General features: G+C 62.2%; 193 protein-coding genes and 1 tRNA gene (2 of these 194 only partly in view). 107 read left to right on the top strand and 87 right to left on the bottom strand.

Features of this window, described 5'->3' with window-relative positions:
- The 5 genes from M1D44_RS25235 to M1D44_RS25215 form a co-directional block, all read left to right on the top strand.
- On the top strand, positions 1-342 hold the end of the coding sequence (locus tag M1D44_RS25235) for an ABC transporter substrate-binding protein (protein ID WP_316683502.1). Its footprint begins 819 nt before the window's first position; the window shows 342 of its 1,161 coding nt (coding positions 820-1,161); the start codon falls outside the window, past its left edge; the stop codon is at positions 340-342.
- A 109-nt stretch (positions 343-451) separates the two neighbouring features.
- Positions 452-1,333 (top strand): branched-chain amino acid ABC transporter permease, encoded by an 882-nt coding sequence (locus tag M1D44_RS25230; protein WP_024978073.1) that lies wholly within the window; start codon positions 452-454, stop codon positions 1,331-1,333.
- A gap of 10 nt (positions 1,334-1,343) precedes the next feature.
- The gene (locus M1D44_RS25225; protein WP_024978074.1) at positions 1,344-2,243 is read left to right on the top strand and encodes a branched-chain amino acid ABC transporter permease; all 900 of its coding nucleotides are present in this window, start codon (positions 1,344-1,346) and stop codon (positions 2,241-2,243) included.
- A 7-nt stretch (positions 2,244-2,250) separates the two neighbouring features.
- A complete protein-coding gene (locus tag M1D44_RS25220) occupies positions 2,251-3,048 on the top strand; it encodes an ABC transporter ATP-binding protein (protein WP_024978075.1) in 798 nt (265 codons plus the stop codon).
- The gene (locus M1D44_RS25215) at positions 3,045-3,770 is read left to right on the top strand and encodes an ABC transporter ATP-binding protein (RefSeq protein ID WP_316854107.1); all 726 of its coding nucleotides are present in this window, start codon (positions 3,045-3,047) and stop codon (positions 3,768-3,770) included. The genes M1D44_RS25220 and M1D44_RS25215 overlap by 4 nt, the downstream gene beginning before the upstream one ends.
- Before the next feature lie 108 nt (positions 3,771-3,878).
- Here the strand turns inward: M1D44_RS25215 and M1D44_RS25210 are convergent, their stop codons facing one another.
- Positions 3,879-4,751 (bottom strand): LysR family transcriptional regulator, encoded by an 873-nt coding sequence (locus M1D44_RS25210; RefSeq protein WP_024978077.1) that lies wholly within the window; start codon positions 4,749-4,751, stop codon positions 3,879-3,881.
- Positions 4,752-4,956: 205 nt separating this feature from the next.
- Here M1D44_RS25210 and M1D44_RS25205 point away from each other — a divergent pair, with 205 nt between their 5' ends.
- The 5 genes from M1D44_RS25205 to M1D44_RS25185 all read left to right on the top strand — a co-directional run bounded on the left by M1D44_RS25205 (position 4,957) and on the right by M1D44_RS25185 (position 11,103).
- Positions 4,957-5,955, top strand: coding sequence for a quinone oxidoreductase family protein (locus M1D44_RS25205; protein WP_024978078.1), 999 nt, complete (start codon positions 4,957-4,959; stop codon positions 5,953-5,955).
- 127 nt (positions 5,956-6,082) lie between these two features.
- The gene (locus tag M1D44_RS25200; protein WP_316854106.1) at positions 6,083-6,400 is read left to right on the top strand and encodes a YciI family protein; all 318 of its coding nucleotides are present in this window, start codon (positions 6,083-6,085) and stop codon (positions 6,398-6,400) included.
- A 52-nt stretch (positions 6,401-6,452) separates the two neighbouring features.
- Complete coding sequence (locus M1D44_RS25195; protein WP_316683499.1) at positions 6,453-7,856, top strand: ClcB-like voltage-gated chloride channel protein; 1,404 nt, start codon at positions 6,453-6,455, stop codon at positions 7,854-7,856.
- A gap of 283 nt (positions 7,857-8,139) precedes the next feature.
- Positions 8,140-10,368 carry a TonB-dependent receptor gene (locus M1D44_RS25190; RefSeq protein WP_316854105.1) on the top strand — a complete coding sequence of 743 codons (2,229 nt, stop codon included), beginning with the start codon at positions 8,140-8,142 and terminating at the stop codon, positions 10,366-10,368.
- A gap of 48 nt (positions 10,369-10,416) precedes the next feature.
- Positions 10,417-11,103 carry a Fe2+-dependent dioxygenase gene (locus M1D44_RS25185; protein WP_112188826.1) on the top strand — a complete coding sequence of 229 codons (687 nt, stop codon included), beginning with the start codon at positions 10,417-10,419 and terminating at the stop codon, positions 11,101-11,103.
- Between the two features lie 24 nt (positions 11,104-11,127).
- On the opposite strand, the gene M1D44_RS25180 is transcribed toward M1D44_RS25185, so the two are convergent.
- The 3 genes from M1D44_RS25180 to M1D44_RS25170 form a co-directional block, all read right to left on the bottom strand.
- The gene (locus M1D44_RS25180; RefSeq protein WP_175537079.1) at positions 11,128-11,274 is read right to left on the bottom strand and encodes a hypothetical protein; all 147 of its coding nucleotides are present in this window, start codon (positions 11,272-11,274) and stop codon (positions 11,128-11,130) included.
- Between the two features lie 124 nt (positions 11,275-11,398).
- Positions 11,399-13,921: a PEP/pyruvate-binding domain-containing protein gene (locus tag M1D44_RS25175; protein ID WP_316854104.1), complete on the bottom strand. Its 2,523-nt coding sequence runs from the start codon at positions 13,919-13,921 to the stop codon at positions 11,399-11,401.
- Positions 13,921-14,550: a TetR/AcrR family transcriptional regulator gene (locus M1D44_RS25170; RefSeq protein WP_439004775.1), complete on the bottom strand. Its 630-nt coding sequence runs from the start codon at positions 14,548-14,550 to the stop codon at positions 13,921-13,923. The genes M1D44_RS25175 and M1D44_RS25170 overlap by 1 nt, the downstream gene beginning before the upstream one ends.
- A 121-nt stretch (positions 14,551-14,671) precedes the next feature.
- Between M1D44_RS25170 and pip the strand changes: the two genes are divergently transcribed.
- The 10 genes from pip (at position 14,672) to M1D44_RS25120 (ending at position 25,433) form a co-directional block, all read left to right on the top strand.
- Positions 14,672-15,625 carry a prolyl aminopeptidase gene (gene pip, locus M1D44_RS25165; protein WP_024978085.1) on the top strand — a complete coding sequence of 318 codons (954 nt, stop codon included), beginning with the start codon at positions 14,672-14,674 and terminating at the stop codon, positions 15,623-15,625.
- Between the two features lie 3 nt (positions 15,626-15,628).
- Complete coding sequence (locus M1D44_RS25160; protein WP_316854102.1) at positions 15,629-16,534, top strand: LysR family transcriptional regulator; 906 nt, start codon at positions 15,629-15,631, stop codon at positions 16,532-16,534.
- A 94-nt stretch (positions 16,535-16,628) separates the two neighbouring features.
- Entirely contained in the window at positions 16,629-17,297 is a 669-nt protein-coding gene (locus M1D44_RS25155) for an HAD-IA family hydrolase (protein ID WP_316854101.1), read from the top strand.
- Positions 17,298-17,307: 10 nt separating this feature from the next.
- Positions 17,308-18,456 (top strand): DSD1 family PLP-dependent enzyme, encoded by a 1,149-nt coding sequence (locus tag M1D44_RS25150; RefSeq protein ID WP_439004774.1) that lies wholly within the window; start codon positions 17,308-17,310, stop codon positions 18,454-18,456.
- Between the two features lie 244 nt (positions 18,457-18,700).
- Positions 18,701-20,089, top strand: coding sequence for an ATP-binding protein (locus M1D44_RS25145; RefSeq protein ID WP_316854099.1), 1,389 nt, complete (start codon positions 18,701-18,703; stop codon positions 20,087-20,089).
- Positions 20,090-20,126: 37 nt separating this feature from the next.
- Entirely contained in the window at positions 20,127-20,495 is a 369-nt protein-coding gene (locus M1D44_RS25140; protein WP_024978090.1) for a response regulator, read from the top strand.
- The gene (locus M1D44_RS25135) at positions 20,488-21,099 is read left to right on the top strand and encodes a chemotaxis protein CheC (protein ID WP_024978091.1); all 612 of its coding nucleotides are present in this window, start codon (positions 20,488-20,490) and stop codon (positions 21,097-21,099) included. The genes M1D44_RS25140 and M1D44_RS25135 overlap by 8 nt, the downstream gene beginning before the upstream one ends.
- 39 nt (positions 21,100-21,138) lie before the next feature.
- Entirely contained in the window at positions 21,139-22,560 is a 1,422-nt protein-coding gene (locus M1D44_RS25130) for a response regulator c-di-GMP phosphodiesterase, NosR family (protein WP_316854098.1), read from the top strand.
- Between the two features lie 86 nt (positions 22,561-22,646).
- Positions 22,647-23,702 (top strand): substrate-binding domain-containing protein, encoded by a 1,056-nt coding sequence (locus tag M1D44_RS25125; protein ID WP_037032185.1) that lies wholly within the window; start codon positions 22,647-22,649, stop codon positions 23,700-23,702.
- A gap of 81 nt (positions 23,703-23,783) precedes the next feature.
- Positions 23,784-25,433 (top strand): ATP-binding protein, encoded by a 1,650-nt coding sequence (locus tag M1D44_RS25120; RefSeq protein WP_316854097.1) that lies wholly within the window; start codon positions 23,784-23,786, stop codon positions 25,431-25,433.
- Positions 25,434-25,684: 251 nt separating this feature from the next.
- On the opposite strand, the gene M1D44_RS25115 is transcribed toward M1D44_RS25120, so the two are convergent.
- Positions 25,685-25,769, bottom strand: a tRNA-Leu gene (locus M1D44_RS25115).
- Positions 25,770-25,940: 171 nt separating this feature from the next.
- Here M1D44_RS25115 and blaOXA point away from each other — a divergent pair.
- Positions 25,941-26,768, top strand: a complete 828-nt coding sequence (gene blaOXA / locus M1D44_RS25110) for an OXA-22 family class D beta-lactamase (RefSeq protein ID WP_024978095.1) — start codon at positions 25,941-25,943, stop codon at positions 26,766-26,768.
- 9 nt (positions 26,769-26,777) lie between these two features.
- On the opposite strand, the gene M1D44_RS25105 is transcribed toward blaOXA, so the two are convergent.
- Positions 26,778-27,503 (bottom strand): ArsR/SmtB family transcription factor, encoded by a 726-nt coding sequence (locus tag M1D44_RS25105; protein ID WP_024978096.1) that lies wholly within the window; start codon positions 27,501-27,503, stop codon positions 26,778-26,780.
- A 135-nt stretch (positions 27,504-27,638) separates the two neighbouring features.
- On the opposite strand from M1D44_RS25105, the gene M1D44_RS25100 reads away from it, so the two are divergent.
- The 3 genes from M1D44_RS25100 to mctP all read left to right on the top strand — a co-directional run bounded on the left by M1D44_RS25100 (position 27,639) and on the right by mctP (position 31,775).
- Positions 27,639-29,015 carry an MFS transporter gene (locus M1D44_RS25100; protein ID WP_428984674.1) on the top strand — a complete coding sequence of 459 codons (1,377 nt, stop codon included), beginning with the start codon at positions 27,639-27,641 and terminating at the stop codon, positions 29,013-29,015.
- A gap of 1,072 nt (positions 29,016-30,087) precedes the next feature.
- A complete protein-coding gene (locus M1D44_RS25095; protein WP_024978098.1) occupies positions 30,088-30,267 on the top strand; it encodes a DUF3311 domain-containing protein in 180 nt (59 codons plus the stop codon).
- Positions 30,267-31,775, top strand: coding sequence for a monocarboxylate uptake permease MctP (gene mctP / locus M1D44_RS25090; protein ID WP_112188809.1), 1,509 nt, complete (start codon positions 30,267-30,269; stop codon positions 31,773-31,775). Before M1D44_RS25095 ends, mctP begins: the two co-directional genes overlap by 1 nt.
- Before the next feature lie 102 nt (positions 31,776-31,877).
- On the opposite strand, the gene M1D44_RS25085 is transcribed toward mctP, so the two are convergent.
- Complete coding sequence (locus tag M1D44_RS25085; RefSeq protein ID WP_316854095.1) at positions 31,878-32,999, bottom strand: sensor histidine kinase; 1,122 nt, start codon at positions 32,997-32,999, stop codon at positions 31,878-31,880.
- 267 nt (positions 33,000-33,266) lie between these two features.
- Between M1D44_RS25085 and M1D44_RS25080 the strand changes: the two genes are divergently transcribed.
- Entirely contained in the window at positions 33,267-35,657 is a 2,391-nt protein-coding gene (locus M1D44_RS25080; protein WP_316854094.1) for a hybrid sensor histidine kinase/response regulator, read from the top strand.
- A 472-nt stretch (positions 35,658-36,129) separates the two neighbouring features.
- On the opposite strand, the gene M1D44_RS25075 is transcribed toward M1D44_RS25080, so the two are convergent.
- Positions 36,130-36,720, bottom strand: coding sequence for a flavodoxin family protein (locus M1D44_RS25075; protein WP_316854093.1), 591 nt, complete (start codon positions 36,718-36,720; stop codon positions 36,130-36,132).
- A gap of 118 nt (positions 36,721-36,838) precedes the next feature.
- On the opposite strand from M1D44_RS25075, the gene M1D44_RS25070 reads away from it, so the two are divergent.
- Positions 36,839-37,744: a LysR family transcriptional regulator gene (locus tag M1D44_RS25070; protein ID WP_112188801.1), complete on the top strand. Its 906-nt coding sequence runs from the start codon at positions 36,839-36,841 to the stop codon at positions 37,742-37,744.
- A gap of 131 nt (positions 37,745-37,875) precedes the next feature.
- Here M1D44_RS25070 and M1D44_RS25065 read toward each other — a convergent pair whose 3' ends face one another.
- On the bottom strand, positions 37,876-38,568 hold the full coding sequence (locus M1D44_RS25065; RefSeq protein WP_316854092.1) for a DUF2076 domain-containing protein: 693 nt from the start codon (positions 38,566-38,568) through the stop codon (positions 37,876-37,878).
- A gap of 110 nt (positions 38,569-38,678) precedes the next feature.
- Complete coding sequence (locus M1D44_RS25060; protein WP_316854091.1) at positions 38,679-39,650, bottom strand: GlxA family transcriptional regulator; 972 nt, start codon at positions 39,648-39,650, stop codon at positions 38,679-38,681.
- A 97-nt stretch (positions 39,651-39,747) separates the two neighbouring features.
- Between M1D44_RS25060 and M1D44_RS25055 the strand changes: the two genes are divergently transcribed.
- The 11 genes from M1D44_RS25055 to M1D44_RS25005 all read left to right on the top strand — a co-directional run bounded on the left by M1D44_RS25055 (position 39,748) and on the right by M1D44_RS25005 (position 50,718).
- Positions 39,748-40,200: a tautomerase family protein gene (locus M1D44_RS25055; protein ID WP_024978106.1), complete on the top strand. Its 453-nt coding sequence runs from the start codon at positions 39,748-39,750 to the stop codon at positions 40,198-40,200.
- A 27-nt stretch (positions 40,201-40,227) separates the two neighbouring features.
- Positions 40,228-41,043, top strand: coding sequence for a dienelactone hydrolase family protein (locus tag M1D44_RS25050; protein ID WP_316854090.1), 816 nt, complete (start codon positions 40,228-40,230; stop codon positions 41,041-41,043).
- A 136-nt stretch (positions 41,044-41,179) separates the two neighbouring features.
- Positions 41,180-43,558, top strand: a complete 2,379-nt coding sequence (locus M1D44_RS25045) for a bifunctional salicylyl-CoA 5-hydroxylase/oxidoreductase (protein WP_316854089.1) — start codon at positions 41,180-41,182, stop codon at positions 43,556-43,558.
- Between the two features lies 1 nt (position 43,559).
- The gene (locus M1D44_RS25040; protein WP_037032100.1) at positions 43,560-44,342 is read left to right on the top strand and encodes an SDR family NAD(P)-dependent oxidoreductase; all 783 of its coding nucleotides are present in this window, start codon (positions 43,560-43,562) and stop codon (positions 44,340-44,342) included.
- A complete protein-coding gene (locus M1D44_RS25035; RefSeq protein ID WP_024978110.1) occupies positions 44,339-44,947 on the top strand; it encodes a MarR family winged helix-turn-helix transcriptional regulator in 609 nt (202 codons plus the stop codon). The genes M1D44_RS25040 and M1D44_RS25035 overlap by 4 nt, the downstream gene beginning before the upstream one ends.
- A complete protein-coding gene (locus M1D44_RS25030) occupies positions 44,944-45,795 on the top strand; it encodes an enoyl-CoA hydratase family protein (RefSeq protein ID WP_024978111.1) in 852 nt (283 codons plus the stop codon). The genes M1D44_RS25035 and M1D44_RS25030 overlap by 4 nt, the downstream gene beginning before the upstream one ends.
- A gap of 1 nt (position 45,796) precedes the next feature.
- Positions 45,797-46,972, top strand: coding sequence for an acyl-CoA dehydrogenase family protein (locus M1D44_RS25025; protein WP_316854088.1), 1,176 nt, complete (start codon positions 45,797-45,799; stop codon positions 46,970-46,972).
- A gap of 37 nt (positions 46,973-47,009) precedes the next feature.
- Positions 47,010-48,626: an AMP-binding protein gene (locus M1D44_RS25020; RefSeq protein ID WP_316854087.1), complete on the top strand. Its 1,617-nt coding sequence runs from the start codon at positions 47,010-47,012 to the stop codon at positions 48,624-48,626.
- Entirely contained in the window at positions 48,623-49,054 is a 432-nt protein-coding gene (locus M1D44_RS25015) for an acyl-CoA thioesterase (RefSeq protein WP_316683477.1), read from the top strand. Before M1D44_RS25020 ends, M1D44_RS25015 begins: the two co-directional genes overlap by 4 nt.
- A 13-nt stretch (positions 49,055-49,067) precedes the next feature.
- Positions 49,068-49,460, top strand: a complete 393-nt coding sequence (locus M1D44_RS25010) for a RidA family protein (protein WP_024978115.1) — start codon at positions 49,068-49,070, stop codon at positions 49,458-49,460.
- A 487-nt stretch (positions 49,461-49,947) separates the two neighbouring features.
- The gene (locus tag M1D44_RS25005; RefSeq protein ID WP_439004773.1) at positions 49,948-50,718 is read left to right on the top strand and encodes a hypothetical protein; all 771 of its coding nucleotides are present in this window, start codon (positions 49,948-49,950) and stop codon (positions 50,716-50,718) included.
- Between the two features lie 391 nt (positions 50,719-51,109).
- Here M1D44_RS25005 and M1D44_RS25000 read toward each other — a convergent pair whose 3' ends face one another.
- Positions 51,110-51,283 carry a hypothetical protein gene (locus tag M1D44_RS25000; protein ID WP_439004772.1) on the bottom strand — a complete coding sequence of 58 codons (174 nt, stop codon included), beginning with the start codon at positions 51,281-51,283 and terminating at the stop codon, positions 51,110-51,112.
- Positions 51,284-51,921: 638 nt separating this feature from the next.
- Positions 51,922-52,425 carry a hypothetical protein gene (locus tag M1D44_RS24995; protein WP_439004771.1) on the bottom strand — a complete coding sequence of 168 codons (504 nt, stop codon included), beginning with the start codon at positions 52,423-52,425 and terminating at the stop codon, positions 51,922-51,924.
- 37 nt (positions 52,426-52,462) lie between these two features.
- On the opposite strand from M1D44_RS24995, the gene M1D44_RS24990 reads away from it, so the two are divergent.
- From M1D44_RS24990 to M1D44_RS24980, 3 genes are all read left to right on the top strand, one after another.
- Complete coding sequence (locus M1D44_RS24990) at positions 52,463-53,395, top strand: DUF4344 domain-containing metallopeptidase (protein WP_439004770.1); 933 nt, start codon at positions 52,463-52,465, stop codon at positions 53,393-53,395.
- Between the two features lie 125 nt (positions 53,396-53,520).
- Positions 53,521-54,333 (top strand): hypothetical protein, encoded by an 813-nt coding sequence (locus tag M1D44_RS24985; RefSeq protein ID WP_439004769.1) that lies wholly within the window; start codon positions 53,521-53,523, stop codon positions 54,331-54,333.
- Between the two features lie 525 nt (positions 54,334-54,858).
- Positions 54,859-55,854: a hypothetical protein gene (locus tag M1D44_RS24980; RefSeq protein WP_439004768.1), complete on the top strand. Its 996-nt coding sequence runs from the start codon at positions 54,859-54,861 to the stop codon at positions 55,852-55,854.
- A 206-nt stretch (positions 55,855-56,060) separates the two neighbouring features.
- Here the strand turns inward: M1D44_RS24980 and M1D44_RS24975 are convergent, their stop codons facing one another.
- Entirely contained in the window at positions 56,061-56,534 is a 474-nt protein-coding gene (locus M1D44_RS24975; RefSeq protein ID WP_439004767.1) for a helix-turn-helix domain-containing protein, read from the bottom strand.
- A 318-nt stretch (positions 56,535-56,852) separates the two neighbouring features.
- Here M1D44_RS24975 and M1D44_RS24970 point away from each other — a divergent pair, with 318 nt between their 5' ends.
- From M1D44_RS24970 to M1D44_RS24960, 3 genes are all read left to right on the top strand, one after another.
- Positions 56,853-57,239, top strand: coding sequence for an HAD domain-containing protein (locus M1D44_RS24970; RefSeq protein WP_439004766.1), 387 nt, complete (start codon positions 56,853-56,855; stop codon positions 57,237-57,239).
- 972 nt (positions 57,240-58,211) lie between these two features.
- The gene (locus M1D44_RS24965; protein ID WP_439004765.1) at positions 58,212-58,781 is read left to right on the top strand and encodes an HAD domain-containing protein; all 570 of its coding nucleotides are present in this window, start codon (positions 58,212-58,214) and stop codon (positions 58,779-58,781) included.
- 19 nt (positions 58,782-58,800) lie between these two features.
- On the top strand, positions 58,801-59,007 hold the full coding sequence (locus tag M1D44_RS24960) for a hypothetical protein (protein ID WP_439004764.1): 207 nt from the start codon (positions 58,801-58,803) through the stop codon (positions 59,005-59,007).
- A 322-nt stretch (positions 59,008-59,329) separates the two neighbouring features.
- Here M1D44_RS24960 and M1D44_RS24955 read toward each other — a convergent pair whose 3' ends face one another.
- Positions 59,330-60,484: a hypothetical protein gene (locus M1D44_RS24955; RefSeq protein ID WP_439004763.1), complete on the bottom strand. Its 1,155-nt coding sequence runs from the start codon at positions 60,482-60,484 to the stop codon at positions 59,330-59,332.
- A 312-nt stretch (positions 60,485-60,796) separates the two neighbouring features.
- Between M1D44_RS24955 and M1D44_RS24950 the strand changes: the two genes are divergently transcribed.
- Positions 60,797-61,810 carry an FRG domain-containing protein gene (locus tag M1D44_RS24950; RefSeq protein ID WP_439004762.1) on the top strand — a complete coding sequence of 338 codons (1,014 nt, stop codon included), beginning with the start codon at positions 60,797-60,799 and terminating at the stop codon, positions 61,808-61,810.
- 140 nt (positions 61,811-61,950) lie between these two features.
- Complete coding sequence (locus M1D44_RS24945) at positions 61,951-63,153, top strand: HEPN-associated N-terminal domain-containing protein (RefSeq protein WP_439004761.1); 1,203 nt, start codon at positions 61,951-61,953, stop codon at positions 63,151-63,153.
- 1,105 nt (positions 63,154-64,258) lie between these two features.
- On the opposite strand, the gene M1D44_RS24940 is transcribed toward M1D44_RS24945, so the two are convergent.
- The 7 genes from M1D44_RS24940 to M1D44_RS24910 all read right to left on the bottom strand — a co-directional run bounded on the left by M1D44_RS24940 (position 64,259) and on the right by M1D44_RS24910 (position 76,857).
- Complete coding sequence (locus tag M1D44_RS24940; protein WP_439013827.1) at positions 64,259-64,741, bottom strand: hypothetical protein; 483 nt, start codon at positions 64,739-64,741, stop codon at positions 64,259-64,261.
- 367 nt (positions 64,742-65,108) lie between these two features.
- Positions 65,109-69,692: an AAA family ATPase gene (locus M1D44_RS24935; protein WP_439004759.1), complete on the bottom strand. Its 4,584-nt coding sequence runs from the start codon at positions 69,690-69,692 to the stop codon at positions 65,109-65,111.
- A gap of 172 nt (positions 69,693-69,864) precedes the next feature.
- The gene (locus tag M1D44_RS24930) at positions 69,865-70,578 is read right to left on the bottom strand and encodes an Nmad2 family putative nucleotide modification protein (RefSeq protein WP_439004758.1); all 714 of its coding nucleotides are present in this window, start codon (positions 70,576-70,578) and stop codon (positions 69,865-69,867) included.
- Positions 70,579-70,697: 119 nt separating this feature from the next.
- Positions 70,698-72,440 carry a GmrSD restriction endonuclease domain-containing protein gene (locus M1D44_RS24925; RefSeq protein WP_439004757.1) on the bottom strand — a complete coding sequence of 581 codons (1,743 nt, stop codon included), beginning with the start codon at positions 72,438-72,440 and terminating at the stop codon, positions 70,698-70,700.
- Between the two features lie 206 nt (positions 72,441-72,646).
- Positions 72,647-73,453 (bottom strand): hypothetical protein, encoded by an 807-nt coding sequence (locus M1D44_RS24920; RefSeq protein ID WP_439004756.1) that lies wholly within the window; start codon positions 73,451-73,453, stop codon positions 72,647-72,649.
- Positions 73,454-73,465: 12 nt separating this feature from the next.
- The gene (locus tag M1D44_RS24915) at positions 73,466-75,706 is read right to left on the bottom strand and encodes a ThiF family adenylyltransferase (protein WP_439004755.1); all 2,241 of its coding nucleotides are present in this window, start codon (positions 75,704-75,706) and stop codon (positions 73,466-73,468) included.
- The gene (locus M1D44_RS24910; RefSeq protein ID WP_439004754.1) at positions 75,703-76,857 is read right to left on the bottom strand and encodes a ComEC/Rec2 family competence protein; all 1,155 of its coding nucleotides are present in this window, start codon (positions 76,855-76,857) and stop codon (positions 75,703-75,705) included. Before M1D44_RS24910 ends, M1D44_RS24915 begins: the two co-directional genes overlap by 4 nt.
- 241 nt (positions 76,858-77,098) lie before the next feature.
- On the opposite strand from M1D44_RS24910, the gene M1D44_RS24905 reads away from it, so the two are divergent.
- On the top strand, positions 77,099-77,422 hold the full coding sequence (locus M1D44_RS24905) for a helix-turn-helix domain-containing protein (protein WP_439004753.1): 324 nt from the start codon (positions 77,099-77,101) through the stop codon (positions 77,420-77,422).
- A 3-nt stretch (positions 77,423-77,425) separates the two neighbouring features.
- Positions 77,426-78,286, top strand: a complete 861-nt coding sequence (locus tag M1D44_RS24900; protein ID WP_439004752.1) for an ImmA/IrrE family metallo-endopeptidase — start codon at positions 77,426-77,428, stop codon at positions 78,284-78,286.
- 70 nt (positions 78,287-78,356) lie between these two features.
- Here the strand turns inward: M1D44_RS24900 and M1D44_RS24895 are convergent, their stop codons facing one another.
- Positions 78,357-78,647 (bottom strand): H-NS histone family protein, encoded by a 291-nt coding sequence (locus M1D44_RS24895; protein WP_439004751.1) that lies wholly within the window; start codon positions 78,645-78,647, stop codon positions 78,357-78,359.
- 363 nt (positions 78,648-79,010) lie between these two features.
- Here M1D44_RS24895 and M1D44_RS24890 point away from each other — a divergent pair, with 363 nt between their 5' ends.
- From M1D44_RS24890 to M1D44_RS24865, 6 genes are all read left to right on the top strand, one after another.
- Positions 79,011-80,744 (top strand): ATP-dependent nuclease, encoded by a 1,734-nt coding sequence (locus M1D44_RS24890; RefSeq protein ID WP_439004750.1) that lies wholly within the window; start codon positions 79,011-79,013, stop codon positions 80,742-80,744.
- Entirely contained in the window at positions 80,674-82,149 is a 1,476-nt protein-coding gene (locus M1D44_RS24885; protein WP_439004749.1) for a UvrD-helicase domain-containing protein, read from the top strand. The genes M1D44_RS24890 and M1D44_RS24885 overlap by 71 nt, the downstream gene beginning before the upstream one ends.
- Positions 82,150-82,233: 84 nt before the next feature.
- Positions 82,234-82,431 (top strand): hypothetical protein, encoded by a 198-nt coding sequence (locus M1D44_RS24880; protein WP_439004748.1) that lies wholly within the window; start codon positions 82,234-82,236, stop codon positions 82,429-82,431.
- Entirely contained in the window at positions 82,428-82,733 is a 306-nt protein-coding gene (locus M1D44_RS24875) for a hypothetical protein (RefSeq protein WP_439004747.1), read from the top strand. The genes M1D44_RS24880 and M1D44_RS24875 overlap by 4 nt, the downstream gene beginning before the upstream one ends.
- A 225-nt stretch (positions 82,734-82,958) precedes the next feature.
- Positions 82,959-83,234 (top strand): hypothetical protein, encoded by a 276-nt coding sequence (locus tag M1D44_RS24870; protein ID WP_439004746.1) that lies wholly within the window; start codon positions 82,959-82,961, stop codon positions 83,232-83,234.
- Positions 83,235-83,250: 16 nt separating this feature from the next.
- A complete protein-coding gene (locus tag M1D44_RS24865) occupies positions 83,251-84,585 on the top strand; it encodes a hypothetical protein (RefSeq protein ID WP_439004745.1) in 1,335 nt (444 codons plus the stop codon).
- Here the strand turns inward: M1D44_RS24865 and M1D44_RS24860 are convergent.
- Positions 84,582-85,316, bottom strand: a complete 735-nt coding sequence (locus tag M1D44_RS24860; RefSeq protein ID WP_439004744.1) for a hypothetical protein — start codon at positions 85,314-85,316, stop codon at positions 84,582-84,584. The two genes, M1D44_RS24865 and M1D44_RS24860, sit on opposite strands and share 4 nt — an antisense overlap.
- A 608-nt stretch (positions 85,317-85,924) precedes the next feature.
- Here M1D44_RS24860 and M1D44_RS24855 point away from each other — a divergent pair.
- From M1D44_RS24855 to M1D44_RS24840, 4 genes are read left to right on the top strand one after another with little or no spacing between them, the layout of a single operon-like run.
- Positions 85,925-86,749 carry a TnsA endonuclease N-terminal domain-containing protein gene (locus M1D44_RS24855; protein ID WP_439004743.1) on the top strand — a complete coding sequence of 275 codons (825 nt, stop codon included), beginning with the start codon at positions 85,925-85,927 and terminating at the stop codon, positions 86,747-86,749.
- Positions 86,746-89,001, top strand: coding sequence for a Mu transposase C-terminal domain-containing protein (locus tag M1D44_RS24850; RefSeq protein ID WP_439004742.1), 2,256 nt, complete (start codon positions 86,746-86,748; stop codon positions 88,999-89,001). Before M1D44_RS24855 ends, M1D44_RS24850 begins: the two co-directional genes overlap by 4 nt.
- Positions 89,001-90,599: an ATP-binding protein gene (locus M1D44_RS24845; RefSeq protein ID WP_439004741.1), complete on the top strand. Its 1,599-nt coding sequence runs from the start codon at positions 89,001-89,003 to the stop codon at positions 90,597-90,599. The genes M1D44_RS24850 and M1D44_RS24845 overlap by 1 nt, the downstream gene beginning before the upstream one ends.
- Before the next feature lie 15 nt (positions 90,600-90,614).
- Positions 90,615-92,474, top strand: a complete 1,860-nt coding sequence (locus M1D44_RS24840; RefSeq protein ID WP_439004740.1) for a TnsD family Tn7-like transposition protein — start codon at positions 90,615-90,617, stop codon at positions 92,472-92,474.
- A 784-nt stretch (positions 92,475-93,258) separates the two neighbouring features.
- Here the strand turns inward: M1D44_RS24840 and M1D44_RS24835 are convergent.
- The 8 genes from M1D44_RS24835 to M1D44_RS24800 form a co-directional block, all read right to left on the bottom strand.
- Positions 93,259-93,957 carry a haloacid dehalogenase type II gene (locus M1D44_RS24835; protein WP_439007802.1) on the bottom strand — a complete coding sequence of 233 codons (699 nt, stop codon included), beginning with the start codon at positions 93,955-93,957 and terminating at the stop codon, positions 93,259-93,261.
- Between the two features lie 357 nt (positions 93,958-94,314).
- A complete protein-coding gene (locus tag M1D44_RS24830; protein ID WP_235193222.1) occupies positions 94,315-94,635 on the bottom strand; it encodes a helicase in 321 nt (106 codons plus the stop codon).
- Between the two features lie 123 nt (positions 94,636-94,758).
- A complete protein-coding gene (locus tag M1D44_RS24825) occupies positions 94,759-95,604 on the bottom strand; it encodes an alpha/beta fold hydrolase (protein ID WP_112188783.1) in 846 nt (281 codons plus the stop codon).
- 83 nt (positions 95,605-95,687) lie between these two features.
- Positions 95,688-96,659 (bottom strand): alpha/beta fold hydrolase, encoded by a 972-nt coding sequence (locus M1D44_RS24820; protein ID WP_024978120.1) that lies wholly within the window; start codon positions 96,657-96,659, stop codon positions 95,688-95,690.
- 46 nt (positions 96,660-96,705) lie between these two features.
- Positions 96,706-97,707 (bottom strand): NADP-dependent oxidoreductase, encoded by a 1,002-nt coding sequence (locus M1D44_RS24815; protein WP_316854161.1) that lies wholly within the window; start codon positions 97,705-97,707, stop codon positions 96,706-96,708.
- A gap of 64 nt (positions 97,708-97,771) precedes the next feature.
- Positions 97,772-98,848: an alkene reductase gene (locus M1D44_RS24810; RefSeq protein WP_439004739.1), complete on the bottom strand. Its 1,077-nt coding sequence runs from the start codon at positions 98,846-98,848 to the stop codon at positions 97,772-97,774.
- Positions 98,849-98,881: 33 nt separating this feature from the next.
- Entirely contained in the window at positions 98,882-99,586 is a 705-nt protein-coding gene (locus tag M1D44_RS24805) for an SDR family oxidoreductase (RefSeq protein WP_316683621.1), read from the bottom strand.
- A gap of 95 nt (positions 99,587-99,681) precedes the next feature.
- The gene (locus tag M1D44_RS24800) at positions 99,682-100,275 is read right to left on the bottom strand and encodes a TetR/AcrR family transcriptional regulator (RefSeq protein WP_439004738.1); all 594 of its coding nucleotides are present in this window, start codon (positions 100,273-100,275) and stop codon (positions 99,682-99,684) included.
- A 420-nt stretch (positions 100,276-100,695) separates the two neighbouring features.
- Here M1D44_RS24800 and M1D44_RS24795 point away from each other — a divergent pair, with 420 nt between their 5' ends.
- Positions 100,696-101,280 (top strand): TetR/AcrR family transcriptional regulator, encoded by a 585-nt coding sequence (locus M1D44_RS24795; protein WP_024978126.1) that lies wholly within the window; start codon positions 100,696-100,698, stop codon positions 101,278-101,280.
- A 903-nt stretch (positions 101,281-102,183) separates the two neighbouring features.
- On the opposite strand, the gene M1D44_RS24790 is transcribed toward M1D44_RS24795, so the two are convergent.
- The 3 genes from M1D44_RS24790 to M1D44_RS24780 all read right to left on the bottom strand — a co-directional run bounded on the left by M1D44_RS24790 (position 102,184) and on the right by M1D44_RS24780 (position 106,106).
- Positions 102,184-103,989, bottom strand: coding sequence for a methyl-accepting chemotaxis protein (locus M1D44_RS24790; RefSeq protein WP_461241616.1), 1,806 nt, complete (start codon positions 103,987-103,989; stop codon positions 102,184-102,186).
- Between the two features lie 152 nt (positions 103,990-104,141).
- The gene (locus M1D44_RS24785; protein WP_316852685.1) at positions 104,142-105,056 is read right to left on the bottom strand and encodes an amino acid ABC transporter substrate-binding protein; all 915 of its coding nucleotides are present in this window, start codon (positions 105,054-105,056) and stop codon (positions 104,142-104,144) included.
- 138 nt (positions 105,057-105,194) lie between these two features.
- A complete protein-coding gene (locus M1D44_RS24780) occupies positions 105,195-106,106 on the bottom strand; it encodes a LysR family transcriptional regulator (RefSeq protein ID WP_316852684.1) in 912 nt (303 codons plus the stop codon).
- A 261-nt stretch (positions 106,107-106,367) separates the two neighbouring features.
- On the opposite strand from M1D44_RS24780, the gene M1D44_RS24775 reads away from it, so the two are divergent.
- The 4 genes from M1D44_RS24775 (at position 106,368) to M1D44_RS24760 (ending at position 110,396) form a co-directional block, all read left to right on the top strand.
- Positions 106,368-107,645, top strand: a complete 1,278-nt coding sequence (locus tag M1D44_RS24775) for a dicarboxylate/amino acid:cation symporter (RefSeq protein WP_316852683.1) — start codon at positions 106,368-106,370, stop codon at positions 107,643-107,645.
- A gap of 16 nt (positions 107,646-107,661) precedes the next feature.
- Positions 107,662-109,152 (top strand): cysteate racemase, encoded by a 1,491-nt coding sequence (gene cuyB / locus M1D44_RS24770; protein ID WP_316852682.1) that lies wholly within the window; start codon positions 107,662-107,664, stop codon positions 109,150-109,152.
- Positions 109,153-109,194: 42 nt separating this feature from the next.
- Positions 109,195-109,467 carry a LysR family transcriptional regulator gene (locus M1D44_RS24765; RefSeq protein ID WP_428984192.1) on the top strand — a complete coding sequence of 91 codons (273 nt, stop codon included), beginning with the start codon at positions 109,195-109,197 and terminating at the stop codon, positions 109,465-109,467.
- A gap of 62 nt (positions 109,468-109,529) precedes the next feature.
- Positions 109,530-110,396: an ankyrin repeat domain-containing protein gene (locus tag M1D44_RS24760; protein ID WP_316852681.1), complete on the top strand. Its 867-nt coding sequence runs from the start codon at positions 109,530-109,532 to the stop codon at positions 110,394-110,396.
- Between the two features lie 642 nt (positions 110,397-111,038).
- Here M1D44_RS24760 and M1D44_RS24755 read toward each other — a convergent pair.
- Both M1D44_RS24755 and M1D44_RS24750 read right to left on the bottom strand, forming a co-directional pair.
- A complete protein-coding gene (locus M1D44_RS24755; protein WP_316852680.1) occupies positions 111,039-111,392 on the bottom strand; it encodes a hypothetical protein in 354 nt (117 codons plus the stop codon).
- A 123-nt stretch (positions 111,393-111,515) separates the two neighbouring features.
- The gene (locus M1D44_RS24750) at positions 111,516-111,869 is read right to left on the bottom strand and encodes a hypothetical protein (RefSeq protein ID WP_162634479.1); all 354 of its coding nucleotides are present in this window, start codon (positions 111,867-111,869) and stop codon (positions 111,516-111,518) included.
- 147 nt (positions 111,870-112,016) lie between these two features.
- On the opposite strand from M1D44_RS24750, the gene M1D44_RS24745 reads away from it, so the two are divergent.
- On the top strand, positions 112,017-114,902 hold the full coding sequence (locus M1D44_RS24745) for a hypothetical protein (protein WP_439007791.1): 2,886 nt from the start codon (positions 112,017-112,019) through the stop codon (positions 114,900-114,902).
- 665 nt (positions 114,903-115,567) lie between these two features.
- Positions 115,568-116,860, top strand: coding sequence for a hypothetical protein (locus M1D44_RS24740; protein ID WP_316852677.1), 1,293 nt, complete (start codon positions 115,568-115,570; stop codon positions 116,858-116,860).
- Between the two features lie 125 nt (positions 116,861-116,985).
- Here M1D44_RS24740 and M1D44_RS24735 read toward each other — a convergent pair whose 3' ends face one another.
- The 3 genes from M1D44_RS24735 to M1D44_RS24725 form a co-directional block, all read right to left on the bottom strand.
- A complete protein-coding gene (locus M1D44_RS24735; protein ID WP_461241615.1) occupies positions 116,986-118,422 on the bottom strand; it encodes an NHL repeat-containing protein in 1,437 nt (478 codons plus the stop codon).
- Positions 118,423-118,755: 333 nt separating this feature from the next.
- Positions 118,756-120,150 carry a type IV pilus assembly protein FimV gene (locus M1D44_RS24730; RefSeq protein WP_316852675.1) on the bottom strand — a complete coding sequence of 465 codons (1,395 nt, stop codon included), beginning with the start codon at positions 120,148-120,150 and terminating at the stop codon, positions 118,756-118,758.
- A gap of 266 nt (positions 120,151-120,416) precedes the next feature.
- Complete coding sequence (locus tag M1D44_RS24725) at positions 120,417-121,109, bottom strand: lytic transglycosylase domain-containing protein (RefSeq protein ID WP_316683462.1); 693 nt, start codon at positions 121,107-121,109, stop codon at positions 120,417-120,419.
- Positions 121,110-121,518: 409 nt separating this feature from the next.
- On the opposite strand from M1D44_RS24725, the gene M1D44_RS24720 reads away from it, so the two are divergent.
- Complete coding sequence (locus M1D44_RS24720; protein WP_316852674.1) at positions 121,519-123,417, top strand: leucine-rich repeat domain-containing protein; 1,899 nt, start codon at positions 121,519-121,521, stop codon at positions 123,415-123,417.
- A 156-nt stretch (positions 123,418-123,573) separates the two neighbouring features.
- Here the strand turns inward: M1D44_RS24720 and M1D44_RS24715 are convergent, their stop codons facing one another.
- Together M1D44_RS24715 and M1D44_RS24710 are read right to left on the bottom strand one after the other, a co-directional pair.
- A complete protein-coding gene (locus M1D44_RS24715) occupies positions 123,574-127,644 on the bottom strand; it encodes a type III effector protein (RefSeq protein ID WP_439004436.1) in 4,071 nt (1,356 codons plus the stop codon).
- A 149-nt stretch (positions 127,645-127,793) separates the two neighbouring features.
- Positions 127,794-128,165: a type III secretion system chaperone family protein gene (locus M1D44_RS24710; RefSeq protein ID WP_316683459.1), complete on the bottom strand. Its 372-nt coding sequence runs from the start codon at positions 128,163-128,165 to the stop codon at positions 127,794-127,796.
- Positions 128,166-128,408: 243 nt separating this feature from the next.
- Here M1D44_RS24710 and M1D44_RS24705 point away from each other — a divergent pair, with 243 nt between their 5' ends.
- From M1D44_RS24705 to M1D44_RS24695, 3 genes are all read left to right on the top strand, one after another.
- Positions 128,409-128,918, top strand: a complete 510-nt coding sequence (locus M1D44_RS24705; protein ID WP_024978135.1) for a sigma-70 family RNA polymerase sigma factor — start codon at positions 128,409-128,411, stop codon at positions 128,916-128,918.
- The gene (locus M1D44_RS24700) at positions 128,915-129,865 is read left to right on the top strand and encodes a DUF4880 domain-containing protein (protein WP_024978136.1); all 951 of its coding nucleotides are present in this window, start codon (positions 128,915-128,917) and stop codon (positions 129,863-129,865) included. The genes M1D44_RS24705 and M1D44_RS24700 overlap by 4 nt, the downstream gene beginning before the upstream one ends.
- 146 nt (positions 129,866-130,011) lie before the next feature.
- Complete coding sequence (locus tag M1D44_RS24695) at positions 130,012-130,539, top strand: helix-turn-helix transcriptional regulator (protein WP_316852672.1); 528 nt, start codon at positions 130,012-130,014, stop codon at positions 130,537-130,539.
- A 172-nt stretch (positions 130,540-130,711) separates the two neighbouring features.
- Here the strand turns inward: M1D44_RS24695 and M1D44_RS24690 are convergent, their stop codons facing one another.
- From M1D44_RS24690 to sctU, 15 genes are all read right to left on the bottom strand, one after another.
- Complete coding sequence (locus tag M1D44_RS24690; protein WP_024978138.1) at positions 130,712-131,449, bottom strand: response regulator transcription factor; 738 nt, start codon at positions 131,447-131,449, stop codon at positions 130,712-130,714.
- 272 nt (positions 131,450-131,721) lie between these two features.
- On the bottom strand, positions 131,722-135,444 hold the full coding sequence (locus tag M1D44_RS24685; RefSeq protein ID WP_316852671.1) for a hypothetical protein: 3,723 nt from the start codon (positions 135,442-135,444) through the stop codon (positions 131,722-131,724).
- Positions 135,445-135,577: 133 nt separating this feature from the next.
- Entirely contained in the window at positions 135,578-135,859 is a 282-nt protein-coding gene (locus M1D44_RS24680; RefSeq protein ID WP_316852670.1) for a type III secretion system chaperone family protein, read from the bottom strand.
- Between the two features lie 294 nt (positions 135,860-136,153).
- Positions 136,154-136,609, bottom strand: coding sequence for a type III secretion system chaperone family protein (locus M1D44_RS24675; RefSeq protein WP_024978141.1), 456 nt, complete (start codon positions 136,607-136,609; stop codon positions 136,154-136,156).
- 3 nt (positions 136,610-136,612) lie between these two features.
- Positions 136,613-136,867: a hypothetical protein gene (locus tag M1D44_RS24670; protein ID WP_316852669.1), complete on the bottom strand. Its 255-nt coding sequence runs from the start codon at positions 136,865-136,867 to the stop codon at positions 136,613-136,615.
- A gap of 169 nt (positions 136,868-137,036) precedes the next feature.
- A complete protein-coding gene (locus tag M1D44_RS24665; RefSeq protein ID WP_024978143.1) occupies positions 137,037-137,237 on the bottom strand; it encodes a hypothetical protein in 201 nt (66 codons plus the stop codon).
- A 208-nt stretch (positions 137,238-137,445) separates the two neighbouring features.
- Positions 137,446-137,691 carry a hypothetical protein gene (locus M1D44_RS24660; RefSeq protein WP_024978144.1) on the bottom strand — a complete coding sequence of 82 codons (246 nt, stop codon included), beginning with the start codon at positions 137,689-137,691 and terminating at the stop codon, positions 137,446-137,448.
- Between the two features lie 42 nt (positions 137,692-137,733).
- Positions 137,734-138,708, bottom strand: a complete 975-nt coding sequence (gene hrpD5, locus M1D44_RS24655) for an HrpD5 family protein (RefSeq protein ID WP_316852668.1) — start codon at positions 138,706-138,708, stop codon at positions 137,734-137,736.
- A complete protein-coding gene (locus tag M1D44_RS24650; protein ID WP_316852667.1) occupies positions 138,705-139,637 on the bottom strand; it encodes a type III secretion protein HrpV in 933 nt (310 codons plus the stop codon). The genes hrpD5 and M1D44_RS24650 overlap by 4 nt, the downstream gene beginning before the upstream one ends.
- Before the next feature lie 9 nt (positions 139,638-139,646).
- The gene (sctS, locus tag M1D44_RS24645) at positions 139,647-139,907 is read right to left on the bottom strand and encodes a type III secretion system export apparatus subunit SctS (RefSeq protein WP_024978147.1); all 261 of its coding nucleotides are present in this window, start codon (positions 139,905-139,907) and stop codon (positions 139,647-139,649) included.
- Positions 139,908-139,917: 10 nt separating this feature from the next.
- Positions 139,918-140,568, bottom strand: coding sequence for a type III secretion system export apparatus subunit SctR (gene sctR / locus M1D44_RS24640; RefSeq protein ID WP_045205537.1), 651 nt, complete (start codon positions 140,566-140,568; stop codon positions 139,918-139,920).
- Positions 140,555-141,598 (bottom strand): type III secretion system cytoplasmic ring protein SctQ, encoded by a 1,044-nt coding sequence (gene sctQ, locus M1D44_RS24635; RefSeq protein ID WP_316852666.1) that lies wholly within the window; start codon positions 141,596-141,598, stop codon positions 140,555-140,557. Before sctQ ends, sctR begins: the two co-directional genes overlap by 14 nt.
- A gap of 40 nt (positions 141,599-141,638) precedes the next feature.
- A complete protein-coding gene (gene sctP / locus M1D44_RS24630) occupies positions 141,639-142,241 on the bottom strand; it encodes a type III secretion system protein SctP (protein ID WP_316852665.1) in 603 nt (200 codons plus the stop codon).
- Between the two features lie 6 nt (positions 142,242-142,247).
- Positions 142,248-144,260, bottom strand: a complete 2,013-nt coding sequence (locus M1D44_RS24625) for an FHIPEP family type III secretion protein (protein WP_316852664.1) — start codon at positions 144,258-144,260, stop codon at positions 142,248-142,250.
- A gap of 10 nt (positions 144,261-144,270) precedes the next feature.
- On the bottom strand, positions 144,271-145,362 hold the full coding sequence (sctU, locus tag M1D44_RS24620) for a type III secretion system export apparatus subunit SctU (RefSeq protein WP_024978152.1): 1,092 nt from the start codon (positions 145,360-145,362) through the stop codon (positions 144,271-144,273).
- 346 nt (positions 145,363-145,708) lie between these two features.
- Between sctU and M1D44_RS24615 the strand changes: the two genes are divergently transcribed.
- The 10 genes from M1D44_RS24615 (at position 145,709) to sctC (ending at position 154,887) form a co-directional block, all read left to right on the top strand.
- Positions 145,709-146,194, top strand: a complete 486-nt coding sequence (locus M1D44_RS24615; RefSeq protein WP_024978153.1) for an HrpB1 family type III secretion system apparatus protein — start codon at positions 145,709-145,711, stop codon at positions 146,192-146,194.
- A gap of 20 nt (positions 146,195-146,214) precedes the next feature.
- Entirely contained in the window at positions 146,215-146,601 is a 387-nt protein-coding gene (locus M1D44_RS24610) for a type III secretion protein HrpB2 (protein ID WP_024978154.1), read from the top strand.
- Positions 146,598-147,410, top strand: a complete 813-nt coding sequence (gene sctJ, locus M1D44_RS24605; RefSeq protein ID WP_316852663.1) for a type III secretion system inner membrane ring lipoprotein SctJ — start codon at positions 146,598-146,600, stop codon at positions 147,408-147,410. The genes M1D44_RS24610 and sctJ overlap by 4 nt, the downstream gene beginning before the upstream one ends.
- Positions 147,407-148,045, top strand: coding sequence for a type III secretion protein HrpB4 (locus tag M1D44_RS24600; RefSeq protein ID WP_024978156.1), 639 nt, complete (start codon positions 147,407-147,409; stop codon positions 148,043-148,045). The genes sctJ and M1D44_RS24600 overlap by 4 nt, the downstream gene beginning before the upstream one ends.
- Positions 148,030-148,773, top strand: a complete 744-nt coding sequence (sctL, locus tag M1D44_RS24595) for a type III secretion system stator protein SctL (protein WP_316852662.1) — start codon at positions 148,030-148,032, stop codon at positions 148,771-148,773. The genes M1D44_RS24600 and sctL overlap by 16 nt, the downstream gene beginning before the upstream one ends.
- On the top strand, positions 148,770-150,089 hold the full coding sequence (sctN, locus tag M1D44_RS24590) for a type III secretion system ATPase SctN (protein WP_024978158.1): 1,320 nt from the start codon (positions 148,770-148,772) through the stop codon (positions 150,087-150,089). The genes sctL and sctN overlap by 4 nt, the downstream gene beginning before the upstream one ends.
- Complete coding sequence (locus M1D44_RS24585) at positions 150,086-150,583, top strand: type III secretion protein HrpB7 (protein WP_316852661.1); 498 nt, start codon at positions 150,086-150,088, stop codon at positions 150,581-150,583. The genes sctN and M1D44_RS24585 overlap by 4 nt, the downstream gene beginning before the upstream one ends.
- A 34-nt stretch (positions 150,584-150,617) precedes the next feature.
- The gene (gene sctT, locus M1D44_RS24580; RefSeq protein ID WP_024978160.1) at positions 150,618-151,466 is read left to right on the top strand and encodes a type III secretion system export apparatus subunit SctT; all 849 of its coding nucleotides are present in this window, start codon (positions 150,618-150,620) and stop codon (positions 151,464-151,466) included.
- Between the two features lie 130 nt (positions 151,467-151,596).
- Positions 151,597-153,033 (top strand): transcriptional regulator HrpB, encoded by a 1,437-nt coding sequence (gene hrpB, locus M1D44_RS24575; RefSeq protein ID WP_024978161.1) that lies wholly within the window; start codon positions 151,597-151,599, stop codon positions 153,031-153,033.
- 69 nt (positions 153,034-153,102) lie between these two features.
- Positions 153,103-154,887 carry a type III secretion system outer membrane ring subunit SctC gene (gene sctC / locus M1D44_RS24570; RefSeq protein WP_316852660.1) on the top strand — a complete coding sequence of 595 codons (1,785 nt, stop codon included), beginning with the start codon at positions 153,103-153,105 and terminating at the stop codon, positions 154,885-154,887.
- Positions 154,888-154,960: 73 nt separating this feature from the next.
- Here sctC and M1D44_RS24565 read toward each other — a convergent pair whose 3' ends face one another.
- The 4 genes from M1D44_RS24565 to M1D44_RS24550 all read right to left on the bottom strand — a co-directional run bounded on the left by M1D44_RS24565 (position 154,961) and on the right by M1D44_RS24550 (position 162,419).
- Positions 154,961-157,048 (bottom strand): leucine-rich repeat domain-containing protein, encoded by a 2,088-nt coding sequence (locus M1D44_RS24565; RefSeq protein ID WP_439004439.1) that lies wholly within the window; start codon positions 157,046-157,048, stop codon positions 154,961-154,963.
- Between the two features lie 109 nt (positions 157,049-157,157).
- On the bottom strand, positions 157,158-158,348 hold the full coding sequence (locus M1D44_RS24560) for a hypothetical protein (RefSeq protein ID WP_316683447.1): 1,191 nt from the start codon (positions 158,346-158,348) through the stop codon (positions 157,158-157,160).
- A gap of 69 nt (positions 158,349-158,417) precedes the next feature.
- Complete coding sequence (locus M1D44_RS24555) at positions 158,418-159,695, bottom strand: hypothetical protein (RefSeq protein WP_316852658.1); 1,278 nt, start codon at positions 159,693-159,695, stop codon at positions 158,418-158,420.
- Positions 159,696-160,109: 414 nt separating this feature from the next.
- On the bottom strand, positions 160,110-162,419 hold the full coding sequence (locus M1D44_RS24550; RefSeq protein WP_316852657.1) for a TonB-dependent siderophore receptor: 2,310 nt from the start codon (positions 162,417-162,419) through the stop codon (positions 160,110-160,112).
- A gap of 639 nt (positions 162,420-163,058) precedes the next feature.
- Between M1D44_RS24550 and M1D44_RS24545 the strand changes: the two genes are divergently transcribed.
- A complete protein-coding gene (locus M1D44_RS24545; RefSeq protein ID WP_316852656.1) occupies positions 163,059-163,988 on the top strand; it encodes an SET domain-containing protein in 930 nt (309 codons plus the stop codon).
- A 190-nt stretch (positions 163,989-164,178) separates the two neighbouring features.
- Here the strand turns inward: M1D44_RS24545 and M1D44_RS24540 are convergent, their stop codons facing one another.
- The 4 genes from M1D44_RS24540 to M1D44_RS24525 all read right to left on the bottom strand — a co-directional run bounded on the left by M1D44_RS24540 (position 164,179) and on the right by M1D44_RS24525 (position 168,540).
- A complete protein-coding gene (locus tag M1D44_RS24540) occupies positions 164,179-165,483 on the bottom strand; it encodes an MFS family transporter (RefSeq protein ID WP_024978169.1) in 1,305 nt (434 codons plus the stop codon).
- 180 nt (positions 165,484-165,663) lie between these two features.
- On the bottom strand, positions 165,664-166,890 hold the full coding sequence (locus tag M1D44_RS24535) for an MFS transporter (protein WP_024978170.1): 1,227 nt from the start codon (positions 166,888-166,890) through the stop codon (positions 165,664-165,666).
- A gap of 100 nt (positions 166,891-166,990) precedes the next feature.
- A complete protein-coding gene (locus M1D44_RS24530) occupies positions 166,991-167,827 on the bottom strand; it encodes a GntR family transcriptional regulator (RefSeq protein ID WP_024978171.1) in 837 nt (278 codons plus the stop codon).
- Between the two features lie 170 nt (positions 167,828-167,997).
- Entirely contained in the window at positions 167,998-168,540 is a 543-nt protein-coding gene (locus M1D44_RS24525; protein ID WP_316852655.1) for a winged helix-turn-helix transcriptional regulator, read from the bottom strand.
- A gap of 134 nt (positions 168,541-168,674) precedes the next feature.
- Here M1D44_RS24525 and M1D44_RS24520 point away from each other — a divergent pair, with 134 nt between their 5' ends.
- The 4 genes from M1D44_RS24520 (at position 168,675) to modA (ending at position 171,742) form a co-directional block, all read left to right on the top strand.
- Positions 168,675-169,253 carry a GNAT family N-acetyltransferase gene (locus M1D44_RS24520; RefSeq protein WP_024978173.1) on the top strand — a complete coding sequence of 193 codons (579 nt, stop codon included), beginning with the start codon at positions 168,675-168,677 and terminating at the stop codon, positions 169,251-169,253.
- Positions 169,254-169,496: 243 nt separating this feature from the next.
- Positions 169,497-169,931: a VOC family protein gene (locus M1D44_RS24515; RefSeq protein ID WP_024978174.1), complete on the top strand. Its 435-nt coding sequence runs from the start codon at positions 169,497-169,499 to the stop codon at positions 169,929-169,931.
- 50 nt (positions 169,932-169,981) lie between these two features.
- Positions 169,982-170,860: a LysR family transcriptional regulator gene (locus M1D44_RS24510; RefSeq protein WP_316852654.1), complete on the top strand. Its 879-nt coding sequence runs from the start codon at positions 169,982-169,984 to the stop codon at positions 170,858-170,860.
- Positions 170,861-170,968: 108 nt separating this feature from the next.
- Positions 170,969-171,742 carry a molybdate ABC transporter substrate-binding protein gene (gene modA, locus M1D44_RS24505; protein WP_316852653.1) on the top strand — a complete coding sequence of 258 codons (774 nt, stop codon included), beginning with the start codon at positions 170,969-170,971 and terminating at the stop codon, positions 171,740-171,742.
- On the opposite strand, the gene M1D44_RS24500 is transcribed toward modA, so the two are convergent.
- Positions 171,743-173,041, bottom strand: a complete 1,299-nt coding sequence (locus M1D44_RS24500; protein WP_316683435.1) for an MFS transporter — start codon at positions 173,039-173,041, stop codon at positions 171,743-171,745.
- A gap of 178 nt (positions 173,042-173,219) precedes the next feature.
- Here M1D44_RS24500 and M1D44_RS24495 point away from each other — a divergent pair, with 178 nt between their 5' ends.
- From M1D44_RS24495 to M1D44_RS24465, 7 genes are all read left to right on the top strand, one after another.
- On the top strand, positions 173,220-173,882 hold the full coding sequence (locus M1D44_RS24495) for a TetR/AcrR family transcriptional regulator (RefSeq protein ID WP_024978178.1): 663 nt from the start codon (positions 173,220-173,222) through the stop codon (positions 173,880-173,882).
- 93 nt (positions 173,883-173,975) lie between these two features.
- Complete coding sequence (locus M1D44_RS24490) at positions 173,976-174,938, top strand: AAA family ATPase (RefSeq protein WP_316852651.1); 963 nt, start codon at positions 173,976-173,978, stop codon at positions 174,936-174,938.
- 12 nt (positions 174,939-174,950) lie between these two features.
- On the top strand, positions 174,951-176,027 hold the full coding sequence (locus M1D44_RS24485; protein WP_024978180.1) for a DUF58 domain-containing protein: 1,077 nt from the start codon (positions 174,951-174,953) through the stop codon (positions 176,025-176,027).
- A 106-nt stretch (positions 176,028-176,133) separates the two neighbouring features.
- Positions 176,134-178,167 carry a transglutaminase TgpA family protein gene (locus M1D44_RS24480; RefSeq protein WP_316852650.1) on the top strand — a complete coding sequence of 678 codons (2,034 nt, stop codon included), beginning with the start codon at positions 176,134-176,136 and terminating at the stop codon, positions 178,165-178,167.
- Positions 178,168-178,550: 383 nt separating this feature from the next.
- Entirely contained in the window at positions 178,551-179,195 is a 645-nt protein-coding gene (locus M1D44_RS24475) for a carbonic anhydrase (RefSeq protein WP_439004441.1), read from the top strand.
- Positions 179,196-179,320: 125 nt separating this feature from the next.
- Complete coding sequence (locus M1D44_RS24470; RefSeq protein WP_112188715.1) at positions 179,321-180,883, top strand: SulP family inorganic anion transporter; 1,563 nt, start codon at positions 179,321-179,323, stop codon at positions 180,881-180,883.
- A 302-nt stretch (positions 180,884-181,185) separates the two neighbouring features.
- Positions 181,186-182,301 carry a collagen-like triple helix repeat-containing protein gene (locus M1D44_RS24465; protein ID WP_316852648.1) on the top strand — a complete coding sequence of 372 codons (1,116 nt, stop codon included), beginning with the start codon at positions 181,186-181,188 and terminating at the stop codon, positions 182,299-182,301.
- Positions 182,302-182,407: 106 nt separating this feature from the next.
- Here M1D44_RS24465 and prpF read toward each other — a convergent pair whose 3' ends face one another.
- From prpF to prpB, 4 genes are all read right to left on the bottom strand, one after another.
- Positions 182,408-183,607, bottom strand: coding sequence for a 2-methylaconitate cis-trans isomerase PrpF (prpF, locus tag M1D44_RS24460; protein WP_024978185.1), 1,200 nt, complete (start codon positions 183,605-183,607; stop codon positions 182,408-182,410).
- Positions 183,604-186,201, bottom strand: a complete 2,598-nt coding sequence (acnD, locus tag M1D44_RS24455) for a Fe/S-dependent 2-methylisocitrate dehydratase AcnD (RefSeq protein WP_316852646.1) — start codon at positions 186,199-186,201, stop codon at positions 183,604-183,606. Before acnD ends, prpF begins: the two co-directional genes overlap by 4 nt.
- Positions 186,202-186,517: 316 nt before the next feature.
- Positions 186,518-187,687, bottom strand: coding sequence for a bifunctional 2-methylcitrate synthase/citrate synthase (prpC, locus tag M1D44_RS24450; RefSeq protein ID WP_092974691.1), 1,170 nt, complete (start codon positions 187,685-187,687; stop codon positions 186,518-186,520).
- 36 nt (positions 187,688-187,723) lie between these two features.
- Complete coding sequence (gene prpB, locus M1D44_RS24445) at positions 187,724-188,620, bottom strand: methylisocitrate lyase (protein ID WP_112188706.1); 897 nt, start codon at positions 188,618-188,620, stop codon at positions 187,724-187,726.
- A gap of 194 nt (positions 188,621-188,814) precedes the next feature.
- On the opposite strand from prpB, the gene prpR reads away from it, so the two are divergent.
- The 3 genes from prpR (at position 188,815) to M1D44_RS24430 (ending at position 193,163) form a co-directional block, all read left to right on the top strand.
- Positions 188,815-190,761 carry a propionate catabolism operon regulatory protein PrpR gene (gene prpR / locus M1D44_RS24440; RefSeq protein WP_024978189.1) on the top strand — a complete coding sequence of 649 codons (1,947 nt, stop codon included), beginning with the start codon at positions 188,815-188,817 and terminating at the stop codon, positions 190,759-190,761.
- Between the two features lie 113 nt (positions 190,762-190,874).
- Positions 190,875-191,573, top strand: a complete 699-nt coding sequence (locus tag M1D44_RS24435) for an HD-GYP domain-containing protein (protein ID WP_316852645.1) — start codon at positions 190,875-190,877, stop codon at positions 191,571-191,573.
- A gap of 237 nt (positions 191,574-191,810) precedes the next feature.
- A complete protein-coding gene (locus tag M1D44_RS24430; protein ID WP_112188702.1) occupies positions 191,811-193,163 on the top strand; it encodes a GGDEF domain-containing protein in 1,353 nt (450 codons plus the stop codon).
- Between the two features lie 23 nt (positions 193,164-193,186).
- On the opposite strand, the gene M1D44_RS24425 is transcribed toward M1D44_RS24430, so the two are convergent.
- A complete protein-coding gene (locus M1D44_RS24425) occupies positions 193,187-193,756 on the bottom strand; it encodes a cysteine hydrolase family protein (protein WP_316852644.1) in 570 nt (189 codons plus the stop codon).
- A 169-nt stretch (positions 193,757-193,925) separates the two neighbouring features.
- On the opposite strand from M1D44_RS24425, the gene M1D44_RS24420 reads away from it, so the two are divergent.
- Positions 193,926-195,236, top strand: a complete 1,311-nt coding sequence (locus M1D44_RS24420; protein WP_316683422.1) for a chloride channel protein — start codon at positions 193,926-193,928, stop codon at positions 195,234-195,236.
- Positions 195,237-195,320: 84 nt separating this feature from the next.
- Here the strand turns inward: M1D44_RS24420 and M1D44_RS24415 are convergent, their stop codons facing one another.
- Entirely contained in the window at positions 195,321-195,800 is a 480-nt protein-coding gene (locus M1D44_RS24415) for a VOC family protein (RefSeq protein ID WP_316852643.1), read from the bottom strand.
- A gap of 236 nt (positions 195,801-196,036) precedes the next feature.
- Between M1D44_RS24415 and M1D44_RS24410 the strand changes: the two genes are divergently transcribed.
- Positions 196,037-196,195: a hypothetical protein gene (locus M1D44_RS24410; protein ID WP_316852642.1), complete on the top strand. Its 159-nt coding sequence runs from the start codon at positions 196,037-196,039 to the stop codon at positions 196,193-196,195.
- Positions 196,196-196,271: 76 nt separating this feature from the next.
- On the opposite strand, the gene M1D44_RS24405 is transcribed toward M1D44_RS24410, so the two are convergent.
- The 4 genes from M1D44_RS24405 to M1D44_RS24390 form a co-directional block, all read right to left on the bottom strand.
- Positions 196,272-197,141 carry a DUF2242 domain-containing protein gene (locus M1D44_RS24405; RefSeq protein ID WP_316852641.1) on the bottom strand — a complete coding sequence of 290 codons (870 nt, stop codon included), beginning with the start codon at positions 197,139-197,141 and terminating at the stop codon, positions 196,272-196,274.
- A 257-nt stretch (positions 197,142-197,398) separates the two neighbouring features.
- Positions 197,399-198,634, bottom strand: a complete 1,236-nt coding sequence (locus M1D44_RS24400; RefSeq protein WP_316852640.1) for a Rossmann-fold NAD(P)-binding domain-containing protein — start codon at positions 198,632-198,634, stop codon at positions 197,399-197,401.
- Positions 198,635-199,000: 366 nt separating this feature from the next.
- Positions 199,001-199,822 carry a hypothetical protein gene (locus M1D44_RS24395; RefSeq protein WP_316852639.1) on the bottom strand — a complete coding sequence of 274 codons (822 nt, stop codon included), beginning with the start codon at positions 199,820-199,822 and terminating at the stop codon, positions 199,001-199,003.
- An 11-nt stretch (positions 199,823-199,833) separates the two neighbouring features.
- A complete protein-coding gene (locus M1D44_RS24390; protein ID WP_316852638.1) occupies positions 199,834-200,574 on the bottom strand; it encodes a metallophosphoesterase family protein in 741 nt (246 codons plus the stop codon).
- 359 nt (positions 200,575-200,933) lie between these two features.
- Between M1D44_RS24390 and M1D44_RS24385 the strand changes: the two genes are divergently transcribed.
- The 4 genes from M1D44_RS24385 (at position 200,934) to M1D44_RS24370 (ending at position 208,350) form a co-directional block, all read left to right on the top strand.
- On the top strand, positions 200,934-201,893 hold the full coding sequence (locus tag M1D44_RS24385; protein WP_316852637.1) for a restriction endonuclease: 960 nt from the start codon (positions 200,934-200,936) through the stop codon (positions 201,891-201,893).
- Between the two features lie 132 nt (positions 201,894-202,025).
- On the top strand, positions 202,026-204,437 hold the full coding sequence (locus M1D44_RS24380) for an SIR2 family protein (RefSeq protein WP_316852636.1): 2,412 nt from the start codon (positions 202,026-202,028) through the stop codon (positions 204,435-204,437).
- A 554-nt stretch (positions 204,438-204,991) separates the two neighbouring features.
- Positions 204,992-205,270 (top strand): hypothetical protein, encoded by a 279-nt coding sequence (locus M1D44_RS24375; RefSeq protein ID WP_024978201.1) that lies wholly within the window; start codon positions 204,992-204,994, stop codon positions 205,268-205,270.
- 788 nt (positions 205,271-206,058) lie between these two features.
- Complete coding sequence (locus tag M1D44_RS24370; RefSeq protein WP_316852635.1) at positions 206,059-208,350, top strand: LamG-like jellyroll fold domain-containing protein; 2,292 nt, start codon at positions 206,059-206,061, stop codon at positions 208,348-208,350.
- 264 nt (positions 208,351-208,614) lie between these two features.
- Here the strand turns inward: M1D44_RS24370 and M1D44_RS24365 are convergent, their stop codons facing one another.
- Entirely contained in the window at positions 208,615-209,010 is a 396-nt protein-coding gene (locus M1D44_RS24365) for a helix-turn-helix domain-containing protein (protein ID WP_316852634.1), read from the bottom strand.
- A gap of 385 nt (positions 209,011-209,395) precedes the next feature.
- On the opposite strand from M1D44_RS24365, the gene M1D44_RS24360 reads away from it, so the two are divergent.
- Positions 209,396-210,421, top strand: a complete 1,026-nt coding sequence (locus M1D44_RS24360) for a response regulator transcription factor (protein WP_316852633.1) — start codon at positions 209,396-209,398, stop codon at positions 210,419-210,421.
- Between the two features lie 187 nt (positions 210,422-210,608).
- Here M1D44_RS24360 and M1D44_RS24355 read toward each other — a convergent pair whose 3' ends face one another.
- Positions 210,609-211,073, bottom strand: a complete 465-nt coding sequence (locus M1D44_RS24355) for an Lrp/AsnC family transcriptional regulator (protein WP_024978208.1) — start codon at positions 211,071-211,073, stop codon at positions 210,609-210,611.
- Between the two features lie 133 nt (positions 211,074-211,206).
- Between M1D44_RS24355 and M1D44_RS24350 the strand changes: the two genes are divergently transcribed.
- Together M1D44_RS24350 and M1D44_RS24345 are read left to right on the top strand one after the other, a co-directional pair.
- Complete coding sequence (locus M1D44_RS24350) at positions 211,207-212,253, top strand: zinc-dependent alcohol dehydrogenase family protein (protein WP_316852632.1); 1,047 nt, start codon at positions 211,207-211,209, stop codon at positions 212,251-212,253.
- A gap of 213 nt (positions 212,254-212,466) precedes the next feature.
- Entirely contained in the window at positions 212,467-213,213 is a 747-nt protein-coding gene (locus tag M1D44_RS24345) for a winged helix-turn-helix transcriptional regulator (RefSeq protein ID WP_024978210.1), read from the top strand.
- A 120-nt stretch (positions 213,214-213,333) separates the two neighbouring features.
- On the opposite strand, the gene M1D44_RS24340 is transcribed toward M1D44_RS24345, so the two are convergent.
- Together M1D44_RS24340 and M1D44_RS24335 are read right to left on the bottom strand one after the other, a co-directional pair.
- A complete protein-coding gene (locus M1D44_RS24340) occupies positions 213,334-214,683 on the bottom strand; it encodes a YopJ family acetyltransferase (protein ID WP_316852631.1) in 1,350 nt (449 codons plus the stop codon).
- A gap of 475 nt (positions 214,684-215,158) precedes the next feature.
- The gene (locus tag M1D44_RS24335; RefSeq protein WP_316683407.1) at positions 215,159-216,229 is read right to left on the bottom strand and encodes an FUSC family protein; all 1,071 of its coding nucleotides are present in this window, start codon (positions 216,227-216,229) and stop codon (positions 215,159-215,161) included.
- Between the two features lie 288 nt (positions 216,230-216,517).
- Here M1D44_RS24335 and M1D44_RS24330 point away from each other — a divergent pair, with 288 nt between their 5' ends.
- Positions 216,518-218,689, top strand: coding sequence for a PTS sugar transporter subunit IIC/EAL domain-containing protein (locus tag M1D44_RS24330; RefSeq protein ID WP_316852630.1), 2,172 nt, complete (start codon positions 216,518-216,520; stop codon positions 218,687-218,689).
- Positions 218,690-218,707: 18 nt separating this feature from the next.
- Here M1D44_RS24330 and M1D44_RS24325 read toward each other — a convergent pair whose 3' ends face one another.
- The 7 genes from M1D44_RS24325 to M1D44_RS24295 all read right to left on the bottom strand — a co-directional run bounded on the left by M1D44_RS24325 (position 218,708) and on the right by M1D44_RS24295 (position 225,345).
- Entirely contained in the window at positions 218,708-219,307 is a 600-nt protein-coding gene (locus tag M1D44_RS24325; protein WP_024978214.1) for a hypothetical protein, read from the bottom strand.
- A gap of 151 nt (positions 219,308-219,458) precedes the next feature.
- Positions 219,459-220,022 (bottom strand): hypothetical protein, encoded by a 564-nt coding sequence (locus tag M1D44_RS24320; protein WP_024978215.1) that lies wholly within the window; start codon positions 220,020-220,022, stop codon positions 219,459-219,461.
- 195 nt (positions 220,023-220,217) lie between these two features.
- Positions 220,218-221,045 carry a hypothetical protein gene (locus M1D44_RS24315; RefSeq protein ID WP_316852629.1) on the bottom strand — a complete coding sequence of 276 codons (828 nt, stop codon included), beginning with the start codon at positions 221,043-221,045 and terminating at the stop codon, positions 220,218-220,220.
- 134 nt (positions 221,046-221,179) lie between these two features.
- Positions 221,180-221,641, bottom strand: a complete 462-nt coding sequence (locus M1D44_RS24310) for an MEKHLA domain-containing protein (protein ID WP_316852628.1) — start codon at positions 221,639-221,641, stop codon at positions 221,180-221,182.
- A gap of 42 nt (positions 221,642-221,683) precedes the next feature.
- On the bottom strand, positions 221,684-223,249 hold the full coding sequence (locus M1D44_RS24305) for a methyl-accepting chemotaxis protein (RefSeq protein WP_316852627.1): 1,566 nt from the start codon (positions 223,247-223,249) through the stop codon (positions 221,684-221,686).
- 263 nt (positions 223,250-223,512) lie between these two features.
- Positions 223,513-224,664, bottom strand: a complete 1,152-nt coding sequence (locus tag M1D44_RS24300; RefSeq protein WP_112188658.1) for an ABC transporter substrate-binding protein — start codon at positions 224,662-224,664, stop codon at positions 223,513-223,515.
- Positions 224,665-224,802: 138 nt separating this feature from the next.
- Entirely contained in the window at positions 224,803-225,345 is a 543-nt protein-coding gene (locus M1D44_RS24295) for a hypothetical protein (RefSeq protein WP_316852626.1), read from the bottom strand.
- A gap of 361 nt (positions 225,346-225,706) precedes the next feature.
- On the opposite strand from M1D44_RS24295, the gene M1D44_RS24290 reads away from it, so the two are divergent.
- From M1D44_RS24290 to M1D44_RS24280, 3 genes are all read left to right on the top strand, one after another.
- Positions 225,707-226,957, top strand: a complete 1,251-nt coding sequence (locus tag M1D44_RS24290; protein WP_316852625.1) for a glycosyl hydrolase family 28 protein — start codon at positions 225,707-225,709, stop codon at positions 226,955-226,957.
- A 63-nt stretch (positions 226,958-227,020) separates the two neighbouring features.
- Positions 227,021-227,782, top strand: a complete 762-nt coding sequence (locus tag M1D44_RS24285) for a hypothetical protein (RefSeq protein ID WP_316852624.1) — start codon at positions 227,021-227,023, stop codon at positions 227,780-227,782.
- Between the two features lie 154 nt (positions 227,783-227,936).
- Positions 227,937-228,854, top strand: coding sequence for a DMT family transporter (locus M1D44_RS24280; protein ID WP_112188652.1), 918 nt, complete (start codon positions 227,937-227,939; stop codon positions 228,852-228,854).
- Positions 228,855-228,885: 31 nt separating this feature from the next.
- On the opposite strand, the gene M1D44_RS24275 is transcribed toward M1D44_RS24280, so the two are convergent.
- Positions 228,886-229,812 (bottom strand): MASE4 domain-containing protein, encoded by a 927-nt coding sequence (locus tag M1D44_RS24275; protein WP_037032106.1) that lies wholly within the window; start codon positions 229,810-229,812, stop codon positions 228,886-228,888.
- A gap of 337 nt (positions 229,813-230,149) precedes the next feature.
- Here M1D44_RS24275 and M1D44_RS24270 point away from each other — a divergent pair, with 337 nt between their 5' ends.
- On the top strand, positions 230,150-230,686 hold the 5' portion of the coding sequence (locus M1D44_RS24270; protein WP_024978224.1) for an enoyl-CoA hydratase. The gene runs 267 nt beyond the window's last position; the window shows 537 of its 804 coding nt (coding positions 1-537); the start codon lies at positions 230,150-230,152; the stop codon falls past the right edge of the window.

Below are 230,686 nucleotides of genomic sequence, written 5' to 3'. Positions count from 1 at the left end.
GTGGGCAGCCCGTGGTCGATCGAGAACCACACGGCCGAGAACAGCAAGTTCATCACCGCCTACACCGCCAAGTACAAGGCTGCGCCGGACCAGTTTGCGGCACAGTCGTATGACGCCATGTACATCGCGGCGACTGCGCTGAAGAAGGTGAAGTTCAGCGGCAACCTCGAAGCCGATCGCAAGGCGATCCGCGATGCGCTGCCGGCAGTCAAGCACGTTGGCGCGACCGGCGCGTTTGCGTTCCGTCAGGTGACGGCGCGCGGCAAGCCGGCCGGCTATGACGCCGTGCAGACGCCGATCGTGAGCGTGACCAAGAACGGCAAGTACACGATCGAGAAGTAATCTTCGGTTCTCGTTGAAACCGAAACGCGGGGCGTAGCTAAACCTACGCCCCATCGCTTTTTTTGTGGCTGCTTTGGTGACATTCGGCCACTCCTCACTCTGATTCATCATGCTGGAACAGCAACTCGTCAATGCGCTGTCGCTCGGCTGCGTGTATGCGTTGTTCGCCCTGGGGTTCACGCTGGTTTTCGGCATCCTGGGCGTGATCAACCTGTCGCACGGCGCGGTCTTCATGCTCGGTGCCTATGCGGCGCTGCAGGTCGTCCTCCACTTCGATCTGCCGCTGTGGGCGGCGCTGGCCGTCGGTTTTGCCGTGAGCGGCGTGGCTGGGCTCATCATCGATGTGCTGCTGCTGCGCCCGCTGCGCCGGCGCAATGCGCCCCACCTGATTCCGATGATCGGGACCATCGGTGCGGGCATCGCCATCAATAACGCCATGCAGGGCGTGTTCGGGGCAGAGAATCTGCGCTTCCCGGCCGGGCTCGTGTCGGACGCATCGCTGGACCTGGGCGGCATCCATCTCACGCCGCTCGAGCTGGGCATCATCGTGCTGTCGTTCGTGCTGATGGGCGCGCTTATGCTGCTGCTCAAGCGCACGCAGCTCGGCCGTGCGCTGCGCGCGATTGCGGAGTCGCCCAAGGCAGCGGCGCTGCTCGGCATCAATGTCGAAGGGCTGTTCCTGCTGACCTCGTTTGCCGCCGCTGCGCTGGGTGGGTTGTCGGGCGTGCTGATCGGCCTGTACTCCAACGCCGTGTTCCCGCTGATGGGCCAGCCGATGCTGCACAAGGGCATCGCGGTCATCATCCTGGGCGGCCTGGGCGATATTCGCGGCGCGATGCTCGGCGGCTTGTTCCTCGGCTTTGCCGAGGTGCTGTCGGTGGCCTACATCGGCTCGACCATGCGCGATGCGGTGGCGTTCGGTCTGCTGTTCCTGATCCTGCTGGTGCGGCCGCAAGGGCTGTTCGGCAAGGTGCTCGAACGCAAGGCATAAGGAGACCGACATGGAATGGTTCGACAACTTCTGGTCGGTCTACAGCAACCTGGTGCTGACGCTCGGCATCAACGCGTTGCTGGCGCTGTCCATTTATCTCACGCTGTCGTGCGGCCTGCTGGCGATGGCGAATGCGGCTTTCATGGGCATCGGTGCGTATACCTCCGCGCTGCTGACGATGAATGCGGAGATGCCGTTTTCGGTCGCGCTGCTGGGTGGCATGGCGGCACCAGCCGTGGTGGCCGTTGTCATCGGCCGGCCGACGCTGCGTCTTTCCGGCGTGTATCTGGCCATGGCCACGCTTGGTTTTGGCGAAGTCGTGCGCGTGCTGATCCTGAACACCGAGAACTGGACCGGCGGCGCGCTGGGCCTGAACGGCATTCCGCAACTGACCGAGTGGTGGCATGTGGCGCTGGCCGTGTTGGCCACGCTGTTCGTGCTGGCGCGCATGCGCCGCTCCAAGGTCGGCCGCGCATTCGAGGCCATCAAGGAAGACGAGACCGCCGCAGGCCTCATGGGCATCAACGTGGCCGGCACCAAGCTGCTGGCGTTCACGCTGGGTGCGGCCATTGCCGGGCTGGCGGGCGCACTCAATGCGCACCTGACGTTCTTCATCGGCCCCAATGAATTCGGCTTCGACCGCGGCGTGGAAATTCTCACGATGACGATTCTGGGCGGCACCAACGGCCTGACGGGCCCGGTGCTCGGCAGCCTGATCCTGTCGCTGCTACCCGAGCTGCTGCGTGCGTTCAAGGATTTCCGCTTGGTCGTCAATGGCGTGATCCTGATGGTGATCGTCCTGTTCCTGCCCAAGGGCATCTGGGATCCGGCGCGTTTCGCGCGCTGGTTCGGCATGAAGCGCGGCGGCACCATGCCGGGTGCGTCGGCCGCCTCCAATGAATCGCACTGAGGCCGCCATGCTGAAACTCACCTCCATTTCCAAGCGTTTTGGCGGCCTGTCGGTCTTGCAGGACGTCAACATTGAAGTGCCGCAAGGCACCATCTTCGGCTTGATCGGCCCGAACGGCGCCGGCAAGACGACCGTCTTCAACCTGATCACCGGCCTGCTGGCACCCACGGGCGGCTCGCTCACGTTCAACGGCGAAAATCTCGTCGGCAAGAAGCCGCACCAGATCACGCAGATGGGCATTGCGCGCACGTTCCAGAACATCCGCATCTTCAAGGAGATGACGCTGCTGGAGAACGTTGTGGTGGGCATGCACCGGCATCTGGACTACGGCGCGCCGGGCCTGCTGCTGTCGCTGCCCAAGTACCGTGCTGCGGAGCGCCGCGCGCGCGATCGTGCGCTGGAGCTGCTCTCCTGGGTCAAGCTCGACCACAAGGCGCACGACATTGCCGACAACCTCTCGTACGGCGACCAGCGCAAGCTCGAACTCGCGCGGGCGCTGGCCACCGAACCCAAGCTGCTGCTGCTCGACGAGCCCGTCGCTGGCATGAACACGGGCGAGAAGGTCGACCTGATGGCCGAGATCGAGAACATCAAGGCGCGCGGCTACACGATCTTCATGATCGAGCACGACATGCGTTTCGTGATGGGCCTGTGCGAGCGCATTGCGGTGCTCAACTTCGGCCGCATCATCGCCGAAGGGCCGCCCGAAGCAATCCGCAACGATCCGCAAGTCATCGAGGCGTACCTGGGCCGCGATGACGACGATGAAGCGAACGGCGATGCTGCGCAGAAGGAGACGGCATGACCACGTTGCTGGAAGTCAAAGGGCTGGACGTGTCGTACGGGCACATCGCAGCCGTCAAGGGCATCGACTTTGCGCTCAAGGCCGGCGAGATCACCTCGCTGGTGGGCGCAAACGGTGCGGGCAAATCGACCACGCTGCTTGCGCTCTCGGGCCTGATCCCGAAGTCGCAGGGTGATGTGCGCGGCCAGATCCTGTTCGAGGGCGAAGACGTCACGCTGTGGTCCGCCCACAAACGTGTGGAGCGCGGCATCGTGCAGGTGGCCGAAGGGCGCGCCACGCTCACCACGATGACGGTGCGCGAGAACCTGGAGCTGGGCGCCTACACGCGCAAGGACAAGGGCCAGATCGCCTCCGACCTGGAGCGCGTGTTCCACCTGTTCCCGCGCCTGAAGGAGCGTATCGAGGGTCTGGCGGGCAACCTCTCGGGCGGCGAGCAGCAGATGCTTGCCATCGGCCGCGCATTGATGGCTCGCCCGCGCGTGCTGCTGCTGGATGAACCCTCGATGGGCCTCGCGCCGATCATCGTGCAGGAGATCTTCCGCATCCTGCGCACCATCAATGCCGAAGGTCTGACGATCTTCCTGGTCGAGCAGAACGTGCGCCAGGCATTGAAGATCGCGCAGCACGGCTACGTGCTGGAGACCGGCCAGATCGTGCTCGCTGACAGCGGTAAAAACCTGCTGGGCAATCCGCGCGTGCTCGAGGCCTACCTGGGCGGCTGAGCGTTCAGAACGCGCCTCGGCATGCAATATTGTCGAGGCGTAAGAACCGCATATCCATTGGGTTTGCGGTTCATTTTCACCCAAAAGCGTACCCGTTTCTGCGTACGTTCAAAACCCTGCCAACACGTGTCGCTGTGCGTCGAACAGCGCGATCAATGCATCGGCCACGGCCCGCACGCGCGGTGATCGTCGAACGTCGGGGTGGATCACCAACCAGATTTCTCGGTGCAACGCAGGATCGTCGACAGGCAATCGGCGCAAAAGCGTACCCGTTTCTGCGGGCGCGCCAAGCAGGTGAGGCAGCGCTGCAACACCCAGTCCGGCCAGTGTCGCCTGATGCATCGCCGCCAGATCGCTGCAGCGTAAGACCACGCGACGTTCGCCTGCGTAGTTGTCCAGCCAGCGCTGTTGCGGGACGTGGCGCAGGTTTTCGTCGTAGCCGATGAATTCCCACTCTGATTCGGGGCGTGCGAGCACCTCTGCGGTGGCGTACAGGCCGTAGCCGAGGTCGCCCAGCGGCCGTGTCGCCAAGGTAGATGACGTCGGGCGCGACAAGCGCACCGCCAAGTCGGCCTCGTGCGCCATCAGGTTGGCGTTGCGCTTTTCGCCCAGCAGCACGAGGTCGATGCCGGGCCATTGCCGGCGCAGTGCCGCCAGGTTTGGCGCGATGATGTGGCTGGCCACCGTGGGCGGCGCGGAGATACGCACCGTCCCGCGCAAGCTGCCCGCCCCCGCTGCGGCACGTGCAAAGCCGGCGGCCTCCTGCTCCATGCGTTCTGCACGCTCGGCCAGGGCGTTGCCTTCAGCGGTCAGGCGCCAGCCGCGCGGCAGGCGGTCGAACAAGCGCACGCCCAACGATTGCTCCAACGCATCGGCACGCCGCGCTACCGTGGTGTGTTCCACCGCCAGCCGCCGCGCAGCAGCCGACAAGCTGCCCTCGCGCGCCAGCACGAGAAAGTAGCGCACGTCATCCCACTGCAAGGAAGAGGAAGGTTCGGCCGCCGCCGCACGCGCCAGGGCACGTGCATTTTTTGGCCGACCTGGGCTTTTTTGCACAGAAGCTGATCAGTTTTTGTGAATTCCCGGGTGATTCTGAACGGATTACGCTTGTTTCACAACGTGACGAACGCAGTACCCGTCATCGACCAAACCGAAAAGCGTACCCATTTCTGCGAGGACTTTTGCCATGCACGCCAAGGTAATCCAACTGCGCGAACCCGGACCAGCATTGGGTTTGCGGCCCGCCAGCCTGATGTTGCCGCCGCCCGCGCCGAATGCGATGACGGTGCGGCATACCGCCGTCGGCGTGAACTTTGTCGACGTGTATCACCGTGCCGGGTTGTATCCGGTGCCGGCATTCCCGGCGGTGCTCGGGGTGGAGGGTGTCGGCGTGGTGGAAGCCGTGGGTACGGATGTGCGCGGCTTTGTGGTTGGCCAGCGCGTGGCCTGGGCCGGCCTGATGGATGGCGCGCCCGGGGGCTACGCCAGCCATCGCAACATTCCGGCCGAACGGGCGATTGCCTTGCCGGATGCGCTTGATGACCAAACCGTCGCGGCCACATTGGTCCGCGGCATCACTGCGCACATGCTGCTGACGCGGGTACGGCAGATGCGCGCCGGCGATACGGTGCTCGTGCACGCCGCAGCCGGTGGCCTGGGCGTGTTGCTGGTGCAGTGGGCCAAGCGCCAGGGTGCGCGTGTGATCGGCACGGTAGGCAGCGAAGCCAAAGCCGCCGTCGCGCTGGGCCATGGCGCAGACCACGTCGTGTTGCATCGCCAGCAGGACGTGCGCGAAGCCGTGCTGCAGCTCACCGGCGGAGAAGGCGTCGACTACGTGATCGACGGCATTGGCGGCGCCATGCTGCAAACGTCGTTGGCAGTGACGCGGCCATTCGGCATGGTGGCCAGCATCGGTCAGGCGGGCGATGTCGGCAACGCCCAAACGGATGTCGTCGATCTTGCGGCGCTTGGACCGTCGCGCTCGATTGCGCTGGCGCGGCCAGGCGTATTCCGCTACATGGCCGATCTGTCGAATTACCGGATGGGAGCGCAGGCGGCATTGCAGCGCATGCTCGATGGCGTGCGCGTGCCGGTGGGCGGTACCTATGCGCTGGAAGATGCGGCTGCCGCCCACACCGCGCTCGAAGCCGGACAGACCTCGGGGGCGTTGCTCTTGCGCCCTTGAGAACCCTGCGCGCCGAAGGGTTTCCGTGCAAAGCGTACCCGTTTCTGCGGGACACTCAGCGTCGTTGCTTCACGTTGCCGGGTCTCGCGTTTGGAAGGTTTCACCTCATCCCACAAGGAGCCATCGCATGCTGTACCTGATTCTTTTCAACTACACCGCACCGCTCGAAACGCTCGATCGCGTGCTGCCTGCGCATCGTGCGCATCTGGACGCCCACTATGCGAGCGGCCATTTCCTGATGTCGGGGCCGTTCTTCCCACGTGAGGGCGGTGGCATCCTGGCGCGTGCCGAATCCCGTGAAGAAATCGACGCCATCGTCGAGCGCGACCCATTCGTGATCGAAAACCTCGTACAGGCGCGCGTCATTGCCTGGGGCCCGAATCGTCGCAGCGCTGATACACCGCAGGCGTGGTTGCCAGACGCTGTGGTCGCGGCATCGACTTAAAACGGGCGCGGCGCCGCCGCTATCATGTCGATCTGTTCTTGCGCGAATCGACATGACCGACACGCCGCCGCCTCAACCTGATGTGCCGCGCCAGCCATGGTGGCGGCGCGCGACTGCCCGGCTGCCGTTCGGTCGCGAGCATCTTGTGTTCGTGATTGCCGGGGTGATCGGCTGCGCGGGCGCTCTGTCGACGATCCTGTTTCGCGAGTCCCTGCGTCATCTGCAATGGTGGCTCTCGGGTACGGACCAGGGCTTGGTGGCCACGGCGCGCGCGTTGCCGTGGTGGGCGCGCCTGCTGGTGCCGACCGTGGGCGGACTGCTGGCGGGCATTACCTTGCAAGTGGGCCTGAAGTGGATCCCCCGAAAGGGCTCGGAAGACTATATGGAAGCCATTGCCGTGGGCGATGGCGTGCTCAGCGCGCGGCAGAGCTTGGTACGCAGTGCGTCGTCGTTGTGCTCGGTGGCCAGTGGCGCGTCGATCGGGCGCGAAGGGCCGATGGTGCAATTGTCGGCCATGTGCGGCTCGCTGGTCGGCCGCGTGCTGCGGCGCTGGACGCCCGTGCCGGTCGAGCAATTGCGTCTGCTGGTCGCATGCGGTGCGGCCGCTGGCATCACCTCTGCTTATAACGCGCCTATCTCGGGCGCCGTGTTCGTCTGTGAAATCGTGTTCGGTGTCATCACCACGGCGACACTCGGGCCGCTGCTGGTGGCGGCTGTCACCGCAGACATCGTGGTGCGCCAGTTCTTCGGGTACGGGGCGGTCTACGAGATGCCGCACTTCGATTTTGTTTCCGGCTGGGAAGTGCTGACGTATCTGGGCCTTGGTTTGGCGGCGGGGATGGTGGGGCCGCTGCTGCTGGGTCTGATTGACCGCGCGCGTGATGCGTTTGCACAGACCAAGCTGCCGCTCACGCTGCGATTGGCCGCTGGCGGGTTGATTGTCGGTGCGCTCTCCACGGGCGTGCCCGAGGTCTGGGGTAACGGCTACAGCGTGGTGAATGGCTTCCTGCATGACCCATGGCTGTGGCAGACGGTGGCGCTGGTGCTGATCTGCAAGGTCGTGGCGACGGCGTCGAGCGCGGGCTCGGGCGCGGTGGGTGGTGTGTTCACACCCACGCTGTTCTGTGGCGCGGCGCTGGGTTTGCTGTACGGCACGGGCATGCACGCGCTGCTGCCGGATGCGGCGCCCGTGCCAGTCAGCTACGCGGTGGTCGGCATGGGCGCGCTGCTGGCGGCCACCACGCATGCGCCGCTCATGTCGATCCTGATGATCTTCGAAATGACGCTGTCGTATCAGGTGGTGCTGCCGCTCATGTTGGCGTGCATTACCGGCTATGTGACGGCACATGCGGCGGGTGCGCCGTCGGTGTATGCGCGTGCGCTGGCGCGCAATCGTGCAGATGCCGGAGACGATGCGCAGCACCTTCCATCGCCATCAGACAGCACGCAGAAATAGGTACGCTTTGCTGGTTGGGAGGCGCCTAACCACAGATATTCCTGGAGGACAAGCTTGCCAAGTCAGCTAAATCCAAGGAAAAGCGCTCTATAGGCCTCTTCAAATTGTGCGTTTCCGGGAACTTTCGGGAGTTATTGCGACAATTTATTGCTGTTGAGAATCGTTATCATTTATATTTGCGTCCGCAATTCGTAGTGCGCTCTAGTGCACGGCGGCGCGGGCGCAGGAGGGCGTTCCGTAGCGGCTGGCACCACTAGAAGAGTGCCGCCGGAGAAACCACGCAATGAACTGCCGCACGCCCGTCGCCAGCGCCCTGTTGGCCCTGTTTGCCACCCCCACCGTCGCACTCGCCCAGCAGGCCACGCTTGCCCAGGCACCCGCCACCGCCACGTTGCCGGAAGCTGTTGTGAAGGGCTCCGCCCCGCGCGACGACTACAACGCCGCCAAAAGCTCCATCTCCAAGCTGCCCGAGAACCTGCGCGATGTGCCGCAATCGGTGACGGTCGTGCCCAAGGCGCTGACCGACGCGCAAGGCGGCAGCTCGCTGGCCGACGCACTGCGCAACGTGCCCGGCATCACCATCGGCGCGGCCGAAGGTGGGCAGATTGGCAACAACATCAACCTGAACGGCTTCTCGGCGCGTACCGACATCTACCTCGACGGCTTCCGTGATCGCGGCCAGTACTACCGCGACTTGTTCGCCCTCGATTCGGTGGAAGTGCTGATGGGCCCGTCGTCGATGCTGTTCGGTCGCGGCTCCACCGGCGGCGTCATCAACCAGGTGACGAAGAAGCCGAAGCTGAAAGCGGCCACGGAAATCACCGGCTCGGTCACGACCAACGGCTTGGTGCGCGCGACCGCCGACGTCAACACGCCGACGTCCGACACCTCCGCCTTCCGCATCGCCGCGATGGCGCAGAACGGCAAGACCAGCACGCGCGACGAGATGACCGCGCAGGATTTCGGCATCGCGCCGTCGTGGCGCTTTGGCATCGGTACGCCGACCGAGGTGACGCTGTCTGCGCTGCTGCAGCACAACCGCGACATGCCCGACTACGGCGTGCCGAACCTTAACGGCCACCCGGTCAACGTGAGCCCCAAGACGTACTACGGCTACACCGATGACCGCACCACGCAGGATGTGGCGTCGTTCTCGGCCAATATCGATCACAAGTTCTCGCCCAACCTGCGCCTGCGCAACCAGACGCAGTTCAACTACGTGCAGACCGACGCGCGGGAGACGGCGCCCAACGCTGTGGGTACGGTCAATTCGCCGGGCGTGTTCACGGCGCTCGCCAACAGCAATCTGCCGCTCTCGGCGCTATCGGTGCGTTTGCAAAGCCATGACCGCCGCATCCGCGATTACTCGCTATTCAACCAGACCGAACTGACGGCCAAGTTCGATACGGGTTCGGTCAAGCACACGCTGCTGGTTGGCACCGAGTTCGGCCACGACGGTTACGACAACCAGAACTATTACCGCAACGGCTCGTGCAATGGCACGCCGCTGGCGCAGTCGAGCATGACGAGCGGCTTTGTCTCGTGCGAGCCGCTGGTGAGCCCGAGCTACACCACGTCGCCGGCCAGCACGCCGTCCAGCCTGGGCAACCTGCAGGGCGGCTCGGCCAACACGGTGGCTGCGTATTTCAACGACTCGATCGAATTCACCAAGCAGTGGAAGGCGGTGGCCGGCCTGCGCTATGACCGCTACGTTGCGAGCATTTCGAACTCGCTGAATTCGGCGAACACGCCGGCGTCGGCCAAGATCACCGCGCTGCCGTACGCGCAGCAGAGCGTGAACTTTGTCAGCACGCGCCTGGGCGGCATCTGGCAGCCGACGGACTGGCAGTCGTACTACGTGTCGTATGGCACGTCGTTCAACCCGTCATTGGAGCAACTCGTGGGCACCACGGGCCAGCAGAACCTGGACCCGGAGAAGAACAAGTCGTATGAAGCCGGCGGCAAGTGGGATCTGCTCAACGGCGATCTGTCGGTCAGCTCGGCGCTGTTCCAGATCACCAAGGACAACGCCCGCACGCAGATCGACAGCACGACGTACACGTCGGCAGGCAAGATCCGCGTGCGCGGTGCGCGCCTGGGTGCCACGGGCCACGTGACCGACAAGCTGCAGATCTTTGCGGGCTATACCTACCTGGATGCGCAGATCGTCAATGGCATCGCCGCGGGCACGCAGGGCATGACGCCGGCCAACACGCCCAAGCACGCTGCCACGGTGTGGACGAGCTACACCTTCCTGCCGAACTGGGAGGCGGGCGCGGGCGCGTTCTACATGTCGCAGCGCTACGCCAACAACACCGACACGGTGCAGGTGGGTGGCTTCGTGCGCTGGGATGCGATGCTGGCCTATCACCAACCGAAATACGACGTGCGGCTGAACCTGTTCAACCTGTTCAACAAGACGTATTACGATGCGCTGATTCCGTCCGATGGCGGTCGCGCCGTGCCGGGTACCGGCCGTGCGGCGATGCTGTCGGTGGTATATCGGATGTAATGGCTGGGGGATGGGCCCTCGGCTGCGTCCCCGTTTCCTTCCAGCGCCATGCTTGTCTGCATTCCCAACGTCTTCAACGCCGCGCAGGTGGCTGCGCTGCGTGACCTGCTTGATAGCGCGGGCGATGCCTGGGTCGATGGCCGCGTGTCGGCCGGGTATTCGGGGGCACCGGTCAAGGTCAACCAGCAGATTGACGAGGGCGCGGAAGTGGCCCTGCAGTGCCAGCAGCTCATCCTGAGCGTGCTGGAGCGGCACCCGCGCTTCATCAGCGCGGCGTTGCCCAACGTGGTGTACCCGCCGATGTTCAACCGCTACGGCGAGGGCATGACCTTCGGCGCGCATGTCGACGGCAGCGTGCGTATCCACCCGCACAACGGCACAAAGCTGCGCACCGACATTTCGGCCACGCTGTTCCTGTCAGACCCTGCCAGCTATGACGGCGGCGAACTGCAGATTGAAGACACCTATGGCATGCACAGCGTCAAGCTCAATGCCGGTGATTTGGTGATCTACCCGGCAACGAGCCTGCATCAGGTGACGCCCATCACGCGGGGAGTGCGCGTGGCGAGCTTCTTCTGGATCCAGAGCCTGATTCGCGATGACGCGCAGCGCGCCATGTTGTTCGACCTGGACAACGCCATCCAGACGCTCAACCAGACCGACGCGGATGCCACCGCGCGCCGCACGCTCATCGGCGTGTATCACAACCTGATGCGGCAGTGGAGCGAGACCTGATGTGAGCCTGCTGTGCGCTTCGGCTCAGTGGCCCGAACGGCGATACAGCTCGGCCATCATGCCGCAGCTTTCCACGTGCAGTGCAACGGCGCGGCTGGCTTCACGGCGCACGATTTGCCAGAAACGGGCGAAACGCGAGGCGGGGGCGGCTTTGAGAGCGACGGTGTTCATGGCGATTCCTTCTGAGGACTGATTTAGGGATAACCCTAGTAGGGAATACCCGAATATTAGTCCGAATATTGCGGCGCAGCAAAACCGCATTCGCCAGTGTCGCCTCATCACCACATGTGGGTGCCTAATCCGCCACTCTACTGACCGTGCCGGCATTGCCGTCTACACGGATCGTCTCGCCATCTTTCAACTGTGCCCGGATGCCAGGCAGGTTCACCACGGCCGGAATCCCGAACTCCCGCGCCACGATGGCGCCATGCGAGAGGTAGCCACCGGTTTCCATGACGAGCCCGCCGGCCTTCAGGAAAAGGGGCGTCCAAGCGGGATCGGTACTGGGGGCGACCAGGATATCGCCGGCTTGCAGTGCCGTGCCGGCGGCGGCGTGATCGACCAGCCGTGCCTGCCCCTGTGCCGAGCCAGCGCCCACGGCGGTGCCGCTCCAGGCATCTCCTGAGAGGGGGACTGACGTACTGGCCACGACCGGTGCCTCGCCATGTTCGATGAGGATGTCCGGCTCCTGCGCAGCGGCCCAATCGTCCAACTGTTGGCGGCGTTCACGCGCGCGCTGCGCGGCGAAGCGCAGGGGTAATGCGCCTGTGGCCGCGGCTACGCATTCGTCCAGCGTCAGGTTGAAGATGTCTTCCGACGCATCGAGTCCTTCCTCGCCGACGAGCCTGTCAGCCAGCTTGAGCAGGCCGATGCGCAGCGCTTCCAGATACGCCACCAGCGCGCTGCGCGCGGCTTCGCGCTGGTTGCTGTCGCGCACGGCACCCTTGAGCATCCCCCGCACAATCGGGCGCAGCCAGAACGGCAGGCGCGCCCACGCACGCTCAGACGCCGCCAGTTGCCTTTGCCGCACGGCGTGCGCGTCGCTGTCGATCAGCCCGACGATGAGGTCGAGCAAATAGTCGGGCTGCTCGCGCCAGCGCGGGCGGCGGAAGTAGCTCTCTTCAATGGCGCGGTGCCCATAGCGCTCCAGAAACGTACTGAAGTGCCGGCGGAACGGGCTGTGCGCCGGCAGTTGCTGCGCCCATTGCGTGCCGATGCGGTTGTCGGCGCGAAGCCAGGCGAGGGCTTCGGCATCGGCGGCGGCCGTTTGCGCCAGCGCCATCAATTCGTAGCTCTGCTGCGCGGTGACGCTGGGTTCTGCGCCTGCCATGAGCGCGGCGGCCAGCGCGTGGCCCTCGCCGGGGCAGTGTTTTTCGATCACGTCGACCAGGCCCGAAACGGAGCCGCCCGCCGAGCCCTGCAGGAAGAACAGGCCGTCTGCGCGGCGCGCGGTGTTGAAGCGTTCGCGCAGGCAGGCGGCCAGCTCCGCTGTCGATTGCGGCCACGCGTCTTCACGCCATTGCGCGGCTTGCTTGCGGGCGCGGTTCAGATCGCTTTGCGCATGGCGGCGCGCGGCGCCGGCGCTGCACAAATAACGCAGGAGACGCGCCCCGCGTGCCAGCCGCTGCGGCCATGTGGCGCGCGGCAGCGCAATCTCGGGCTGCGTGCCGCCGAGCATGCGGTTGATGGCATCCGGCGCAATGCCGAACGCGTCAAATGCCTCCCACTGCATCAACGAGACGTCGAGGTACACGCAGCCGCCAAACAACTTGGCGCGCGCCAGCCCGGGCAGCAACGCGTAGCCGGCCAGCGAGTAGGCCAGCATCAGCATGCGATTGGCCGCGTGACCGTAGAGCGTCCAGTCGATGGGCGACAGCGGCGCGGGAAACACCTCGCGCGTGTTGCCGCGCGTCCAGAACGTCGGCTGGGTTTGGAGTGCGGCGTAAGTCTGGCGGGCGGCCGTGGTGATCGGGCGAGCCTGCACGATCCAGAAGCGCTGCCCGTCCCAGACCCATTCGATGTCATAGCGCGGCTGCGCAAAATCCAGCGCGCGTGCCGTGTCGCGCGCCACCGTGGCAAGTGCAATGAGCTGGGCGTCGTCCAGCACGGCGCGGCGGGCATCTTCAGTGGCGGTATCGGCGAGTGCGGTGCCGCCTTCGGCCAGCGCGCGCGTCATGCGGCGCTTCGTGCCGATCTGGCGTTGGACCACCCGCAGCGCGTCGTCTTGCGGCGCGACTTCCAGCCGGTCGACGTCACCATCGGCTTGGCCGCCCACCAGCGCTTCGCCCAGGCCCCAGTGCGCGTTGATGACGATGTGGTCGTCGCGGCCGCTCAGGGGGTCGCCGGTGAACGCGATGCCTGCGGCCACTGCCGGCAACATCGGCATGATGACCACGGCCATCGCCAGATCGGAGGTGTCGATGCCAAAGCGCTCGCGGTATGCCAACGCTTGCGGTGCGTACGCCGAGTCCCACACGGCGCGCACCGCTTCCGCCAGCGCCTGCACGCCAATCACGTTCAGGCGCGTTTCGTGAATGCCCGCGAACGAGCGTCGCGCGGAATCTTCCTGCGGTGCGGACGAGCGCACGGCCAGCGGCGTGTTTTGCCAGCCGCGCGCGGCCAGCGCTTGCGCGATGGCAGCCAGCACCGTATCGGGCACCGCATCTCCGTGATTCCGGCTGAGGCTGGCCTCTGCGGCCAGCACGAAACCATCGGGCACCGGCACGCCGAGTCTCGCCATCCGACCAAGCTGCCAGCCCTTGCCGCCCGCCACTGCGGCACCAGCCGCAGCCGGCCAATCGAGCACGAGCGGGTTCATCACGCCTCCTTGGCGGCCATGCCGTGCAGGAACAGGTCGATAACGGCGGAGAAACCCGCGTGCAGGTCCGTTTCAGGACGTGCCAGCCAGCGCATCAGTGCGCCGAGATACAGGTACTCGAACAGCACCGCGAGGTGCTGCGCATCGAGCGGGGTATCGAGTTCGCCCGAGCGCTGCGCCGCATCGATGAGCATCATGAACACCGCTTCGAGCCCGCTGCGCTTGTCTGCGTCACGGTTGCGGGCAGCCAGGTCGGCGCTGGCAAAGCGGTAACGGAAATACGCGGCCAGGTAGGGCCGGCGCACATTGCACCAATCGGCCGAGGCGGAAAGCAACACCGCCAGGCGGGAGGCGAAATCCGGCTGTGCTTCGATCTGGGCGCGCAGTTGCGTACCACCTGCCGCCAGTTCGGCGTGGAACTGGTGCGCCAACAGGGCTTCCTTGACCGGAAAGTGGTTGTACAGCGTGCCCTTGGACACATCGGCCTGCGCAGCGATCTGCTCCATCGTCACCGCGTCGTAACCGTGCTGCTCGAACAGGGAGAAGGCGGTGGCCGCCAGGTGGTCCAGCGTCTGGTTGCGCTTGCGTTCGCGGCGGCCGGCTTCAATGGGGATCGGGATGGACGACATGGTGGGTCCGCTGTTTTTTTAAACGATGTGCAATTTTATACGTCGTTCAAAAATATGTGCAAGCGAGAACCCCTCTGTAGAATCGGCCCATTCTCCCGGCAACCTTTTGACAGGACCGACCATGACTGCACTGCGCACCCTGTATCCGCCAATCGAGCCCTATGAAACCGGCATGCTGGACGTGGGCGATGGCCACACGATCTACTACGAGCGCGTTGGCACGCCCGGTGCCAAGCCCGCGGTGTTCCTGCATGGCGGGCCAGGTGGCGGCGTTTCGGCTGATCACCGCCGCGTGTTCGACCCCGCGCGCTACGACGTGATGCTGTTCGACCAGCGCGGCTGCGGGCGGTCGACGCCACACGCGGGCCTGGAGGCCAACACCACGTGGCATCTGGTGGCCGATATCGAACGCCTGCGCGCGATTGCCGGCGCCGAGCGCTGGCTCGTCTTTGGCGGATCGTGGGGTTCGACGTTGGCACTCGCTTACGCGCAGAAGTACCCGCAGCATGTGAGCGAACTCGTGCTGCGGGGCATCTACACCGTCACGCAGGCCGAGCTGCGCTGGTACTACCAGTACGGCGTGTCGGAGATGTTCCCCGAGAAATGGGCACGTTTCCAGGCGCCCATTCCGGAGGCCGAGCGCGGTGACATGATTGCGGCCTATCGCAAAGTGCTGACCGGCAACGACACCGCCAGGCAGATCGAAGCCGCCCGCGCCTGGAGCGTGTGGGAAGGCGAGACCATCACGCTGCTGCCCGACCCGAGCAATAGCGCCAAGCACGCCGACGACCATTTCGCGCTGGCCTTCGCGCGGCTGGAGAACCACTACTTCACGCATCAGTGCTGGCTGGAAGAGGGCCAGTTGCTGCGCGAGGCACACAAGCTGGCGGGCATTCCCGGCGTGATCGTGCATGGCCGCTACGATATGCCGTGCCCCGCGCGCTATGCGTATGCGTTGCATCAGGCGTGGCCGGATTCAGACTTCCACCTGATCGAAGGCGCCGGCCATGCGTGGTCCGAACCGGGCATTCTCGATCAACTGCTGGCCGCAACGGACCGCTTTGCCGGCAAGTAAACCATGACGGATTCCGCCGATCTGCGCTTCCTGCTCGCCATCCAGGACAACGGCAGCCTGGTGGCGACGGCGCGGGCGCTGGACCTGACGCCATCGGCCGTGTCGCAGCGGCTGCAACAGCTGGAGAAGAAGCTGGGCACACGGCTGGTCGATCGCACGGCGCGCAGCTTGCGCTTTACGCAGGAAGGCATGCTGCTGTGCGAGCGCGGGGCAGAGCTGATCCGCCAGCTCGACGCACTGTCAGAGGATTTGCACACGCGCCGGGGCGGCCTGGTCGGCACGCTCAAGGTGAATGCGCCGCTGGGGTTTGGGCGACGCTACGTGGCACCCGTCATTGCCGATTTCCAGCAGCAGCACCCCGATGTCGACATCGAACTGGCGCTGTCCGATGCGCCCCTGACCGAAGCGGCGGACCGCTTTGATGTGGTGGTGCATATTGGCGCGCTGCAGGTGTCGAACCTTGTCGGCCATGCGATTGCGCCGAATGCGCGTTTTGTCTGCGCTTCCCCCGCGTTTGTGAAGCGCTTCGGCCCGCCGGAAACCCCCGATGACCTTGCCGCGCTGCCCTGCATCGTGCTGCGCGAGAACAAGGAAGACGTGTCGCTCTGGCATTTCAGCAAGGGCCGCACGAGCCGCAGCGTGCGCGTGCCGCGCCGACTGATCTGCAACGACGGCGATGTCATCCGCCAGTGGGCGTGCGAAGGGCGCGGGGTGATCCTGCGCTCCGAATGGGATGTGGCCGATGATTTGCGCGCGGGCCGGCTGGTGCGTTTGCTGCCCGGCTGGAAGGCACCGGACGCCAACGTGATCGCCCTCACGCACAACCGCGCCGGGTTGCCTCAACGTACGCGTCACTTCATGCAGGCGCTGCAGAGCCGTTTCAAGCCGCAGCCGCCGTGGCGCGCATGATGCAGCTTCACTGAATCTTTGATTTAAACCGGCTTCACCGAAAGCCGGTGCGCGGTACCTACAATCGGCTGCATCGATCTCTACCGATTTGCAGGTGACAAGCGTGAATGCTTCCACGGTTTCTCCCGATACCGGCTATCCCAAAGCCATCCTGTTCGATCTGCTGACCGCGCTGCTCGATTCGTGGTCGTTGTGGAACCGCGCCGCTGGCTCCGAACAGGCAGGCCGCACGTGGCGCGCCGAGTATCTGCGGCTCACGTACGGCTGCGGCGCATACGTCCCTTATGAAACGATGGTTCGGCAGGCCGCGCAGAACGTCGGCTTATTGGCCTCCGCCCCTGAAGCGCTGGAAGCCAACTGGTTGCACCTCGCACCGTGGAGCGGCGCTGCGCAAGCGCTGGCCCAGCTCCAGCCGCACTGCAAACTGGCCGTTGTCACCAACTGTTCGGAACGGCTGGGCCGGCAAGCCGCAGCGCTGTTGCCCGTCACGTGGGATGTCGTTGTCACGGCCGAGCAGGCTGGCGTGTACAAGCCCGATCCGAAGCCCTATCGCATGGCGCTCGAACAGCTTGGCGTGGACGCGGCCGACGCGGCATTTGTTGCGGGCTCCAGTTACGACATGTTTGGCACAGCGGCCGTGGGTCTGCGCACGTACTGGCATAACCGCATCGGCCTGACGCCGGTGGAGGGCGCCCAGTTGCCGGAAATCACCTCGCCCACGCTCGACGATCTGTTGCCCTGGGCCCGCCGCTTTGCCGCATGAGGATGCAACCATGACCCCTGACACGCACACGCTTGAAACCCTCGACACGCCCGCTGCGTTGATTGACCTGCCGCGCATGCAGCACAACATTGCCCGGATGCAGCACCGCATGAACGCGCTGGGCGTGAAATTCCGCCCGCATGTGAAGACCACCAAGTGCCTCGATGTGGTGCGCGCACAGATGGCGGCCGGCGCGCAAGGCATCACCGTATCGACGTTGAAGGAGGCCGAGGCCTTCTTTGCCGCCGGTATCAAGGACATCCTGTACGCGGTGGGCATTGTCGCCACCAAGCTGCCGCGTGCGATGGCGCTCCGCAAGCGGGGCTGCGATCTGAAGCTCGTGGTCGATAACGCAGAGGCCGCCCACGCTGTGGTCGACTACGCCCGCGCACACGGTGAGCGCTGTGAAGTGTGGATCGAAGTCGACACCGATGGGCACCGCTCCGGCATCACGCCCGAGCAGGAGGCGCTGCTGGAAGTCGGCCGCATCCTGAAAGGCGGTGGCATCGACGTGGGCGGCGTGATGACGCACGCCGGCTCCAGCTACGACCTGAACGACCGCGCCGCGCTGGGCGCATTGGCCGAGCAGGAGCGTGCCGGTTGCGTGCACGCCGCGCAGCGCCTGCGGGATGCCGGCGTGCCGTGCGCGGCGGTGAGCGTGGGCTCGACGCCCACCGCGTTGGCCACCGAACACCTCGACGGCGTGACGGAGGTGCGCGCGGGGGTCTACGTGTTCTTCGATCTGGTCATGCACAACGTGGGCGTGTGCGCGCTGGACGAGATCGCCCTGAGCGTGCTGACCACCGTGATCGGCCATCAGCCCGACAAAGGCTGGGTGATTGTCGACGCCGGATGGATGGCGATGAGCCGTGACCGCGGCACCGCCAAGCAGTCGCATGACTTCGGCTACGGGCTGCCGTGCGCGCTTGACGGCACGCCACTCGACGGGCTCATGCTGATCGGCGCGAACCAGGAGCACGGCATTCTGGCGGCCAGCGATGGCTCGGCACGCGACGACCTGGTGGCGCGATTTCCGGTCGGCACGAAGCTGCGTGTACTGCCCAACCATGCGTGCGCGACAGGGGCCCAGTTTCCGGAGTACCAGGCGGTGTCGTCGCGGGGCATGGTGCAGACGTGGGGGCGGTTCCACGGCTGGTGAGTCGCGCACCTGGTATGCCGAAAAGCAAAAGGCCCGCAGCGTACTTGCGGGCTTTTTGCTTCTATCCAGACTACCAAATCAAAAAAATGAGATCCGGTTTTAGCGTGGCGATCCGGATATTCAGGGGTTAATAGGGATTTATACGCATTTGCCTGGGCAAAATCCGGTCGATAGATAGAGAGACGGCCACGGAACTCAAGTGGCTGATAGCGAACATCATTATCCCGCAGGAAGCATGCCAAACATGGCAGACGTCACCCAACCCCTGTTATCTGATGCCATTGCGGAATTGGTAAGTTGTGGCGTGTTTTCTGTGAATCGCCAGATGCAGATCCTGTCGTGGAACCGCTTCATGCAATATCACAGCGGTTTTTCCGGCGAGGAAGTGATCGGCAAGAATATGTTTGCGCTGTTTCCCGAGTTGCCGGAGAAGTGGCTGCGCAAGAAAATCGAGAGCGTATTCATTCTAGGTGTCTCTGCGTACACATCTTGGGAGCACCGCCCGTATTTGTTTCGTTTTCGTCATACGCGGCCCATTACCGACACGATTGAATGGATGCAGCAGAACTGCAGCTTTATTCCGATCGAAGATGGAAATGGTGTGGTCATTGCGGTGGGGATTACGTTGCTCGATGCGACGGACGTGTGCCTCGCATATGGCGAGCTGAAGAAGCGCGAAAAAACCGTAACCGATGCGCTTCAGGAACTCACCGTGCGTAACGCCCAACTCTCCGCACTGAACGAAGAGCTGGCCCAGGCGCATCAGCAGCTGCTGCAGTCTGAAAAGCTTGCCGCCATTGGCCAGCTTGCCGCCGGCATTGCGCACGAGATCAATAACCCCGTGGGGTTTGTGCTCTCGAACCTGAACAGCTTGCAGCGCTACATGAGCACGCTGCTCGATTACGCACGCAGCCTGGATCAGCTGATTGGCCAGCATACGCCGTCACTCGACGCACAGCTCTTGGCGCTTGCGCAGGCGGCCGACATCGAGTTCCTGGCCGAAGATGGTCCAGCGCTCGTGGCCGAATCGCAGGAAGGCCTGACCCGGGTGCGCGACATTGTGGTGGACTTGCGCGATTTCTCACGCGTCGACAGCGCCCACCAATGGGATCAGGTGGACATTCACCGCTGCATCGAGTCGACGCTCAACATCGCCCACAACGAGGTCAAATATCAGGCTGACCTCGTGCGCGAGTACAGCGAACTGCCGGCCGTGACCTGCATCCCGTCGCAGATCAATCAGGTGGTGCTGAACCTGGTGGTCAACGCGGCGCAGTCGTATGCGGGCGAAAGCACGCAGGGCGGCGGGCGCGGCACCATCACCGTCCGCACCGGAACTGACGCGACCGACGCTGCATCGATCTGGTTTGAGGTAGCAGACGCCGGCAGCGGCATCGCGCCCGAAAACCTGAAGCGCATCTTCGATCCTTTCTTCACCACCAAGCCTGTTGGCAAGGGCACCGGGCTGGGCCTGTCTCTCACCTACGGCATTGTCAGGGCGCATGGCGGGCGCATCGACGTGTCGAGCACGGTGGGCGTGGGCACGACCTTTCGCGTGACCTTGCCACGTTGCAGGCCGGAAGCCCCGCCTGTCGAACAACAACCGCCGGCCGCTACCGCGCTGGCTATATGACGTAAGCCTCACGCTTTACGCCTGAAGGGGACACATCATGGCGCTACCTGTGCTCGTTGCCGACGATTCATCGTTGGCGCGCAAGCTTCTGATCAACGCCTTGCCTGACGACTGGGATGTCGAGGTTACGCAGGCATCCAACGGTGCGCAGGCGCTGGAGCTGTTTCGTGCCGGTAAGGGCACGGTCGTTTTTCTCGATCTGACCATGCCGGACATGGACGGCTTCCAGGTGCTCGAACACATCCGCAAGGCCTGCGACGACGCCTTCGTCATCGTGGTGTCGGCCGACATCCAGTCGGGTGCCGTCGAGCGCGTCAAGGACCTCGGCGCCATCGGCTTCATTCCGAAGCCCGTATCGGCTGAGCGCATTGTTCCGATCCTGCGGGGGTACGGTCTTTATGAATGACCTGACACTGAACGAAGACCAGCGCGACGCTCTGCAGGAAATCGCCAATATCGGGATGGGCAAAGCGGGGGCGGCACTGGCCGAACTGCTGGGGGCCTTTGTGACGCTCTCGGTGCCGGGCATCAAGCTTGTCAACGCGGCACAACTGAAGGCCGAACTGCTGGGCCGCGACATGGCCGGCGACGCGCCCTCGCCGGTGCGGCAGGCGTTTCAGTCCGACATTCCGGGCGAGGCGATCGTGCTGTTCGGCAAGGACGGCCGCGAAGAACTCGAAGAACTGATGGGCTACGGCGATGCCGACGTAAACAGCGAAAGCGAAGCCCTGGCCGATATCGCCAACTTGCTCGTGGGTGCTTGTGTGCGCAGCGTCTTCGAGCAGCTCGGCCGCAATCTGTCGTTCTCGCGGCCAAGCTTCGTTCCGGCCGCGGTGCTCCAGCAAGCCTTGTCCGGCGAACAGTTCCATCGTTGGGATGTAGCGCTTTTGCTGGAGGTGCGCTTCACCCTGGAGCGCGGCGGCTTTGTGGCCCAGTTGGTGATGTTGTTACCTGAAACCGCCATCCGAAAAATGAAGCACGCGCTGGAGCAATTCCTGCAGGCGCTTTGAGACGCGCCCCGCCAGCCACCCAACCGTGAGACGCCAGCCATGCTTGTTTACGACGAAGACACCGCGCAAGCGAGCGCGCCCGAGATCAAAGCCGCCGCGCAGCCAGAAAGCGCGCCCGCTTCTGCAACGTCTGCGGACGCCACGCCGTTGATCCTGCTGGTGGACGATGAGCCAGGCGTGCTCTCGTCGCTGCGCCGGCTGCTGAGGCCCACGGGCTACCGCGTGATCACCGCCGAGGGCGGTGCGGCGGCGCTCGACATGCTGTCGGTGTATCCGGTGGATCTGATCATTTCCGACATGCGCATGCCCGGCATGAACGGCGCTGAGTTCCTGGCACGTGCTCGTGAGCGCTATCCGGACATCATGCGGATCCTGCTGACCGGCTACTCCGAAGTCGATTCGGCTGTGCGTGCCATCAACGAGGGCGGCGTCTATCGCTACCTCAACAAGCCGTGGGATGACCAGGACCTGTTGCTCACCGTTAAGCACGCGATCGAGCAGCGCACGCTCGCATGCGAGGCGCGCCGCCTGAGCGAGTTGACGCAGCAGCAGAACGAAACGCTGCAGCAATTGAATGCCGGGCTGGAAACCCAGGTGCTGGCGCGCACCGAAGAAATTCGCCAGACCGTGATGTTCCTGGAGGGTGCTCAACGTGACCAGAAAGCGAACTTCACGAATATGGTCAAGGTATGCGCCAGCATGATCGAGATGCGCTGTGGTGCCATGGCGCGCCAGTCGCTGCGCGTGGCCGATCTGGCGCGCCGCATTGCCATTGAATGCGGGTTGACGGGGCTGCAGGTGCAGGACATCTTCCACGCTGGCCTGCTGCACGGCATTGGCAAGTTGTCGCTGCCCGATGCCCTGCTGAATACGTCGCTCGACAGGCTTTCGGCTGAACAGGCACAGCAGTTCTATCAGCATCCGCTGCGTGCTCAGATGGTGCTCACACCCGTGCCGCAGCTCGAGCATGTGGCCCAAATCATCCGGCACCAGTACGAACGCTTCAATGGCCGCGGTACTCCCGACCGATTGGCAGGATCGGCGATCCCGATCGGCGCACGCATCGTGGCGGTCGCACGCGATTTCGAGGGGCTTCTGACGGGCGAGATCATCAAGGACCACGTCTCGGGCGATCAAGCTCTGGAGATGGTCAAGGCGCAATCGGGCCTGCGCTATGACCCCGACGTGGTTGTGCGCTTCGTGGCCGTGCTCAGACAGCAGGGCGAGGTGATGCCTGTGCGGCAGATCGCTGCGGCCGAACTGCGGGAGGGCATGCGGTTGGCCGACGATCTGCTCACGCGACGCGGTGTGCTGCTCATTACACGGGACAGCATCGTCAGTGCGCATCAGGTCTTGCAGATCAGGCGCTTCGAAACCCATGAGGATGTGCCGTTCGCGATTCTTGTCTATGCGCCTTTGCCCAATCCCACGGATGCGGCAGACGTGCCACCAGCAGCGTGAAGGGTGACCTTCGGGAGGCGGCGATGGTCCCAAGCAGCGGCAAGCGAATGCTGGCATACCTGCTGTGCGCATTCGGGTGGGGAGCGATGGCAGGCCAGGCGATGGCCTCCGGCGGCATCGCCGACGACGCACGCATGCAGCAGATCGTCGCGCGCGCCAGCGAACACGGGGCCCCTTGGGATGGTCCCCAGGCAGGTCCTCGTGCGCAGGTCGGCATCACGCTGGCCGTCGTGAGTGAAGACTTGCGCAACGGCGGCATTCTTGGTGTTGCGAAAGGCATCAAGGAGGCCGCTGGGGCCATCGGCTGGAAGATCCGCGTCTATGACGCCGGCGGGACGCCGGAGGGCCGCAAGCGAGCGATGGCATCGGCCTGGGCGCTGCAACCGGACGGCGTCGTGCTCGTCGGGGGTGACGCGCGCGAGATGCAGGCAGAGCTGCTGCCCTTCGTGCGGCAGGGCAGGCCCGTGGTCGGCTGGCACGTTGCCGCAACGGCCGGCGCCATCACGGGCAGTCCCATCGCCATCAATGTTTCCACCGACCCGATGGCAGTTGCCCGGCTCACGGCCATGGCGGCTGTAGTGGAATCGGCGGGCCACGCCAACGTGGTCATCTTTACCGACTCCAATTTCCAGATCGCCAGCGCAAAGGCTGCGGCGATGGCTGAGGTGATCGGCGCATGCAAGGGCTGCCGCTTGCTGGCCGTCGAGGACGTACCTATCTCGGGCAGTGCGCAGGCCATGCCCGCCGTCATGCGACGTCTGCTGGAGCGGTATGGCCGCGTGTGGACGCATGCGCTGGCCATCAACGACATCTACTTCGATTACGCCGCCGCCGAGCTGACCCGCGCCGGCAAGCCCGACGGCATCCACATGCTGTCTGCCGGCGACGGCAGCGCCGCGGCGTTCCTGCGCATCCAGGCTGGAGCGTTTCAGACGAGCACGGTGGCCGAGCCGTTGAACCTGCAAGGCTGGCAACTGGTGGACGAGGTGAACCGGCTGCTGACCCATCATGTGGTCACCGGGTATGTGGCCCCCGTGCACCTTGTGACGGTCAAGAACGTCGCTTTCGATGGCGGACCACTCGGGCAATACGACCCGGACAACGGCTACCGGGCCGTGTATCGCCGGATATGGGGCCGTTGAATGTTCAGCGCAGCCCCTGCTATCCGCTGTGCGCGCATGCCGCGGTACGGTCTGTGGCCCAGATCGCTCGGGCGTCAATTCATGTTGGTCGTCGCCATGCTGGCGCTGCTGATCTCGGCAGGCGGCATCACGGCGGTCTATGCGCTGCGCACCTCGGCGGAAGCCACCCGCAGGCTCGCCAGCGAGCAGCTCATGCAATTGCGCGAGGCGCAGGAACTCGTTCAGCGCACGTTGTTGATTGAGCGCGAATCGGCGCAGTTGGAAAAGACCTCGTCGGTGGAAGCCCTGCGCCGGCACTATGCCGAGATCTTGCGCAACCTGGAGGCGTTCGAGCAGTTGTCCGAACGGCTTGCTGCAACCGACGACGACATTGAAGTGCTCGATCTGCATCAGTCGACTCAGCTGTTTCGCAACGTCGTCAATATCGTCGCGCAGTGGTGGGAAAGCGAGCTGCAGCATGCCGGAACTGCCGGCGCGGCTGCACAGGCGCCGGCATCCGAACGCAGCCTTGCCGGGCGCCGGTCCTTGGATGCGCTTTACATGCAAGCCGGCGCCATGGTGGTTTCGGCACAGCAGGTGTCGGAGCAGCACACGCGGGCGTTTCAGCAGGCGATGCAGGCGTTGGCGGTTGTTTCCGAGCGCAATCAGCGCTGGGTGACAGCGCTGCTCGCCACCAGCGTGGCATTTGCCTGCCTGGCGGCTTACGGGCTGCTCGGGCGCCATGTGCTTCAGCGCTTGCTGCAGGTCAGCCGCAGCTTGCGCGAAGGACACTCGGACGGGGCGCCCAGTGCGGTACCCGTGGATGGCGACGATGAGATCGGCCAGATGGCGCGCGCGGTCGAGCAATTCCAGCGTGACCGATGGCAGCTTGCCTTGGCCCACGAGGCACTGCAGGCCGAGCGTGCGCGCCAGGAGCAACTGCTGCACGAACTGGCCCAAACGCAGGGGCAGCTGCTGCAATCGGAAAAGATGGCGTCGATCGGCCAGCTCGCTGCCGGCGTGGCCCATGAGATCAACAATCCCGTCTCGTTTGTCAAAGCCAATCTGGGCAGTTTGCAGCGATACGTTGGAGGATTGCTCGACGCGCTGTCAGCCTACGAATCCCACGAGGCAGAGTTGGCGCCCGCCACGCGGGCTGCGCTTGCGCAGGTCAAGCTGGCGGCTGATCTCGAGTACGTGCGCGAAGATGTGCCGGGGCTGTTGGCGGAGTCCCAGGAGGGGCTGCAGCGGGTCAAGACGATCGTGCAGGGTCTCAAGGATTTCTCCCATGTAGAAGAAGCGCAGCCGCAACCTGCCAATCTTGAAGCGTGTCTGGAAACAACAATCAAGATCGTCTGGAATGAGCTGAAGTACAAGGTGGAGCTGGTGCGCGAATATGGCGGAATCCCAGACATCGAGTGCAGGCCCACCCAACTGAGCCAGGTGTTCATGAATCTGCTGGTCAATGCCGGACAAGCCATTCAGGACCACGGACGCATCACGCTGCGAACCGGCCACGACGCGGACAACGTCTGGGTGGAGGTGGAAGATACCGGGGGCGGTATCCGGCCCGAGCATCTCAGCCGCATCTTCGATCCGTTCTTCACCACCAAGCCCGTTGGCCTGGGGACGGGGCTCGGCCTGTCCGTTTCTTATGGCATCGTGCGCAAGCATGGTGGCCAGATCGACGTGCGTAGCGACGTTGGCCGGGGCACGTGTTTTCGGCTCGTCTTGCCACTGCAAAGCCGTTGATGCAGCGGGCGCATTCGAGCGCCAGATTCCGATACGGCGCGTTCGTACCCCTTCGTACCCCTTCCCGGAGCCAGCAACGATCCGAGCCGCGTGCTCTGCCTTGCATGGCATCGGCGGCGCCGGGCGTCATCAGAGCAATGTGAGGCGATGCAGGACGGTTTGAATCTCGCTTTCGTCCGGACAACAAAAAACCCGCGAGGCTTATCGCCACGCGGGTTTTTTGTCGCCCCTGAACTGCTTGGGACTGTGTTTGGTGCCCAGGAGAGGACTCGAACCTCCACGGAGTTACCCGCTAGTACCTGAAACTAGTGCGTCTACCAATTCCGCCACCTGGGCTAGGTGAGCCGCGCATTTTACCGACCGCCGAAAAATTTGCAAGCCCTTCTTTTTGGAACGGCTATTCCGCCAGCGTTACAGCCGTTACGCCCGCAGGGGTCAGCAGGACGGCAACCTCGCTGCTACGCTGCCACGCAGCCATTTGCATTCCCCCCAACATGAGGTTGATCGATGATGAAACTTCGCCACGCCGCCACCGGCGCCCTGCTGGCCGCGCTTGCCACGTTTGCCCACGCCGAGCACCCGATCTGCACGATCGTGGCCGACGCCGCCACAGGCAAGGCCGTCTTGCACGAAGGCAAGTGCGACGAGCGCGTGACCCCCGCTTCCACCTTCAAGCTGGCACTCGCCGTCATGGGTTTTGACCACGGTTTCCTCAAAGACGAGCACACCCCGGTCGAGCACTTCAAGCGTGGTGACCCCGATTGGGGCGGCGAAGCCTGGCACCAGCCCATCGACCCGGCGCTGTGGCTCAAATATTCGGTGGTCTGGTATTCGCAGCGCATTACGCACGCAATGGGCGCGCAGACCTTCCAGGCGTACGTGCGCAAGCTCGGCTACGGCAACATGGATGTGAGCGGCGACCCGGGCAAGAACAACGGCATGGACCGCTCGTGGATCACCTCGTCGCTGAAGATCTCGCCGGAGGAGCAGGTCGACTTTATGCGCAGGATCGTCAATCGGCAGTTGCCGGTGTCGGCGCGCACCTACGAGATGGTCGACCGTACCGTGCAGACCTGGCAGGTGCCGGGTGGTTGGGCCGTGCAGGGCAAGACGGGCACCGCCGGCCCGGCGCCGGGCAATACGTCAGCCGACGGCACGTGGGATCAGGCGCACGCTTACGGCTGGTTTGTCGGCTGGGCCAAGAAGGGAGACAAAACGTACGTATTTGCCAACCTGATCCAGGACGACAAGGTGGAGCCGACGTCGGGCGGCATACGCTCGCGCGATGCGCTGCTTGCGCGCCTGCCCGAAGTCCTGGCCTTTGCTGGGCACTGATCGACGGCGTTATGCATGACGGTGTTCGGCCGCGCTGCGCACCGTTGCTTCATCCACGCCCAGGCGCTGATGCAATTCCTGCCAGCCCTTGGGCGTGACCAGCACGGCGCGGGAATCGCGTGCGCGCAGCATCCAGCCGACATCGCACAGGCGACGCAGGAACTGCACCCCCAGCGGCCCCGCCAGGTGATGCGTGCGCTCCGTCCAATCCAGGCATTGCCGCGCCAGCCCGCGTCGCGTCGGGCGAATGGCGCACACATCGAGCCCCACGTCGCCAAACCAGGTGATGCCGGCGGGGGTGATCTCGTATTGCTTGTCTGGCATCGGCAGCAGATAGCCGCGTGATTGCAGCGCGTGCGTGACGGCCACGCCCACCTGCCCGGCAAGGTGGTCATAGCAGCAGCGGCAGAAGCCAAGCTCTCGCGCCTTCGGGCTGGGTGTGGCGCGTCGCACGGCCGCTGCGGGCGTGATGGCCGCCAGGTGTTCCAGCGCTTGCGCCACATGTGCCCCGGCCAGCCGGAAGTACTTGTGCCGCCCCTCGGTTTCCACCACCACCAAGCCACCGTCGAGCAACTTGGCCAGATGCGTGCTTGCCGTCTGCGCGGTGACGCCCGCGGCATGCGCCAACTCGCCCGCTGGCAGCGCGCGCCCATCGAGCAACGCCGTCAGCATGGCCGCCCGTGCCGGGTCAGCAATCAGGAAGGCCGTGCCGGAAAAGCTGTTCGGATGCGACATGTCCGACTCCTTGTCATGTGGCCATTCTAGGGAGCCGCGCGCCGCGATGCTTCGACACGCATCGAAGCGTTGCCCACGATGCCGGCACTACGCTGGGGCCATCACTTGCTAAAGCCAAAAGCTAAAGGCCCCGAGATGGATGGAATCACGATGCAACAAGCGCATGCCAGCACCGCGACACGTAAACGCGTGGTGCTGTGCGTGCTGTCGATGGCCGTGTTGGTCGCGCAGATCGACACCGCCGTCGTCAACCTGGCGGTGCGCCCGATTGGCCAGTTCTTCCACGCGGAGGTCGGCCCGCTGCAGTGGGTGATCGACGCTTACAACCTCGCCTATGCCGCATTGCTGCTCAGCGGCGGCCTGCTGGCCGACTTGTACGGCCGCCGGCGGGCGTTTGTGTCGGGTGCGGCGGTGTTCTCGGTGGCATCGGTGCTGTGCGCGCTGGCGCCGTCGATCGGGTGGCTGATCGGGGCGCGTGCGATGGCGGGTGTGGGTGCGTCGTTGCTGCTGCCGGCATCGCTGGCGATCCTGCGGGTGGTGTGGCGCGACCCGGGCGAACGTGCGCATGCGCTGGGCGTCTGGGCCGCATGCAACGGCTTGGCCATGGCGATTGGGCCGACGGCCGGCGGCGTGCTGGTCACGCACTTCGGCTGGCGCGCCGTGTTCTGGGTAGTGGTGCCGGTGAGCGTGGCCATCATGGTGCTGGCCGTGCGGGTGGTACCGGAATCGTCCGACGCCGCGCATCGCCGTTTCGATGCGCTGGCCCAGGTGTTGGGCGCCATCACGCTGGGCGGTCTGGCCTTTGCCGCCATCGAAGCGCATCACGCGCCCGTTGTGGCGGCGGCTGTGCTGGCCGTGGCGATCATCGCGCTGGCGTGGTTCATTCGCGTAGAGGCGCGCCATGGTGGCGAGGCGCTGGTGCCACTGGATCTCTTTCGCGTGCGGGAGTTTCGCGGCGCCATTGTCGCCACGGCGGGCATGACGTTCGGCATGTACGGCGCACTCTTTTTGCTGCCGCTCATGTGGCAAAGCACCGGGCGCTTCAACGTCATTGGCGCGGGCATTGCGCTGATGCCGATGGCGCTGGTCTTCATGGCGGTGTCGCCCCTGTCGGGCACGGTGGCGCGCCGCCACGGCGTGCGGCTGGCCACGGCGGGCGGGGTGGGCATCATCGCGCTGGGGCTGCTCACGGTGGGCGCGTTTGCAGGTGCCGCATCGGTGGTGCCGGCAGCCATCGGGCTGGCGCTCACGGGGCTCGGCATGGGCTTTGCCACCGGCCCGCTGATGGGCGCGGCGGTAGGCGCCGTGGGGCCGGAGCGTTCCGGCACGGCATCGGCGCTCGTCAACGTGGCGCGCATGACTGGGGCGACGCTGGGCGTGGCAATTCTGGGGGCGGTGTATGCCGTGTGCAGCATCGGCGCATCGGGGTTGCGCGTGGCCATGTTGTGCGGCGGCGCGGTACAGCTCGCATGCGCCGCCGTGGCGTGGCGGCATGGCGCTGAGCGCCACTGAGCGCGCTGCAATGCCCTGCCGCTTTTACGCCGGATTGGAACAGGCAAGGCCATCTGACGCATCGCAAAAAAATACCCGGCGAGGGGATTGCCGGGCTAAGTGGGATGTGAATGCATAAGACAGAATCACCTTACAAGATTTTCTTTGATCAGATTGAAAACAAATTTAAAACACAACACGTTTTTGAGGATTTGCTCTAAAGAAACGGGCGCTTGAATGTCAACCGGTGTGCGGGTTTTTCCTGATGGCTGCGCCATTTGCGGGTTGATGGCAAACGATTTCCTCTTGAAAGAGGAATTTCAATGGCGGTGCCTTTCAAGTAAAAAAAGCTAAAAAACCCCCAATGAAAAAGACTTTATTGGATTGAAATGAATTGGAAAATTAATTCAATCAATTCCGTATTGAATTGTCGATCTGACCGGATATGTTGGACGCCAGGAGCCCATCGGCACGCACACCACTGCATGAGCAGGCATTTGCATTGATCGACATTGATCGAATTTCGGGGCGCGTCGGCCGGCAAGAATTCGGGGCTTTATGTGTCGGTTCAGCGCCGAGGGTTTCCGCTCGAAGCACTCGGACGGCCCCCTTCACGGCTACGACGGCAAGCTCGGCATGCGCTGGAACGGGTAAGCCGACCGCAACGCGGCAGCGCTGCACGGTGCAGAAACCCTGGACACGCTAGGGCTTATGCTGCGCCACAACAATCAACGGGGAACCACTGCGGCTCCCCGTTGTGCTTGGTGCCATGCGACGCCGTAACGGCTTACGCGTGTTGCTCACGCAATCGGCCGCTGTCTGTCATGACAGGAATTCGTGAAAACCCTAGGAAACCCGCGCCCACCTTAGCGATTGGTTATTTCACGCGAAAAGCCTACGCTTACTACGTAGTACTACGTGTGGCTGCTGCGTACAGGTGCGGATGGTTTTCCGGAGGGCGCGCGATCAGAGTGCGCCGGATAACAACAAAGGCGGAAAGCACTCCCTCAGACATCCGTCTGGCCACGCATCGGGCGTGGCACCTCACCTGTTCAAAACAACAATCCGAAGTCCCCGAACTAGGAGACAACCCATGAAGTTCTTGCTCGCACTGCCTTTCATCGGCCTGCTGTGGGTGCCGTTCTACAACCAGGAAATGCCGGCGCTCTTCGGCTTTCCGTTCTTCTACTGGTACCAGTTCCTCTGGGTGCCGATCACCTCGCTGCTGATCTGGATCGTCTTCAAGAACGGTCAGAGCAAAGGAGAAGAATGATGGGCGGACAAATCAACTGGACTGCGCTGGCGGTCTTCATCTTCTTCTTCGCGCTGGTCACGGTGATGGGTTTCATCGCCTCGCGCTGGCAGCGCGGCAACTCCGACAAGGGTGCCCACATTGAGGAGTGGGGCCTGGGCGGCCGCAACTTCGGCACCTGGATCACGTGGTTCCTGGTGGGCGGCGATTTCTACACCGCCTACACCGTGATCGCCGTGCCGGCACTCGTGTATGCGGTGGGCGCGTATGGCTTCTTCGCGCTGCCGTACACGATCCTGGTGTACCCGATCGTCTTCCTGATCATGCCCAAGCTGTGGAAGGTGGCGCATGCCAATGGCCACGTCACGGCGGCTGATGCCGTGTACGGCCGCTACGGCTCGCGCTCGCTGGAGTTTGCGGTGGCGCTCACGGGCGTGGTGGCGACGATGCCCTACATCGCCCTGCAGCTCATCGGCATGGAAGTCGTGATCAAGGCGCTGGGTTTGACGGGCGAGCTGCCGCTGGCGGCCGCGTTCGTCATCCTGGCGCTGTACACGTACTCCGCCGGCCTGCGCGCCCCGGCGCTCATCGCCTTCGTCAAAGACATCATGATCTACATCGTGGTGCTGGTGGCGGTGGTGCTGGTGCCGGCCAAGCTGGGTGGCTACGGTGCGGTGTTTGCCACCGCGCATGATGCGTTTGCCTTGAAGGGCGGCGCCACGGGCCTCACGCTCAAGCCTGCGCAGTTCCTGCCGTTCGCCACGCTGGCAATTGGCTCGGCACTGGCGGCGTTCATGTATCCGCACACGCTCACGGGCATCTTTGCCGCGCGCAGTGCAGACACGATCCGCAAGAACGCCGTCTTCCTGCCCGCCTATACGGTGCTGCTGGGCCTGATCGCGCTGCTGGGTTTCATGGCCTATGCGGCAGGCATCAAGGTCACCAACAACAACGACGTCGTGCCCGCGCTGTTCAACGCGCTGTTCCCGAGCTGGTTCACGGGCTTTGCGTTCTCGGCCATCGCCATTGGTGCACTGGTGCCGGCGGCCGTCATGTCGATTGGGGCGGCCAACCTGTTCACGCGCAACTTCTGGAAGCCCTACGTGGCCCCGGACCTCACGCACGCCGGTGAGGAAAAGGTTGCCAAGGTGATCTCGCTCATCGTCAAGGCGGGCGCGCTGGTGTTCATCCTGTTCCTGCCGACCAAGTTCGCGCTGGACCTGCAGCTGCTGGGCGGCGTGTGGATCGTGCAGACGTTCCCGTCGGTCGTGTTCGGGTTGTTCAACATCTCGAACCGCTTCCGCGCACCGGCGCTGCTGGCCGGTTGGGCAGCGGGCATGATTGGCGGCAGCTGGCTGGCGTTCTCCGACGGCATCAAGCCCGTGCACACCTTTGTGATTGGCGGTGACAAGTACACCATCTACACGGGCCTGGCGGCACTGGCCTTCAACATCATCGTTGCGGTGGTGGTGCAGTTGCTGATGGGCAAGCGTGGCGAAGAAGCCGCTACCCTGCGTCAGGCAGGCTGATCGACGCTGCGATTCGCAAAAGGAAGAGAAAGAGCCGGTACCTCAGGGTGCCGGCTTTTTTTCTTTAACGCTGGGCGACCGGCATGCCCGCAGCCGGAAGTTTCAAGCAGCCACCGAATAGGGAATCCGCACGGTGAACGTCGTGCCGTGTTCGGACGATTGCACATCGATCGTTCCGCGATGCGCCTGCACAATGCAGCGGCAGATGTACAGGCCAAGCCCGATGCCGGCTGCGCTCCCGCTGTGGTCGGGCTGTTTGGCGCGGGTGAGCGGATCGAACAGTGTTGGGAAAGCGGAGGGCGGTATGGGGTTGCCCTCGTTTGAAACGGCAACCGTCATCTGCCCCTCGCGTCCAGCGGCTTCGATGGCGACGCGCCCCGATCCGTAACGCACCGCGTTGGCCAATAGATTGACCAGCAACTGGCCGATCCGGCTCCCGTCCCAGGTGCCACGAAGTTCGCCCGCAAGGCGCAGATCGATCTGCGCATCGGGGTAAGACGCGCACACTTCGTCGATGGCATCGCTGCAAAGCCGCCCCATATCCTGGGGGCTGAAAGTCGTGGGCAGGAAATCGCCCAAGCGGGTGCGTGTGAAGACGAGCAGATCGTCGATCATCTGTTGCACGCGCATCGCACCGCGCTGTATGAATGCGACCGCGCGTACGCTGCGTGACGACAGCCCTTCGTCGTGCAGCAGCGTTTCTGCGGAGGCCAGGATCGCGCCGAGGGGGGAGCGCAGGTCATGCGCGAGCACGCCGGAAAACAGGTCGCGCGTGCGCTCCGTTCGCTGCGCGTGCTGTCGCACCGACTCTGCGAGCATCTGGTCGATTGCTTCATTGAATCGGATCATCTCCTGGAAGGCTGACGGGTCCGATTGCGCAAACTGCTGCCACCGGCGCAGCACGCTGGCGCGCAGTGCGCGGTATTCCGCCACCACATCGTTGATGTCGAAACCGTGCGAGAGGCGGTCGTCGGCATGCTCGTGGGCCGCTTCATTGAAGCCGGACTCCGAAGGCGCCCGGTCGCCCTGCGATTTGGCCCGCTGTTGCTCGGGCGTCTGCCGCTCGCGCATGTCTGCGGCAATCCGGACGAGAAGATCACGAATCGAATTACGCAACTGGGATTCGGAAAGACCGGCGCGGCCGCTGCTGACCGTGCGCGCGTATTCCGTCCAGTCGTCGACGATGTCGGGGAGGTTTGCCTGGATAAAGTCAGATAGCGTCATGGATTTCCTCGACGGTTGCGAAAGCCATGTTGAGACGGGAGGTTGGGCACAACGAGGCCATTGCCCACATGGTGGAAAGGGTCGTTGCCCGTTTTACCGCTACAAGGTATGCAAACTGCGTTCCAGTCGCTAGCTGGGTGCGGAGATTCCTCTACAACTCGCACCCGCAGACCGTCGTGGGTGCACGAGCGGGCGGCCATGGGCACACCAGTTGCTGCTCTTGGCACGTACCCCCCTTGCGGCGCTCCACGCTTACCTGCCAACTGAATGAACGACGCCGCTTCTCCGCCCTCCGAATTCGGCCCTACATGGCTTCGGCTGTGGGCTGAATCGACCTCCGATTACGCCATCTTTGCGCTGTCGATACAGGGCATTGTTTCAACGTGGAATCCGGGCGGCGAATGCATGCACGGCTATCGGCCGGACGAGATTATTGGCCAGCCGTTCGCACTTCTGTATCCGCCGGAGGGCCGAGCCTCGGGTGCGCCCGAGGCCGCGCTGCATGCCGCCGCCAAGACAGGGCGGCATGTCGAGGAGGGATGGCGCATGCGCAAGGACGGCACGCCCTTCTGGGCGAACGTCGCCATGACGGCACTTCGCGACAGCAACAACGCGTTGATCGGGTTCGGTACCGTGATCAGCGATGTGAGCGACAAGAAGGCCGCTCACGACGCTGTGCTGAAGAGCGAACGCAACTTCCGCCTGCTCGTTCAGGGCGTGACGGACTACGCCATCTTCATGCTGTCGACCGACGGGCACATCACGAGCTGGAATGAGGGGGCACGGCGCATCAAGGGCTATACCGAGTCCGACATCATCGGTTCACATTTTTCGCGTTTCTATACGCCTGAGGATGTTGCGGCGGGCGTACCGTTCCGGGGCCTGGAGACCGCCCGGCGCGACGGGCGCTTCGAGGCCGAAGGCTGGCGCGTGCGGCGTGACGGAAGCCGCTTCTTTGCGCACGTCATCATCGATGCCATCTACGAAGAGGGTGAGTTGGTCGGGTTTGCGAAGATCACCCGCGACATCACGGAACGGCGGCGTGCCAGCGAGCAGCTCGAGCAAACGCAAAGGGCGCTGTTCCAGGCCCAGAAGATGGAAGCGCTGGGCAAGCTCACGGGTGGCGTTGCGCATGATTTCAACAACGTGCTGCAGGTGCTGCGGGGCAATCTCGAACTGCTCGAAAGTCGGCACGGCCGTGATGGCTGGAGCGCCGAGCGACTCAGTAACGCCATCGATGCCGTTGATCGCGGCGCCACGCTTGCCGCTCAGTTGCTTGCCTTCGGTCGCCAGCAACCGCTTGCTCCCGTCGTGATCAATCCAGCGCGGCAACTGCGCGCCATGGATGATCTGTTGCGGCGGGCGCTGGGCGAGGCGATCGAAATCGAATCGGTGGTCGCAGGCGGCCTCTGGAATATCGCGGTCGATCCGCATCACCTGGAAAACGTCATCCTGAATCTGGCGATCAACGCGCGGGATGCGATGCCCGAGGGCGGCAAGCTCACGCTCGAACTGTCCAACGCCACGCTCGACGACGAATATGTGATGCCAGTTCCCGATGTGTCGGCTGGGCAGTACGTTATGCTCGCCGTCACGGATACCGGCACGGGCATGAGCCCCCAAGTGTTGGAGCAGGCATTCGACCCGTTCTTCAGCACCAAGCCCGAGGGAGAGGGTACGGGGCTGGGGCTCAGCATGGCCTACGGTTTCGTCAAGCAGAGCGGCGGTCATATTCGGCTCTACAGCGAAGTTGAGGAGGGCACGACCGTGCGGGTCTATCTGCCCCGCTCCACCGGCACGGCGGTCGAGCCCTCACGCCTCACGGCCAGCGGGCTCAAGCACGGCAACGAGACGATCCTCGTCGTGGAAGACGACGCAAAAGTTCGCGAAACCGTAGTCGATCTGTTGGGCGGACTCGGCTATGCCGTGCTCAAGGCCAACAACGCAGAGCAGGCATTGGCCGTGGTCGAGAGTGGCGTGCACATCGACATGCTCTTTACCGACGTGGTCATGCCAGGGGCACTGCGCAGTCCGGAGATGGTGCGCAGGGCGGTTCAGACGCTTCCCGCGCTGAAGGTGCTGTACACGTCCGGCTACACGCAGAACGCTATCGTGCATGGCGGCCGGCTCGATCCCGGTGTCGAGTTACTGAGCAAGCCTTACAGCCGCCAGCAGCTTGCATTCAAGATTCGCCAGGTGCTGGGGGGCGACGCGGTGGAAGCGATCGGACCCGACGTAGAAGAGACGCGGCTCGATCTCAACACGGGCCCTGTTTGGGAGCCGGCGCGCTTGCGCATCCTCGTGGTGGAGGACGACGCTTCCTTGCGTGGCGCGGTATGCGAGCTGTTGATGCTTATCGGGATCACGCCGCAGCAGGCGGCCAGCGGCGCGCAGGCGCTCGCAGCCCTGCGTGCAGGCTCCGTCGACGTTCTGTTTACGGACATCGTCATGCCTGACATGTCCGGCATTGAACTCGCGCAGCGGGCGTCTGAATTGGATCCGGCGCTACGGGTGGTCTTCGCTTCTGGAAACCCCATCCCAGACCACGACAGCTTTGCGTTCAAGTGGACGGCGCTTCGCAAGCCGTACACGCTCGATCAATTGCAGCACGCACTGCAATCGATGATGGCGCTTGAGCGGATCACCACCGACACGTAGCCGAGCGTTGAGGTTTGAGCGCGGCGTTTGGGTTTCAAAGGCTCGTGTTCCACAGTGGAAGGTTCACGCACGGTACCCAAACAGTGGAGCGCCGCTGTTTTCGCTCGAAATTTTCGACCTCTGAGAGTCGTGCTCCAGGGCCGGGCTGTCGAGCACCAGCCTCCGCCCGTGGCCATCGACTGTTTGAGACTGGAACGCGACACTCGGAGGTCGAAAATTTGAAGCTCAAAGAGTCGAGCCCCAGGGGTAGGCTGTGGAGCGCGACTGTCTGGAAGCGATGCTCGACGCTCGCACTGTCGAACACGAGTGTTTGGGTGTCGGGTGCGAGGCTTTGAGGCTGGGGGTTGAGTGTCGGAGAGTCGAGCTTGAGGCTCCAGGAGTGAGCGCCATGCCAATTGCCCCGTAGCCCGGCGCACCCCGCCCACCGATCGCGCCAAAGCGCGTCATCGGCGGCGGGTGCGCTTCCATCATTTCAGCGCGCTTGAGCCCGCCCCGCGCGGAGCTGTGCCGCAACCACGGCCACGCGCGCGCCATAGCGGCGTGCCGTCTCAAGATCGCCCGCCGACATTTCTTCGGGCGAGGCATCGGCCGGCGTCTGTGCCATCGGCGCGATGTACGATCCCATGCGGTTCAGGTCGTCGCGCTTCGATGCCTTTACGTTCGCAGGCTTGATATCCATGCTCACCCAGATGCCGCCATGCTGCCCCGTGAGCAGGACAAAGTATTCGAGCGTGTTGAGCTTGTCGCCATTGATGCTCGCGCTGTTGGTAAAACCGCCGAAGACCTTGTTTTGCCATGCGCCTTCGAACCACGGCTTTGACGATGCATCTGCAAACTTCTTGAACTGCCAGCTGGGGCCACCCATGTAGGTTGGCGAGCCGAACAGGATGGCGTCCGCTGCGGCGAGCGTGGCCCAGCCGTTTTCGGGGATATTGCCTTCGGCGTCGATTGCAACGAGCACCGCGCTGGCGCCTTGCGCCACGGCGCTTGCCATGCGTGCGGTATGCCCGTAGCCGGAGTGATAGACGACGGCCGTTTTTGCCGTGTTGGTGGTTTCAGTCATGGTGGCTTCCTATCGTGAACGTGGTCCGCTGTGGACGACATGGGAAGCCACTTTAGCGAGCGGCGACTGCGTTATAAATGACGCCAAATTGAACGTTCTGTTCTTCCACGGGTGAACAATGCAAAACCTCGACGCGCTGTTGATCTTTGCGCGTGTGGCCGAAATGATGAGCTTCACGCGTGCGGCCGAAAGCCTCGGCATCCAGAAGGGACGTGTCTCGACGGTGATCCGCACGCTTGAGCGGGATGTGGGCGTCGCGCTCCTGCATCGGACCACGCGGAGTGTGCAGCTGACCGAAGACGGCCGCGAATTCTATGCACGCGCGCGGGACTTGTTGGCAGAAGCCCAGGAACTGCAATCGATGTTCCTGGGCAACGGCGGGCCGTTGCGCGGCCGGCTGCGCGTCGACATGCCCACCGAGTTGGCGCGCAGTGTCGTGGTCCCTGCGCTGCCGCAACTGATGGCTGCGCACCCGGAGCTGCAACTGGAACTCTCCAGTACGGACCGCCGCGTCGATCTGGTTCAGGAAGGGTTCGACTGTGTGATCCGTCTCGGTCCGATCTCGGATGAAACACTGATTGCCCGGCCGCTTGGCAGGCTGCGCATGATGAATGCGGCAAGCCCGTCTTACCTGGCTCGGTATGGCGTCCCGCATACGCTCGAAGACCTGCGCAGCCAGGGGCATCAGATGGTGCATTACACGCTCACGCTCGGCGCCCGGCATGCCGGATGGGAATACCCCGACGGCGACGGTTATGCGTGGCTGCCGCTGCCAAGTGCCATGCAGGTCAACAGCGTGCAGACCTATCACGCCGCCGGGCTCGCGGGCATTGGGCTGATTCAGGCGGGATATTCTGCGCTCGCGCCGCATATCGAAAGCGGCGCGCTTGTGGAAGTGCTCCCTGACCTGCGCCCCGAACCCCTGGTCGCGTCGCTCGTCGTGGCCCATCGGCGCAACCTGTCGCCGCGCGTTCGGGCTTTTATGGCGTGGATCGAAGGGGTGTTGAAGCCTTATCTTGATTAAGTGTTTGCGGGCCCTCTGTCCTGCCACCCCGCTTTGCCAAGAGGTGTCTCTCTTCGCAAAGCGCGGCTCCGACGGACGTTTCCTCCGAATTGAGGAGACGACGCTCGCGCTTGAGCCCTGAGCTGTGGCGACTAGCTCAACATCGAATCGTCATCCGAATAATCACTACCGCCCAGATCGCTGTCATCAATCAGGCCAAGGCTGTCGTCACGCGAGGCCGTGTTGGTATTGCCGCTGTTGCCGTTGCTATTGCTGTCGTAATAGTTGTTGATGACCGTTTCGGTGGTGCCGCCCATTACCGGCTGCTGGCCGAAGAAGCCGCCACCGCCGCTGTTGTGGTGGAACATGTTCTCGATGCCCTGGAACAGGAGCGCGCCGCCGGCCACGCCGGCTGCCGTGGTCGCGACGCTGCCGAGCGTGCTGCCCAGGCCGCCGCTAAAGAAGCCCGAGCGCGCGGGTTGCGCCGGGGCCGGCTGCGCCTGCGGCGGCATCTGCATGGGGGCGGCCTGCTGCGGGGCGTAGGCTGGGTTGGGCGCGGGGCTGTTGGCGTGGCTGCCCCAGTTGTTGGCGGAGTCCATGAACGATGTGCCGCGGCCCGCCTGTGCCGCTTGCAACTGGTTTTGCAGCGCGGCGATTTGCGCTTGCGCCGATGCCAGCGCCTGGTCAAGCAGCATGGCGCGCTGCACGAGCAGATAGGCAGCGTCTGGCTGGCGTGCCACGGCATCGAGGATGCGGGCTTCGGCCTGCGGGTCCTTGGCTGCGGCGCGGGCTTGCGTCAGTTGGGCCAGGAAGTTCTCCAGCGCTTGCTGTTCTTGCGGTGACATGGTGTGGGTTCCTGTCTGGGTGGGAGCGACGTGACCAAGTTAGGCTTCAAGTCTTAAACGAAAATTAAAGTCCCGCAGCTTCTTGTGTAACGGCCTGTAACCCTAGGCCCCTAGGCGGCCGGGCGGTATTGGCTCGGGTTGGTGCCCGACACCTTGCGCATCAGGCGCCGCAGCGCGGTGGCGTCTTCGTAGCCCACGGCTTCGGCCACGCTGTCGATGGTCATGCGGCTGGATTCGATCAGCATGCGGGCGCGGTTCAGGCGCACGCTCTGCACCAGGGCCAGGGTGCTTCTGCCGGTGGCCTCGCGCACGTGCCGAGACAGCGTGCGTTGCGACATGGCCAGTTCGTCGGCCAGCGTCTGCACGCTGGGCGGGTCGGGCAGGGCGGCTTCAATGCGCGCCACCAGCCGGGCTATCAGCGCGTTGCCGTTGGCCAGCATGGCGGGCACCACAAAAGGCGCCTGCGCGTGGCGGCCGTCGATCAGCAGCACGCGCCCCACGGCATCGGCCAGCGCCACACCAAAGCGCGTGCGCAGCAGGTGCAGCATCAGGTCGGTCTGCGCAAAGGCAGCACCGGCGGTGGCGACCGGGCCGTCGGCGCACACCATGCGGTTTGCGTCGACGGTGCATGCGGGTTCCCACCGCCGCAATGTTGCGGCCAGCCACCAAGACGTGGTGACGCAGCGCCCGGGCAGCAACCCCGCCGCCTGCAGCAGAAACACCGCCGAGCACGATGCTGCCACCTGCCCGCCCGCCGCCACTTGCGCGGCCACGGCGCGCGCTGCCCGCTGGGCATCGTCTTGCGCCAGGCGCTTGGCAATCACTTCCGCATGGTCCAGGCCCAGGCCTGGCACGATCCAGGTGCTGCCATCCGGGCGCAGGCGTTTTGGCAGCGCGGTGGCCTCCACCTGCATGCCGTTGCTCAGCCGCACACTGGGCGCGTCGGCGGACAGCACGCGCCACGTCGGGCGTGCGGCTTTGATGCGCGGGGCCAGTGTCGACGCGGCCTGCAGGATGTCCAGCGTGGCCGCCACGCTGGTGGCATATGCGCCCGAGAGTACGAGGATGGTGAAATCCGCCATGACCGAAGTTGCCCGAAAGATGTCGAAATCGACACTGCCAGTCTAGCGGCTGCAAGGGTTCAATGCAGGCATGTCAACAACGCCGACGATTGCCCACATGCCAAACATCCTCGTCAAGATTCCCGCAAACACCTTTGACGGCGACGCACGCGCGGCGCTCGCACGCCGCATCACCGAGGCGGCCGCACAGGCGGAGCAGATTCCCGATGATCCGCGCCGGCGCGCGACAACCTGGGTGGTGATGGAAGACGTGCCGGCCGCCTCCTGGTGGTGCGGCGGGGTGGACGTGGCAAGGCAGATGGTGCCGTGTCTGGTCGTCGCCCATGTACCTGCGGGTGTGCTGGATGCCGATGCGCGGGCGCGCTTCGTTCAGCAGATGCACGAGGCCTTCTCGCAGGCGTTGCCGGCGGCCGATGCCCGGCGCGTGGTGACCTCCGTGATGCTGCATGACGTGGCCGACGGCACCTGGGGCGTGAACGGCGCGCTGTGGACGCTGCCCGATTTCGCCAGGGCGGCGGGTTATGCGCACCTGCAGCACCTCGTCGCTTGAGCCAAGCCATTCCAACGGAGCCCATGCATGACAAGCCAGCCCCCGCAGCAGGATGATCGCCTGGAAGACTTCACGCGCCGCCAGATCACGCTGGATGGCATCACCAAAACCGTGTACGTGGCCGGCGCGGGCCCGGGCGTGATCGTCATGGCCGAGATGCCGGGCATCAGCCCGCACGTGGCGCGGTTTGCGCGCTGGGTGCGCGATGCGGGGCTGACGGTCTACATGCCGTCGTTGTTCGGCCGCGATGGCGCAGTGCCCGAGGCGGATGCCGGCGCGGAGGTCTTCCGCCATGCGTGCGTGAGTGCGGAGTTCCGCGCGTTTGCGGCCAACCAGTCGAGCCCGGTCACGCAATGGCTGCGCGCGCTGGCGCGGCTGGCCCATGCGGAGTGCGGCGGCCCGGGCGTGGGCGCCATCGGCATGTGCTTCACGGGCAATTTTGCGCTGACGATGATGTTGGAGCCGGCCATGCTGGCGCCTGTGCTGTGCCAACCGTCGTTGCCGTTGAACGAGCCGGGCGGGATCGAGATCGCGCCGGAGGAGGTCGCTGCCGTGCGCCAACGGCTGGAGCGGGAAGACCTGACCGTGTTGGCCTACCGGTTCGAGGGCGACCGCTTTTGCCGCGCCCAGCGTTTTGCCGCGTACGCGGATGCGCTGGGCAGCCGCTTTGTGGCGCGCGTGCTGCCCGACAGCGCCGCGCACCCGAGCCCGCCGTCGTTCTTCGCCCAGCATGTGCCTTGTCCGCATAGCGTGGTGACCGCCCACCTGATCGACGCAGCCGGGGAGCCCACGCTCGCCGCCCGCGACGAGATCCTCGTGTTCTTCCGCCACCGCCTGAGCTGAGTGGGGACTCACATGCGGGTGTGAACTTGGCGCCGCCCGGTTCGGTGTAAACCCCGGGGCGCCGGCTGAGTAAATTGCTTTACAACTAAACTATTCATGACTAATGTAATACCGCATCGAACGCGGAGCCGTTGTCATGAAGATTGTCTGTATTGGTGGTGGGCCGGCTGGCCTGTACTTTGCCCTGCTGATGAAGTTGCAGGACCCGTCGCACGACATCACCGTGGTGGAGCGCAACCGCCCGTATGACACCTTCGGCTGGGGCGTGGTGTTCTCCGACCAGACGCTGGGCAACCTGCAGCGCGCCGACGCCAAGAGCGCCGCGCAGATCCTCGACGCCTTCAACCACTGGGACGACATTGAAGTCCACATCCGCGGCCAGGTGGTGCGCTCGGGCGGCCACGGCTTCTGCGGCATCGGGCGCAAGCGCCTGCTGAACATCCTGCAGGCGCGCTGCGAGGAAGAGGGCGTCAAGCTCGTCTTCGAAACCGACGTGCAGGACAAGGATTTGGAAAACGATGGCACCTATGCCGATGCGGATCTCATCATTGCCAGCGACGGCCTGAACAGCCGCATTCGCACCAAGTACGCAGCGACGTATCAACCCGATATCGACACGCGCCGCTGCCGCTTTGTCTGGCTGGGCACGCACAAGCTGTTCGACGCCTTCACCTTTGCGTTTGAAGAAACCGAGCACGGCTGGTTCCAGGCGCATGCGTACCGCTTTGATGACGAGACTTCCACCTTCATTGTCGAGGCGCCCGAAGAGGTATGGCGCGCCGCCGGGCTGGAGACCATGGAAAAGGAAGACGCCATCGCCTATTGCGAGCGCCTCTTCGCCAAGTATCTCGACGGCAACAAGCTGATTTCCAACGCCACGCACCTGCGGGGCTCGGCGCAGTGGATTCGGTTTCCGCGTGTGGTTTGCCGGCACTGGGTGCATACCAATGCGCACAACACGCCGGTGGTGCTGATGGGTGACGCCGCCCACACGGCGCATTTCTCGATCGGCTCCGGGACCAAGCTGGCGCTGGAAGACTCGATTGAACTGGCGCGTAGCATCGGCCAGCACCCTGGCGATTTGCGTGCCGCGCTTGAGCACTACGAGGCGGTGCGCAGCGTGGAAGTGCTGCGCATCCAGAACGCGGCGCGCAACTCGACCGAGTGGTTTGAAAACGTAGACCGCTACGCCAACCTGCCGACCGAGCAATTTGCGTATTCGTTGCTCACGCGTAGCCAGCGCATCAGCCACGAAAACCTGCGCCAGCGTGACAAGCGCTATCTCGAATCGTTTGAAGATTGGATTGCCGAGCAGGCCGGCGCACCGCGCGGCCCGCAGCACGGCCCGGTGCCGCCGATGTTCACGCCGTTCACGGTGCGTGGCGTCACGCTCAAGAACCGCGTGGTGGTGTCGCCCATGGCGCAGTACTCGTGCGAAGACGGCCAACCGGCGGACTACCACCTTGTGCACCTGGGCGCCCGCGCCATGGGCGGCGCGGGCTTGGTGATGGCCGAAATGACCTGCGTATCGCCCGATGCGCGCATCACCCCGGGCTGCCCGGGTTTGTGGAACACCGAACACCGCGATGGCTGGGCGCGCATCGTGCAGTTCGTGCATGCCAACAGCGATGCGAAGCTGGGTGTCCAGATCGGCCACGCGGGTGCCAAGGGCTCGACGCGCGTGGCGTGGGAGGGCATCGATCTTCCGCTGGAAAACGGGCAGAACTGGCCGCTGATCTCCGCATCGCCACAGCAGTATCTGGATGGCGTGAGCCAGTGGTCGCACGCCATGACGCGTGACGACATGGACCGCGTGCGTGACGACTTTATCCATTCGGCGCGGCTGGCGGCAGACGCCGGGTTCGACTGGCTGGAGCTGCACTGCGCGCACGGCTATCTGCTGTCGTCGTTCATCTCGCCGCTGACGAACCAGCGCAACGACGAATATGGCGGCTCGCTGGAAAACCGGCTGCGTTTTCCGCTGGAAGTGTTTCACGCGGTGCGTGAGGTGTGGCCGAGCAACAAGCCGATGTCGGTGCGCATTTCCGCGCACGACTGGGTGGAAGGCGGTATCACGCCGGACGATGCGGTGGAGATCGCGCGCATCTTCAAGGCCGCAGGCGCGGACATGATCGATTGCTCGTCGGGCCAGGTCAGCAAGAAAGAACAGCCGGTGTACGGCCGCATGTTCCAGACGCCCTTTGCCGACCGCGTGCGCAATGAGGCGGGCATCGCCACCATTGCCGTGGGCGCCATCTCCGAGGCGGACCACGTCAACAGCATCATCGCTGCCGGCCGTGCCGACCTGTGCGCTGTGGCGCGTCCGCACCTGGCCAACCCGGCCTGGACGCTGAACGAAGCCGCCCGCATTGGCTATCTCGACATGCCGTGGCCCAAGCAGTACCGCGCGGGCAAGCTGCAGTTGGAGCGCAACCTGGAGCGCGAGCGTGCAATGGCGGCGCAGGCGGCAGGGCTGTCGCCGCTGGAGCAGGCCAACCGCATGCAGGGGGTCTGAGATGACGATGCCTGCGATGCTCGCTGGACACCACGCCGTCGTTACCGGCGCAGGGCGCGGGATTGGCGCTGCGATTGCCAAGCAACTCGCAGCGCACGGCGCCACGCTCACGCTGATGGGCCGTAACCCCGACGTGCTGGAAGCCACCGCCAGGACGTTGCCTGACAGCGCCCGCGCACAGGTGGTGACGTGCGACGTGAGCGATGAAGCGAGTGTGTCAGCGGCATTCGAATCCGCGCGCGCAGGGCTTGGTGCCATTTCCATCCTCGTCAACAACGCGGGGCAGGCGGAGAGCGCACCGTTTGCGAAGACCACGCTTGCTCAATGGCAACGCATGCTGGCCGTCAACCTGACGGGCACGTTCCTGTGCACGCAGGCGGCGCTGGCAGATGTGCAGGCGTCGGGCCGTGGTCGCATCGTCAACATTGCCAGCACGGCGGGGCAACGCGGTTATGCGTATGTCTCGGCGTATGTGGCTGCCAAGCATGGCGTGATCGGGCTCACGCGCTCGCTCGCGCTGGAGCTGGCGGCGCGCGGTGTCACCGTCAACGCAGTGTGCCCCGGCTATACCGAAACCGACATCGTGCGCGAGAGCATCGACCGCATCGTCGCCCGCACCGGACGCAGCGCAGACCAAGCGCTGGCCGAGCTGGTGAAGGGCAACCCGCAAGGCCGGCTGATCACGCCCGACGAAGTGGCGAACGCCGTGGCGTGGCTGTGCTCCGATGGCGCGTCTTCCATCACGGGGCAGGCGATCTCGGTGTCTGGCGGGGAGGTGATGTGAGCAAGCCGCGCAAGACCGCTTTGGCCGCAGTACGTCCATCCAGTACCTCCGGCTACCACGCCGTGGCGCAAGCGCTGGGCGATGAACGCATCGGCCTGGAGGCCCGCGCGCATGTCGACGACCACATGGACGTCAAGATCTGGCTGCGCCTGCTGGCCTGCAGCACGCAGATCGAGCAGCAGATCCGCCAGCGTCTGCGCACGCGCTTCAACACCACGCTGCCGCGCTTCGACTATCTGGCCCAGCTTGACCGGCATCCGGACGGCCTGCGCATGAACGTGCTGTCGCGCTACCTGATGGTGACGGGCGGCAACGTCACCGGCCTGACCGACCAGTTGGAGAAGGAAGGGCTTGTCAAACGCGAGGCGGATCCGGATGATCGCCGGTCCTTTCGCGTGCTGCTGACCGACGCCGGCCGCCGCCACTTTGCCGAAATGGCTGCCGAGCATGAACGCTGGCTGATCGAGATGTTCGATGGCCTTGGCGTTGCCAACAAAGACGCGCTGTATGCGCAGCTCGGCCACCTGCGCGTGCACCTTGCACAGCGCGAGGCCGAGCTGGACGCCCGCGACGATCAACCCCAAACGAACCCGACCAAACCATGACCGACCGCATTGACCCGGCCCTGCTGGCCGGCAACCGCCGCCCGCTGGCGGGTTATCAAGCCAAGCATTTCTTGTGGAGCGTGGAAGGCGGCGTTGCCACCATCACGCTCAACCGGCCCGAACGCAAGAACCCGCTCACGTTCGATTCGTATGCCGAGCTGCGCGACCTGTTCCATCAGCTCAAGTGGGCGGATGACGTCAAGGCCATCGTGCTGGCAGGCGCGGGCGACAACTTCTGCTCCGGCGGCGACGTGCACGAGATCATCGGCCCGCTGGTGCAACTGAAGGCGCCCGAGCTGCTGATGTTCACGCGCATGACGGGCGAGCTGGTGAAGGCGATGCGTGCGTGCCCGCAGCCCATCGTCGCCGCTGTGGACGGCGTATGCGCCGGCGCAGGCGCCATCCTGGCGATGTCTTCCGACCTGCGCCTGGGCACCGCGCGCAGCAAGACGGCGTTCCTCTTCAACCGCGTCGGCCTGGCCGGCTGCGACATGGGCGCCTGCGCGATCCTGCCGCGCATCATCGGCCAGGGCCGCGCGAGCGAGTTGCTCTATACCGGCCGCTCGATGAGCGGCGAAGAGGGCGAGCGCTGGGGCTTCTTCAACCGTCTGTGCGAACCGGCCGAGGTGCGGAGCCAAGCGCAAGCCTTGGCCGCCGACCTGGCCGCCGGCCCGACCTTTGCCAACGGCATCACCAAGACGATGCTGCATCAGGAATGGACGATGACGATCGAGCAGGCGATCGAGGCCGAAGCTCAGGCGCAGGCCATCTGCATGCTGACCGAAGACTTCTCGCGCGCCTACCACGCGTTCGTCGCCAAGCAGAAACCGGTATTCGAGGGCAACTGAGATGAGCGACAAGGACTATTTGCTATGGCCCTTCTTTGACGACAAGCACCGCCAGCTCGAAGCCGAGCTGGACGCCTGGGCCACGAAGCACATCCCGCATGACCACGGCTCCGATGTGGATGCCGAATGCCGCGCGCTGGTCAAATCGCTCGGGCAAGCCGGCTGGCTGCGCCACGCTGTGGGCGGCACGGCGCACGGCGGCACGGGCGAGACCATCGACACGCGCGCCATTTGCCTGATCCGCGAGACGCTGGCGCGCCATTCCGGCCTGGCCGACTTTGCTTTTGCGATGCAGGGGCTGGGCTCGGGCGCCATCTCGTTGCACGGCTCGCCCGAGCAGCGCGAGCGCTATCTGACGAAGGTGGCGAGTGGTGAGGCCATCTCCGCGTTTGCGCTGTCCGAACCTGATGCCGGCTCCGATGTTGCGGCCATGGCTTGCGCCGCGCGTGAAGACGGCACGGATTACGTGCTCGACGGCGAGAAGACGTGGATATCAAACGGCGGCATCGCCGACTTCTACGTCGTGTTTGCCCGCACCGGCGAGGCGCCGGGCTCGCGCGGCATCAGCGCGTTCATCGTCGAGGCTGGTACGCCAGGCTTTGAGATTGCAGAGCGCATCAACGTGATTGCACCGCACCCGCTCGCGCGCCTGCGCTTTACCAATTGCCGCATTCCGGCCAGCCAGCGCGTGGGCGCGGCAGGCGAGGGCTTCAAGGTGGCGATGCGCACGCTGGATGTGTTCCGCACGTCGGTGGCAGCGGCGGCGCTGGGCTTTGCGCGCCGTGCGCTGGACGAAGCGCTTGCGCGCGCTACCACCCGCAAGATGTTCAGCGGCGTGCTGGCCGATTTCCAACTGACGCAGGCCAAGCTCGCGCAGATGGCGACCGCCATCGACAGCGCTGCGCTGCTGACGTACCGCGCCGCATGGCAGCGTGACCAGGGCCGCAACGTGACGCGCGAGGCCGCCATGGCCAAGTTGACCGCCACCGAGAACGCGCAGCAGGTGATCGACGCCGCCGTGCAGATGTGGGGTGGCCTGGGTGTGGTGAGCGAGCAGCCGGTGGAGCGCCTGTATCGCGAGATCCGCTCGCTGCGCATCTATGAAGGGGCGACCGAGGTGCAGCAACTCATCATCGCGCGCGAATTGCTGCGCGCGGCGGCGCCCCCCAAGCCCTGAACACGCCCACGTCCACGACAGAGACGGAGAGTTCTCCATGCCCAGCGCCCATATCGACACCTTCGCCCGCGACCGGCTGCCGCCGGCGGAGCTGCAACCGGTGTACCGCTTCGACCTGCCGGCGCTGCAGTTTCCGCCGCAGCTTAACTGTGCAACCGAACTGCTCGACCGCCGTGTTGCTGCAGGCGAGGGCGGCCGCCTCTGCATCCAGGCGCCCGGCATCCGCTGGACGTATGCCGACCTGCAGGCGCACGCCAACCGCATCGCCAACGTGCTGGTCAACGAGATGGGCGTGGTGCCGGGCAACCGCGTGCTGCTGCGCTCGCCCAATAGCCCGATGCTGGCCGCCTGCTGGTTTGCGGTGATGAAGGTGGGCGCGATTGCCGTGACGACCATGCCGCTGCTGCGCGCCAAAGAGCTGGGGCAGATTCTGGGCAAGGCTGAGATCGGCTTCGCACTGTGCGATGCGCGGCTCGTCGACGAGCTACGCGATGCCGTAGCGCAAGCCGCCAAGCCCGTGCAGACGCTGTGTTTTCACGATGACACTCCGGAAGGGCTGGAGGCCGCCATGGCGCGCCAGCCAGCCACCTTCACCAACGTCGACACGGCTGCAGATGACACATGCCTGCTCGCCTTCACGTCGGGCACGACGGGCGTGCCGAAAGCGACGATGCATTTTCATCGCGACATCCTCGCCATTTGCGCGTGCTGGCCGCCGCATGTGCTGCAGCCGCGCGCGGACGACATCTTCATCGGCAGCCCGCCGATGGCGTTTACGTTCGGGCTCGGCGGCCTGCTGCTGTTTCCGATGAGCGTGGGTGCATCGACGGTGCTGCTGGAGAAGGCATCGCCGAACGATCTGGTCGATGGCATCCGCACGTTTGGCGCGACGGTGCTGTTCACGGCCCCGACCACGTACCGCAACATCGCGGCGCGCGGAGACGAGCTGCGTGCCACGCCGCTGCGCCGCTGTGTATCAGCGGGCGAGGCGCTGCCGGTTGCCACACGCACGCTGTGGAAGAACGCCACCGGCATCGAGCTGATCGACGGCATTGGCGCGACCGAGATGCTGCATATCTTCATCTCCGCCGCTGACGCCGACGTGCGCCCCGGCGCTACCGGCAAGGCGGTCCCCGGCTATGTCGCGCAGGTTGTGGACGACGCCGGCAACCCTGTGCCGCCGGGCACGGTGGGCCGCCTGGCAGTCCAGGGCCCGACCGGTTGCCGCTACCTGGCCGATGACCGCCAGCGCGCCTACGTGCGCAACGGCTGGAACCTCACGGGGGATGCCTACGTGATGGACGAGGAAGGCTACTTCCACTACCACTCGCGCACCGACGACATGATCATCTCGTCGGGCTACAACATTGCCGCGCCCGAGGTGGAAGACGCGCTGATGCAGCACCCCGCGGTGGCCGAGTGCGGCGTGATCGGCGAGCCCGATGACGAGCGCGGGCAGATCGTCAAGGCCTTCGTTGTATTGCACCCAGGCCACACGGCGGGGCCGGAGATGGTCAAGACGCTGCAGGATTTCGTGAAGCAGACCGTGGCGCCGTACAAGTACCCGCGCGCCATCGAGTTTCGTACGAGCCTGCCGCGCAGTGAAGTCGGCAAGCTGCTGCGCTACCGCCTGCGCGAGCACGACAAATCATGAGCGACTACCACTTCGAACGTGCCGCGCGTATCCGCTTTGCGCATTGCGACCCAGCCGGCATCGTCTATTTTCCGCAGTACCTCGTGCTGTTCAACGGGCTGGTCGAAGACTGGTTTACCGACGGACTGGGCATCTCGTATGCGCAGATGCTGGGGCCGCGCCGCATCGGCCTGCCCATCGTCAAGCTGCATTGCGAGTTCAGCGCCATCAGCCGCATGGGCGACGACGTGCAGTTCAAGTTGAAGCTGGAGCGGCTGGGCAATGCGTCGCTCACGTTAGGCCTGGATTGCTGGGCGGGTGACGAACAGCGGGTGCGCTCGCAGCAGGTGCTGGTGTTTACCGATCTCAATACGCATCGCGCGATGCCGATGCCGCCCGATGTGCGGCAGGCGATCGAGGCGAGCGTTCAACAGTCGCAATCGAACTAGAAGGAATCGCATCATGGAAGTACTCCTCCCCCCTAACTGGCCGCGCCCCAAGGGCTATGCCAATGGTGTGTCCGCGCGCGGGCGCATGGTGTTCGTGGCCGGCATGATCGGCTGGGACGCGCAGGGCGTATTCCATACGGACGACCTGGCCGGGCAGGTCCGCCAGGCATTGCAGAACATCGTCGAGGTACTTGCCGCCGGTGATGCCAAGCCCGAACACATCGTGCGCATGACGTGGTACGTGACCGACAAGAAGGCTTACGTGGCGGCCTACCCCGAGATCGGCAAGGCGTTCCGAGAACTGATCGGCAGCTTCAGCATTGCGATGACGGCGGTGGAGGTGGTGGCGCTGGTGGAGGATCGGGCCAAGGTAGAGATTGAGGTGACGGCGGTGGTGCCGGATTAGTCGTTTTTGGCACCTAACGAGAGACAAAAAAGTCTGTACCTGGACAAAAAAGTCCGTACTTGGACAAAAAAGTTCGTACCTGGACAAAAAAGTCTGTACCAAGTGCGCCGTTGAAGGGTGTGTGACCCCATCTGCGCTGGATTAACTTTGGGGGCGCAGTGTCTGCAAATGGAACCTGAGCAGAACCGACGGTTCCTGCTTCAACAGTTGCGACGGATGGCCGGTCCTTGTCGACTGGCCATTTTTGTAGCCAGGCGGGCAAAATCGTGCGGCGGACGGCGTAGGTGCCCTGGAGGTATGCCCAAGCGATATAGTGAGGAACCTACGTACTGCACCGAACGCCATGTCTCGCTTGGGAATCGAACACCAGAACGGTCTAATCTACGAGGGGCGTGACCATCCCGGCTACCTCACGGTGCCCACGCCTATCGTCTCGCAATGTGCACTTATCGAATCTCCCGCAGACCTTGAGAAGTTGCCCCGTGGGATGACGGGTATCGACTCCTTTCGCTGGGTTTTCAGGGAAGACTCGTTCGACCCGGTGTCCCGAGTTCGTCGGGGTCGCGTGTTCCAGCACTTCAGCGGTGGCAATCGGGAGTCGGTCTACGTCGACGCGCATCCCTTTTTGCCGTCGGACTTGGCTCGAAGCAGTGTTGACGGTCGATTGCGTAAGGAGATGACCGTGTTCATTCACTGCACTCAACTCGTGTCACGACCGGGCCAAGGAGAAGGCCTTCAGCTTGCAATCGGTCAAGCAGGGGCGTATTCGCTCTGGCGAATTCTGCAAACCGAGCTAACAGTCAACGAAGACGTGCTGGTAACGCTTCGGGCGGAGTCGGCGTACGGCGTTTTACCCGCTCTCGACGTGACCAAAATCCCTGAGGACGGACGGCAAGCCGTCACTGAGGCCTACGAGCGGGTTATGAACGTGGCATATCGGGACTCGCCGACGGCGATTGTCGACCAGTGCCGCAACCTCTGCGCGGTTCTCATTGCTCGCTGGCTGCGTCAGCTGACGGGAGAAGATAGGGCGCGTCACGATGACCTTGGAGCCTGCATATCTGCTGTCAGAAACTACTTTGGAGACAAAGAGCAGAGGCTTATTCGCGCGTCGCTTGAGACGGTGAACGTTCTTCATCCGCGAGGGAAGGACAACGAGCGTGAGCGATATAGCTTACGTGCGGTATCAAATGCGGACGCTGAGCTTGCTTTGCACGCAACGGGATTCGTGATTCGAGAGATTGGCTGGGGGAAGTAGTCCCGCTGCGGGGAGCATGGAGAATTTGCGGATTGGCGAAGCTGCCTGGCGATTAGCTATCTGAACTGGGCTGTGAAGGGGCGACGAGCTAAAACTTGTAGCTATACCTTTTATGCGTCCTGGAATCAAATGCTGGGGTGCGACCAACCCAAGTTAGGAGAATTTTTCCATGAAAAAAATATCGCCATTCTATCTAAGCACGCTACTGCATCAGGTCTTTCAGAAATAAAACGTGATGTTGTTGGTTTCTCAAAAACTATGGCCTTGCTGACCATAGTTTGCGCTTTTCTCATCTACGTGGTTTCTAACTACTACCCTCAGTTTGGGTTGCTGAAGGGTAGCGTTTGGAGTCTTGTGCGGTCTTCGCTAGAGACATTATTGATGGCTATCGTTATTTTTTTGGTCCTTCGATGTACAGCCAGGCACCGTTAAGAAGGGCGAGTACTGAAAATGGCAGCGCGATATTTCCTGCTGAGCCAAAGCCGCCGAATAGAGAAGCCAGACATCCGAGTGTCCCGCCGATGAGGGAGGCCCACTTCATGATGTTATTTATCAGTTTGTACATTTATTTCCTTGCTTGGTCTCAGTCACGCCGAACCCGAAGATATGTTGCTTCAACCGATGGAGTGGATGTGTGTTCCATTATCGACGCGTAGATGTATATCTTTAGTACGGACGGCATCTTCTGTGCGGACGACTTCGACCAGGCCGCTTCGACCTCTCGCAACGAGTGGCGTCAGGCGGCTCTGATATTCCTCGAGCGTATGTGTCTGGCTTTCGCAAACGGTCAAGGGTGCCGCCATCGACGGCAAATCTTCCCAGTAGCGAAAATGCGATGTCGACGAGCCCGCTAGACTCTGTTTGCGCTGAACAGCTTAGAAAATGTCACCCCGGGCAGAAGCAAGGGACGGCGACCCGACGAGGTAGCGATTCTTTGCTGTCGCATCCCCGTGCAGGGTCGTGTGTCGTGTCCTGCAAATAATCTGAGTCCAAGTTAAATGGCAACCCCCATTAAGTAGGGTGATAGGGGTTTTGTTTTTTGGAAACAAGACAGATTCGGCCAGCGTTGCTTCATTCTCGGCCAAACCCCATATTTTGTTGACAATTGGCTTAAGAATATTGCCGTGGCAGCCGATAGAAATCGAGCCGGGTTGGTGGGATTTTCTCGCCGTTGAGTGCGATGGGCTGTAACTGGCGCGTCGATTATCGACGGATGCTGAGGATGTTCCAGGGGGAGACGCAGAGCTTGCCGCTACTAGTGGGGCGGAGTCGGTGACCATTCAGGTAGAGCTGTTGGGTACTGTCACCGCGCAAGGCCAAGACTGAATTTTTGCAGTCTTCTTTCCTCATGAACCAGTTGACGAATCTTTCGTCGACCCATGCCGGAGGCCCTCCAGCGGAGTCAAGTTTTGACAAAAGGAGGGCTGGATGGTCAATGGCTGCATCTTCCTGTCCGGCGTTCGATATTAACGGGATGCCGCAGGATAGGGTGGCCAGCAGCAAGGCAGTGGTAGCGTTTTTCATGCGTACATCGAAATAGATAGTAGGAAACAGTAAAGCGATGAAATTTATCCGTGCTGGGAAATCGAAAGCCTTCTTTGTGAGGTCCTTCCTTTTTGTCGCGTGTGCGATGGTGCTTCTTGCAGGTCGAGCCTCTGCTGCTTCGTTTGACTGCCAGAGGGCTAGGGTGGGAGTGGAGCAGGCCATCTGCTTCTCTCCGCAGCTGTCACAGCTGGACGAGTTGATGGCCTCGCTGTACCAGGCGGCGTGGGCTGGCACGGTTGACAAGCAGTCGTTGCGGCAGACCCAACGCGATTGGCTGCGTCTTGTGCGAAATCAGTGCACAACCGAAGGGTGTCTGCTGACTGCGTACGGAAATCGTATCGGGCAGCTGCGTTCTGGGAGCTTCGAGGCATGGGCGCGGGACTCGGGGTTCGATAGCGCCCTTGCTGCCAGCGCTGGACAACCAGGCGGCGCCAACTATCTTCAGGCGAACCCTGCCGATGCGTTCACTCGTGATTGGATGGCCAAGGCGCAGATTCTTGAGTATTCGCTCAAGCGTGCATCACAGTGGGTCGCATTCAACGGACGGCTTAGGGTGATAGCGGCAACTTGTGGTCAACAGAATGCTTTCTACTCTGCTGCGCGAGGAACCGTAGTTATCTGCTATGAGCTTGTGACGCGACTGTTGGCGGAGGCGCAACAGAGAGTGTCCGAAGGTGGCGATGGTAGGCGCGAAGCAAATCGCTTGTTCATGGCGGTGCAGTTTGCGGTCGTCCACGAGCTCGGGCACGCAGCGATTGCACAGGTTGCAAACTACGCTTCAATGGGGAGAGAGGAGACGGAAGCGGATACCTTCTCGTCAGTGGTACTGCTGAATGGACTCTCCACAGAAGGAGTTGTAGACGCGATTTGGGCGGTGCGCACGCTTACTTCCACCTTTACGCCGGCATCCTTCCAGTATGAGAACTACGCCGACGCACATGAGCTCGGTCCTCAACGTATGGCGAATTTCGCGTGCCTTGCAGGTGGCTCGTCCAAGGAGATTCTGCCGAACCTTATTGGCTCCAATCTGGTCACGAAGCAGCGTGGACCTGCTTGCGCAACTGAGTGGTCGCGGGCCTACCGAGGAGTTCTCGCTCTGTCGAAGCAGGCAAGCGTCACAGCTAGCCGCTAAGCATCGCAGTTGAATATCTCAAGCGTTTGTTTGCGTGTTGGTCACGCGTAGCGTCACAACTGGCCGCTGAGTCAGCGGCATTTTTGAAAAACAAGTTCGTACGACGGGATTGCAGGCACATCCACATGGAAACAGACATCAAAGTTGCAGAACACGATTGGGTGCAGGAAGTCGACGACCGTCTGCGCAACTACTTTGACAATCAGGGGATGTTCTATAGGTCGTACGTGTCACGGGAGACGCGGCAGAACTTCTTTGACCTTGACCAGCATTGTGCGGATTTGGTTGGTTGCGTGGGCGGTTGGCAACCCCTGCTGCTCGAGTTCAAGGTGCATCATGAGCGCGTCTTGCCGTCGTTTGAGAAGACGCAGCATGAAGGACTCGAGGTGTTGAACTCCTTTGGAATCCCCGTCCAGTATTGCTTTAACAAGCTTCCGGCGCCATCCGAAGCAAGCGACGAAGAGTTTCTAGACAACCTTCTGGTTTGCAAGGCCACGCCACTTCCTGGTAGGAGGCCGGCATTGACTCATGCGTCGCTGCTGCACCAGCTCAAAAGCGTCGGCACCGGTGTGCCACAGTCGCTCACACCGCTTGCCATATGTGACGCCAGATTGTTCCCGAAGGCTCGATTGGGACAACTAAACACAGCACGTCTTCTCATTCTTGCTGACGGTCTTGTCTCAAATCTCTCAGTTGAGGACGGGGTTGCGCTAGTTGGAGCTCTGCTGGGCAACAAGACTTGGGCGCGAGACAAGAACGTCTCGAGGCTGCGGCAAGACCTCGATGCACTGCTCTCAGAAAGGGACGAGCTGCTGAGTCGGCTCTCTGCGGCCGGATGGGGGACGGGGTTGGACGTTCAAAGCGACGTCTCTGCAAATGCTGGGCTATCGGACGACGAAGAAAAGATAGCCAAAGACAGAAGCGGTCCATCAATTTGATTGGAGCAGAGGGCTATCGCTGGCGTAACAGCTCCTACGGGAGGCCCGCCGGGCGATATAGCGCGAGCGTCGACCTCAACTGGCCGAGTAATCCGCGCAACCAAATGAAGAGAAGAACGGACAGCAGGGCGGTGCTTGCCAGGCCGCAAACAATCCAAGCCCACTGATAGGGTAAGAAGACACCATAGAGAATGCTGTCTTTGATAAGGGCGTACGTCACTACGGCCTCAGTACGGTGGCCAAGTCCCAGTATGCCGGTGACTATCTGCGGGCCTTCTACTATGGGCTGTCTAAGCTAGTAGGACTGGTTCTCCTATTCCTGTCGTTTGGATATCTCCTGTTCAGCTTCCTGAAGGAACGTTCCTTTGACGGTGCGTTGCGTCGAGTCGCGCTCTATTCCGTAGTTTGTGGCTTCGGCTACCTTCTCGTTGGAGGGTTCTTGGCCAATCAAGATATTTCGCATCTTGAGGCGTTGTTTAGCGCAGCCATCCCTTTTTTTTATAACTAAGGAAGTGGGAGCGCCGATTGTCCTGCATCATCAGACCGATTCCGACGCCGGATATTCGTCCCAGTCAAAGTGCGTTGGAATCCTTTCGACAAAACTTGGGGGCTTACAAACCAGAGTTCTGGGAACTGGAGTACCGAGTAACGCCATATCTAAAAAATCTGCCGTTGGACATGCTGATGCGGCGCTATATGGACTTGGTTCGCAACTTCACCTATTTGGTTTCGGTTGATAGATATGTCATACCAAGTCTGTCTTTCCTCAGCTCCTGGTATTGGCACCGCAAGGAGCATCAGACGCGCCTTGAGCTACACAGCCGACGGATTCAGCCCCCGGTTGCGCCTCCGCAGGCTGTTTTTCGTGAGCCTGTCTCCGGTGAGCCGCGTCGACCCAAATATCCAAATGCAGGGGATGTCCTCTATAAATATGTGAGCGATAGATGGGCGAGCGACCTGTTCTTGAGGGGAGAAACGAGGCTGTCAAGCGCCGGCTACTATGGTCGCTTGGATGGTGACGAGGCACGTCAGGATGACGAGATGCAGAAGCGCAACTCTCTTTTTGGCCAGAATGTCACTGTGACTTCAGCTGATGGCCGGAACATTCCCGTCATTGGCGACGTGTCTGTTGCTCATCAAGGCCCCGACTACTACATGTTCTGCGTTGCTTGCGACTGGGACAGCCGGTTGTTTGACGAGTTTGATGTGGACCGCTGCGTGGTGATAACCAACACTGATGCGTTTGCAGACCGCATACGCGGTGTGGCAGCTGAGAAGTTGGATGGATGGCATTTCCATCACAGCCCTGTTGAGTACTTTGACCCGCATGAGCAGCACCTGGGCGCATACATCAATCACGCGATGGCAAAAGATTTTCGCTTTGCCTACCAGCGCGAGTACAGGTTCGTCTGGATGCATCCCCAGGCGACTCAGTCCCGAGAGGAGCATCTCGGCATTTCAATTGGTGCCTTGGGTAACTGTGCGGAGTTGTGGAGCGCGAGCGGTCGAATCGCAGATTGATGCGCCCGCTGCGTCGATGGTTCTCGCAGTGCCGGCGGACGCGTTGTAGCGAACTGGCCGCCTCCATCAGACACGCTGGAATTTCGGCAAGCGGGACGGTGTTCAGTCATTCCGCCGGCCCAGCGTCTTAGCAACGGCTTTGGCGAGGTCAGGTGTGCAGTCCAGCAATAAGCCGAAATAAAGTCTGGGCCGCGCCAGATGCGGTCTTAGTGGATGCTCAATTCCGGGTCAAACACGTCCTGTAGCGGAACACCTAGGACCGCCACCAGCGCTTCCAGGTGGGCCAGGGAGACATTCTTCTTCCGGACCTCAAGCGTTGACACGTAGTTCCGCGATAGGCCGGCACTCTCCGAAAGCGCATCCTGCGCTAACCCCCTAGTCGTTCTGAGCAGGTGCACGTTTCTTGCGACGCGTTCGCGCAGCTCAATTGCTCCCTGCGTTTTGCGAGCTATGGCTGGCCCATCTTGAAGTAGAGATACGGGGTCTACCCCTAACGCGGCGGAGAATCGCTCGATGGTATCTAGCGACAGATTATTGACGCCGCGCTCGACCTGGCTGACTTGGCTACGATGACACGGAACGAGTCGTGCAAAGGCGTCCTGCGATAGACCGCTGTCCTCACGAAGCTGGCGGACGCGGTTGGCGATTCGAATCAGGACGCTTTCATTTTCGGTGACCATGGCGACCGGAAGCTTGCGGGAAGGCAATCTGGCCCAACAACTCGCTTTGCGTCTCCGTGCTTTACATCTCCACACTTTGGGTCTACACTGACCCAAGGGCGGCCGGTCTCGCTGCGCCTCCCAACGTCGCAGCACAGAAGCGGTTCCCGCTCCCACCGCGCTGTGTACGCCTCCTCAAAGACGTGACATGAACCCAGTTCTCTTCTTGGACTTTGACGGCTGCATGCATGCGGATAACGTGCGCAGCGTCGACGGTACTCCGGTACTCCGGTGCTTCTTGCGGAGGGCGGTCAACTATTCGAGCACGCGTCTGCTCTAGTGGAATTGCTCGCCCCCTATCCTGACTTGCGCATCGTTCTGTCCACCTCCTGGGTGAAGGTGTTCGGGTTCGAAGAGTCCGTGCGTCGTCTGCCGCCAGAGTTACAGCAACGGGTCATCGGCTCGACCTACGAGTTTTGCGTGGACATTTATGAATGGATGGAGTTGACGCGCTTTGACCAAGTGATGAGATACGTCGCTGGCAGGGGCATCGAGTCGTGGCTCGCTCTTGATGACAACAATCACGCGTGGCCAGAGATATTCGAGAAATATCTGGTCTGCCCGAACCCTCGTCTTGGACTGGGAGAACCGGGTGTTCGCACGGAGATGGCAGACAAGCTGCAGCGCCTTCACAGCGAGCTTCCGCGCCAACGTGTGTGCGTTTGAAGGCTGGGCGGAGGAGGTCGAGTGGCCATATGGAAAGCGCGGTCCGTGGCGGACGTTCCGGAGATTCACATAGAAGCGTGGCGCATTCTGGAAACGGACGCCGGCGCTCGGCATCTCGTTGGCTTTCGTCCCGACCGAGGGACATCTCGAGTGAGTGCTGCAATCACCAGTATCGACATATCCGCACGTGTCGCAACTACTAAATCCGGCCGTATGTACACCCTCGAAGGGCCGCCTGGCGCCGATGTCTCCGACGGCGATTTCGTTTGGGTGGAGTGGTGCCGCGTGAACCATGTTGCGAGCTATCGAGACGTCACTGACGAACTGCTAACAAGCGCACGGTAATCGCATACGTCAGCGGACGGCGGTGAAGCGGACTCGTTGAGGTGAGCACGCCCCCCGCGTCTATTGCTGGTTCGGAATCGATTTCTCTAACACCAACAATTATCAGTAGGGCGAGGGAGTGAATGAAACAGTCGATGCTGCTTGCAGTTATAGTTGTCGCCGTGCTTCCGGGCTGCGTTACCCCGATTGGAGCCAACGGGCCCACCGCCTCGGGGGCTGCAAAGGCACCAACACCGGCGTACCTGCCAACCCCTAAGGGGTTCGGGGTGAACAAGAGCCAATGTTTCGCTCACACGAAGCCGGGTTATGAGGGTCTATTGATTTCCGGTGGTAGAAACGTGCAAGGGCAAGACTACTCGTGCGGCGCTGGCGCGACCCTGCAAATTCTCCCGCAAAGCCCTGATTTGGTCGCAGCATTGGTACCCTACATGTGTGATGCAACAAAGCCCGTCACACAGACAGCCGTGCTCGGCGGAGACGATATTCGAGCGACGTGTGTTTTCCATAACAACGCTATTCCGTCATACATCCGAGGTGTCCGCATTCAGGTTGTTCAATGACATAGCTGGCACTGAGACGCGGATGCCAAATCGTGCGGTCGTCGCGGGTTGCTGAAAACGGCGAGCCATGACTTTCGATGCATTTCTTGGCCCCCCGCCTTCGCGGATAGAGCGACCGTGGACATCAACACGCTGCGTCGTGTTTGTCGACTATGACGGGGTGTTGCATCGAGGCGATGCTTATCGAACTCGCGCCGGCATTGTGAGCAGCGCACCCGGGCAAATCGAACTGTTTGAGTTTGCCGGCTTGCTCAATCAGTTCCTGGCACCGTACCCCCACATCGAGCTTGTCCTGGCTACGTCTTGGGTAAAGGTCTTGGGCTACAACCGGGCGCGAGATGCCATATCGGTTGCGGAGCTGCGCGAGCGCGTAGTGGGGGCGACATACCACTCAAGATTCGACGATGCGTATCGTTGGAACGGCATCAAACGGGGTGAGCAAATACTCAGGTACGTGAGTCGCCACCGGCTCGTGCGATGGCTCGCGATAGACGACCGCAATGACGGATTCGGTGACTACAGTGGGCACCTCATTCATTGCGACCTCGACCGTGGACTTGGCGACTTTGTCGTCCAAGAACAATTGAAGGCAGCGTTGCACATGCAGTTTGGTATGGATGGAATGCCCACTGACTAGTTTGCATTGGAGGCAATGCATGAAATCAGAGCAAGTTCTCATCGATGCGATTGAACGAGCCTTGTTGAAGCGATTGGATGCGCTGAATCGACGTCAACTTGTCGCCGCACTATCGATTCCGGCGACAGCTCTTGGGCGAGAGTACAAGAAGGGGCTGCGAGCAGAACAGCGCAAACAACGTCGAGCAACAAGACGGCGGCTGCCTGGAGGCGACACGTGCATCTGACTGCAGAACAAATAGGTGAACGGGAAGATGAGTAAGTTCGGCGCAAGAAAGCGGAGCGGCTTGCATGGGACATGCTTGAATTCAGCTATCCATGTCGAACGTGTGGCGAAAGGTGTTGTCCGAACATTGCTAGCGTCAACCAAGCTGGTGACGCGCAAACTGCGGCTGCCGGAATTCCCCGGCGTTTCCACAGGAGAGCTTCATGTCTATCACCTATGCAGAACCGCAGAACCCCCTCTGGCCTAGCAGGACAGGCAATCCATCGGGCGGCGGTCGCGGCAATAACCCACCAAAAGGTAAGTGACCCTTGAGCCGTCGGCCCCTAACGGGTCTCGGTTTCCGGTGCGGGGGCGGCCCATTCAGTCAAGCTCGCACCGTTCTTTCGGTGGAACTCTAGCCAGTCCGGATAGCGCTTTGCTACCCAGCTTTCAAAGTCTGGCTGCTCGAACGGGTAGGCTGGCCAAGGCCAAAGTTTCGCTGCATGCGCCGTCCCAGCGAGTTCGCGAGCGGCCTTCACAAATAGATGAGCATAGTAGCCGAGCAGGTGTACATGCTTGGTGCACCAGTACTGCGAATACAGAAGCTCGTCTTGATGGTCCAGGTCATACGCGCCTAGCAGCGCTTGGAGAGTTCCGAAATCAGGGATGTGCTTCCCAGCACTCCAGCGATTGAGAGTCCATATGTCCACGCCGGAGCTGCGAGGTTCCTCATCAAGGACCTGCCTAATGGACCGCTTGCCCAGCCGCCGCTGCAGCTCATCATAGTAGAGGCTCGTCGGGTTGCGGCCGGCTCGCGCGTGCGAAGGCAACAAGCAACCGAGGACAGAATCTTGAGGGCCAGCACCGCTTGCTAGGTCAATGTCCCACGCCGCGATGCTGCCAAGATGCGCTTCCAGCGACATGGCGACCAGGAGCGGATGTAGTTCTTGCAGACTTGATGCCTTTAGGAAGGCTTCGTAGGCCTCGGGCCAAAGAAGGCGGCTTGCCAGCGGATGAGTGGCAACGTAGTCCACTGCGCCGGCGATGTCGCTCGATTTGACTTTGCGAAGTGCGGCCACCCCAGCGCGCTCCATGGCCATGAGATAGAAGTGATGATGCTTCCAGTCTTCGGGGCCCGTGCCCATGCCGAGGAAGAGCGCCTCGAAAGCTGTCTGGCGTTCCAGCTTAGCCTGCGCTTCGGCACCACCTGCCAACGCTAGCGCGTAGTCCGTCATGCTGTGGTTCGGGATGTGGTGAATGAGGTCTGCCAATAACTTGGCACCTTGCTCCGGCTTCCCCGGCCGCTCAAGGTAGCGGGTCATGCGCTTATGCAGCGCTCCAAGTCCCCGCTTTTCGAACTCCGACCGAACCGAGAAGCCGCTGAGCTTCAGATAGACATCAGGTGCAAACGCAAACAACCCGACCCGAGCAAGCGGTTGAGGGCGCCCTTCGAACGGGTAATGAAAATCAACTTCGGAATTCTTTGGCGAGGTATTCATTCGTTCTGAGAGGGCAGTCGACCTTCATATTGGCGCCGGAGCGATACCTTCACTGAGTATTGGCGAATTCTACGAGCCCCCCTTTGGTGGGGAGAGGGTGACTCCTCGCAGAATCACCTCTCTGCGATATCCTGTTGCAATCGTTGGCAATATCCGAGCGGCATTACGCGAGCATGGTACGAGATGCGCAAAAAAATCAGAGGGTCGCTGAGCCCTTGATTCGCGACGCAAGTGTTGCTCAACAACAGCGCTCTAGCTATGCAAATGGTGGAGTGCAGAGCAACAGATTCTTGACTTCATCTATTTTCTATCATGCCAAATCCGACGCTTATCAAGGTTACTTCGTTTGCTGAGTATGTCTCGACGATATCCGAGATAAATGCTGTCGAAAGCGATTCAGCTTGGTTCAGGGGGCATTCATCTGCCACTTACAGACTTGTTCCCAGTGCCCTGAGAGACTCAGTGCCGTTGACAAGTGCATATGGAGCGAAACTGCGGGGTAATGAGATTCTGCGTGCAACGGGGTACACCGTAACCGGCACTAGCCCAGAGAGGATGCTTGACGATTTCAAGCGTAGGGCACTCCCCTTCCTAGAGTACAGCCCGAAGAATGACTTCGAGTGGCTATTCCTCATGCAACACCACGGCGCTCCGACACGTCTGCTGGACTGGACGACTAATGCCCTCGTTGCACTCTATTTTGCTGTCTCGTCACTTCGAGCCAACTCCATCGCTCCAACACCGGATGACCCGGTCGATGATGAGAGTGCGGAGCTCAACGAGTTTGATGAAAATTCGGTGGCCATCTTCGCGATGAATCCGAACAAGGTCAACAGCGAAATGCATGAGAACATCCACGAGGTGGTTGACATTGCGCACGACTTCGACCGATGGAAGCCCTACAGCCGGCCAACTCAACTGGCATCCGAGCATTTCGACACATATCCTCCACTCTGCATTACTGCACCACAACTCTCTCCCCGCATTCGGGCACAGTCGGGCTTGTTCTCAATTCACGGCACGAACATTGAGCCTCTCGACCATTACACCGTCATTCGCCCACTTCTAACAAAAATTCTCATCCCGTTTGAGAGCGCGATAGTCATACAGAAGGAACTTCGTCAATTTGGAATTTCCGAGTCGTTCATCTATCCGGGGCTTGATAGCGTAGCGAAAGACGTCAAGGCAGATGAAGAGCGTCGTTATGCATGGGAGCGAAAAGATTACCTCGACAAACTCGATGCAGAGTCAATGAACTCGGAAACAGCTTCCCGTATCAAAAAGAAAAAATCTTCAGGTAAGCGAAAGAAGAGCAAATCCCAGTAGTTTGTGGCACATATGGTCCGATGCCGCGTCGCTTGCGGCCTGTCGCTTCGACGAGCCAGTTTTCGGGCTTGAAAAGAATTTGGGCGTGAGGCTTTCCGTGGCTATAAGACTTTGAGTGCATCAATACGATTGGAGACAATGTGGGACGCGCAAAATCGGAATGGCTGGAGTCCACTGAGCGTGGATGGGCGGAGTGTGACAAGCTGGTCTGTGCGGAATGTGTGGCAGATGCTTATCTCAAGGATGTAATTGCAAGCGACGTTTCTGGCAATGCTTGTGACTATTGCGGATGCACGGCGTCGGACCCAGTTGCCGCCCCGGTACGATGTATCCAAGAGGAAGTGGCAAATGCTGTCGACTTCTTCTACTGTGAACCCGCTGCGGCCGGGGTCCCGTATGACAGCGGGGAGGGTGGATGGCTCATTGAGCCTGTGTCGACGACGGAGGTTCTGCTATCGCTGGGCCTCTACTGTCATGCAGATTTGTTCGATGACATTGATGGCGCGTTTCTAACCACTGCTTGGGTTCCTTCTTCGCAAGGTCATTGGGCATCGTCACACGCCCATGAACTGCTGTACGCCGCTTGGAAGGAATTCACAGAGATTGTCAAACACCACACTCGATACTTTTTCTCGCTGTCGAGGGCGGAAGATAATGTTGTCCAGCAGCAGCCGGACCCGGCAGAGCTGCTGGCCCGCATAGGCGACTATGTCAAGAAATTGGCGCTGTGCAAACACCTGGAGATGGGGTCGTCTCTCTATCGAGCGCGCGTGTGGGCCGACCAACATGTCCTTCCAGATGCAGCATCTATCGGTGCTCCGCCACCCGACAAAGCTGCTGCAGGGCGTATGAATCCCGCCGGCATTGCTTATCTCTATCTTGCTACGGAGCCCCAAACCGCATTTGCGGAAACGCTATCGCGGCCACCTTGCATTGGAGCAGTCGGAAGGTTTAAGGCTTGTCGCGATTTGCGTGTACTAGACTTGGCGGCATTGCCAAAGAAGCCATCAATCTTTGATAGCGGTCATCGCGATGAATGGACTGAATTGACCTTTCTCGAGGGCTTTGTTGGTGCAATCACCATCCCAATCGCGAAGGATGGTCGAGAGCATGTCAACTATGTTCCCTCCCAAGTCGTGTCGGAATACTTCGCAAAAGTTTTCCGTGATGCCGATGGTGCGCAACTCGACGGCATCATTTATCCAAGTACCGTGAGGCCATCTGGGCAGAATGTTGTCCTGTTTCCGAATGACTGGGGAGAATTTGGCGAAAAAGTACTCTTCGAGTCCGGGTGGACAAGTAGCATCGAGGATTGGCCGGCTCTACAGGCTGAACTAAATTGACCGTTTGTTTGGGATGCGAAGGGGCGCAGCGGTTGCTACCTGTTGGGGCGCATTCTTCATCACTGGGATGCGCAGAGCGTAAGCCTGCGCCGTCGCTATACAAGACCAGCCAGCTTCGCGCGGGGCTACTTCGTCAGACAGGCGTCCTCGTCCGCAGACTCTCGCGTGCCTCGCGCAGAGCGCGGCGCAGTTCCTTCGTGTCGACCTCAAGGTCCGTGAACACCGCCTTCGTGCTATCGCGCATGTGTATCTCGCGTGCGCCATTTTTCACGGTACCGTACTTTAGCTGCAGTGGTTCCAACTTCTCGAGATGCGTTGATGGCGAGCGCTTGCCGTACAGGGCGGTGTCTTGCTTTATGATTTCGGCGATGTAGCACAAGACGCCATCGGGCTATTTATCTAGACTAAACCGCTCGGCCGCGTCCGCCCACATTGAGGCTTGTGCGCGAGCCTCGCTGTAGATGATTTCGGCAGCCTTCCGCAGCGACACACGCCCGCCCCAGCGCAGAAACCAGAGACTCTCTAGCTTGCGACCGTAACCAGCGGGCCAGCGTATCCAGCGGACGAAGGCTACGAGAATGAATACCCCTGCTACGCTCCAGCAGAGCAGGGCTCAAACTTGGCTATGTATGTCGCCGAGCGTTAGTGCCGTGCCGGCCAAGAACATCAAGACGGCTTGTATGGCTGGATTCGCGAGCATGCCTAGCTTCTCGTCATCCTCAACGAGTAGCAGTCTGTGCTTCGTACTGTGCATCCCAAAACCCATTGTCTAGGCCGTCATGCGCGTACCGAGTCTCGCGGCCGCAGGCGCCGCGCCATCTATAGATGGCCGGCACCCGGCATGCATAGCCGCTCGATGGAATCGCCCAAAGAAAGGCGCGGTGTCGTTATGCTGACGCGCGACAAGTGGGACGCGTGGCTATCGTGCAGGGACCCAGAAGTCGCGCGTACCTTCTTGTCACTGTACCCAGCGGAGCTTATGGACGCGGCGCCGGCACCGGCCAACCGCAAAGTACCTAAGAAGCCGAATCCGCCGCCCGAGAGTGGCGACTTGTTCTGAGCTCCAGTTGGCCAGCCTGTCTACCGTGAGGTGAGAACAACAGAGCTATACGTTCTTCGAGGCGAGCCATGAATTCACAAGGCTCCACAAATAGGCATTTGCCTCATCCAAAGACATCGGATGAGGAGGCGGCAGTTCCGTCTCTTCGCCATGGCGAGCGGAGTCGCCTGCCACAGCTACAGAGTTAGCTGAGCGTTTGAAGCGCTCCACATCCTTAGCCGAACCCCAGCCCGTCTCCTTCAGTTGGCGCTTGCCCCCTACATCCGCCTCGATGACCTCGTATAGCCGGTACAGACCGGACCATGTGTTGTAGTCGGAAGCCGCAAGCAGCCTCATTGCTTTTGCAACAGCGGGACTCGCGGAAGCTAGTTGCGAGATACTCGTTACCTTGGATGGTTTGGGCGGGGTGGCCACTACATTCCCATTGCCATCTGCAACGTTGAATTCACCTAGTTCGCAGCGAGCACGCACTCCATCTGAGAGGAACAAGAAAATATCTCGCCCATCAGCACCGTTCTCCTTAAACACAGCTCCCGTGCTCAACGCCTCAGGCGAGTCGCGTGCAATTCTTAGTACGCCTGACAAAATACGTAGCTCCTCCCTCGCGACCTCCAGCACTTCGTTTGCGTGACTGCAAGTAGCGAAAGCCACAGACTCGTATACGAAGCCGGGGCCTTGTGCATCCTTAATGACTCTCTGTACAGGCGACGAGAGATGCCGAGCAAGGTGCTCCAAGTCAGAAGCGCCCCCTTGAATCTGGACTTGCCAGTGATTAGTTGTCATGCTTGTTCGGTCTGCGATTCACCAGCAACTGTTTGGAATTGGGTGCGGCTCAGTGGTGCACCGGAATATTTGATTGGAGATAACCGCAAACGGCAAGTGGAGAAGGACACGCTCAATCGCGCTCATGCGCCTTCAAAATTTCGTCAGTGCCATACATCCCGTGTTCGAGCATCAAGTCTATGACGTCGAGTATCCTCTTGCGTAGTGCCGGGGAGTGCTCCGTGGCGGCGTACTCATTCTTCAAGAGCTCTTGAAGATGGTGTAGGTCTGACGCTCGTCGATACGGTTCTCCAGAAGCAGCAACAGCGCTCACCAGCTTCTCGGCAGCACTTATGACGACATCACTGACATCGCACGTAGCATGGCCCAGCGCGGAGAAGAACGCAGACATCTGTTCATCGAAGGCTAGAGAGCCGATGAACTGTTTGCAAAGGGGAATGGCTCCTGCGAAGTTGTCGGCCGGTATGCTCCTGAATACCTCCTTTGCTTTGGCCCGCACCCGTTTGTTGGGGTCGTTGAAGTATTGAGGGATGCATGTCAGAGCGCGCTTGGTCAAGCCGCCGTCTACGACTGCGGATGCGGCGCAATCTGCGGCGAGCTGTCTAAACTCGTCCGAACTCGCAATCAGTTCGTCCGCAGCTTTGATATAGCCGTCTTCGTAGAAGCTGGCACAGATTACTTGCCAAGCTCCTATTCCCCGCAGAACCTCATCTGTCGACGCTAGAAGGTGTTCAACTAGTCGGCCTGCGGCGCCAGGCACGTGATAAAGCAAATAGGAAAGGAGCCGAACTCCTATGCGTGAACTCAATACAAGCAGGTTGCGTCCCACTGCATCGGAGGCGTGCGTGACCGACGCCTCGAGCAACTCTGCACAAGCCTCCTTGTTGTCGGCCAGCATAGGCATTAGCACTTCGACGAAAGTGCATCGGACCTCCAGTTCTGGCTCGTCCAAGACTCTGCGTTGTATGAGCTCCCACGCATGAGGTTTTCGGTGCGGCAATTGCCATAAAACTCGCGCGAGCGCAGAGATTGCGGAGCCGCGCTGACCACCCAATCCGCGCATGTGCAATTCGTCCCCGCGCGAGATTAGTTGTTCTATTGAGTACGGTTGTCCGGAGCTTTGATTCGAGGCCCCAGTGTTGCGTTGTTGATGTGTGCCGAATTCAACGTACCAACACAAGGCGTCGAAAACTGCATCATCTTCGGCCACCTTGGGATGCTTACTGATGAGGTGGCAAATTTCTGAACCGAAAGGCCTGCCGGCACGCTGATGCGCAGACAACACAGCTCGGGCGATAGTGCTGTCAATTCCCTCTGCCTCTGCCTCACTCAGGCCTAAGAGGATGTTCCGAAGGTACGAGGCCGGAGCGTCTTCAGGAATCCGTGTAAGAAGCGAAGCGAAGCGTACGGGACTCTGCTTTGTCAACTGAACTAAGTGTGTTGCCAGTTGCTCAGACCCTCCTTCCAATGGGCGCCGTTCCCCTCGACGGTCCTTGTCTGCGTAATCGCGAATAGCCTGCAGCCAATGACCGTCCGACATGCGAGTGATAGCCTGCGGCGGTATGGGCGAGCCGACAAATTTCGCCCCAATTTCCCGAGGAGCAGGTACACGACATCCGGCAAATTTTCGGCGCAGCTCTGCCAACCGGTCTCGGGCTCGTTCTGAAAAGAGCTTTGTGTCAAACGCTTCCCAAATACACCATTCGGCATGCCCAGATATCCCTAGTGACCAGAGCACGCTTCCTCTTGAACGGTAGAGGCCGTCGTCACCGTCGCTACGAATCGACGCTAGCAACTTGCGCGCGTAGCTCAGTTCTGGCCTATAGGCTAGTACTTTTTCCTCTAGTCGCTGACATGCTTCGACCGGCAAGTGAGGTAACGCAGCGCGTGCAGCATCGGCAAACGACTGATGCGCCGCACCGTCCCAGCCGGCATCGAACAAATGTTCTTCTTCGAAGAGCTGCGGCAAATGGTTTGCTAACGCGATTCCGTTAGCGGCAATCGCTTCCAAATGTAGGTGCAGTACCGCTGGATGCGAAGACGGCGTGAGCTGCGAAAGAAACTGTTCCGCTACTGCCGGCTCGCTCTTTGCCAACGACTTGAGCGCTTCCCGAAACGTTGCAAGAAACTTGTCGCTTGTTGAGTACTGGTCACCGACTCTTCTGCAGAGAAACGTCCCGTCATAATTTTCCGCGTCTTGTGCCTGCCTAATCCGCACGACCGTTACAGCAAGTGCTCGTATTGTTGCCTCCACATACGCTTTCGGATGCTCGCTAGCCAACTGCGCTAGGGGCTCCAAGTCCAGTTCAGACTCATCTCGGGAGAACGGATGGCCTTCTTTGTGTGCCTCGAACCAAGCTTCAAAATAGGCTTGGATGATTGGTACCGCCGCTGTAGGACCACTTCGTGCAAGGCACTCCAAGAGAGTAGTCGTGCGTGAGTGGTTCTTGTTCTCCAGCAGAATTTCGGGATGCTCCCGCATGAGCGATTCGCATAGCTGCAATAGCTGACCTGTAATCGGTTGCCCATGCATTAGGGGAAACCAGTCCAATAGGCGCTCGGCCCTTTGGCTGGAGTCACCAGTCCGGCGCCAGCTATCAAGCAACTTCCCCACCTCGTCCGGCCTTTCCGGGGCCACTCTGGATAGCCACCACAGGGTGGTCTCTCGGCGGGATTCGACGGGGCTATTCAGTTGGCCCTCAAGGAAGCCTTCGGTATTTTTTACCAAGTCAAACCAAGCTGGCGTACCTTGAAATGCGGAGCGAGCGAGCAGGGATGGCGATGCGCTGGCGGCATCCATGTTTCGGACGAGCGTGAATTCCGCGAGCGACGGGTCCCGCAATGCGCCCAGCCATTGAGCGACTGCAAGCTTGATGTGATAGCGAACCTTGGGGCTCGTCAGAACGCATTCGAGCTCGGATAGATAGCGGCGTCGGTCATCTTCCCTGAGCGACTCCAGAATCTGCCGAACCTGCGTTCGTCGAAAGAGGTACTGGTCACTGTCGGACAGAAGCAGTTCTACAAGCGTCTGTGGCGACGCTGCAAAGCCTCGAGCGAACAGATAGTCGAAGAAGCTCTCGTGAAATAGATGTACCTTCCCGTTCCGCACCGTGATGAGATTCTCCGATGCGAGAATCTCCGCCGCTGACTCAAAGTCTTGCAGTGTCGATTGCGGAGCCTGCAGTGTCTGCCGGTCGCTCATCCACCTCGCAAGCGCATTGAGTGGCTGCGCGACACTCCACTTGGGTGCACGGTCTCTGTTGGCAATTTGACGAGTCTTCTTCTCCAGCAATCCGGCGAACAGGTCATTTCTGCTGGTGAAAGGGCGCCCATCAGCATGCACCTCGAGAAACACTCCGAGATTTAGCGGCACTTCGAGAAGCTTCTTTTGCCTCAGTGACAGGGAGGCTACATCGATGCCTCGTTGTTGCAGCAGCGGCTCGATTTCAGATTGCCAATCTAGCGGCGAGATTTCGATGCGTCGCACCGATTGCCGGCTGGTTAGTGCCTTCAAGCGGACATCATTCTCTAAGTCAAACGCTCGGCATACACACACAACCTTGACGGTATTGAACCTCTCCGCATCGCTGAGCATGCGCAGGAGCTGCGGTTTGAGTTGCGAGTTTCGGCCCGAAACTTCGCTGATAGCGTCCACCTGGTCAATAATTAGTACGCTCAGAGCTGCCTCGCTTATGCCCTTGAGGATGACGACCGGACTTTCACTACGTTGTGTCAGTCTCCGCCCGATGTCTTCCTTCGTTGCAACTTCGAGGTATTCGTCAACACGGAGGGCGACGTGGGTTATGCCCCGTGTGCTTAGCTCTACCAGCAACTGGTTCACTACGCTCGACTTCCCAGACCCAGCTCCACCGGTTAGCAGAACAGTGTTAGCCCCGTGCGGGTTCTCAAGCTCGTCTAGTAGCAGGCGCACTTCCTTGCGGGGAATCAAATTCTCAGAAGAGACGGGAGGATAGCTATTTACATAGTCTTCGGTAGCTGAACGCAGGTGTTCAGTGAGGGTCGGGTCCAACTGCCAGTGGCGGAGATTTATGCCCGCTTGCGGCAACTCTTCACGGACCATGTCCGTGGTAAGACGTTTGTTGAAACGCTGTTCTAAATAGTCGCGTAGCGCTGCGAAGATTTGCGTTCGATTGAGGCTGATGCACAGGCTACCGAACACCTCGATGGATTCATCGAGCTCATCTTCGGGCTGCACCCGGCAGTGGACACGTTGCAGCCAGAGATACGCAACTTCTTGACTCGTTTTCCAGGCTGCTGATATTTCCTGCAGAGCCTCGGCCAGTTTGCCGGTCAGAAGATGCTGAAAATCCGCGTAATCGTTGGCAGTACGGGCGCGCTCAGTAAGGTCACGCAGAGTGACAGCCGGGTCTTGAGAGACAAAATGACACTGGTCGGTAGCATCTTCCAGACTCAGGCGCTTGCGAAACGCTTCAAGAACCCCGAGATTCTGAAGCCGGTTCGTTGTCCAGTTTCCCAACGTATTGGATATCTTGGCCTGATGCCATTGCTTCTCTGAGCCCTTTACCAACAGGAACTCGTAGCCAGCAAACTCCTCTGCGGGCCCTTCGAAGCACAGCATCGAGGCTTGCCCGAGCACCACTTCAATTAACTTGAGTGCTAGCCATTTAGCCTCGTACCGATTACCTAATTTGTCAGCAATTCCGCCTGGAATCATATTTTTCCCATTGATACGGAGCCGGAGCGCTGCGCGAGTTACGCAGCTACCTTACGCGTAACCTCTTGCTGCATCAGACAGTAGGGGTAGCGAACCCCCATACGCACTCTGCCCCAAGTTGCTTACCGTACCGCTACCATCGCTGTCCACACTGTAAGTGGCAGCGCTATGGTTATTCCGAAGCAGCCTCGAGCTCGTCCAACAACTCGGTGAGCGTCCACTTTAGGCAATGCCGGATTGGCCCTGGACGGCGACGCCGTATCATCGGATGGGTCCATGCGAAGGACAATCGCTCATCCCCCACGAGCATTGCTGGCTGCCGGCCGTTTCCACGAGCATAGTGGACGTCATTGTGCCAACGGGTGTCCGCGTCGTCTTCGCGATGGGCGTGGCCCAGCAAAGGTTTCACGTAAGCGGACGGTGAGAATGGGTCAGCCAGGGTAGATTTGCTGGCCGGTATCATCAAGTCACCCAACGGGTGCCTTGTTGCTGCCTTTGCGTCGACCACAGCGGAGCGGCTTGAGTCACGCAGTGCGTAGACCAATGCCGCCTGCGAGGCATAGGCTTCACCTACACGCATCAGAAACACAAGAGACTGTTGCTTTTGGAAGGCTTTGTCCCAGCTCGTCAGGCCGGCAACCCATACGCCTTTCGTCCACTGCTCAGGTAGCAGCCCGGCGCGCATGCGGTGTTTGCAGGTGCATAGCGTGATAAGGCCACCGTCAAAATTTGGTGCGCTGCCTGTCTGCGCGTACTGGCCACCTCGTGGCCGCACTGAGCGGACGACGTATGCATAGACACGTTCTTCATCGGGAGCGCCGATTTCGGCAATCCTAAGTCGCAGTGCATCAATGTTTTGGTCCAGCGAGTCGGCCGCATGCGCCAAGGGGGCTTCACCTCGCTGGCATACAGGTCGACAGCCCTTGTTCGGTGGCGGCGCTTTTTTGGGCAAGGTGCAGGAACTGACTGTCATATCGATGATTTGCCAACCTCGCCTTCCAGTAGCTATGTAGCAATCGCTTGTTGCAGATTGGCCTTCTTTTCAATGAACTCGTTCATCCGCTTCGCAAGTTCTTCGCGCCGATACTGCAAGAAGTCCCTGTAGCGGTCTGTAGCCCAAAGTTCTCTGTCCGTTGGTACGCACTGACTCGTCAGTGCTTTTTCCCCTCGGTTGGCAACGATTTCTGCCAAGTAGTCAGACGCCTTCTTGTTGCTGATTCGGAGGTTCGTCTGGCCAGTGATGAAAGCCATGTTGGCGATTTCATTTATTTCACCGGTCTCGAAGGTGCCCTTGAGTAAAGACTTAGGGATGATGTGGTGCCACTGAATGAAGTGCAGTCTGCCTTGATGAGTCAGTGACAGCCCGAGGCCGCTATGCCAGTCGTTCGCGCCCGAGTCCTTGAGTGCGAGGTAGGCCAGCGAGAACAGCGGACTGTTGACGCCTCGACCTGCAAGGTCCCCGGCCTCAATATTGAGACGACCGAACTGACTTTTGACGGGCTCCATCAACGCGGTTAGGTCACCAGTACGGAACAGAATCGCGAGGTCCTCGTTTAGCAGGGTCTCAGTCGACCCACGCGAGTATCGACCTCGGGCATTGGCAACCAGCAACCAATGCAGCAACCTACCTTGTTCGATGTCGGTCAGTTTGTTGTTCTTGATGTGACTCACCACGGCCAGCGCGTGGATAAACATCGGTGAGGACAACAACGTTTCGTCTTCAATTCCAGCATTGGCGCGCAGGAAGTTGATGGCAAAACGCAGTCCTTTTTTTGCCAGCTCCCACCCTTCTTGGAGCTGGTCAATCGGCGTGCTGGCCACGCGATGGAACAAACACTGTTGCGTCGCAAATACGACAATAGCACGCACGAGTTGCCCAAGTTCGATGCTGAACCAGCTTTCCTCGCACTCTGCCTGGAACGCTTCGAGTTGCTTCAGAAGATTTGGCCAGCGCGAGGTCATCTGCGCGAGAGCCAAGTCTGAGGACCGCAGCTTTGCCCCCAGAGAGTTGACCCGTACAAAGATTTCCGTGACCTCTTCGTAGCTCATACTGCGCTCAAGCACGTGGACCACGTAGCTGTACTGCTTGATGGAACGCAATTTCTTGAGTCGGTCGGAATACTTCTGGTAGCGCGGGTCTTTGACCGATTCTATTCCCGCATGCTCAAAAATTTCTGCGTCGCCATCGCTGCCAAAAACTTTGGTGACGGATATCCACTGGGGCAGGGACAATAGACTTTTGCTGGCAACGACGAATGTTCGTTGATTGAGTTTTGCCTGCAGAGCCTGGTCGTTCTCTTCAGAATCATCCGCCTCGTCAGGGATATCGTCATCCGATATCACCGGTGATGTCTCATCACTCTCGACCTCAACAACCTCGGTTGGGAGACCGTCTGGATGCTCCAAGTTAAAGAGAATATCGATGGGCTTCTTGCGTCCCCGTACCGTCACTGGCTTGCCCCCGAGCACGGCGGTGAGAGATGTCAGGCGCTGCTGACCATCCAGCAGGAGTTTTCGGCCAGCAAACGCGCTCGAGTCCTGTGCGATAGCGAAATCCCGTGTAGGCACGGGCTCGTCTGTTTCCCACATCAAGATGGAGCCGCTGGGGTAACCTCGATACAGTGAATCGAGCAAATCGCGAACCCGGGTTGCCCGCCATACGTAGTGGCGCTGGATTTCCGGCAGCCGCAGTTCTCCGCGCGTGTACATATCCACCAACGTGCCAATCGAAATGTTCTGCTGTTGCATGTATGAAAACGCTTTTATGGAGGGATTTTGCTTAGCGAACCCGACGGCTATCCACTATATCGATAGAGACCTCTCGGCATTTTGGCGCTCTCGGCGGATGACGTCTCTAGTCCGTACGTGGGGGATGCGAAGATAGTAGGCCTACGCAATTTCTGGAGCATTGCGCAGGCCATTTCGTGATGCAGGCTGTGGCTTACCCGTTTCGGTCACACTGGTTCTTGAGCTGGTCCGGCCGCTTTATTGGTGTCGGCCTCTTTGGGCTTCCGACTGGACCGCTGCACGGCAAGAATGTCGCAGCATCTCAGGAGCTCGCGCGCATAGGTGAATGCTGCATCGCGGGCCATTCTCTCGCCAAAGTAGAACAGCCATACGAGTGCAAGAGCTACGCACAGGACGAGTTGGGTGGCCGTCGCCGGTTCGGCAACGAGTGTGAGCAAGGTTTCGTTTGGGACGAGGTATGCCTTGCGAACAGCCCATAGCGCAGCAAGTACGCAGACGGCCAGCCCAATCCATCGAATACCGTATGCGTTGCGTCGAAAACCATAAGTCGCAAGTTCCGCCGCTAGCAGTCCGAACCGCTTCTTGTCGCGTGTGTTTTGCAACAGCCATTGAAGCGCAGAATCGTAGAGAGCATCTGCGCCCGACGGGTCCGCCGCCTCCTCCGCTGGCGTAGGCAATTGGACCTTCGCTTTTGCCCGGAGGCAGGTGTGGTAGCGCGCCTTTGTATGTGGGTCTATCGTACGGTCGGCATGACGCAGCAGTTGAATGCTGGGTGCGCCCCCCCATTTTGCGAACAACTGTTGCTGCTTCGACCGACCAATGCCTCGGCTCATGTCCACCAGTAGCCACAACATACCAACCGCCACGAGCATTGATGCAAGGCGCCCGATGAGCGCTGCGTTCTCAAAGCTGAAGAGTGCGGCTGACAGCAGTGGAGTTACCGCGAGCAACGCAGGTGCTAGCCGCGCCTTGCGGTCGTACGAGTCGTAGAGAATCTGCCCACCAAAGACCATAATGCTCCCCCGTTAAAACCCATCCCTTACCACCGCCGAGTACCCGTCCGGCCGATGGATAAGCAGGACGACCACGCCGGCGATTGAGCCTTTCAGGCTGTCCGCAGTTGCTATGTCGGTTGGCGATGGCCCTACCGGCATCAGATGGCTATGCCACGTGCCAAGACACCAGAGGACGCCCTGCCCAGACTCGTTGTAGGCCTCAATCCGTTCAGACAGGCCTTCGACGCCCAAGATGAAGGCCATCGCCGAGCGTTTGCTATCGGGGGGTGCCTCGAGAACGTTGACGATGACAATCTCACGTTGCATCGGAGAAATGCGTCCCACGACGACGCCGCCGGTCTCGACCTTCGGATGGATTGCTACATCCGCGCTCATCTTGCGATGAGCACTATCCAAGACACGCACCACCCAGCCGGCGCCGTCTGGGACCCGCGCAACATGTGTCTTTCCGAGGTTGCTGTGTCTCCAGTTGATGGACATCCTGTCGGTACTGACCTGGGCAATCGAGGCCTTTCCGGATTCAGTCAGTCCATCCTGGAAGAGGCGCAAAGCGTTCTGGCCGACGCCGGCGGCAACCAGCGAGATGTTTGCGTCGGTCATCGGCAATGTGATGGAACTGCAGCCCACACCTACGCCAACTACGCCCTCCTGCCCGGTGACGGGGGGCTGCAGTAGCCCATCAGCTCGAAGCTGTTCGAAGGCGTGAGTCATCAGGTCCGTGGTTGTGGGGTTACGGCCTGCACCTTCAAGAGTTACAACTGCCGCACCGCCGAGATTCAGTAGGCACGCCTCCATGACGCGCGCGCGAATCGGCGCATCGGCGAGGAAGTGCCGAACGGAGTGAGCCCCCGTTGTGTTCAACAACACCGAACTCTCGCCTGAGAAGAAGCCGGTGAATTTCTGCTCGTTGAACGGCAGTCGTGTGATGTTTCCCGCGAAGACCTTTGGCTTCCGTCCGTCCGAGAATTCGGCTAGCACGGTCGCCAGCTGTGTAGCCTTGTTAGACCCGAAGCCGAATTGCGGCGGGAAGAGGGCGTGCCGGGCGCCGTTGTGAACGTGGAACTTGTCGTCGTCGACCAGGACGCTTGGTGCATAGCCAGCCCGCGCAACGTGGGTTGCCACCTTGGAACCAAGGCTGCCGCAGCCCACCAACCCAAGCTTGATTTGGGATTCTTTGCTGCCGATGCCAGACGCTTGCCGTAGTAAAGAGGGCGACAACGGCGTAGCAAAGAGTACGGCGGATGCTGGTGTCTGCTCCATCAGGACGGGCCCCTTCTGGGGGCAGATGTTCACGCGGTAGGCGAGCAGTTCGTAGTCCGTTTCCAAACCGATGAGATGAGTCGGCCGTCGAACAGCAAGAGCGATATAGATAGGTACCGGCAGACGAGAGGCGACAGAGCGTGAGACCGTATTGAGGTTTAGGGCGAACCGTGCAAGAGCTTGCTTGCATCCGACCTTCTTCGCCAGCAGCTCCAGGTCGGCATAGCACCTCACACTGTCGGGTTGGTACGCGTCGATAACCGGCGGACCCTCCGCACCATCCGACTCAGGCCAGCAAACTGCAAAAAGCGAGTCAGCCAGGTGGAAGTCCTGATAAGTCCGGAACTTCATGACCTTTGAGAGTTCGCTTGCGGTTATGGGCGTGGCCCCGTTCCTCTTGTTCAACCCAATAGTGTCGGGGGCGTTATCCATCCAGAAAGCGTCTACGCGGTAAATCTTCGCGTTGCCGAACGATGCATCTTCGGTCAGGTCGTCGACGTCGACCTGCAGGCGGTCGACGCAATCATCGCGTCGCATGGGCTCCCAGCCTGGGCCCTTGTCGATGAGCTTGCCCTCAGCAGCATTCTCGAGCCACACGGCCATCTGGTCGTACAGCCGGTACACCCCTTCGTTATGCAGCACTTCAAGCGCGCTGCCATAGATGACGCACGGCGGTACGCGCTCACCCTGCTGGTGGGGGTTGATGTGCGGAAGCGACCTGTTGAAATCCTGGCGGAGCGTCGGAACAGGAGCGCATCGTGGATAGTCAGGCGGGAATTCGTACTCGACCGTTTCCGTGGGGCGAACGCCGGTCGGGCTCTCGCCGTTGGCTCGCCAGGTCGACGCAAGGTTCGTGTCGAAGTCAGCGGTGACAATGGCGCCACCGCCTTCCTGCTCCTTTACCGTGACGTTTGAGACGGACGGATGCCGCCGGAGTTGCCTCACGGCATCCTGCACCGCCTCGCTGAGCTTCAGGTTGCCGCCGCTCATCCGTGCATCAACGGTTGCTTGCCCAGGCCCACGCTGGCGACACTCGCGGCCGAGCCCCCGCTGGTTTTCTTCACCCGCTTCAGACCGCCTTCAGACACTTCAAACGTGAGCGGTTGCTGGTCGTCCTCCGACAGGTACTTCGACGTGTTCCAGAACTCGCCCTTCGCGCCCTTGACGATGGCTTCGTACTCCTCCTTCGCGCGGATGCATGGGGGGTCCACGTCGTCATCCTTAATGACGTTGGAACTCGCAACGATAACCGCACCGGGCAGCGCCTGACTCAGCGCCGAGCGGGCATCAGAACTGACCTTTGCGTCGCGGCGAAGCTCGCTCCAGCTGTCCCAGGAAAGGGTGTGCCACGAACAGTGATGTGGTGTGGACAGCAGGTTGTACTCGAGCTTAGTCGGGTCCGCCTTGTGGCGGTTCCACTGGCGTTCCCAGATGCCAACCTCAGCGTCGCCACCAGACAGGAATTTGACGGCATTCGCGTTGGTGCCGGCACCAATCGTGTAGTTCATGATGACGCTCGATTCGTTCTTGCTCAGTTCCGCGTCTTCGTTTTCATCATTGGCAAGCATGGGCGCGAGCAGCAGGGCGCTAAAGTTGGTCTGCTGTGCACCGCAAATCTGGCGGATAGTCCCCCCTTCCTTCACGAGGATTGCGCCAAGGTCATCCGTCTTGCCGTCCTTGTCCTCACCGAGCACGATGACCCGGTCCCCGTCGGCGCCGATACCACTCTTGCGGAACAGCTCCACGCGGCGCTTGGCCTCGCGGTTCCACGCCTTGGCGTCTTCAGACAACGTATGGTTCACGCTCGCACGACGGAAAACCAGCGGAGACGACCACATCTCGCGGATGACAATCTTCTTTGGCTTGCCGGAGTCGTTGTACTCCGACAGAGGGCCAAGGTGGAATTCCGCCTTGAGACCTCGGCAATGGTCTTGGTCCGGGTGGCTCAGCACCATGACGTCGACGTACGGCCGGCCTTCTTTGTCGGTTTTAAGTACGTCGCGCAAGTCTTTCGCCACATCGCGAGCGCCATCCCCGGGCGTGCGAATGTTGACGTCGATGAGGATGGTGCGGCCGCTCTCCAGCTTGATGAGCGTCATATCGCCGTTGCCAACAGGGTAGAACGTGATTTCCGGAGTCATGCTTATTCCTCTACCTACGCCGCCCACGCGGCTGCTTAGTGGTTATGGAAGCAAGGCCAGACGTCAGCCGCGCGAGTTCGCTTCAGTCCTGCGCGCCCGTTAGTGCCGCCGGGGCATCATGACTAAAAGTTCGGAATAGCGAACTTGGCGTAAACGGTATGCTCTGTTTCCGTCCTTGTCAACGAAAAAGTTCGGAATCGTGGTACTCTACAATCGGAGTTGTTGTGTTCAGGAGTTGGAGATGGCCACCAGACTAGGTACCAAGTTGAAGGTGTTACGAACGGAGAAGGAGCTAACGCTTGAGAAGCTGGCTGAGATGGCTGGGATGAGCAAAAGCTATCTGTGGGAGCTCGAGAATCGAGAGTCCCAAAGACCCTCTGCAGAGAAACTAACTCAGCTTGCTGATGCTCTTGGTGTTTCCGCGAGCTACTTCCTAGAGGAAGATGTTCGGGAACCAGAGGAACGTCATCTGGACGAAGCGTTCTATCGCAACTACCAGAAGCTGGACGTATCTTCCAAGGAACAGCTTCGTAGGATTCTTGAAACTTTCAAGAACAAACCATAGACGATGGCACTGTCCCCGGCGAAGGAAGCAAATAGGCTCTCGCACATTCTGGATACGTTTCACCAGATGCACGGCGGGGCAAGATACCCCGTCGACGTAGAGGCCCTTGCCTTGGAGTGCGCGAGCCTATTCCAACTGCCAGAGCGGGTGGTGCGCGTTCAATCCGCCGAAATTCCCGGGTTCGAAGGGGGGCTGTTCAAAACCGGCGAAGCGGAGTGGTCAATTCTCTATAACGCTTCGCTTTCCTCGGCTGGACGCATTCGCTTCACTCAGGCCCACGAACTTGGGCACTACGTCCTGCATCGCACCAACCAAAACCAGTTCCAGTGCAGTACTCAAGATATGCTTGAGTGGACGAAGGCGGAAAAAGCCATCGAGGGTGAGGCAGACAAATTTGCCGCGTATCTCTTGATGCCGCTTCACGATTTCCGGGCGCAGGTTCAAGGGGATGTCGACCTTCACGTGCTTGGGGCATGCGCCGAGCGGTACGGCGTCTCGCTTACCGCAGCAATCTTGCAGTGGTTGTCGCACACCGAAGAGAAAGCCGTGGTGGTGATGTCGCGCGACGGCTTCATGGACTGGTCGTGCGCTAGCGAGCCCGCCTTTGACGCCGGCGCCTACTTCGCTACAAGAAAGTCGACCATCGAAGTCCCGCCTAACTCGTTGGCGTCCAATGCACAGGTTACGCGTGAGAAGAGCGGGGTGGTGATTCCAGCGAAGACTTGGTTTCCTCACGCCGAAGCTTCGATGCCGGTGCGCGAGATGAAAATCTCGGCCGACCAATACGATTGCACGCTCACGCTGCTCGTCCTGCCGCGCGGGGCCAATGTTTGGCCTCCACGCGACGGATTCTCGAGGAACTAGTCGACCGTGCTGCAGGACGCTACCTTCCTGACAGCGCACGGCATGGCCGACTCAATCCAGCTTATTTAGCTTACTTAATCAGGTAGCGTGCGCGATTCTTGCCCGCAATCCACGCCGGCTCGCGGCCTCGGCCAGACCACGTCGCCCCAGACTTCGGGTCCTCATATTTGGGCGCAACGCCTTTCCCGGGCTTAGGGCCCTTACCGCTTGTCTTGAGTCCAATGTCAGCCGCAGTCAGGCCATACTCATCGATGAGCTGTCGAACACTCTGAATGGCTTGCTGAACTTCACGAGCCCGAAGTTCTTCTATCTGAGCTTCGAGAGCGGCCTTCTCGGCCAGGAGCTGTTTGTATGTCGCCATTTCGATTCCCAGGTTGGATTTCCTAGCTCGGGAGTCTAGATGAACTTCATGACTGTGGCTGCTTTCGAACTGGCGCGGCCCGGTGGCAGGCTAGTGGACAATTCTGTCCGATACTTAATTGGTCCTTCTTCTAACCTAGCTCGCGAGTTGCGGCGCTCCTCTGCTGCATTGCTGGAGATGAGGTCGTACAATCAAAAGTTCACTGACTCGAGAAAGTGCGGGGTCAGGACGGCATTGTTTTGGGCGCGCTGGACGTTTTCATAGGTCGGGCTCTGTCGCATCGAAATACTCCGTGCTTCTCGTGGCCATGAGATGGTCGGCACTTAGGTATGGCTGATAGCAACGTTGAACACCGAGGGGAGCATGGTACGTATTCGAAGAATCGAGATTCGAAACTTCCGCTCAATCCGGTCACTAGACTGGGTTCCATCGCCAGGTATCAATTGCCTCATTGGACCGGGGGACAGCGGCAAGTCCACCATCTTGGATGCCGTTGACCTCTGCCTGGGGGCACGCCGCAACGTAGCGTTCGGTGACACTGATTTTTCTGGGCTCGATGTAACGCGACCAATCGTCATTACTCTGACACTTGGCGCCTTGCCAGACAGCCTCAAGAATTTCGATGCGTATGGTGACTATCTAAGAGGCTTTGACTTGGCCACTGGCCAAGTCGAGGACGAGCCTCGAGTTGGTCTTGAGACGGTACTTACGTTAAGACTTACCGTCGCAAGCGACCTCGAGCCGCTGTGGTCGCTGTTCTCGGAGCGCGCCGCACTCGCCGGTTCGGAGCGAGTGCTTCCTTGGAAGGATAGAGTCGCAGTCGCCCCGGCTCGCATTGGAAGTTACGCGAACACAAATCTCTCATGGACGCGCGGCTCTGTCCTGAACAAGCTTTCCGAAGAGCGCGCGAACCTTGGAGCAGAGCTTGCCCGCGCCGCGCGAGAGGCCAGAGCGAATTTTGGCAACCAAGCAGCCACACCGCTGGCAGAATCGCTCGCGATTGTCACTAGGACGGCAAACTCACTCGGTGTTCCCGTGGGTACGGCAGCACAAGCCCTTCTGGACGCGCATTCCGTCTCCATAGGAGACGGCGCGATAGCACTACACAATTCAATTGGCGTCCCACTACGTTGTCTTGGGACCGGGTCTGCGCGCTTGCTGATTGCAGGGCTACAGCGCGAAGCGGCGGTGGTGGCAACCATCACCTTGATAGATGAGGTTGAGTACGGCCTTGAGCCACATCGCTTGACTCGGCTACTTGACTCACTCGGTGCCAAAAACGAAGCGCAACCGCTACAGGTCTTCATGACCACGCACTCGCCGGTCGCTATTCGCGAGCTCAGTGGACGGCAGGTATTTGTGGTGCGCGCCTCTCCTGATGCTCACAAGGTGCATAACGTAGGCCCCGGCGACGACGTGCAAAGCACGATTCGTGCGGACCCCGAAGCGTTTCTCGCGAAGTCCGTGATTGTGTGCGAAGGAGCAAGTGAGGTCGGGTTCGTCCGTGGGCTAGACCAGTACTGGGTGAGCCAGGGTCATGCGTCGTTTCTGACGTACGGAGGTGCCTACGTCAACGTATCGGGAGGCGACCCCGACAGGTGCTACACCAGAGGTACAGCGCTACGCAGGCTGGGTTATCGCGTTATGGTCTTGGTGGATGCGGACAAGCAGGCAAACGCAGAAGTCGTGAACACGTTCCGGGAGGAGGGCGGGCTCGACATATCTTGGCGCGCAGGACGAGCACTGGAGGATGAGCTATTCCACAGTCTGAGTGATGAGGCTATAACTGCCTTGCTAGGCCAGGCGGTCGATTTCGCGGGCGAGGACCTGGTCAACGCGAATATCCAGAGTCAATCTAACGGGTTGAAAACGCTCACCTTGATATGGGGAGAGAGCCTAACGGACGGTTACACCCCAGAGATTCGGGCGATGCTGGGACTCGCCTCTCGCAAAAGAAATAGCGGTTGGTACAAGTCCGTTACGAGATTTGAGAGTGTCGCCAGGGACGTCGTTGGGCCTCACCTTCATGCAGCAGACGGCACCTTTGCTGCGCTCGTTTGGCAGCTCTTTGGGTGGACCCATGCCCCCGGAGATTGACCTGTTCGCGTTTAATCGCGGCTCAATCACTGCGCCAGCGGGATGCGGCAAAACGCAACTCATTGCGGATACGCTAAGTGTCCATACCGGTCCCAAACCAATTCTCGTACTCACCCACACGAATGCTGGTGTAAGCGCGTTGCACTCGAGATTGCGCCGCGCCCGGGTTCCTAGCGCAGCCTACAGGCTGGCAACGATTGACGGCTTCGCAATCCGGCTCGTAAGCCGATTCCCATCGCGAAGTGGACATGCTCCCGACGTCTTGGCGCTTGCCAATCCCAATCGAGACTATCCGGCGATTCGGCAAGGAGCGCACCGAATCTTGCACGCGGGACATGTCAACGATGTGCTCCGGGCAAGCTACTCACGCCTTGTCGTTGACGAGTACCAAGATTGCAACCTGACACAGCACGCCATAGTCGCGTGGCTGGCTACGACTTTACCGACGTGTGTGCTCGGCGACCCAATGCAAGCAATCTTTGGGTTCCGAGACAATCCACTTGTAAATTGGCAGGCCGACGTACTGCCCCAATTTCCACCGTCGGGCGAGCTCCAGATACCTTGGCGGTGGCGACTTGCTGGAACCGAGCATTTCGGCAATTGGCTGCTACAAACGAGGCATCAGCTCGCTGCGGGCGGCGCGGTTGACCTGCGTGCTGCGCCACCTGAAGTTAACTGGGTGCGCATTAACCCTGCCACAGGCGTACAGCAGCGTCTGATAGCCGCCCGAGTACAAGCACAGGGTCGCCAAAGAAACGTACTAGTCATCGGCGACAGTAGGCGACCCCAGGAGCGGTATCAGCTGGCTAGCCAGATACCTGGAGCAATTGCCGTAGAGCGGGTCGACCTCGATGACCTCACCAGCTTCGCTCGTCGCTACGATGTTGCCGCTCCCGACGCGTTGCAACATCTCGTGGAATTCGCGAGTGGTCTTATGACAGGCGTCGGCGCAACCGATTTCTTGCGGCGTGTGCAGACCATTCGGCAAGGGCGCGCTAGAAATGCTCCAACTGCGGCGGAACTGTCTGCGGTAGCCTTTGTTGACGCGCCATCGTTGAGTGCTGCCCAGGCCGTCTTGAACAGCCTGTCTGAACAGCAAGGCGGACGAGTCTATCGACCGGAAGTTTTACGGTGCTGTGTCGCTGCCATGCAGACGGCGGCAAGTGGGAGTAGCACGTTCCAAGCAGCAGCCGTCCAAATGCGCGAGCAGAATCGGCATGCAGGGCGCCCGTTGGGGGGCAGGTCTGTCGGCAGTACGCTTCTTTTGAAGGGTTTAGAGGCCGACGTTGCGGTTATCTTGTACCCAGAGACAATGAATGCAGCCAATTTATATGTCGCGCTCACGAGAGGAGCGCATAGAGTGGTCGTTTGTTCGGAGACGCCCCTTCTCGTACCGGCACCGTGACTTCCAGTTTCCTCACCCTAACGCACTCAAGCGGTAGTCGTCGCTACCGTTGAACGACCTTTCCGAATAGCAGAGAACTCGAACATGACCTACGTCCTCGCGACAACAGAGACAGTAGTGAGTTGGTACAGCTTCAAGTTCGGCCCAGAGCTAAACCCTGGGGAGTACGAGCTACTGGAGCGCCTGGACCTGCGCAGGGTGCCGCAGTTCGGAGACAAAGAAACAGCAAAGCGCGCCGCGCAAGCCCTTGGTCTCAAAACCTGGATATACGTCCGCATATGACCCACCAAGACTTTTTCTTCATCGAACTTCTCATCGAGAAACTGGACCGAGGTCTTTATGAATGGCGAGCCGAGCCGCGCGGAGGAGGGGTTGTCCTGGAGCAGGGCAACGGTGAGTCCATCGAAGCCTGCCTTCGAGACGCATGGGGCATTCTTGGCGCTGCACACGGAGTGGAGCTGCGGTACGACGGCTACTGCGCAGGGACGTTTACAGGCGCCGAGGTGATTACAAATCCTGCCCTCTATGCCACTAAGGCGAGCGATGTCACGCGGTACTTCAAGGCCGTCGAAGCGAATCGCTAGTTTTGAACGGCGGCATCCGGCTTTCGTACCGGCCGAAGGCAGGTGAGCAACACTTGTTGATGCTTTGCGGTCTTTGCAAGGGAAAGTCCATATAAATCATGGGGTTATGGGCGTGTTGCCGCCGTCAGAGTTCAAATCGAAAAACTGTACCCCGCTCGATGCGTCAATTGCCAACAATGCTCGCAGCAAGGCCAGTGGGGCCTTGCACAGACTAGGAGCATTAGGATGTTCAAAACAATCAACATTGTTTGGGCCGCCGGCAACGAGGGCTATCACGTTGAGCGTGCACTGCGCGACTTTTCCGAGCCCGAGGTTCTGGGCGCTCTGGCCGGGCAGGTGCAGGGGGCCGGTTTGGCCACGAACTACACAGACGCTATGCGCCGTGCGGTGGAAATTGTGGAGTACCACCGCGCTGTCCAAAACGGCGTCACTGTTTGCAAGCAGGCCCACGTGCAATTGCAGCGGCAAGCAGCTGCGCATGCGCACCTGAAGCTCGCCTAGCCCGGAGACGTTCTCCATGCCCGCCACTTCGAGCATTCTGAATACCGCGCCAGCGCTGGATAGGAAAATTCGTGAATCTGTACGAGGGACGTTGGGTTGGGATGCGACGACCTACAAGCGTTATCGCTCGAATATGTCGTCGTCCCAGCATGAGCAGCTCATCGACTACGGCCGGGTCTGCGCCGAGATGGCTCGACGATACAAACACTGGTCGAGCAACCTGATGCTCGAATGGCGTGGCACCGAGAAAAAAAGCGTCTACATCTCGCCGTATGCGCAGGAGCAAGCCCCCCAGGGAGTTCAGAAATTAGCGAAATATCGCTTCGCGTATCTCGATTTGCTCTATGAACACTTGCCACTGACTGAGCGCAAAGTATTCGGCGAACTGCTGTCCCCATGCTACCTGGCAACTGGATGCATGCCGGACATCAAAGCTTCCTACGTGCTGTACAAGTTGCAAGATGTGCTGATGCAGACGCGCGCGTTTCTCTACCACCAGAGGGGAGCGAGGCAACTTTCGTTGCCGGTCGCCGGCATTGAGCTAACGGACGAGACGCGGCGGTACGTTGACCTAGTTCTGGCCTCATTTCTCGAGTCTCCCGCTGAGAACAACGACTCTTTGTTTGCGCAGTTGCTGCTCAATACGGCCATCAATCGTTGCCTATTGGAGTTGGCAGAACACTCGCGCTTGGACCGGCAGGCCGCCAAGGGAATGGAAGCGCTCGTGCGGCACCTACAGCAGCGCTATCCCGACCACCGATTGCCGCTAGTGCACAACGTGGACGATGTTCGCAATACAGTGGCTTCAGCCATGGACTTGTGCGCACCTGGCTACGACTGGCGAGAGTTCAAGGGGCACGCCCTGGATAACGTCCTACTGCGCGCCCAAGCCGTGGCTGATGCCGACCAGACTACGCCGCAGTTTTCTGATGAAACCCCCCATCGTTTGCTGCTTACCGCGCTGGCCGTGGCTTGGAGCTACTGCACAAGGGAGAAACATGACTCGCGTTTGGTCCAAGATAACCGTCGTAAGCGCGACGTCATCGATGGGCGTTCGCGCGAGGACGCGCGGACGTATCAGCCGAACTTGCGCTTCTATCATGAGCGGCAGCTCAAACTCTTATGGTTTTCCCGGCAGATGGATTTGCTCCGTGCAGAACGCATAGCGCAGCAGCACGCCGTGTCTCAGCACTTTAGAGAAATCTTTCAAGCCTACTTGTGCCGGTTCAAAGGGCTAACGCTCATGCAGTGGGCGAAGCTCGATTGGGAGCTGTCCGACTTGCTACGCGGTAGCCCTTGGGACAAGGAAGAACCATTGGTTGCTGAAGCGTCCCAGCGCACGGTGCGCTAACTCGGATTCAGGGCAGCGTCGACCACACTCTGTGTCGCTTCAGGAGTCGCTCTGATTTCATCAAGGTCGCTACCGTCTGACGATATGACGAAGCCCCTTATCTTCCCGGGCCCGACGGTTACCTTCACTTGGTTTGATGTGGCCCTGAGGTTGGCCCCGTCAAGATGAATGAGTAGGGCGCCACCGGTGATGCCATCCGCCTGCGAATAGAGGTCTCTCAACGTCTTCGCTCTGCTGACGACATGGTCGCTGAACTCTGCAGCATAGGGTAGTGAGGTAAAGACCATGACCCGGTACTTGCTTCGAATGAGCAGCAGCTTCAGATAGTCTTCGACAACGTTTCTCATTAGAGGCCCCGGGGAAGAAGCGCTCTCGCCCCCGAGTTCAGACTCCACTGCTAGGAGGGCGTGCAACGTCTCACCGTGACACGTGAACGGCTGGCCCCGGCTGAGGACTTTAGTTGGTGAAAACGTTGTCACCAGGACATCCGTCAAGTACTCCCTCTTGCGCTCGCCGGATAGGAGAACCTCATAGTCTCGAGAAAAAGTCTCGTGGAAGAACGCCTTTATCGACGAGGTGATGGCGGCCGTCTCGACGGGCGACTCGCGCAGTAGATGCTCCCCAAATCGTGTGAAGAGGCTTTGGTAGAAGCCTATGAGGTTGCTCGTGTCGATGCCGTGCTCAACCTGCATCGCAACGACTTGTGCCAGGTTCGCGTCTGTGTTCTTCATACCAATATGGCTGGTCGTTTGAGCTGATGAAAGGTTCGATGCCTGCACTAGGAGCATTTGGCAGTACGAACAGTAGCTGGCAGGTTCGCGCTTGCGCGAAGGCGTAGCATTTTTGTTACATGCGCAGTGCAACTAAGTTGCCAGCGACAACTGCTGTGATAATGTTGCGCTTGAGGTCAATTGACTTCGTGGTCGCGCCGGTATTCCGGCAAACGGGTCGGCTGCTCGTTAGACCGCGAGGATGCTCGCAGAGGAAACTCTGCAATCCCCTACCGCCATACTCCAGTTCCCCCTGACCTCAATCGGGCGTCCGCCCGGCAAATCCGTTCAACTATGGATGACTACTTCGGCTGTAAGCCGATGCTGGTCAGGGAACTCTATGCTGAATCACCACCCGTCTCCTGATGCCCGCAACTGCGGGCGCGCATCGCTGTCGCCACTGCGCTCGCATTCGGCTCGTGCCGTCCGCGCACACGAATAGCGGCCCACTTACTTCTCGCGCTTAACCGAACTGAAACGACGCCTTCCGGCGTCTGACGGCACACGCTCGTCCATACCAGTTCGCTGTTCTGCTGTCGTAAGGGCACTCAGGTTCCGATTCTCAAACTATGCAGGTGCTTGCGTTGGCACGATTCAAATACCAAATGACAGCCGCCAAACTGCGGCGCTTCAAGAAAGAACGGCGGGGGCACGGGGAACGCGCCTCCTACCGCCCGTGGCTCACTGTCGGCGACGTCCCTTCCAAGGGACGGTCGCATCGGGTGTCGTGCCAGAAGACCGGCGGCCGAACAATGCACTTCCTTTCCGACCATGAGTACGTGGCGTTCCTCGAGCTTTGGTGGGACGCGGACGTAAGCGACATCCGCGAGCAGTATCCACTGGGTCTGATGCGCACCCTCCGCATAGCCGGGCAGCTCGGAGTGAAGCATCCAATCGACCAGCACACTGGCATCGTCCTGACGCAAACGACAGACCTTTTGGCAACTAGGGGGCTGCGCGACGCGGAGACCTTCCACGCATGGGCCGTGAAGGATAGGTCAGCGCTTTCCGACCAGCGAACCATGGATAAGCTCGAAATCGAGCGACGTTACTGGAGCGAGTTGGGGGTGCCCTGGCAACTGGTTGTGAATGACGGGCTGAATTCATCTCGGGCCTTGAACCTCGATTGGTTGCTGGAATTTGAAAATACGCTGCGCATGGGCAAGGCTCAACTAGACGCCACGTGTGTGACACGAGTGCTCGAGGCTGTGCGTGAGGGCCGAGCGATTGTGGCAGGGACAGGGTGTGCGGCTCTTGACCGGCGATGGAACTCGAAGCCAGGCGCTCACCTTTCTGCGTTTCGATTTCTCCTCTTGTCGCGGCTGTTGAAAGGCAACCTCGAAGCCAGCGAATTTTCTCGACAGTTGCTCTCCTCATTCGAGGTGGCCCGATGAATACTGTCAACCATCCTATTCCGCTAGCAACTCGCCTACTCCTGCGTGAGGTTAAAACCGGCCGCGTCTATCGCATCGTCACTCCAGAGGGCGCGAGCCACTACACGATGCTCTGCGATATCAATGACGACTCTTGGCCGTTTCCGGAGCCAACTGAGACTGTTCGACAGCGGCTGCACCCTGACGCGCCAGAGGATACGAAGCTCGTCGTTGAACTCAAGGACCCGTGGTCATCGACCGAGCGCAAGCCGAGAGTCGGCTACGACAAGGCGAAGCTCGAGGCCGACTGGACGTTGATTGGCCCGCTGATTTCCGGTGAGACAGCCTGTCGGGTGATGCACCCAGAGTTCCGCAACAAAATTCTCGAGCACCATGCTGCCGCACACGGTACTTCGCGACAGAGGCTCTCTCGCCTGCTCCGTCGATATTGGAAACGGGGCCTTACGCAGGAAGCGCTCATAGATGACATGGACCGTTGCGGTGGCGCGGGTAAGCCAAAGACCTTTGCCGGCCAGAAGAATGGTCGGCGGCCGAAGAATCGCTGGCCGGGCGCACCATTGTGGGAAAGCACGAAGAAATGGCTGAATATCGCTGCCGACTGGTATCTAGCTGACCCCAAAAAACGCACTCTGCAACTTGCGCTTGACCAAATTGCCAAGTTCTTTGGTTCAAGTCGCGAAGTCTTGGACCCGCAGGGCCGCCCCATAACCGTTGAGATTGACCGCACAGCTCAGCCGACGATACGGCAGTTGAGATACCTCATATACACAGAGCGCCCGTATTCAGTACGGAGGCGAGCCAAGCTTGGCGAAAAAGGGTTCACTCTCACTGGCCGTGCATTCAATGGTCGGGCGGACCAACACGTTTCTGGGCCCGGCGACTCGTTCGTTATCGACGCAACCATAGCGGATATATATCTGGTGTCGCAGTTCGACCGAACGCTCATCGTGGGACGTCCCACCATCTACTTCGCGGTAGATGTCTACAGTCGCCTTATCGTGGGCATCTATGTGGGCTTTGAACATCCGTCATGGATGGCCGCGATGGCACTACTCATCAATGTCGTGACGCCCAAGGTCGCGTTCTGTGCGCAGTATGGAATCCCCATTCGCGAAGGCCAATGGCCAAGTCACTATCTCTCTTCGCGGGTTCTTGGTGACAAGGGGGAAATGATGGCTACGCAAGCAGGCCCTCTCATTGTGGAGAGTCTCGGCGTCAAAATCGAAAACGCTCCCTCAGGACGTGCAGACTTCAAGGCAATCGTGGAGCGGCGTTTTGGCATCGTGCCTAGCAAGTTCAAGGCTTTTGTGCCGGGTTACGTCGAGAAGGATTTCAATCAACGCGGGGCCCGAGACTATCGTCTCGACGCAGCGCTGACCATTCACGAGTTCACCGAAATGGTCATATGGTCGGTGCTGCAGTGCAACGCCGCACCAATCAGCGACTTTCCCACGCCTCCGGACGCAGTGGCGGATGGCTTCGCGCCAACGCCTCTGGACCTGTGGACACACGGCATTTCGACCCGCTCTGGAACGCTGCGCTCGTTCTCCATTGACGAGGTAAGACGCAGTGTGCTGCCTCGTGCGACTGCAACGGTCACCCACAAAGGCATATCGTTTCACGGCGTCTTCTATGAATGTCCAACAGCGGTGCACAACGACTGGTTTGTCAAAGCGCGAGTTGCCACGTGGCGCGTGAAGATTGCGTATGACCCTCGAGACCTTGGGCTGATTTGGCTTTGCGACGATGGGGGATTCGAAGAGTGTTCCACCCGTGGAACGAACTCGAAAGAATTCAACTTTGCTGGCGTAACACTGGCCGAACGCGTCGACCTTCAGGAACGAAATGGACAGAACGTGGAGTTGGCTGAGGACAAGCACACCAATCTTCGAGTGTTGGCCAACTCCAAGGTTGAACACATCGCCGAGAAGGCGATAGCTGCCACCAAGAAGGCCAAAGCGGATGCTGGTGTATCTAAGCTCTCCACCAAAGATATCGGAACAGCGAACACCGCAGAGCGGGAAGCAAGCCGCTTGGGCGAGGCAGGTGTCGGCTCTGACCTTAGCGTTGGACCAAAAGGAACGAGTAGCACTCAGGCGTCGCGAGTAAATGCCACTGCTTCATCGCCCGCCGACACCGACGCGACGTGCCAGCAAGATGACATCTCGGACCACGAAAGCAACTTGCAGACGATGAGCACTGGCAAGGACAAGACTCTGGCCATGCTCCGCAGAATTAAGGGGAAGCAGTGATGGCCACAACACGGAAAAAACAAGAACCGGCAACACGCCTTTTCGACAACCCTGAGCTTCTTTGGGTCGATGCAATTTATACGGAGCGTGACGAGGACCTTGGTGATAACAACCCGCTCATCCGCGCGCTGCCATCGCTCGTCACAACCGAAACCGTTCTCGAGGAATTTCGTAACGCGCCAACGTTCGATGCCGCTGAGCGGGCCCTCTCAGCAAACGCCAGAATTTATCGTGTCGGTTCGTTGAATCTCTACATCGAACCGCTGACGGTTCACCCAGAACTGATTGAGTCCATGTTCCGGGTGATTACTCAAGGCTACGCATGGCGGAATCCGCTGGTCAATATTCCGAAGCTCGTCCGGAAGCACTACGAGATGAGCATGACTACAGGAAGGCTGGTGCCAATTGTGCCGCCGGCACCCGCACATGCTGCGAGTCTCGCGCTCTTTGGGGTATCCGGCGTAGGAAAGACCACGTCTATCAACCGCATTCTGTCGTTCCTTCCTCCCGTTATTCGCCATAAGCGACTTCGTGGCAGCAACTTGCAGGTCGTTTGGGTCAAGTGCGACTGCCCACCAGACGGCAGTGTCAACCAACTGTTTCACTGGCTCCTGCTGGAGTATGACCGTCTTCTTGGAACCCGCTATGCAAAGGAGGTTGGACGCGATGCGCGTCTCGACCAATTGATTAACAAGGTAGCGGCTGTCGCCAAATACCACAGCACGGGCATCATCGTCATTGACGAGGTTCAGTTCGCCGTTAACGCGGCGAAGCGTCGTGGCGACGCCCTTATGGACTTCTTCGTGACGTTCTCCAACGTCGTCGGCGTCCCCATGATGTTGGCCGGGACGCCGAAAGCCCTGTCCTTGTTTGAGACCTCATTCCGATTGGTCAGGCGAACTGGTGACCACGGCGCAATCATCCACACAAATTTGGCCTTCGACGCCGAGTGGCAGCTGTTTCTCGAGGCGCTGTTCGAGTTCCAGTGGATTCGAGAGCCAGCGGCTCTCACACCGCAACTTAGCAAGGCCATCTACGATGTCACGCAGGGAATCCATTCTCTGGTCGTTCGCTTGTTTCAGCTTGCACAGATTACGGCTATTCGTGACGGCTCGGAAAAGGTAACTGCTGCGTCTATCCGCCAGTTGGCGAAAGACAGGTTCGGCCCCGTTCAGCCAATGCTGAACGCGCTGCGTAGCAAAAGGCGTAATCGCATCGAGCTCTACGACGACCTACTGGTGGCCACGCTGGTTGGCTTGGAAGAGGGTGTGAAGCAAGACACGCGAACTGCCCAGCTCAAGCAGGCCACGGAGCGTCGACAAGCGACAGCTTCGCAGCTCTCGGCAGTTTCTTCATTAGTCTCATCAGGCATGGAGCAAGCACACGCATTGAAGGCCGTTACACGAGCACTTCAGGAAGACCCATCGCTATCCGGAGTACGCCTTTTGGCAGCAGCGCTCAGCCAAATGGACGTTGAGCCTTCGGTTCCACCGGAGGCCAGTGCGCTTGAGGAGCAAAGCTTGAACGACATCATCCACGGCACTGAAAACGTCGACGAAGCGCTGGCGGCGCTCCAGCGTGCCGGCGTTATGGCCTAGAGTGGAGCGAGAACGATGCCCATTGCTCTTCCTTTGCCATATGAAGATGAACTCCTGTATAGCGTCATCGCCCGCTACATGGAGTTGCTGGCAGTCGACAAACCCACAAACGTTGTCCAAGCACTCTTTGGTCTACTCAGATTTCCATCAGCTGATTTGATGTGCGGTCTGGGTGAACTGGCCCGGCAGACCTATGATTCATGGGGGTTGTCGAGCAAAGAGATTGCCGACCTTTATACGCCGCTACCTTACTACGCAAGCTACGCCACTGACCGTGCGCGTAAAGCGGCATATCAGGCCATTGCGCGTGATGGCCACTCCAGAGCATCACAGTTGCTCGGACAGGCTACAACCAGAGTTGTTGGTCCAGTGAACTTCCGATTCTGCGCGCAGTGCGCGCGTGAGGATATTGCCAACCATGGTGAGGCCTATTGGCGGCGGTCATTCCAGTTACCCGGAGTCATCGCCTGTCCCAAGCATCGGTTGTCGCTTCTGGAGTCCAGCGTTCCCACGAGGCCTCGTTCCTCGACAGAGTGGCATACCGCAAACACTCTTATCACGGCCTCGCTTGAGGATGACTCGAAGCAAAATTCGCTATGGAATGGCAATTTACACCTGCTTGAGGTCGCGCGCAGGTCCATCGACTTGCTCGCGCATGACACGACTGAGTCCTTTCCTGCCATGGGCGAGCACTATCTTTCCCTTGCACGAGCTGCAGGACTCACGCGCCCCAGTGGCATCGTTGACGTTGATGTGCTCAGCCGGGAGATGAGAGCCATGTATGGCGAAGACTTTCTAAACGCCACTGGACTTTCCGAGTCCCCAGACCAGGGGCTGAAGTGGCTCAAAGATATGATGAGTCGCAAGGATGCGTCATATCAACCGCTACAACACATACTTTTGAGTCATCTTTTGGAGTGCTTCACAACTTCAACGGAAAATGCTGGGCAGGCGAAGCTAACAGCACGACAGAATTTTACTTGTCCCAACCCTTACGCGACACATGGGGTCGGTCATGTCATTGAAAAGGTCAAGGTGACACAGACAGCGGACGGGCGTATTGGTAGAGCGTACTGCAGCTGTGGAATGAAATTTTCCTTTCGGCGATGCCGAGCAGGAACTACCGAGCCGGAAATCGTTAGGGTCGCTGACTATGGGAAGGACTGGCGCGAATCTGCTCGGGCTATGAAGCGAAAGGGAGTGCCACCCGAAACAATCGCAACGGAAATGGGAGTGTCTGTACACTCCGTCAAAGCGATGGTGGGCAGGAAGCACGCACGTGACGCGATACTCGTCGAGGTTCACATCCTCGAATGGAGACGTCAATGGAACCTGCTACTTGAAACCGTTGCGCCTCTTGGTCATGAGGCTGCAAGAAATTTGAACGAGAGTCTCTACCTTCGGCTAAATAGACACGATACGGCCTGGTTCAGGGAATCTGGCAGGCGCTGCAAGCGCAAGCCCAAGGCGCGTCCGAGGGGACCCCGAGTTGACTGGGAAACTCGCGACAAAGCATGGAGCGAAGCACTGCGGGCCGCAGCAGCCAATCTGTACGCATCTGCGTCAAGGCCCATGCGAGTGAGTGTGGCCGCAATTATCGAGAAGGCAAATGTTTTCCAATTCAGCCTGAGGCGGTTGAAACGTCTGCCCATGTGCCGAGCTGCACTATCTGAGTTGGCAGAGTCAATTGAGCAGTTCCAGATTCTGCGGCTTGAACGAGAGGCGCAATCCATGTTTGACCAGGGGCAGTCGATTGTTCCCTGGAAGCTCTTGAGACGAGTGGGTATGCAAAAGCCTCAAGTGACGCCATTGATTCAGGCGACCATCGACCGGCTCGTGGATGGGGTTGGGGCACGGTCACTGCAAGGGTTGTGATAAATCCACAACCACCGACGACGGGAGGTCAGTCAAGCTGTGGCCACTGACCAGAATATCAACATGATGTTGGTTTTTTTGGCGGATGGCGGGTTATCCAGCGAGCTGGCAGCTCCTCGATTACCGATAGCTACTATCCTTGCGAAGGGCAACGTTTCGGCAGCCCGCATGCCTCAAAAAGCCGTCCGAGCTATTGCAATTTCGAACTTGCATGAACTTCAATCGGTGTGCGAACCACACTGGCATCGACTGGCTGCGCGGTGTAACTTCCCTCGCCAGCTCCGCTGCCCGGAGAGAGCAGCAATAAGGGGTCCCGCACAACCCTATTTAAGGATGCACTATTCCCCCCGCTCACCGCCAGCCCACTGGGGGCAGATTGGTGTTCTGCCTCCCTCAATGCGCTAAGGACAAAACCGCTGTCGCCACCATGCAGCGTGACGTCTGCTGGTGTCGAAGGCACGGGGATGATGTAGCTTTTTTTTTGCGCGCAACGCCCCAGGCGAGGGGCGGACCAACGTCCATCAGCCGTTGCAAGACAAAAAAAGTCTGGCCAACTAGGCGCCATGCGGTTGGCCAGACTTTGTGTCTCTCATTTGTCTCTAGATGAGCCCCCTTGGTACAGACTTTTTTTCTTGCCGGTCTGAAGGGGGGCAAATAAATCAACGGCTTAGACGCGATTTTGGTACAGACTTTTTTGTCTCCCGTCAGCACCACTGACGGCACACAAAAAAGTCCGCACTCGGCCGTGAGCCGAAGTTATCTGTGATCCAGCTGAGGGCGCCGCTCAACAGTTGAGAAGGCTTGCCAGGTCGATCAGATCCTTGGCATGAAAGGTGTTATCCGGGTGCGCGGAGACATCCTTTTGCCGAGATGGTCCATATTCCATCGGCCTTTCGATATAGGCGGTCCTTAGCCCTGCCGCTCTGGCATGAGCCAGGTCATCTTGGTGGGCTGCCACGAGCATGACTTCGTCTGGAGTCACATCGAAGACTTGAGCGACACCTAGGTATGTCGCTGGATCGGGCTTGTACTTGCGAAAAACTTCCGCCGATAGGATGCAATCCCAAGGCAGTGCAGCGCGTTTAGCCATATTGGCAAGCAATCCAATATTGCCGTTCGATAACGTGCAGATGGTGTACCGCGACTTCAGTCTCGTCAGACCTGCCACCGTATCCGGCCACGCATCCAAACGATGCCAAGCCTTGTTCAAATGGCGCTTCTGACCTTCGTTCAGATGCGTCACATGAAACGTATCCAGAAGGTCATCGAGAATCATTCTGTGAAGATCGTCGATCGACGTCCAGTCGAGCTGGCCAGACATTACCTTCTGCATAGCCGGCATGTATCCGGCGCGCCAGGCTAGCGCAAACTTGTCCGGGTCCACGCCGAGGTTCATCGAGCGGACTTCGCGCATAACGCCTTGGTGCCAGTCAACGACTGTCCCAAACACGTCAAAAGCGAGGATTTTGATGTGATCGGCCATGGCGCGGTTCATAACGTTGCTCACCTCGTGACTATGTGCGACGAACTCTCGCGAAGTTCGCGTTGGAAGATTCGATCTAGTCCACAGACGCAGACGATAGCTCTTGGCCCGGAGGGGTGCTCGGAGACAAGTGGTTCACGACCAGCTCGTGGATTGCAGTTAGCACCCCAAGGTCGAGTTCCTTTGCGTCAACCGCTCCGAAATGCTTGACCCAGCTTTTGAACAGGTCCGCTTGCTCCTCAGAATACGTTGCATCGCAATCTTTTTCTACCAGGTTGGACAAGGTTCTCTCCTCTCATCAGTCATTGCAAAAGATATAGCTTGCGCCATCTCTGTGTGGCCGGGCTTCAATTGCCGTTATGGCTGTTTTGCGGGCTTCAGGTATTCAGTGAGTCCCTGAAACCACATCACCTCGAGAAAATCTCCACTGATATCGAGATCTTGCCGGTGTAGCGCCGTCAGAAATGCATCTTTCGAATCCTTTGCGGAGAGAATTGCAAAGCCTTTGGCGGCGTCTCTGAATGTCATCGTGAACTTCGGGCTGTTGGTTAAGCCTGAATTGGAATTGATTTTTCCATTCCTAATGATGAAATAACGCCCGATCCCATCCAGTGTTCTGATCTGAAATGTTAGATCTTTCGCGCTGACGTAGTCGGCACACGCGGGGTCTTTATTCACGGCCCTCTTTAGCAGCCTCGATAGTGCCCACAGAAGGAATTTAAATTTAATCATGGTGATATGGTTTGCTTATTTTTGCGAAACCAAGCATGGTCAAGCGGGTTCCATGTCGCGTTTCGTGCATTATTCGTCCAAGAACTGGATGGCATGCTTCAGAAATCTGTGGGGGTACTGGAACTGGGCTGCATGACCAGCGTCCGGATAAATAAACAACTGTGCGTTCGGAATGTTCTGAGCCATGTGCCACGAGTTGATTGTCGGGATCATCACGTCATTCGCGCCGTTTAGGATGAACGTCGGCTGCTTGATCTCATGCAAGTGAGCAAAGGGCGCGTTGAGATCGAGTTTTGGCAGGAAGTACATATTTGCCTCGACTTGGGCCTGCGTGACTGCCGGGGAACTGGGTGGGTCTTGGTCCACACGCTGGTGACGGCGCTCCCAGAAATCGCGCCCGGCCTGTTGTGCCGTTTCTGACCGGCCGAAGAACAAGAACAGGAAGTCTTCCACCGTGGGTACCGGTCGCGGCGCAACCTCCAGCACACGGGGATCTGAATCCGGATTTCCTCCGCGGGGCCCAGTGCCGAGCAGCATGAGCTTGCGCACCAGATCGGGATGCCGACGCGTCAGGTCCTGAGCCTGAAAACCACCGAGTGAAAAGCCCAGAACATCGACCTTACCGAGGCCGAGTGCGCGTATGACCGCGGCGGCATCGTCGGCCATATGCTCAATTCGCGTGCGTGGCGTGCCCGAAGACGATGCGATGCCACGACCGTTGTAGAGGATGACTTCGCGCCCTGCTGCCAGACCATCGGTCATGAGCGGGTCCCAGTGATCCATGCCGCCCCGGAAGTGCTGGAGAAAGAATAGCGGCGGCTGGCCACTCGTCGGGTTACCCCAACGGCGGTAGGCGAAGCGAGCGCCTTCGACCTCAACGAAGCGCGTAGGAGCGGTGAGGTGGGTGTCAGTCATATTGGTATCTCCGCGTTGAATCGGAAGACCGCGTGTTCGGCATGGTCGACCACTGCGATTGCGAGCCGGAATGCGAGTTGGTTTCAGTGGCTGTCAAGAAACTCGAGTGCCTTGGGCACAAAGTCGGCGTAATACTGGAACACCGCGCCATGGCCGGAATCGGGATAGATGAGGAGGCTGCTGTTCGGTAGGCGCCGTGCAAGGTCTTGCGAGTTCTTGCTCGGTACCATCCGGTCACTTTCGCCGTTGACAACGAACACGGGAATCTTCACGACTGACAGATCCGCTGGCTCTTTCAGCCCCCAGACGCGCAGTGCCTCCAACTGAGCCAGGAACGCGGTGACGCTGATCTCCTTATCGCGGTTCTCCGAGCGCTCCTTCAGCCGCTCCAGGAATGCCTTTCCTGCCTCGATGCCGTTTGGTGTGCGGGTGAAGAAGAGGTACTGCTTCGGATCCTGGCCGGTGAAGAAGCCTCGCGCCATGTCGTAGAACGTCACGCCGGAAACCGTGCTGATGCCTTCGCCGCCAGCGGGCCCTGTGCCCGCGAGAATCATTTTACGAACGAGCTGGGGCTCCTTCAGCGCGATTTCCTGGGCGATCATCCCGCCCATCGAGAAGCCGAAGAGATCCACTTGTTTGAACCCCATCGCCTTGATGAAAGCGATGGCGTCGTCAGCCATTTCCTCAATCGACTTCGACGGCGTGCCACTGGAAGCCCCCACCCCGCGATTGTCGAAAGTGACAACGTGATGCGCAGCCGCAAAGCCGTCTACGACGCGAGGATCCCAGTTGTCGAGCACAGCCGCCAAGTGGGCAAGAAACACCACCGGCGTGCCACCGTGCTGCCTGCCGAGCTCCCGGTATGCAAAATCCACTCCGCCTGCAGTGATGGTTTGCGTTGGCACCGTCTTCCAACTGACCTCTTGTGCCTGCATTGCCAGCGGCGGGGTCATCTGCGCCCCGGCCGACGGGGAATCAGCGGCTCTCGCCGTGGATGAAATGAGTGTTGCTGCCAGAGCGAGTCCGAGCAGGCTTGTTTTCAGTAGATGACGCATTGCATTGATCTCCAGGAGCCGGGCATTCGAAACGGGGCAGTGGCGGCTATTTGATCTTCACGACGACCTTTCCCTTCGCTCGCCCGGTTTCGACGTAGGCCATGGCCTCGTTGGTCGACTCGAATGGAAAGACTCGATCCACCACGGGGTGGATATTCCCCGCATCAATCAGACGCGTGATCTCGCGCAACTGGTCTCCAGCTGCCCTCATGAACAGGAACGAAAAGTTGATTCCGCGGCGTTTCGCTTTTCGTCTGATACCGGCGCTGAGCATTCGCGCGAACAACTTGACGAACCAGGGCGCCCCAATTTCTTTGGCGAATTCCGGGTCAGGTGGCCCGGAGATGGAGATGAGTTTTCCGCCGCCCTTGAGCAGGCGGAGGGATTTGTTGAGTGTCTTGCCGTCTTGACTGTTCAGGACCACGTCGTAGTCGCGCAAGATGTTCTCGAAGTCCTGCTTTTTGTAGTCGATGACGACATCTGCATGAAGGCTCTTCACCAACCCAACATTGGCCGTGCTTGTTGTTGTCGCCACCGTTGCACCAAGATGCTTGGCCAACTGGATAGCGAATGTTCCGACGCCTCCCGAGCCCGCTTGAATGAAGACCCTTTGCCCTTTCTTCAGCTTTGCTTTCTCGACCAGCGCCTGCCATGCAGTTAGCCCCACCAGCGGAACGGAAGCGGCTTCTTCCATGGTGAGTGTCTTGGGCTTGAGCGCCAGCGAACTTTCTCGAATCGCGATGTACTCGGCGAAGGCGCCAATTCGAAAATCCTCCGGCCGGGAGTAGACCTCGTCGCCAACTTTGAACTGCCGTACTTGAGCCCCGACTTTGACCACCACGCCTGCGACGTCGTGACCCATGACGAACGGTAGGCGGTAGGGCAGGATGAGCTTGAACTCTCCGCTTGCGATCTTAGAGTCGAGCAGGTTCACGCCCGCAGCATGAACTTGGACCAGAACTTCGTCTTCGCGCGGTTCTGGAATCGGTACCTCGCCGAATCGCAGGCCGGTCTTGCTCCCATATCGATCGACGATAAATGCCTTCATCATGTTTCCGGGGTGATGCTGCGCGAGCGTTTGCTTGGCTATGGTCATGGTCGTTGCCGGTCAATCAGCCAGCGAGTGTGGGGTAGTCGATATAGCCTTCAGCGCCGGGCGTGTAGAGGCTGGACGTGTCGACGGGATTCAGCGGCCCAGCAGCCTGCAGGCGGGCTACCAGGTCCGGATTGGCCAGGAATGGTCGGCCAAAGGCAATGAGGTCGGCGTGCTTGTCTGAGAGCGCCTTCTCGGCGCTGGCCCGATCGAATCCGCCTGCGAGAATGAACAAGCCGTCAAATGCCTTACGCAGTTGAGATTTGAATGCTGCAGGCACCGCAGGTGCGCCCATTGCGGAGTGATCCAGCAGATGTACGTAGAGCAGACCGAGTGTCGACAGCTCACGAACCAGCGCCAGATACTGCGCGTCTACGTCAGGGAAAGGACCTGTGCTGTTGAAGACACCATACGGGGATAGTCGAATCCCGATGCGGTCTGCGCCAATGGCGTCTGCCGTAGCGCGTGCAATCTCAAGTGCGAGGCGGTTGCGGCCACCAGCGCTGCCGCCGTATGCATCGGTGCGCTGGTTCACGTTGCCGTTCAGGAACTGCTCGATCAGGTAACCATTTGCAGCGTGCAGTTCCACGCCATCGAAACCTGCTTCAACGGCAAGCCGCGCCGAATGCACGTATTCGTCGATCACCGCGCTCAGATCGATGAGGGACATTGCCCGCGGAGTGCTATGCGGCTGCATACCCTGTGCATCGGTGTGTATTTCACCAGGGCAGGCACTGCCCATCGGGCCGAGGACTTCGGCGCCTACCGGCAGGTTGGCGACATGGCCTACGCGCCCGGTGTGCATGAGCTGCACGAAGATCTTGCCGCCCCGTGCATGCACAGCGTCCGTGACCAACTGCCATCCGCGCACCTGCGCCTCGTTGAAGAGTCCCGGAATGCGCGCGTAGCCCAGACCGTTGGGCGATGGCGATGTACCTTCCGCAACGATCAGGCCGGCCGACGCGCGCTGAGCGTAGTACTCCGCCATCAGCGCATTGGGTGTATTGGCTTCGACGGCCCGATTGCGCGTCATCGGTGCCATGACGGTCCGGTTACCCAGGTTCAGGAACGGAGCGGTGAGCGGTTCAAAAAGCATGATGAGCCTTTGTTTCGATTGAGGGGCAGGGGCTTAGGAGGCTTGGGGAAGGTAGAGGGGACGTGGTGCCCCCAGGCTTTGCCTCACCTGCTGCGTCAGTGCATCGGCCAGAACTTCGTCAAGGCCGGCTTCGAGGCCGTCAAGTGCATGCTGGACGATGTCCTGAGGGCTGCTCTTCGGGCTGTCGATGCCGCGAGTAAGGTCGGTATCGACGTAGGCCATATGCAAGCCCAGGACCTGCGTTTTCTGCGCTGCCAACTCATGACGCAGCGCATTGGTGAGTGACCATGCTGCCGACTTGCTGGCCGAATAGGCGGCCAGCTCGCCCCTATTCACCCACGAAGCCACAGACAACACATTGAGAAGTGCACCTCCACCATTGGCCTGGAGCACTGGTGCGAAGGCCTTGCTCATCCGCAGCATGCCGAAGACGTTGGTCTCGAACAGTCGGCGAGAGACTTCCTCACTGTCGTGCGCGAGAAAGCCTCCCGGTTGCGCAATGCCAGCGTTGTTGATCACCAGCGTCACGTCGCGGGCATGCGCAGCGGCCGCCGCAACTTCTGCAGGCTTGGTGACATCCAGTTGCAGCGGCTCCACGTCCGCTTGTGTGATCGTCGATGGGTCGCGCGCGCCGGCGTACACCTTGCGGGCGCCACGGGCCAACAACGCGCGTGCGAAGGCGAGACCAATGCCGCGGTTGGCGCCGGTGATCAGAACAACAGCGTTTTCAATTTTCACGAGAGGCTCCTTTGGTAAGCCGGATTGATCACAAATATGATGACTATCATATTTGTGGGCGAGCAGAAATGTTGCCCTGAAAACGGTCGAGTATTTCAGTGAGCAGGTACAGATGTGTCGTAGAGTCGGAGGAGCGATTCACGGGTCGCCGAGAGCACTTCCCGCCCCTGCGGGGTGTCGCCCAGGGCACGGGCAAGTTGCAACGTGCCGACTAGCGAGCCTGTAATCACGCTCGCCATCGCGCGGTACGATTCGGGAAGTGTTGAACGTACTGCAGCGATGAGTTGGTGCACCCTGGCCATAGACGCTCCACGCACAGCCTGCGATTGCCGCGGCATTTCGGCGGCAAGCGCAGCGATCGGGCAGCCGTTCTCCAACGTGCCAAGGTATTGATCAGCCAGATAAGCTTCGACAAGACAGCGAAATTCGCTAGCGCCCGCGCCAGCGCGCAGCCGAGCCACACGCGCCGCTTCAACAGCAATGTCTTGGCTAGCGCAGTCAAGCGCCTCCACAAGCAGCGCATCGCGCGATTTGAAATGCGCGTAGAAGCCGCCATGCGTATATCCCGCCTTCTTCATCACTTCTGCCACGCTCACCCCAGCGTAGCCGTGGCTGCGGATGACGTGTGCAGCCGCAGCCACGATGCGCTCGTGCGTGTCTTTCTTGCGGCTGTTGAACGTGGGCTTCATTGATTGGCACCGTAAATATGATGATCATCATATGTTCCGGATAATCGACTGTCAAGGTGAGTTTGTGGTGCAGTGTGCTGGGCATGCCTGTTGCCGCCGGCTGGTGCCTCAGCCGGCAGGTAGTGAGGTGAAGTGCGCTTGGCCGGCATCGCGCCGGCCCGATACCAGGCAGCAGTCAGAACTCATAACCGACGGACAGCAGAGAGATCAGGGGATTGATCTTGAGCTTCGTTGTGCTGGTCACGGGCCCAAGCGCCGATTGCGTGGTCAACGTTGCCCGGGTCGCATCTACATGCACGTCTTTGCAGCAAAGCGTGGGGCGCCCGGCTTCGCTCGCCGATCTCCGTGCGGCCACGTCGCCCGTGCCGAGCGAGACGTCTGCTTGCACTGGACACAGCATTCGAATATGCTGCTCATCATATGAAAAGAACTACCCCAACTGCCAAGGAAGTCACCCACCAGCGCATTGTCGGGGCCGCCGCGCGCGCGATTAGACGAAGTGGCTACAACGGCACTAGCGTGGCCGACATCATGAAGGATGCTGGGCTGACGCACGGAGGTTTCTACGCGCACTTCGAATCCCGTGAAGCGATGCTTGCAGAGGCAGCCGACCAGGCGGGAGCAGAGGGCGTGGCGCTCATGGAGCACATCGCTGCCACCACGCCACCTCAGGAAGTGCTGCGGGCGATGGCGCAAGCTTATCTCTCGAAAGAGCACGTTGAGGGCGTGGAAACCGGCTGTGGAACCGCCGCGCTCGCCTCGGAAATGCCGCGTCAGGCACCAGAGGTCCGGCGTGCCGCAACGCGTCGCATCAAGGAGATGATCGATCTTGTTGCCCGGCAGTTGCCAGATTGGGGGCAACCGAGTGCGCACGAACATGCACTGGTCACCGTGGCGCTGATGGTCGGCACGTTGACGCTTGCACGTGCTGTCGACGACCCAAAGCTCTCCGACGCGCTACTTGCGGCTGCATTGAAGCAAGTCACTTCTGCCGGCGATGTCTAACAAGGCGCGCCGGCACGGACGGGAGTACATTTTTTTTGGATCAAAATATGATAAATATCATATCAATGGCGAGGTGTACGGTGTTCGGCTCAAACCTCTCGATCGGGGGAGCGTTTTCGAAGTGCGCGGCTAGATCTTTTTTTTCCCGCAACCAGCATTGGGTACGTGTTGAGTAGGCAGATGACCATCGCGAAGATTCCGCTGTGTCTCTAGGCGCTTTTATCTCTGAGAGCGCTTTGGATTAGAGCGTCGATGCAAATCGGCGCTCTCTTTTTATGCATCGCAACGTCTATACGTTTGTCCGCATAGCGTTCGAAATCGACCTCGTGCTTTCGCTAGCAAGCGAAGATCCCCGAGGGCGGGCCTAGTGTTGGAGATGGCCAAAGATCCAGTACGGTTTCTGCATCGCCCGTCCTTGCAAGCGCAGTTCAGCTTCGCACTGCGGCCGCATCGTGCAGGTGATGTCCTCGAACTGGTTTGATCCTGAGCTTTTTGCAGCGCTATCTCTTCGCACGTCCGATTCGGGCGTTGCCGGAGCTCGATAGCCTCTTTGACGAACCCGAATGCCTGGCAAACTAGGCGCCATGCGGGTGGCCAGACTTTGTGTGCGTCATTTGTCTGTTCAAGCGTCTTGTTGGTACAGACTTTTCTCTTGCCACTTTCTGCGTGACTCAACAAAATCAATTGCTTAGCAGTGATTCTGGTACAGGTTCTTTTGTCTGCTGTTAGTAAAATACGATGCGCGCCAAAGCGCGACCCCTCCGAGTAACGTGAAATCTGTTTGAAGAAATTTGAGGAATGGCGGTCAGCCTTCTTGACCATTTCGCACCGGCACTTTGAATCGAGCCCGACCGCGAATACCGACGCCGCGCCGATCAACATGCGGTACGCCGCAGCCCCTGGTCACTGACGTGAGAGCCGGAACATTCCTACCGCCTCGTTCAGGTTGAGGGCCTGTTCTTCCAGCGACTCCGCAGCGGCCGCGGCCTGCTCGACCAGTGCGGCGTTCTGCTGCGTCACCTGGTCCATCTGGTTGACGGCCTGGTTGACCTGCTCGATGCCGCTGCTCTGCTCTTCCGACGCTGACGAAATCTCGCCCATGATGTCGGTCACGCGCTTCACCGCATCGACGATCTCTGCCATCGTCACGCCGGCCTGGTCCACCAGCGCCGTGCCGTTGCTCACACGATCCACCGAGTCGTGAATCAGCGCCTTGATTTCCTTCGCCGCGCCCGCCGAGCGCTGCGCCAGGCTGCGCACTTCGCTAGCCACCACCGCAAAGCCGCGGCCTTGCTCGCCGGCCCGCGCGGCTTCCACCGCAGCGTTCAGCGCCAGGATGTTGGTCTGGAAGGCAATGCTTTCGATCACGCCGATGATGTCGGCAATCTTCTTGCTGCTCTCGTTGATGCCGCCCATGGTTTGCACCACCTGGCCGACCACGTTGCCGCCGCGCGTGGCAACGTCCGACGCCGTCACGGCAAGCTGGCTGGCCTGACGCGCGTTATCGGCGTTCTGCTTCACGATGCTCGTCAGCTCTTCCATGCTCGACGCGGTTTCTTCCAGCGAGCTGGCTTGTTCTTCCGTGCGCTGCGACAGGTCTGCATTGCCAGCGGCAATTTCTTGCGCCGCCGAGCGCACCGAATCGCTGCCCAGGCGGATCTGCTGCATCACCGCCGTCAGCTTGTCGGCAAACGTATTGAACGAGCGGGCGATCTGCGCGACTTCGTCTTCGCCATCCGACAGCAGACGCTTGGTGAGGTCACCGCTGCCCGAGCCGATGTCGTCCATGGCATCGCGGATCATCGACAGGCGGCGGAACGCACGCGAAGTCATTGCGCCGACGATGAGTGCGGCAACGATGGCCACGCCCACCAGCGCGCCAATCGACGTCATCACCAGTGAGCGCATGCCGGCCGTGGCATCAGACTTGTCCAGCGCCACGACCAGACCCCAGTCGGTGCCCTTCACGCCCTGGCGGTAGAGCAGCTTGGATGCGCCATCCACTGACACTTCCACCGGCTTCTCCGCTTGCGCCAGCGATGCCAGCGTGGCTTCGTTCAGCCCTGCCGACAGATCGGTCGCCGGCTTGAGCGTGAGCTTGTCATTCGGGTGCGCGACGATCTTGCCGGCCGCGTTGACGAGGAAGCCGAAGCTGGCCGGCGTCGGATGAATGGCCTTGACGTTGGCGATTACGCTGTCCATCGCCACGTCGCCGCCAATCACGCCCTTGAGGGTACTGCCGTCCAGAATGGGCACCGCGAAGGTCACGACGAGCTGGCCGGTGCTGGCGCTCACGTACGGCGGCGTCACCACGGGCTTGCCGGCCTCCACCGCCTGCTTGTACCAGGGGCGCGCGGTCGGGTCATACGTGGGCGGAATGCCTTCGGGGTTCGAGAATTTGTACGACTTGTCGGGGTAGCCGACATACACCTTGATCAGTCCACCCGCCTTGGCTACGGTCTGGAACATGGGAACCGGATCGTCTGACAGCGCCGCATCCTGAAGCGCGACGATCATTTGCAGTTTGCTGGCAATCCAGTCGTCGATACCCGTTGCGTGTCCGTTTGCGACAGATTGCAGATTCGATTGGATGGCCTGCGCATTGTGAGCCTGTGCGACCAGATAGTTGAGACCGCCCGCCAGGCCCAGCGCGCAGACCACGATGGTCACACACGCCAGTTGAATCTTCGTTCGAATGGAAGCAAACATGAACAGCCTCTTGAAGAGTCGGTGAGGTGCCGCCGGCAGAGAGGCCCGGCTGGTTACACGCTAATCGATCCAAGGCCCCCGCGGCTTTAGCGCTATGCAAAGAATGCATCGTTGGCACCAAAGGGAGGCGATGGCAGTATTCGATTCAACGCTCAATCGGCGGTCTTGTCGCTCGGATACTTGAACGAGTCGCGCAATAGGAAGTTCATCGGGATATCCAGCCTCACCCCGTTGGGCGGAATCGGCTGGAGGAACCACTTCCTGTAGAGCTTCTCGGCGTCGTAGTCGAGGATGATGTTGGTCATCGCGCGATCAACCAGGTGCTTGAACTCAGCGTCGTCTTTGCTGAGCATGATTGCGTAGGGCTCGACCGTCAGCATGTCTCCAACGACGGCATAGTCGCCCGGGTTCCTGGCGTTGGCGCGAAAACCGTAGAGCAGCACGTCGTCCATAGCAAAGGCATCGGCCTTGCCACTCTCAACCATGGCAAAGGCTTCGGCATGGTCTTTCGCTTCGAGAATCTTCATGCCCAGCACGCGTGCATCATTCACCTTGCGCAGTTCGGTGATGTTGGTGGTGCCTTTGGTGGACACCGCAGTCTTGCCGCGCAGGTCGTCCCACTTCAGGATGCCCGACGATGTTTTCACGATCATCCGGCTGCCCGCGATGTAGTGCGGGATGGTGAACGCCACTTTCTCGCGTCGTTCACGCGTGTTGGTGGTCGAGCCGCATTCGAGGTCGGCCTTGCCCTCGGCAATGGCGGGGATGCGCGAGGAGGGCGTCACCATCACGTACTGCACCTTCAGGTCCGGCCGCTTGAGGTCGGTGCGCAGTTTGTCGACCACCCGCAGGCATAGATCCATGGCATAGCCGACGGGCTTCTTGTCGGTATCGTAGAACGAGAACGGCACGGAGCTCTCGCGGTATGCGAGGCGGATGGTGCCCGTATCGCGGATGCGGTCAAGCACCGGCGTGGAAGAGGCCAGGGCGAGCCCGGGCGCGAAGATGGACAGCAAAACGACGACCGGCGCTGCGATTGGTCGCGCCCGTGAGAACAACAGTGGCATAGCGAGTTTCCTCCCCCAAAAAAAGTCGGTTGCCCTTGCCGTGTCGCCAGCAAGACTCCGACGAATGCGACAGCGCAACTTCGGCATGGTGTGTTTTGGGTGCCGAAAAATTGTGCTCGGAGCGCCCTTAAACGGACGTCATCTGTTTTCTGTCCCGCTCCAGGGAGATCCACATCTCCTGAAGCGTTTTATTGGTATTGCCCACCGCGCGAAATGCCCGTATCTCCAGGGCTGTGGTCCAGGTTTCATCCGCGGCCTGGACCAGATCTTTGCCGGCGAGGCCCTCCGCAACGGCGCTTTCTGGCAGTCATGCGACGCCGTAGCCCTGCTTGACCATCGCACCAGCAAGAGCGCCATATCGGCTTCATAGCAGCGGTCGAGGTGACACGGAGCGACCGCCTGGTTGAGTACCGCGTCGGCCACCTTGCCCAAGAACGTCTCAGCGGTATAGGCAAGGTGGGGAATGGGATGGGTTGGATTGCCGGGCAGGGCGAATTCCGGTTTGCCTAGCGAGGTCGGTGCCGAGATGGGCAGAAAACGTTCTCTCCCAAGCGAGAGGCTGATGAACTTTCCCTTGTCGAGCATGATCGGCACACTTGGGTGTTCGTAGCACACCATCAGATCGCACTGCCCTTCCGCCAGCGAAATGACAGCGTCGTGGACGTTGGTGGCGACCACCTGTGCGTTGAAGGGGCTGATGTACGCGTGACGTTGCTGGAACTGCTTGAGCCACCGCGGCAGGAACGACGTCGACAAGGTGTGTCCGGCGACCAGTTGAATTGAGCAACCAGGCATGCGTCTACCGGCGCGCAAGACTGTGCGTTGCTCACGCAGGATATCGATCGCCTCTCTGGCTTGGTCAGAGAAGCTCAGCCCCGCCAGTGTCAGCTCCACTGGATAGGTGCCACGGTCCACCAGTTCAACGCCTACCCATTCCTCAAGTGTTCGAATGCGTCGCGATAGCGCTGATTGCGTAATGCGGCGTAGTTCTGCGGCACGAGAAAAGCGCTTTGTCTCGGCAAGCACCAGTAGGTCTTCGATCCATTTCAACTGCATTTTTCCGGGCCTCGATCGTTAGGGGTCGTGGCCGGCTGAGCAACGATCCGATATCGCTTCCTGCATGCCCTAGATGATGGATCGCATTCGGTGCGAAAAGTATTCCGAATGCGCATCGGCCCAGTCCACATCCTCATAACCAGTGGGCCCTGTTTGCCTAACATGGGCGGCATCATGATGGCGACTTACGAGAAGAAGACCACAGAGACAGCGCACTGAGCCGGAGCGACCGGCCGTGCACAAAAAGGGGGGAACATGAATACCAGACGCTTGACGACCCATATCAGTCTGGCAATGCTGCTAGGCGTTGCCGTCGGCTGGGGTTGCCACGAATACGCCAAGGACGCCGCAGCGGCCAAGGACATCGCTTCGTACTTCAGCATCATCACCGACATCTTCCTGCGCATGATCAAGATGATCATCGCGCCGTTGGTGTTCTCGACGCTGGTGACGGGCCTGGCGAGCATGAGCGGCGGCCGCTCGGTCGGCCGCGTGGGACTGCGCGCGATGATCTGGTTTGTATGTGCGTCGGCCACGTCGCTGGCGCTGGGCATGCTGCTGGTCAACTTCTTCCAGCCGGGCGTGCACATGAACCTCGCGCTGCCGGATGTGTCGGCCACGTCGGGCCTGAAGACGGGTGATTTCACGCTCAAGGCCTTCATTACGCACGTGTTCCCGCGCAGCATCGTGGAGGCCATGGCCACCAACGAGATCCTGCAGATCCTGGTGTTCTCGCTGTTCTTCGGCGCGGCGCTGTCGACGATGAAGAACCCGATGGACAGCGTGATCGGCCGTGGCCTGGAAGAGTTGACCAAGCTGATGTTCCGCATTACCGACTACGTGATGCGCTTTGCGCCGCTGGGCGTATTTGCCGCCATGGCCGCTGCCATCACGGTGGAAGGCGTGGGCGTGCTGTGGACCTACGGCAAGCTGATCGGCGAGTTCTACCTGGGTCTGGCGCTGCTGTGGTCGATCCTGTTCTTCGTCGGCTACGTGCTGCTGGGCCGCTCGCTGGGCCGTCTGCTGGGGCTGATTCGTGAGCCGACGCTGCTGGCGTTTGCTACCGCAAGCAGCGAATCCGCTTACCCGAAGACGATCGAGGCGCTGGACCGCTTTGGTGTGCCCAAGCGCATCTCCAGCTTCGTGCTGCCGCTGGGGTATTCGTTCAACCTGGATGGCTCGATGATGTACCAGGCGTTCGCGGTGTTGTTCATCGCGCAGGCCTACAATATTCAAATGAGCTTCACCCAGCAGGTCACGCTGCTGCTGGTGCTGATGCTCACGAGCAAGGGGATGGCCGGCGTGGCGCGTGCCTCGCTGGTGGTGGTGGCGGCCACGCTACCGATGTTCCACCTGCCGGAAGCGGGTCTGCTGCTGATCATCGGTATCGACCAGTTCTTCGACATGGGCCGCACGGCTACCAACGTGATCGGCAACAGCCTGGCCACCGCCGTGGTGGCGAAGTACGAACAGGCGGAGCAACCGCGCGAGCTGGAGCCCCGCCACGCAACCTCGGCCACGCCTTCGGTGTGACGGTTGGGGGACAACCATGAAACAGCACACATTTGGCGTGATTGGTGGACTCGGGTCGCTGGCCGGCGCCGATCTGTTCTTCAAACTGGTACGTAGCGAGCCCGTGCTGGCTGAGCAGGATGCCTTCCACTTCCTATTCGAGCAGCATCCGTTTCGAGATGTGCGTGCACCACTGAATGTGACGTGCAGCATGACGGCACGCAAGCTGTACGTATTCCAGATGTGCCAGTCGCTTGCGCAGCGAGGGGTGAACTCCATCCTGCTGCCATGCTTCGCCAGCCACACCTTTCGCGAGGAACTGCAGAGCGAGCTGACTGTACCCATTGTCGACATGATGGCGGCGTTGCGGCGGCACGTGGACCGCATCGCCACCAAAGGCGCCGTGCTGGGTGTGGTCGCGTCGGATTTTGTGCGGCGATCCGGCTTGTTCGAGCGGTACTTTGCAGATCGCTACGACATCGTCTATCCCGGCGGCCTCGACCAAGCCTTCGTCATGAACGCCATCTACGGCGAGGACGGTGTCAAGGCAGGCAAGCTGGAAGGCCACGCCGTCGAGCACCTCGCACATGCATGCGAAAGCCTGCAGCGGCAGGGCGTGGAGTGGATCCTTCCGGGGGTGACTGAGCTGTCGCTGGTTTGCCAGGTGCTGCAGCGCCGCGGCTACCCCGTGCTGGACGGCAACGCCATCTATGCCGAGCACGCGGTGTCATTCACTGCATCGGGGCCACGCCGTGTATTCAAGCTGGGTATCGTCGGCGGTGTCGGTCCGGCAGCCACGGTTGATTTCATGGACAAAGTTGTACGCAGCACGCCAGCGAGCCGAGACCAAGACCACATCAAGATGGTCGTGGAGCAGAACCCTCAGATTCCAGACCGCACCGCACACTTGCTGCATCAGGAGGCTGACCCGACAGTCAGTCTCTACGCGACGTGCAAGCGGCTCGAATCTGAGGGCGCGAGCGCAATTGCTATTCCATGCAATACAGCACACGCGTTCGTCCAGGACATTCAGCCTTACTTGGCGATCCCGATCGTGAACATGCTGACAGAAACGATCGCTTTTATCCGTTCGCAGTACGGCACCGTGCGGCCGGTGGGATTGCTGGCAACCTCCGGCACGATCGCAAGCGGCGTCTATCACGAGGCTGCCCAGGCAGCCGGTATCACGTTGATGGCGCCCACGGACCCGTTCCAGGAACGCGTCATGTCCGCAATCTACGGCGAGCATGGTGTGAAGGCCGGCTATGTCGATGGTGCATGTCGCGAGTCATTGCGCGAGGCGATCGAGCACCTCGCACTGGCCGGCGCCAAGGTGATCATCCTCGGCTGCACCGAACTGCCGCTCATCTACGAAGAAACGACGGCGTTTGCGCTGGCCAACGGCAAATCCGTCGTGCTGGTGGATCCCACCGCCGTGCTGGCGCGACATTGTGTGGGCCTGGCCCTGCCCGAGAATCTGCCGTTGGCCAGTGAGACGCCGTCGGAGTGCGTTTCCGCTTCTGCTTGAGATCCCATTCCCTGATCATCACTGGCGCAGTTTGTTTCGACGATGCAAATGAAATGGCTGGAGGCACTTATTGCGCTTGAGGGAACACGAAGCTTTTCCCACGCCGCACGCAAGCGCTGTCTTTCACAACCGGCCTTGTCCAGGCAAATTCAGTCGTTGGAGAAATGGGCGAGCGTTCCGTTGGTGAATCGTGATGTGCAACCAGTACAGATGACGGCTGCTGGTCACGAGTTGTGCATACATGCCCGATGCATCCTAACGATGCTGTCAGTGGTGCAGCGTGATTTCAGATCGAAGCATTCAAATGGAGACTAAACAAAAAGCGATACATTAATGGGCGCCGCAGGAGCCAGACCACCCTGCAATAGGCGCGCTAAATGAACGACATCCGAATGCTTCAGCCCATGGGCTACATCCCGCCGGCCGAAACTGAGACGCACATTGCGGCCGGTGACTCTGGAGAGTCGTCCATGACGCATACGCCGCAGCTTCGCGCCATTGTTGCCGCAACGCTGGGTGGCGCAGCCTTCATCGCTTGTTTGGCCGCTTTCCCCAGCTACGCCGCCACGCCCTCTACACGCCCCGTGTACTTCATCTCCGGTCCGGACGCTGCTCTTGAGGAAGCCATCCGCGTGAACGACCCCTCGGCGATAGCGCGTGCCCTTGCCAATGGCGCGTCGATCAACGCCGTCAGCAAACAGGGCGTCTCGCCATTGATGATTGCGGTCGATCGTCAAAAGATGGAATCAGTGCTGACGCTGCTACACGCTGGCGCTGATCCCAATGCAATCGCGAAGGACGGCGCGTCGCCAGTCGGCCTGGCCGTTGAAAACTTCCGCGCCAAGCCTCACGGGCGACAGATCATGATGGCCGTGTTTCAAGCTGGTGGTCGTCCCGACACCCGTCGCCCCAATGGGGACCCAGTGCTGATGCGGTTTGTAAACTCGCACGACATTGAGGGCCTGCAGGTGATGAAATCGTTTGGTGCAGATCTCGATGCGCGCGACCGCTCCCATGATCCCATCATTACGAAGGCTGCTCTGGGTATGGACTGGGATGTGGTCTGGTGCCTGATCGAGTTGGGTGCGCGCTTCGACTACGAAAACGGCGACGCACGCAACCCGCTGAGTCTCTCGCTCTCCAACAAGGCTCCGTCGCGCAGTTCACCGCTCTTTGTCTACAAAGAAAAGGTGTGGCAGCGCTTGCGTGATGCAGGCATCAATCTTCCACCGCTACGGAACTGAGTGCGTCGCAGGGCCACCAAGCGCATCTCCCGCTTCGGTGTGCCGCTGGGTTGCGCGTTCAACCTCGGTGGCCCACCAAACTTCGCTTTCGATGCCGCATATTCGGACGGTGTACGCCGGCCTCACCTTGGTGCAAGCAGACTTGAACGCGTTCCAACCTGGTTCAATGCGCTCTGCTGACCCATGCCACTCAAACTGCCCCGCATCTCGTCCCGCGCCCCTGCCTCAACATCTTCGTCGTCACAGGCGGTGACGGGCGAGACGGCTACGCCATCCACACCTGCCAGACAGGCGTCTCGCCAGCGTGGCGAACTTGCCGGTTTGAAGAAGGCCCCGCCTGCCCCGCCCGCGCTGCCGGGCACACCGCAGGCTGACGTCGGCGTAATGAAGCGGGTAGGGCAAGCATTGCGTGCGCAAGTCAAGAGCACATTCAGTTGCGTAACGAAGGACGGCGCGAGCCGACTCGACTGGAACACGCCGTTCAGCGCCCACTCGCGGGCTGGCAGACCGACCACGTTGCGTGATTTCGCGCACGTCAAGCAATCTGCCGAGCGGATGGCCGCCGCGCGCGGGGACGCGCCGCAGCCCGGTAGTCCTTCGGGTTCGGCACGTCGAACGGAGCAGGCGCTCAATCAAGCCATGTCAGGGCTGCGCACCCAGATTTCGGCGATCACTAATGCCAGCGCCAGTCTCCACGGTGGCCAGCCGAAACCGGCTCAGGCGCTGGAACACGTCGATGATGTCATTGCCTACTGGGAGTCTGCGCAAGGGCAAGCGCTGGCTGCGAAGGTCAGCAGCGAACCGGCGGCATTCGTTGCGGGAGTGCAGGAGATGGCTGCGGCGCACTCGCCCGCCGTCGCCATGGCGGTATCGCTGGCGCTCGTATCGGCCAAGGAACGCCTCGACCCGGATAACGCCACAACGCTCAATGGCGACGTCTTTTCTTACCTGAAGCATGCGGACCTGGGCGCTGAAATCGGTAACGCGAAAACGCATTCCGAGACATCGCGCGACACTCATATCCTTGGCCTGCGTGGCGCGCTGGAGCAGACGCGCGAGGCCTTGATGGCAAACCGGTGCACCACGGCCGCAGGTTCGGGTGGTGAGTCTTCGGCGCCGTCACACGCGATCGACGTCAAGACGCTGCAGGCTTTCATCCAGACGGTGCGCGATTTCCCCATCGCCATGCGCGGGGCGGCACGACATGCGCCGCAGGCCCTCGCCGATTGGCCGGGTGTGCGCGACAGCCACGCGCAGTTCGATGCGCGCAACGCCGAGGCGGCTGCCGCATGCCTGGCCACGCTCGAAGCGGTGGCCGATGAAATCGGCTCGCAACCGCCTGCGCACGGGCAAAAGGGTGCGGTTGAAGTCTCCACCCACACCGTCGAGAAAATACGCGAGGCGCAGGAGGCGATGATCTCGGTTGTTTCGACGCCGGCCCACCTGCACGCACACGACCAGCAGCTCAAGCATGCCGAATCGGGGCGGGCCGTTGCGTGGGGCGCTTTACAGCATGCCGCAACCACCGGCAATTTCGAGGCCATGCTCGCCGCCACGGGCAACCGCAATCTTGGCGCCACTGATCAAGGCAACCTGCGAATCCATCTGCAGGCCGGCGCTGTGATTGCCGATGCGCTGAAGGCCAAGCCGACCCCGGAGGCGCTGATTGCTGCGCGGCTCGCTCCGCATGAGGCCGTGTCGAGCGCCGCGAACTTCGCCCAGCGCGTCAGCGACGCAAGCGCCAAGCTCATCCACGGTGTAGGTCCGGCAACCTTGAGCGCCGCCGACAAGAGTGATCTGGTCGCATGGCGCAACGGCTTCACCGACGATGCACCGGGTTCCGAATTGAGCCAGTTCAAGGCTCGCCTGTTCAAGTCGCTTGCATGGGTCGACCGCATGGACGACGACCGGCACGCGACATTACCAAGCAACCACAAATCGGCGCTCTCCGCCGCGCGCAATGGCATGGCGCAGGGCGATCGCGCTGTCTTGGCGAACGAGCAGAAAGCGTTGATGGCCGAGCTCGCGAAACCGGCGGTCAACGAGGTGGTGCAGGCCGTCGCTGTCGAGATGGAACGCCTTTGCGGTAGCACCCCGCCCGCTGAGACTGGCGCCGGAGAAGGGGGGGGCCATCGCCCGAATGCGTTGAGTGACACCCATTGCCAGTGGATCGCCCTGCGGGTCGCGCTTGATGACTGGATGCCCGAACACCAGGCCGCACGCCAGGGGCATCAACTGGTGCTCGGCCGCGAATTCTCGCCCGCAGCGTTGCCGCAAGATGTCGAGCAGCGTATTCGCAAGTTCACTGAAGACGCCGCACACAAGGTGACGTCGGGCTCTCCGGAGGCCCTGGAACAGGCGATTGCAAACGTCCGGCAGCATCTTGGCAATGTCCGCCTTGGCTTTGAAGACCTGCATGCGCTGGCGAACTTCCTGAACGTCGAGCGGGCCGAGCCATTCCAGAAGGCAATGGAAGCCGCTCGAAAAATTGCCACGGCGCCGCCGCTTGCCCCGCCTGACAGATCGCAGCACAGCGTGCGTGCCATGCTGGTGGACTACCTGAAGACGATTCCCGGTGGAAACACCGTCCGGTTCAGCCGCGGCACCACCGGAGGGTTCAGTACCAAGGGCATTACCAAGGCGCTTGTCAAAGCGAAGAAGCGGTTGCTTGGCGTTCCGGTTGCCGGCAATGCCCGTGTCGATCTGCGCTATGAGAAGGGGCGTGAAGCGGCGGTCTCCATGTCGTACCCCGTCCACGCCGCCGAGCTGTTTATCGGCACGGAAAAGCGCCACCGTGGGCGCATCGGCGCGGGGTGCTTCTTTGGCGCCAAGCTGTTTAAATGCTGCCGCACCGGCGCCAACGTTGATGTGAATCCGTACGAGCACGAGCGCACGGATGCCACCGGCATCATGGTCCGCATCCCGCGCCGGACGGCGGCTAAAGATGCGGAGGTCCGCGCGCTGTTCTCGCGCGTTACCGACTTCATGTTCTCGGCCGCGGATGCCCGGCGCCGCTCGCCAGAGGGCATGCCCGACGCCGACGCGCTTTTCCACGCCTTTGCCAGCGAGTTCTACGCCGAGAAGGATCTTTCGATCAGTTGGATCAACCAGAAGACGCGCGCGCATCGCAGCGAGATGTCGGTGGGGATCGGCGTATCCGTCAGCAAGCTTCTGAACCCCAGCCAACACCGCGCGAGCAGGCAGGAGACAGGCGCCCTCGGCACAAGCCTCGGCTACTCGTTCGAGAAGCAATGGCTGTCGACATTCAAGCAGCTCGACGCCACCGGCACATACCGGATTGCTAACCTGCGCGAGCAAAAACTGAGCCGGCACAAGATCAATCTTGGGCTCACTACGTCAGCAGTGACGGGCACGATCGGCAACACCTCGGCCGATCTGTTCGGTGGTGGCGCGGTGGTCAAAGAGCGCGGCACGAACGTGAAGCTGCGCCTGGCGATCGATCGGGACAATGTGCTGCCGACAAAGTCCGTGGCCGATTTCGAATTCGACAGCTTCCACGACTACGCCCGGTATGTCGAAGCGACCAAGCAGGAGTGGGTCAAGTTCTTTGCCTATCCGCACCGGAACGATCCGGATGGCGGCCAGGCAAAGGGGCTCAAGGCCGTCAATGACAATCTCGATACCGCGCGTCTGCTGGACACCCCATACAACGCCTTCTTTGTGCGCCGGGCACTCACCGCGGACGCTGCGAAAACGCTCAACCATCTGCAGCAGCTTTCGCTGGTGACGCCGCAAAGCGAGACAAAGCTGCACGAGCAGCTTGCCGCGTCATACACCAAGACGATCAACGCCCCCAACTCCTGGATGCCGATTGGCTTGCGCGCTTATGAAAAATACAGTGAGGCTGACGGATTCAACGTCAACGCGGGGCTGCGCTTGACGCAGAACACCGGGCTCAAGGTCGAGCGGCAGATCGTGTTCGATACGATCGACGCCAAGCTGCTCAAGGAGTATGAAGCGCAGTTGAAGGAAGATCAGAGCACACCAGAGCCTCCGGCGGCGACTCATGTCCCAACCGGCGTGCCTCCATCGCCTCGCCCGATGCAGCGCCAGGGGTCATCGGGCACGCCGCTGTATCAGAGCGTGCAAGGTGCGCGATCCGAAATCGAGCCGGCGCACGAAGAGGCTGACCGCGAACCGGTTTCCGTCCCGCCGCGCGAGCAGCGATCTCCGTCGCTTGCCGACATGCTGGCCATGTCTCCGCCGCGCTCGCGACCCGACGACACCCGCGCGCATCTGGAGCGACTGAAACAGCAAATGGATGCGAAGGCCGGCATTGCTTCTGCTCCCAAAAAGTCCGGCAGTCTGTCCAGCAAGCTGTTTGGGCAGCGCAAGGCCAAGCCGCGATCTGTCGGGCCGCGTGTGCAGCAGCCAGTCAGCACCGGCTCCGGCTCAAGCCACCAGAAGGCGGCCGTACTGCCCGAAGCGACCGCAGCGACAACCTCCGCCGCCAAGCCACGTGCATCCGAGACATCGTCCACCTGACTGGAGAAAAACACATCGAATGCCGCAGGCGTCTTCCGTATTGACCGGCCTCGGTACGCGCTCTTCTTGTTCGATCAACGGTCATTCAATATCGCGATCGCGTTATTAAATCGCTTGGCGCACTGAATGATGAATACTTTATGGCAGTGATGCGCGCATTGTTCAATTAATCTCATCAACGTTCGTTGGAGGGCGTTGATCCGATAAACTTGCCGATAGCCATGATTCACGTGCCTCCGTGAAGCGCGGTCAAGAAGCCCCGGGCGGTTACAAGCTGCCTGGGGCTTTCTTTTTGATGGGGCATGGCCCCGCCGCTCTGGCCTTCAGCGCCACGTCAATCATGCGAGAAACGCTCGCCTGCCTTCTCAAACATTGCCGCTGCAACTTCGGTGAATAGAGTTTTTGAAAGAAATACAAATCAATACTTCAAAATCGATTTGGTTCACTCAAAAAAACTTCAATTAACCTCACCCGTCATTCGGGCTCAAAAAGCGATGGTAGTCTCGCCTTGGCGGTTGGCATTCGCCATCAGGGTTTTTATCGGGAAGATGACCGGTTGTGCAATACGTTGTAGACCAGTCTATTCCCGTCTTTGGTAAAAATTTGGAAGGCGTAGATATGCACCGCCGTGTTGAACATTAAATAGATTTGACGAGGTCGGGATAATGAAAACAGAACGTGGTGCAAGCAATGTGCGGGAAGTGCCCGCTGCAGCAGATTCGCGCGGCAAGGTCGGCCGGTTTTCTCAGCGGTATGCGGCAGTTGCGCTGATTTCGCTTGCTCTATTCGGCTGCGGTGGCGAAGGTGACGGGACGTCCGGCAGCAGCGCGGGCACGCAAGCGGCCGCCAGTGCGCCCGTCGGTACGCAGACCAGCCAGGACGGCATCAAGCACACGCAGAGCACCGACAGCGCCCCCGCAACCGCCATCCTCAACAAGATGGGCCGGGTGCCGCGCCTGCAGGTTGGGCTGGGTGCAGGGCAATCGACCGATGACATGAAGGCCCAAAGCATTCGCCCGGACATCATCGACACCTACCTGGTTGGCGTCGGGCAGAACGCCTGGCCTAGCTGGAACACTGACGGTGCATACGTGACTTACACCGCGCAGCGCGTCCAAAGCTTCGGCGCAACGCCGATGTTCACGCTCTACCAGATGGCATCCAACGGCGATGGCAACTTGAGCGGCATCAACGACGCCAATTTCATGAACAACTACTGGTCGCAGGTGCGCTTGATGTATCAACGCATCAATGATCTGAACACGTCGGTGCTGGTGAATCTGGAGCCCGACTTCTGGGGCTATGTGTATGCGCAGGCGCCCAACCATGATCCGGCGCAGCTTGCCGCCTCCGTGAACAACCAGCAGGAATGCAGCTGGCTCCCCAATACGGCCGCCGGCATCGGCATGTGCCTCGTATCGATGGGGCGGTGGCACGCGCCCAAGGCCTTGCTCGGCTTCCCGCCCGCCTTCTGGAATGCCGGGCCGGACGTGATCGGCAAGGAAATGCAGGCAGTCGGCGCGAATACGGCTGACTTCATCGTCGCCCAGACCAGCGACCGCGATGCCGGCTGCCTCGAAGCCGCAGCGGTAGGCGAATGCACCGGCCGCACTGGCCCGTTCTACCTGGACGAAAACAACGTCCAGACGCCCAACTTCCACCAGCAGCAGAACGCCGTCTCTGCCTACCGCGATGCACTGGGCAATGGTCTGCCGATCCTGTGGTGGCAGACACCGCTGGGTGTTCCATCCGACACCCCGGGCGGCACCCCAGGGCATTACCGCGACAACCACGTCGACTACATGCTGCGCAACCCGTGGGAATACGGCGCCATGCACACATTCGCCATCGTCTTTAGCGGTGGCGGCACGTATTCCACGTCAATCAACACCGACGGCGGCCAGTTCGCACGCCTGTTCGGGCAGTACCTTTCGTACGGTGGTGTTGGCGTGCAGTAAGTGAAGGGCCCGCCAGAGACAGCCTTTGTCTCAAGAGCGGTTCAGCGCCCGGCGTGGCCAAGCGACGCCGGGCGTGACGCGTTTCCAAGTCGCGGCGGGTGTGCGCAGCGGTACGCCGAGCTTCTCTATGGGTTGGGTGCGACGTTGCGGATCAGGTTGTTTGCTTGGTCGGCGACGTACAGGTTGCCGTTGGTGTCGACCGCGATCCCGGATGGTTGATTGAACATCGCGGTGCTACCGGCGCCGTCGGCGCTTCCCGCGTTGAGGGAACCGGCCAAGGTGGCAACCACGCCCGCCGGGGTCACCATGCGGATCAAGTTGTTGCCGTCGTCGGCGACATAAAGCACGCCGTTGGTACCGATCACGATTCCCACCGGTAGCGAGAACGTTGCCGCGGTACCCACTCCATCATCACTGCCGGTCGCGCCGGAGCCCGCCAGTGTCGTGACAACACCTGACGATGAGATCTGCCGGATATCGCTGTTGAACCACTCCGTCACATACAGCGTGCCAGACGGAGAGAGCGCGATTCCCGAAGGGCCGTTGAAGGTGGCGAGCGCAGCCGCGCCATTATCGCTGCCCGCTGTTGTTGTGCCGGCCAGCGTGGTCACCACGCCGGCTGGCGTGATCTTGCGGATCATGTTGTTGCTGTAATCCGCCACGTAGACGTTTTCGTTGGCATCCACTGCAATGCCGAGCGGGTTGTTGAATGAGGCGCTCGCGCCGATGCCGTCGGCGCTGCCCGCAGTTGCCGAACCGGCAAGCGTCGTCACGATGCCGCCTGGCGTGATCTTGCGAATATCGTTGCCGTAGAACTCCGCCACATAGATGTTGCCGCTGGCTGCCACCGCAATGCCGACCGGAGTCGCGAACTTGGCACTGCCCGCCATGCCATCGACGTGGCCCGGGCTTCCTGTGCCTGCCAGGGTCGTGACGACGCCGCCCGGTGCGATTTTGCGGATGACGTGGTTGCCGAAATCCGCCACATAAAGGTTGCCTGAGGCGTCTCGCGCAATACCGCTCGGCTGTCGGAACGAGGCCGCCGATCCAGTGCCGTTGACATACCCCGCAGTGGTGGAACCGGCGATGGTGGACACCATTGACTGAGCGACCGCGCAGTTCACGCTCACGTTATTGACGTTACCGTTGGCCAGCCCGCTACCGTTTGCCACGGAGCAGGACTGCCAAAGCGGTTGGGCGTTGACGGAGACAGCGTAGGCACTGCCCGCCGCTACAGAAACTGAAAAGCTGAAACCGCCGTCGGCGGCTTGGACGATCGCATCTGCACCGTTGTTAAGCAACGTGAGGCTGCCGTAATCGAGCAAGCCCGTGGTCGTTCCCGCAATGGTGTAAGTGGCCGGAGCCGTTGGGGCCACCGGGCCGACCGGTGCTCCGATCGGCGCACCCGGCTGCGTTGCACTGGGGGCGGCGTGGTGGCCGTATCGCCGCCACCGCCGCATGCGGTCAGGATCAGGCAAATCGGGATGGCTTTCAGAAGCGGAGGGCACGCGGAGGACATGGCTTGGTGCTGGGCAAACGTCGATCAGGTTGGATTGGGCCATCGACTCCAGCGATCGGGGGCGCGGGGCATGTGCCTTTTGCGCCGCCGTATAGACCAGCTCTGATATGACGCCAGACCGGGCGAGGTTGACGCTTCGCTGGAAATGTAAGGGCTCGCCTTAAATCGGCACGTCCTCGTGGAGGTGTAGCGGCGCCTCGAAAAGAAAACGTTTGCGTGCGGGTTTTCACTGCTTAGGCGTCGAATGAGAAAACGCGCCATACATACGATCCTGCACTTGCCGGCCCGCGCAGGCTCGGACATGCGGCAAGTGGCGCAGCCGTAACGGGCTCTCGGTGCGCTCGTCTTGCTGCTGAACTTCCTCGCCGTCATCGCTCTACCGTGGTGACACAGTCTGGCTATTGCGCGGGGCGCGAGGGCCGCGCTCGGTCAGTGGATCGCCGTTATCGTGGAGTTGGGTGTAGATCGCGGCCAGCGCAGATTGAACCTTGCGCATGCGCATTCGGTAGAACATCGACGCGGCGATCAGCAAAGCCAGCAAGACTCCAAAGACTGGGCCGATGATGTGGGCACGCTTCCAGGGTGCCGGGTCATCGGGGGTAATCGGACTGCGGCTTGCAAGACCACTGTCTGGCGCATCGCCCTCTTCCCCGGACGGCGCCGTCGCCGTTGCTGCGGCAGGCTGTGCCGACGCATTCTTCAAGGCTGCGAGCCGCCGCATATCGGCCAGATTCTGCTCAACTTGCGCAAGGCGCGATTCGAGTTCACGGATCGCCTGCCTGGCCGCAACCAACTCTTCGTTGAGCTGCCCCACGTTTGCCCGCTCGCGCATGCCCGTGGCGGAAAGGTGCAATGTGTCCTTGTCCGATGCATTGGCTGGCACCGAAGGCGGCCGACTGCCGGCGACGGCGTTGGAATTTGCCTCGGGCACAGGTGGTGTGCGCTCGCTAGCCGCAGCCTGCGTCAGCATGCGGATCTGGCGTTCGGCCTCACCTCTTGCCACCGCGGTTATTTCCTCTGCCGGTGGCATGCGTAGCGCTGCGCCGACGCGCAGGCCGTTGATGTTTCCAGCAATGAAGGCGTGCGGATTGCTCCGGTAAAGCGCCAGCGCGGCCTGCCCGGCAGAAACGTCCGCCCGATCCTGGACGGTGCTGAGCGCGATCCGTGAGAGGCTGTCGCCCGCTTTGACGGTATAGGCCGCTTCAGCACGTCCGTCGTCTTCACCTAGTAGAGACGAGGCGGTTGCCGCAGCCGATGGACGCATGCCGCCCGGCTGAGTGCTGGCCGTCGCGTGTACGGCGGGAGTGGATGCGCCTGCCGCTGCTTGCGTCTGCGCGCGTTGTGCTGGTGCTGCACTGGGCGCCGACACTCCCGAAGCAGGCGCCGGTTTGCGTTGCGTCTGCAGGAACGTGGTGGGGGCGCTTGCCGTGCCTGGGGGGCTGAGCAGCAACGTATATGCCGCCAGCGTGTCTCCACCTGGTCCAGCAAGGCGCACGACGATATCCGCGATGGAATCCACCTGCGGGACGGTCGAGTACACGCGAACGACATAGCCGTCTTGCCGCTGTACCAATGTCGTACGCAGAGAAGTCGCGCTCGCGCCGTAAGGCACGCTGGCGGCAAGGTAGGTTTCGCGGTTGCCGGGTTGCAGCACCAGCGCTTGTGCGTCGTGCGGCCGCAACCCCGTCAAGTCGATTTCCGCATCAAGCGGCTGGCCAATGTTCGAATGCAGATGTAGCACGCCCAGTTCGACGGCGTGCCCAGCCGGCATGCACGCCCACAGGGCGGCGGCCGCTCCTGCAACCAGTGACCGGCGGATAGGCCGATGTGCAATTCCTCCACGAAATCGCTTTTTCATTTTTGCTTGCTCCCCTTGTATTGCTGACACCCGATTTATTGGTTTGGGGGTGGCCGGGAAGGATAGAGCGTTTCGTCAGCGGACCGCCATTGACGACGGGGCAGTTGAGAAAAATTCAGAGTTCGAAGACGCGACGCGGTATGGGGGGCGACCCCGCAAACAACCGATAGCGCGCGGGCTTACCGGCTGAACCGATCCCGCAAGCTTGCACTCTGGTTCAGGCTGGTCAGCATGGCATCGAGCCAGTGTTCATCTGCACCTGCCGTCGGCACGGTCGATGCATGCATCCTGTGTTCGGCGGGCTGATCTGCCGCGTGTTTGAGAACGACGGGGTGCATGGGTTTGGCGCCATCCTGCATCGGTTGCGGCGCCGACTCTTGTGCACGCGTTTGCCCGGCAACCGGCAACGGCGCGCGTGCTGCCAGCTTGCGGGTGAGAATGCCTTCCACCGCACGGGCATAGATGCCGTTTTCCCCTGGGGACTCCGAGTGATAGGCGCCGATGGCATGCCAGCTGTTGCCGTGCAATTGCACCTTACGGGCCAGATGCCATGCGGCCACATAGGCGCTGACGCACGGGTCATAGAGCATCTGGCGGCCGATACCGTAGCGTGACAGTTCCGGCAGGTGGATGGTGTTGATCTGGAACATGCCCAGGTCTTCACTGCCGTTGCGGTTTCGGTTGTGTGCTTGCGGATTCAGGTGCGATTCCTGATAGCCGATGGCACGCAGGACTTGTGCGTTGACGCCGTGGTAAGCGGCGGCATCGTCGATGCAATCGGCCAGGACCGCCGCGGGCAGGCAGCCCAGCAGGGCAATGACGAAAAACACTCCCCGCCGTAGCGCGACGGCGAGCCGGTTACGCCCGCGCATGGTCTTGCCTGCCGGCGCAGGCGCGCGTCATGGGGTGGCGTTGTTGCAGGCGCTGCTGCTGCCAGGTGTGATGGGTTTCGCGACGCGTGGGCGGTACTGCATGGGTGGTTGCGCGACGCTCCCGCGCAGCCATGATGCGAGACGATGGGGCATGCATTGCGGATCTCCGGTAACGAGCATGCGCGCATCATAGAAATGCCCGCCGGGCGATGCGCACGCACAGTGCGAATTTGCCGGGCTTGCAGCGAAACCGTATCAACAGCGTGCATGGGCACGACGGTTCGCCGCGGGCGCAACGGGTTCGTCCTGCCACAGGTCGTGTTGCGCGGTGGTCCATACGATCAGCAAACAGGCGGAGAGGGCGCGTTGCCCGCCGCTTATTGCCACTTCATCTTCTCTTGGGCCCATCATGCAATCACATTACGGTAGTGCCTCCGTGCTGCCCGATAACGTCGCGCAGAGCCGTGCCGACTGGGGTGCGGCGGATGCAGGTGTCTCGGTGACCAACAAGCTGTCGCGTGCGTTGCGGCGCGTGCTGCAGCGTGTGCGGACCGGGCACACCCAGCCGTCGCCAGCCGCCAACCGATTTCACGTGCCGATGCCGAATCACGATCGACAGGCAGCGCCGACGTCTTCACGCACGCAGCATCAACAACGTGCAGGCGCGGCGCGCGATGCTCTGCGCATCCAGCAAGCCATGCCCCAGGGCCACGGCCTACGGGCCATCGTTCCGCCCACCGATGCCAGCCGCTGGCTGGCCGTATGCGAGGCGGTGGCGGGTTGGCAGCAGGAGATGGCACGTCGCCTGCACCGCTACAGCGGCCCGTTGTTGACCGACACCGCACGACCCACCGAGCAGGGTCTGGCCCTGGCTGCTACGCGCATGCTGCTGGCCATGCAGCAGAAAAGCCGGCACCTCGTGCTCGACGGTATTCCGGTGATGCGCCTGCCTGCCGCCCTGTGCCTGGCCGAAGAGCTGGAGCGGCTGACCGTCCATGATTGCGATCTTTTTGAGTGGCCGGCGTCCGGTGGTTTGCCGGTCAACCTGAGCGCGCTGCATTTCGCGCGCAACCCGCGGTTGACAGCGTTGCCGGGGCGGATCGGCAAGCTGTTGCAGCTGCAGGAGATTGTCGTGCTGGATTCGCCGCTGCGCGCGCTGCCCTCGTCGTTGTCTCAACTGCCGAAGCTGGAGCGCCTGGTTGTGCAGGGCACGGATCTGCGCATCGTGCCGGTTGAGCTTGGCACACTGGCCGCATTGCAAACGCTGACGCTGGCATCCAACAAACTGCTCTTGCAACTGCCGATCAGCCTGGGCCAGCTTTCGCAGTTGCGCGAGCTTCACTTGCGTGGCAATCCTCTGCTCTCTGTGCTGCCTGATACCTTGGGCAACCTGGCCGAACTGGAACGGTTGGACTTGCGCGAGAACAGCGCCATGACGACACTGCCCGAGTCACTCGGCCGACTGCGCAAGCTGCGGCATCTTGACGTCTCTGGCATGTCGAACCTCGTGGCTGTGCCGGAGGGCATTGGCCATTGCGCGCAACTCCGTACGCTGCGCCTGCGCGATTGCGGATCGCTGCGCATCTTGCCCGAGTCTGTTGGCGATCTGAAGCAGCTGACGCACCTGGATTTGCGCGGCTGCTACGCCTTGGCTGGCTTGCCCGATACGCTGCGCGATCTGCCGCCAGCCTGCCGTGTCGATGTGCCGGCGCACCTGTCTGCACGGCTGGCCGAATTGCGACCCGCAGCCGGCGCCATCGCGACGGCCGGTTCTGGCATTGCACCGGATTGGATCGCGCTGCGCCAGGGCTGGCGCGCACGCCTGCAGCCCTATGACGCCGAATATGGCAGCGACGCCTTGTGCATCTGGATGGAGCGCTATATCAACGCCATCGCGCCCGACGCCGTGCGTTCATACCGCGACAGCCGCCGTCTGGGCCAACTGGTGGATGGCCTGTGCGAGCTGGCAGCGCTACGCAGCGCCGTTTTCCAACGAGCCCAAGAGCGCTATGCGCTGGGTTGCCTGGACGAAGAGGCGCTGCCGCTTGACGCGCTGATGGCACTGTTGGTGAGCGAGCGCCTGCGCGAGCCCGGGTTGCTGGAAGACGCGGCAGCCAGGATGGTCCGCGCCGAGGCTTTTGCGGCGTTGCTCGAATATGGCGCCGCCGGTGGGTCGATTGACGAGGCTGTCCAGAAGCTCGCGGCTTGGGCGCCGCTGCAGAGTTACGTCGCACGCTACGTCAGGGCCGGCGAGGGCGTGGCACAGCGGCACGTTGCCGTCGCGCGCGACTGGCTGCACGCCGGCTGATACAGCCGTTCAATCGTGTATTCCCATGGGCCGGCTTGATGCCGGCCTTTGTCTTTCTGGGCCTACGCAACGAAACAAGAATGCTTGCGAGGGGGAAAAAAAAACGCCAGCCCGGGCGCATCCAGGGCTGGCGGCAGAGCGTGAAGTCAGTGGGCTTTACGTTGGCGATGGGCCCTCGTCAGTCGGGAATGCGTTGCCGAGCAGCGCTTTGCGGCGCTGCAGCTCCTGCTGTGCCTGTTGGCTGATCGGCAGGTTCATGGCAGCGAGCTGCTGCAGATCCGCCAGGGTGGCCTGCTTGACCGATGCTTTGGCCGGCTCAAGGCGTGTGCGCAATTGACCAATGGTGCCGGACGGTTGCGGTTTGCCGTGCAGGGCCGCCTGGGTGCGGTCATTCTCGCGTTGCAGCGCCTTGGGGTTGCGCACCAGCGACTGAATACCGGTGTTGCGCTCCTCGGTATGGAACAGCGCGGCCGAGTTGATGGCGCGCGTGTTGCCGATGATCTTCGAGAACGCGTCGAGCAGCGGGCGGCCCTGGCTGGAGTCGCACAGATAGTCGGCGCGTTCCTCGATGGTCGTCATGGCTTGCAGGCGTGCACGCATCGCTTCCACGTCGAGGTGGCTCACGTCGATCGGCTTGGCCAACGGTTCGGCAAGCTTGAACAGCTGTTCTCCGTTGGCGGTCGAACCCGGCGCGTGCGCAGCCACCTGCGTCGACACCTGTGCCGCGCGTGCGAACGGTGTTGCGGCGTGGTAGCGCACGAACTCGTTCTTGATCTGGACGGGGCGGTTCTCTGTAGCCGCGGCATTGATCTCCTGGGTCGCCGCTGCGTACTTGGCCACCACATCGGCCATCAGGTTCGGATTGGCGAGGTAGCGATCGCGTTGCACCGGGTTCGCATCGAACGCCTGCCGTAGCGCGGCATCTTCGCGGTGGGCTTCCGCGTCGACGATCTTGGCGAGGAAGGGATGCTGCATGATGAGGTAGCTCGTGTCGGAGCCCATTACCTCGCCAGCGTAGCTCTGCGTGCTGTCCGTATGCGAGACTGACGGCGTGAACGTGCCATGCGGCGTCGGCACTGTTAGCGACAGGCTCATGCCGCTGTTCTTGTTGCGCAGGACGCGCGCGTATTGCAGCTCCATCGGGGCGTTCTGCACGTCAGGCGCCTGGCGCAACTTGACGACCAGGCTGGTGCCGTCGGTCACGTTGAGCAGCAGCCCCTGCGTCTGGCGGATCAACTCGTGCGGATCGAACTTGTCGTCCTGCAGCCGCATGTTCGGCGCGAACTTTTCGATAGCCGCTGCAATGGCCTTGTTGAGTATCGCGCCCGTGATGGGCGCACCGCCCTGCGCGGTGAACGTGAACTGCCAGAACTTGCCCGTACGGCTGGGGTTGACCTGATGATTGGCGTTCATCAGGCGCGCCTCGGCGGTGAGCGAGACTTGCCCCGCGCTGTTGCCGACAGAGATGGAACCTGTGAACGGTCCCAGTTGCACTTTGCCGGTGGACCGGCCGAAGCGGTTGAGGATCGCGTTGAGCGCACTGCTTTGCGCGCCGCCGGAAACCGTCGCCTTCAGTGCCGTATCCCAGCGCTGCCACAGCGATTTGTCTTTCAGCGGGCCGTTCTTCTGCACGTCGTAGTTCTTGAGCGGCAGGTACGTCTTGTCCAGCATTTCACGCGCGGTCTTGTACATCGAATCCGCCGTCAGGATGGCTTCGGCGGCGGCCGTGCCGTGCTCGTCGCGCTGCGCCATCTGCTGCTTCACGACAGAGATATGCGCGCCCACACAGCCCAGCGCCAAGCTGATCGCAGCATGGCTCTTGGCGACGAACGCCTCTGGGTTGGCCAGCGCATCTTTCTGCGGATAGCGGCCATGCCACACGGTCTGGTTGATCTGTGCGAAGGCCGCTTCGCGATGCTGGTTCAGCGTATCGCGCTCTTTGGCGGGCATGAAGCGATCGTTCCTGGCGAGCACGGCCCCGGCGTGATCCGCAAATTGCAGATAGGTGCCGATGAGATGCTCCAGCTGGTCCGTCGCGTGATTGAGCTGTTCGGGGCTGGCGTGCGTGATGGCGTTGTGGAACTGCGCGGGGATGTTGGCTTCCTCGCCATAGTGCAGGCGCTCGGTTTCGGTAAAGGGCTGAGCGGGGCCCGCGTGCAGTTCGTGCGTGAGTGCCTTGCGTGTCTCGTTGTACAGGTGGAGCTGCGCGGGCGGCGGCTCGGCACAGGCGGCATCGAGCTGCTGATGCAGCTTGAACGTGGACTGGTAATCCTTGTGATAGCCCGGGTCCAGCAGCGTGTGCGGTGCGGCAGCGCTTTCCGTGAAGAACTGCGCCACGTTGCCGCGCACGTTGACATCAAAGCTCCCGCCGGCTTCCAGGTTGGTGCCGCCGTGGGTCTCGTTGCCGACGTTGGCATCTACGCTGCCGGTCACCTGGCGGTAGGCCAGGAAGCGGTCGCCATAGGCCACGGAATCGGGCACGTCGCGTCGCGGTTGCGCCGGCATTGGCTGCCCGCTGCCGATGCGGTCCGTCAGCACGTCGGCGATTGGCGGGTACGCGGCCTTCATTAGCGTGCTGAAGCGGTCGCCGCCCACTTGCTGGTCGATCGCGCCGGCCAGCAGCGTCATCTTCAAGGTGTTGAAACCCTTGGCAATCTTGGCGTCGTTCAGGAAGTAGGGCTTGCCCGCGGCTTCCGTGTAGTTGCGGCCGATGGCGTGAGACACGAGATTGGCCAACGATTCCAGTTGCTGCATCGCCTGGCGCGCATGCGGGCCGGCAGACTTGACCCAGGCGTGGTTGGCATCGTGGTTGGCAACGAGCTTGACGAGTTGGCGCAAGTCATCGTGTTCGAGGTAGACATTGCCGCCGGACAGGTCCAGCCGGCCCGCCAGCTTGGCGGCCCACTCGCCCAGCTTGCCGCCGAGCGCAACTTTGGCGAAGGCCTGTGCCGAGGGCCAGTAGTCGACGTCGCCGTCATCATCGGCAAAGTACAGCCGGCCCTTGCCGCCACCCGCTTCCACCGATAAGTGGGCACCGGCATAGCGGTTGGTTGGGAAGGCCGAGATCGACACGCTGCCCGACGTGCCTGTGCTCACGTTGGAGCCGGGCTTTGCCGTGCTGATACCGGGGGCTTTGGCTTCAAGGTTGGCGGTTTCCTTCTCGGCGTAGTGGCTCATGACCTCGTGCGCGCTGCCGCTCAGGTGCGTGCGCTTGAGCTCGGTGAGCAGCGCCGCGATCCCCTTGTAGGCGTCGGCCGGATCATGGTTACCCAGTGATTTGGCAAGCTGGCGCGCGGTCTTGGCCGCCGACGCAAAGGCATCACGCACGGCCATGCCGACTTCGTGCGGAGCCTTGCGGGTGTTGTCTGCGGCAATCGTCTGGATAGTGCCCAACTGATGCTGAAGCTTGGCGCGCAGCCCGTCACTGTGCGGGTGCGAGCGCGTGAGTGCTACCGGCACCGTGGGTAGCGCATCCTTGAGCGCAAGCGCCATCTGGCGCAACTGGGGCTTGTTCAGCGCGCCGGTATCGGGATCGAACACGGGCGCATCCGGCGGCGTGTGGCGGCCCTGCGCGTGCGCGCTGGATGAGGGAGACAACGACGAGGGCGACGGCGGCCGCAGCACGATGGCAAGGTCTTGCTGGGTGCCATGCTCGGCGTGTTCGGTGTGTTCGGTGTGCTCGGTGTGTTCGGTGTGTTCGGTGTGTTCGGTGTGCTCGGTGTGTTCGGTGTGCTCGGTGTGTTCGGCGTGTTCTGTGTGTTCGGTGTGGGCAGTACCAGACGATTCGGCGTGGGGCTGCTCCGTCGGCGTGGGCGTCGGGTTCGGGTTCGCTTGCGCGTGTGGGGTGTGAAGCGGCGTTGCGGTTGTGCTGCTTGCGTGCCCCTGTGCCTGCGGCGCAGCGGTTTGCGGCTGTGCGGACTGTTGAGGCGGCCACTGCAGCTTGCCGTTGCGAATACGCTTCTGGGCCTCCCGGTGCGCGGCGCGCGTTCCGCGTCCGCTCAACGTGGTGCTCGACAGCGCAACCTTGAGCTGCTCGTTCGTCAGGGACGCAGCGCTTTTCTTCTGGCGGTTCGCCGTCACCATGTCGGCAAGATCGCGCAGGCCGCCGGGCAACTGCGAAGTCTTGCGCACGCTTGGCATCGATGGCTGCGCGGATTGCGAGGCCGGTGCGCTGGACGACGTCTGCGCCGGAGGCGTCGCGCTGGAGTGTCGGGAGAATATCTTCATGATGGGCGAGGGCTCCGAGGTTGGCATGCCGGGGCAATGCGGACTCGCCCGAGCACAGTTGAACCTTGCAAGCGTAGCCAGCCACTGCCGACGAACGTCACTGGCACCGAAGTGCTGCGTCGGCATCCGAAGCGACCGCCCGCGGCGGCTCAGTACCGTGCGGGCGCGGCGCCGTTGTCCAGCTCTGCCGTGAGCGCAGCGATGGCATCGAGCAGATCGGTCGCTTCCGGGTCGTCGTCCAACGCGTAGCGGAAGCGATAGATCATCTGGCCGGTTTGCGGGTGTTGCACAACGCTGCCGCGTGCAGCACCGTCCACTTCCAGGCAGAGGCCGAGCAGCAGATTGAGCGTGAGCGCGACGTCCAACGTGTCGCGGGGCCCAAGTTCGACGTACGCGGTCAGCATGTCGGGATCGGCGTAGCTGTCGTAAGCCAACCAGACGTTGCGGGTGCCGATGCGCAGGGCATGCGCGGGCAATGCGTCGTCGTCGAACGGGGGGTGGGGCAAGTCTTGGGGGGGCATGGGCGGGCGCCGTGGCGGTTGTCGCTGCAACGCATTGCAGCAACCGGGTTGCACCGCAGAACGATGCCAGCATGGGCTTCCGGATGTGGCGGGTGTGCCGAAAAACTGCGATAAAAGCCGAAAAAATGCCCACCTGAAATATCAGCGGTGGTTAAAATCTCGACACCTGGGTGGGGGCTTTCTCGATACCGGGTCGGGTCGTTTGCCGGGGAACGGCCAGCACAGATTTTCGCGGAGGGTACCGTGACGCAAACCTGCCAGCCAGTTACCGAACTGGCCTCTGACTGGTTCCGACAACACTATGCGTGGCTCGCCCGTCGTATGGGCTGCAAGACGGGCTGCCGCTTTGGCGCCGAAGACATCGCGGCAGAAGCGTTTGTGCAATTGCTGCAAAGGCCAGGGTGGCAAGACACCCGCGAGCCGCGCGCTTTGCTGACAACGATTGCGCAGCGCGTGCTCTACGACATCTGGCGTCGTCGTGATCTGGAAGAGGCCTACATGGCGTGGGCCGCCACGCAACCGCAAGCAACGCTGCCGTCCCCCGAAGACCGTGCGTTGATCCTCGAGACCCTCACCTCCATCGATCGTATGCTCGATGGGCTTTCCGCCAAGGCGCGCGCCGCTTTTCTCTATAGCCAGCTCGATGGCCTTACGTACCCTGAGATTGCCGAGCGCCTGCAGGTATCCGTTCGCATGGTGCAGAAATACATGACGCAGGCCATGCGCCTTTGCTATCTGGCTGAATCGTCGTGAAGCACGCGCTGGACGATCGGATCGCCGAGCAGGCGATCCAGTGGCTCGTCGTACTCCGCTCGGGCACAGCTTCCGAGACGGAGCGCCAGCGCTTTGCCGCCTGGCAGGAAGCCGACCCCGCGCATGCTGCTGCCGTGCAGCGTTTGCAAGGCGCGTTGGGTTCGGTGGCACTGCCCCCCGTGGCAGACCCGCATCGGCGCGCTGCGCGGCGGCTTCTCGATGCGCCTTCTTCGCCAACACGGCATGTGCGCCGCGCGCTCATCTTCAGCGGGCTGGGTCTGGGCGTTGCCGCCCTCGTTGACAGAGAGATTCCGCTGGCCGACCTGGTTGCCGACATGCGCACGGTCACCTCGGAGCGCCGCGATTTCGCGCTGGCCGGCGGCTATCAATTACGCCTGAACGCGCGCAGCGCGGTGGATGCCTCTGCGCTTGCGCGCGGTTACGACGTGCGTCTGCGCAGCGGCAGCGTGCTGGCCGTCGCTGGGTCGCCGTCGGGTCAGTTGCGGTTGTGGTCTGCCGCGGGCGCGGTGGAATGCACGGGCGGCATGATCTGCGCAACGCTGGAGCCCGGCGGCGCAATGAAGGTTGCCGTGCTCGAAGGCAGCGCGGCGTTGTCGACGCCGGCAGGTGCGGTGTCCACGGCGCATGCCGGCGAGGTACGGCGTCTTGGCGACGGTGGCATCGAAAAACTCACGCTCATGGCGCGCAACGTAGCCGCCTGGACGCGCGGCATGGTCGAGGTCGAACACCAGCCGCTGGCCGATGTGATCGACGCATTGCGCCCCTACCACCGTAGCCTGATCGAGCTGCACCCTGAGGTGGCCGGCCTGCGCGTGACGGGGCGGTTCCCCCTCGGCGGCTGCCGCGCCCTGCAGATGCTGGCCGAAACGCTGCCCATCCAGGTGAAGGAGCTTGCCGGCGTGTGGGTGCGCATCGGCCCACGCTGAGCGTTCGTCGGCCGCGAAATTTTTTTCCGATCGGGGTTCCGGTTTTTCTCCCTCGTTGCACAGAGAGAGTAAGAGGCTGCCGCGATACCCATCCGCGCACGCCACTGCATCCAGATGCAATAGCTTCCACAAGAGCGAAGGACGACATGAACGCCCGGGCCCAGAACGACGTGCTGCTACACGCAGCCGACAGCACGGCAGAATGCCGGTATTTCTCCCCTCTCCCTGCGGCAGCCGATTGGCGGGCGCAGGCGGTGGTGCCTCTTACGATCGCGGTTCGGCAGGTCTCGCGCACCCCGAACTCTGGGATCCTGGTCGACTTGACCGAACTGGCCCAGGCCGCCGGCGAAGACCCGCCGGCCCAGCCGGTCACGCTGGAGCAGGCGCACGCGATGCTCGGGCGGATGTTGGAATCCAGGCGGAAGGCGCCTGCCCGTTCGTCCAGCAAGGGGGCTTTGCTCTCCGTGCTGACGCCACGCCAGCGCGACATCCTGCGTGAGGCGGCCTCGGGAAAATCCAATGTGGAAATCGCGCAGACACTGCATATCGGCGTAGAAACCGTGAAATCGCACGTGCGCCAAATCCTGATGCGTTTACAAGCACGCAATCGGACCGAATTGGCAGCGCTATATCAGCAATGTGCGGGTGAAATCCGCTCGCACGAGAATCATTAACGCGATAACCATTAACAAGGCAATGTTTTTTAAACCGGCGCTGAGTTTTTTAAGCCGGCACTGAAATTATATGCCTTGAAGGTTTTTATTAAGAAACGCTAAAACAATTTGCTGTGGGCGCAGTGGCCCTGCGGCGCGCAATCGTTTGCGCAAAAAAGGCCGCTTAAGCGGCCTAAGCGGCCAGGACGGTGCGCGCCTGGGGGCCTGCCGGCTCGTTGCTGGCGGCTTGCACGGCGAGCTGATAGCCGCGTGCATAGACGGTCTTGAGTTCCACGCCGGTCTCGGGGCCGAACTGGAGCTTCTTGCGCAGCTTGTAGATGTGCTGCTCGATCGAGCGCTCGACGATGCTGGCGTCTGCGCCCCACACGGCCGATGCAATCTGCTGGCGCGAGAGGAACGAGCCGGGCGAAGAGAACAGCAGCCATGCCGTCGCAAATTCCCGTGCGGTCATGCGAATGGGGACGCTGTTGACCGTAGCGGTGCGGGTCAGGCGGCAAAGCCGGTACGGCCCCACCACGACGTGGATACCGGCATTCTGGCGCACTGGCTCGGCACGGCGCAGCGCCCGTTGCACGCGGGCTTGCAGCTCTTCAGCGCTGAAGTGACCGGTCAGCACGTCGTCCACGCCGGCATCGAAGGCCGACGCCATGTCCCCCCGGTCGACAAACTGCCCGAACACCAAGGTGGGCCAGCACATGTCGGCATTGCACTCCCGCCACGACAGCACGAGTTGCCCTGCCGTACGGAAGTGCTGAGCGTCAATCATCAACAGATCAAACGTTTCCGTGCGGCGCGCACGCAGCAGCGACAGGGCGTCGTCAAAGCGGATGCACTCCGCCTCTTGCGTGGATAGGCAGCTTGCCACGTAGGCAAAGCTGGACGGGTTGGAGGTCAGTACGGCGAACTTCATAGCGCTTCCCCATTTCAAGCCATCGCGCAGAGGAATCTTTGCAGATGGCGCTTCAAACTGGGGCCAAGCATAACGTTCACAATTTGCTCACACATCCCTATAAAGAGTGAAATCGCGTTTAGATCTGATTGAGTTTTTTTTGTTGAGTTGGAAATCGTCATTTGAGCATGCGAATGCCGCATTCTGTGTGAACGACTATGCGCATATGCACATAAAAAAACCGGCGAAACCGTTAATTCGCCGGCTTATCTGACAACCTGATGAATTGATCTTCAACCGAACTTGATGGCGGCGAGTTCGCGCGTGCCTTCCGCTTCCTTGCTGGCCCGTAGCTGTAGCGCGCTGGTCAAGCCACGGCTGCGGCTGGTGGACACCTGTTCGACGATAGCGAGCTTTTCCGGCAGGCGCGACGTGGGCGCTTCCAGCAGCGCCTGCGCCAGCGCTTCGGAGGCTTGTGCGTCGGCAGAATTCGGGTCGATGCTTCGGTGCAGGTCCGCCAAGGCCAGGTGGCCCTCGATCTCGCGAGCGGCAGACGGCCGAAGCCGATGCCGGTGCAGGTAGCGCTGGTTGGGACGGGCGTGCTTTTCGACGGTCTCGCAGTAGGCTTCGAACTCGCGTGCGGCTTTTTCCGGCGTACCGCCGGGCTTGTGGGCAAGCATGTTGATCCACGCATCGCGGTCGCTGCGCACGACAGCCAGGTATTCGCGCACGCTGCGGTATTCGGTGTCGAAGTAGCTGACGCGATCGGCAATCTTGCCGTTCTGATAAGCCATCTTCACCTTCGTCGTGTGGCCGCCTTCCGACAGCTTCCAGTTGAACCCCAGCGGCATGCCGCCGGTAAACGACTGTGTGAACTTGCCGCTCTCGCCGGCCTTGGCCGATGCATTGTCGTCGGGGGCTGCCGTGTAGAAGGTGCGGCCCACCGAGAACGCCAGGCCGGCGCGCGCCGTCACCTTGTGCCCCGTGGCGACGCTGAACTGCTCCATGCGCATCGTGCCGGTCTTCTCCTGCAGGGTGGCCGTGTTGCTGAGCGTCTTCTCGCCGCGCAGCCGTGCTGATGGGCCGATCCGCACCGGCGTGTGCGGGCTGCTCACGCGTACGTTCATGCCAACGCTCGCGTCCATCGACGCGCGCCAGCGCTTCTTGGTCTGGTCGACCCAACTGATCGAAATGCCGCCGCTGCCACCGCTTTCGCCACAGTGCTGTGCCAGCGTATTCCACAGCGTATCGGCATCGGGTCGGTGCTCGGGCGCGGCAGACGCGTGCTCGAACAGCAGGTTGGTGGCCTTGACGATGGCATCTGCAGCTGCTTTGTCGTCGTACTTGATGGGTTCCCAGTCGTCGTGGCCTTCTACGGGGCGCTGCGTGGGCCGCGTGGCACGGATGACCACGCCGCGCGGCTCACCGGTCTCCAGATCGAATGGCGTGACCTTGACGGCGAGCAGGTTGGCGCGCAAGCGCTTGCCCCACGTTTTGAGGTCGTAGCCAACAGAGGCACCCACACCGACCGAGGCGCGCATTGTGCGGTCAGTGCCGACGAACACGTCGCGCCCATGAGAACTGCGTCCGATTTCCACCACGGCCTGGCGGCCCCTGCCGTAATTGGCGTCCAGTTGTACCGATACGGGCACCGGCAGCGCCTTGCCGACGTGCGACAAGCCTGTCGATACGCCGGTCGTGCTGCCGCCAATCCAGCCTCCGTTGGACAGGCGCACCTTGTTGCCTGATTCCATGGACGTGAGCAGCGTCTCGATGGTCTTGCGCGCGTCTTCGATGGTGGGCGCCTGCATCTTGAGGTCTTCCGGGTGCTCGAGCTTGTCGGCACGCTCCAGTGCGCTACGGAATGCAGGGGCTTCGGCGGCCTCGCCCGCGTGGGCACTCCAGTAGCGCAACAGCGTGGCCGACGGCTGCAGCCCCACCAGGTATTCCGGCGGCTCGCCCACCAGGCCGGCGTGGTCGATGAGCTGCGCCACGTGGGCCTGCGCGGCATTGACTTGCGGCAGGGTCAGCGTATTCAGCCGGGTTTGCGCCCAGGCTCGGCTGTCTGCATCGTCAGTCAGTCCGGTCAGGGCCACGAATTGCGCGAATTCCTGGTGGGCCGGCGAGCTGCCCGGCGTGCGGGCGACAGCGGTTGGCTCGGCGTTCTCGCGCTGCATGCGGCTGACTGCTGCGCCGACTTCGGGTTGCAGCGCACGCAGCTTCTCTGCCGTGAGCGCGTAGTCGCTCAACGGCGCGTTGGCGGCTGCCAGCCCGGCCCAGTGCTCGAGGATCGCGCCGCGCCAAAGATCGCCTGGGTGGGCGATGGTGTGCAGCGAAGGCGCATTGCCAGCCTGCACGAGCGTGTCGATCATCGTCCGCAGCGCCGCCGTATAGGTGTCCATTTCCTTGACGAGCCCAGGCCGCTGTGCGCCGTGCATGCCAAGCGCAGCCGATGACAGCGGCGATTTCTTCTTGCCGATCATCTGCCAGAAATGGCTGCCCGTGGTTTGCTTTTCCACCCGCGGAATGGTGCGCCCGACAAACTTCGCCAGGCGTGCCTTGGTGCTGGCCAGATCCGAGCCCGGACCGTCTTCACGAAAGCCTTGGTGCCACGCAAAAAGGACACCGGTCTGTTGCGCGCCGACGGGCTCCCCGCGCAGCTTGAGCGCAGCGGCATGCATGACGTTGACGGCGAGTGACTCGGCCTGGGTGCCGCTGCCAGCCGGGTGGGCGTGCAACAGGGCGGTGGGGTCGGCCGCCGTAGTGGCAGCCGTATGAACATGGTCGGCCGCTTGCAAGAAGGCGCGTGCGGTGTGCGCCTGCTCCGGGGTGGGCGGAGCTTGCATCAGACTGGTCAGCGCTTCAAAGCCGTGATGGCTGCGCGAGAGCAACTGCGCCGTGCGCCACGCTGCGCTTGCCACGCCCGCATCGCTCATGCCTTGCGGCATTGGCGGGACCGTCAGGCTGCGTGAAGAACCACCGGAGCCGCTTGAGCCGTACTGGGCCGACAGGCTGGATTGCCGGGAGAGCGAACGCGGGCTTTCCTGATCAACCGTCCCGCTACCGCTGGCTTGGGCACCATGTGACGACGTTTCGTCCGCACCGAACAGATGCGACAAGCCCAGGTCAGACGCGCTGGAGCGATGCGACACTGCTGCCGATGCCGTCTCATCAAACAGGCGGCCCATGCCCATCGAAGAGCTGCCCGTGGAATGTGTTGAGCCGTCATGGCTCGGCGTCGGTACAGGCGTGGCAAAGGCGGCAGCGTCGAAGTGCACTGCATGCGAAACGTGCTGCAGCACCCGCAGCGCATCGGCTGCATTGCCGCCGCTGGTGGCCGCCAGCGCGCGTGCTGCCAACATCGGCCCGATGTAGTTGCCTGCTGCGGACGAGGTGCCCTGCGCTGGAGCCGCCAAGACGCCGAGCCGATCGGCCAGCAGCTCTCGTTCGCTTGTGCTGCCCGCCGTGCGGAACAACTGCGCAACGCTCTGGCGGAACGCTTCGGCCGTCGCTGGAACGGTCAACGCAGCGGTCGATGTTGCCGCTTGGGGCGTCGGCGGTTTTCCGCGTTGGCGCAGGCGCTGCGCACCCTGTTCGGCGCGCTGCATCATGGTTGAAGTCTTGCGCTGGGAACGTGCCGCGCGGCGCGTCTCGTGATGTTCCTGAACCTGCGGTGTGGCAGGATGCGGTGTGCCTTCGGCGGCCTGCGGGGTTGTCTCGGGCGTGGTCGTCAACGTGCCGCGCGTGGGCGCCTTGTAGTTGTCCACCGTATTGAACGACGCGCCGGAGCGCTTGCGGTCGCTTAACAGTGTGGCCAGTTCTGTCTCGTCGCTCTTGGGCAGCTTTTCGCGCACGCGCGATTTCAGGTTGCCGAGCCAGCCACCTTTCTTGCGAGGCTGCGGAGCAGCGCTGCCCTCGGGCGGGGGCGATGGTGTGCGCGCAGCGAAGTCGTGGAGTGTCTCGTACTCCGACGGCGATGTCGGCACGTTGACGGGCAACAGGCGTGAAGGTGGCATGGCTCGGAATGCTCAGGCACTGGCGTGGTCAATCGGCATACCACTTTGATGCGGACGAATGACAAACGCGCGTGCAATGCGAACGGGGTGTGACGGTGGCGAAGTTGCATGCCACCGGCCCACGCGCAATCCGTCAGTGCACCGACCACTTCGAGACCGATATGGCTGATGCTGCAAGCCCGGACATTGCGTCAACCAGCAGAGCGCCGGTGGGGTCTTCGTGCAGCATGTAAGCAAAGCGATAGACCAGCGTACCGGTGTGCGCCTGCTGCGCCACCACGCCCCGCGAGGAAGCAGGCAGGCCGAGGCAGAGCCCGAGGATCACGTGCAGTGCTTCGTCAACGTTGATCTCGAGCGGCTTGCCGAGGTCGATACAAACCGTGACCGACTCAGGGTCGGCGTCGGCATCACACATGAACCAGAGCTGATATGTACCGATGTGGATGGGGTGCGCCGCGAACGGGAAGAACTCATCGGCGCGCAGAAGCGGGACGTCTAGGGTCGGAAGATATGGTGTGCGTGAGGCGGACATGAACGTGGATTGGCGATGCCCCAGCAGCCGACACGTCAGCTTCAACGAGCACCTTCGCATGTAATGCCGCGAGCGTACGGCGTTATATGACAGCGGACGTTCGCGTTCACGAAATCATCACGGATGCTGCGAAGCCGCTCGGATGGAAGCGTTGTCGTTCGCTTCACGCATTGCGCGTTACGCGCGAATCCACACGTAAGTACCGTTCGAGAGGTTCTCGAACATGTCGTCGGTTGTCTGCAGGATGTTGTCGCGCCAGTACCGGCCGTGCTCGGCATAGTGGCCCAGCAGTTCGGCTAGCTGTTCGCCGTCGATGTCGGGGTCGTACGCCACGCGCACGATCAGGATGATGCCGCCTGTATCGCCATCCAGCCCGAGCTGGGCATGGTCTTGCGCATAGATGGTGACGTTGGCTTCGAGCATGAGGCGGAACACGCGCAGCGTGCGGCCGCCTGTGACGATGCCGTAGTCGAAGTTCAGGTAGAACGCATCGAGGTCTTCCTCGACCGCATCGATGATGACTTCGAAGCCCTCCACCGTGAGCCTGCCGGCGGCGATGATGGCATCGGCATCCGGAATCTGCAGATGCATGCACATGTCGCGGATGAGGCTGTCGCGCCGTTCCATGCTCATGCTTTACACCAGCAGGTCTTTGGCCGCTTTCGGGCCGGCTTCCATCAGCTTGGAGAATGCTTGCGTGCGGTTCAGTTCATCTTCCAGATGGGCTGCGTTCAGCATGTCTTGCGTGCCGGCGGATACCACGGCTTGCAGCGTACCGGATGCGCGCGCACCTGTGTGGGCGTGGGCGTGGGCGTGGGCGGGGTGCGACGCGGATTGGCCCGGTGCAGGGGGTGCCGGAACTGCGGAAACGTTGCGGTGGATCGGTGTCATGTCGGGATCGCGGTGGCGGGTCGGATTCAGTGAATCGGGCGGCGGCGCGATGGGCCGAGTGCAGAGAACAGCAGAAGCGCGCGGGCGGTGCGTTGAAAAACCGCTCGGGAACGGCGCGGCCCCGTTCCCGAACGTTGGCGGCACACGGTGTGCCGTCCGGAACCGATCATTACGAGATCAGGTCCTTGGCGGCCTTCGGGCCCGCTTCCATCAGCTTGGCGAACATGTTGACGCGGTTCAGTTCGTTTTGCAGCTTGGCTGCGTTCAGCATGTCTTGCTCGCCTTCCTTGGTGACGGCTTCGTTTTGAGCGTTGAACGACAGACGGCTAGCGGCGTCGCCCAGGCCAGCGGCAGTGGTTTGAATGGTCATGGAAAACTCCTTTGCAGTGGATGAATGGTCTCGGGTGAGAGCCGGGTTTTTCAACAACACCCCGGTATGGGATGTCGCTGATTCGGTTTAGCGAACGTGCTGCTGTTGTGTTCGCCGTGAAGTCATCATCGTGGATTTCTCTGCGCTGGACTGGCGAAGAGGCGAAATGTGATGTCGTCTCGCGAAGCCCGTCTGCGCGCTGCGCGTGTTATGCCGGGATCAACCCCGAGCACACTTGTGCCGCGCTGGAAAAACCATGCGACAGCACGCGAAGCTGCTCGCGCTGGTTGACGTCCACCGCACGAATGGCGCGCTGTTCCATGTCCATGGCGGTGTGCTTGAGCGCTTCAATGGCCTTGTTCAGCGGGCCGAAGTCCTTCGGGCCTTCCTGTTTGGCAAACGCCTGGATGCCGTCAAACGTTTCGATGATGTCGAGCGAGAAGTGGTCAAACATGTGGGTCTCCAGAAGAGGGAATGGCAAGAACGTACAGGCGCCTTAACGCCGCGCAGCGAGAAAATCTTTTGTGCCGTCTGAGCTTTCGATGTAGCTCAGTTCGTCAACCGAAAGTGCGGACGTGGCATCGGCTTTAGGGTCGCGCACGCGTGCTTGCGTGATGTCCAAGGCAATGTCTTTGATGTTGCCGCCCAGGTCGCTACGCACATGGTCCGCCGTTGCACGAACACGTTCCGGGTGCATGGCTGGTCCGGTGATGGAGAACCGGTTGCTGCCCAGGTAGCTGATGCGCAGCCCCGGTTCCTGCAGCGATTCACGCAGGTTTTCAATGACCTCCTGCGCGATTGAAAGATCGGTATGGACGGACGCTGACACCGCGCGCAGATCGCGCAGTGTGGCGAGCTCCTCGGCGGCTGAAGTCACGATGCCGTGCACGACGATCTCGTTATCGTGCTGCTCGATCTGCAAGCCGTCGATACGGTGCAGCGCCAGGCATGTGCGCACACGTTCCAACAGCGGTATCGGTGCCGTGGCTGCGGAATGCGCGGCGGAGGATGTTTCGCGCGTCGATGCCAGCAGCAGTGCGCACGGTGTCAGCAGCGCGACTGCCGTCACGCCCATCCAGCCTTTGCGTGCGCGGGGCCGGGTGGGCGTAGGCGTGTCGGCGGCAGGAGCTTGCGCGGCGGCAACGCTGTGGATGTCAGGCTCTGCGGCTGCGGGCGATAGCACGCGCTCCAGGAGTGCAAGATCGGATGGCCATGCCTCCCCGGCCGGGCCGACGCACAGAATGATCTCTCCAAAGCGGCGGGGGGTCAGGTCGTCCCAGGTGCTGCCGCCGTCGTCGGATTCGATCAGGACGCCGTGTTCTGTATCGACAAGCAGCGCGAGCGGATCGCCCGCCCAATCGGAGATGCGGATGCTGGCTTGTGCGTCGGGGCCTACCGTCCAGCGGCCTGGAGTCAGGTCGAGGCATGCGCCGGCATGCGCGCCTGCCAACACGCGAATGTGCTTATTCATGGTGATTGCGGGGAAGGATCAGGAAGCGGAGGCAGGGCCAGACCCAGCCCCGCCCGGTAAGACCAGAGTTCGGTTGTCCAGCGGCGCGCGACGGCGCTGCTGCGTGCGATGCTTTCGGCTCGCTCGCGGCCAATGCGCGGCCGCGATGGACTCAGCAGCAAGAGCGGAAACAGCAGGTTGAATGTTTTTTCGCGATCGGTCAGTGCGTGGGCGGCAGCGTGTTGTGGCGTGGTGTTTGCCAGCAGCCGGTCTTTCACAGCGGCCAGCGTGCCTGGCGTGCCTTCGACCGGCGTCTGTTTCAGATAGCTGCGCAGGATGTCGAACGCCATGCGCAGCGGCATCGGGTGGCCTGTATGCATGGCGTGCCGCACGGCAAGCAACTCCTGTTCAAGCTGCTGATAGCTGGGCGACTCCATCTCGGGCAGCAGCGTGTCGGCCGGCAACGCGGTGGTCCCGGCGCCTGCGGCCTTCTGCGGTGCGGCGGCGGCGGTCTCGGCGGCTTGTTCCTGCAAGTACTGCAGCAACAGGGCACGGCGGCCCTGGGCGCTGCGGTGGTCTCGCGACTGTTCGTCATCGCCGTCGCGTTGGTCTTGCCGGGACGGCAACCCAATCACCATGGGCTCGACCTTGCGCGCATGCTCCTCCAGCATGAGGAGCAATTCCTCGAACGTGCTGTCGGTGATCGGCTCTTCGGGCGAGCCCGCACCAGTGCGTTTGCCCGTGCGCGGCCGGCGCACGCGTTTTGCAACCTGTGCGACGTGCTTGTGATGATGCAGTTGATCTTCTACCAGCTGCTCGGCCCAATGGTCGTGTCCATGCGCGCCATGTCGATGATGCTTGCGATGGTGCTGCGCAGCCGTGTTCTGCGGTGCCTGTACCGGATCGGGCAACGAGAGAACGTTGGGCGTTGAGGCGGAGATGCGTGTCATGACACCGTCCTACTGGAAGAGCGATTGCAGGATCGTGTTGCCGAACTGGAGGATCGACGCGGCTCCCCAGGGTGCAGCCACCACAATCACCACGGACACGATGATGAGTTTCAGCCCATGCGAGATGCTGCTGTCCTGCAGCGAGGTCACGGCTTGCACGAACGAGATCAGCAGCCCGGCAATGGCGGACACCGCTACAGCGGGTAAAGACACCAGCAGGCACAGCATGAGCGCCGTGCTGGTCAGGCGCGTGATGTTGTCGTAGTCCATGGTGGCCCCTTTAACGATACGTGTTGACCAGGCCGTGAATCAGCACAGACCACCCGTCCATCACCACGAAGAGCAGCAGCTTGAATGGAATGGCGACGTTGCTGGGCGTCACTTGCGACAGCCCCAACGCCATCAGCAGGTTGGCGATCACGAGGTCGATCACGATGAAGACCAGATACAGCAGGAAGCCGATGCGGAATGCCGCCGTCAGCTCCGTCAGCGTGAAGGCTGGCGCGAGGATGATGAGGTCATCTTCCTTGAGCTGTGCGGCTTTGGCCGGCGGCCAGAGTTGCTGCGCAGAGCGCATGAAGAACGCTTTCTCGCGTGCGTTGGTGTGCTTGTCCAGGAACTGCCGGAACGGCTCGCGCGCGGCATCGAGCAGCGGCATGACCTGACTGACGTTCGCGCTGGAATCATTGAGCTGCATGTGGGCGCGCTGCATGGCCTCCATGCCAACGGGGGCCATCACGAAGCACGACACGATCATCGCAATGCCGTTGAGCACCATGCTGGGCGGCACCTGTTGCACGCCCAGCGCGTTGCGCAGCAGGCCGAGCACGACGACGATCTTGGTGTACGACGTGACCACCATGGCGGCAAACGGCAACAGCGCAATGGCAACCGCCGCAATGATGAGCGAGGCAAATTCAATGTTCTGCATGGCGCGCGCTCATGGCAGAGATCTGCAAGCCGAGATGCTCGCCCACGGCTACGAGCTGGCCGTGGCCCAGCGTCTGGCCGTGGCAGACCAGACGTACCGTGGCATCGCGCAGCAAGACGGGCAACTGCAAGACATGGCTTGGTGCCAGCGCAGCCAGCTCGGCCAGCGGCAGGCTCATCACGGCCACCTCAAGGTGTATGGGTACCTCCAGTGCTTCCACTGCGATGCCGTCTGTGCTGTCGTGTGTGGTGTCGCGTGCAGCGATCGTGTCGTCGTCAGTGAGCGTAGGAACATCGAGGATCGTCACGGTGCCTTCCTTGTAGTGAGCATGGGCAGTGAAGTGGGCGCGCCGGCTGTCGCCGCATGTCAGGCGTACGGCGCCCGCATCGGTGCCGGGGCAATAGGCGTGCTGGCCCCAGCCGAGCAGAACGTCGCCGGGTGCAAGCGAAGAGAGGGTGTGTGTTGGGCATCGACGGCTGGCGATACGCACGCCCACCGGCAGGCCCACTACGCCGAGTTGTGCAAGCACAGCGTTGCGATCGGCTACGGGCGGTGCAGGCGGCGCGGCAAGCCAATCGAGCGTGGCGATGCGGCATGGCGTTTCACCGTGTGGCCCATCGAGCCGCATCGGCAGTTCCTGCTGACCGCTGCGTTGCGCATCGTTGCGTTCGGGCGCGAACGTTGCCAGGGCGGCATCTCCCAACCCGGCGGCAGACAGCGTATCGAGCATCGGCGTCAACCAAAGCCCGGCAAGCGCCGTGCGGCGTTGCGCATCAGCTTCGTGCGCGATGGCGTGGAGCGCGGGGTGGTTGGCGCCTTCAACAACAACGTCGACCGCACACAGCGATGAACGGATGCCCAGTCGCACGGGCGCCTGCATGGGCGCGGCGTGGTCTACGGCGCGCAGTTGCCAGTGGCGGTCATCGTCATCCGGTAACGGCGTGCCGATCAGCCGTGTCAACGCGGCCTGGGCCGGCGTGAAGGCACGCAGATGCGCATCGAGCGGGGATGGCGTGAGCCCGGTGTTCATAGCGAGTCGGCGGGAGGTGTCGGGTGGGGTGTGGCAGCGGTCACCACACTTCGAGTTCGATATCGATGCGCTGCTCCAGCAAAACGTGAATGCGTTGGCGCAGTGCATCGCCATGCTCGGAGAGTAAGTCGCGCGCCCGCGGGTGTGCCGCCAGGAAGCGAAGCCATAGCGTGTGGGGCGAAAGGCGCAGGGTGAGGCGGGTGTCGGGCAGCACGCGCGGGTCGAGGTCCAGCGTGACCTCCCAGCATTCGCTGTTGGCCTTTACAACGCGGGAGCCGCAGAACCTGGAAAGCAACTGTGCGAGATGCTCCGTCACGGTGCTCCCCACGCTGATCTCCGAGCACGTGCGCACCAGGCGGCTGGCCATGGCCGAGGTGTGAAGCGGCGGGGCCTCGGGCGGGGCATCATCGGGCTGCGTGTCGGCGTCGGCGTGGTCGTGCGTGGGCGGCTCGTGCTCGGTGGTGTCTTCGCATGCGGCGTCGCTGTACGCATCGAGCGGTATCCAGGCGGTACTTTCACCCGCGCAGGACTCGGTCTGCATGCCGGTTCGCCCGTCTGCGCTGCGTTGCGCTACGGGGCGCCGGACGGGTGTGGTCGGATGGACGATGGGCGGGGCTCGCCACAGGCGTACGGGTGTGGTCATGGCGGCTTACAGCGTGAGCTTGCCCACGGGCTGCAGATCAACGTATGCGCCCAGTTCCTGGAACGAATACACGTTCAGCGCCTGCAATCGCGGCTCGATCATGCGGCGGACATAGCGGCGGATGTCCATGGACGTGACAATGGCAAGCGCCCCTGCCGGCGCTGCTCCCGATTGCGGTGCGGTGCGGCTCATGTGTTCCAGCCGCGTGACGATGGTGTCGACCTGCTGTGGATCGAGCGTCAGGAAGTTGCCTGCCGGCGTGGGTTTGATCGCCTGGCGCACCGTCTGCTCCACCGATTGGTCCAGCAGAATGGCGGGCATCTTGCGTGAGCCGCACGTGGCCTGGTGTGCGATCTGCCGCCCCAGATCGCCGCGCACGTACTCCACCAGCATCAACGTGTCTTTTTCTTTCGGGCCCCAGATGACAAGGCTTTCCAGGATCGCGCGCATGTTGCGGATGGGCACCTGCTCTTCCAGCAGGCGGCGCAGCACGTCGGCCATGCGCTGTGCGGGCACGGCCTTCTGCGCCTCGGTGACCAGACCCGGGTACTCGGTGGTCACGCGTTCCATGATCCATTGCGTTTCCTGCAGGCCGATGAACAGATGCGCGTTCTTGCGCAGCACGTGCACGACGTGGTCTGCAATCACCTGTTCAGCGTGAGGTGCGGTATCCGGGGCCGCCTCCAGTTGTGCGCGCATTGGTTCCGGCAGGTCGGATACCGATACCTTGCCGTCGGACACCGCCACCGGCTGGCCCGGGATGTCGTGCACCAGCACTTCATAGGCGTCTTCGGGTTGCGCGGCGCTCTTCCATACGGCAATGCCGGGGAAGGGCAGGCCTAGCTCTTCAGCCAATGCGTGCCGCCCGCTTTGGAATGCAGCATCGAGTTTGGGAATGTCGAGTCCCTCTGCCAGCCGCGTGCCCAGACGAACCCCCAGGGGTGCCGTGAACGACGGGGCCTTGTCGGCGATGGTCGGTGCCTTGTCTTTGGACCCTTCGCGCAGCAGCGCGGGCAGGGTATCGGTGTCGGCCGTGCTGCCCGTGTTCAGGCGCTTGCGCAACGTATAGCCAAAGGCGAAGACCGCACCTGCCAGCGCGATAAACAGAAACGACGGAAACCCTGGCACCAACGCAAAGCCTGCCAGCAACGCACTGGCGGTGAACATGGCCCGTGCACTGGTTGAAAGCTGCCGCACGATCTCCTTGCCGAGCGAGCTCGGCTTGGCGCCGTGGTCATCGTCAGACACGCGCGTGATCATCACGCCGGCCGCGACCGAGATCAGCAGCGAAGGAATCTGCGACACCATGGCGTCGCCGATCGACAGCACGGCGAAGCGGTTGGCGGCTTCGCCGGCCGTCATGCCGTGATACGTGATCCCGATCACGATGCCGGCCAGGATGTTGACCAGCGTGATGACCAGACCGGCAATCGCATCGCCCTTGACGAACTTCATGGCGCCGTCCATGCCGCCGTGCAACTGGCTTTCCATGGCAAGCAGCGCGCGGCGCTTGCGGGCCTCGTCTGCGCTCAGGTGGCCGGCGCGCAGATCGGCGTCAATGCTCATCTGCTTGCCGGGCATGGCATCGAGCGTGAAGCGTGCGCCGACCTCGGCCACACGCTCGGAGCCCTTGGCGATCACGATGAACTGCACGGTGGTGATGATCAGGAATACCACCATACCCACCACCAGGTTGCCGCCTACCACGAGCTTGCCGAAGCTCTCGATGATGTGGCCGGCATCTGCATGCAGCAGGATCGATTTGGTCGACGCGATGTTCAGCGAGAGCCGCAGCAGTGTGGTGAATAAAAGCAACGATGGAAATGCCGACAACGATGTCGCCGCGGGGATGTACATCGTCACCATCAGCAGCACGACCGATAGCGTGATGTTCAGCCCCAGCAGTGAATCGATCAGGACGGTGGGCAGCGGCAGCACCATCAACGCGATGACGGCAACCACCAACGCGGCGATGCCGATTTCGCCGCTGAATTCAGAGACGGCGGTCTTCTTGGCCATATCGGATGCCTCAGTTCAAGATGGAAGGGCTTGCGCCGGTGTGTCTGGCGCCGGTGTCTTTCGCGCCGATCTCGCCCACCCAGGCGAGGACTTCGGCCACGGTTTCAAACAGCGCTTCGGGCACGGGATCATTCAGCTTCACGAGGTACAGCGCGCGTGCCAGCGGCGGGTTGCCGATGATCGGAATGCCTAGCGCCTGCGCTTCTTCGCGCAACCTCAGGGCTTCGTCGTCGACGCCCTTGGCGGTGATGCACGGCAAGCCGCATTCTTCGGGCGCGTAGCGAATCGCCACGGCGTAGTGCGTGGGGTTGACGATCACGGCTTGCGCGCCGGCTACGCTCTGTTTGGGCTTGGCCTCGTCCACCATCTGGCGCGCGAGCTGCTTGCGCTGGCCCTTGATGTGCGGATCGCCTTCGCTGTTCTTGTGCTCGCGCTTGACTTCGTCCTTGCTCATGCGGTGGTCGCGGATGAAGAGCCAGCGCTGGATGCCAAAGTCCACGGCGCCGAGCAGCAGGAACAGCAGTCCGCCCGCACCCAACAGCTTCACCAGCATCGACATGCCGATCTGCGCGATATCCATGACCGGTTGATACGGCGTGCCCACAATGGTCGGCAGCAGCATCAGGACCAGCTTCCACAGCGCAGCCCCCACGGCGAGCGCTTTCACCAGCATCTTGAGCAGGTCAATCATCGAGCGCATGGAGAAGATGCGCTTCAGACCCGACGCGGGGTTGATGGCGCTCATCTTCAGTTCGAGCGGCTTGGTCGATAGCACGATGCCCGTCTGGCCCCACGTGGCAATCCATGCGACCAGTGCAAACACCAGGCTCAGCGGCAGCGTCATCAGCGCCAGCTGAAGCGCGACGTGGCCGAGTGTCTGCTTGAGCGTCATGGCTGGATGCCGGCTGTTGTTCACATCCAGCGCAAGGTCGACCAGCGCCCGCCAGCGGTCGCCCAGCAGCGATGCCGTCATGGCAAGCAGCAGGCAGCCCGCCAGCAGCACGACGGCGGCGATCAGGTCGGCACTCTTGGCGGTTTCGCCATCTCTGTGCGCGTCTCTGAGTTTCTTGTCTGTGGGCTCTTCGGTTTTTTCGTCCGACATGGCGGTGCCCTGGGGTGTCGACGGAGGAGGCCGCGGCGTGCGGTGCCGTAGCGATGCGACGCATTGTGCTGACGCGGGCGCTACGCGCTCGGCGCCTGGGCGAAGGCGGATGCGCCGTTCCGAAACCGCGGGAACAAAGGACAAGGGCAAGGACGAGGGCGAGGCGAGAGCGGGCGGCTTTGCCTTGTGCGTACTGGCGCACAGGGCCTTGCCGACTTCGGGGCCGGGCGCTCTTTTTCGGGGCGGCTGGCCGGCGCGCGGCATGCAGGCGTCTATGGTTCCACCCGAGGTCGGCCGGTCCACCAATGCCGGCATCGACATGACCCGACACGGAGAACCCTGCGATATGGAACCGATTCAATGTAGCAACCGCCTGCTGGGCGGGCTGCTCGAAGTCCTGATGTACGCAACGCGCAGCGGGCAGTTCGACAACGCGCAAGCGCTGCTGACTGCACTGCGCACGCTGCGCCCGAATTTTCGCGAACTCGACCTGGTGGAAGGCTGGCTGCTGGTAGGCCGGCATCAATACGCCGACGCCGCACGCATCCTGCGTGAACTGCACAACGGCGAGCGTGCCGAGAGCGTGGTGCCGTTTGCCTCGGCCATGATGGCCCTGTGCCTGAACGCCCTGGGCGATCAGGAATGGCACGTGTATGCCAACGAGGTGCTCGCGCGCGACGAAGACCCCGATTCCGTCGCGCTGGTGCGCACGCTGATCGGTGTGCAGGAAGAAATGGATGCCGGCACGTTCGGCACCCCCACCGCGGCGCCCGCCGCAGAGAGTGTGGATTTGAGCGCGTACCACAGCGCGCATTACTTCACCCGCGCCTAACCATCCTCCCGGAGCCCACCATGATCCAAGGTCCGACCGCTATTCCGCCGGTGACCGCCGGCACGCCGGGTACCGGCATCGCACCGGCTGAAGCCGCCACGCCAGCGCCCGAGCTTGTCGCTCGTTTCGAATCCATGCTGCAGAACGCCAAGCACGGTCAGCACCACAGCAAGGCGCCTTCGGCCGTTGGCGAACTGGTCAAGAAGGAAGATGCCGCCGTGCAGGCGTCGATGGCGCGTGTGGAGGCCATGACCGAGGCCGAACGCGGCATGTCGGTGCAGGAAGTGGTGGCCGAAGGCGTGCGCGTGCAAATGGAGTGCGCAGCCACCATGACGAAGATCCATCTGGGCAGCACCATTGCGCATTCCGGCAAGAACGCCGTGCAGACCTTGATGCGGAACCAATGATGCGGACCGCGCTTCCCTCCTGCCGCATGCGGCGCGGCGCGCTGGCACTGCTGTTTGCGCTGACCGCGCTGCTGGCGGGCTGCAACAAGCAGCTCTTTGCGCAGCTGAGCGAGGCTGACGCCAACGACATGCTGACCGTGCTGCTGCAGGCCGGTATCGACGCGCAGAAGAATTCGCCAGACGACGGCAAGACCTGGACAGTGATGGTCGACCAGGATGCCTTTGCCCGCGCGATGGAAGTCCTGCACAGCCACGGCCTGCCGCATGAAAAGTACGCGAGCCTGGGCGACATCTTCAAGAAAGACGGGCTCATTTCTACACCCACGGAAGAGCGGGTGCGTTTCATCTACGGCGTATCGCAGCAGCTTTCGCAAACGCTCTCGCGCATTGATGGCGTGGCCGTGGCCAATGTGCAGATCGTGCTGCCCAACAACGATCCGCTGGCCACCGTGGTCAAGCCATCCAGCGCATCGGTGTTCATCAAATACCGCCCGAGCGCCAACGTGTCTTCGCTGGTCCCCAGCATCAAGAACCTGGTCGTGCATAGCGTGGAGGGGCTCACCTACGAGAACGTCAGCGTCACGCTGGTGCCCGGCAGCGTAGATGCGCCCACCGCCGATGCCGCGAGCCGCACGCCTGCCGGCGTGTCGTGGGCCACGCTCGCGGCCGTGGTGGGTGCGCTGGGCGTGATCGTATTGCTGTGGCGCGCCGCAACCCGGCTGTCCGCTGTACGGACCCGGCTTGACGCAGCGCGCGCGCGCCTGGAAGACAAGTTGCCGGCACGCTGGAAGAAGCGCGCGACAGCATGAACCACACCAGCGCCGCCCCTGATCCGGCCGCCGCCATGATCCTGCGCATGTTGCACGCGTATCAAGAGCGGCTGCATGGGCTTGCGCACGTGCGCGATGCATCGGGGCTGGCCGCACAGGCAACCGATGTGCCGGCGGGCGCAGCCAAAGACTGGCGGCAGGTGTGTATCGCGCTTGGTGTGGGCCAGGTGGGCTTGCCGACATTGCTTTCGCATGCGCATCGCCTGGCGGTGCTGGATAAGGACGATCTCCAGCGCGTGCTGGCCGCCCGCATGCTGATCGGCAGGCGCGCCGCGCTGGCGCGATGCATTGACGGCGCTTATCTCGCCGGCGTTGCCGGTCTGTTGGGGGAGGCAGCCCTCACGGCATTGACGCAACGCGAGCACTGGGCGCCAGATCCCGGTGGGCCGTTGCCCGCACTCGACTTGGCGCAGCTTGCCGAGGCCGGCCTGCATGCCCTGATTGCCGACGGTACGGTGTCGGATCCGTCGCTCGCGCAACTGATGCGCCTGACGATCGGCATGCAGGCTGCCGTGCCGCCGTGCGCAGGTACGCCAACCGCTGAAACGCAAGCCGAATCCTTCATGGCTGCGTTGCCTGTTCTCTTTCCGGAGTTGTCATGGTTATTTGGTTGAGGCGCGATGCTCCGCTGGGCATTGGCTCGGACGTGATCCGTGCCGAAGATTACCGGCACGTGGTGGAGCTGGATGCCGCATGGCAGGCCGTGGAAGAAGCGCGCGAGGCTGCATTGGCGCAGGCTCACGCCCAGGCTGAAGCCATCGTGGCGCAAGCCCAGGCCAATGCAGATGAGTTGCTCAGGCAAGCCGAGCAGCGCGCGCAGCGCAGCGCCAAGCTTGGCTATGCCGCTGGTCAGCGACGTGCGTTGGAGGACTTTCACGCGTCCATGGCCGCGCGCGCGTACGACGATGACGAAGCCACGCGCCGCGAGGAAGACCGCCTGATCGCCACGGTCATGCAGGCGGTCGAGCACGTGGTGCTGGAATCCGATCGCCAGGCGTTGTTCGCGCGCGTGGCCGCCACGCTCGGTCGCGTGCTGCAAAGTCAGGCGCGCCTGACGGTGCGCGTGTGCGCAGACGAGATCGAACCAGCCCGTGCCGCCTTCGCCAAGGCCGTGCAGACGGGCTCGCTCAATGCCGCCTTCGAGGTGCTGGCCGACGACCGCGCAGAGCCCGGACATTGCCAATGCGAATGGGACCACGGCGTGGCAGACGCGAGCCTGCGCGTGCAATTGGCGGCGCTGCGTCAGGCGCTTTCAGCGCGCAGGCGCAAGCCTCTTGAACATGCCGATCCGCACGAAGACTTTGCAGATGACGACGGTGGCTTTGACGAGGATGCGGCATGACCAAGGCCGCGCTGATCGACGCCATGGACGAGGCGATCCGTAGCGTGGCGCCCGTCCAGCGGCTGGGCAAGGTCGTGGAAGTGACGGGCACCCTGCTGCGTGTGGGTGGCGTGGACGTCAAGCTTGGCGAGCTGTGCACCTTGACCACACCGGATGGAACGGAGCTTCAGCAAGGCGAGGTGGTCGGCTTTAGCGAGCACTTTGCATTGCTGGCGCCATTTGGCGGCGTGGTGGGCTTATCGCGTTCGACCCGCGTGGTGCCGAGCGGGCGCACGCTTTCGGTCGGGATCGGGCCCGGCTTGCTTGGCCGCGTGCTCGATGGCCTGGGCCGGCCCGCCGATGGCGGACCGCCGCTGGATGTGTATGACTACGTGCCGGTGTTCGCGCAGGCGCCTGACCCGATGTCGCGCCGCTTGGTGGAGCAGCCGCTGGCCACTGGTGTGCGCGTGATCGACGGATTGGCCACCTTGGCGGAAGGGCAGCGCATGGGCATCTTTGCGCCGGCCGGTGTGGGCAAGAGCACGCTGCTCGGCATGCTGGCGCGCGGCACCGAATGCGATGTCAACGTGATCGTACTGATTGGCGAGCGCGGCCGCGAGGTGCGCGAATTCATCGAGCAGATCCTGGGCGAGGAAGGCATGCGCCGCTCCGTGCTGGTGTGTGCAACGTCCGATCGATCGTCCGTGGAGCGCGCCAAGGCCGCGCACGTCGGCACCGCCATCGCCGAGTATTTCCGTGACCAGGGCCTGCGTGTGCTGCTGATGATGGACTCGCTCACGCGCTTTGCCCGCGCGCAGCGCGAGATCGGCCTTGCCGCGGGCGAGCCGCCCACGCGGCGCGGTTTTCCACCGTCGGTGTTTGCTGAGCTGCCGCGCCTGCTCGAGCGGGCAGGCATGAGCGCCACGGGCTCCATCACCGCGCTGTACACCGTGCTGGCCGAAGACGAATCCGGCAACGACCCCGTGGCCGAAGAAGTACGGGGCATTCTGGATGGCCACCTGATCCTGTCGCGCGACATCGCCGCGCGCAATCGCTATCCGGCCATCGACATCCTGAACAGCCTGAGCCGTGTGATGACGCAAGTCGCGCCGGCCGACCACTGCGCCGCTGCCGGCCGCATGCGTCAATTGCTTGCCAAGTACAACGAGGTCGAGACCCTGCTGCAGATGGGCGAGTACAAGGAAGGCAGCGATGCCGTGGCCGACACCGCCGTGCAATGGAACGGCTGGATGGAAGACTTCCTGCGCCAGCGCACCGACGAGTGGTGCAGCCCGGATGAGACGTATCGGCTGCTGACCGAGGTGGGCCAGACATGAAGCGCAAGCGCTCCGCGGTATGGCACACGCTGATCGAAGCCAAAACGCGCCAGCGCCGTCGTGTCGAAGCGGAGATCGCCGTCGCACAGCAAGTCGTGGCGGATGCACAGGCCGCCGCGCAAGACAGCGAAGACGCGTGCGAGCGCGCGCACGAGCGGCTGCGGGGCCATATCGGCCGCATGGATGAGCTGATTGCCGCCCCCGTGCTGCTGGCCGATGCGTATCTGCGCTACGACGCGTTTCGCGGCGAGCTTGACGATGCGGTCGTGCAGGCCGAGCACGACGCAGCGGCCGCGCACGCCGCCGTAGCCGAACGCGAAGCCGAACTCAAGGCGCGCCGCCAGGCCTTGGCGCGGCTCGATGCCATGCTCGACCAATGCCGCAAGACTGCAGAGCGGATCGACCAGCAGGAAGCCACCGAGCGCGAGCTTGCCACCGAGGAAGAAGCCGTCGAGGCCATCCTGGCGCGTCCGCGTCCACGCGCAGCGGCTTGATGGCGAAACATTCCGACGACATTCACGCATTCACATGGAAGCTATCGATACTGTTCTGCACGCCTGGTTTGATCTTGATGAAAGCGCGGAGGTCATCCTTGCGCTGCTCGCGCTGTCGTGCGTGCGCATCATGACTATCTTCGCGATCCTGCCGGCCACGAGCGACCAGTCCGTGCCCGGCACCGCGCGTAATGGTGTGGTCTACACGCTCGCCATCATCGTGGCGGCGGCGCAGCCACCCGCCGTGGCGGAGCATCTGAGCGCGGCCCGGTGGTTCCTGCTGGCGGGCAAGGAGATTTTTCTGGGTGCGTGCCTTGGCTACGCGGCGTCCACGGTGTTCTGGGTGGCGCAGACGGCGGGCACCATCGTCGACAACATGGCGGGCTTCAACAACGTGCAGATGAGCAACCCGTTGCAGGGTGACCAGAACACGCCCATCGGCAACACGCTGCTGAATCTGGCCGTGACGCTGTTCTATGCAGCGGGTGGCATGCTGTTCCTGCTGGGCGTGGTGTTCGAGTCGTTCCACTGGTGGCCGCTGGGCGCCACGCTGCCTGACATGAGCGCCGTGGCCGAGAGTTTTCTGCTGCAGCAAACCGATTCCATCTTCTCCACCGCCGTCAAGCTGGCCGCGCCGGTGATGATGACGCTGTTCCTCATCGACGCCGGCATCGGGCTGCTTTCGCGCGCGGCAGACAAGCTCGAGCCCGCGTCGCTCGGCCAGCCCATCAAGGGTGCGGTGGCCATCCTCATGGTCACGGCGCTGGTGGTGGCCATGTCCACCCAGGTGCGGGACACGCTTACATATAGCCAGTTGCTGCAGCGGGTCAAGAACGGACTGGTGGGCGATGGCACGTCGTCAAAACCGAAAAATATGCGGTGAGGATTGTTCAGCGCCTGACGAAGCTTTGTTGAGATTGTCGGTGCGGCGATTTCTTAGGATGTCCTTAGGAAATCCAACACCAAGCGGCCAGCCCTTCGCCAGCCGCAATCTCTGACACGGGAGCGTCGACATGCTGGGAAACATCTACTTTGCCTTGGCCTCCGGATTAGCAGCGCGTGAGCGTCTGCCGGACTATGCGAAGGCCGTCTTCGCGGAGGATTTCGACCGCGCGTATCAACTGGTCGACGATCATGGCGGCCTGCACGGCAAGGAGGCGGGCGACTACGCCGGCGTGCTCGCCATGGCCGATGCATCGATGCTGTTGGAGTGCGATGAAGACGCCGAAGAAGCGTTCCGCACCGCGCAGCGTCTGATTCGCCATTCGGATGATCAACTGCGCGTGGTCTCGTGCCGCAACATGGGCTGGCAATCGCTGCTGCGCGATCGTTATTCGGCTGCTGCGGGCTGCTTCTCCCGCATGGCCGAAGACGATGGCGCGACATGGCTGCAGCGCGTCGAAGGCATGATGGGCCTGGCCCTCGTGCACCACCAGCTTGGTCAGCAGGACGCAGCAGACGAGGCGCTGCAATCGGCCCGCGCCATTGCAACGGAGCGCAATGATGCCGGCTGGGTCACTACGCTGGATCTCGTTGTGTACGAGTTTGCGGTGCAGGCTGGCATCCGATGCTCCAACCGCTTGCTGGAACACGCGTTCTGGCAGTCGGCCGAAGTGGGTGCCGCGATGCTGCACCACCATGGCGGCCGCGACGGATGGGCCCCCAACGGTAAGCACGATGCGAGTGTGCCCGCGATGATCCATCGCCGCGCCGAATATCTGAGCCTGCTGCGCCGCATGGCAGATGGCGATCGCGCTGCAATCGACCCGCTCATGGCGATCATCGGGCAGTCCCGCCGCATGGGCAGCCGTCTGTTGATGCAGACGAAAGTGGAGGTTGTGCTGGCAGCGCTCAGCGGCGAGCAGCACGACGTGGCCGGCAAGGTGTATGACCAGATCTGCAATCGCGATACGTCTTTCGGCGCGCGCCGCTGGAATTTCGACTACCTCTACTGCCGCGCCAAGATGGCCGCGCAGCGTGGCGATGCTGCTGGTGCGCTCAAGTACTACACCGCCTATATGCAGGACGCCCTGCGCTGCCTGCGCACCGAATCGCCCGGCGTGCGCCGCGTCAGCCAGACCACGCCCGCTGCGTCACGTGCGTCGGATGATGTGAGCGCGCGGCTGTCTGCCAAGTACCGTCGTGCCTATCACTACATCCTCGACAACATCGAACGCAGCGACCTGACCACGCGTGAGGTGGCCGCGCACATCAACGTGACGGAGCGCGCGCTGCAACTTGCGTTCAAGAGCGCGGTGGGCATGTCGCCCAGCTCGGTCATCCGGCGCCTGCGTCTGGAGGGCATCCGCTCCGACCTGCTGGACGAGGGGCGCGGGCCGTCGAACATCATCGATACGGCATCGCGCTGGGGCATCCGCAGCCGCTCGGCGCTGGTCAAGGGGTATCGCAAGCAGTTCAACGAAGCGCCCTCGGAAACCATCTGGCGTTAAGCCGCGGGCGCTGTATCGCATGGCCGCGCGCTGGCGCGGTCTGTCTTCTTCATTCTCACGAGTGCAACCATGCATCTGACTCGAATTGCGGGCCGGAAGGGTCGCGTGCTGGCCGCGTGCCGGTGCTTGATGGCTGCGGCCATCGCGGTGCTGTCGCTGGCCGGAAGTGCCGCTGCGGCGGTGATCCCGTGGCAGTCGCAAAAATTTGAATACGTGGCCGACCGCAAAGACGTGAAAGATGTCTTGCGAGACCTCGGCGCCAGCCAGCACGTCATGACGTGGATATCGCCGCAGGTCGAGGGCAGCGTGACGGGCAACTTCAATGAAACGCCGCAGCGGTTTCTCGATCGCATGGCCGCCACGTTCGGCTTTGCCTGGTACTACGACGGCGCCGTGCTGCGTGTGACGGGCGCCAACGAAGCGCAGAGCGCCACCATCGCGCTGCAGCGCGCGTCTACCGCGCAGGTCAAGCGTGCGCTGACGCGCCTGGGGGTGACCGACCCGCGCTTTCCCGTGCTGTACGACGACGAAACGGGCAGCGTGGTCGTATCCGGGCCGCCGCGCCTGGTCGAGCTCGTGCAGGACATCGCACGCCTGATCGATCGTGGCCGCGAGGATGCCAACCGCACCGTCGTGCGCACCTTCCCGCTGCGCTATGCCTGGGCCACGGATCACACCATGCTGGTGGACGGCCAGTCCATCACCATTCGCGGTGTCGCATCCATCCTGAACAGCATGTACGGCAACAACGCGCCCAGCACGGAGAACACGCCGCTGCGCAGCGGTGACCGCCGTGTCGACAGCGTCGCCCCCGGAGAGTCCAACGCAGGCCGCGCCGGCACGCGCGCGCTGTCGGGCCTTAACGGCAACGATCGCAATGGCGGCAAAGCGCCGCTGCCGCCAGGCGGTATCGGCCAATATGCTGGCGGCGGTTCGGTGGCACCGCTGCCCAGCGGCGAAGGCCGCAACCGCGCGGATGCTTTTCAGGAAGACGGCGGCAGCGCCCCGATCATCCATGCAGACCCGCGCAGCAATTCGGTGCTCGTACGAGACCGCGCAGACCGCATGGCGGCCCATCAATCGTTGATTGAATCGCTGGACACGCGCCCGGCTGTGCTGGAGATCAGCGCCAGCATCATCGAGATCAGCGAGAGCGCATTGGAAGACCTCGGCGTTGACTGGCGTCTGCACAACAGCCACGTCGACATGCAAACCGGTTATGGCACCAACACGCAATTGTCCAATCCGGGCTCGCTCGATGCGGTATCCACAACGGCCAATGCCGCTGCTGCCATTGCCGCCACGCCGACGGGTGGGGTGTTGACCGCTGTGATCGGTGGGGCATCGCGTTACCTGATGGCGCGTATCAGCGCGCTGCAGCAGACCAATCAGGCGCACATTACCGCGAGCCCCAAGGTGGCCACGCTCGACAACACCGAGGCCATCATGGACAGCAAGCAGAATTTCTATGTGCCGGTGGCGGGGTATCAGTCGGCGGATCTGTACAGCATTTCGGCGGGTGTGTCGCTGCGCGTGTTGCCGATGGTGGTCACCGACGGCGGCACCTCGCGCATTCGCATGAACATCCATATTGAGGATGGCCAGATCACCAATCAGATGGTGGGTAACCTGCCGGTGGTCAACAAGAGCGAGATCAACACACAGGCGCTCATCAACGAAGGCGAGAGCCTGCTGATTGCCGGTTACTCGGTAGACCAGCAGACCAAGGGCGTAGATGCTGTGCCCGGGCTTTCGAAGATCCCGTTGCTGGGGGCGCTGTTCCGGCATGACCAGACGACGGGCCAGCGATTCCAGCGGTTATTTCTGCTGACACCGCGCGTGGTGGCGCTGTAGTGCTTTTGCCGATGTCGTCACGACAAAGCCTCCCTAAGGGAGGCTTTGTCATTCGTGCCCGCCAGCCGCGCGGTCAGGGGCGGTTTGACGGCCCCGCGGTGCCTTCCTGCACAAGCGTATTCCAGTGGTGCTGGGCGATGGGAAGCAATGCCAGCGCAAGACCTTCGCGGCGTTCGTCTGCGGTGCCGTGCTGATCCTGCCGTGCCAAACGGTGGAGAGCCTGCGCATTCGGGTCGTGCGCAATCCGCGTCGCCAATTGCGGCAGAAGACGCCTGAGCGTACTCGTTCCCTTGGCGCCTTCGGCCACTTTGCTGAGGTCCAATACGAATTGGCGGCCAGCTTCTGATGCCAGCAGCGGTTTCAGTTCTGTTTGCAACGGCTGTGCAAGCGCTGCGAGTGTGGCTTGCGCCTGCGTGGCGGTCCACAACTGCTGAACAATCGGCACCAGCTGTGCAGCGACTTGGTGCGAAGGGTGGGTCGACGGATAGCGCCGTGCCTGCTCGCGCAACTCCTGGATCTGCGCGTGGCTGGCAATCTTCTGCGCGAATGCCGGAAGCATGTGTTGCAGCCGGCTGGACCCGCGCACGCCGAACGCGCCTTCGCCAATGGCGATCACCAGCTGGCGCCCCGCGCTGGAGGCCACCAGATCGGCAAGTTCATGCTGCAGGGCGCGCGGCAGCGCACGCGCGGCGGTAGCCAAACGTGCGGACACCTCGCGATCGGGCTCTACGTTGAACGCGTTGGCCAATGCCTGCCGCATGGCGGTAGACGATTCGGCCTGCACGGCCGTCGGATTGCGCAGGGCCTGATTCCTTACTTCGGGTAGCCGGTCATGGGCATTCTTCAGTCGAAACGCGACCGAGACCAACTGGCCGTCATTCATGCCGCTTGCCGAACCGAAGACGGCATTTTCCATCTCTTCGTTCTTGCGCTCGATGTCGGCGTGCAGCAGTTGAAGGCGAGGCGCGTTTTTCATCGCCCATTCTTCACGCACCTTGCCGATTTCGGTGCGCAGATGTTCCGGAAAGTGCACCTTGCGGCCGGGCATCGGGGTGATGAGCGATTTTGGCAGGCCTTGCATCGTGAGCCCCGTGCAGCCACGCAGATCGATGGTCTTGAGTTGGCGCAGGTTTCCGACGGACGCCGGCACGGCGCGTAGTTGCGGACAGTGCGAGAGGTCGAGCGTTTTCAGATGACGCAGTTGTCCAATGGAATCGGGTACCGAAGTCAGGCCCACGTTGTCGTGCAGGTTCAGTTCGGTGAGCTTCGACAGATTGCCGATGCTGGCCGGCAACTCGCGCAGGTAGGTGTGTGCCAGAGACAGCGTTTTCAGCTTGCGTGCATTGCCAATGTCGCGCGGCAACTGGGTGAGCGGTGAATGCTGGATGGCAAGGTGCTCCAGGTTCGCCAAACCGTGCATGGCCGGCAACTCGCGCACGCCACTTCCCACGATCTCAAGATGTTTCAGGCTCGACAATTGCCCCAGCGTATCGGGCATTGCGTGCAAGCGTTGGTTGTCGTGCAGCTTGAGAGTCTCCAGCATGCCGAGGTTACCCAGATCATGCGGCAACTCGCGCAGATCGCAGTCCGACAGGTGAAGGGCCTTCAGGTGCGCGATGTCGGAAACGAGATCCGGCAGATGGAGCACGGGCGTCGTCTTCAGTTCGATCTTGTCTGCGGGGTCACGACGCCCTCGCGCTACGTCTTCGATGTGCGTCAGTGCAACGTCGAGCTGTCGTGCCGCATTGAAGTGAGCAGGCGGATTTGCCGGGCGGTAGTCCGCTATCCGGGCATGCATCTGCGCGTGCCATGCTTCCAGGGCCTGGCGGACACCCGAACCGGCGATGCGCGCATTCACGGCGGCCTCACCATGCAGCGGGATTTCGGGTGCCGGGGCACGTGCATGGAGCGGGCTGTTTGGCGCTGTGCGCGATGCGCCAGTTGGTGTGCCGGCACTGATGTTGGGGCGGGCAGCGGGAGGCCCGCCGGCATTGGCAGACGAGCGGCGCAGCCCGAACAATCCGGCAATACCGCCGCGCCGGGGCTGCCGTGCCGGCTCTTGCCGCGGGGGCGTGGCGTAGGCAGGGACATTGCTGCGCGCTGGAGTGGAATCTGCGGCCGGAGCCTGCGAAGTGCGGCGGAATGGATTGATCGAAGGCATTGAAATTCGAGTCGGGGAGGCGCGACAGATGCGTCGCACCGATGATGGAAAACAACGACCCCACGCCAACATCGCGTGGGGCCGAGGTAAAAGAAACGCACGCGGTGGCTTATGCGGCCTTCTTATGCGTCGACGTGCTGACGTTGGCGCTAGCGCTCACTTGGCTCGAGCCGGAGGACTGCGGCGCCGATACGGGGGCCTTGGAGGTGACGTCGTCGCCATCGTCATCATCGTCGTCGTTGCCGTTCGACTTGATGGCGTTCAGCATGCGTTGATGCGCGGACTGCTGTTGCAGAAGTTGCAGCTCCAGAAGCGCATCCTGCCCGGTGGGGTCGGCGCCGTTGGGTTGAGCCTTGTTGCTGCCGTTGCCGTTGCCGTTGCTGGAGTCGACTTCGGCCTCGTGCTTCTTCTTGCCCTTGCGGCTGGCGCCTTCGTGGTCGTCCGCGACGGCTTGATGTTGCGTGCCGGTGTGGTGGGCTTCAGGCTGCATGGCGTGACGGGTCTTGCGCGAGGCATGGAAGTCTCCCGCCACGCCAGCGCCCGCGGCAGCAGCGCCGAGCAGCATGCCGCCGGTGCCATTGCCGTTGTCGCTCACTTTGTCGAACAGTTTCTGTGCCTGTACGCCGGCCTCGGCCTTGGTGCCTTCCTTGGCAGCAAGCTTGACCGCATCCTTCAGGCCGCTGCGGCCGCCGGTCAGAGCGCCTTCCACCACAGAGTCGACCACCGTACCGCCCAGGTGCGTCTTCTGCAGTGTTGCCACGGCAGCGCTGGCGGCGAGGCCCTCGGGTGTCAGGTCCGAGGCCAACTGTGCGGCGTTGCCAGCGGCTGAGCCGATATCGCCCAGCGCTTCACCAAAGTGACCATGCGCAGCCGCTTTTGCGGCGGCAATGCTGCTGTCCGCGAAACCGTTGACGCTGTCACCGATGCCCTTGACCGTGCGGTCAGCGATGTCGTTGACGAAACCGCGGGCCTTGTCGACCTTGCTCAGGGCCTTGTCCAGCCCCTTGCTCAGATGGGCGTTTTCCAGCGATTTTTCAGCCACGTCGAAGGCCGCGGTATTCAGATCCCGCAAGCCCTTGAAGGTGGCTTCGCCAACGCCCACGGCGTCGTGCAGCGCTTTTTGAATGCGCAGATGAACCAGATCGTTGGTCATGGCTGCCGTTTGCTTGGCAACGGCTTCCACGTCGTGGACGAGGTTCTTGCCTACGCTCTCGGCGGCGTGGGCGATGCCCTTGCCGACCTTGGCGATGTCATCGCCCAAGTGCTGAAAGGCGTGCTTGATTTTGCTGAAGATACTCATGGTGAGTCTCCTTGCTTGGGATAGCAAAAATGACGGCCGTTGCCGGCCGTCGGATTGACGAGCCTGGCCTTAGGCGCCTTGCACGTGGTTTTGCTGCTGTTGCGCGCCGCCGGCTTTTTGGGCTTGCAGTTGCTCCAGCACCTTGATCATGTCTTTGAGCAGTGTCTCGAGCTGGGCCATGGGGCTGTTGGTGCCATTGCTGCTGCCGTCTGCGCCGTTTGCGCCATCCGTCGTGGAGGTGTTCGGCGTGCCGGATGCACCGGACGCGCCGTTTGCCCCGCCGGCTGCCGTGCCGCCCGCTGCGCCACCTGCACCGTTTGCACCACCGGCCGCACCAGCGTTGCCTGCGCCACCCGCGCCAGCGCCGCCGCCTTGCGTCTGATCGCCGCCAAGCGCCTGTTGCTGTTGTTGCGCCAGCATCTTCAGCAGATCGTCCAACACCTTCAGCAGTTGTTCGATCATGGAGTCGTTGCTCTTCTGGCTGCTGGCCTCGGCACCGTTGGCGTTGTCCGCGCCCGTTGCGCCATCGGCTGCGCTGGAGCCGTCGGCACCGTTTGCACCGCCGGCATCGCCCGTGTTGTCAGCGCCGTTGGCGCCACCGGCATCGCCTGTGCTGTTGGAACCGTCGGCACCGCCAGCGTCGCCAGCACCGGCGCCGCCATCGGCACCACCTGCCGCGCCTGCGCCTGCGCCGCCATCAGCACCACCTGCCGCGCCTGCGCCGGCACCACCACCAGCACCACCTGCCGCGCCCGCGCCAGCACCACCATCGGCACCACCGAACGCGTTCGTCATCATCTGCTGCTGCATCAGTTGCAACGCGTCGTCGAGCATCTGGAGCATGTCGTCCATATTGAGGCCCTTGCCGCCGTTGGCACCACCTGCGCCATCGACGCCCTTGGCGCCTTCGCCCGTGTCGAGCTTGTGCTGCATCTGCTCGCTGAGCTTCATGAACTTCAGCAGGTCTTCCAGCAGTTTCATGAGCGCTTGCATCGGGTCCTGGCTACTGGAGTCGCCCCCGTTGTCATCGCCAACTTGCTGGCCCTTGCTGGCACCCTGCGCGCCTTGCGAACCCTGGGCGCCTTGCGCACCTTGGCTTGCCGACGGGCCATGCGCAGCACCCGCGCCCGGGGCGCCACCGCCGGCTGGGCCACCCGAGCCACCGCCGGCACCTGCATTGGCGCCGCCTTGTGCGGTGGCGTTGCGCAGCATGGCTTCAAGCACCTTCAGGATGTCTTGCACGAGATGCTGCAGCGGGCTTTCGGCCTGGTTCTGTTTGCCGGGCTGATCCAGTTGGAGCTGGGTCGAGATATTCAGTGAAGCGTTGTCTTGGACCTTCATATTCATGTGTCACCTCAGTGGGCAGGCGTGATGCATGGCACCGCCCAGGCCGCTGACTGGACGCATGCCGATACAGAGAGGAGAGAAACGCCGCACGACCGACGTCTGCAGAGAAACGGCGGCACGGCAATCGCTTCCGATTCCGGTTCGGGTCGCGGGGCCGGCATGGCCCTGCGCGTTCTGCCCGTGCCGGGCCGCGCAGCCCTGGGCAGCCGCGTGCCGGCACGCCGATCGCAAAGCGAAATGGCATGTCGGGCGACTTTGGTGGAACGTTAGGGAATGTCGGCCATCAGGCGATGCAGCAAGGCCGAAGCGCTGATCACCGAGACGAAATCGCAGGCCAGAGGGATGTGAGAGAAGGCAAAACTCACGCGCGCGCCGCCGTGTTAGGGCATGCGGCGGACCAATCGACAGTGGGTTTCAGAAGTTGTGCGTGACGCGCAGCGCCAGCGTGCGGCCAGGCAGGATCGGGATGTAGCTGCTGCTGAGCGTGTTGCCGTACGTGCGCACGTTGAACAGGTTGCGGGCAAAGACGTCGATGCGCCAGTCCTTTTGGTGCCAGAAGAGACTACTGTCGACGCGCACGGCGCCGGGCACCCGGAAAGAGACATCACCATGGGCATCGGCCCGGCCTTGCGCGCTGATGCCAAGCCCCACGCCGGCGCCTGCGATCACGCCGCTTTGTATGGTGTACGTCGTCCAGAGCGAGGCGTTTCGGGCTGGCACGCCTGGTACGTAGCCGCCCGGTAGCCTTGCCGACATACGAGAGGCCGACAACCACAGCGACGCCTCCCAGCCGCGTGCCACCGTGCCCTGCATCGACAGTTCCACGCCCTGGTTGGTTTGTTCGGCCAGTTGCGTGTAGTAGCCCGGGTGCGACACGTCGGCCAGGCTCACGTTCTTTGCGTCGATCCGGTAGAGGGCTGCCTGTGCCGTCAGCGTGTGGTGGGCGTTTTCCCACCGCAGGCCGGTTTCTACCTGGCGGCTGCGCTCGGGTTGCGTGCCGGTGCCGTCATAGAAGTAGCCGGTGTTGATCTGGAAGCCACGCATGTAGTCGGCAAACCACGCCGTGCTGGGGGTGAGCTTGTAGAGCACGCCCACGGCGGGCGTCCAGGCAACCCCTTGCAATTGCGTATGGGGCAGCAGGGCGACGTAGTTGTTCGCGCGGATGGACCCCGACACTTCCCACCTGTCGCCAATGGAGACGTGGTCGCGCAGCCGGAAGATCGATTGCCGCAACGTTTGCGACAACCGGTTGCCCGGAATGAACGTTGCCGCCGGCAGCGGTACAGGCGCAAACGGGTCTTGCGTGACTTGTGCGACCGACCCCGGTTTGATCAGGTTCTGCCGCTCCTGAATCTCTTCCCAGCCGAGGGTGAACGTGTGGCGCACGGCGTGGTGCGACAGGGTGCCCGTCAGCTCGTTCGACATGGCCCAGAGATGGCTCTCTGTGTGACGCAGCCCGCAGATCGTGTTGTTGGGCATGACGTTATACGACGAGGCCGATCCGAGGTCCCACTGGGCCGATTCCTCTCTCACGGATTCATAGCTCGCCCGCGAATGGAGGGCCCAGTCATCGGTCAAGTTGCGCGAGGCCGTGTAGTAGACCCGCGTGCCGCTGCCTTCCACACGGTCGTCTACGTTGCCGAAGGGAAGCTGCACGGGCACGCGAGCAGGTGCGCCGCCCAGCGCGAAGGTGGCGAGCGGCACGGGCTGCCGGCTGGTGAGCGATTCGATGCCGGCGGTAACGCTCGTTGCGCTGTCGTTCCAGCCCAGCGCGGCGTGGCCGTAGCTGACGCGGTGGCCCGCGTATCCGGCATCGCTGTCGGCAGTCGTGTCATTGAGCCCGACGATGCGGTAAGACAACCCGTTGGCCCCGATAGCGCCGGCCAGGTCGGCTACCACCTTACGTTCGGTGTGCGAGCCGATCTCCATGGCGATGCTGCGCTGCGCGACGGCGGTTGGCGCCTTCAGGCTGGCATTGATGGCGCCGCCAGCCATGGTGACGCTCGCCACGTCTGCGTTCGGCCCTTTGATGACGTCGATCTCTTCCAGTGCGTCCACGGGCCGCAGCGAGGCGAGCTTGTCAGGCAAGCCATCCACCGAAATTGTGTTGGTCAGGTAGCCGCGGATGGCGTAGAGGGGCGGTGCTGTCGGGTCAGCCAATACCGATGCCACGCCGGCCTGCGCCAGTGCCGCATTCAATGAGGTCGGTTGTTGGCTGGCCAACAGACCGCGCGTGATCGTATTGACGGCGTGCGGCATGCTCGTCATCGGCATTTCCACGCGGGTGATGGCACTGCTGGAGAGCACTGCGAACCCTGTATCGCCTGCGCCATGGACTTCCGATGGCGGTAGCGAGCCGATGTCGCGCGGTAGCGAGTCGGGGGTGCCAGCGTTGCCGGCCGCCACGACGGTGAGCGTGCCGTCAGGCAGCACGGAGAGCGCGAGCCCGCTGTTTTGCAGTGCCAGCCGGGCGGCATCTGCTGCCGTCATCGTGCCGTCGATGGGGCCGGCCATGCGGTCCTTCACAAGGCTGGATGCGAACGACACCGGTTGGCCGCTCAACCGTGTGATTTCCATCAGGACATGCTCGAGCGTTGATCGCTCGATACGCAATCGCTGGGGTTCGTCAGCCGCCAAGGCATGCGCCTGCTGCGCCATCGACAGTCCGATCAGCACGGCGGCCAGGCCAGGGAGGCGGAGCAAGGTAAAAGGCAAGGGCGTCATGAGGGACAGCGCTGTCACTGTGCGGCGAAGGTCTGGAAAGGACGGAGAACGAAACGCGTCCGCGCAACCTGCGCGTGGAATTTCCAGGGCGTTCTGCGGTATCGCAGAAGGGGGCGGACCTGACGGCTAAGCGCGCTCCCGAAAGCAGACGTTCACCGGCGACACGATGTGCCTGGCGCTCAGAGCGGCACGATGGATGCACATGCCGTCGAGCAGGCCGTCGCTGCTACGGTCAAGGCAGTACCGCGATGTGTCCGGAAAGAAGCCTCGGTTGAGCGCCGATGCGCCCCACGGCTTGCGCGCTGTCTCAGTACACCCATGCCGAACTGGCGTGCGCATTTCGCCAGTGCGATCGACGGGATCCGCTTCTTGTTCATACCCCACCCGTATTTTTATTGTCGTGAAACGGACGCGAATTACGCAGGAACCGTGCCACGTTTCCCCTCCGAAGTGGGGGGGGGATTCCCGCCGAGACGCTTGACGCCAGTTCCTCGGCGCAGCTCAACGCGGCGACAGATCGGGCGACCTTTTTCCTTTGCGAAAGGAATTCGATTGGCGCGACCCGTTTCGCCTCGCAACGGTTCGTTTCGCGCCATGGCGCCGCCATGCGGCGGCCAGCCGCTATGGTTGTCGCCGTCCGTGACTCGTTCTTCCGCCGTGGTGCTTATGCTGTCATCAACGTTTTGCTCTGCCGATGCGCTGACCGATCGTATTCGCTCGTCACTCCGACAGGCAGCCCAGACGAGCGGACTTGCCGCGCGGCACGAGCGCTTCTACGACGCCGCGCAGGCGCTGCGCTCCGAAATTCTGGAATTGGTGTCCGAAGAACCGGACGACCTCGCCGTGCTGACGTGCGCTCAGGCCTTTCGAGAGGAGACGCAGGCATTCAAGCAGACGTACGCCATTGCGCGACTCGCGTATTCGCCCGAGGTCGACTGCCGCTATCCGTTTCGCGATGAAATGGAGCAGCCCGTTCTCATCACCACGCTGGAACCGACCGGGCGATCCAGAGACCGCTTCGAGCGTTACCCGGCAGACGCCGTATGGCCGTATCTGCAGGCCGATGTGGTGCCCAGTCTGCGTGGCGCGCTTTACCAACGCACGCTTGTGTGCCGGCGGATGCAGCGCGCTGACCTACGCGACGCGCGCGAGGAGGCACTCATTGGCGAGCGTGGTGTATTTGCCGCCCGGGACATTGCCGTGGGCGAATGCCTTGGCGTCTACGGTGGCCGGCTCCTGACGCCTGCCACTTATTACACCTGCCTCGACGATTCCTTCGTGCTGAGCACCAGCGCTGGCGGCATCGATTCGTGGGTCGACGGTGAAAACATCCTGGCGATGGCCAACACCATCTTTGCTTACGAACGCGGCAAGGCGGATCGGCAGGCGGAGTCCGGCTACAACATGGAGGCTGCGGTGTTTGAAGCGACTTCGCGTTGCGGACGACGCTTTTCCATCCGCGCCTTCTTTGCGACAGAACGCGTGCCCGCCGGTGCCGAGTTGCGCTGGAATTATCGCTATCCGCCGGAGCTGATTCGCCAGCGGTTTGGTGCGCACGCTGCCGTCTAAGGGTAGGACGCAGCGTCCCATCGCAGCATCTGTGGCGTCGGTATTCCCTAATACGCTTGCCGACTTCCTGTCCAGGGGCTGCGTGCCGAATCAGCCAGGCGACGGGCAAGACCGCTTATTGAAATGGACATGAAAAAGGGCGCTCTACCGAATCAGAGCGCCCCAGCGTGCATCGATCAGCGACGAGCCATCACGGCTCGTGGCGCAGATACCCTTCCTTGCTCGGGTCTGGCATGAAGTACGTCACGACGAAAGACACCGCGCACAGCGCCGTCACGTACCAGTAGAACGTCGATTCGGTGCCGGCCTGCTTGAACCACAGCGCCACGTATTCCGCAGAGCCACCGAACACCGCGTTGGCAATCGCATACGACAGGCCCACACCCATTGCGCGCACTTCCGGCGGGAACATCTCGGCCTTGATCAGCCCGCTGATCGACGTATAGAAGCTGACGATGGCCAGTGCCAGCGTGATGAGGCCGAAGGCAGCGAGCGGGCTCGACACCGTGGCCAGTGCCTTCATGAGCGGCACCGTCCCCAGCACCGAAAGGGCCCCGAACAGCAGCATCGAATTGCGTCGACCGATGCGGTCGGACAGCGCGCCAAATACCGGCTGCAGCACCATGTAGACGAACAGTGCACCCGTCATCACGTTGGAGGCGGTCTTGGTGTCCATGTGTGCCGTGTTGACGAGGTACTTCTGCATGTACGTCGTGAACGTGTAGAAGATCAGCGAGCCGCCGGCGGTAAAGCCGAGCACGCGCAGGAACGCACCTTTGTGCTGCCAGGCGCCGCGGATCGTGCCCGCGTGCTCGGCCTTGCGTGCCGAGGTGGTCTGCGTTTCGTGCAGCGATTTACGCAGGTACAGGGCGATCAGCGCCGTCAGCGCGCCAACCACAAATGGAATCCGCCAGCCCCAGGCTTTCAGCTCGGCCGTCGTCAGCAGTTGCTGCAGGATCACCAGCACGAGCACCGCGCACAACTGACCGCCGATCAGCGTCACATACTGGAACGAGGCAAAGAAGCCGCGCCGACCCTTCAGCGCCACCTCGCTCATGTAGGTCGCGCTGGTGCCGTATTCTCCGCCCACCGACAGGCCCTGGAACAGCCGCGCCACGAGCAGCAGGAACGGGGCCAGCGCACCGATCTGCGCGTACGTCGGCAGTACCGCGATCAGCAGCGAACCGCCGCACATCATCAGCACCGAGATCATCATCGCCGTGCGCCGGCCGCGCTTGTCGGCAATGCGGCCGAACAGCCAGCCGCCAATCGGACGCATCAGGAAGCCAGCCGCAAACACGCCCGCTGTGTTCAGCAGTTGCGTCGTGCGGTCGCCGCTGGGGAAGAACGCCGGCGCAAAGTACAGCGAGCTGAACGCGTAGACGTAAAAGTCGAACCATTCGACGAGGTTGCCCGACGACGCGCCGACGATGGCAAAGATGCGGCGGCGTGTGTCGTGCGGGTCAACCGCATGCGGGGTTGCAGTGCTATCCATGAGGGCGTCTCGGTGTGGTTGTTCTGTGGGCAGCCTAAGCTGACCCTCAGAATTGTAGCGACATGTCGCGGATTGTCGCGCCCCGGAATTGCCCCGATGGATGAGATGGTGTGTTGCGGGAGGTGTGCTGAGGTCACGCAGAAACGGGTACGCTCAATGCGCGTACCCGGCCGATTCGGCTTACCGCGCCCCCTGCCGCGCGTTGAACACCACGCGCAACCCGAGCGCCACCAACGCAGCCGCCGTGCAGAACGCCATCAGTCCGGTCCAGCGCGCGCTTGTCCACGCCAGGCTCGCGCCATACGCGCCCACCGACATGCCGATGAACAGCGCCGTCATGAATACCGCGTTGATGCGGCTGCGCGCTTCGGGTGCCAACGCATAGATGATGGTCTGGTGCGACACCAGCGCTGCCTGCACGCCTACGTCAAAGACGAGCGTGCCGATCACGATGGCGATGAGCGATTGCGGGAACAGCGACATTGCGGCAAACGTCACTGCCATGAGCAACGCGCCGCCCGCCGCGATGTGGCCCGGCGCAACGCGGCCTGACAATCGCCCCGCAATGCTCGCACCCAGCGCGCCCGCTGCGCCGGCTAGGCCCAGCAGACCCGCTTGCCCCGTCGACAGGCCGAGCGAACCCGTCAGATGCAGTGTCACGGTCGACCAGAAGCCCGAGAACGCAATGCCGATGAACGCCTGCGTGATGGCCGATGCGCGCAGCCGCGGGTGCTGGGCGAACAGCGTGCCGAGAGAGCGCAGAAGCGTGAGGTACGGCTGCCGCATGGTGGCGGAGGGCGGCGCCACACCAAAGTGGGCGGCGCGCACGGCAATCGCCAGCCCGACAATCGCCACCGCCGACACGCCAAATGCCGCGCGCCAGCCGAAGTGGTCCGCCACGATGCCACTGAACACGCGCGAGCTGACGATACCGATCAGCAACCCCGTCATCACCGTGCCGATGTTGCGGTTGCGGTTGTGGTCAGTGCTGATGGCCGCAGCGCTGGGCACGAAGTCCTGCGCGATGGTGGCCGACAGCCCCACTGCAAAGCCCGCCGCAGCCAGCACTGGCAGGTTGGGCGCAAGGCAACTGGCGATGAGCGCCAGCGTGAGCAGCACCGCCTTCCACAGGATGACGATGCGACGGTCGTACCGGTCGCCCAGCGGGCCGAAGAAAAAGATGCCGCTGGCATAGCCCGCCGCCGTGAGCGTCGGCAACACGCCCAACGCGTGCGGCGCGATGGCAAGGTCGCGGCCAATGAGGCCGAGCAACGGGTGGTTCAGGTAAATGCATGCCACGCTGATGCCCGCACCGGCCGTGAGCAGGCGGATCAACCCTTGGGTGTCAGGTGCGGCTGAAGCGGTGGCGGCGGTGGCGGGCGTTGGGGACGCAGGCGAGGTCGACATGGAAACCTCATGGAGGATATTGCTGCATCGCAGCGAAGCGGCGATGCTAACAACTTTCCTCTGGGCTTGCTGGCGGCCAATAACCTTGCTGGGGGTGGTGTCAGGCGCGCTGTCCGGCGGGGTTGGGCGCTGAGGCAGGGGCCTCTTCCACGTCTTCGCTGTGGCCGCCCTGCACGTCGTGGCCGGCGTTGTCGATCCACAGGCGAGCGCGGTCTTCGCCCACGCGCGACAGCTCCATGCGGTATTCGTAGCGGTCTGGTCGGTAGAGGCCCTGCAGCAGTTGCACGGGCCGCCCGCTCATCTCGCGCACGATGCGCTGAACGGACAGCAGCGGCGCACCCACTGTCACATCCAGATATTGCGCCGTCGCCACATCGGCCAAACGGGCAGACACCACCTGCGACGCACGATCGATCCGCACGCCCGAGCCCTCGATCAGCCGCAGCAGCGACTGGTTTGCCAGGCGGTCCAGCGTGAGCTTGCTTGTTACGTCTAGCGGCAGCCACGTGGTGATCAGCGCCATGGGCGTGTCTTCCAGGTGGCGCACGCGCACGAGTTTCTTGATCGGCGTGCCGGGTGCGATTTCCAGGCATTTGGCCTCGTCGGGCGGGGCCAGCACGTCTTCAAATTCGACGACGACGGCGGAGGTGCGCTCGCCCACGTCGATGATGTTCTGCAGCAGCGTCTGGGCGCCGCCGCCCATCGTCAGCGGGTCATCGGGTTTGACGACAAACGTGCCCATGCCGCGATGGCGGCGCACCAGACCTTCCTTGACGAGGTAGTCGAACACGCGCCGCATCGTGACGCGCGAGGCTCCGAACTGACGGGCCAGCTCGATTTCGCCCGGCATCGGGCCGTCACTGAACCGGCCCTCAAGAATCTGTTGGCGCAGGACGACGTAGATCTGGTGGTAGAGCGGTACCACGGCATCAGGCATGGCGGTCGTGGTTCCGGACGTGAGCAGCGAGGTCGAGGGCGAAATCAGGAGGGGCGGCCATCAAGCGATGGGGCAAGGCGCAGGATGCGTTGGAAAGCCGGGCCGAACGCGGCCATTTGCCCATTCATCCGCGACGATAGGGCGTTTTTCCGGGCCTGTAAAGTTGTGTGTTACCCGTTGTCTGACGGCGTATCGTCGGCCGCGGCGGCAGCATTTTCCCTCTGCCCATAACGCGGATTGCGCTCGCGCATCGAGTTCTTGGGCGCAACCGGCTCGCCCAGCGCATTGACCAGCGCCACGTGGATCGGCGTGCCGCTTTCGCGGTCGCGCAACAGCATGGGGCCCTCACCGTCGGGCGTGAGGTAGCGGTCGCCCCATTGCATCAGCGCGACGATGGCGGGCAGCAGGTCGACGCCCGCCCGCGTGAGCCGGTAGGCATCGCGCACGCGGTCGCCCGGTTCCTGATACGGCACGCGCCGCAGGATGCCGTACGTCACCAGCGCCTTGAGCCGCGACGACAGGATCGCCGACGAGCACCCCGTGCGGCGCAAAAACTCATCAAACCGGGTCACGCCCGAGAACGCTTCGCGCAGCACGAGCAAGGTCCATTTCTCGCCGACGATCGACACGGCGGCCGCGATGGAGCAGGGCTCTTCCATCGACGTCACAAGCTCCGACGCCGCTGGGACGGGGAAGGGTTCCGGAATTCTCATGGCAAAAGCATAGTCAATTCTGACTTTACTTGCAAAAGTCAGGGTTTCTGCTAATCTAGCTTCAAATTAGAAAGTCAGGCGGTGATCCCGTGCTGGCGGTCAATAACAACGATCCATCGCGTGAGGAGATCCCCATGCTTTACACCATCCACCGTTACCCCGCCGAATGGATCGACCGCTGGACCATGCACGACGGCTCCATCGCCACCGTGCGCCCGATTCTGCCGCAAGACGCGCCCCTTGAGGCCGCTCTGGTCGAAGGGCTGTCGTCCGAGTCGCGTTATGCGCGGTTCCTGGTGGGCGGGGGCCGGCTGACCGATGAGATGCTCGCCGCCTATACGCAAATCGATTACGTGAACCACATGGCGCTGGTCGTGAGCGTGGCGCGCCCCGACGGCACCGGCGAAGACCTGATCGCCGATGGCCGCTTCGTCGTGGAAGACGGTGTGGCCGAATTTGCAATGCTGGTGGCCGATGCGTGGCAGGGCAAGGGCGTCGGGCGGCGTTTGTTCGCCACGCTGGTCCGTGCGGCCAGGGTGTCCGGCGCGCGGGAGGTCTTCGGTGAGGTGCTGTCCATCAACCGCCGCATGATCAGCCTGGCGCGTGATGCGGGTTTCCGCGTTGCCAATGTGCCGGGCGATGCCACCGTCTGCACTGTGCGCCTGCCGCTGGCCGATGTTGAAGCGGTCATGACGCCGTTCGTTTTCGCCTGAATCGTCCGAGTTTTGCGTGTCTGCACCCATGCAGGCGCGCCTACCGTGTGTCTCTTTCGCCGCCGTTGAGCGGCGTTTTTTTTGGTCAATCAATCGATATTAATGGTGCTCAGTGCGAAAAATCATCGCTTTTGTGGATGAATGGATACGCATAGACTCATCCGCGTGGCCTGGTGCGTGGGTGCCCCCCACCTGCGTGCCGGTGCCGCCTTGTTCAATCACTGCCGCCTTTGCCCCCACACCATGAGCGACGTCACACCCGTGCTTGCCCCGTTTCACCTGGCTTTTCCTGTACACGACATTGCCGCGGCGCGCGCCTTCTATGGCGACATCCTCGGTTGCCCGGAGGGGCGCAGTTCGCCGGACTGGGTGGATTTCAATTTCTACGGCCATCAGATCGTCGCCCATCTGGCGCCGGACGAAATCGGCCATCGCAAGACCAGCGCCGTCGACGGCGACAACGTGCCCGTGCGCCACTTCGGCGTAGTGCTGTCGATGCCCGAATGGGAAGCTGCCGCCGACAAGCTGCGTGCCGCCGGCATCGAGTTCATCATCGAGCCGCACATCCGCTTCAAAGGTGAAGTGGGCGAGCAGGCCACGATGTTCTTTCTCGATCCGTCGGGCAACGCGATGGAGATCAAGGCGTTTGCCAACATGGCGTCGCTGTTTGCCAAGTGAGCCGGCGCGGCACGCGTATCCTTGCGCTTCTCCATTGACGCGCGCGCTCCATGCTTCGAGAACTCAAGACCTTCATCGCCGTTGCCCGGCACGGCACCTTTGCGGGCGCGGGCGATCGCATCGGCCTGACGCAGTCGGCGGTGAGCGCGCAGATCCAACGTCTGGAGGCCTCGCTCGGCTTCCCGCTCTTCGATCGCACGGGCCGCTCGGCAACGCTCAACGCCGCGGGGCGCGATGCGCTGGCGCTGGCCGAGCACATCGTCACGCTGTACGACCGTCTGGGTGACCAGGCCGGCGGCAACGAGCAGCGCGGCCTTGTGCGTATCGGGGCGATTGCTTCGGTGCAGACTTCGTTCCTGGTGGATGCGCTGGTGCAATTTCGCAGCGAATTCCCGCATTGCCGCGCACGCATCCTGCCGGGTGTCTCACTTGACCTGCTCGGCCTCGTAGATGCCGGCGAGATCGACCTGGCCGTGCTGATCCGCCCTCCGTTTGCGGTACCGGCCGATCTGGAATGGCGCACGCTGGTGGCCGAGCCGTTCGTGCTGCTGGTGCCCGCCAGCATGCCCGGCGACGACTGGCGCGCGCTGCTCACGCGTGAACCGTTCATCCGCTACGACCGCCGCTCGTTCGGCGGCCGTCGCGTCGAGCAGTTCCTGCGCGACCAGCGCATCACCACGCGCGACGTGATCGAACTCGACGAGCTGCAAGGCATGACGCAGCTCGTCGCGCGCGGGCAGGGCGTTGCACTTGCCCCGCAGACCGCCGCGCAAGCCACCTGGCCGTCCGGCACACGTGCCATCAGCCTGGGCGACGACACGTTCTACCGCGAGATCGGTTTAATCGAACGCCCCCGCCACAGCCGCCAGCCCATTGCGGGGCGGCTTGCCGATTGCATTGACGAAGCCGCGCGAGCCGATCGCACCTGAAGCCGCATGACCAGAGCGTGATATCCGGCATTCAGGTAGCGCATTGACCGAGCGTTATATCGACTCGTATATTACGGCCGGTCATCCATCAACTTTCCCGGGTTCTTCATGCAACGCTTCTCGCTGCGCGCGCACGTGCGCGCCATTGGTCTGGTCGCTGCGCTGGCGCTGGGTTTGGCCGCGCCCGTTCATGCGTCGGACCTGGTTGTTTCAGCGGCCGCCAGTCTGACCAACGCCTTCAAGACGATCGCGCAGCAGTACGAAGTGCTGCACCCGGACACCAAGGTCGTGCTCAACTTTGGCGCGTCGGACGTGCTGATGCAACAGATCGTGAAGGGCGCCCCCGCAGACGTGTTTGCCTCCGCCGATCAGGAGGCGATGAACAAGGCTGTGGCCGAGAAAGTCATCAAGGCCGAGACGCGCCACGACTTTGTCGCCAACCAGCTCGTGCTGATCGTGCCCGCCACGGGCACGGTGCCCGTGCATGCGCTGGCCGATCTCACGAGGCCCGAAGTGAAACGTGTGGCGATCGGCAATCCGGCGTCGGTGCCGGTGGGCCGCTATGCCAAGCGTGCGCTGGAAGCGGCCAAACTGTGGGAGCCGGTGGAGGCCAAGGCCGTGCTGGCGCAGAACGTGCGGCAGGCGCTGGACTATGTGTCGCGAGGCGAGGTTGAGGCCGGCCTGGTGTTTTCCACCGATGCCGCCATCGCCGCTGACAAGGTGAAGATTGCGAGCCCCGTGCCGCTGAATTTACCGCTCACGTACCCGATCGCTGTGACCTCGGGCACGAAGCAGCCGCAACCGGCGGCCGACTTCGTGGCGTATGTGCTGTCGCCCGCCGGCCAGGCGGTGCTGGCCAAGTACGGTTTCCTGAAACCTTGATTACGCGGTAGCTGGCTGGCCCGCGCGCTCGGCATCCTGCTTGGGCGTGCGGTGAATGCGCAGCACCAGGAAGGCGCCCGCCACGCACAGCCCGCCCGAAATCATGGAAGCGAGCGTGTAGTTGCCCAGCGAAGCGCGCATCATGCCCGCACCCAGCGTGGCGAATGCCGCGCCCAACTGATGCCCCGCGACGATCCAGCCGAACACGATGGGCGCCGCGGCCTTGCCGAACACATCGTTGGTCAGGCGCACGGTGGGCGGCACGGTGGCAATCCAGTCCAGGCCGTAGAAGATTGCGAACACCGGCAGGCCGAAGAACTCGAAGCCGAACGCATACGGCAGGTAGATCAGCGACAGGCCGCGCAGGCCGTAGTACCAGAACAGCAGCACGCGGCTGTTGTAGCGGTCGGACAGCCAGCCCGACAGCGTGGTGCCCACCAGATCGAAAATCCCCATCGCCGCGAGCAGGCTTGCGCCCTTCACCTCGGAGAACCCGTGGTCTGCGCACATGGCGATGAAGTGCGTGCCGATGTAGCCGTTGGTGCTCGCACCGCAGATGAAGAAGCTGGCAAACAGCAGCCAGAAATCGCGCTTGCGGGCCGCCTGCACGAGCGTCTGCATGGCCAGGGTGATCGGGTTGGCGCGCGGGCCTGGATCGACTTCCGGCGCATCTGCGGGTTCGCCATAGGTGCGCAGACCGACGCTCTTGGGCGATTCCGGCAGCAGCATCCACACGACCGGCAACAGCAACGCCAGCGCGCCGGCCACGATCAGCACCACCGGGCGCCAGCCGTAGCTCTCGACCACTGCGGCCATCATCGGCAGGAACACAAGCTGCCCCGTGGCCGAGCTGGCCGTCAGGATGCCCATGGCCAGCCCGCGATGCGAAGTGAACCAGCGATTGACCACCGTCGCGCCCAGCGTGATGGCCGCCACGCCCGTGCCGCCGCCTACCATCACGCCCCACAGCAGCACCATCTGCCACGGCTCGTGCATCATCGCCGAGAGTGCCGTGCCGGAAATCAGCACCGCCAGCGCGCCGAGCACCGTCGGGCGGATGCCGAAATACTGCATCGACGCCGCTGCAAACGGCCCCGTCAGCCCATACAGGGCAATACCGATCGAGATGGCCAGCGAGATCGTGCTGCGGCTCCAGCCGAATTCGTGCTCGAGCGGCAGCATCATCACGCTGGGCGTGGCGCGCGTGCCAGCCGCGCATAGCAGGATCAGGAACACCACCGCCAGCGCAAGCCAGCTGTAGTGAAAACGGGGGGCGATGAGGCGGGCAAGTCGCTGCATGGGCTGTCCGATTCTTTCGATTCTTAATTCTTGTTGGGGCGACAATATCGCATTCGTTACCGGTCGGTAACAACGTGGTTGCGATAGTAGGTACCGGTCGGTAACATGTCAAGCAGCATTCGAATGACACCGGCGTGGCTGGGGGTTTGTGCCCCACCGCGCTTGCAGGAGCACCACCATGGCCACCCTCAATCGTCGCGGACCTCGCGCGCTTTCCACCACCGTTGAGCAACCCAAGCCGACGCCGCGTCGCATCAGCGGTGAGGACGCTCACGCCAGCTTGCTCGAAGCGGCTCGTCAACTGTTTTACTACGAAGGCGTGCGGGCCGTGGGCGTCGAGGCCGTGGTGGAGAAGGCCGGCGTCAACAAGATGAGCCTGTACCGCCAGTTCAAGTCGAAGGACGATCTCGTCATCGCTTACCTGGAGCGCAGCGATGAGAGCTTCTGGGGCTACTTCAACACGAGCGTGGCCAAGCACCCGGACGATGCGCGCGCGCAATTGCTGCAGTTCTTCATCGATGTCTCCGAGCGCGCTTCGCGCCCCGGCTACCGGGGCTGCCCGTTTGTGAATGTGGCGGCGGAGTTTCCGGACATGACGCATCCGGCGCGGCAGTTTGTCCAGCGCAACAAGGCGCTGCTGCTCACCCGCCTGCGTGACCGCGCCCGAGCCGCCGGTGCGAGCGATCCCGATGCGCTGGCCGACGACCTGGCCTTCCTGATCGAAGGCGCCTACACCGCCAGCCAGACCTTCGGCACCGATGCGCCGCGCCTCATCAAGAGCCTGCCGCGCACGGCACGCGTGTTGCTCGATGCGGCTATCCCCGCGCGCAAACCGGACTGATGTTGTAGCGCACTCACGCACACGAGAGATGGGCGCGCGGGTGTCGTACGATGCCGCTACACTCGCTGGCATTGTTGCTTCGGCCGCACCTTGATGACGCCCAACCAAGCCCCGCTGTCTCCCGTTCGTACGACACCCGCTACGGCGCTCACGTTGCCGGCTGCGCTGTCGCAGGCGCAACGCGCGCTCGATCGCATCGTGCTCGGCAAGCCGCTGCAGATTCGCTTGGCGCTGGCGTGTCTGATCGCACGCGGGCACCTGCTGCTGGAAGACCTTCCGGGCGTGGGCAAGACCACGCTGGCGCATGCGCTGGCCCGCACACTCGGGCTGCAATACCAGCGCGTGCAGTTCACGAGCGATTTGCTGCCCACCGACCTGATCGGCGTATCGATCTACGTGAAAGAGAAGGGCGCATTCGAATTCCACCCCGGGCCGCTGTTCGCGCAGGTGGTGCTGGCCGACGAAATCAACCGCGCTACGCCCAAGGCGCAGAGCGCGCTGCTCGAAGCCATGGCCGAAGGGCAGGTCACGCATGACGGGGCGACGTATCCGCTGCCCGAGCCGTTCTTCGTGATTGCCACGCAGAACCCGCTGAACCAGATCGGCACGCATCCGCTGCCGGAATCGCAGTTGGATCGCTTTACGATGCGGCTGTCGCTGGGTTATCCCGATCAAAGTTCGGAACGTGCGTTGTACCTTGGGGGTGGTGCGCCGCAAGACATTGAAGCGGTGCTGACCGCCGCGCAGGTCATCGCCTTGCAGACTGCCGCCGATGCCGTACACGTGGCGCCGGCGTTGGTCGACTACGTGCTCGCGCTGGTGAACGCCACGCGCACCGACGCACAGGTGCAGATGGGTCTGTCGCCGCGCGCCGGGCTGGCGTTGCTGGCGGCGGCGCGTGCCTGGGCGCTGATCGACGACCGCGACGCCGTGCTGCCCGAAGACGTGCAAGCCGTATTCAAGGCCGTGGCGGCGCACCGGTTGTTGCCCACGGGCGGCACGCTGTCGGCCACCGCGCTGGCGCAGCGGCTGCTCGACACGGTCGCTATTCCCTAAGTACGCGGCGTCATGGCGCGGTTCACGTCTTTGCTGCTGGCGCCGCTGCGTGTGCTCGGTGCGGGCCTGGCGATGCTGCCCGGCGTGCGCTTTGCGCGCTCGCGTGTGCAACGCTTTCTGCAACGGCCGCGCAAGCCGCGCGAAGGCCGCATCCGCCTGGACCGCAATCACGTCTACATCCTGCCCACTGCGGCCGGCGGCGGCTTTGCGTTGCTGCTGGTCGTGATGCTGCTCACCTCGCTCAACTACAACGTGAGCCTCGGTTTTCTGCTGACCTTCGTGCTGGCCGGCGTGGCAGCGTCCGCCATGTGGCAGACACATCGCAACCTCGTTGATCTGGAAGTGCGCGGCGCGGCGGGCGATGCCGTGTTTGCCGGGCATGCGTTGAATGTTGGCGTGGCATTGGCCAATGTCACGCCATGGGCGCGTGTGGGTGTGGATGTGAGCGCCGCGCAAGCCGCGGCGGTTGAAACATCGCTCGACGCGCAAGACGCCATCGTGGCCGCGTTGTCTTTCGCCGATCAGCCGCGCGGTTGGTTCAAGTTGCCGCGCCTGACGGTGTCGACGCGTTTTCCGCTCGGCCTGTTTCGCGCGTGGAGCTATGCCGATGCGCCGCTCACGCTGTTGGTCTATCCCGCACCGGAACCCTCCGCGCCGCCGCTGCCCGCCAGCTTTGCGCCCGACCCTGGCGACGAAGACGACACGCGCGCCGCCCGCACCCATGTCGAAGAAGCCGCAGACCAATTGCGCACGTACCGCCCCGGCGACGCCCTGCGCAGCATCGCCTGGAAGCACAGCGCGCGGCTCGACACGTGGATGAGCCGCACCGGCCAGCAAGTCCGCCACGCGCAATGCGTGCTCGCGTGGGAAGCGCTGCCGCCCTCGATGAACGTGGAACAACGCCTGTCGCGCCTGTGCGCGTGGGTGCTGGCCGCCGAGCACGCCCCCGCCGGCGATGAACCCGAATACACGCTGAGCCTGCCGGGCACTGTCATTGGCCCGGCGCGGGGTGTTGCGCATCGGGACGCATGTCTGCGTGCGTTGGCGTTGTGGGGTAAGCCTGCGATGCCGGAAGAGGGGCCGGCATGAGCAGTAAGCAGGGGCCCCGCGCAGCGGGGATGCGCACGGCCGCGAATGCCGCCGGCCACCGACACCACTCGGCTCGGATGATCGACATGCGCGGGGAGGTGGCCACATGACCACTGCCATCATCGGCACCGAAGCGGCCGCCTTCGGTTCGGCCCGCGCGCTGACCCATCGCGAGCACGGCTGGCTGATTGCGCAGCTTGCTGTCGTGCTTGTGCCGCTGCTGCGTGCGCTGCCGCTGGTGACCTGCGCCGTGTTCGGCGTGCTGCTGCTCTGGCGCGCGCTGCTGTGGGTGCGGGGCGCGCCGTTGCCGGGCAAGTGGTTGTTGGGGCTGACGGGCGTGGCCACCCTTGTCGTGACGCTGGCACTCGCCATGCGCACCGGCGGAAACATTGGGCGGGACTTGTCGGTGGCGCTGCTTGGCGCGTTTCTCGTGCTCAAGCTGATGGAATCGCACACCGTGCGCAACGGCGTGCTCGTCACGCAGTTGTGCTGTTTCCTGCTGCTCTCGCAGGGGCTGTTCGACCAGCCGCCCTGGCTGGCCGCCACCATGCTGGCGACCGTGGCGCTGCTGTTGCGCAATTGGCTGTTGCTGCTGCATCCGCAGGCGCGTACGCGCGTATCCCCCGCGCGTGTGCTGGCGCGTTTGGTGCTCATGGGGTTGCCGTGCGCGGCGGTGCTGTTCCTGCTGTTCCCGCGGCTGGATCATCCGCTGTGGCGCCTGCCGCAAACTGCCGACACCGCCGTCAGCGGCCTGTCTGACCGCATGGCGCCCGGCTCCGTCGGTCAACTGATCCTCTCCGACGATCTTGCCTTCCGTGTCGATTTTGCCGGCGCGCCGCCACCGCTCGACACGCTCTACTGGCGCGGCATGGTGCTGTGGCGTTTTGATGGCCAAGCGTGGACGGCTGCGTCGATGCGGCAACGTCCCGCAGCGGAAAGCGTACCCAATTCTGCGGACGCAATGAGCGGCGCGCCGGGCGTATTCGATTACAACATCACGCTGGAACCGACGCGCCAGCGCTGGCTGTTTGCGCTCGATCGCGGCCAGTCGATCGAGGCGCGAGACGGCACCGGCCGCAGCATCGACGGCGAATTCATCAGCACGCAACCGCTCGACCAGCGCGTGCGCTATCACGCGCGCTCGCGGCTGCCGGAGCGCAATCGCACGGACGATGCCCGCCCGCTCGATCCGCGCACGCAGCAGATGGCGCTGGCGTTGCCGCCGGGCAACGGCCAAGCGCGTGCGCTGGCAGCGCAATGGGCAGAGCTGCCGCCGCCTGAGCGCGTATCGGCGGCGCTCAAGCTGTTTGGCCGCGCACCTTTTGCCTACACGCTTGAACCGGAGCCGTTGCAGGATCAGCAGATCGATGATTTTCTCTTCCGCACGCACCGTGGCTTCTGCGAGCACTACGCGGGCAGCTTCGTCTTCCTGATGCGCGCGGCGGGTGTGCCGGCGCGCGTGGTGGTGGGCTACCTCGGCGGCGAGGTGAATGCCATGAGCGGCGACATCATCGTGCGCCAGTCCGATGCACATGCCTGGGCTGAGGTGTGGCTCGACGGACGCGGCTGGGTGCGTGTGGACCCAACCGCCGCCGTCGCGCCGCAACGCGTCGAACGTGGCTTGGCTGCCGCCGTGCCCGCCAGCGAATTCCGCTCGCGCCGCGCAGAAGAACCGGGTTGGCTGCGCAGCGTGCGCTGGGGGCTGGATGGCCTGATCAGCGGCTGGAACAGTTGGGTGCTCGGCTACGACCGCAGCCGCCAGGCGCGCCTGTTTGCGTGGCTTGGGTTGGATGCAGCGGACCCCCGCGCGGTGCTGTGGGGCGTGTCGGGTTTGTTCCTGCTCGCTGCGCTGCCGCTGCTGTGGCAGCAGCGCAAGCCCAAGCCTGACCCGGTGCAGGCCCAGTGGCAGCGCCTGTGTGACCGGCTGGCAAGGCATGGTTGCGCGCGCGGTCCGGCAGAGGGCCCGACGGCCTATGCCGAGCGTGCCGCCGCGCAGTTTCCGCACGCGGCTCAGGCGTTGCGCAATGCAGCCGCCGGTTACGTCGCCCTGCGCTACGGACGCGACGATGGCGATGCGCAAGCGCGTGCCCAGCGGTTCACGCAATGGCGCGAAGCGGTTGCGCAAGTTCGCCTGGGCTAACGCGCAAGCTGTTGATCGGCTTAGAAAACGTGCCCCAAATGCGGGCACCCACGTGGTTGATCGAGGGTGCTGGTCATTCACCTGTGATGGAATATTTTCCGATCCAGGAATTAAATATTTCGGATAGATAACTTGGGCAGTGGAATAACTGCACGCAGTTTCCCGATTGCAGATAATCGGTGCGACAGAGTCGCGCAGGGCGTGCGCATTATCGGTGCATATTCGATCCGATTTGACGTCGATACCCTCACTGGCACAGCGGGAACCTTTCTCATACGATGGTTTTCGTAACGTTTCCGCTGCACTGCAACGTTGCCGCGAACACCCGCCCAACTGGGTTTCCGGCCTGCAGCGGTCTCGCAGATTCCGCAGGAGCCATACCAATGCATCGACCGAAACGCATGCTTGTCGAGAATGTCGCGTGGGCGCACGAAACTGCCGCACGTGATCCCGGATTCTTTTCACGTTTGGCCCAAGGCCAACAACCCCAGGTGTTATGGATCGGCTGTGCAGACAGCCGTGTGCCCGCTGAAACCATTACGCATTCCAACCCGGGCGATTTATTCGTCCATCGCAATATCGCCAATCTTGTTTGTCCGGCGGACGACAACACGATGAGCGTGCTGGAATATGCGGTGCGCGTGCTCAAGGTCGCGCACGTGATCGTGTGCGGGCATGACGGCTGCGGTGGCGTACGTGCATCGCTGCTGCCGCCGCCCGATGGTTTGCCGCACGTGGCGCGCCGCATTGCGCCGCTGTGCGCGCTGGCCGGCCGTCACCGTACAGAACTCGATGCCGCGTCCGATCTGGATGCACGCGTCAATCGTCTGGCCGAACTCAATGTGCTCGAACAGGTGCGCTGCCTGCGCGAGAGCGCCATCGTGCGCGAGGCAGAACGCCCGCCACGCATACACGGCTGGATCTTCGGCCTGGCCGATGGGCACATCCGCGTGCTGGCTTCGGGCGATCCTGATGCGGAACACGCCACCCGCGGCGACATCCTGATGCCCGCCGAGGCCATCGCTTAACCCGATCGGCGGCGGCGTTTGCGGCCGCCGCTGTTTCCCGACGTTTTCTCTCCTCACGCATGCCGGCGGTGCCCCGCCCGCAGGCAGGCGTTCGCGCGTGCGCAATTCATACAACTCCAACAACCATGCAAACACCAACCTCACCGGCATTCTTCCCGCGCGACATGCTCGCCGGGCTTATCGTGTTCTTTGTCGCCCTGCCGCTGTGCCTGGGTATTGCCAATGCATCGGGCGTTGACCCGCTTGCCGGGCTGCTCTCCGGCATGATCGGCGGCCTGGTGGTGGCGCTGCTCAGCGGCTCGCAACTGAGCGTGAGCGGCCCGGCTGCGGGCCTCGTCGTGATCGTCGTGGACGGCATTGCCAAGCTGGGCGGTTTCTCGGCGTTTCTGATGGCCGTGGCGCTGGCGGGCGCGTTGCAGTTTGTGTTCGGCATGCTGCGCGCCGGGCGCTTTGCGGCGTATGTGCCGTCGTCGGTCATCAAGGGCATGCTCGCGGCGATCGGGCTGCTGCTGATCATCAAGCAGGTGCCGTTGGCGCTTGGGCTGGCAGGGGCCGATGGTGCGGCCGGCGCGGGCACGGTCGCCACGCCGTTGGGGTCGATGTCCTTGACGGCGCTGCTGGTGACGCTGTTGTCAGCCGCCGTGCTCATCGGCTGGGATACGCCGATGCTGCGGCGATTCACGCTGGTCCGCGCGCTGCCTTCGCCGCTGGTTGTGGTGGCACTCGGCATTGGCGTGACATTGCTCCTTGAGGTGGTGGCGCCGGGCATTGCAGTGCCGGCCGAGCATCGTGTCGATCTACCGTCGCTGGCTTCGTTCGGGGCGTTTCTCGATGCGCTTGAGTCGCCCGCGCTCGGGGCACTGGGCAATCCCGATGTCTGGCGCGTAGCCATGGCACTGGCCATCGTGGCCAGCCTCGAGACGCTGTTGTGCCTGGAGGCCGTCGAGCAAATCGACCCAAAGAAACGTGCTGCATCGCCGGATCGCGAGCTGAAGGCGCAAGGCGTGGGCAACCTGGTGGCAGGCCTGTTTGGCGGGCTGCCGATCACGTCCGTCATCGTGCGCAGTTCGGCCAACGTGCACGCCGGCGCGCAGAGCCGCTGGTCAGCCGTCGTGCATGGTGTGCTGCTGCTGGCGAGCGTGTTTGCGCTCACCACCATCGTCAATCTGATTCCGCTGGCGTGCCTGGCGACCATCCTGATCTTCACCGGCTACAAGCTGGCCAAGCCGTCGCTGTTCGTGGCGGTGGCGCGGCAGGGGTGGGATCGCTTTGCACCCTTCATCGCCACCATCGTCGGGGTGCTGCTGACGGACTTGCTGATCGGCATCGTGATCGGCATTGCGCTGAGCATCGCGCTGGCGATCCGCGCCAACCTGCGCCGCACGATTGTCATGGCGCGCCATCACGACCACTTTCTGCTGTCGTTCCGCAAGGATGTGTCGTTCATGGGCAAGGTGCCGCTCAAGCGCTATCTGGCGCAGGTGCCGGACCACGCCACGCTCATCGTCGACGGTGCTCGAGCAGATTACATCGACCCCGACGTGCGCGAGATGGTCGAGCACTTCATCGAGGCGGCGCCGGCGCGCGGCATCGTGATCGAACGCCATCACTTTGATGCGACCGTGCCACAGCGCGCTCCGGGGCTTCGCATGCCGCGCCTGCCATTTTTGCGTACCGCAGCCAGATAACGTGTGTTCGCCGTTTAACCCATTTTGGGTAATTTGGAATGTTGCCTCCAAACATAATCGGAAACTCTTGCTGCAAGGCGAACGTTTGCGCCACGGTGGCACTTCGTCTGGCGGCGGTCCCCTGGGCCTAGTTGGCTTCAGGCCGGGGATCGCCGGCGTTTGACAATGTTTGCAATTGCCATCGACTCGGTTAATAGACTTAATTTGAACGCGCTATCCAGTGATTCGGATGGCGCACCGATAAAGGATCGAATCAGGCAAAGCGCGCATTATCAAGCGCATTTTTAAAACGGGAGGCAGACATGAAGGCATTGCAACGAGGGACACTGGTTTCGGCGGCCTTGGTAGGTCTGCTTGTGCTGGGCGGCTGCGCCAGCTCCGGCTCGGGTGACATGAGCGGTACCACCGGCAGCGATGGCAGCTCTGCCAGCAACGGCGGCGGCTCCGGTTCCAACGGCTCGGGTGGCACGACAACGACAGCGTCCACCACGCCCACCGGCGACATCGCCTACAAAAGCGGCGGGGTGGTGACGGCCACGGGGGACGCTATCAGCAGCCTGGGGTCGACGGTGGGCGGCAGCAATCTGCCGGGTGCGTCGGCGCTGGGCAACGTGGTCGACAACGTGGGCAATACGGTGTCGGCGCTCGGCACGGGCGTGCAATCGGGCCTGGGTAGCATCGGCACCAGCTCGAACCCGGTCGGCACCACGGTGTCGAGCACCGGCAACGTGGTGACGCAGGTCGGGAACACCGTCGATGCAACGGGTGGCCTCGTGAGCAGTCTCGGCACCGGGCCGTTGCAGCCGCTGTCGCCGGTCACGTCACCGGTGGGTGGCGCGGTTTCGCAGGTTGGGCAGGCAGTGGCGGGCGCGGGCGGCACGCTTGGCACGGCCTTGTCGACGGGGCCGGTGGAGCAGGTCACGCAGCAGGTCAGTTCCGCTGTGGTGCCGCTGACTTCGCAAGTCACCACTGCCACGCAGACGCTGGGCAACAGCACCGGCCTGGGCGCGCCTGCCAAGAACCTGTTGGAGACGGTGGGCGATGGTGTGGCCAACGTCGGTACGTCGCTGACCGCCACGAATGCCCCGGGCGTCTCGGGCCTGGGCGGCGTGGTCACGGCCACGGGCAACACGGTGGCAGCACTGGGCGGCCCGCTGTCTGGCGGTAGTGCATCGGGTAGCCCGTTGGCGCCGATCACGAATGCCTTGGGCGGCGTAGGAGGAGGCAGCAGCCCGCTGGGTGCGGTGACCGGCGCGTTGGGCGGTACGCCGACCGCTGGCGGCACGGCGCCGATCGGCTCGCTGGTCACCAGTGTGGGCACCTCCGTCACGTCCACGGGCGCCACCACGCCGCTGGCACCGGTGACAGGCACGGTGGGCGGCGCACTTACCACCATAGGCGGCGCCCTGACGCACTGATGCACTGACTGCCTTCCTGCAATGCAAATGGGCCAGCAAGGCTGGCCCATTCTCCAAGCCGTTCTGCAAGATGTTGAACGGCTTTTTCTTTCCTACTCCCTCTGGCTCAAGCGCCTGGCACGCGCACCCAGCCTTCCATCAGCACACGTGCGCTGCGGCTCATGATGGCCTTGGTGACGGCCCATTCGCCGTCCACCAGCTTGGCCTCCGCGCCCACACGCAGCGTGCCCGACGGATGCCCAAATCGCACGGCATTAGGCACCGCGCCACGTTCTCCGCCGCCAGCCGCGAGGTTGACGAGCGTGCCCGGAATTGCCGCCGCCGTGCCAATGGCCACTGCCGCCGTGCCCATCATCGCGTGGTGCAGCTTGCCCATCGACAGCGCGCGCACGAGCAGATCGACATCGCCCGCGCCGACTTTCTTGCCGCTCGACGCCACGTAGTCTTTTGGCGGCGCAACGAACGCCACCTTGGGCGTGTGTTGCCGCGTGGCAGCTTCGTCGATGCTCTTGATCAGGCCCATGCGCACCGCGCCATGCGCGCGAATGGTCTCGAACATTGCCAGCGCCTTCGCATCGCCGTTGATGGCGTCCTGCAGCTCGGTGCCGGTGTAGCCGATGGCCTCTGCGTTGATGAAGATCGTCGGGATGCCCGCGTTGATCATCGTCGCCTTGAGCGTGCCCACGCCGGGCACGTCCAGGTCGTCGACGAGGTTGCCGGTGGGGAACATCGCGCCGCCGCCGTCGCCATCTTCTTCCGCCGCCGGGTCGAGGAATTCGAGCTGCACTTCGGCCGCCGGAAACGTCACGCCGTCGAGTTCAAAGTCGCCCGTCTCCTGCACCGCGCCGTTGGTGATGGGCACATGCGCAATGATGGTCTTGCCGATGTTGGCCTGCCAGATGCGCACGATGGCGGTGCCGTTCTGCGGCACACGGCTCGCATCGACCAACCCGTTGCTGATGGCGAAGGGCCCGACTGCTGCGGAGAGGTTGCCGCAGTTGCCCGACCAATCCACAAACGGCTTGTCGATGGAGACCTGGCCGAACAGGTAATCCACGTCGTGGTCCGGGCGCGTGCTTTTGCTGAGAATCACCGTCTTGCTGGTGCTCGATGTGGCGCCGCCCATGCCGTCGATCTGCTTGCCGTACGGGTCGGGGCTGCCGATCACGCGCATCAGCAAGGCGTCACGCGCGGCGCCGGGTTGCTGCGCGGCCTCGGGCAGGTCTTGCAGACGGAAAAACACGCCCTTGCTGGTGCCGCCACGGATGTAGGTGGCGGGGATTTTGATCTGAGCCGGATGCGTCATGCCGCCTCCTTGTTCGATTCCAGGAAGTCCTGCGCAAAGCGCTGCAGCACGCCGCCGGCTTCGTAAATCGAGACTTCTTCATCGCTGTCCAGGCGGCACGTAACGGGCACTTCCACGCGTTCGCCGTTCTTGCGGTGGATGACGAGCGTCAGGTCTGCGCGCGGCTTGCGTTCGCCGACCACGTCAAAGGATTCGGTGCCGTCAATGCCCAGCGTGAGGCGCGTGGTGCCCGGCTTGAACTCCAGCGGCAGCACGCCCATGCCGATCAGGTTCGTGCGGTGGATGCGCTCGAAGCCTTCGGCCACGATGACTTCCACGCCGGCCAAGCGCACGCCCTTGGCCGCCCAGTCGCGCGAGCTGCCCTGGCCGTAGTCGGCGCCGGCAATCACGATCAGCGGCTGCTTGCGCTCCATGTAGGTCTCGATGGCTTCCCACATGCGCGTGACCTTGCCCTCGGGCTCGATGCGCGTGAGCGATCCCTTCTTCACGGTGCCATCGACCACGGCCATCTCGTTGATGAGCGTGGGGTTGGCAAACGTCGCGCGTTGCGCGGTCAGGTGATCGCCGCGGTGCGTGGCGTACGAGTTGAAGTCCTCTTCCGGCAGGCCCATCTTGGCCAGGTATTCACCAGCGGCGCTGCTCGCCAGGATGGCGTTGGACGGCGAGAGGTGATCGGTCGTGATGTTGTCGCCCAGCACGGCCAGCGGGCGCAGGCCCTTGAGCGTGCGCTCGCCAGCCAGCGCGCCTTCCCAGTACGGCGGGCGGCGAATATACGTGCTCTGCGGGCGCCACGCGTACAGCGGGCTCACGTTGGCAACGGACTCGCTGCGCTGCTCGAACATCGGGATGTACACCTTGCGGAACTGCTCCGGCTTGACCGATGCACGCACGATGGCGTCGATCTCTTCGTCGGTCGGCCACAGGTCTTTGAGCAGGATCGGCTTGCCGTTGGCATCGGTGCCGAAGCTGTCGCGCTCGATATCGAAGCGCACCGTGCCGGCAATCGCATAGGCCACCACCAGCGGCGGCGAGGCCAGGAACGCCTGCTTGGCATACGGATGGATGCGGCCGTCGAAGTTGCGGTTGCCCGACAGCACGGCCGTGGCGTACAGGTCGCGGTCGATGATCTCTTGCTGGATCTTCGGGTCCAGCGCGCCGCTCATGCCGTTGCACGTGGTGCACGCAAACGCAACGATGCCGAAGCCCAGCTTTTCCAGTTCGTGCTTCAGGCCGGCTTCTTCCAGATACAGCTCAACGGCCTTGGAGCCCGGCGCCAGCGAGCTCTTCACCCACGGCTTGCGGGTCAGGCCCAGGCGGTTGGCATTGCGCGCCAGCAGCGCCGCGGCAATCACGTTGCGCGGGTTGCTGGTGTTGGTGCAGCTCGTGATGGCCGCGATGATGACGGCGCCATCCGGCATCTGGCCCGGCGTTTCTTCCCACTTGCCGGCGATGCCCTTGGCGGCCAGGTCGGTCGTCGCCACGCGCGCATGCGGGTTGGACGGGCCGGCCATGTTGCGCACCACGCTCGACAGGTCAAAGCGCAGCACGCGTTCGTATTCCGCATGCTTGAGCGTGTCGGACCACAGGCCCGCCGTCTTGGCATACGTCTCGACCAGCTTGACCTGCTCGTCGGTACGGCCGGTGAGGCGCAGGTAGTCGAGCGTGTTGTCGTCAATCGAGAACATCGCCGCGGTGGCGCCGTACTCGGGGGCCATGTTCGAGATGGTGGCGCGGTCGCCCAGCGTCAGCTTGGATGCGCCTTCGCCGTAGAACTCGAGGTATGCGCCCACCACCTTCTGCTTGCGCAGGAATTCGGTCAACGCCAGCACGATGTCGGTGGCGGTGATACCGGGCTGGCGCTGGCCCGTCAGCTCCACGCCAACGATGTCCGGCAGGCGCATCCACGAGGCACGCCCGAGCATCACATTCTCGGCTTCCAGGCCGCCCACGCCGACGGCGATCACGCCCAGCGCATCCACGTGCGGCGTGTGGCTGTCGGTGCCGACGCAGGTGTCGGGGTAGGCCACGTCGTCGTGCGCCTGGATGACGGGCGACATCTTCTCCAGATTGATCTGGTGCATGATGCCGTTGCCCGCTGGGATCACGTCGACGTTCTTGAACGCAAGCTTCGTCCAGTCGATGAAGTGGAAGCGGTCTTCGTTGCGGCGGTCTTCAATGGCGCGGTTCTTGGCGAAGGCGTCGGGGTCGAAGCCGCCGCATTCCACCGCCAGCGAGTGGTCGACGATCAACTGCACCGGCACCACCGGGTTGACCTTGGCGGGGTCGCCGCCCTGGTCGGCAATCGCGTCGCGCAGGCCGGCCAGATCCACCAGCGCGGTTTGGCCCAGGATGTCGTGGCACACCACGCGCGCCGGGAACCAGGGGAAATCCAGATCGCGCTTACGCTCGATCAGTTGCTTGAGCGAGTCGGTGAGGGTGGCTGGGTCGCAGCGGCGGACCAGGTTCTCGGCGAGGACTCGGGAGGTGTACGGGAGCTTGTCGTAGGCGCCGGCTTGGATGGCTTCGACGGCTTCTCTCGCGTCGAAGTAGTCGAGTGACGTGCCGGGGAGGGGTTTGCGGTGTGCTGTGTTCATGGTGTGGGTGCATCCCTTGTTTCATCCCCTGTCGGGGGCGGGCGGTTGTGGTCCATCCCGGGTATCGTCCCCTGCCGGGGCTGACTCACTTTTCTTTGTCTTGCCAAAGAAAAGTAAGCAAAAGAAAGGCGCGCCCGAGATGGCGACTTCCCCTTGAATTTATGTAACCGGGCGGAGACGGGAAAAACTCGCTTCGCTCAAACAGTTTCCCGTCTTCTTTCCGCCCGCTTACAAAAATTCAAGGCGCCATCAAGGGCCGGAACGTCAACGGCCACACCCTCTACGGTTTGGGGTTGACGTTCCTTTTCTTGCGGTCTTACGGGCGCTTGCCGATCGGTACGAACTTCAGGTCGTCGGGGCCGGTGTAGTTGGCGCTCGGGCGGATGATCTTGTTGTCGATGCGCTGCTCGATGATGTGCGCTGCCCAGCCCGACGTACGCGCGATCACGAACAGCGGCGTGAACATTGCCGTCGGCACACCCATCATGTGGTACGACACGGCGCTGAACCAGTCCAGGTTCGGGAACATCTTCTTGATGTCCCACATGACGGTTTCCAGGCGCTCGGCAATGTCGAACATCTTGGTGTTGCTGGCTTCCTTCGACAGCTTGCGCGCCACTTCCTTGATGACCTTGTTGCGCGGGTCGGACACGGTGTACACCGGGTGGCCGAAGCCGATCACGACTTCCTTGGCTTCCACGCGGCGGCGGATGTCGGCTTCGGCCTCGTCCGGGGTGTCGTAGCGCTTCTGGATCTCGAAAGCGACTTCATTGGCGCCGCCGTGCTTCGGGCCGCGCAATGCGCCAATCGCTCCGGTGATGGCCGAGTAGATGTCCGAGCCCGTGCCGGCAATCACGCGGCCGGTGAACGTCGATGCGTTGAACTCGTGCTCGGCATACAGGTTGAGCGAGACGTGCATGGCGTCGACCCACGACTTCGGCGGCTCCACGCCGTGCAGCAGGTGCAGGAAGTGGCCGCCGATGGAGTCGTCATCCGTTTCGACCTCGATGCGCTTGCCGTTGTGGCTGTAGTGGTACCAGTACAGCAGCATCGAGCCGAGCGATGCCATCAGGCGGTCGGCGATGTCGCGCGCGCCGGGGGTGGCGTGGTCGTCCTTCTCTGGGAGCACGGTGCCCAGCACCGACACGCCTGTGCGCATCACGTCCATCGGGTGGGCGGAGGCGGGCACCCACTCCAGGGCGGCCTTCACGTTGGCGGGCAGGCCGCGCAGCGCCTTCAGCTTGGTCTTGTAGGCAGCCAGCTCAGCCTTGTTGGGCAGCTTGCCGTGCACCAGCAGGTGGGCGACTTCTTCAAACTCGCACGCGCCGGCCAGGTCGAGGATGTCGTAGCCGCGGTAGTGCAGGTCATTGCCAGTGCGGCCAACGGTACACAGCGCGGTGTTGCCGGCGGTGACGCCCGACAGGGCCACGGACTTCTTCGGCTTGAAAGCGCCGGCGTTCGGCGTGCTGTTATCGGCTTCGCTCATGGTGTGGTCTCCTTGGATGCGTTGAATTCGTAGGCGTTATTTCTGTGCGGCAAACAGCGCGTCGAGCTTGTCTTCGTACGCGTGGTAGCCGAGATATTGGTACAGATCGGCGCGCGATTGCATGGTTTCCACGGCCGCCTTCTGGGTGCCATCACGCATCACGGTTTGATAGAAGTTGAGCGCCGCAGCGTTCATCGCACGATAGGCGCCGCAGCAGTACAGCGCGATATCCACGTTGGCGCTGCGCAGTTCGTCGGTGGTAAAGAGCGGTGTGCTGCCGAACTCGGTCAGGTTGGCCAGGATGGGCACCTTCACGGCGGCCTTGAAGCGGCGGTAGTCGTCCAGCGTCTTCATCGCCTCAGGAAAGATCATGTCGGCGCCCGCTTCCACGTAGGCAACAGCGCGCTCGATGGCTGCGTCGATGCCTTCGGAGGCGGCCGCATCGGTGCGGGCCATGATGACGAAATCGTCATCGGTGCGGGCATCCACGGCGGCCTTCACGCGGTCGACCATCTCGTCGATGGAAACGACTTCTTTGCCCGGGCGATGGCCGCAGCGCTTCTGGCCGACCTGGTCTTCCAGGTGCACGGCGGCCACGCCGGCCTTGATGAACGAACGAATGGTGCGCGCAATATTGAAGGCGCCGCCCCAGCCCGTGTCGATGTCGACCATCAGCGGAATCTGCACGGCGTCGGTGATGCGGCGCGCGTCGATCAGCACGTCTTCCATCGTGCTGATGCCCAGATCCGGAATGCCCAGCGAGTTGGCAGCCACGCCGCCGCCCGACAGGTACACGGCCTTGAAGCCGGTCTGCTCGGCCATCTTGGCAGCGTAGGCGGTGATGGCGCCCACCACTTGCAGCGGTTGGGATTCAGCCACGGCGGCACGGAATTTGGCGCCGGCGCTGGTCGGGTGTCGTTGGGTTGTGCTCATGAAGGCTCCAGAAAGAACGGCATAAAAGAGCAGGAAGCGGGCCACCTGTGCGAGCCGACGTAACCCCTTGATTTGTATGGATGTGACTTTACCGCTCGCGCGCACATCATTTCAGAAATGAAATTTTCAATTTCAATCTGGAAACGCTCGGCGCATAATGTCGAGACCGCTGTTTTTTCTGGCCGCACCGCACCATGAGCCCCACTGCACCCGAGCTGACCGACCGCCCCCGCATCTGGGCCTGCGGTATCAGCCGCCTGAGCGATCTCTTTCTCGACATTGCCGCCGAGTACAACGACCGCGCCGAGCTGCGCGTCATCACGCGCGGCTTTGAAGACATCGTGCGCGAGATCGAGGCCGCCGGCACAGAGCGGCCCGACGTGGTGGTGGCGGGCGGGTCCAACGGCGCGTATCTGAAGCCGCGTCTGTCGCTGCCCGTGGTCGTCATCAACCCGACGGGTTTTGATGTGATGCACGCGCTGGCCCGCGCCCGGCGCGATGCGGAATCGGTGGCGCTCGTCACCCACGGCGACACGCCCGAAGAGGTGCGCCGCTTTGTCGCCGCCTATGGCATGGATGTGGTGTTTGCCTCGTACACCTCGCGCCAGGGCGCGGAGAGCTGCGTACTGGACCTGCGCGACCGTGGCGTGGGCGTGGTGGTCGGCCCCGGCTTGGTGACGGATCTGGCAACGCAGGCGGGCATGAACGCCGTGTTCCTGTATTCGCGTGACTCCGTGCGTGCGGCATTCGATACCGCGCTCGAAGTCGTGCAGGCCACGCGCCGCGAAACGCTGCGCCGCCAGCGGCTGGACAACCTGCTGCAGCATCTGCGTGACGGTGTGGTCGCGCTGGATGCGCAGGGCCGCGTGGAGGCCATCAACCAGCGGCTGGCCACTGCACTGGGCATCGAGGCAAAACAGGCAATCGGGCAACCGCTGCTCAGCATCGCGCCCAGCCTGCTGGGCTTGCTGCCCGATGCCGACGGCGACACGCTGGGCACCGTGCGGGGCGTGAACTACGTCATCCACCGTGGCCCGCTGACGAGCACCGGCGCCGGCGCGACAGAAGGCACGGTCTTCACCTTCCAGGAATCCCGCGCGGTGGAGCGGCTGGACCGCACGCTGCGTTCACGCCAGCGCCCGCAGCAGTTCAGTGCGCGCTACCGTCTCGAAGACCTGGTGGGCGAATCGCTGCCGATGGAGCGCGTGCGCACGCTGGTGCGTCGCTATGCCAAATCCGACGCCACCGTGCTCGTGCTGGGCGAATCCGGCACGGGCAAGGAGATGGTCGCGCAGGGCATGCATCAGCTCAGCGCGCGGCGCGATTTTCCATTTGTCGCCATCAACTGCGGCGCATTTCCCGAGGCGCTGCTGGAGAGTGAGCTGTTCGGCTACGAAGAGGGCGCTTTCACTGGCGCACGCAAGGGCGGCAAGACCGGGCTGATTGAAGCCGCGCACCGCGGCACGCTGTTTCTTGATGAAATCGGCGAGATGCCGCTGCCGCTGCAAAGCCGCCTGCTGCGCGTGCTGCAGGAGCGCGAGGTGGTGCGGCTGGGCTCCACCGAGCCCACGCGCGTCGATATCCGCGTGATGGCCGCCACGCACCGCGCGCTGACGGACGCGGTGGAAGCCGGCACTTTCCGCGCGGACCTTTACTACCGACTCAACATCCTCAGCATTGCGCTGCCCCCGCTGCGCGAACGGCCCGACGACGTGATGCCCCTGGCCGCTGAACTGCTCGTGCAAGCCGCGCGCCGCGAACCGCGCCTGCTGCTGCGCATTGCCGATACCGAGGAGGCTGCCCGCGTGCTGGCCGGCGTCGCCGAGCCGCTGCGGCGCTACGCCTGGGCCGGCAACGTGCGCGAATTGCAGAGCGTGGTCGAACGGATTGCCGTGGAGCTGGCTTACACCGAAGACGCCAGCGCCGTCACGCAAGATGTGCTGCGGCTGATTGCACCGGAAGTGTTTGCCCGCGCCACGCCCGGCAAAGCGGCGGTATTGACGCTGCGCGAGCGCAGCCGGGGCGTGGAAGCCGAAGAGATACGCGCAGCACTGGCAGCCCACGACGGCGATCGCGACGCCGTATGTGCGGCATTGGGCATCAGCAAGACGACGTTGTGGCGGCGGTTGCAGGCGGGGTAGATCAAAAATGACCCGCGTAGGTGGTTGCGGTCGACTGGCGCGCTGACTATCGTGCAATCCTCCATCGAGCCTCACTGCGTGCTGGCAGGCGCGCTACCAAGAAGGTCAACACCATGGCACAGCAAAGCCGGCCCCACATCATCCTCGCCAGCCTGACGCTTGCTGGCGGGTCGCGCTATCCGTCGGCTCTGGGCCATCTTGTCCGGACGGCCACTGTTGCGGCGTACCTGGCAAACGTTTTGGAGCTGGACGACGCCGAGCAAAGACGCATCTATCTTGTGGCGCCCGTGCACGACATCGGCAAGCTGGGCATTCCGGATGACGTCCTGCTCAAGCCCGCCTCCCTGACCGACGCGGAGCAAGAGGTCATGCAACGGCACTCGGACATCGGTGCCGACCTGCTTGCCGGAATGCCCGATCCGATCCTGCAATTGGCAGCGAGCGTTGCCCGCCATCATCACGAGCATTTTGACGGCAGCGGCTATCCCGGTGGCCTGGCGGGGGAAGATGTCCCGCTTGCTGCGCGCATCGTCGCCATTGCTGATGCCTTTGACGCCATGCTGGAGCCGCGCGTCTACCGCCAGGGGATGGCCGAAGCCCACGCGCTGGATGTGCTGGCCGAGCAGAGCGGCGGGTATTTCGACCCGACCCTGGTCGAGTGTTTCCTGAAGAAGGTGTCCGAGGTTCGACGCGTCCGTGCTGCTGCAGAAGGCCTGGTGCAGCAGTACGGCGACGTGTCGGGTGTCATCCGGTTCTACGGAGCGCGAGGCGAATCCCCTTCATTCCTGAGGTATATCCAGACGCTTGGATAATCGGCGCCCCGTGCAGCGCGTCATTGCTGGCGGCGCACGCCCGCTCGGCGAAACGCCATGCGCGGCGATCCTGCCAATCGGGGTCACGCTCTTCGCGTAGATGCTTGCCGCGACACCCAATTTGGCGAGCTTTAGCCGTGCAGCGCAAAGCCCACACAACCCTTTGGACGGCTTTTCGGTCGGGCCGGAACCGTGGAGAATCGCGCTCCAATCCTGCTCGCCAACCTGTAGTTCGGAATGACAGAAAACAATCCCTCGGAGACCGCCCGGCACGCCCTCAAGCTGCTGGCCTCACGCAGGTTGGCGCCCACGCCAGACAACTTTGCCTCGATCTATTACGAAATCGCCGGCAGCAAGCCAAACGCAAACGGAGACGCTCAGGACGCCGATCGGATGGCACTGGTGCGGGAGTTGTGCGAACAACTCGCGCGCACGGTGGAATGCTGCCTTCCGGTGCTCGGTGAAGACGATGCCAGCATCGGCCCCGCCGCGTGGGCGCTGATCCGGGCCTGCCGCTCCGAATTCGAAAGCCTTGCCAACCTGAACGTCAAGCTCTCGACGTTCAACCACAGGCTGTCGCTCGCGGCCGAAGACCAGGGCGAGATTCGCCGGGCGCTGCTGGGCCTGCTGCAACTGGTGTTCGAGAACATCGGCGAGCTGTCATTGGACGACCACTGGCTGCGCGGCCAGATCGAAGCCCTGATGAAAGCCAGCGAGGCCCCCGTGAGCCTGCGCCGGCTGGATGACCTGCGGCGTCGCCTCATGGAGGTGATCCAGAAGCAAAGTTCGCTGAAGTCGAAGTCGATCGAAGCCCAGGAAGAGATGAAGCGGCTGCTGGCCGCCTTCATGGAGCGCCTGTCCGTTGCCGCCGAAACCTCGGGCGAGCATCACCGCCAGATGGAAGCCTGCGCCAAGAAGATCGAATCGGCCAACAGCATCGCAGAGATCGCGCCGGCCATTCAGGACGCGCTGTCGGCCACCCGCTGGATGTCGGTGGAGTCGGCCCGCAATCGCGACGTGCTGTCGGCGATGAAGGTCAAGGCCGAAGAGGCTGCTGCCGAAGTGGCGCAACTGCGCAAGGCACTCGACATGGCATCCGCTTCAGCCCGCCACGACCTGCTGACCGGTGCGCTCAATCGCAAGGGTCTGGAAGAGGCGCTGGAGCGCGAGGTTGCCCGGGCCGCGCGCCAGAACACCACGCTCTCCATCGCGTTCCTGGACATCGACGACTTCAAGTCGATCAACGACACGCACGGCCACGGCTTTGGCGACGATGCGCTGTCGCACCTGGCCCAGGTGGCCCGCGAATCGATGCGCCCGCAAGACACGCTCGCCCGCTTTGGCGGCGAGGAATTCGTGATCCTGATGCCGGACACGCCGTTGGAGGAGGGCGTGCAGACCATCGTCCGCCTGCAGCGGGCGCTCACACAGCGCTTCTTTGCGGCGGGCGACACGCGGCTGTTCATCACCTTCTCTGCCGGCGTGGCGGAAGTCGGCAAGGACGAACCGCCCATGGCGGCCATCCATCGCGCCGACCGCGGCATGTATCAGGCCAAGCGCGCCGGCAAGAACAAGGTGGTCAGCGCCTGAGGCACGCCGAGCCCCTGCTGTGATTACTCCAGCAGCGACAACGCATCTGCCAGCGACAGCACCGTCGTGCGCGATTCAAACGCCGTCGCAAAAAGATGGTCGTGCACGATCGGGTCCGGGTCGTAGCAGCAGTCCTTCACGGTGAACAGGCGGTAGTCCGCATCGCTCGCGTGGGCAATGGACGACAGCATCACGCCCGTCGACGCAACGCCCACCATGATCAAGGTATCGATGCCCTTGGCGGATAACCGCACCTGCAGATCGGTGCCGTAGAACACGCTGGCGCGGTGCGCGATGATGATCGCCTCATCAGGCTGCCGGCCGAGTTCTGGCGAGATGCGGTCTTCAACGAACAGCCCCAGTTTCTTGACGCCTTGTCCGTTCTTGTTCAACGGGCTGACTTCCGGATAGCCGGGGCTGAAGTGGAACTTCGCAAAATAGACGCTCACGCCCTTGGCCCGCGCGGCGTCGCACAGCGTGCGGGTGTTGGAGAGCAGCGTGGGTGCGACGGCCGGAAACAACGCCATGATGTCGGTCTGATAGTGCATGACCAACAACGCCGTTTGCTTGGGAACAAGCGCGAATGTCGACATAGGGCTACACGAACCGGGAGGGGACGGCGGTCGACTCTATCACGCGGCGTCGCCGCCTGCCGCGTGCGATCACGGTCGCAAGATGAGGCCGCAAGACGAAGCCGCACAAAGAGGCCAACTCACGTCGGGTCCTATAATCTCCGCTTCCCGGACCCGACACCCCAGCCCCATGTTTTCTCCTCTCCACATCGCAGATCAATCAGTGCGTCGGGCCAGGAGACTCTGGGCAAACTACGGCATCTTCTGGCTCGGTGCCGTTCTCGTGGGTCTGGTATCCGTCGCCTACGCCAAGCTCATCGATTTGGGCTTCGAGCTTTTTCGAGGCATGGTGTCGCACGCGTTCTGGCTGCCGATCGTCATTACACCGGTTGGTGCGGCACTGGCCATCTGGCTGACACGCCAGTTCTTTCGAGGTGCCGAGGGCAGTGGCATTCCGCAGGTGATTGCGACGCTGGAGGACGGGCGGCTATCCAGTGCGCTGCTCTCCCTGCGCATCATGTTCGGCAAGATCGTGGTCTCGTTCCTGGGCATCCTCTGTGGTTTTACGATTGGCCGCGAGGGGCCCACGGTGCAGATCGGGGCATCGCTCATGTACGCCATGCGGCGGGGCTATCGTCGAAGCAGCAAGCACATCGACCGGCAACTCGCCCTGGCGGGCGCAGCGGCCGGGCTTGCGGCCGCGTTCAACACGCCGCTGGCGGGCGTCGTGTTTGCCATTGAAGAACTGACGCGCAGTTTCGTGGCCCGCAACAGCGGCACACTCATCACCGCCATCATTTTTTCCGGCGTGGTCGCCCTCGGCCTGCAAGGCAATTACCTGTACTTCGGGCGCATCCAGGCCATTGGGCAGTTTCATCTGGCGCTGGTGCCTGTGGTGATTGCCGCGAGCGCCCTCTCGGGTGTGGCGGGCGGTGCGTTCTGCTGGCTGCTGCTCAACATTCCTCGCTGGATGCCTGCGCGGCTGGTTGACATCAAACAAGGGCAGCCGGTGTGGTTTGCCTTCGTGTGCGGTATCGCCATCGCACTGATCGGCTTGGTTTCAGGCGGCACCACGTTCGGCAGCGGTTACGCAGAAGCGCGGGGCCTGCTGGAAACCCATCAGGCCCTCTCGCCGTTCTATGCGGTGCTCAAGTTCTGCGCGCTGATCGCGTCGTACCTGTCGGGCATTCCGGGTGGCATTTTTGCGCCGTCGCTGGCAATTGGCGCGGGGCTGGGCAACGTCATGTCGCTGGTGACATCGGCGATACCGCTGCCCAGCCTTGCCGCGCTCTGCATGGTCGGCTATCTGGCGGCGGTCACGCAGTCGCCCATCACATCGTTTGTGATCGTGATGGAGATGATCGACGGCCACGAGATGGTCTTGCCGCTCATGGCCGTGGCGTTGTTGTCCAGCCAGGTATCCAAGGCGCTCACGCCGTCGTTCTATCACACGCTTGCGCATCGGTTTCGTGCGTCGGTGCCGCGCCCCGTCGCGCAGTGAGCGCGCTCGTCTAACGGCATAAACGCACTGGCTTTGCATCGGCACGCTGATCGGCGCGCCGATCCCCTCACTAGCCAGCTCGGTTCAACCGCGCCGCGCCGCCTCGATCGTGGCAATGTCGATTTTGCCCATCGTCATCATCGCGTCGAATGCGCGCTTGGCTGCTGCGCGATCCGGATCAGTAAATGCCGCAGTGAGCGCGCGCGGCGTGATCTGCCACGACAGCCCCCACTTGTCTTTGCACCAGCCGCAGGCGCTTTCCTGCCCACCGTTGCTGACGATGGCGTTCCACAGCCGATCGGTTTCGGCCTGGTCGTCTGTCGCAATCTGGAACGAAAACGCATCGCTGTGCTTGACGTGCGGGCCGCCGTTCAGCCCCAGGCACGGAATGCCCGCCACGGTGAACTCCACCGTCAGCACATCGCCCTCCTCGCCGGCGGGGTAGTTGCCGGGCGCGCGGTGCACAGCGGTGACTTTGCTGTCTGGGAAGGTCTTGGCGTAGAAGTTGGCCGCATCCAGCGCGTCGCGGTCGTACCACAGACAGATCGTGTTCTTGCTGACCATGCATGTCTCCTGAAGGGCGGGCATCGGCATGTGCGGTCGAGGCATTCCACAGGTTGCGCGTGCCCGTGATGTGACGTGGATGCCGTTGCCGTGGCTTGCACTCTCGCACATTCCTACGGCAGAGGCGGGTACTGTTTCTCGTAGGTTTGACGCATGCGTCATGCCGGCTCGGGCAGCTTTGCGATCACCTTGATCTCGAACTGGAACCCTACGCAATAAACGTATAGTTCGTAGCCATGAAACGAAACCTGTTTGCTGAACTGAAAGAGGGAATGGACGCGCTTGCCGCAGAACGTGAAGGCAAGGTGACCCCCCGCGAGGCCAAGGCACGAGCGCCTGAGCCGGTGGACGTGAGTGCCGATCCGGAAAGCTCGCAGATGCCAGAAGCGCTCTAATACAGCGCCCCAACAAAAAAGCCGCCCCAAAGGCGGCTTTCTTTTTATCTAGCGGCAATCGACGCGTGCATCGCGTTCAGCTTGCGCCGCCCGTTGTCGAACCAGCCGGTTCGGACGCGGGCGCGGTGTTCGGCGCCGGGGTCGTGGCTGCAGGGGCCGATGCCGGTGCAGCTTCAGCCGGGGCCTTCGAGGCCGGCGCAACCACAGGCGCCGCTGCAGGCGCGGAAGCGGGCGCAGCAGCCGGAGCCGAAGCCGGCGCCGCCACCGGCACAGGCGGCGCGGCCGGCGTGGGCACCACCGGCGTGGTCATCTTCATCGGCTCGCCCTGCGGCGTGGGAGCGGGCTCGGGCAGCGGGGCCACGTGTTCCTTCTCCGCCGCCTTGGCGATCTTGCGGTCATGGCGGGCGGGGTCGATCTTCAGGAAGTGGTCGACCAGGTTGAAGTAGCGCTCGTAGAACACCCCGGCCGGAATCGTCTCGCTTGCCACCTTCACCATCGAGTCGTCACCCGAGCCGATGGGCAGCGACACCGAGCCCAGGATGCTCAAGCCCACGCTTGCCGACGTGCTCGTCTTCTTGAGCGTGTAGCGGTCTTGCACCGCGTTCACATAGGCCGTGCTCGACGTGCCCTCGGTATTGGCCTCTGCGCACACCACGTGGAACGAGATCACCACGTGCGAATCGTTGCTCGGCTGGAAGTTCTTGCTGCCGTCGATCGTGTCGGGGCGGGGTGAGCTCGACACATAGCCCTGGCTCAGCAGCGCCCGACGTGCCGCCTCGCACGTCGCATCAGACTTGGCGTGGAAGGTGCGCGCATAGGGGCTTGCCGCCGCATCAAACTGCTCCTGCTGATAGAGCGGCGTGGGCGCAGAGCTGCACGCAGCCAGAGCGGCGGCGATGCTGGCAGCAGCGCACAAAACAGACAACGGACGGAAGCGGTAGGGCATGGCGTTGGGCAAAAGGGCTCGGCCGGGTGATGGTGCGGCGGCGGCACCACTGCGTGTGCGGCGCAAGTTTTGTGCGCGGCGGGCGGTGGCGGCGTAGGCGGGTGGCCGGGCGACATTATAAGTTTGTCGGGTGACGGGACACACCCCAGCCATGTGCTCGGTCATTCGCTGTTGCAAACTGGCCAAGGCACCGGGACGGGCGTGGGAACAACCCCTCCCGGTTCCGGTGCAGTGACAGTCGGCGGCGGTCTTGCTGGCTAGCGTTGTATTGACACGTCGCTGACGGTGTAATCCCACGTGCCGTAGTCCTTGGATTCGGCGTGAATGGCAACGAGATAGCGAAGCTCTTCGATGTAGTAGTCGACGTTCCGATCGCCTTTGTCGTTCAGACAATCCATTGGCCATGCCCGCCCACTGAATGCCGAGTGGATTCGGCTTGCCTCAATGGGTTGGCCGATTGTGCAACGGTGCCCGACCCGGCTCGGAATTTCCTGAGTGGGGATTGTGCGCATGTCTGCGTGGTATGACAGCCGCGCCCCCGGAGCCCATTTCGGCGCATCCACTTCCAGCGACTCTGTGACGGTGACATCTCGGCTGTTTGCGAAAGCGGAGCGCATTTTTGACTTCAGCTGAACGATACCCATCATTTCCCGATCGACGGTGAAATCTGAGCTGTAGATCTCGCGTACTCGTGTTGTGCCGTCTTTCTTTGGTTCAACCTCATAGACGCTGCTCTCCTGAGGTTGTCCGTTGCGCTTGGCCGCAACAGTGATTCTTGCAAGCGACACAGTTTGCGGCTTAGGCATAACCGACGCCAGCTTCTCCGCTGTCGCTAGGACGGCGGGCGGAATCGTGACATCGCCCATATCAAGATCCCGCTGTAGGGGCGCCTTCATACGGAGCGTTTCTCCACCGATCCCCGCGTAGGTGGCCTGATCGATCGGTTTGCCGCATGCCACCTCGCTGATGGCAATGGCGTAGTCATCAGTGGAGTCGAAAGGTGTTGCCAGGTCGCTCTGCTCGACGATTCCGTCAGTGATGGCTCCTTCTGGAGTGAAGTCGTAGCCAACTGTGATGCCATACGTTTTTGCGGCGCAATTCACCCGAACAAATTCACGCTTCGAATCGTATGGAGCGTTGTACGGTGGGTCAAAGGTGATCTTTGGGTAGTCGTACCTTGTCCAGAACGATGCCGTGGTGCCCGTCTTAGAGAAGCTGCTGGCGTCCATTTGAATCAGCGTCCCTTTGTCTACGCGACGAAGGTTCACCAAGCGTTCTGGTTTAACGGGCAGTTGGCACGCCCAGTTCAATATGGATTCTGCACCGGGCATGTTTTGCGTCGGCACGAACCCTGTAGCGGTGTAGCGGCCGGATGCACGACCGGGTATCCCATACGCCCGAGGAAGGGGCTTGCCATCCAGCGTTCCGTCCGTCCATGCAAAACGGAGAGCGTGGCCGTCGCAGTCGAACTCGATTGGAGTCTGATATTTCATCGCGCCTTGGACCAAGGCGGATGTCCCTCTATGCATGAGATAAACGTGCGTCCCGATCCGATGCACGGAGTCTATGAGGTACTCGAGACTGGGTTTGACAGGTACCGGCGCCCATCCTGTAGAAGGGGCTGCGACGCAGGGCAGATAACAGCTCAGAGCAAAAATTCCGGCGACGGTGTGTTTGAACATTCGGTGAGTGCGTGAATTGAATAACGGCAGTGTCGTAGAGAGCCACAACTGGTGCTGGAGAATACAGCGTCCTGTAGAGGTTCTTTTCTTCTCGTATTTCTCGTACGGCGCTGCGTACGTCTCATACGACGTGAAGATTTCGATGATGGAAAAGCTGATCCAGTTGGCGGTTCCCAGCTATTGCGCAGAGGGAGCGACCGGCGTTTGATCGCCATCTGTTGAGCTCGCATGGCCCGCTGCAACCAACGCCCGCCGCCGCAGCAAGAACACAATCGCCCCAACCGGAATGCTGAAGGTCAAGATCAGCGGCGCATACGGACCAGCCGCAAAGGCGCCGACGCCTGGGATGGCGAGGTTAAAGAGTTGGAAGCTGAGGTCGCCGGTCGTCCAGTTGAAGAAGAACCTCGTAATGCCGAGCGCAACGAACAGCAGCCAAAGCCACTTACGCTTGGCAATCGGTGTGCGGAAGCAGAGCACCAGTACGTAGAGCTGGAACAACGCGATGCCAATCACCAGCCCGAGCACGAAATAGTGCAGGAACCCCTTGCCTGCAAACTTGAAGGCATTGGTCTCACGCAGTGACTGCTTTTCGGGATAGGCATGCATGCCGATAATCCGGAGCTGCGCATCCTTCCTTTGCAGCATGACGTTCGTGAGCATCCACGCGTTGGGGTACTCGTATTCGTAGGTCAGGTTGTAGGTCGTGACGCCGTTGCGCATGTTGGTCTGTGTGCCAACGAGGCTGATGCTCTTGGGCTGGGCCGATGGAAACGCATTGGCCATCTTTTCTAGTGTGTCTCGCGTGTCAGCCGTTTTGAGGCTGGGATCGAGTTGGCTATCGAGCGAGCCGAAGTCTTTGGCGATCAGCTCAGAAAGCGCGCGCTGAGCGATGGCGGATTCCTCTTTTGGGGCGAACTTCTCGAGCATGGTTTGCTGGTTGCAGCCAGCAAGCAGGGCGAGAACGCCGAATACGAGAAGGAGTTTTTGGTAGAGGCGCATATCGAGTTTCTTTAGTCTTTTGCCCTGCCAGTGCGCAACGCAACCGCCCAATCTGGCCTGCCCCGCCGCTCCGCAATCGCCGCCGCATCATCCCACGCGTATTCAACCGCACGGAACTCCGCACTCCATTCACCTGCCTGTTCAGTGACGATGGCATAGCGCGCATGCGGGCTGCCGGTTTCAATCGTGTGGGCGAACGGATAGGCATCGCTGTAAGCCTGCAGGCCGACACTGCCCGGGTTGACGATAAAGCGGCCATCCACCAGCTTCATCGCGCGTGGCATATGGGTGTGGCCGCACAGCACGAGCTTCGCGTCGGCATCTTCGGCACGGGAGAGCACTTCATCGTGCGTGGCTGCGCGGCAGCCTTTCTCAGAAAGCGATTCCAGAAAGTAGGTCTGGTCGTGCTGGGCAGACCCGTGAACGAGCAGCACATCGTCTTTGATGTACCGAAGCACGGGCAGGCTGGCAAACCACGCGAGCTGATCCGGCCGCAATTGCTCAAACGCATATTGATCTGACGCACCCATGCGCGACGGGTCGCCCGCAAGAACCTGCCTTTCATGATTGCCGCGGATGGTTGGCAGGTTCAGTGCCATCAACCGATCAACCGTTTCGCGCGGTTGCAGCGGGCCAGACGCAATATCGCCCAGGTTCACGATCAGATCGACACCCTGGGCTTGAATGTCTTCCAGCACTGCGTCTAGCGCGGCCAGATTGCCGTGAATATCGGAGAGGGAGGCGATTCTCATGGAGCGTGAGAGCCATGACGATATGGGAAATAGGTGCCGAATCGTACCGGAGAGTCTTTGCCTGAGTAAGTGCAAAAAGGACCGGCACCCGCAGCCACGCAGCGCCACGCGCCACCGCACCCCAGATATGCCCAATCCTTAATTCAGATTTTCGACAAACATAAATCAGCACCCCAGTTTCGATCTTTATCAACCGCCACCCAAAAAAACCTCCGAAAACCCCACCAACGGGGGCAGCGCAATCCCGATGCATCGCCTATGCTGTTTCCCAATTAAAAACCGGCGCCCTGATTTGAATCGGATTATCAGAGAAAGCGCCTAGTCCTAAATATCTAGAAGCATTAGGCCGGGGGCGGTAAATGGGGCGGAGGAGAAAACAAGCATCCACCAGCGATGTGCTGTTGGCGCTGCCGTGGTGGATGCTGGCGATTGGCTCGGCAGCCAGTTACCTGATTTTTCACAACATCCTCCCAGCCGCGTTTGCGGCCAACCCCATCTTGAGCGGCCTCGGAATGCTGGCGCGCGGGCTGGCCTGGATGCCCGCGCTGCTGCTCGCCTTCTTTGCCGTGCTGTCGTACCTGCGGGAGCGCAGCCAGCAGGCCGATGCCCGGCTCGGCCCCCCGCGCACTGAACCGACTGGGCGCACCCGCCCGCCGAAGGCACCGCCCCAGCCCGCCCGCAACGCCGCGGGCAGCAACACGCCCAACCCCGCACGCAACACCACCACACCCCCGCAAGCCCCCACACCGGCAGAACCCGCCACGCCCCAGAGCTGGACGCTGGAGGCCATCCAGTCGCTTGAGTGGAAGCGGTTTGAGCTGCTGTGCGTGCAGTACTACGAACAGATGGGGTTTGCGGTGAAGACGGTGCCGCACGGCGCAGACGGCGGCATTGACGCCACGCTGTACAAGGCCGGCCAGGACGCGCCCGTGGCGGTGGTCCAGTGCAAGGCGTGGACCAAGCCCGTGAAGGTGGAACAGGTGCGGGCGCTGGGCGGCTCCATGCTGGCGCACAAGGTCAAGCGGGGCGTGTTCTGGTCTTTGTCGGGTTATGTCGGCAACCCGGTGCAGGAGTATTCCGGGCTTGCCGGTATCCAGCTATTGGACGGGCCGGCGGTGCTTGAGCGCATTCGCGCGCTGGCCGAAGAGAAGCAGGCCGCGCTGCTGGCGAAGGTGTTTGAGGGGGATTACCGCACGCCTTCGTGCCCGGCTTGCGGGGTGAAGCTGGTGGCGCGGAATGGGAAGAGCGGGGCGTTTTGGGGGTGTAGCAATTACTGGAAGGGGTGTCGGTATACGTTGCAGGTGGGGCGTGCAGCGTGAATGCGCTCCCGCTACACGGCAGCAAAGGGTTAGGGTTTTTTAGCTGAGAACTTTATTTTTCTGGTGCCACTTATTGCCAGGTGCTGTTTCGAAAAATAAATATATATTTAAATTATGCTATCTAAAATTGATTTGGATTTGCTTCGGCAGGGTTTGTTTTCTGGTCAGTACAATCTTTTGCTTGGCAGTGGTGTATCTCTTGATAGCAAGGACAGATTTGGTTCTGATCTAAAATCAGCGACGGAGCTAACGAAGGGCTTGTGCAAGCTGAAGGGAGTTTCCGACACCACGAGCTTGTCGCGAGTGAGCTTATTGCTCGAGCCTAGCGAGGTTGATAAGCATCTAACTCAGCCTTATCTGGGCTGCAAACCGGGTGAAACGGTTAAAAGAATCACATCGTATGTATGGAGAAATATATTCACATTTAATATTGATGATGCGCTTGAGTCGGCATATGAGGCCACGGAGCGGCCGAAGCAAAAGGTAGAGTCGCTGAATTACGATAGTTTGTTCAAGACACAACCCAATAAAGGGTACTTGTCACTGATTCATTTGCATGGTTTTACAAGGGAACCCGAGAAGGGGTACGTATTTTCCACCACGGAGTATGGAAGGGCCACGCGCGGTATGAGTGCTTGGATGCATGTGCTGGCCGAGTTAATGGCGAGCGAACCCTTTATTATAGCTGGAACAAGTCTTAACGAGTCCGATCTTGAGTATTATCTCGCTGGTCGCACGGAAGCTTCGGCGAGAACTAACAGAGGACCATCGTTCTTGGTGGAGCCTTATCCTGACAAAGTAACAGAGCTAGTGTGTAAACAACACGGACTCACTCTTGTCAAAGCCAAGCTCTCAGAATTTTTGGCTTGGTTGGCGAGTGAACTCGGCGCTCCGCCGCTAGTTTCGCAGTTGACGATTCCGTCGCTTGATGGTGTTTTCTTGAAAAAACCATCGCCTGAAGATCAGATTAATTTTTTTTCGTCCTTTGAGCTTGTGAAGCCGGCTGTTCAAAATTCTGAGGGAGAAGTCTCGCCATTCTATTTTGGGAAATGCCCAAGGTGGTCAGATTTTGAATCTTCGCTGGATGTGCCCACGGATGATGAAAGGGCGATTGGTGCAAGGGTAAGGAATTGGCTAAATTCCGATACTTCTAAGGTAAAAATAGTAAACGTGAACTGTGATCCCGGGAGCGGGAAGACTACGACAATTAGAAGAATTGGATATGACTTGTCTAAAGATGGATTTGCGGTTTTGTGTTTGGGGGTCAACTCGGTTTTTGATTACGAAAACTCCGCGCGGGTTCTTTCTCTGATAAATAGGCCTGCTGTTTTGATAATTGATGGCCTTGCAGATCACTCGCCGTCTGTGCGGTCGCTGCTCGCAACATTAAATCCACCAAAGCCAATCGTAATATTGTCAGCGGATAGAGATTATAGGCGAGATCATATCGACAGACTGATTGGTGATTTCGATATCGAGTATTGCTCCATAGGGGGGTGGTCTGCTGACTTATATGAGCGCTTGATCGAGAAGTTGCGGCGTGCAGGGTTGCTGGGTGCATCGGATGCCGTTCGCTATCCTAGAAAATTCGCGAGTCAGTTAGCTCGTGATCCCGTTGCAATTGCAACTTGCCGTGCCCTCAACAATTTCAAGCCGCTTGAGGCAATTCTACGTTCACTCTGGAATGATGCTAAAGAAAGTGATAGGCGAAGTTACGCAATTGCCGCCCTTGCCGAGCACTGCTATGCAGGGGGGATTTTTCATCCAATTCTGGAGAATTCATTTCATAACAGCGGACTAAGCAATCAACTTAAAATGGATTGTCCTTTGCCTCTGGCATATGCTGACGATGGGGATTATGTTCTGCCTCTGAATCCTGTAATAGCTGATAGGCTTCTTCACATGCTTTCAAGAGAGAAGCAATCGCTGTTGCTCGAGATTTTCTCGATGTTGGCAAACGCTTTGTCACCCTACGTTAATAGGCGCGCAACGATTGATAGAACTCCTGAGGCAAAGTTGGCCGCAAGGCTCTTCAGTGCTGAACAAGTCGCCCGGCCCCTTCTAGGGACTCATGCAGACGCATTCTTTAGCCAAGCTCGGGAAGCTTGGCAGTGGAATTCGAGATACTGGGAACAACGAGCGCTTTTGACGCAGTCGAATAATATTGATGTCGCGATTCAGTATGCTAGACATGCTGTCGCAATTGAGGAGCACCCATTTCCGTGGACCACTCTTGCTTCTTTGTTGACTAAGAAGCTCGAGGTTTCCAATGTTGGGGCGGAAGCTCTATATAGTGAGATATACGACGTTTTGGCAAAGGTTATCAAGTATGAAACGACGAATAGAACTTGGAGGCCAACGCCACATCCATACTCTACTTTGTTTAGTGCTACGATTTTCGTCGTAAATAAGAATGGAAAGATCTCGCCGAAAAGACGTGATTGGATATTGCAGCAGGTTGATTTTTGCAATCGAGTCTTCTCTAGAGACTCTATTCTGATCGAGGCTGCTAATAAGGTGTCTGAAATTATAAAATCAGAATAGCACTGTGAATGCTGGAATGTGGTGGATTTCAATTGGTTCAGTTTCGAGAACGCTATCGACGCGTGGGAGTGAGATGGTGGAATAGAGGGGCGATGAAAGGATAGCCCGCGTTTTAGCGCGGATAGCTAGTCCCAGTGAATGGGGCCGCGCGGTGATGGATCGGGCTTAAGTCAATTTGCTCTCACAATGGCCTCTTACTTGCTATTGGACTACTCCCCCCGCTAAACTCCCCCCCGCTGCGGCAACAACCGCAGCCGAGACTGCAATCTCGCACGTCACTACCCGGAAGAAACTCAAGTTTCTACCGCTGTCGTCGTTCGCCTATACGGGCGGGCCTCGGCAGGGAGGGCTTCGGCCCTGCCGTCTTGGTAGTAACGTCGGTATTGCAGACCTTGTCGTGTGCCCGCCCACCCTCCCAGGTGGGTGGCTCCTCACTCAACCAGAGGCAAGACAATGGATCAACCGACCCAAGCTGTACCCATCCCACGCGGGCGTCGCCCCGCAATCTGTCACCTTCCCGGCATCGTGCAGCGTCCTCCGTCAGGGGGTGCCCAATGAGCCTTGAAGACGAAATCCTGTATTCGCAAGGCGCGCTGAGCGCGCGGGATTATCTGCGGCGCACGCAGATGAACATGAAGGTGCAGCGGCAGTTCAACCCCCAGACGTTGCGCTTGGAGTATCAGATTCGCGTCAAGGACAAGGCTCTTGAATACCAGGCCGGGTTTCTCGATGCGATTGGTGCCTTCATGCTGACCTCGCTGGATGGTGTGACAGTGGACTTGTACCGGTGGGAAGTCCTGCACGTGCTGGCACGTGCGAACAAGCAGAAATAAAAAAACAGCAGTAAAAGCGAACCCGCGACGGGCGGGGGCGCCAGGCCAGGGCACAACGCCCAGCCCTCTATGTGCCGCCCAACTGGCCGAGCACGACACCCAAAGGCCCGACCGCCACGGTCTGAGGCCAAAACGCCGAGCGCCAACACCCAAGCGCCGCTCGCAGACATTCAAATTTTCGAGCTCAAACACTCGCGTGCCGAGGTCAGAGGGTCGACTGCCAAGCTAAAACTGTCGACTGCCAGCCCCAGAGGGCGAAGCGCCAATGTCCGAGGTCCAATTAGTCGGAGCTTTGAGAGCTGGGCGCCAGCCTCAGAGGGTGGAACGTCGCTCTCAGAGGGTGAAACGCCAGCCTCGGAGGGTGGAATGTCAGTGTCGGAGGTTGGAACGTCAGTGTCGGAGGGTGGAACGTCAGTGTCGGAGGGTGGAACGTCAGTCTCGGAGGGTGGAACGCCAGCCTCGGAGGGTGAAACGCCAGCCTCGGAGGGTGAAACGCCAGCCTCGGAGGGTGAAACGCTAGCCTCGGAGGGTGAAACGCTAGCCTCGGAGGGTGAAACGCCAACCTTGGAGGATGGAACGTTGGCCTCGGAGAGTCGAACCGGGCCTGTCAGGATTTCCGTGTTCAAGGCGGTGTTGAAAATCACACGGCCGAACGAATCGATCCGCAAAGCCAGCAGCGCATTGCGTCCGAACACTCAACAATTCTCACCGTTTGGCCATTTGCGTTGACGCGCCTTCGCGCGCTGACCTACGGTTGCGCCATTAAAAAAAGATGGTCGGGTCAATACATGATGAAAAAGTCCGTGGAACGCGCCAGCGTCGGCGCGGTGCCTAATCCTGTGCGTCGAGCGCTGTCATTGGGTCTGGGGCTGTTCCCCCTGTTGCCGTTTTTGCCGGGGTGCGGCGGCGGTGTCGAAGACGCCTCCGCTGCGGGGCTAGGCCAGCCGCAAGAGAAGACAGGCGGCGCGGCTCCGACCGTCCCGACCGCCCCTGCCAAACCAGCACCTGCCACGGCTGCGTCGGCGTATGAGAGTGGCGTCTTCCGCCACCCGGCCCTGCTGGTGACTGAAGACGCCTTCACCCGCATCCGCGCGCATATCAAGGCTGGCGATCAGCCGTGGACGAACTGGTGGAACACGCTTGGCGTCGATCGCTTCGGCACGCTCGACACCAAGCCCTTCCCGCTGCCAGCCGTTTACCGGGCCGATGGCAGCAAGAACAACCTGTACGTCGACATCTGGCGCGCGTGGTCTCTGGTGCTGCACTGGAAGTTGTCTGACCCGCAAGACAACCGCTATGCCGACAAGGCAGTGGAGTTCCTGGACGCTTGGGCGAACACCTTGAAGGTGATCGGAACGGTGCCGCCGGGCTCGACTGCCCATGACGACCACACCTTCATCATCCTGGCCGGCATACAAGGCCACCAGTTGGCGCAGATTGGCGAAGTCCTGCGCACGTACCCCGGCTGGGCACCCGCAAGCCTGAAGCGCTTTCAGGACATGCTGCTCAACGTCTTCGCGCCAATCTGTTCGAACTTCCTCAGCGACGGGCGCATCGGCTCGCATGCCAACTGGGACATGGCCTCGATGGCAGGCGCCATGGCCATCGGCGTGTTCTGCGATCAGCCGGATCTGTACCGGCTGGCCTACGACTGCTATGCGGGCAACAACCGCGGCAAGCTGCGCAATTTCGGCAACGGCTCGATCGTGCACGGCGTGTACTACATGCACCCGGGCCATTTCGGGCAGTGGGAAGAAAGCGGCCGCGACCAGGGCCACTCCACGTTGGGCATGTCGCTGGGTGGGGACTTGATGGAGATGGCCTGGAACCAGGGCGACGATCTCTACGGGCTCTATAACAACCGCTTCCTCTCGGCGGCCGAGTACGTGGCGCGATCGAACCTGCTGGACGAGAACGGCAAGCCCTACGCGATGCCCTATGCGCGCGAGCAGAACCCCACCGCCCCGCACCCGGCACCGTGGACGGAGGTGAACCAGTCGTTCCAGCACCGCCGCAACGCGTGGGAGCCCATCTACAACCACTACGTCAATCGTATGGGGCTGGCGGCGCCCAACGTCGCGCGCATGGTGACGTGGTGCGAGCCGAACTACGGCGGCAGCAGCGACGACGTGATGTACCCCACGCTCACGCAGCGTCTCTCGCCCTATGCCGGGCCGATGAAGCCGCCGTCTGGGCTCACGGCCCATTTGCGCGGCAACCGCGTCGTGCTGTCGTGGTGGGGCAGCGTGGGCGCCACCTCGTATGCGGTCAAGCGCGCCAGCCAGGCCAACGGCCCCTTCAGCCTGCTGGGCACGGTCTCGGCCAGCGAGCTGCTCACCTACAGCGATACCCCGCCCAACGGCGTCTGGTTCTATCAGATCAGCGCCCAGGGCAACGGTGCCCCGAACACGGGCTCGAACGTGGCACGCATTGCGGTGCCGGGAGAGACGCGCCTGTCATTGCCGCTGAACGACCCGAACGGCACCGGCACGGTCGGCGCGGTGCTGACCGCCGCCGGCACCACGGCCTTGGTGCAGGGCACGCTGCTGGACGGCGCAACCTGGGGCGACGGGCGCGTCAACGACAAGGCCATCGCATTCGACGGCCAGAAGGCAGGCCTGCAGTTGCCGTCGGGGTTGTTTGCAGACCTCGACGACTTCAGCATTTCTTTCTGGGCCTACGCGAATGGGCTGCATTGGGATAGCTGCATGTTCTTCGCAGGGCAGGACGCGAATGCAGCCATGGCCATCGCGCCGCAGTCCGGCTCAGGCGTGCTGCGTTTCATGATCTTTGGCGCAACGTTCAATGATGCGCAGGTTGTGGAAGCGCCGTGGCCTCTGCCGATTCGCCGCTGGGTCCATGTGGCGGTCACGCTGCAGGGCAACACCTGCCGCCTCTACGTTGACGGCACGGAGGTGGGGAAGAACGACGACATGCTGCTGTCGCCGCGCCAGGTGGGGGATCAGGTCACCTTCCTGGGCCGCAATTGGGCGCATCCATCGTTCAACGGGCGCATTCAGGGCTTCCGCGTTCAGGCGGGTGCATTGAGTGCTGCGGAGGTTGCGACGCTGGCGCGCTGATGTAGCGCCACATCGCAAAGTTGCCGAACCAACCGTCGAGCCCGAAGGGTGCGCGCATGGTGCGTGCACTCGCAGTGCAGGCAGTGTTGGTTGAATCGGCGCGCGTTGGGTGCTCGGGCAGCGCCCAATGGAGTCACATGCGGCAATCGGCCATGTGATGACCCTGCCAGCAGGCCGGACTAAGCGTCAGCGGCCGCGCTGTGCTCCACATCAAAACGGATCGCACGCGAAACGTCGCGCCATACAGGTGGCGCTTGGCGCGCCTTAGCGCGTGCGTTGGTAGATCGTGGCCAGCTCTGTGCGGTTGCGTGCACCCATTCGCACGAGCAGTTGGCGCATGTGTGTTTTGACCGTCTCGACGCTGATATGCAGGCGTTCTGCAATCTCGGAGTTCGACCGGCCGCAGGCCACCTCTTTAAGAATGTCGCACTGGCGCGGGGTGAGGGGCTTGGGCTCCAGCGTGTTGAGCGATGGGCTGGGCTCCATGCCGCTGGCCGGCTCAAGCGATTTCAATGCGCCGCTCAGCATCTGCTGCACGTCTTCCAGCGCCATCGGCTGCAGCGTGGGCTGTGAAGGCAGCCAAGTGGAGTCGTTGAGCAGCGATGTGTCCAGAAAGATGACGGCCAGCGATGTGGCAGCAGCATCCCAGCGCGCAACCATGGCGGTCGATGGAAGGCCAGGACTGCATATGTCTGGCGGACTGGTCGACGGTGGTGTTCGCGCTGGCATGCGGGTTCCTCTTTGAAAAGCACGGTGCAACCTGACTGAAGGCAGGCAGTTGCCGGTGATGACGGCTCGCAGCCGCGGCAGCCAGCCTTCGTCAGGCGCACTATCGCAAAATCGGGCGGCCTGCAACCATCGCTATGGATAGCGATGGTCAGTGCGGTGCACGTGCGTTACGCGGTTGGGCCAATCTCAAGTGCACCAGCTATAGGGCTGGGCCGTTGTGCCGATATACCTGTTTGTATTTGTATTGATTGGCGCGCCTGGAGCCCCACGATGAATTTTCAGACTCAACACCAGTGGCGAGCCGCCCAAGCGATCGATGGACCTCTCCACAGCTGAACTGCGCGCACTGCTCGATATCACCGGGCATTTGCATGAGGCATCGAGCAGCAGCGTTCTCGACCGTCCGGAAGTGGCCGAGAAGCTGGGGTCACTCCTGCATTTCGATCTTGCGGCGCATATCCAGTGGGGGCACGACGGTAGGCATCAGACACGGCCAAGCGCGCTGTGGGGCCGAGACCAGGCCATGCGCGGTGAGTATCAGCAGTACTTCCATGGGGTCGACTCGATTGCGCAGTGCCTGACGGGCAGCTTTGAACCTGTCGTGATCGAGCGGAAGATCTGCCGCTCTGAATGGGGCAAGTCTGAGTACTTCACAGATTTTCTCTGTCGGCACAAGGCGTATCCGGGCATCAGCCTGCGCCTGCCAGATGCCAACGGGATGCTGCTGGACTATCGGTTCAGCACCAGCGATCCAAACAAGCGTTTCGGTGATCGAGAGACATTGCTGTTGAGCCTCTTGAAGCCGCATCTGCTGAATGCGCATCAGCTTCGCGTCATACAGGAAGTGGGGGAAGTCGGCGCTGCTGCTGATGCCGGGGCGCATGTGCCCACATTCATGCTGGACGGCAAGTCACCGCCCCTGCCCAACGCAAAGGCGCGCGCCATCATGATTGGGCTTTGCATGGAAGAGCGTGACGCGCTCTATCAGCAATTGACAGAGGCGGCCAACGGATCACGCCACGGGCAGTGGAAAGGCTTCGGCTTTTGCGTGGAGCGACTGGCTGCCCACGATGGCTCTGGGCACGGTTGCCGGATTCACCTTGTCGCACGGGGCGTGGGCTCATCGGCCTGGTTCCAGCAGCAGTTTGGCGTGACCGTGCGCGAAGGGGAGGTCTGCCACCTCATGCTCAAGGGCATGTCAGACAAGCAGATCGCCCTGGCCCTGAACATGAGTTACTGGACGGTGCGCACCCACGTGGGGCACATCATGAAAAAGATTGGCGTGGAGTCACGCAGTGCGATCGGCCTTGCCGCGCTTGAAGCTGGCGGATCGCTGAAGTAATGCACGCGCGCGTGGCCATCTGTGCCGCGCCGGCAACGGTTACGTTGCGCGAATTTCAAACATCCTCAAATCGCTTGTTCTGAAAAGACGTTGATCTGGTGACGTTGCGCCGGTTCATGGGCAGGCCATCGCCCAAGACCGGCTAGCTGATGCTGTGCCCCAGCGTTAAGTGCAGGGCTGGCCCGCCTCAAACAATCGGCAACCGCTTGGTCGACTTCACCTGACGAAGCGAAATATTCGAGCGTATGCCAAACACACCGGGCAGTTTTCTCAGGACCTTTTCCACGAAGCGGCTGTAGTCGTCCAGATCGTTGGCGACCACCTGGAGCAGGTAGTCGGCTTCGCCGGTTGTGTTGTCGCAGGCCAGGATGTTGGGGCTTGCCAGGATGAGCCTTTCGAACTCCGCCGTGACCTCCTCGGTGTGTTGGGTGCACATGATCTGCACGTAGACCATCACGCCGAGCCCGAGCTTGCGCCGGTCGAGCGCCGCGTGATAGCCCTCGATGAGGCCGGCATCATCCAGGCGCTTGAGCCGCCGCCAGCATGACGCTTCACTCAAGGAAAAGCGCTCCGCCAGCTTGGCGTTTGAGACGCGTCCATCCTGCTGGAGTTGATCCAAAAGGCCCAGATCGATGGTGTCCAGTGCTTCCATGAAATCTCCTTTCCACGGCGTGTCGGAATCAGAAAGAGCGCTTCGAAAGACTCCAGAAACGCTCTCAAAATAGAAAGATACTTTCGACGACTGCGGCTTATATTGCAACGCTCATCCGCTCTGCGTTGAAATCATGAAAGCCATAGTCTACGAAGCCTTCGGCGCCGCGCCAAAGCACATGAACGTTCCCGACCCGACTCCGGCAACGGATGGCGTGGTCGTGCAGGTGATGGCCAGCGGCGTGTGCCGCAGCGACTGGCACGGTTGGATGGGCCACGACGCGGACATCGAGCTTCCGCACGTGCCCGGTCACGAGCTGGCCGGCGTTGTTTCGGCGGTCGGTGCGGATGTGACGCGCTGGAGGGTGGGTGACCGGGTGACGGTGCCGTTCGTGGCCGGCTGTGGTCACTGCCCCGAATGCCACGCGGGGCACCAACAGGTGTGCGAACAACAGTTCCAGCCAGGCTTTACGCACTGGGGTTCGTTTGCTGAATACGTCGGCATTGGCTATGCCGACCTGAACCTCGTGCGCTTGCCCGATGACCTGGACTTCACCACGGCGGCGAGCCTCGGTTGCCGCTTCGTGACGGCGTTTCGTGCCGTTGTCGACCAGGGCAAGACCACTGCCGGCCAATGGGTTGCGGTGCATGGATGCGGCGGCGTGGGCCTGTCGGCCATCATGATTGCCAACGCCATCGGCGCGAATGTCGTGGCCATCGACATTTCAGACAGCGCGCTGGAGCTGGCGCGTGCGTTGGGGGCCGTCGCCACGGTCAACGCATCGCGTGAGTCGGATGTGGTTGAGGCGGTGAAGGCCATCACGCAAGGGGGCGCGCATGTTTCGCTCGATGCGCTGGGCCATCCGACCACATGCTTCAACTCGATCAGCAATCTGCGCCGGCGCGGCAAGCATGTGCAGGTCGGCCTGATGCTGGGTGATCACACGACACCCGCAGTGCCCATGAGCAAAGTGATCGCGCATGAGTTGGAGATTCTGGGCAGCCACGGCATGCAGGCCCATCGCTATGGCCCCATGCTCGACATGATCCGCACGGGCAAGCTGCAGCCAGGGCGAATGGTCCGCAGGGAAATCAGCCTCAGCGCCTCGATCGAGGCATTGACGAACATGAACCGGTTTGAAGGCACCGGCGTGACGGTGATCACGGATTTCGCATCCTGAACGATGTCACGGGCCGACCCTGCGTGGTGTCGACCGCATTACCTGCGGACCGCGTCACCTGTGCCGCCGCTGATTGTGCGCGGTCGGTCGCCCCCGGTCGCCGCATCGCTAGTCATAGCGATGGATGAACACACTGTGAACGCTATGCTGTTGCGAAACATAACAAGCGGGGTAGACGTGTTGATCGACCCCGCGCCGTCGGGGTGCTTTGCCATGAAATTTGCCGTACTCACCACCAACCCAGCGAGCTTTGCTTATGTAGCGGCTTGCCTGTCAGCACAGGGCGTGACGTGCGTGCGATTCGACGACGCATTGGCCCTGATGCGCACCGGGCACACCGAGGCCTTCGCGTTGCTGATGATTGATGCGCAGCAGTTCAGCACGGCCGCCCGACTGTTGCTTGCTGGGCGCGAGCGCAACGCCAACGCCAATATGTGCCGGCCAACGTTGGTGTTTGGCGACTTTGCCGGCCGCCACGAGATGCTTGGCGTTTTCGATGCCGGCATCGACGACATCATTTCCGGCCACTTCACCGCCGAGGAGTTGTGTGCGCGCGTTCGGCGCATCCTGCGCGGGGCCGGCAAGTCGACGCAGGTCGCCCTCGATACGCAGGTGGTGGCCGGGCCCTACCGTCTATGTCGGCTGACCCGCACGGTGACATTGCACGACGAACCGATTCGTCTGACCGCTCGCGAATTCGCCACGGCTTGGCTGTTGTTCTCTTCGTCTGGGGCGTTTCTGTCACGCCAGCAGATCGCCTCTGCGGTATGGGGTACAGAAGCCAGCGTTGCAGAGCGCTCGATCGAACAGCACATCTACAAGCTGCGCAAGAAGCTGGGCTTCGGCCCAGCGACCGGCGTTGAACTCAAGACGGTCTACTCGCGCGGCTATCAGTTGACCGTCCAGCCGGCAGGCGAGCAGCCGCAGAGCCTCGCCCCGAACGTGAAGCTGGCAGCCTGACGCATGCATGCCGGCCCGCTCGTCGCGGGGTCTTGATGGCCTTCGGCTGTGCCCGTTACTTCAGCAAGTCGATGGCGTCGAAGGCATAACCGGGGCTGAGAAAGCCTTCTCCGGCCGGCCCTATTGCTTCGCCAGTTCCCGGCTGGCGCGCGACACGAGATGCGCCATATTTGCCACGGCTTGTGGTGGTGCTCCATCCAGATAGGCGATCGCACGGCCGATCATCGAAATACGCTTGTGCTCGATCGAAGTACTCAATCGTGCTGTTTTCGTCGGAGCGACCGGCATGGTTGCGTTGGGGTCTACGCGTGCCAGAACCTCGCGTTCCGTAAGATGCCGGCTCGTTCTGCTCTGCAGGGTCTCGTTGCGCTTGTTGACGGGTGTCATCGACTGATCCGGATGACTTGCAACGTAGCGCTCGACCGAACTGCCGGCATGGCTGTGCTTCATCATCCTGGCGTCGATCAGCGGTGCCCCGTCCAACACAAGCAACGCACCCAGTTCTTCTGTTGTCTTTGCGCGTGACACCAACGGCGTCGGGTCTGTCCCGGATCGCAACGCATCATGCAACGCCGAAAAGTCGCCTTCGCGCGCGTGCATTTTCAAGGCCAGCGACATCGAGAAGATCCGGCAGCCAAAGGCAGACTTCTGCAAGTCCACTGGGATGAACGCACACTTGGCGTGCTCACCCGCTTCACTGCTGACGTTGTCTGCGTACTGATCGTACTCGGCTTCGTCTTCTTCCTTGCGTAAGGGGTCGACCACGATCACGGTCGTTCCTTGCGCGTCTTTTCGGATATCGGCCGCTCTGGTGTGCGGGCCGTCATTGACGATGGCCCTGTATCGCCCGGGTGGCGCTGACTCGATAAAGGCCCCGAAGTTGTGTGAATTCACCAGGGGTGGCAGATCGTCTTCGTCGTCATCGAACCCGGCTTCTGCCGTGTCCATGTGCAGGGCAACGAGGTTCAGCCCCGGATTCCGCGCGTTTTCCGCCGCCATCAGCAGCGGCGCAAGCGCCCAGTCCACCTTCTTGATCGGGAACTTGACGATCTCCAAATCGAGATTTCTGTCCAGCGCCTGCTGCAGCTTGGTCAGTGGCCCTTGCAGGGTACTGCGCACCTGCGACCGGGCATGCTCAATGGCGGCCTCTTGAGACGGCGTCAGTTGGGGGCCGCTGGCAGTCTGGCTTGTCTGGCCCGTGCCGCGCTCGTGGACGACCGGCTGCTTGCCGGCGGTACGGGCTTTGTCCGGAGGATCGCCGTACCACGAGTGCCCCAACAACGGGTGCTCGATGCCCATTTTTTCCAATGTCGGACGATTGTCCAGCAGGGGCTCGGTGGCGTCGGTGGCAGCCGAAGTGCCCGCAGCATTGCGGGCCGGTGCGGTAACGCTGGCGAGTTGAACGCGGCGGAATTCCGGCTTTCCAGAAGCGGTTGCCGTACTCAGCCGTTGCCTGCGAGGCGGCGGCATATCGGGGGCATCGGCAGGCGCTCTACGCCGACGATCCAGTGCGCCGATAGCGGGTGCACCAGAGGTGCTGGGGGCGCTGCTGGTTGGCACTGCTGCACTGTGGGAAGCGCTGGTGTGATTGACCTTCATGCGGGCTGGCTGTGGCGTTGTGGGCTCGATCACGCCGTAAGAAGCGTGACAGGCGACGTACGCAATGTCGCTACCGCTTCAGCATAAGGATTCGCAGCAGCGCCGGGTGCCCCCGCCCGAACGCATGACGCTTGCTCCGAAGGGCCGGTCGATGGAAAGGTGCTCCGCACCGGCGAAAAAAAGCCCCGAGGTGGTCAATCCCGGGGCTCCCGACCATCTTTTCACGAAGGCTCGTGAACCATGGCTACGCGCCAGTCTACCCACGTGACCTCACACCAGCAGTGCTGGTGAGAATTATTGAGCAATGCGTGCGCCGCGGCCCTCACCAGATGCAGCGCCCCTCGCTTCACCCGATATTCCACTGCGGCGCAATCGCCAGCAGTTGCCGCCGGAGGTTCTCGATCTCGTTGGCAAAGCCCTCTGCAAGCGCGCTTTCCACCGTTGGCGAGCTGGCCGTGGGGCTAACCTCGGCGGGGTCGGCCGCGCGTGGTCGTGCCAGGCGCGCCACCGTGCCGAACCGCAATGCCCGTGACATGCCGATCAGCGTGTCACGGATGCGCCGGGCGCCCACGCCGGGCAGGGCGCCAGCACTCGGTGCGCCCAATGCCCCGTGCGTTGCATTGAGCAGTTCCAGCGTGCTGATGCAGATGCGCAGGCTGCGCTGGATGTTCTCCAGCCGCTCCACGGGCACGTCAATCTCTTTGGACACGGACGGCATGAGCGAGCGCAACTGCACCAGCAGCGTATTGAGCTTGCCGAGGTGCTTGCTGCGCTCGCCGGGGGCTTCACCGGCGCGGCCGAGGCCGGCATATGCCCGGGCGCATTCCCGCAGCGCATCGGCCAGCCGGTAGCGCCACGAGTACGTGGCATACAGCGGCAGCGCAAACGAGAACAGCAGCGCTATCGCAATCCCCACCAGCACGTTGAGCGTGCGCCAGGCGCCGTCCAGCAGATTGTTGTCGCCATGCCCCACCACGATGACCAGTGTGATGGCCGCCAGCAGCGCGATATAGCCGCCCTTGCCAATCGCGTGATACGCGCAGATGCCGCACGCGATGGCCGTGAGCGCGTAGGTGAGCGGCAGGTGCCCAAGCCACGTCTGCTGAACGATGATCAACAGGCCTGCCACCGCGCCGATCAGGGTGCCCCAGGCGCGCTCGGCCGCGCGTTTGCGGATGTTGCCGTGGTGCTGCAGGCCGGCAATGACGATCAGCAGCGAGATGGTGGCCCACTCGCCATGCGGCCAGCCGAAGCCCGACGTGACGGCAATCGACAGCAGCACGCCCAAGCCAACGCGCGTGGCATGGATGTACCGCGCATGCTGATAGCGCCGATGCGGGTCGCGCACGAGGCGGAGCAGGGAAAGGAAGGGGGCAGGTAGTTTCACGGTGCGGGGCGCACGAATGGAAATCGACATAAGCAAGATCGTTGCAGATTCTAGGGCGCGACGGCCCCAGGATGGGCGCCACGTTGGTGCCGATGCCTTGTTGTGGTGCGCGCCGGGTGCAAGTGGCGCGTCAAGACTTCGGGTTTCCCCTAGGTATTGCACAAAGCTTGCCATGGGCGGGTGAGCTTTTTTGCGTATTGCGTAAAGGGCGGCGCTTCAGAGCACGCGAGATTATGTCGATTACGATGCATAGCCCGATAGGCAACGCTCCGGGCTACCCGGGATGTTGCCGATCCACCTCGAACAAGATCCAGTTTTATGACGACGCAGCCGCTATCGCCCTGGCTGAGGTTGCTGAGCGCTGCCGAGCGCATCGACCGCGGGCCGTATTTCATTGCCGTTCGGCGCGGGCTGGCGCTCTCTTTGCCGCTCATCATGGTGGGCGCGCTGGCGCTGCTCTTGCGCAACCCGCCCACCGCCGGCATGCGCCACGCGCTGCTGAATGCCTTTGGCACGCGGCTGGATGTCTTTTGCGACAGTGTGTTGGCCGGAACGATCGGCATCGGCGCGCTGGTCGCGCTCTTTGGGTTTGCCGAAGTGCTGGCGAAGCTGTACAACCAGCGCGCCGGGCATCGCGTGGTCAACCCGACCGTGGCGGCCGTTGTGGTGGTGTCGTGCTTCTTCACGCTCATTGCGTCGGATGCGGATGCATCTTTGATGGCATCGCTTTCGCTGGGGCGCGGGCTGTTTGGCGCCTTGCTGGTTGCGTCGCTGGGCGGCAGCCTGTTTCTGAAGCTGTGCGGCATCCGCCGTTTGCGCATTCCGTCTCACCACCTGAGCAACGATCTTCTGGTGGGCGATGTGCTGTCGGTCATGCCGGCCGGCATGCTGACGATTCTTACGTTTGCGGTGCTCAAGGTCGCCATGGCCTGGGCGGGTTGGCCGCAGCTCATGGCGGCATTTGGCACGCGGCTGGAGGCGCCGTATTCGGAGGTCTCCAACAGCCTGCTGTTTGGTCTGGGCTACGAAACCGCGGCGCAGGTGCTCTGGCTGTTCGGCATTCATGGGCCGAACGCGCTGTATGCCATTCACCAACACATACTGGAGCCCGCCACGCAGGCCAATGCGGCGGCGGTTGCCAGCGGTGGCCAGCCGCAGTTCATCTTTACGTACCACTTCTTCGCGGTGTTCGCGCGCATGGGCGGCTCGGGCGGCACGCTCAGCCTGATCCTGGCGCTGCTCATGTCCAGGCGCACGCTGCGTGGGCGCAAGATGGCGCTCGTCGTCATGTTGCCGGCGCTGTTCAACGTGAATGAGCCATTGCTGTTCGGGCTGCCGCTGGTGCTGAACCCCGTCTATGCGATTCCGTTCCTGCTCACACCGCTGGTGCAGATTCTGATCGCCTATGCGGCCACCGTTGCTGACTTGATGCCCAAGACCGGCTACAGCGTGGCGTGGACCACGCCGGCGCTGTTCAGCGGCTACGCGGCCACCGGCTCGGTATCAGGCGCGGTGGTGCAGCTCATTGGCCTGGTGGTGGGGGCGGCAATCTACCTTCCGTTTGTGCGCATGGCGGATGTCTTGTCCGCACGGCGCAGTCAGGACGTACTGGCGTCTCTGCTGCAGATTGCCGAGTCGCCCGAGGTGAGCCTGAAGGGCCGGCGGTGTCTGGACCTGCCCGGCGACGAGGGCCGCATGGCGGTGGCGCTGGCCAGCGACCTGGAAGGCGCCATCAAGAAAGAAGGCCAGATCTTCCTGGAGTTTCAGCCGCAGGTGGATTGCGCAACCGGGCGCGTGTTTGGCGCCGAGGCGTTGCTGCGCTGGCAGCACCCGGTGCTGGGGCGCGTGGCGCCGCCGATTGTCGTGGCGCTGGCCGATGACATCGACCAGATCGACCAGTTGGGCCTGCGCATCCTGTCGCTGGCGTGTCAGCAGCGCGCTGCGTGGCGCGATGTCTTGCCGGACGATTTCGTGGTCGCTGTCAATCTGTCGCCACGGCAGTTGCTGGACTATGCGTTCCATCGAAACGTGATCGACATCCTGCACCGCGAAGGGTTGTCACCAACGCAGCTCGAACTGGAGATCACCGAAACCACGATGCTGCTGCCGGACATCAACGCCATCGGCAACCTGAAGCGGCTGCGTGAGGCCGGCGTGAAAGTCGCGCTCGATGATTTCGGGATGGGCCATACGTCGCTGCACTACTTGCGCGAGCTGCCGCTGGACACCGTGAAGATCGACCGCTCTCTGGCAGATGTGAGCGCGGGCAGCATCAACGAACACATCGTGCGCAGCATCGCGAGCCTGAGCCGGACGCTGAACCTGTCGACGGTGGTCGAAGGTGTGGAGACTGAACAGCAGCTCAAGCGCCTGTCGGCCCTGGGGTGCGACCGTTTTCAGGGGTACTTCTTCAGCCGCCCGCTGGCGCCGAGCGTGTGTCAGCAGTTTGTGCTGGATGCCAACCTGCAGCCGTTGGCACGCGCGCTTTGAAGGCGGGGGCGCGCGGGCTTACCTGTACTTGCCAACGAAGTTTTCGCAACGACGGACGCGATCAACCTTCGCGGCCCATCGGTACAGGCCTTCCACCAGGCTCTTGCTGACCGTGACCGGTTGACCATTGATCTGCCCCAGCACCTCAGATTGATTCGGGTAGGGCTTCTCAAACAGCAGCTTCATCTCGCTGCCGCCGCCAAGCGCCATGTAGATGGCCTCACGAGGCTCGAACTGCAGCACGAACGAGTTGCTGCGCACGCTGGTGCGCTCGATGGAATCCGCAAAGTTGGCGATGAGCGCGGCGTCTTCGGTGCTGTATTCGCAGCCTGCGTCTTTCAGTTGCGCTTCGTCCACCGCCTTGAGCGATGCCACGGCGGGGTCCATCAAATACAACGTGATCGCACGCGCCTTGCGCATCCGCGCGCTCAGGCCTTCGGCTTCCCAATAGCTTTGTTCGACCTTGACGAGGGGCTCCGCTCTTGGGGCGGGCTCCGGGGCAGGCGCTTCCGCTTGCGGGGCTTCCGGCATGGGCGCTTCCGCTTGAGGTGTGCCCGCTTGCAGGACTTCCGTCTGGAGCGCTTCGCTTTGCGGCGCGTCTGTCAGGGGCGCTTCCATTGAGATTTGTCCGAAGGCCGCTTGGCTCATGCTGCAAGCGCAGGCCAAGACCAGCGAGATGATCTTTTTCGACAACTCCTACCCCTTCTGAACGTACGTTGTTGTGTTGTAAATGCTAAGCCGCCGATATGACGGAACCAGCCGGTGGAGTCTATTGCGTCGAGCGCGGTGCCGGCCATCGCCGCATTGCGCCGGGCGTTTCGGGCATCTGCTGCAGTGGTGTTTTCGTCAACACGTAATAGTGATGCCGCCCGCTGCGGTCAGCAATGTCGAAGAGATAGCTGCCTTGCGGAACCACCATCGTCGTGAACGACGGTGGCATGGTGCCGGAGTTCACCGGGTCTGGGTTGGCCTGCCGCACCAGAGAGAAGAAGTTGACCTCGCCCGTCAACGCATCGCACTGCATGGCGGTGTAGCGTTGGTTCTCGACATACCACCCGCGGCAGTCGGACCCGGCCAGCGTTATTGCGCCGGTGGCCGGGCCTACCAACTGCAGGCTGAGTTGGTATGAGCCGTCTTGCTTGCTGACGATGGCTTGCGTATAGCGGCGGCCATCGTCGTTGCGGCTATCTGTGATGGTGTAGCTGCCGGCCAGTTCATTGGCGGCCCGCTGCAGCGCGAGCTTCTGCTGTTCGGGCGTGCGCGGGTCTTGATAGCTGACGCACCCAGCGAGAGGCGCGATGGCGCAAAGCGTTGCGATGGTGCGAGCGAGCATGGTCGTGGCGGGTTCCTTGGCGAACGGATTTTACGCCGGGCCTGGAATACCAAGCGCGAGGTTCCGAGGCCTAAAACGTCGAGCCCGAGCCGGAGACCACCGGAAACCGCGCTGGGCGGATGTCGATCATGGGCAACAAAAAGCCCGCCTTGGAGGCGGGTTCTGCTGGCTTGGCGGGCATCCATACACGTCGGGTCAAGGCGATTGGCTTTCGAACGGGTTTGATACGGTCCTGTCGCCCCGCAGCACGTCTCTGATCCACGCCGGTTCGGTTGGCTGTACAAAGCCCATGCGCCGATAACCGACCAGCTTGTCTTGGCTTTCCCACTTCTTCATCTTGTCGATGAACTGCTTGGGGTAGTCCTTTGCCCGGCAGGCAATGTTGCACCATGGATCACAGATAAAGGTGTCCGGATTCCATAGCTTCATGTTGCTATGAAGCTGATGGGGTGCTAAGCCAACGACGGCAACGCAGTGGGCAACGTCGTCGTCATCGCCGCCGAGTTCCAGAATCTCTGCGGGCAGCGCGTGGTCCTGCCACAGGTGATGCACTGCCAACAGCGCCAGCTCTTGGCACTGGTGCGCCTTGCCTTCCTGCACAGCACGCAACGCGTTGGTCTGGCTGCGTATCCGGTTGACCTCATCTGTCGCGCTCTGCTGCCGAAGGCGTTCTGCCTCGGTATCGCCCCTCACCTTGTTGCCCGACTTCAGATTGGGCTTGTAGTAGGTCTCGCGCACGTGGGTCAGCACGGCCGCCACGGCCGTTTGCGTCTGCGATGGGCCGTCTTGCTGCGCAGACGGAGGGACCGCGGTGCGCCGCGTTTGCAGCGACGACGTGCCGGCGCCCGACGTGGCCGCCCGGTTGCGGGTCATGTTGCCCAGTTGGCTCAGTTGCCCGCCAGCCTGGCGGGCGTGGCGCGCTTGCGCCTGACCGGTGTGCTGAGTTGATGGCGCCGTCGCGGGCTGGGTGTCGCGCGGGCGGTTGATCGAGGTGCCGGCCGGCTTCGAAATGCAGAGCCCCATGTTGGTCTCCAAGGGGAATTCAACGAAGCCGACAGTGTTGCGTGGGGTGCGCGTAGCGCAAATGCGCCTGTGCGAAGCGAGGGCTGTGCGTGCGAAGTTCAGCGGCGTGCCTGCGCGCGCTCCAGCCCCGCAAATCACACGTCATGCCAGTGGTGGAAGGTCGCGGCTTGCCCGTGGTACACGCCATCGCTGTCGATCAGATTCCACACGGTGCCGCCCTCAATCCAGAATCGCCTTCCGGAGCGCGAGATGCGTACGCCCCGATAACCGGAGGCGAATCCGCGCGTGCGTACCGACTCAAGCAATTGCGCACGTTCCTCCCGGTTCGGTTGCTCTGCCGAAAAACGCGACCGTAACGCCGTGATGCCATTCCAATCGTATTCAAAGCAGCGCTGCGCGGCCCGGTTCGCATAGATGAAGCGCGGGTCCGTATCGGTGTTGTGCGCCAGCACGCAGAAGGGCGCGTCTTCATAAAGCCACCGGGCCGCATCGGCGGGCGCGATACCGTTGTCGATCAGCGGCGTGCCAACGAGCCGCTGGTGGCTGTCGGCCAGCAGGTTGAAGAACTGCGGGTCCAGGCTTAGGGATACCGTCATCGCGTTGTATCGGTGAGCTTCAAGTAAGAGGAGGTGACTTTATCAGCCTGCCCCCACCAGCTTGAACACCGACACGACGTCTTTGAGCTTGCCCGCCTGTTCCTCCAGCGATTGCGCAGCCGCAGCAGCTTCTTCCACCAGCGCGGCGTTCTGCTGCGTCACCTCGTCCATCTGATGAATCGCGGTGTGGACTTGCTCAATGCCGCGCGTCTGCTCGTCCGACGCGGCGGTGATCTCGCCCACGATGTCGGACACGCGTTTGATCGCGTCTTTCACCTGCCCGATGGTGGAGCCGACGGCCAAGGCTTGCGTTGCGCCGTCCTGAATCATCGACACGGATGCTCCGATCAATGTCTTGATCTCCTTGGCGGCGGACGCAGAGCGCTGCGCAAGGCTGCGCACCTCGCTAGCCACCACGGCAAAGCCGCGGCCTTGCTCGCCGGCACGCGCGGCCTCCACCGCGGCATTGAGCGCGAGGATGTTGGTCTGGAACGCGATACCCTCGATCACGCCGGTGATCTCCGAGATCTTGGTCGAGCTGCCGCTGATTTTTTCGATGGTGCTGACCATGCCTTGCATGGCGTCGTTGCCGGCGTCTGCTTTTTCCGTGGCGAGTGCGGCGAGTGTATTGGCCTGGCGTGCATTGTCTGCGTTCTGCTTCACGGTTTGTGTCAACTGCGTCATGCTCGACGCGGTTTCCTCAAGCGAGGCAGCCTGCTGCTCCGTGCGCGAGGACAGATCCACGTTGCCGCTGGCAATCTCGCGCGATGCCACAGACACCGATTCCGTGCTCGTGCGAATTGACCCGACCACCGCTGCAAGGCTGCCCTGCATTTGCACGACCGCATGCAGGATGCTCTGCCGGTCGGCGGCGCGCGTATCGACACGTGTTTGCAGGTCGCCACCGGCAATTTGCGCAACGACGCGCGCAACCTGCGCGGGCTCGCCCCCGATCTGCCGCACGATCGATCGGGCAACGGCCAGGCCCAGCGCAAGCGCGATACCCACGCCCACCGCCGCGCAACCAACAATCCAGCGCGTGACCCCGGCAACGAGTGCGACGCCCGCTTCGGCGCGTGTTTTGGCCGAGGCATCGCGCAGGTTGGAGAATTCGATCAGGATCTTGCGGATCTTCACGTGTAAGCCATCCGTGTTGGCTTGCATCTCGGCAAGCGCAGCGGGCTGGTCGCCTTGGCGCGCCAGGGTTTCCACCTTCTGCACGGAAGCAAGATAGACCGGCCAGGTGGCATCAAAATCCGCCAGCAATTGCCTTTGCCGATCGTCAAACGGGTGCGCACGTTCATAGTCGAACGCGGCGATGATGGCGGCCTCGCCACCCTTGTTGAAGGCCAGCGTGTCTTCGCGGCCCTTCGGGTCTGTCTTCACAACGTAGTCGTACAGCCGCCGATAGTGCGCAGCCGCTTGCCACGCGGCGGTGCCAATCTGCCGGATGGGCACGACTTCGCTCTCATACATCGTCGTCTGCATGGTGGCGAGCTCGCGCACCTTGACGGTACCGACCACCCCAACAACCACCGTGGTGGCTGCGCAGAGCAGCAACAAGCCCATGAGCTTGTGACCCAATTTGAGACTGGCGAACCATGGCATGGGGGCACTTCCTCTTGTGTTGTATTCGTTCTGATATATCAATCCCGCTGCGCGCTGGCCTGCCGAGATTGTCTCCACTATCAGGTAACGGCGGTGGCGCGCGGGTTCTTTAGCGCGCGTTGGTGGCGGTGTGGGAGTAACTCTTCCGAGGGAGGCGATCGGCCTACAACGCCCGTCACCCAAAACGACGTGCCCGCCGCCGGATTGAACGTCTCCGGCGGCGGGCGGGCGTCAAGCCGTTGAGCTTACAAGCCGCGCATGGCTCAGCCGACCAGGTGGCCGTTGCTGCCGATCATGGTGACGTCGACGTAGTCGAGCCCGGCGTGATTGTTGCGGTCGTAATGGACGCGCACGCCGCCGAAGTCGCGCGTGCCGAAGCCTTCGAGCGCCTGGATGAACGCGTCGCGCGTGGGGTTGCTGCCGCAGGCCCGCAGGCCCTCCACGATGACGCGGGCGGTGAGAAAACCTTCCACCGCTTCGTAGGTCTGGTTGCTGTGGTCGCCAAACTTGTCATTGGCCTCGCGAAACGCGCGCACCAGCGGCTGGGTCCGCACGTTGGGGCCGGGCATGACCTGCGTGACAGCCACGCCATGGGCCAGCGTGCCGGCTTTCTCGAACACGGTCTTGGGCGTGGTAACGGACAGGATCCACGGCTGCGGCAACGGCACGGGGCCGTGCTTGGCCTGGTAGCGCATCAGCATGTCGGCCACGGAGGTGGGCGACGTAAACAGCAGCGTGGTCTGCGGGTTGGCGGCGGCAATCTTGTCGACCACCATGTCGATGTCGTCGCCTTTGGCGTTGTGCGGGATGAGCGCGACGATCTGTGCGCCGAACTTGCTGGCGGCAGCCTTGGCGGCGTCGGCATTGCCGGAACCGAATGGGTTGTCCTGGTAGACCACGGCCACGCGCTTGAGCCCGATGGTAGTGGCGTGCTGCACCATCTTCGTGACTTCGTCGGCGTAGCTGGCGCGCGTATGGAACAGCGGTGCGCTGGCTTTGCGCGCTGCGGTGGCGCCGGTCATGGCGCCCACCATCGGCAGGCGGTATTGCTCCAGCAGCGGCAATGCGGCGATGGTGTTGCCGGTGCCGCCCATGCACACCAGCCCGAACACGCCTTCCTGCATGAGCGTCTTGACGTTGGCCACGGCCTTCTCTGGCAGGTAGTTGTCTTCCAGCCGCTTGACGACCAGCTTGCGCCCGGCCACGCCGCCCTGGGCGTTGACTTGCTCGAAGCCGGCCAGCAGGCCATTGGTGTAGTTCTTGTACAGCCCGCCCCACACGCTGTCGAACCCGACCGTCTGCCCAAAGACGATCTTGTCTGCAAACACGCCGGCTTCCGCCGCGCGTGCCATGGGCGACAGCATCATTGCGCCGCCCAGTGCTACCGAACTCCGTACGAATTGCCTCCGGTCCATACCTGTCTCCGCCCCTTGTTTTATTGGTGGTGTGGCAGGAGTGTCGAAAAGGTGAGCGCCGGCCGAAATGGCGGATAACCCTGAGGCGAGAATTTTTGAGATACCGGATGCGCGGGCTGCGGACGGTGGTGTCGTGCGCTAACGGGCCGCGACGAGGGCGCAGCCGCACGGCAGCACAAACGCAGCGCCGTTGTGCCCGGCCAACTCAAAGTACACGCTGCCCGGGGGCAGCAGATCGAAGATGCGGAACGCGCCCCCCGCATTGAAGACGATGGCGTGAGACACCAGCGACACCACTACCGACCCATCTGCATGGCGCGCATTGGCGGGGTCGGACAGTGCCGGTAACGCCCAGCCGCTCAACCCGGCGCGCGCCATGGCCGCGAGGATGTGGGCATGGGCGTCTTCGGCACAGGCCGGTGGAGGGTCAATCTTGCTGAGTTGTTTGCGCAAGCGGTGCAGGCGCTGCCGCGTTTCCAGCGTCCGCAAGGCTTTGACCCGGGTTGGCGCGGCGGGCTGGCGTGCAGCGGTGGATTTAGGCAGTTGCGCCAGACCCGGACCGGGCACCCTGGGTGCGCAGTCGGGTGACGGTGCAACGCGCGCCGGCAGCCCTGCAAGCCGCCCGCCAGGCGGGCTGTCATGCCGTGGCGGGATACCGTTCGCGCTGCTGATCTTCGACATCGGGAGTGGATTGCACTGAGTGGCGGTCGGGGGTTGACGTTCATGCACGCGGTGGTGCGCATGAGCGTCGGGCCCGGCATGACCACTTGTAGCGACCTGCCGAGAGGGCGGCATCTTAGGTAACCGCCGCCGCCGCGTCACCCTCCAGCCTGGCGATACGGCTTTGTGCATTCGTAATTGCGGACACATCTTCGGCGGCGAAACGCAGATCGGATGGCCCCTCGACTGAATTCTCAACTTTCCTCACTGATATACCAATTGATTTGCTCTGATATATCTTGAGCCGAGGGTGCGGTCTGCCCAGGTGGCACCGACACGCTGCCGTTGCGGTGCCGAACACCAAGACAGGAGTGAGACATCGATGAACATGCAAACCAAGGTCGGGTTGATCCTGACCGCATCCTTGCTGGCCGCTGGCTCCGCCGGGGCGCAGACATTGGCCACGGGCGATAGCCGCACCGTCATGCAGCCGGCGTATCCGGGCGTCTGCAAGACGATCAATGCGCGGTATTCAAGCTCGCAGCGCGCGTCGCCGCCGTCGTCTTCGTCCGACGACACCAGCGTCATTCAGCAGGCTCTGACCGACTGCAAGGGCACCGGCAAGAGCGTGGTGCTGGCCGCATCGGGCTCGAATGACGCGTTCTACACGGGCAGCCTGTCCATCAGCGGGGCGGGGCTGGTCATCAATTCCGGTGTGACGCTGTTCGGCAACGACAGCTACAGCGGCAACGCCAACCTGCTGTCGTTCACGGGCACCAATGCATCGCTCATGGGCCCGGGCACGGTGGATGGCCGTGGCGACATCATCTCCGGCACGCCGCGCCTGGTGCAGGCGAGCAACATCAGCAACTTCATCGTCTACAACGTCACGCTGGCGCAGGCCGCGCACCCGAACCTGTATGTGGAAGGCGGCAACGGCTTTACCGCCTGGGGTGTGTCCATCCGCACGCCGGCCACGCGCAAGAACGCAGACGGCATCGACATCGACAGCCTGACCAACGCCACCGTCACGCAATCCGATATCGAGGCCGGCGACGACGGCATTGCCGTCAAGACCAACTCGGGCAACATCTCCAACGTGACGGTGTCGAACACGCGGCTGCACGGCACGCATGGCCTGTCCGTGGGCAGCATCGACCAGAACACCGTGTCGAACATCCTGTTCACGAACAACTACGTGTATGGGAATGACCTGAGCGGCACGCAGTCCACCAACAACAACGGTATCAACGTCAAGACGGGCCCATGCTCGCTCACCGTCAAGCAGGTGAGCTACGTCAATACCTGCATGACCGGCGTGAAGCACCTGATCGTGATGGACACCAATTACAACGCGTGCACCACGGGTGGCAGCCCGTCGCTGTCGAACATCGTGGTCAACGGTGCGTATTCCACGCAATCGGTGTCGGGCGCATACACGAAGATCGACGGCCGCAACGCGAGCTTCCCGGTCAATGCGTACCTGGCCAACGTCAGCCTCGATGCCACGGCGCAAAGCGGTGATCAGTACGCCAATGTCGGCCTCTACAAGTCGAATGATGTGCCGTCGGGCACCGGCGTGACCACGTCGAGCTTCACGATGTCGGGCAGCGTGCCGAGCTGTTCGTTCTGATCGGCTGCACATGCCTCGCCATGCAGCGGCGCCGCACGGCCCTGCATGGCGCGGGCACCGTTAATGCGAATCCGAACTGAAACCCTGCGCGACGGGCAAGGCCTGTATCTGTGCGCTGCTGCGGCCTTTGCGGCCGTCATCGGCTTGTCGATTGGCGTGTTCTCGACGCCGCTGCCTGAATCGGAAAACGCCGCTGCCGCTGAGTCGCACACATCAAGCGCCGCTGTCTTATCCGCCCAGCCCGCAAGCGCGCCGAGCACAACATCGTCCCGCGTGAGCATCGCTCCTGCGCTCGCTGTCACAGAGCAGCAAACGCTGGTTGTGGATACCGCATTGCTCAACGTGTTCAACACCTTCCTGCTCAAGCCTGACGGTGACCGCGCTGAACAGTTGGCGGTCTATCTCAAAAGCAAACTCCCGCCCACCGCGCTTGCGGAAGCCCTACAACTGGCCGAGCGGTATCAGGCATACATGCAGGCGCATGACGAGCTGCTGGCTGCCCAGCACCTGAACGGCAACATACAGGCCGCCACCGTCGATATCGATCGCATCGCCATCTGGCGCGAACAGCGCGACCGCCTGCGGCAACGCGTGCTGGGCGATCGCGTGGCGCAGGCCTGGTATCAGAACGACGATGCACAGCTCGATCAGGTGCTGCAGGAATGGCGGCAGCGGGTGGCGGATGCACAGGGCGTGACCTTGCAGGGCGAGCGGTATCCGGTGCCGCATTGGAGCAATCCTGCGCAGGAGGAGAAGCACCGGGAGTACATGGTGGGGGTGTTGCGCGGGGTGGTTAGGGGGTATGCGGAGCGGCGGATGAAGTAGGACTGAAGTGTCACTGCGCTGTCCACGCGCTCCGTCGCATTCCCACCCACACTTCGCTCCACACCAAACCGTTTCCCGCACGACCAAAGCCCATCCCCGCTACGATCCTCCGGTACGAAATTGCGGCTGCCGCCGCCAAACAGGAGGGCACTCCGTGCCGCACACCGACACGCCCCCATCCGGCCACGCTACCGATCTGGCCCTGCTCCTCACGCTGTCGACCCTGTGGGGCGCGTCGTACACCTTCATCCGGATAGGCGTGGAGACCATTCCGCCGCTCACTTTCATTGCCGCCAGAACGTTGATCGCAGCGACGCTGCTGTTGCTGTGGATGCGCAGTCGCAACGTCCGCATGCCGCGCGACAGGCGAGTCTGGATGCGCTTCGGCGTGCAGGCGCTGCTCAATAGCGTTGTGCCCTTCACGCTCATCGCGTGGGCCGAGCGCTCGGTTGGGGCAAGTCTGGCGACCATTCTGAATTCGACGTCGCCCGTGATGGTGTTTGTGGCGACGGCGTTCATCACGCGGCACGAGCCGGTGTCGTTGCGCAAGCTGATCGGCGTGATTGCCGGGTTTGTCGGCACATGTCTGGTGATTGGCCCGAGCGCGCTCGATGGGCTGGGCGGGCAGCTTGTTCCGCAACTGGCTATCGTGGCGGCCACGGCCTGCTATGCAGGTGCGGCCATCTACGGCAGGTCTTTCAAGGGGCTGCATCCTGCGGCGCCGGCTACCGGCTCATTGCTGGTGGGGGCGTTGGTGCTCACGCCGGCGAGCCTGCTTGTTGATCATCCTTGGGCGCTTCAGCCTTCCGTGCGTTCGTTGATGGCGTTGGTGGCGCTGGCGGCGTTCTCCACGGCGCTGGCCTTTGCCATCTACTTCCGGCTCATCCAGACGCTGGGGGCGATCGGTACCACCGCGCAGGCCTATTTGCGTGTGCCGATTGGCGTGGCGATCGGCGTGGTGTTTCTGGGGGAATCGTTGCCGTCTTCGGCGTGGATCGGGCTGGCGAGTGTGGTCGTGGGGGTGGCGGCAATGTCGATGCCGGGCAGTGCCATCCAAGTGCGGCGGGTGTAGCGCGGCATCACCGCATCACTGCATCACCGCGTCAGCCCTTCCGATCTCCAACATTGCTCGCCGCCAGCCGTCTGAGTTCCGCCCGCGCCGCTGCCAACCGGGAATGCAGCACCGTGTTCTCGATCAGCAACAGCAGCAGCACAAGGCTCGCCCCCAACAACCCGAACACGCGGCCGGCATAGAAGCCGAGGTCATATCGCCCGCCGTTGAATACGGCGCTGAGCGCGACATCGCAGATCCACACGCACAGCACCACCATCAGCCAGATGTCGAGCGTCAGGTGTGGGCGGCTGCGCCAGAGCACGACCAGCGCGACCACGCAAAAACACCATGTGCCGCCCGCCACGATCCCCATCACGGGCGTGTAGCGGTTGGCCGCCATGATGGCGGGCAGCAGATGTTCGCCGGCGGTGGCCAGCGCCACGCACGTGGCCGCTGCGCCCAGCACGGCCGCCACGGTGCCCAGCGCCGTTTGTCGCGTCAGCGTGTGGATTGGGAAGCGGCCGGGCTCGCGCTCTTCCCGCCCCTTGAGCACGGCGTAAGCGATGACAAACAGCGGAAAGCCCGCGTGCCAGAACATGTAGATCCAGGCAGTGCTCTGCGGCCCGGCGCCCAACAGGCCGCGTGATGCGAACAGCCCCGGAAACGATAGCAAGTGCCCCACCGCCGTGGCCGCCGTGAACAGGTAGCCGCTGGCGAGCGCCAGCATCGCGCGCGACCGCGTGATCGCGAACTGCCCGAAGAGCAGCGCCGCGGTAATCAAGTCATTGAGGATGAGGGCCGACTCGTAAATCGGCACGAACGACGGAAGTTGCGCCAACTGCACCTTGGCGAACGGCACGGCCGACACCAGTACCACGAGCGAGAGCAAAGCCACCGCTTGCGCCATCCAGTACGTCCGGCGTCCTGGAGAGAGGCTCAGCAACAAGCCTCGCTGCATGTCCAGCGTTTCCGACATCACGTTGGCCCCCTTGCGGTGACTGTGTCACGCGTTTGCTTGTGGTGTGACTTGTTGTGCGACTGCGATGCGATTGTGCTGCCAGGCGGCGGCCCGCGATGGTGAGTCCGGCGCATTTTTGCGGGGTGCCGACGGCTGACGTCTTATAGACGCGTGATAGTCAGCAGCCTGCCCAATGTCAAAGCGGCGAAGGGGTAGGCCTTTCAGGTCTGGCGCGCCGGCCCGGGGTGGTGGCCGACAGCCAGCCGGCAGCTACTGGCTACGCCTGAGTGCGGCACGCATCCAGCAGAGATAGACTGGTGCCCACCCCAGGGCACCAGCCTGCAAAGGAGTGCGCATGCAACCTCACCCCACCACCAACACCGCCACCGAGGCACCCGTCCTGCGCGATGACCGCGACGGCGTTGTCACCCTGCGGCTGAATCGGCCCCTGCAGTTCAACGCGTTATCAGAAGCCATGCTTGATGCGCTGCAGCGCGCGTTGGACGACATTGCGCGAGATGCGGCGGTGCGCTGCGTGGTGCTCGGCGCCGAGGGCAAGGCCTTCTGCGCCGGACACGACCTGCGTGAAATGCGCGGCACGCCCGAGCTTGCGTATTACCAGGCGCTGTTTGCGCGATGCAGTGTGGTGATGCAGGCGATTCAGGCGCTGCCGGTGCCGGTCATCGCACGCGTGCATGGCGTGGCAACCGCTGCGGGTTGCCAGTTGGTCGGCAGTTGTGACCTCGCCATCGCCTCGGATGCGGCGCGGTTTGCAGTGTCAGGCATCAACGTCGGCCTGTTCTGTTCGACGCCTGCGGTGGCGCTGTCGCGCAACGTGCTTGCGAAGCGCGCGTTCGACATGCTGGTGACGGGCCGCTTTATCGATGCGGCT

The organism is Ralstonia sp. SA306, from assembly GCF_054792405.1.
Note: the sequence above shows the minus strand (reverse complement) of the source record. Positions and strands in the feature narration are given on the sequence as shown.

Excerpts from the sequence above, each read along its gene's own strand:
- M1D44_RS25230 (WP_024978073.1), top strand. The coding sequence starts at position 452 with ATGCTGGAACAGCAACTCGTCAATGCGCTGTCGCTCGGCTGCGTGTAT.
- M1D44_RS25225 (WP_024978074.1), top strand. The coding sequence starts at position 1,344 with ATGGAATGGTTCGACAACTTCTGGTCGGTCTACAGCAACCTGGTGCTG.
- M1D44_RS25220 (WP_024978075.1), top strand. The coding sequence starts at position 2,251 with ATGCTGAAACTCACCTCCATTTCCAAGCGTTTTGGCGGCCTGTCGGTC.
- M1D44_RS25215 (WP_316854107.1), top strand. The coding sequence starts at position 3,045 with ATGACCACGTTGCTGGAAGTCAAAGGGCTGGACGTGTCGTACGGGCAC.
- M1D44_RS25205 (WP_024978078.1), top strand. The coding sequence starts at position 4,957 with ATGCACGCCAAGGTAATCCAACTGCGCGAACCCGGACCAGCATTGGGT.
- M1D44_RS25200 (WP_316854106.1), top strand. The coding sequence starts at position 6,083 with ATGCTGTACCTGATTCTTTTCAACTACACCGCACCGCTCGAAACGCTC.
- M1D44_RS25195 (WP_316683499.1), top strand. The coding sequence starts at position 6,453 with ATGACCGACACGCCGCCGCCTCAACCTGATGTGCCGCGCCAGCCATGG.
- M1D44_RS25190 (WP_316854105.1), top strand. The coding sequence starts at position 8,140 with ATGAACTGCCGCACGCCCGTCGCCAGCGCCCTGTTGGCCCTGTTTGCC.
- M1D44_RS25185 (WP_112188826.1), top strand. The coding sequence starts at position 10,417 with ATGCTTGTCTGCATTCCCAACGTCTTCAACGCCGCGCAGGTGGCTGCG.
- M1D44_RS25180 (WP_175537079.1), bottom strand. The coding sequence starts at position 11,274 with ATGAACACCGTCGCTCTCAAAGCCGCCCCCGCCTCGCGTTTCGCCCGT.
- M1D44_RS25175 (WP_316854104.1), bottom strand. The coding sequence starts at position 13,921 with ATGAACCCGCTCGTGCTCGATTGGCCGGCTGCGGCTGGTGCCGCAGTG.
- M1D44_RS25170 (WP_439004775.1), bottom strand. The coding sequence starts at position 14,550 with ATGTCGTCCATCCCGATCCCCATTGAAGCCGGCCGCCGCGAACGCAAG.
- pip (WP_024978085.1), top strand. The coding sequence starts at position 14,672 with ATGACTGCACTGCGCACCCTGTATCCGCCAATCGAGCCCTATGAAACC.
- M1D44_RS25160 (WP_316854102.1), top strand. The coding sequence starts at position 15,629 with ATGACGGATTCCGCCGATCTGCGCTTCCTGCTCGCCATCCAGGACAAC.
- M1D44_RS25150 (WP_439004774.1), top strand. The coding sequence starts at position 17,308 with ATGACCCCTGACACGCACACGCTTGAAACCCTCGACACGCCCGCTGCG.
- M1D44_RS25145 (WP_316854099.1), top strand. The coding sequence starts at position 18,701 with ATGGCAGACGTCACCCAACCCCTGTTATCTGATGCCATTGCGGAATTG.
- M1D44_RS25140 (WP_024978090.1), top strand. The coding sequence starts at position 20,127 with ATGGCGCTACCTGTGCTCGTTGCCGACGATTCATCGTTGGCGCGCAAG.
- M1D44_RS25135 (WP_024978091.1), top strand. The coding sequence starts at position 20,488 with ATGAATGACCTGACACTGAACGAAGACCAGCGCGACGCTCTGCAGGAA.
- M1D44_RS25130 (WP_316854098.1), top strand. The coding sequence starts at position 21,139 with ATGCTTGTTTACGACGAAGACACCGCGCAAGCGAGCGCGCCCGAGATC.
- M1D44_RS25125 (WP_037032185.1), top strand. The coding sequence starts at position 22,647 with ATGGCAGGCCAGGCGATGGCCTCCGGCGGCATCGCCGACGACGCACGC.
- M1D44_RS25120 (WP_316854097.1), top strand. The coding sequence starts at position 23,784 with ATGTTGGTCGTCGCCATGCTGGCGCTGCTGATCTCGGCAGGCGGCATC.
- blaOXA (WP_024978095.1), top strand. The coding sequence starts at position 25,941 with ATGATGAAACTTCGCCACGCCGCCACCGGCGCCCTGCTGGCCGCGCTT.
- M1D44_RS25105 (WP_024978096.1), bottom strand. The coding sequence starts at position 27,503 with ATGTCGCATCCGAACAGCTTTTCCGGCACGGCCTTCCTGATTGCTGAC.
- M1D44_RS25100 (WP_428984674.1), top strand. The coding sequence starts at position 27,639 with ATGGATGGAATCACGATGCAACAAGCGCATGCCAGCACCGCGACACGT.
- M1D44_RS25095 (WP_024978098.1), top strand. The coding sequence starts at position 30,088 with ATGAAGTTCTTGCTCGCACTGCCTTTCATCGGCCTGCTGTGGGTGCCG.
- mctP (WP_112188809.1), top strand. The coding sequence starts at position 30,267 with ATGGGCGGACAAATCAACTGGACTGCGCTGGCGGTCTTCATCTTCTTC.
- M1D44_RS25085 (WP_316854095.1), bottom strand. The coding sequence starts at position 32,999 with ATGACGCTATCTGACTTTATCCAGGCAAACCTCCCCGACATCGTCGAC.
- M1D44_RS25080 (WP_316854094.1), top strand. The coding sequence starts at position 33,267 with ATGAACGACGCCGCTTCTCCGCCCTCCGAATTCGGCCCTACATGGCTT.
- M1D44_RS25075 (WP_316854093.1), bottom strand. The coding sequence starts at position 36,720 with ATGACTGAAACCACCAACACGGCAAAAACGGCCGTCGTCTATCACTCC.
- M1D44_RS25070 (WP_112188801.1), top strand. The coding sequence starts at position 36,839 with ATGCAAAACCTCGACGCGCTGTTGATCTTTGCGCGTGTGGCCGAAATG.
- M1D44_RS25065 (WP_316854092.1), bottom strand. The coding sequence starts at position 38,568 with ATGTCACCGCAAGAACAGCAAGCGCTGGAGAACTTCCTGGCCCAACTG.
- M1D44_RS25060 (WP_316854091.1), bottom strand. The coding sequence starts at position 39,650 with ATGGCGGATTTCACCATCCTCGTACTCTCGGGCGCATATGCCACCAGC.
- M1D44_RS25055 (WP_024978106.1), top strand. The coding sequence starts at position 39,748 with ATGCCAAACATCCTCGTCAAGATTCCCGCAAACACCTTTGACGGCGAC.
- M1D44_RS25050 (WP_316854090.1), top strand. The coding sequence starts at position 40,228 with ATGACAAGCCAGCCCCCGCAGCAGGATGATCGCCTGGAAGACTTCACG.
- M1D44_RS25045 (WP_316854089.1), top strand. The coding sequence starts at position 41,180 with ATGAAGATTGTCTGTATTGGTGGTGGGCCGGCTGGCCTGTACTTTGCC.
- M1D44_RS25040 (WP_037032100.1), top strand. The coding sequence starts at position 43,560 with ATGACGATGCCTGCGATGCTCGCTGGACACCACGCCGTCGTTACCGGC.
- M1D44_RS25030 (WP_024978111.1), top strand. The coding sequence starts at position 44,944 with ATGACCGACCGCATTGACCCGGCCCTGCTGGCCGGCAACCGCCGCCCG.
- M1D44_RS25025 (WP_316854088.1), top strand. The coding sequence starts at position 45,797 with ATGAGCGACAAGGACTATTTGCTATGGCCCTTCTTTGACGACAAGCAC.
- M1D44_RS25020 (WP_316854087.1), top strand. The coding sequence starts at position 47,010 with ATGCCCAGCGCCCATATCGACACCTTCGCCCGCGACCGGCTGCCGCCG.
- M1D44_RS25015 (WP_316683477.1), top strand. The coding sequence starts at position 48,623 with ATGAGCGACTACCACTTCGAACGTGCCGCGCGTATCCGCTTTGCGCAT.
- M1D44_RS25010 (WP_024978115.1), top strand. The coding sequence starts at position 49,068 with ATGGAAGTACTCCTCCCCCCTAACTGGCCGCGCCCCAAGGGCTATGCC.
- M1D44_RS25005 (WP_439004773.1), top strand. The coding sequence starts at position 49,948 with ATGACGGGTATCGACTCCTTTCGCTGGGTTTTCAGGGAAGACTCGTTC.
- M1D44_RS25000 (WP_439004772.1), bottom strand. The coding sequence starts at position 51,283 with ATGTACAAACTGATAAATAACATCATGAAGTGGGCCTCCCTCATCGGC.
- M1D44_RS24995 (WP_439004771.1), bottom strand. The coding sequence starts at position 52,425 with ATGGCCTGCTCCACTCCCACCCTAGCCCTCTGGCAGTCAAACGAAGCA.
- M1D44_RS24990 (WP_439004770.1), top strand. The coding sequence starts at position 52,463 with ATGGCCTCGCTGTACCAGGCGGCGTGGGCTGGCACGGTTGACAAGCAG.
- M1D44_RS24985 (WP_439004769.1), top strand. The coding sequence starts at position 53,521 with ATGGAAACAGACATCAAAGTTGCAGAACACGATTGGGTGCAGGAAGTC.
- M1D44_RS24975 (WP_439004767.1), bottom strand. The coding sequence starts at position 56,534 with ATGGTCACCGAAAATGAAAGCGTCCTGATTCGAATCGCCAACCGCGTC.
- M1D44_RS24965 (WP_439004765.1), top strand. The coding sequence starts at position 58,212 with ATGACTTTCGATGCATTTCTTGGCCCCCCGCCTTCGCGGATAGAGCGA.
- M1D44_RS24960 (WP_439004764.1), top strand. The coding sequence starts at position 58,801 with ATGAAATCAGAGCAAGTTCTCATCGATGCGATTGAACGAGCCTTGTTG.
- M1D44_RS24955 (WP_439004763.1), bottom strand. The coding sequence starts at position 60,484 with ATGAATACCTCGCCAAAGAATTCCGAAGTTGATTTTCATTACCCGTTC.
- M1D44_RS24950 (WP_439004762.1), top strand. The coding sequence starts at position 60,797 with ATGCCAAATCCGACGCTTATCAAGGTTACTTCGTTTGCTGAGTATGTC.
- M1D44_RS24935 (WP_439004759.1), bottom strand. The coding sequence starts at position 69,692 with ATGATTCCAGGCGGAATTGCTGACAAATTAGGTAATCGGTACGAGGCT.
- M1D44_RS24925 (WP_439004757.1), bottom strand. The coding sequence starts at position 72,440 with ATGCAACAGCAGAACATTTCGATTGGCACGTTGGTGGATATGTACACG.
- M1D44_RS24920 (WP_439004756.1), bottom strand. The coding sequence starts at position 73,453 with ATGGTCTTTGGTGGGCAGATTCTCTACGACTCGTACGACCGCAAGGCG.
- M1D44_RS24915 (WP_439004755.1), bottom strand. The coding sequence starts at position 75,706 with ATGAGCGGCGGCAACCTGAAGCTCAGCGAGGCGGTGCAGGATGCCGTG.
- M1D44_RS24910 (WP_439004754.1), bottom strand. The coding sequence starts at position 76,857 with ATGACTCCGGAAATCACGTTCTACCCTGTTGGCAACGGCGATATGACG.
- M1D44_RS24905 (WP_439004753.1), top strand. The coding sequence starts at position 77,099 with ATGGCCACCAGACTAGGTACCAAGTTGAAGGTGTTACGAACGGAGAAG.
- M1D44_RS24900 (WP_439004752.1), top strand. The coding sequence starts at position 77,426 with ATGGCACTGTCCCCGGCGAAGGAAGCAAATAGGCTCTCGCACATTCTG.
- M1D44_RS24895 (WP_439004751.1), bottom strand. The coding sequence starts at position 78,647 with ATGGCGACATACAAACAGCTCCTGGCCGAGAAGGCCGCTCTCGAAGCT.
- M1D44_RS24890 (WP_439004750.1), top strand. The coding sequence starts at position 79,011 with ATGGTACGTATTCGAAGAATCGAGATTCGAAACTTCCGCTCAATCCGG.
- M1D44_RS24885 (WP_439004749.1), top strand. The coding sequence starts at position 80,674 with ATGCAGCAGACGGCACCTTTGCTGCGCTCGTTTGGCAGCTCTTTGGGT.
- M1D44_RS24880 (WP_439004748.1), top strand. The coding sequence starts at position 82,234 with ATGACCTACGTCCTCGCGACAACAGAGACAGTAGTGAGTTGGTACAGC.
- M1D44_RS24875 (WP_439004747.1), top strand. The coding sequence starts at position 82,428 with ATGACCCACCAAGACTTTTTCTTCATCGAACTTCTCATCGAGAAACTG.
- M1D44_RS24870 (WP_439004746.1), top strand. The coding sequence starts at position 82,959 with ATGTTCAAAACAATCAACATTGTTTGGGCCGCCGGCAACGAGGGCTAT.
- M1D44_RS24865 (WP_439004745.1), top strand. The coding sequence starts at position 83,251 with ATGCCCGCCACTTCGAGCATTCTGAATACCGCGCCAGCGCTGGATAGG.
- M1D44_RS24860 (WP_439004744.1), bottom strand. The coding sequence starts at position 85,316 with ATGAAGAACACAGACGCGAACCTGGCACAAGTCGTTGCGATGCAGGTT.
- M1D44_RS24855 (WP_439004743.1), top strand. The coding sequence starts at position 85,925 with ATGCAGGTGCTTGCGTTGGCACGATTCAAATACCAAATGACAGCCGCC.
- M1D44_RS24850 (WP_439004742.1), top strand. The coding sequence starts at position 86,746 with ATGAATACTGTCAACCATCCTATTCCGCTAGCAACTCGCCTACTCCTG.
- M1D44_RS24845 (WP_439004741.1), top strand. The coding sequence starts at position 89,001 with ATGGCCACAACACGGAAAAAACAAGAACCGGCAACACGCCTTTTCGAC.
- M1D44_RS24840 (WP_439004740.1), top strand. The coding sequence starts at position 90,615 with ATGCCCATTGCTCTTCCTTTGCCATATGAAGATGAACTCCTGTATAGC.
- M1D44_RS24835 (WP_439007802.1), bottom strand. The coding sequence starts at position 93,957 with ATGGCCGATCACATCAAAATCCTCGCTTTTGACGTGTTTGGGACAGTC.
- M1D44_RS24825 (WP_112188783.1), bottom strand. The coding sequence starts at position 95,604 with ATGACTGACACCCACCTCACCGCTCCTACGCGCTTCGTTGAGGTCGAA.
- M1D44_RS24820 (WP_024978120.1), bottom strand. The coding sequence starts at position 96,659 with ATGCGTCATCTACTGAAAACAAGCCTGCTCGGACTCGCTCTGGCAGCA.
- M1D44_RS24815 (WP_316854161.1), bottom strand. The coding sequence starts at position 97,707 with ATGAAGGCATTTATCGTCGATCGATATGGGAGCAAGACCGGCCTGCGA.
- M1D44_RS24810 (WP_439004739.1), bottom strand. The coding sequence starts at position 98,848 with ATGCTTTTTGAACCGCTCACCGCTCCGTTCCTGAACCTGGGTAACCGG.
- M1D44_RS24800 (WP_439004738.1), bottom strand. The coding sequence starts at position 100,275 with ATGAAGCCCACGTTCAACAGCCGCAAGAAAGACACGCACGAGCGCATC.
- M1D44_RS24795 (WP_024978126.1), top strand. The coding sequence starts at position 100,696 with ATGAAAAGAACTACCCCAACTGCCAAGGAAGTCACCCACCAGCGCATT.
- M1D44_RS24790 (WP_461241616.1), bottom strand. The coding sequence starts at position 103,989 with ATGTTTGCTTCCATTCGAACGAAGATTCAACTGGCGTGTGTGACCATC.
- M1D44_RS24785 (WP_316852685.1), bottom strand. The coding sequence starts at position 105,056 with ATGCCACTGTTGTTCTCACGGGCGCGACCAATCGCAGCGCCGGTCGTC.
- M1D44_RS24775 (WP_316852683.1), top strand. The coding sequence starts at position 106,368 with ATGAATACCAGACGCTTGACGACCCATATCAGTCTGGCAATGCTGCTA.
- cuyB (WP_316852682.1), top strand. The coding sequence starts at position 107,662 with ATGAAACAGCACACATTTGGCGTGATTGGTGGACTCGGGTCGCTGGCC.
- M1D44_RS24765 (WP_428984192.1), top strand. The coding sequence starts at position 109,195 with ATGCAAATGAAATGGCTGGAGGCACTTATTGCGCTTGAGGGAACACGA.
- M1D44_RS24760 (WP_316852681.1), top strand. The coding sequence starts at position 109,530 with ATGAACGACATCCGAATGCTTCAGCCCATGGGCTACATCCCGCCGGCC.
- M1D44_RS24755 (WP_316852680.1), bottom strand. The coding sequence starts at position 111,392 with ATGCGTTTTCGCGTTACCGATTTCAGCGCCCAGGTCCGCATGCTTCAG.
- M1D44_RS24750 (WP_162634479.1), bottom strand. The coding sequence starts at position 111,869 with ATGCTTGAGCTGCTGGTCGTGTGCGTGCAGGTGGGCCGGCGTCGAAAC.
- M1D44_RS24740 (WP_316852677.1), top strand. The coding sequence starts at position 115,568 with ATGAAAACAGAACGTGGTGCAAGCAATGTGCGGGAAGTGCCCGCTGCA.
- M1D44_RS24735 (WP_461241615.1), bottom strand. The coding sequence starts at position 118,422 with ATGGCCCAATCCAACCTGATCGACGTTTGCCCAGCACCAAGCCATGTC.
- M1D44_RS24730 (WP_316852675.1), bottom strand. The coding sequence starts at position 120,150 with ATGCCGGCTGGGCACGCCGTCGAACTGGGCGTGCTACATCTGCATTCG.
- M1D44_RS24725 (WP_316683462.1), bottom strand. The coding sequence starts at position 121,109 with ATGCGCGGGCGTAACCGGCTCGCCGTCGCGCTACGGCGGGGAGTGTTT.
- M1D44_RS24720 (WP_316852674.1), top strand. The coding sequence starts at position 121,519 with ATGCAATCACATTACGGTAGTGCCTCCGTGCTGCCCGATAACGTCGCG.
- M1D44_RS24715 (WP_439004436.1), bottom strand. The coding sequence starts at position 127,644 with ATGAAGATATTCTCCCGACACTCCAGCGCGACGCCTCCGGCGCAGACG.
- M1D44_RS24710 (WP_316683459.1), bottom strand. The coding sequence starts at position 128,165 with ATGCCCCCCCAAGACTTGCCCCACCCCCCGTTCGACGACGACGCATTG.
- M1D44_RS24695 (WP_316852672.1), top strand. The coding sequence starts at position 130,012 with ATGAACGCCCGGGCCCAGAACGACGTGCTGCTACACGCAGCCGACAGC.
- M1D44_RS24690 (WP_024978138.1), bottom strand. The coding sequence starts at position 131,449 with ATGAAGTTCGCCGTACTGACCTCCAACCCGTCCAGCTTTGCCTACGTG.
- M1D44_RS24685 (WP_316852671.1), bottom strand. The coding sequence starts at position 135,444 with ATGCCACCTTCACGCCTGTTGCCCGTCAACGTGCCGACATCGCCGTCG.
- M1D44_RS24680 (WP_316852670.1), bottom strand. The coding sequence starts at position 135,859 with ATGTGTGATGCCGACGCCGACCCTGAGTCGGTCACGGTTTGTATCGAC.
- M1D44_RS24675 (WP_024978141.1), bottom strand. The coding sequence starts at position 136,609 with ATGAGCATGGAACGGCGCGACAGCCTCATCCGCGACATGTGCATGCAT.
- M1D44_RS24670 (WP_316852669.1), bottom strand. The coding sequence starts at position 136,867 with ATGACACCGATCCACCGCAACGTTTCCGCAGTTCCGGCACCCCCTGCA.
- M1D44_RS24665 (WP_024978143.1), bottom strand. The coding sequence starts at position 137,237 with ATGACCATTCAAACCACTGCCGCTGGCCTGGGCGACGCCGCTAGCCGT.
- M1D44_RS24660 (WP_024978144.1), bottom strand. The coding sequence starts at position 137,691 with ATGTTTGACCACTTCTCGCTCGACATCATCGAAACGTTTGACGGCATC.
- hrpD5 (WP_316852668.1), bottom strand. The coding sequence starts at position 138,708 with ATGAATAAGCACATTCGCGTGTTGGCAGGCGCGCATGCCGGCGCATGC.
- M1D44_RS24650 (WP_316852667.1), bottom strand. The coding sequence starts at position 139,637 with ATGACACGCATCTCCGCCTCAACGCCCAACGTTCTCTCGTTGCCCGAT.
- sctS (WP_024978147.1), bottom strand. The coding sequence starts at position 139,907 with ATGGACTACGACAACATCACGCGCCTGACCAGCACGGCGCTCATGCTG.
- sctR (WP_045205537.1), bottom strand. The coding sequence starts at position 140,568 with ATGCAGAACATTGAATTTGCCTCGCTCATCATTGCGGCGGTTGCCATT.
- sctQ (WP_316852666.1), bottom strand. The coding sequence starts at position 141,598 with ATGAACACCGGGCTCACGCCATCCCCGCTCGATGCGCATCTGCGTGCC.
- sctP (WP_316852665.1), bottom strand. The coding sequence starts at position 142,241 with ATGACCACACCCGTACGCCTGTGGCGAGCCCCGCCCATCGTCCATCCG.
- M1D44_RS24625 (WP_316852664.1), bottom strand. The coding sequence starts at position 144,260 with ATGGCCAAGAAGACCGCCGTCTCTGAATTCAGCGGCGAAATCGGCATC.
- sctU (WP_024978152.1), bottom strand. The coding sequence starts at position 145,362 with ATGTCGGACGAAAAAACCGAAGAGCCCACAGACAAGAAACTCAGAGAC.
- M1D44_RS24615 (WP_024978153.1), top strand. The coding sequence starts at position 145,709 with ATGGAACCGATTCAATGTAGCAACCGCCTGCTGGGCGGGCTGCTCGAA.
- M1D44_RS24610 (WP_024978154.1), top strand. The coding sequence starts at position 146,215 with ATGATCCAAGGTCCGACCGCTATTCCGCCGGTGACCGCCGGCACGCCG.
- sctJ (WP_316852663.1), top strand. The coding sequence starts at position 146,598 with ATGATGCGGACCGCGCTTCCCTCCTGCCGCATGCGGCGCGGCGCGCTG.
- M1D44_RS24600 (WP_024978156.1), top strand. The coding sequence starts at position 147,407 with ATGAACCACACCAGCGCCGCCCCTGATCCGGCCGCCGCCATGATCCTG.
- sctL (WP_316852662.1), top strand. The coding sequence starts at position 148,030 with ATGGTTATTTGGTTGAGGCGCGATGCTCCGCTGGGCATTGGCTCGGAC.
- sctN (WP_024978158.1), top strand. The coding sequence starts at position 148,770 with ATGACCAAGGCCGCGCTGATCGACGCCATGGACGAGGCGATCCGTAGC.
- M1D44_RS24585 (WP_316852661.1), top strand. The coding sequence starts at position 150,086 with ATGAAGCGCAAGCGCTCCGCGGTATGGCACACGCTGATCGAAGCCAAA.
- sctT (WP_024978160.1), top strand. The coding sequence starts at position 150,618 with ATGGAAGCTATCGATACTGTTCTGCACGCCTGGTTTGATCTTGATGAA.
- hrpB (WP_024978161.1), top strand. The coding sequence starts at position 151,597 with ATGCTGGGAAACATCTACTTTGCCTTGGCCTCCGGATTAGCAGCGCGT.
- sctC (WP_316852660.1), top strand. The coding sequence starts at position 153,103 with ATGCATCTGACTCGAATTGCGGGCCGGAAGGGTCGCGTGCTGGCCGCG.
- M1D44_RS24565 (WP_439004439.1), bottom strand. The coding sequence starts at position 157,048 with ATGCCTTCGATCAATCCATTCCGCCGCACTTCGCAGGCTCCGGCCGCA.
- M1D44_RS24560 (WP_316683447.1), bottom strand. The coding sequence starts at position 158,348 with ATGAGTATCTTCAGCAAAATCAAGCACGCCTTTCAGCACTTGGGCGAT.
- M1D44_RS24555 (WP_316852658.1), bottom strand. The coding sequence starts at position 159,695 with ATGAATATGAAGGTCCAAGACAACGCTTCACTGAATATCTCGACCCAG.
- M1D44_RS24550 (WP_316852657.1), bottom strand. The coding sequence starts at position 162,419 with ATGACGCCCTTGCCTTTTACCTTGCTCCGCCTCCCTGGCCTGGCCGCC.
- M1D44_RS24540 (WP_024978169.1), bottom strand. The coding sequence starts at position 165,483 with ATGGATAGCACTGCAACCCCGCATGCGGTTGACCCGCACGACACACGC.
- M1D44_RS24535 (WP_024978170.1), bottom strand. The coding sequence starts at position 166,890 with ATGTCGACCTCGCCTGCGTCCCCAACGCCCGCCACCGCCGCCACCGCT.
- M1D44_RS24530 (WP_024978171.1), bottom strand. The coding sequence starts at position 167,827 with ATGCCTGATGCCGTGGTACCGCTCTACCACCAGATCTACGTCGTCCTG.
- M1D44_RS24525 (WP_316852655.1), bottom strand. The coding sequence starts at position 168,540 with ATGAGAATTCCGGAACCCTTCCCCGTCCCAGCGGCGTCGGAGCTTGTG.
- M1D44_RS24520 (WP_024978173.1), top strand. The coding sequence starts at position 168,675 with ATGCTTTACACCATCCACCGTTACCCCGCCGAATGGATCGACCGCTGG.
- M1D44_RS24515 (WP_024978174.1), top strand. The coding sequence starts at position 169,497 with ATGAGCGACGTCACACCCGTGCTTGCCCCGTTTCACCTGGCTTTTCCT.
- M1D44_RS24510 (WP_316852654.1), top strand. The coding sequence starts at position 169,982 with ATGCTTCGAGAACTCAAGACCTTCATCGCCGTTGCCCGGCACGGCACC.
- modA (WP_316852653.1), top strand. The coding sequence starts at position 170,969 with ATGCAACGCTTCTCGCTGCGCGCGCACGTGCGCGCCATTGGTCTGGTC.
- M1D44_RS24500 (WP_316683435.1), bottom strand. The coding sequence starts at position 173,041 with ATGCAGCGACTTGCCCGCCTCATCGCCCCCCGTTTTCACTACAGCTGG.
- M1D44_RS24495 (WP_024978178.1), top strand. The coding sequence starts at position 173,220 with ATGGCCACCCTCAATCGTCGCGGACCTCGCGCGCTTTCCACCACCGTT.
- M1D44_RS24490 (WP_316852651.1), top strand. The coding sequence starts at position 173,976 with ATGACGCCCAACCAAGCCCCGCTGTCTCCCGTTCGTACGACACCCGCT.
- M1D44_RS24485 (WP_024978180.1), top strand. The coding sequence starts at position 174,951 with ATGGCGCGGTTCACGTCTTTGCTGCTGGCGCCGCTGCGTGTGCTCGGT.
- M1D44_RS24480 (WP_316852650.1), top strand. The coding sequence starts at position 176,134 with ATGACCACTGCCATCATCGGCACCGAAGCGGCCGCCTTCGGTTCGGCC.
- M1D44_RS24475 (WP_439004441.1), top strand. The coding sequence starts at position 178,551 with ATGCATCGACCGAAACGCATGCTTGTCGAGAATGTCGCGTGGGCGCAC.
- M1D44_RS24470 (WP_112188715.1), top strand. The coding sequence starts at position 179,321 with ATGCAAACACCAACCTCACCGGCATTCTTCCCGCGCGACATGCTCGCC.
- M1D44_RS24465 (WP_316852648.1), top strand. The coding sequence starts at position 181,186 with ATGAAGGCATTGCAACGAGGGACACTGGTTTCGGCGGCCTTGGTAGGT.
- prpF (WP_024978185.1), bottom strand. The coding sequence starts at position 183,607 with ATGACGCATCCGGCTCAGATCAAAATCCCCGCCACCTACATCCGTGGC.
- acnD (WP_316852646.1), bottom strand. The coding sequence starts at position 186,201 with ATGAACACAGCACACCGCAAACCCCTCCCCGGCACGTCACTCGACTAC.
- prpC (WP_092974691.1), bottom strand. The coding sequence starts at position 187,687 with ATGAGCGAAGCCGATAACAGCACGCCGAACGCCGGCGCTTTCAAGCCG.
- prpB (WP_112188706.1), bottom strand. The coding sequence starts at position 188,620 with ATGAGCACAACCCAACGACACCCGACCAGCGCCGGCGCCAAATTCCGT.
- prpR (WP_024978189.1), top strand. The coding sequence starts at position 188,815 with ATGAGCCCCACTGCACCCGAGCTGACCGACCGCCCCCGCATCTGGGCC.
- M1D44_RS24435 (WP_316852645.1), top strand. The coding sequence starts at position 190,875 with ATGGCACAGCAAAGCCGGCCCCACATCATCCTCGCCAGCCTGACGCTT.
- M1D44_RS24430 (WP_112188702.1), top strand. The coding sequence starts at position 191,811 with ATGACAGAAAACAATCCCTCGGAGACCGCCCGGCACGCCCTCAAGCTG.
- M1D44_RS24425 (WP_316852644.1), bottom strand. The coding sequence starts at position 193,756 with ATGTCGACATTCGCGCTTGTTCCCAAGCAAACGGCGTTGTTGGTCATG.
- M1D44_RS24420 (WP_316683422.1), top strand. The coding sequence starts at position 193,926 with ATGTTTTCTCCTCTCCACATCGCAGATCAATCAGTGCGTCGGGCCAGG.
- M1D44_RS24415 (WP_316852643.1), bottom strand. The coding sequence starts at position 195,800 with ATGGTCAGCAAGAACACGATCTGTCTGTGGTACGACCGCGACGCGCTG.
- M1D44_RS24410 (WP_316852642.1), top strand. The coding sequence starts at position 196,037 with ATGAAACGAAACCTGTTTGCTGAACTGAAAGAGGGAATGGACGCGCTT.
- M1D44_RS24405 (WP_316852641.1), bottom strand. The coding sequence starts at position 197,141 with ATGCCCTACCGCTTCCGTCCGTTGTCTGTTTTGTGCGCTGCTGCCAGC.
- M1D44_RS24400 (WP_316852640.1), bottom strand. The coding sequence starts at position 198,634 with ATGAAATATCAGACTCCAATCGAGTTCGACTGCGACGGCCACGCTCTC.
- M1D44_RS24395 (WP_316852639.1), bottom strand. The coding sequence starts at position 199,822 with ATGCGCCTCTACCAAAAACTCCTTCTCGTATTCGGCGTTCTCGCCCTG.
- M1D44_RS24390 (WP_316852638.1), bottom strand. The coding sequence starts at position 200,574 with ATGAGAATCGCCTCCCTCTCCGATATTCACGGCAATCTGGCCGCGCTA.
- M1D44_RS24385 (WP_316852637.1), top strand. The coding sequence starts at position 200,934 with ATGGGGCGGAGGAGAAAACAAGCATCCACCAGCGATGTGCTGTTGGCG.
- M1D44_RS24375 (WP_024978201.1), top strand. The coding sequence starts at position 204,992 with ATGAGCCTTGAAGACGAAATCCTGTATTCGCAAGGCGCGCTGAGCGCG.
- M1D44_RS24370 (WP_316852635.1), top strand. The coding sequence starts at position 206,059 with ATGATGAAAAAGTCCGTGGAACGCGCCAGCGTCGGCGCGGTGCCTAAT.
- M1D44_RS24365 (WP_316852634.1), bottom strand. The coding sequence starts at position 209,010 with ATGGTTGCGCGCTGGGATGCTGCTGCCACATCGCTGGCCGTCATCTTT.
- M1D44_RS24360 (WP_316852633.1), top strand. The coding sequence starts at position 209,396 with ATGGACCTCTCCACAGCTGAACTGCGCGCACTGCTCGATATCACCGGG.
- M1D44_RS24355 (WP_024978208.1), bottom strand. The coding sequence starts at position 211,073 with ATGGAAGCACTGGACACCATCGATCTGGGCCTTTTGGATCAACTCCAG.
- M1D44_RS24350 (WP_316852632.1), top strand. The coding sequence starts at position 211,207 with ATGAAAGCCATAGTCTACGAAGCCTTCGGCGCCGCGCCAAAGCACATG.
- M1D44_RS24345 (WP_024978210.1), top strand. The coding sequence starts at position 212,467 with ATGAAATTTGCCGTACTCACCACCAACCCAGCGAGCTTTGCTTATGTA.
- M1D44_RS24340 (WP_316852631.1), bottom strand. The coding sequence starts at position 214,683 with ATGCCGCCGCCTCGCAGGCAACGGCTGAGTACGGCAACCGCTTCTGGA.
- M1D44_RS24335 (WP_316683407.1), bottom strand. The coding sequence starts at position 216,229 with ATGTCGATTTCCATTCGTGCGCCCCGCACCGTGAAACTACCTGCCCCC.
- M1D44_RS24330 (WP_316852630.1), top strand. The coding sequence starts at position 216,518 with ATGACGACGCAGCCGCTATCGCCCTGGCTGAGGTTGCTGAGCGCTGCC.
- M1D44_RS24325 (WP_024978214.1), bottom strand. The coding sequence starts at position 219,307 with ATGGAAGCGCCCCTGACAGACGCGCCGCAAAGCGAAGCGCTCCAGACG.
- M1D44_RS24320 (WP_024978215.1), bottom strand. The coding sequence starts at position 220,022 with ATGCTCGCTCGCACCATCGCAACGCTTTGCGCCATCGCGCCTCTCGCT.
- M1D44_RS24315 (WP_316852629.1), bottom strand. The coding sequence starts at position 221,045 with ATGGGGCTCTGCATTTCGAAGCCGGCCGGCACCTCGATCAACCGCCCG.
- M1D44_RS24310 (WP_316852628.1), bottom strand. The coding sequence starts at position 221,641 with ATGACGGTATCCCTAAGCCTGGACCCGCAGTTCTTCAACCTGCTGGCC.
- M1D44_RS24305 (WP_316852627.1), bottom strand. The coding sequence starts at position 223,249 with ATGCCATGGTTCGCCAGTCTCAAATTGGGTCACAAGCTCATGGGCTTG.
- M1D44_RS24300 (WP_112188658.1), bottom strand. The coding sequence starts at position 224,664 with ATGGACCGGAGGCAATTCGTACGGAGTTCGGTAGCACTGGGCGGCGCA.
- M1D44_RS24295 (WP_316852626.1), bottom strand. The coding sequence starts at position 225,345 with ATGTCGAAGATCAGCAGCGCGAACGGTATCCCGCCACGGCATGACAGC.
- M1D44_RS24290 (WP_316852625.1), top strand. The coding sequence starts at position 225,707 with ATGAACATGCAAACCAAGGTCGGGTTGATCCTGACCGCATCCTTGCTG.
- M1D44_RS24285 (WP_316852624.1), top strand. The coding sequence starts at position 227,021 with ATGCGAATCCGAACTGAAACCCTGCGCGACGGGCAAGGCCTGTATCTG.
- M1D44_RS24275 (WP_037032106.1), bottom strand. The coding sequence starts at position 229,812 with ATGTCGGAAACGCTGGACATGCAGCGAGGCTTGTTGCTGAGCCTCTCT.